Genomic DNA, 178,244 nt, shown 5'->3' on the forward strand with positions numbered 1-178,244 from the left:
ACGAGGACCTGCCGGTGGTCGATTCCCTCACCGGAATCTGGAATGCCGCCACCTGGTTCGAGCGCGAGGCTTTCGACCTCTACGGCATCGTGTTCGAGGGCCACGACGACCTGCGCCGCCTCCTGACCGACTACGGCTTCATCGGCCATCCCTTCCGCAAGGACTTCCCGGTCTCCGGTCACGTCGAGATGCGCTACGACGCGGAGCAGAAGCGCGTGATCTACCAGCCGGTCTCGATCGAGCCGCGCGAGATCACCCCGCGCGTGATTCGCGAAGACAACTACGGCGGATTGCACTGACACCGACATGGCCGACATCAAGAATTACACGCTGAATTTCGGACCCCAGCACCCCGCGGCACACGGCGTATTGCGCCTCGTGCTCGAGCTCGACGGCGAGGTCATCCAGCGCGCCGATCCCCACATCGGCCTGCTGCACCGCGCGACCGAGAAGCTCGCCGAAAGCCGCACCTACATTCAGTCGCTGCCCTACATGGACCGGCTGGACTACGTCTCGATGATGAGCAACGAGCATGCCTACTGCCTCGCCATCGAGCGGATGCTGGGCCTCGAGGTCCCCTTGCGCGCACAGTACATCCGCGTGATGTTCGCCGAGATCACGCGGCTGCTGAACCACCTGCTGTGGCTGGGTGCGCATGGCCTGGACTGCGGCGCGATGAACATGCTCATCTACTGCTTCCGCGAGCGCGAGGACCTGTTCGATCTGTATGAAGCCGTGTCGGGCGCGCGCATGCACGCGGCCTACTTTCGCCCGGGCGGCGTCTACCGCGACCTGCCGGACGCGATGCCGCAGTACAAGGTCAGCAAGATCAAGAACGCCAAGGCGATCGAGAAGCTCAACGAGAACCGCCAGGGCTCGATGCTCGATTTTGTCGACGACTTCTGCGAGCGCTTCCCCAAGATGGTCGACGAGTACGAGACGCTGCTCACCGACAACCGGATCTGGAAGCAGCGCACCGTCGGCATCGGCGTGGTCACGCCCGAGCGCGCACTCAACCTGGGCTTCACCGGACCGATGCTGCGCGGTTCCGGCGTCGAGTGGGACCTGCGCAAGAAGCAGCCCTACGACGTCTACGATCGGATGGAGTTCGACGTGCCGGTGGGCAAGACCGGTGACTGCTACGACCGCTACCTCGTGCGCGTCGAGGAAATGCGCCAGGCCAACCGGATCATCCAGCAGTGCTCGGCGTGGCTGCGCGTCAATCCCGGCCCGGTGATCACCGACAACCACAAGGTGGCCGCGCCCGCGCGCGAATCGATGAAGGCGAACATGGAGGAGCTGATCCACCATTTCAAGCTCTTCACCGAAGGCTTCCACGTGCCCGAGGGTGAGGCCTATGCCGCCGTCGAGCACCCGAAGGGCGAGTTCGGCATCTACCTCGTGAGCGATGGCGCCAACAAGCCCTACCGCCTGAAGATCCGTGCGCCCGGCTTTCCGCACCTGGCCGCGCTCGACGAGATGTCGCGCGGCCACATGATCGCCGACGCGGTCGCGGTGATCGGCACCATGGACATCGTCTTCGGCGAAATAGACAGGTGAGCGAACGAATGACTCCCGACACTCCCCACAGCACCCAGGCGCCGCTGTCGGCCGCCACCCTGGCGCTCTTTGCGCGCGAGGTCGCCAAGTACCCGCCGGAGGGCAAGCAGTCGGCCGTGATGGCCCTGCTCACGATCGTGCAGAAGGAAGAGGGCTACGTCAGCGTGCAGCGTGAGCGCGAGATCGCGGCCTATCTCGGCATGGCGCCGATCGCGGTCCACGAGGTCACGACCTTCTACAACATGTACAACCAGCAGCCGGTGGGCAAGTTCAAGCTCAACGTCTGCACCAACCTGCCGTGCCAACTGCGCGACGGAGCGGTGGCGCTGGCGCATCTCGAGAAGAAGCTGGGCATCAAGATGGGCGAGACCACCGCCGACGGCATGTTCACGCTGCAGCAGAGCGAGTGCCTCGGCGCCTGCGCGGATTCGCCCGTGATGCTGGTCAACGATCGCACCATGTGCAGCTTCATGAGCAACGAGAAGCTCGACCAGCTGGTCGACGGCCTGCGCAGCGCCAAGATGGAGGGCGCGCAATGATGACGCCCGAGCAAGTGCTCTCGCAGTTCCAGGCCACCGGCGTCCAGACCTGCTTCCACGGCCGCCACATCGAGCCCCAGATCTACGCCGGTCTCGACGGCACCAACTGGCGCCTGGCGGACTACCAGGCGCGCGGCGGCTACCAGGCGCTGCGCAAGATCTTGAGCGAGGGCCTGACGCCCGAGCAGGTGATTGCCGAGGTCAAGGCCTCCGGCCTGCGCGGACGAGGCGGTGCGGGCTTCCCGACCGGGCTGAAGTGGAGCTTCATGCCGCGCCAGTTCCCCGGCCAGAAGTACCTGGTCTGCAACTCGGACGAGGGCGAGCCGGGCACCTGCAAGGACCGCGACATCCTGCAGTTCAACCCGCACATCGTGATCGAGGGCATGGCCATCGCGGCCTACGCGATGGGCATCAGCGTGGGCTACAACTACATCCACGGCGAGATCTTCCAGACCTACGAGCGCTTCGAAGAGGCGCTGGAAGAGGCGAGGGCGGCCGGCTTCCTGGGCGACAACATCCTGGGCAGCAGCTTCAGCTTCCAGTTGCACGCCTCGCATGGCTTCGGCGCCTACATCTGCGGCGAAGAGACGGCGCTGCTGGAATCGCTGGAAGGCAAGAAAGGCCAGCCGCGCTTCAAGCCGCCGTTCCCGGCCAGCTTCGGCCTCTACGGCAAGCCGACCACGATCAACAACACCGAGACCTTCGCGGCGGTGCCCTGGATCATCAACAACGGCGGCGTGGCGTATCTGGAGTGCGGCAAGCCGAACAACGGCGGCACCAAGATCTACTCGGTCAGCGGCGACGTCGAGTTGCCGGGCAATTACGAAGTGCCGATGGGTACCCCGTTTTCCAGGCTGCTCGAGCTCGCCGGCGGCGTGCGCAAGGGCCGCCAGCTCAAGGCGGTGATTCCCGGCGGCTCCTCGGCGCCGGTGCTGCCGGCGTCGATCATGATGGAGTGCACGATGGACTACGACTCCATCGCCAAGGCCGGCTCCATGCTGGGCTCGGGCGCCGTGATCGTGATGGACGACAGTCGCTCCATGGTCGAGTCGCTCAAGCGCCTCTCGTACTTCTACATGCACGAGTCCTGCGGCCAATGCACGCCTTGCCGCGAAGGCACGGGCTGGCTGTGGCGCGTGGTGGACCGCATCCACAACGGTCACGGCAAGGCCACCGACATGGACCTGCTGAACTCGGTCGCCGACAACATCCAGGGCCGCACCATCTGCGCGCTGGGCGATGCCGCCGCGATGCCAGTGCGCGCCATGATCAAGCACTTCCGTCACGAGTTCGAGGCCTTGATCCCGGGCTACGTCCCGAAAGCACCGGTCAAGGCCTGAGCGAGAAAACAAAACATGGTTGAAATCGAACTCGACGGCCAGAAGGTCGAAGTGACCGAGGGCAGCATGGTGATGCATGCGGCCGACAAGGCGGGCACCTACATCCCGCACTTCTGCTATCACAAGAAGCTCAGCATCGCCGCCAACTGCCGCATGTGCCTGGTCGATGTCGAGAAGGCGCCCAAGCCGATGCCGGCCTGCGCCACGCCGGTCACGCAGGGCATGATCGTGCGCACCAAGAGCGACAAGGCCATCAAGGCCCAGCAGTCGGTCATGGAGTTCCTGCTGATCAACCACCCGCTCGACTGCCCGATCTGCGATCAGGGCGGCGAGTGTCAGCTGCAAGACCTGGCCGTGGGCTACGGCGCCTCTTCCTCGCGCTACGAGGAAGAGAAGCGCGTGGTCTTCCACAAGGACGTCGGCCCGCTCATCAGCATGGAAGAGATGAGCCGCTGCATCCATTGCACGCGCTGCGTTCGCTTCGGCCAGGAAGTGGCGGGCGTGATGGAGCTCGGCATGTCGCACCGCGGCGAGCATGCCGAGATCGAGACCTTCGTCGGCAGCTCGGTCGACTCCGAGCTCTCGGGCAACATGATCGACATCTGCCCGGTCGGCGCGCTGACCAGCAAGCCCTTCCGCTACAGCGCGCGCACCTGGGAGCTTTCGCGCCGCAAGTCGGTGAGTCCGCACGATTCGACCGGCGCCAACCTGATTGTCCAGGTCAAGAACAACCGCGTGATGCGCGTGTTGCCGCTGGAGAACGAGGACGTCAACGAGTGCTGGATCGCCGACCGCGACCGCTTCTCCTACGAGGCGCTCAACACCCCCGAGCGCCTGACGCAGCCCATGCTCAAGCAGGGCGGGCAGTGGCAGCAGGTCGACTGGCAGACCGCGCTCGAGTACGTGGCCAACGGCCTCAAGCAGATCAAGGCCGACCATGGTGCGCACAGCATCGGCACACTCGCCAGCCCGCACAGCACGCTGGAAGAGCTGCACCTGGCCAAACTGCTCATGCAGGGCCTGGGCAGCGCCAATATCGACCATCGGCTGCGCAATGCCGAGTTCGGTGCCTTCGAGGGCGTGCGCTGGCTGGGCACTTCGATCGCCTCGCTGTCGCAACTGCAGCGCGCGCTGGTGATCGGCAGCAACCTGCGCAAGGACCATCCGCTGTTCGCGCAGCGCATTCGTCAATCGGTTCGCAAGGGTGGGGCGCTCAGCGTGCTCACCTCGCCCGAGCTGCTGGTTGACGACGAAGCCTGGGCCATGCCCCTGGCGAATGCCGTGCGCGTGCCGGCCCAGGACTGGATCGACGTGCTCGCCGAGATTGCCTCCGCCGTCGCCGCGACCACCGGCGCCGCTGCGCCGATCGTCCGTTCTGCCGAGCCAGGCGATCCGGCCAAGGCCATCGCTGCCTCGCTGCTGAGCGGCGAGCGCAAGGCCATCCTGCTGGGCAACGCCGCCGCCCACCATGCCGAAGCCCGCCCGCTGCTGGCGCTGGCGAACTGGATTGGCGCCCAGACGGGCGCGAGCGTCGGCTATCTCACCGAGGCGGCGAACACGGTCGGCGCCCAGCTGGTCGGCGCGCTGCCGATGGATGCGGGCCTGAGTGCCAGCGAGATGCTCCTGGGTGGGCTCAAGGCGGTGCTGCTGCTCAACACGGAGCCTGTGTTCGACTCGGCTGCCGGCACCCAGGCTGCCGATGCGCTCACGCATGCGCAGATGGTCGTGACGATGAGCCCCTTCAAGGCCAACCTCGAGTTCAGCGACGTGCTGCTGCCGATCGCGCCCTTCAGCGAAACGCCGGGCACCTTCGTCAACGCCGAGGGCCGCGTGCAGAGCTTCCATGCCGTGGTCAAGCCGCTTGGCGAAACGCGCCCGGCCTGGAAGGTGCTGCGCGTGCTGGCCAACCTGCTGGGCTTGCCGGGCTTCTCCTTCGAGTCGGCGGCCGAGGTGCTGGCCGACACCGGCCTGAGCGCCGGCCTGGTATCGGCCGACAGGCTGAACAACGCCACCGCAGCTCGCCCCGACGGCAAGCGCGTCTCCAACGCAGCGGCGCCCGTGGTCGCCGCGATCTACCAGCTCGATTCGATCGTGCGCCGCGCGCCCTCGCTGCAGCTCACCGCCGATGCGCGCGCGACGCAAGCCCAGGTTGCGCAGGAGGTGCTCGCATGATCGACAGCCTGCATGGCTTCGGCCTCGGCCTGGTCGCCGCCCCGTGGTGGACCGCGGTCGCCTGGCCGGTGATCTGGACGCTGATCAAGATCGTGGTGGTGGTGCTGCCGCTGATGGGCGCCGTGGCCTATCTGACGCTCTGGGAGCGCAAGGCCATCGGCTTCACGCAGATCCGCCTGGGCCCGAACCGCATTGGTCCGCTGGGCCTGCTGCAGCCCATCGCCGACGCGCTGAAGCTGCTGACCAAGGAAATCATCCTTCCCACGGTCGCCAACAAGGGCCTGTTCCTTCTGGGGCCGATCATGACCATCATGCCCGCGCTGGCCGCCTGGGCCGTGATCCCCTTCGGCCCCGAGGTCGCGCTGGCCAACATCAACGCCGGCCTGCTGTTCGTCATGGCCATCACTTCGCTCGAGGTGTACGGCGTGATCATTGCCGGGTGGGCTTCGAACTCCAAGTACGCCTTTCTCGGCGCGCTGCGGGCCTCGGCGCAGATGGTCAGCTACGAGATCGCGATGGGCTTCTGCTTCGTGGTCGTGCTGATGGTCTCCGCCAGCCTCAACATGACCGACATCGTGACGGGGCAGGGCAAGGGCCATTTCGCCTCGATGGGCATCGGCTTCCTGTCCTGGAACTGGCTGTCGCTGCTGCCGATCTTCGTGGTGTACTTCATCTCCGGCCTGGCCGAGACCAACCGCCATCCCTTCGACGTGGTGGAGGGCGAATCGGAAATCGTCGCCGGCCACATGATCGAGTACTCGGGCATGAGCTTCGCCATGTTCTTCCTGGCCGAGTACGCCAACATGTGGCTGGTCTCGATCCTGTGCGCAGTCCTGTTCCTCGGCGGCTGGCTGCCTCCCTTCGATTTCCTCGGCTTCATCCCCGGGTGGATCTGGCTGGGCCTCAAGACCTTCGTCGTGGTCACCATGTTCCTGTGGGTCCGCTCGACCTTCCCGCGCTTCCGCTATGACCAGATCATGCGTCTGGGCTGGAAGATCTTCATCCCCGTCACGCTGGTGTGGCTGGTGGTGGTCGGCGCCTGGATGCAGACCCCGTTCAACATCTGGAAATAACTGGAATCGCCATGTCTGCGCACCCCGCCCGCGCGCTCGCGCGCTCATCCTCGACTACGACCGCGCCGGCCTTCTCGCTCAAGGACTTCCTGTCCAGCTTCATGCTGGTCGAGCTGTTCAAGGGCCTGGCCATCACGGGCAAGTACGCCTTCAGCCGCAAGATCACGGTGCAGTTCCCGGAAGAGAAGACGCCGCTCAGCCCGCGCTTCCGCGGCCTGCATGCGCTGCGACGCTATGAAAACGGCGAGGAGCGCTGCATCGCCTGCAAGCTCTGCGAAGCCGTGTGTCCCGCGCTCGCCATCACGATCGAATCGGATGTGCGCGACGACGGCTCGCGCCGCACCACGCGCTACGACATCGACCTGACCAAGTGCATCTTCTGCGGCTTTTGCGAGGAAAGCTGCCCGGTCGACTCCATCGTCGAGACCCACATCTTCGAATACCACGGCGAAAAGCGCGGGGACCTGTACTTCACCAAGGACATGCTGCTGGCCGTGGGCGACCGCTACGAAAAAGAAATCGCCGCCAACAAGGCGGCCGACGCCAAGTACCGCTGACTTGGACTGGCCCGACAACCAATAACGAAACCGATCCATGGACGTCAAGACCGGTCTGTTCTACCTGTTCGCCGCGGTGCTGCTGTTCGCGGCCTTCCGCGTCATCACCTCGCGCAATCCCGTATATGCGGCGCTGTACCTGGTGCTGGCCTTCTTCCAGGCCTCGGCCATCTGGCTGCTGCTGCGTGCCGAATTCCTCGCCATCTCGCTGGTGCTGGTCTACGTCGGCGCGGTGATGGTGCTGTTCCTGTTCGTGGTGATGATGCTCGACATCAACGTCGATGCGCTGCGGCAGGGCTTCTGGAAGCATTTCCCGCTTGCCGCGGGTGTCGGCGCGCTGATTGCCCTGGAAATGGCCGCAGTGCTGATGGGCGGCTTCCGCCTGGCCGAGCCGCGCCGCCCGATGGCCACCGGGCCCGAGACCTCCAACACGATGGAACTCGGCAAGCTGCTCTATACCAACTACCTCTATCCGCTCGAGATCGCGGCCGTCATCCTGCTCGTGGCCATCGTTGCGGCCATCGCGCTCACGCTGCGCACGCGCAAGGACAGCAAGTACGTGAACCCCTCCGACCAGGTGCGCGTGAAGGCGCGCGACCGCGTGCGCATCGTGCAGATGCCCGTGACGCGAGCCGCGCAGCCCGTCGCCGATGAAGTGCCTGCCACCGGGGAGACCAAGGCATGACCCTCACGCTCGGACATTTTCTTTCGCTGGGGGCGATGCTCTTCGCGCTGTCGGTGATCGGCATCTTCCTGAACCGCAAGAACCTGATCGTGCTCTTGATGTGCATCGAGCTGATGCTCCTTGCGGTCAACGTGAACTTCGTCGCGTTCTCGTACTTCCTGGGCGACATGCACGGCCAGATCTTCGTGTTCTTCATCCTGACCGTGGCGGCGGCGGAGTCCGCGATCGGGCTGGCGCTGCTGGTGCTGCTGTTCCGCAACAAGTCGAACATCAACGTCGACGAACTCAACGCGCTCAAGGGCTGAGGGGATTCAAATGAGCGCAACGCTTTCCGCATCCGCACTGCTGGCAGTGCCGCTGGCACCCCTGGCCGGCTCGCTGCTGGCCGGCCTGTTCGGCACGAAATTCGGCGGCAACCGCTTCGGGCGCCGCGCCTCGCACTCGATGACCATCCTGGGCGTGTTCATCGCCTTCGTCATCTCGGCCATGACGCTCAAGAGCGTGGTGGTCGACGGCGCCCGCTTCAACGCCACCATCTACGAATGGATGATGGTGGGCGGCATCAAGATGGAGGTCGGCTTCCTGGTCGACGGCCTGACGGCCATGATGATGTGCGTCGTGACCTTCGTCTCGCTGATGGTGCACATCTACACCATCGGCTACATGGAGGAGGACGAGGGCTACAACCGCTTCTTCGCCTACATCTCGCTCTTCACCTTCTCCATGCTGATGCTGGTGATGAGCAACAACATGCTCCAGCTGTTCTTCGGCTGGGAAGCCGTGGGCCTGGTGTCCTACCTGCTGATCGGCTTCTGGTACAACAAGCCGAGCGCGATCTTCGCCAATCTGAAGGCCTTCCTGGTCAACCGCGTGGGCGACTTCGGCTTCATTCTCGGCATCGGCCTGATCGCTGCCTATGCCGGAACGCTGAACTACGCCGAAGCTTTCGCGAAGGGCGGCGAACTCGCCAAGCTGAGCTTCCCCGGCACCGACTGGATGCTGATCACCGTGATCTGCATCTGCCTGTTCATCGGCGCCATGGGCAAGAGCGCCCAGTTCCCCCTGCACGTGTGGCTGCCCGATTCGATGGAAGGCCCGACCCCGATCTCGGCGCTGATCCACGCGGCGACCATGGTGACGGCCGGCATCTTCATGGTGGCGCGCATGTCGCCGCTGTTCGAGCTGAGCGACACCGCACTGTCATTCGTGCTGGTGATCGGCGCGATCACCGCGCTGTTCATGGGCTTCCTGGGCATCATCCAGAACGACATCAAGCGCGTGGTGGCCTATTCCACGCTTTCGCAACTGGGCTACATGACGGTTGCGCTGGGCGCCTCGGCCTACTCGGTGGCGGTGTTCCACCTGATGACGCACGCCTTCTTCAAGGCGCTGCTGTTCCTCGGCGCCGGCTCCGTCATCATCGGCATGCACCACAACCAGGACATCCGCTGGATGGGCGGCGTGCGCAAGTACATGCCCATCACCTGGATCACCTCGCTGCTCGGTTCGCTGGCGCTGATCGGCACGCCCTTCTTTGCGGGCTTCTATTCCAAGGACAGCATCATCGAGGCGGTGCACGAGAGCCACCTCTGGGGCGCCGGCTTCGCTTACTGGGCGGTGCTGGCAGGCGTGTTCGTGACGGCCTTCTATTCGTTCCGCATGTACTTCCTGGTCTTCCACGGCAAGGAGCGCTACGACCAGAACCCGGATGCCCACCACCATGAGCCGGACGCGGAGCCCGACCATGGCCACCACGACGATCACTCCACGCCGCACGAGTCGCCCTGGGTGGTCTGGCTGCCGTTGGTGCTGCTGGCCATTCCTTCGGTCGTGATCGGCTACATGACCATCGACCCGATGCTGTACGGCGAGTTCTTCAAGGACGCGATCTTTATCGACGCCGGCAAGCATCACGCCATGAACGAACTGGCCGAGGCCTTCCACGGCCCCTTGGCCATGGCCCTGCACGGCCTGACCGCACCGCCGTTCTGGCTGGCACTGGCCGGCGTGGTGCTGGCCTGGTACATGTACCTCGTCAACCCGGCGCTGCCGGAGGCCATCAAGCGCGCCTTCGGCCCGATCTACCGCTTGCTCGAGAACAAGTACTACATGGACTGGATCAACGAGCACCTCATCGCACGCGGCACGCGCGCCTTGGGCACGGGCCTTTGGAAGGGCGGCGACCAGGGCATCATCGACGGCGCCATCGTCGACGGCTCCTGGAGGACGATCGGCCGCGCCGCCGGCGTCATTCGCTGGATGCAGTCCGGCTACATCTATCACTACGCCTTCGCGATGCTCCTGGGCATCTTCATCCTCATGACGTATTTCGTCTGGTTCAACAGATAAACCGCGCGCCACTGGAGAAAAGCAAAAATGGGTTTGTTGAGCCTTGCCATCTGGGTGCCGATCGTCTTCGGCGCAGTGCTGCTGGCCATCGGTCGCGACCAGCACGCGAGCATCGTGCGGTGGATCGCGCTGGTCGGATCGATCGTGAGCTTCCTGGCCACCGTGCCGCTCTACACGCGCTTCCAGAACGGCACTGCCGCGATGCAGTTCGTCGAGAAGAGCAGCTGGATCGAGCGTTTCAATGTCAGTTACCACGTCGGCCTCGACGGCCTGTCGCTGTGGCTGGTGCTGCTGACGGCCTTCATCACCGTGATCGTGGTGATCTCGGCCTGGGAAGTGATCACCGAGCGCGTCAACCAGTACATGGGCGCCTTCCTGATCCTCTCCGGCCTCATGATCGGCACCTTCTCGGCGCTGGACGGCGTGTTGTTCTACGTCTTCTTCGAGGCGACGCTGATCCCGATGTACCTGATCATCGGCATCTGGGGCGGCCCGAAGAAGATCTACGCCGCTTTCAAGTTCTTCATCTACACGCTGCTCGGCTCGCTCCTGACGCTGGTCGCGCTGATCTACCTGTACAACCGCTCGGGCGGCAGCTTCGACATCCTGAGCTGGCACAAGCTGCCGCTGACGGCCCGGGAGCAGACCTTCCTGTTCTTCGCCTTTTTCGCGGCCTTCGCGGTCAAGGTGCCGATGTGGCCGGTCCACACCTGGCTGCCCGACGTGCACGTGGAGGCACCCACCGGCGGCTCGGCCGTGCTGGCGGCCATCATGCTGAAGCTCGGCGCCTACGGCTTCCTGCGCTTCTCGATGCCGATCGCGCCCGACGCCGCGCATGAGTGGGCCTGGCTCATCATCACGCTGTCACTGATCGCGGTGATCTATGTCGGCCTGGTGGCGCTGGTGCAGCAGGACATGAAGAAGCTGGTGGCCTATTCGTCGGTCGCCCACATGGGATTCGTCACGCTGGGCTTCTTCATCTTCAACGAGATCGGCATTTCGGGCGGCATCGTCCAGATGATCGCGCACGGCTTCGTATCGGGCGCCATGTTCCTTTGCATCGGCGTGCTGTACGACCGCGTGCATTCGCGCGAGATCGCCGACTACGGCGGCGTGGTCAACACCATGCCCAAGTTCGCGGCTTTCGCGCTGCTTTTCGCCATGGCCAACTGCGGCCTGCCCGCGACTGCAGGCTTCGTCGGCGAATGGATGGTGATCATCGGCGCGGTCAAGGCCAACTTCTGGCTGGGCCTGGGTGCGGCGACGGCGCTGATCTTCGGCGCGGCCTACACGCTGTGGATGTACAAGCGCGTCTATCTGGGGCCGGTGGGCAACGCCCACGTGAAGGAGCTGGACGACATCAACGCCCGCGAGTTCCTCATGCTGGCGCTGCTTGCTGTCGCGGTGCTGTGGATGGGCCTTTATCCCAAGCCTTTCACCGACGCGTCCAATGCCTCCGTGAGCGAGCTGCTGCGTCACGTGCAGACATCCAAGATTCCAGGCTGACCGAGAGAACGAGATGATTGACAAACTCAGCTGGATGACGATCTACCCCGAAATGGTGCTGCTGGTCATGGCCTGCATCATCGCGCTGGTGGACCTGTCCACGACCGACACCCATCGCACGCGCACCTACGTGCTGACCCTCCTCACGCTGGCCGTGGTGGCCGTCCTCACCGGCATGCAGGCGACCGACGCGGCCAGCCACTACGGATTCGGCGGCATGGTCGTGAGCGACCCGATGGGCAACTGGCTCAAGTGCTTCGCCTCGGTAGCGCTGATGGTCACGCTCGTCTATGGCCGTCCCTACGCAGCGGACCGCGGCATGCTGCGCGGCGGTGAGCTCTTCACTATGAGCATGTTCTCGCTGCTGGGCATCTTCGTGATGATTTCGGGCGGCAATTTCCTGGTGATCTATCTCGGCCTGGAACTGCTCACGCTGTCCAGCTACGCACTGGTCGCGCTGCGGCGCGACAACGCGGTGGCGAGCGAGGCTGCGATGAAGTACTTCGTCCTCGGCGCCATGGCGAGCGGCTTCCTGCTCTACGGGCTGTCGATGATGTACGGCGCCACCGGTTCGCTCGACACCACCGAGGTCTTCAAGGCCATCGCCAGCCGCAAGGTCAACCACCAGGTCCTGGTCTTCGGGCTGGTGTTCATCGTGGCCGGCCTGGCCTTCAAGGTGGGCGCGGCGCCGTTCCACATGTGGGTGCCCGACGTCTACCAGGGGGCGCCCACGGCCGTCACGCTGCTGATCGGCGCGGCGCCCGAGCTGGCCGCCTTCGCCATCATCATTAGGCTGCTGGTCGAAGGGCTGCTTCCCCTGGCGATCGACTGGCAGCAGATGCTTGCATTGCTGGCCATCGCCTCGCTGCTGGTGGGCAACCTGGCGGCCATCGCGCAGACGAATCTCAAGCGCATGCTGGCCTACTCGACCATCTCGCAAATGGGCTTCATGCTGCTGGGCATGGTGGCGGGCGTGGTCAACAACAGCACCTACAACGCCCAGTTCGCGTACAGCGCCGCGATGTTCTACATCGTGACCTACGTGCTGACCACGCTGGCCAGCTTCGGCATCATCCTGCTGCTGGCGCGCGAGGGCTTCGAGAGCGAGGAGATCACCGATCTCGCCGGTCTCAACCAGCGCAGCCCGCTCTATGCCGGCGTCATGGCCATCGCCATGTTCTCGCTGGCGGGCATCCCGCCGCTGGTCGGCTTCTACGCGAAGCTGGCAGTGCTCCAGGCCCTGATCGCCTCGGGCCAGGGCCTGTACATCGCGCTGGCGGTGTTCGCGGTCGTGATGTCGCTGGTCGGCGCCTTCTACTACATCCGCGTGGTCAAGGTCATGTACTTCGACGCGCCAGTGACGGCGACCACCGTCTCGGCGCCGCGCGACGTGCGCACCGTGCTGGCCGTCAATGGCGCGCTCATCCTGGTCCTGGGCATCGTGCCCGGCGGCCTGATGACGCTGTGCGCCCAGGCCATCGTGGCCACGCTGGCCGGCTGAGGGAAGTGTCGCAGGAGGCCTCGGTCTGGCTGGTGCTGCTGGTGGCGGTGCTCGCGGCCAATCTGCCCTTCCTGAACGAGCGCCTGCTTGGCGTGGTGCCGCTCGCGGGCCGCGTGAAGTCGCTGGCCCTGCGGGTGGGCGAGCTGGTGATTCTTTACCTTGGGGCCGGCGGAATCGGGCTCCTGTTCGAGCGCCGCGCCGGCCAGATCGCGCCGCAGGGCTGGGAGTTCTACGCCATCACTGGCGCCTTGTTCCTCGTGCTCGCGTTCCCGGGCTTCACCTGGCGCTATCTCCTCAAGCATCGGAAATGACATGAGCCCCCACGCTTTTCACTTCTTGTATTCGCTGCCCCCCGAGGGGGCTGAGTGCCGCAGGGCGGCCCGGCGGGAGGCCTGACATGGACGACGCACATCTGAAGGAAGAGGGCACTGCCAGCGAGCTGCTGTTCAAGGGCAATTTCCTGCATGCCAAGCGCGACACCGTGCGCCTGCCCGACGGCAAGAGCGCGACCCGCGAGTACATCGTCCATCCCGGCGCCGTGGTGGTGGTGCCCCTGCTCGAGGACGGGCGCGTCGCGATGGTGCGCCAGTACCGCTATCCGATCGAGCGGGTGATGACCGAGTTTCCGGCCGGCAAGCTCGACGCCGGCGAGGACCCCTTGTTCTGCGGCCAGCGCGAGCTGCAGGAGGAAACCGGCTACACGGCGCTCGAGTGGGCCCATGCCGGTGCCATGCATCTGGCGGTGGCCTATTCGACCGAAATCATTCACGTCTACTTCGCGCGCGGGCTCACGGTGGGCAGCCAGCAGCTCGACCATGAAGAGTTCGTGGAGCTGACGACGGTCACGCCCGCGCAACTGCTGGACTGGTGCCGCGACGGCACCGTGTCGGATGCCAAGACGCTGACCTGCACGCTCTGGCTGCAGAACGTCCTGTCCGGCGCATGGACGCTCGACTGGAAGAGCGCCGCCACGCCGTCGGCCAGTCGATAATGCGCGCATGAAGGTCCTCAACCTCCAATGCGCGCACGGCCACGGCTTCGAGGGCTGGTTCGCGTCCAACGACGATTTCGAAACGCAACTCGCCGGCGGCCTCGTCTCCTGCCCGATGTGCAGCGACACGGCCATCACCAAGCTGCTCACCGCACCACGCCTGAACCTCGGCAACGCCAAGCCGCCCGCCGAGGCCGCTCCCGCGCCAGTGCCTGCTCTCGCCCAGAACGAATCGCCCGAGGGGCGCTGGATGCGCGCCGTGCGCGAAGTCATGGCCAAGACGGAAGACGTCGGCGATCGCTTTGCCGCCGAGGCGCGCAAGATGCACTACGGCGAGGCCGAGGAGCGCGGCATCCGTGGCCGGGCCACGCGCGAGGAGGCCCGGGACCTGCTCGAGGAGGGCATTTCGGTCTTCTCGCTGCCCCTTCCGCCGGCCCTGAAAGAGACGTTGCAGTAAGCAGCGCCGGCGGCAGCTGTGCCGTCTCAGGCCGAGAATTGCAGCGCCGCCAGGCGCGCATAGACGCCGTTCTGCGCCACCAGCGTGGCATGCGTCCCCTGTTCCACGATGCCGCCGTGGTCGAGCACGATGATGCGATCGGCCCTCTGCACGGTCGCGAGCCGGTGCGCGATGACCAGCGTGGTCCGGCCCGCCATGGCCGATTCCAGTGCCGCCTGCACCATGCGTTCGCTTTCCGCATCGAGCGCGCTGGTGGCCTCGTCGAGCAGCAGCAGAGGCGGATTCTTGAGCATCGCTCGCGCGATCGCGATGCGCTGGCGCTGGCCGCCTGAGAGGCGCACGCCGCGCTCGCCCAGGAAGGTGTCGTAGCCCTCCGGCAGCGCCCGCAGGAAGCCGTCCGCGAAGGCTGCGCGCGCCGCGGCGTGGACCTCCTCGGCGCTGGCCTCCGGCCGGCCGTAGCGGATGTTCTCGAAGGCGCTGGCCGAGAAGATCACCGCATCCTGCGGCACCAGCCCGATGCGCGTGCGCAGGGCATCGAGGGCGAGCTCGGCGAGCGGCGTTCCGTCGAGCAGGATGCGGCCCGACTGCGGGTCGTAGTAGCGCAGCAGCAGCTGGAATACCGTGCTCTTGCCCGCGCCGCTCGATCCCACCAGCGCCACCGTCTCGCCGGGCGAGATGTCCAGGCTGAAGTCACGCAATGCCGGCGTGCCGGGGCGCGAAGGGTAATGAAAGCCCACCTGTTCGAAGCGCACGGCACTTCCGGCCGCCGGGATGGTCGCCTGCGCGGGCCGGGCCGGCGACACGATCACCGGCTTCGCGTGCAGCAGTTCCATCAAGCGCTCGGTGGCGCCGGCCGCGCGCAGCAGGTCGCCGTAGACCTCGCCGAGCACGGCAGCCGCGCTGGCCAGGATGATCACGTAGACCACCGTCTGCCCCAGGTGCCCGGCCGTGATGTCGCCCCGCAGCACCGCCTGCGTGCCCTGGTACAGCCCCCACAGCAGCGCGGCCGAGGTCGCGACGATGATGAAGGCCACCAGCACCGAGCGCGCCTTGGTGCGGCGCACGGCGGTGCGGAAGGCGCTGTCGGTGGAGGCGTCGAAGCGCGCCGCCTCGCGCGCCTCGGCCGTGTAGCTCTGCACCACCGGGATCGCATTCAGCACTTCCGCCGCAATGGCGCTCGAGTCGGCCACCCGGTCCTGGCTGGCGCGCGAGAGCCGCCGCACCCGGCGGCCGAACCACATGCTCGGCAGCACCACCAGGACCAGGATGCCCAGCACCTGCACCATCACGTAGGGGTTGGTCCACACCAGCATGGCCAGCGCGCCGGCGCCCATCACGGCGTTGCGCAGCCCCATGCTGAGCGAGGAGCCGACGACGGTCTGCACCAGCGTCGTGTCGGCCGTGAGCCGCGACAGCACCTCGCCGGTCTGCGTGGTCTCGAAGAACGCCGGGCTCTGCCGCAGCACGTGGGCATAGACCGCGTTGCGCAGGTCGGCCGTGACCCGTTCCCCCAGCCAGCTCACGGTGTAGAAGCGCGCCGCCGAGAAAGCCCCGAGCGCCACCGCCACGCCGAAGAGGGCGAGGAAATGATCGCGCAGCGCCATGGCCTGGGCGCCGCGGTCGGCCGCCACCAGTCCGCCGTCGATGAGGCTGCGCAGGGCGACCGGAAACACCAAGGTGGTCACGGCCGCCATGACCAGGAACAGCCCCGCCAGGAAAATCTGAACCCGGTAGGGCCGCAGAAAGGGCGCCAATCCGAACAGCGAACGGGGAGCGCCTTTGGCGGCCGAAGAAGGGGCAGGGGAAGCCATGGGCAGGATTCTAATCAACACTTGCCCTTACAAAGGTCGCCTTGACAATTACTGCCGCGACAACTAATATTGCCCCATGTCCCAGCCCACACATCCTGAAGCCGAAACGCCGGTTGCACCCGAAGGGTCGCCCGCCACGCCTGGCTTCTATCAGCCGGAGGGCTACCTCGCCGAGCAAAGCGTCGGCCACATGATGCGGCGCATCACGACCATCGTCGGTCAGCTCGTGTCGAACAAGATGTCAGAGCCGAGCGGACCGACTTTCCCCCAATGGGCCCCCCTGTTCAAGCTCTACCTGGGCCATGCGACCACCGTCGCAGAGCTCGCGCGAGAATGCCAGCTCGACACCGGCGCCATGACGCGGCTGCTCGACCGGCTGGAAGCCAAGGGCCTGTGCCGCCGCGTGCGCTCGCTGTCGGACCGCCGCGTGGTCAACATCGAGCTCACCGACGAGGGACGCGAAGCCGCGCGCGAGGTGCCCCATGTGCTGTGCAGCGTGCAGAACGAAGTGCTGGCCGGCTTCAGCCGTGAAGAGTGGCAGCAGCTCAAGGGCTTCCTGAACCGCATCCTCGAAAACGCCCAGGCCATCGCGGCCCGTGGAGAAAAGAATGATCCGAATGCTTCCTGAATTCGCACGGCGCCCGATGACCGTCGTCGGCGCCGCGGCGGCGCTGTTCCTGGCCGGTTGTGCCGACATGGGCCACATCGATTCGCACGCAAGACTGCGCGATGCCGATTCCCTCGGACTGTCCAGCCAAACCGCCGAGCTGACGGCGCCCAACGTCGAGAGCCAGTGGTGGCTGGGCTTCGGCGACGCCCAGCTGAACGCGCTGGTCGACCAGGCCTTGCAGGGCAACCCCAACCTGCAGGCCGCGCGGGCCCGGCTGGAGCGCGCCCAGGCCGCCGTCGGCGTGGCGGAAGCCGCCCGCAAGCCGAAGCTCGACGGCCAGCTCGATCTCACGCGCCAGAAATTCAGCGGCAACTACATCTACCCCGCACCGCTCGGCGGTTCGATCCAGGAACTCGGCACCCTGCAGCTCAACGGCAGCTGGGAGCTCGACTTCTTCGGCAAGAACCGCAGCGCCATCGAGACCGCCGTCGGCAGCGCCAATGCCGCCGCGGCCGATGCCGATGCGGCCCGCGTGCTGTTGTCCAGCAACGTGGCCCGCGCTTATTTCCAGTGGGCGCGGCTGGACGAGCAGCTGGCCGTGGCCACGCGCACGCTGACGCAGCGCGAGGAAACTCTCAAGCTGGTGCGCGACCGCGTTTCCGCCGGGCTGGACACGCGCCTGGAGCAGTACCAGAGCGAAGGCGGCCTGCCGCAGGCCCGCCAGCAGATCGAGGCGCTCAATGAACAGATCGAGATCGCCCAGCATGCGCTGGATGCGCTCGTCGGCAAGCCTGGCATCGCGCAGGGCCTGGCCGCACCGAAGTTGGCCGGCATCCGACCGATTGCGCTGCAGCCGAGCATCCCGGCCAACCTGCTGGGCCGTCGCGCCGACATCGCCGCCGCGCGCTGGCGCGTCGAGGCTGCGACCAGCGACGTTGCCAGCGCCAGGACCCAGTTCTATCCGAACATCAACCTGGTGGCCTTCGCCGGCTTCTCCGCTCTCGGTTTCGGCAATCTCACCAAGTCGGGAAGCGGGCAGTGGGGCGTGGGCCCGGCCGTGCGGCTGCCGATCTTCGAAGGCGGCCGGCTGCGCGCCAACCTGCGCGGCAAGACGGCCGAGCTCGACGCTGCGATCGAGAGCTACAACGGCGCCGTGCTCGACGCGGTGCGCGACGTGGCGGACCAGGTGAGCAGTGCCCAGTCGGTCGCGCGCCAGCAGGCCGAACAGGCCGAATCGCAGCGCGCCGCCGAGGCCGCTTACGACATCGCCGTGCAGCGCTACGGCGCCGGGCTCGGCAACTACCTCAACGTGTTGACCGCCGAGACCACCGTGCTCGCCGAACGCCGCCAGGCCGTCGACCTGGCCGCCCGCGCCCTCGAGACCCAGGTGGGCCTCGCCCGCGCGCTGGGCGGCGGCTGGCAGCCGGACACCGAAACGACCGCCGCGGCCGGCCAGCCCGCAACCGGTCATCCCTGAACAGCAAAGCGCGAATCCGAAGGACATCCCCATGGACAGCAACAACAACACCGCAGCCGCCGTCGATACCCCGGCGCCCAACAACAAGCGCCGCCGCGCGCTCACTGCGATCGCCGCCGCAGTGGTGGTCGCCGGCGCCGGCTGGGGCGCCTACCAGTGGCTGGTCGCCAGCCATTACGAGACGACCGACAACGCGTACGTGCAGGGCAACGTGATCCAGATCACGCCCCAGATCGGCGGCACCGTGATGGCCATCATGGCCGACGACACCGACTTGGTGAAGGCCGGCCAGCCCCTGGTGCAGCTGGACCCGGCCGATGCCAAGGTGGCCCTCGAGCAGGCCGAGGCGGCGCTCGGCCAGGCGGTGCGCCAGGTGCGCACCCTTTATGCCAACAACGGCTCGCTGGCCGCGCAGGTCTCGCTGCGCCAGGCCGACATCGTCAAGGCGCAGAGCGACATCGCGCGCGCGCAGGACGACCTCAAGCGGCGCCAGGCCCTCTCGGGCAACGGCGCGGTGTCGAAGGAAGAGCTCAACCATGCCGAGACCGCGCTCGCCAACGCGAAGAGCGCGCTGGCCTCGGCGCAGGCCGGCGTGGTCGCGGCGCGAGAGCAACTGGCGAGCAACCAGTCGCTGACCGAAGGCACCACGATCGAGCAGCACCCCAGCGTGCAGGCCGCCGCCGCCAAGGTGCGCGAGGCCTACCTCGCGACGCAGCGCGTGGCGCTGCCGGCGCCCGTCGAGGGCTACGTGGCCAAGCGCACCGTGCAGCTCGGCCAGCGCGTCGCGGCCGGCACGCCGATGATGTCGATCGTGCCGCTCAACCAGGTGTGGGTCGATGCCAACTTCAAGGAAGTCCAGCTGCGCAACATCCGCCTCGACCAGCCGGTGAAGCTCACCGCCGACGTCTACGGCAAGAAGGTCGAGTACACCGGCCATGTGGCCGGCCTGGGCGTGGGCACGGGCGCCGCCTTCGCGCTGCTCCCGGCGCAGAACGCCACCGGCAACTGGATCAAGGTGGTGCAGCGGGTGCCGGTGCGCGTCGCGCTCGACGCCGAGCAGCTCAAGGCCAATCCGCTGCGCGTCGGCCTGTCGATGGACGTGGAGGTCGACGTGCAGCAGAAGGGCGGCAAGACACTGGCCGATGCGCCGCGTGCCACCGCGCTGGCCCAGACGCAGGTCTACAGCCAGCTCGACCAGGGCGCCGACGCGGAGGTGCAGCGGATCATCGCGGCCAATCTCGGCCGCGGGCCGGCGCTGGCCAGCACGCCCAAGCAGCCGCAAGGCGCCGCAGCCTCCCCCATCTCGCACGTCAACCCGATCTGAGCGGAGGCGCGCAGCATGGCCACCGCCGCGGCGCCCGCCGCTTATCCGCCGCTCGAAGGTTCGGCCCGTCTGTGGGGCACGATCGCGCTCTCGGCCGCGACCTTCATGAACGTGCTCGACACCTCGATCGCGAACGTGTCGTTGCCGGCCATCTCGGGCGACCTGGGCGTGAGTTCCACGCAAGGCACCTGGGTCATCACCAGCTTCGCGGTCTCCAACGCGATCGCGGTGCCGCTCACCGGCTGGCTCACCCAGCGCTTCGGCCAGGTGCGCCTGTTCATGGCCAGCGTGCTGCTGTTCATCATCAGCTCGTGGCTGTGCGGGCTGGCGCCCAACATGACCACGCTGATCGCCTTCCGCGCGCTACAGGGCTTCGTGGCCGGGCCGATGATCCCGCTGTCGCAGACGCTGCTGCTGTCGAGCTATCCGAAGGCCAAGGCCGGCCTGGCGATGGCGATGTGGTCGATGACCACGCTGGTCGCGCCGGTGATGGGGCCGCTCATGGGCGGCTGGATCACCGACAACATCTCCTGGCCCTGGATCTTCTACATCAACATCCCGGTGGGTCTGCTCGCAGCCGGCATCACCTGGGGCATCTACCACAAGCGCGAGAGCGGCATGCGCAAGGTGCCGATCGACGGCATCGGCCTGGCGCTGCTGGTGCTGTGGGTCGGCTCGCTGCAGTTGATGCTCGACAAGGGCAAGGAGCTCGACTGGTTCCATTCGCCCCAGGTCGTGGCGATGGCGGTGGTGGCGGTGGTCGGCTTCGCCTTCTTCCTGGCCTGGGAGCTGACGGACAAGCATCCGGTGGTGGACCTGTCGCTCTTCAAGCGGCGCAACTTCTGGTCCGGCGCGCTCGCCACGGCCGTCGCCTACGGGCTGTTCTTCGGCAACGTCGTGATCCTGCCGCTGTGGCTGCAGCAGTTCATGGGCTACACCGCCACGCAGGCCGGCATGATCATGGCGCCGGTGGGACTGCTGGCGATCGTGTTCTCGCCGATCGTCGGACTCACGGTGGGCAAGATCGATCCGCGCCGCTATGCAACCTTCTCCTTCCTGGTGTTCGCGCTGGTGCTATGGATGCGCTCGGGCTTCAACACCCAGGCCGATTTCCGGACCATCATGATCCCGACCGTGATCCAGGGCGTCGCGATGGCCTTCTTCTTCATCCCGCTGGTGACGATCACGCTCTCTGGCCTTTCGCCCGACCGCATCGCGGCGGCCTCGGGACTCTCGAACTTCGCGCGCATCACCGCGGGCGCCATGGGCACCTCGATCGCCACCACCCTGTGGGAGAACCGCGCCGCGCTCCATCACGCGCAACTGGCCGAGTCCATCAACCAGGGCAGCGTGGCCACCAGCAGCGCGATGGCGGGGTTGGGCGCCAGCGGCTTCTCCGCCGACCAGGTGCTGGGCCAGATCAACCGCATGGTGGACCAGCAGTCCTTCATGTTGGCGGCCAACGACGTGTTCTACGCGTCGGCGGTGCTGTTCCTGCTGCTGATTCCGTTCGTGTGGCTCGCGAAGCCGGCGCGCGGCACGGGCGCATCGGACGCCGCTGCCGGCGCGCACTGAGCGCCTCGCGGCAAGCCTCGCCCGCCACGTCTCTTGCGCAGACGTGGCGCGCTTTCGCACCCCCGATGCTGGTTGCGCTGCAGCATAGGCATTTGCCCCAGTAGGCAAGTCGTTCAGCGGCTGCAAACAATGCGTTACGCGCAGCCATGGTGGCGCGCTCAGATGGACCGCATGACTGATCTTTCCCGCCAGCACCCGGGCGACCGCGCGAGATGAGCGACATCATTCTCGAGACCCGCCAGCTCACCAAGGAATTCAAGGGCTTCACCGCCGTCAGCAAAGTCGACCTGAAGGTGGTGCGCGGCTCCATCCACGCCTTGATCGGGCCGAACGGCGCGGGCAAGACCACCTGCTTCAACCTGCTCACCAAGTTCCTCGAGCCCACCTCGGGAACCATCCTCTTCAACGGCCAGGACATCACGGGAGAGCGCCCCGCGCAGATCGCGCGGCGCGGCATCATCCGCTCGTTCCAGATCTCGGCGGTGTTCCCGCATCTCACGCTGCTCGAGAACGTGCGCCTGGGCCTGCAGCGCGCGCTCGGCACCAGCTACCACTTCTGGAAAAGCGCGAAGACGCTCGAGCCGCTCGACGCCCGCGCCCGCGCGCTGCTGGCCGAGGTCGGCCTCGAGGAGCTCGCCGACGAAGAGACCGTGAACCTGCCCTACGGCCGCAAGCGCGCGCTCGAGATCGCGACGACATTGGCCATGGAGCCCGAGCTGATGCTGCTCGACGAGCCCACGCAGGGCATGGGCCACGAGGACGTGCACCGCGTGGCCGAGCTGATCAAGCGCGTCTCGGCCGGGCGCACCATTCTCATGGTCGAGCACAACATGAGCGTCGTCTCCACCATCGCCGACACCATCACGGTGCTGCAGCGCGGCGCCGTGCTGGCCGAGGGGCCCTACGAGGAAGTATCGAAGAACCCGCAGGTGATGGAAGCCTATATGGGCACCACCGACGGCCAGCTGCAGGGGGCGCATTGATGGCCGCGCCCGCCCTCGAGATCCGGAACCTCCAGGCCTGGTACGGCGAGTCGCACGTGCTGCATGGCGTCGACATGGTCGTGCAGCCCGGCGAGGTCGTCACGCTGCTCGGCCGCAACGGGGCCGGACGCACGACCACCATGCGAGCCATCCTCGGCTTGACCGGTGCGCGCAAGGGGAGCATCAAGGTCAACGGCACCGAGACCATCGGCATGCCCACGCACCGCATCGCGCACCACGGCATCGGCTATTGCCCGGAAGAGCGCGGCATCTTCGCCAGCCTCTCCGCCGAAGAGAACCTGCTGCTGCCGCCCGCGCTGAAAGGGGCGGACAAGGGCATGACGGTGGAGGAGATCTACGCCATGTTCCCCAACCTGGCCGAGCGTCGCCACAGCCAGGGCACGCGCCTGTCGGGCGGCGAGCAGCAGATGCTGGCGGTGGCGCGCATCCTGCGCACCGGCGCGAGGCTGCTGCTGCTCGACGAGATCTCGGAGGGACTGGCCCCGGTGATCGTGCAGGCCCTCGCACGCATGATCCACACCTTGCGCGGCAAGGGGTACACGGTCGTCATGGTGGAGCAGAACTTCCGTTTTGCCGCACCGCTGGCCGACCGGTTCTACGTGATGGAGCACGGCCGCATCGTCGAAAAATTCGGCGCGGCCGAGCTCGACGCCAAGATGCCGACGCTGCACGAGCTGCTCGGCGTCTGATCCCCATTCATTTCTGCTTGAAGGAGACAACACCATGAAGACTGCATTCACCGCAATCGCGCTCGCTGTCGGCGCCCTGGCATTGGCTTCCGGCGCTCAGGCGCAGGAGAAGGTCAAGATCGGCTTCGTCACCGACATGTCCAGCCTGTACTCCGACCTCGAAGGAAAGGGCGGCGCGACCGCCATCGAAATGGCGATCGCCGATTTCGGCGGCAAGGCGCTGGGCCAGCCGATCGAGCTGCTCACGGCCGACCACCAGAACAAGGCCGACATCGCCGCATCGAAGGCGCGCGAGTGGATCGACACGGCAGGCGTCACCATGGTCTTCGGCGGCACCAACTCCGGCACCGCGCTGGCTACCGCCAAGGTCGCGCAGGAGAAGAAGCGGGTCTACTTCAACAACGGCGCCGCCAGCTCGGCGCTCACGAACGAGCAGTGCAGCCCCTACACCGTGCACTACGCCTATGACACCGTCGCGCTCGCCAAGGGCACCGGCGCCACGGTGGTGGAGCAGGGCGGCAAGAGCTGGTTCTTCCTGACCGCCGACTACGCCTTCGGCCATGCGCTCGAAGCCGACACCAGCCGCATCGTCAAGGAAAAGGGCGGCACGGTGGTGGGCGCGGTGCGCCATCCGCTCAATGCCTCGGACTTCTCATCTTTCCTGCTGCAGGCGCAAAACTCCAAGGCGCAGATCCTCGGCCTCGCCAACGCGGGCGGCGACACCATCAATTCCATCAAGGCGGCCAAGGAATTCGGCATCGGCAAGACGATGAAGGTGGCGGGCCTGCTGGTCTTCCTGAGCGACATCCACAGCCTGGGCCTCAAGAACACCGAGGGCCTGCTGCTCACCACCAGCTGGTACTGGGACCTCAACGACAACACGCGCAAGTGGGCCGCGCGCTATTTCGACAAGACCAAGCGCATGCCCACCGACATCCAGGCCGCCGACTACTCGGCCACCATGACCTACCTGAAGGCGGTCGAGGCCGCCAAGACCACCGATTCGGACAAGGTGATGGAGCAGCTCAAGAAGATGCAGATCAACGACTTCTACGCCAAGGGCCAGATCCGCGCCGATGGGCGCTTCGTGCACGACATGTACCTCGTGCAGGTCAAGGCGCCGTCCGAGTCGAAGAGGCCATGGGACTACCTGAAGGTCGTCAAGACGCTGCCGGGCGACCAGGTCTTCACGACGAAGGCCGAGTCCAAGTGCGCCCTGTGGAAGTAATCGGGCTTCGCGGCCGGAGAAAGAACACATGAAGAACAGATTCGCGCTCTCGGCCGTGGTCCTCGGCCTCACCCTGGCCGCAGGCGCGGCGCAGGCCCAGGACAAGGTCAAGATCGGCTTCATCACCGACATGTCGAGCCTCTACGCCGACGTCGAAGGCCGTAACGGCGCCACCGCGATCCAGATGGCCATCGACGACTTCGGCGGCAAGGTCAACGGCCAGCCCATCGAACTGCTCACGGCCGATCACCAGAACAAGGCGGACATCGCCGCCTCCAAGGCGCGCGAGTGGATCGACACGGCGGGCCTGACGATGCTCTTCGGCGGCACCAACTCCGGCACCGGCCTGGCGATGGCGAAGGTGGCGCAGGAGAAGAAGCGCGTCTTCATCGTCAACGGCGCCGGCACCTCGGCGCTGACCAACGAGCAGTGCACCCCCTACACCGTGCACTACGCCTACGACACCGTGGCGCTTGCCAAGGGGACCGGCGGCGCCGTGGTGGCGCAGGGCGGAAAAAACTGGTTCTTCCTGACTGCCGACTATGCCTTCGGCGCGGCGCTCGAGAGCGACACCGCCAAGGTGGTGAAGGAGAAGGGCGGCACGGTCGTGGGCAGTGTCAGGCATCCGCTCAACGCGTCGGACTTCTCGTCCTTCCTGCTGCAGGCGCAGAACTCCAAGGCCCAGATCCTGGGCCTGGCCAACGCGGGCGGCGACACCATCAACGCGATCAAGGCGGCCAAGGAATTCGGCATCACCAAGACGATGAAGATGGCGGGCCTCCTGGTCTTCATCACCGACATCCACAGCCTGGGCCTCAAGAACACCGAAGGCCTGCTGCTCACCACCAGCTGGGACTGGAACCTCGACGACAAGACGCGCGCCTTCGGCAAGAAGTTCTTCGAGAAGACCAAGCGCATGCCCACCGACATCCAGGCCGCCGACTACTCGGCCACCATGACCTACCTGAAGGCGGTGCAGGCGGCCAAGAGCACCGACGCCGACCAGGTGATGGCGCAGCTCAAGAAGATGCCGATCGACGACTTTTACGCCAAGGGGAAGATCCGCGAGGACGGCCGCTTCGTGCACGACATGTACCTGGTGCAGGTCAAGACCCCGGCCGAGTCGAAGCAGCCCTGGGACTACTACAAGGTCGTGAGCAAGCTGCCCGGCGACCAGGTCTTCACCACCAAGGCCGAGAGCAAATGCGCTCTCTGGAAGTAATGCTCGCCCACGAAAAAAGAAGAACCCCGGTCCCCCTGAACGTCCTATGACCATTTCGCTGCCTGCCCTGCTGAGCCAGCTCCTCCTGGGGCTGGTCAACGGATCGTTCTACGCGATCCTGAGCCTCGGGCTCGCAGTGATCTTCGGCCTGCTCAACGTCATCAACTTCGCGCACGGCGCCCTGTTCATGCTGGGCGCCGTGCTCACGTGGATGGCGATGAACTACTTCGGGATCAACTACTGGGTGATGCTCATCGCCGCGCCGATCGTCGTCGGCCTGTTCGGGGTGCTGATCGAACGGCTGCTGCTGCGCTGGATCTATAAGCTCGACCACCTCTACGGCCTCTTGCTCACACTGGGCCTCACGCTGCTGATCGAGGGCGTGTTCCGCTCCGTCTACGGCGTCTCCGGCCTGCCCTACGACACGCCCGATGCGCTGGCCAGCGCCACCGACCTCGGCTTCATGATCCTGCCCAACTACCGCGCCTGGGTGGTGGTGGCCTCGCTGGTGGTCTGCTTCGCCACCTGGTTCGTCATCGAGAAGACGCGCCTGGGCGCCTACCTTCGCGCCGGCACCGAGAACCCGCGCCTGGTCGAGGCCTTCGGCGTCAACGTGCCGCTGATGATCACGCTGACCTACGGCTTCGGCGTCGCGCTCGCCGCCTTCGCGGGCGTGCTGGCCGCGCCGGTGATCCAGGTCTCACCGCTGATGGGGCAGAACCTCATCATCGTGGTCTTCGCCGTCGTGGTGATCGGCGGCATGGGCTCGATCATGGGCGCCATCCTCACGGGCCTGGGGCTGGGCGTGATCGAGGGGTTCACCAGGGTCTTCTATCCCGAGGGCTCGTCCACCGTCGTCTTCGTGATCATGGTCATCGTGCTGCTGATCCGGCCGGCCGGCCTGTTCGGCAAAGAGAAGTGAAGCGGCCCGCGTGATGAAGAACAACAAGATCTCCCTCGTCCTCTACGGCCTGCTGCTGCTAGGGCTGATCGCGGCGCCCTTCCTCGGCGCCTACCCGGTGTTCGTGATGAAGCTCATGTGCTTCGCCCTGTTCGCCTCGGCCTTCAACCTGCTGCTCGGCTTCACCGGCCTGCTGTCCTTCGGCCACGCGGCTTTTCTCGGCGGCTCCGCCTACATCGCGGGCGAGGCGATGAAGGTGTGGGGCCTGACGCCCGAGCTGGGCCTGATCGCCGGCACGATCACCGGCGCGCTGCTGGGCTGGATCTTCGGCGTGCTCGCCATCCGCCGCCAGGGCATCTACTTCGCGATGATCACGCTGGCGCTGGCGCAGATGGTGTTCTTCGTCTGTCTGCAGGCCAAGTTCACGGGTGGCGAGGACGGCCTGCAGGGCGTGCCGCGCGGCAGGCTCTTCGGCGTGGTCGATCTTCAGAACGACCTGACCATGTACTACGTGGCCTTGGTCATCGTCGTCGCCGCCTTCCTGCTGATCGTGCGTACCATCCATTCGCCCTTCGGCCAGGTCCTCAAGGGCATCAAGGAGAACGAGCCGCGCGCGCTTTCGCTGGGCTACGACGTGGCGCGTTTCAAGCTGCTGGCATTCGTGATCTCGGCCGCGCTCTCCGGCCTCGCCGGCTCGCTCAAGACCCTGGTGCTGGGCTTCGCCACGCTGTCCGACGTGCACTGGACCGCCTCGGGCCAGGTGATCCTGATGACCCTGGTAGGCGGCCTGGGCACGCTGTCCGGCCCGCTGGTCGGCTCGGCAGTGGTGGTGCTGCTCGAGAACAAGATCGGCGAGTTCGGCCACCTGCTCGCCGACCTGACTTCCATCGATTGGTTCGGCACGCTGGGCGAGTCGGTCACCATGGTCACCGGCCTGATCTTCGTGATCTGCGTGCTGGCTTTCCGGCGCGGGATCATGGGCGAGATCATCGCCTTCGTGTCGCGGCGCCGCTAGCTGGCTGGCGCCAGTGCACCGGCAGCGGCTGACCCACCCCCCCCATCCCCAGAGGCCAAGAATGTGGCATCCCGCTGAACGCTACCCCGACCCCGCCATCGAGATCCTCGATCCGCGCTTCGCCAAGTACCGCCTGATGAGCGCTGCGGTCGAACGCCTGGCCACGGGCTGCCGCTGGGCCGAGGGGCCGGTGTGGTTCGGCGACGGGCGCTGCTTGCTGTGGAGCGACATTCCCAACAACCGCGTGCTGCGCTGGGACGAGGAGACCGGCGCGGTCAGCCACTTCCGCAAGCCCTCGAACTTCGCCAATGGCCACACCCGCGACCGGCAGGGGAGGCTGCTGTCCTGCGAGCACGGCACCCGGCGCGTGACGCGCACCGAGTACGACGGCTCGATCACGGTGATCCTTGACCGCTTCGAGGGCAAGCGGCTCAACTCGCCCAACGACATCGTCGTCAAGTCGGACGACTCGATCTGGTTCACCGATCCGCCCTTCGGCATCCTTGGCCACTACGAAGGCCACGCGGCCGAGCCGGAACTGCCGACCCACGTCTACCGTGTCGATGGGCAGACCGGCAGGGCGACCGTGGTCTGCAGCGACGTCGAGCGTCCCAACGGCCTATGTTTCTCGCCGGACGAGAGCCTGCTGTACGTGGTCGAGTCGGGCAGCACGCCGCGCCGCATCCGCGTGTTCGACGTCGGCGAGGACGGCGGGAGTCTCAAGAATGGCCGCGTGTTCGTCGAAGCCGATCCGCAGGGCGCACCCGACGGGTTCCGCTGCGACATCGACGGCAACTTGTGGGCCGGCTGGGGCACCGGCGAGGGCCGCGACGGCGTGATGGTGTTCGCATCGGACGCCACGCCCATCGGGCGCATCGCGCTGCCGGAGCGTTGCGCCAACGTGTGCTTCGGCGGCGCGGCGCGCAACCGGCTGTTCATGGCGGCGAGCCAGTCGCTCTACGCGCTCTACGTCAACACGCAGGGCGTGCGCGGCGGCTAGGCCCAGGCGCCTCAGGCTTGGCGCGCGGCCGGCAGCGCGCCCGGCGGCCAAGCGCTCGATCGCGAACGGTGCGACGAACGGGACTTTCTGCTTTGGCGACGGACGCCCCCCGGCTGCGCTCGACCGGCGGCGAGGCCACCTACAGCAGCCCGGCGCAGTCCTCCGGCAGCCAGTGAAAGCTCTGAGCCCGCAGCGCGGTATCGAAGATCACCTTGTACTGGCAAGTCTTCACACCGCCTGTGACGCGGAAGTTGAAGACGTAGTCCCACTCTCGAACCTCGAAAAGGCTTTCGCGGAAGTGGGGCCGGCCCACGAGCTCATAGAGCTGGTCCTTGGTAACGCCGGGCGCGATGCGGCGCAGGTTGTCGGAGTTCGGGAAGGTGCCTTCTTTCAGCCACGCATCCTTCCCGATGTCGGGGAAGACGACTTCGCCTGCGCGGCCGTCGTCGGAAATGTTCTTGCTGACGGTGGACGTGCCGCAGCCCGCCAGCGACAACAGTGCCGCGATCGCCAGCGCAATACCGGCCTCTTTGATTTGCTTGCTCATGAATGCCTTGGAAATTGATTGCGATCCGGTGCTTACCAGTGGAAGCCCATGCCGGCGGCGACGCCCACCTTGCCGCGCGAGTTGGCCGTTCCGCTGAACTTGACGATCCACCGGCCGTTGTCCGCCAGCTTCGAAACCCCGATGGCGACGGCGGCCTGGCCATCGAAGGCCGCGACACCGGCGGATACCATGCTCTTGCCGGGGAGGGAGGCCTGCGGCAGGTTGGCCATCGCCATGGCGCCTGCCGCCGCGGCATTGGCTTCCTTGCTCACCTTCTCGACATTGGCCTGGACTTGGCCGAGCTTGGCGTCCGTGTACTGGTTGGCAGCCGCAATGCCGGCATTCAGCTGATTCACGTTCACCGCATCGTTGCCGGCCACGCCGTCGGCGACGTTGTGGAGGGTCACCGGAGCGTTCGTGTTCGTGCCGCCCAGCTTCACGCTGTTGTAGTTGGTCGTGCCGTCCGCATTGGTTTCGTACTTCACGGCGGATTGGTCGACGCTGGCCACGGTGTTCTGCACAGCCTTCAGTTGCGACACGTTGACGGCATCGCTGTCCAGCGAGCCGGCCGCCACGCCGGTGATCTGCCGGAACTGGCCGTTCGCAGCGTCGCCCACCGACACCGCGGACAGCGTGCTGGTGGTCGCGTTGACGGCGGCGGTTTGCGAGGTGGACGCGCCCGTGGGCACATAGCCGGCCGCACCGGCTGCCGTGGAGGCGACCGAGCCGGCGCCGAGCGCCACGCCACCGGCCTGGGTCACGCTGCTGCCCGCGCCGATCGCAACGCCCTGGACCGCGGCCGCAGAAGACTGCGTGCCGAGCGCGATGGAGTCCGCCCGATGCGAGGTCGCACCCTGGCCGATGGCCACGCCGCCGGGCGCGGTCTGTTGCACGATGGCGCCGTTACCGATGCCCACCCCGTTGTCGCCATTGACCACGGTCCGGGGACCGACCGCCACGGACTCCGCACCGATGGCCAGCGAATCCATCGCGGTGGAATTGGCGTGGAAGTACTGGATCGGCGTGACAGCGAAGGATTGCAGCGCACCGCTGAGCTGGCGAACGGTGACGGCGTCCTGCGCCTGCGTGCCGTCGGCCACATTGGTGATCTGGCGGTAGGTGGTCGCGCTGCCGACGGAGACGGCGCCCAGCAGCGTCCGGTCGGTCGTGTTGTACGGAATCAGCGAGCTGCCTGCGGGAATGTCGCCTGTGCTGCCCGCGACGACGCGGTCGGAGACCGAGCCGGAGCCGAGTGCGACCGATCCATCGACGGAGGCGCTGGCGCCCAGGCCCTGCGCCATGCTGCCCGCCCCGGTGGCGACCGCGTTCGGGCCGACGGCGATCGCATCCGTTCCCAGAGCCTGCGAGTCGGGCAGTGTTGAATTCGCGTGGAAGTACTTGATGCCCGCGCCGCTGTTGATGTCGCCGATCGTGTTGTTGAGGTTGGTGATCTGGGTCGTGTTCGCCGTCACCTGCTGGTTCGTGGCGAACAGCTGCGAGCCGTTGATCCCGTCGGTGGAACTGGCGTCGAGCCGGCCCGCCGCGACGTTCGTGATGGTGCGCTCCGCACCTGCCGCACCGATGCTGACCGTGCTGCTCGGCGTGGTTCCGGCGAAGTTGTAGGTGGTGGTGCCGATCACGGTGCTGGCCGTGCCGACCGCCGCCGCCGTCGTGGAGCCGGCGCCCAGCGCCACGGCGCCGGAGTTGTTGGCAACGGCGTTCGGACCGATGGCGACCGAATCCGCTCCCAGGGCCTGCGAGTCGGGCAGCGTGGAGCTGGCGTGGAAGTACTTGATGCCCGCGCCGGTGTTGATGTCGCCGAGGGTGTTGCTGAGGTTGGTGATCTGGGTCGTGTTCGCCGTCACCTGCTGGTTCGTGGCGAACAGCTGCGAGCCGTTGATCGCATCGGTGGAGGCGCCGGAAATCCTGCCGGCGGCCACGTTGGTGATGGTGCGCTCCGCGCCTGCTGCGCCGACGCTGACCGTGCTCGTCGGCGTGGTGCCGGCGAAGTTGTAAGTGGTGGTGCCGATCACCGTGCTGGGCGTGCCGACGGCCGCCGCCGTCGAGGAGCCGGAGCCGAGCGCCACGTCGCCGGCGTTGTTCGCCACCGCCGTGTCCCCGAAGGCAACCGCCCCTGCAGCCAGCGCGCGGCTGGTGCTGCCGATTGCAACGCTGCCCTGGCCGACCACGGTGTTCTGGTAGCCGATGCCGACCGCACCCTGCGCTGCCGTGCCCGCCACGCCCACGGCCTGGCCGCCGCCGCCCACCATGTTGGTGTTGCCCATCGCCACCGACCCGTTGCCGGTGGCGGTGTTGTCCAGACCGCTCGCGATCGCGCCGTTGCCGGTGGCGGTGTTCGGGTCGCCGATCGCGACCGCGCCGTTGCCGCTGGCGACGTTGCCGGAGCCGATGGAGACCGCCCGACCGCCGGTGGCGGTGGCGTTGGTGCCGATCGCGACGGCTTCGGCCGAATCGGCCCGCGCATTGCTGCCGACGGCGATGGTGTTCAACGCCGAGGCGCTGGCCAGGCGGCCCATGGCGATCGCTTCGGTCTGGGTGGCGGACGACTCTCCGCCGATGGCGATGGCGTCGATGCCTGCCGCGTTGGCGCCAGCGGTCGTGTTGCCGCCCAGTGCCACGGAACCGGCGCCCGAGGCGCGCACGGCGGTCGCGGCAGAGACGCCGCCCGAGCCCAGCGCGGTGGCGTTGGCCGCGGCCGCATTGGCCCGGGAGCCGACTGCCACCGCATTGGCGCCGGTGGCCCGGCTGACGATCCCCAGTGCGACCGCACGGTCCTGCGATGCCGTCACGTCCGTGCCGATGGCGATGGCGCCCGCCGCAGTGGCGCCCGCTCCCACCAGCGTGCGCGCGCCGAGATTGATGGAATTTATCTCCGAGGCGATCGACTGGAAGCCAATGGCGATGGCATTCTGGGCGCTTGCGTTGGCGGTATTGCCTTGCGCGATGGCATCCAGGTCGGTGGCGGTTGCTTGGAATCCGATGGCGACGCTGCGCAGCGCTGCGGCGTGGGTGCCTATACCGAGCGCGGTGCTGCCGACGCCGTCGGCCACGGCGCTGACACCCCCAGCAAGAGAGTTGTCCCCTGTCGCATTGGCTCCAGCCCCGAAAGAGGATGAGTTGATGCCGCTGGCAACGGCCTCACGTCCTGCCGCAGTGGAATTCTGGCCGATGGCCTGGGAGCCCCAGCCCGCCGCGAACGCAAAGTTGGCGCCGGCCGTGGAACTGACACCGACGGCAGTTGAGTTGCCCCCCGAAGCACTGGCGAAGGTTCCCAAGGCGCTGGCACCGGCTGCAGTGGCATTGGCATTCACGCCAAGCGCAATCGAATTGATGTTGTTCGAGACCGTGGCGCTGCCTATCGCGATCGCGCCTCCCGGCCCTGTGGCCGATGCCTGCCGGCCGATAGCCACCGAGTACTGTGCCGAAGCGACGGTCTGGAAACCCACGGCGGTCGCCCAATTGAGGGAGGCCAGCGCCTGATATCCGAGCGCGGTGGCGCCGTCCGCGGTTGCCTGGGATTGCCAACCCATGCACGAGGCGGTGCCGCTGTAGTAGTTGTACGGCGACGCACTGCAGTTCACGGATTGCGCCTGCGCCGAGGCGGTCCATCCCATCCAGCCCATCGCCAGCAGCGCGCTCATGATGCCGGCGCGCACGCCTCTCCCCCGGCGCGTTGGGGGACGCGTGCATTCCGCAGCGGTGACAGCCACGCGACTGCCGGCAGACTTGCCGCGGACGCGCGTGATCTCGGACGCTGCGACCCACGCGCCAATGGATTCGTTCCAAACAGTGAAATAGCTCTGGTTCATGGCGCGACTTATAAAACGATATTATTAAATGTTTCAAACGAAACTGTTTATTGCGCCGCGATATTAAAGTAAGCGGAGCCGCGTGGAGAACGAAGGCTTCGATTTTTACAAATTAGCTCTTTTTGCGATGCCGACTCCGCTCCCAAACGCTTCGGACGGCCACTCCAACGAAAACTTTCGTAATTGCAGGAAGCAGGATGGCTTAAGGTGATTTAATTACTTGTAATGGGGATTTCTTACTGCGCGGAAATGCACTTTTATAGGGGGGTGTGCCTTCTTTCCAACAGAGCCAGCGGGGGATCCGCACTATCAAACTCAGGCGCGAATGTTTTTTGAAAATGCCTACCAAAAAATCTGAAATTAACTGAGCCTTCTATCGATTTACGGAAGTTCCCGAAGGATGTAAGGAATACGTCAGCCAAATAAGTTGGCGCATCCCGCAGCTTGAATCAGAAGTATTGAAGGCCCTGCAATGGCTCTGTGGGGAATGCGCAAACTGCCGCGCGATGAACGCCTTGGCGAGGATTTGCTGCGCAGCCCGCGGAACTGCAAAAGCAATTGCGCGGGCGCCGATGCTGCGGCGTCCCCAGGGGGTGAATCCCCGGCAAACCGCCACGGCCACGGCGGCGGCTTCCCGGCGTCGGTTCAGTAGACGTCGCGCCGGTAGCGGCCCTGCGCGATCAGATCGTCCAGGCCTTCCGCGCCCAGGACCTCGCACAGCGCCGCGTCCACCCCGGGGGCCATGCCCTCGAGGCTGCCGCACACGTACACCACGGCGCCGTCGGCGATCCAGCGCCGCAGTTCCCCGGCCGCCTCGCGCAGGCGGTCCTGCACATACACGCGCTGCGCCTGGTCGCGGGAGTAGACCAGGTCGGTGCGTTGCAGCTTGCCCAGCGCCTGCCATGTCGCGATCTCGTCCGCGCAGATCGCGTCGTGCGCGGCCTGGCGCTCGCCGTACACCAGCCAATTGCGGCCGTGGCCCCGCTGCATGCGCTCGCGCAGATGCGAGCGCAGGCCGGCGAATCCGGACCCGTTGCCGATGAAGATGCACGGCACGTCCTTCTCCGCCGCCGCGAAACCCGGATTGGCGACCAGCCGCACGTCGATGTGCGCACCGAGCGGCGCGTGCGCGGTCAGCCAGCCGGAGGCAAGGCCCAGGCCGTTGTCATGCCGCGCCTGCCGCACCAGCAGCTGGATGCAGCCATCGGCGGCGATCGACGCGACGGAATAGCTTCGCGGCGCGAGCGGCGGCTGCGCGCTGCCGTCCGGATGGTGCGGCAGCACCTCGAGCAGCGCACCCGCTTCCCAGTTCCGTGCGCTGGCAGAGTGCAGCTCGATCTCGAAGAGCGGATCGCCCTGGCTGCCTTCGTTGAGGAGAGTGCGACGCTCGAGGCGCCAGCCTTCGAACGCGCGTTCGGAAGAAGCCGCCGCGGGCTGCAGCGCATGCCAGGCTTCGATGCGCAGATCGAACGCATCCGCGATCGCGCGCTGCCAGCGGCCGATCGCCTCGGGATTTCCGTTGTCGACCTCCACCATCGGGAACAGCGCCTGCGCACCCTGGCTGCGCAGGTCATGGTCGAGCTTGCGGCCGAAGCCGCAGAAAGTGGCGTAGTGCCAGTCGCCGAGCGCGAGCACGCCGTAGTGCACATGCCGCAGTTGCGGACCGGCCTGCTGCGCGAACCTGCGCGCGAAGGCGCGCGCGCTGTCGGGCGGATCGCCGTCGCCGAAGGTGCTGACCACCCACAGCACCTTGCGGAAGTGCAGCAGTGCATCGGCGCTCAACTCGGCCAAGGTCTTGACGACGGTGCCGACGCCGGCGGCGCGCAGCGCGGCCGCGGTCTGCAGCGCGACGCGCTCGGCATGGCCGGTCTGCGTGGCGAAGGCGATCAGCACCTGCTCGCTGCTCTCCGCCGTGGCCGTGCCCGGCAGGCTCCAGCGGACTCGCTCCGCGCGAACCGCCTGCTGAGTGCGGCGGCGGCCCAGATACAGCATCCAGCCGGTGATCGCGAACAGTGCCAAGGCCAGGCTGCTGAGCGTCATCACGATGCGGCCCGGCAAGCCCCAGTAGGTGCCCATGTGCAAGGGATAGATGCTGTTCACCAGCCGGCCGGCCAGTGGCTTGTCGGCATAGCGCTCGTGCTGCGTCGCCTCGCCGGTGGCGGCGTGCAGCGAGAGCCGGTTGCGCGCACGCTCGTGCTCGGGTTCGGCGCGCAGGTAGTTGGCCTCGACCTGCGAGCCGTTGCGGGCCGGGAGGCGCAGCGTGACCTGGCTCCAGTCGCCCGTCGTCGCTTGCTGGAACGAGCCCCACACGCGCTCCAGGTCGAGCCGCACCGGCGCGCCGGCGGCGCCCGGCATGCGCTGCGTGCGCGCGGCGCGGCCTTCGCCGGCAGCGTCGTCGACCCGCGCGCGCACTGCATCGAACCCCCAGTAGATCCCCGTGAGGCCAGAGACCAGGTACGCGAGCAGGGCGACGGTGCCCACCACGGCGTGCAAGCTCCACAGGAACGCACGGCCTCGGAGGGCGAAGTCGAGCCGCAACCAGTTGCGCCATGCGAGCGGCCGCCGCGGCCAGCGCAGGTACAGCCCGGACAGCGCGAGCACCAGCAGCCCCGCGGCCAGTGTGCCCGTCACGGGCTTGCCCGTGTCGCGCGGCATCAGCAGCCAGCGGTGCAGGCTTTCGACCAACTCGAAGAAGGCCTCGGCCCGGGGCTCGGGCAGCAGGGCCGCGGTGTAGGGGTCGGCCAGGCGCGTCTCGCCGCGGCGCTCTCCCGGCGGCGGCGCGAAGTTCACGCGCGCCGGGCGGCCAGCTTGCGCGAACAGCGTCAGCGCCGCCACGCGTTGGCCGGGGTGCGCCGCCTGCAGCCGGTCCAGCAGCTCGGCCGGGGTCAGCGGCTGCGCATCGGCCGCTTGCGGCGACACGCGATGCAGGCCGGGATCGATCAGGTCGGTGATCTCGGCGCGGAAGGAAAGCACCGCCCCGCTCAGGCCGATGACCAGCAGCACCGAGCCGGCCGTGATGCCGATGAACCAGTGGATCTGGAACCAGGCGCGTCGCAGAAAAGCCATGCCGCCCCCGTCCTCAGAGATCGACCTTGACGGTCGCCTTGACCGTGCGCGGCACGCCCATGGCCAGCCGCGTGCCTGCCGCCGCCCAGTAGCGCTTGTCGCCCAGGTTGTCGATGTTGATCTGCCACAGCGTGCGCTTGCCGAACAGCCGCGTCACGTAGCGCGCGCCGGCTGCGAAGAGGGTGTAGCCGCCGATGAAGTCCTGGTTCAGGTCGTCGATCGGCCGCCTTCCGGTGTAGTAGGCGCCGCCGTTGACCGACAGGCCCGGCACTGCCGCGATGTCATAGGAAAGGAAGACGCTGGCCGTGTGCCTGGCGGTGTTCTCCGGCATCTTGCCGTTGTACTGGGCGTCGATGTCCCGGAACGCCGCGTCCAGCGTCTGCGCCGAGAGCAGCCAGGCCAGCTGCCGCGTCAGCTGCCCTTGCGCCGAGAGCTCGACGCCCCGGTAGCGCTGGCGGCCGTCGGCCACGAAGGTGTTGGCGCTGTTGGTGTAGGCGCCGGGGCGCTCGATGTCGAACAGCGCGGCCGACAGCAGCGTGCCCGTGTCGGTGAGCCAGCGCAGCCCGGCCTCCTTCTGCTTGCTGATGCCCGGCGGCATGCGGTTGTTCTGGTTCGCGGTGCCGGTGGGGGCGACTTCGCCTTCCTCCACGCCCTCGGCATAAGACACGTAGGCCATCAGATCCGGCGTGAACTTGTAGCTCAGCGCAGCCAGCGGCGTGGTCTTCTTCACGTCGTAGTCCACCTGCGGCAGCGTCGCGCTGGCGAACTGCGTGCTCTCGAAGCGCGTGTGCCGCACGCCCGCCACCAGCTGCCATTCGGGTGAGAAGCTGATGCGGTCGAGCGCGTACAGGCCGAGCTCCCGGCTGTCCTGCGCGCCGGTGGTGGGCCGAGTGGGCAGCGCAGTCAGCGGCAGGAAGCCGATGGGACGCGGAAAGTACAAGTTCTGCGCCGTGGAGGCGCCGCCGTAGTTGCGCTGGTAGATCGGCTCCTGGCTCTTGTCACTGCGTGCCGCGCCCAGCGTGAGCTCGTGTTGCAAGCCGCCGGTCGCGAAGCTGCCGAAGAGCTCGGTGCGCAGCAAATCGGAGCTCTGTTCCAGGTGCTGCACGTTGCCGGTGATGCGGCCGGCGCCGGTGCGCACGTCGTAGTTGCTGAACATCGCCAGGCGCCGGTCGCGCTGGGCCTCGGAATGGCCGGCCTCCGCCATCAGCGCCCAGTTGTCGCCCAGCGCATAGTCGGCGCGCAGCTGGCTGTTCTTGACCTCGGCCTCGAACACCGCCCACGGCGGGCCGATCAGCTTGTGCGGATCGGGCAGTGCCGGCAGCGCGATCACGCCGTTGACGGCCGCGAGCCGCGTGATGCCGGCCTGCTCGGTGATGCGCTTGCGGTCGTACTCCAGGTCGGCCTTGAGCGTGAGCCGGTTGTTGACGCGCCAGTCGAAGGCGGCCGACAGGAACTTGCGGCTGCCGTCCACGCCGTCGATGGTCGAGCCGAGCTGCCCGCCGGCCGCGTTGATGCGCAGGCCGTACTGGTTCTGCTCGCCGAATTGCCGCCCCAGGTCGACGAAGCCCTGCACCGTGCCCTGGTCGTCGAAGCGGGTGCCGACCGAGGCGACGGGCGTGCTGCCCGCGCGCTTGGTCACCAGGTTGATCACGCCGGCCGGCGAGGTGAAGCCGTAATAGAGCGCCGAGGCGCCCTTGAGCACTTCGACCCGTTCCTTGTTCTCCATCGGGATCTCGGACACGTTGGGAATCGCGAGCGAGCCGTTGAGGCGGAAGTTGGTGCGGTTCTCGACGGCGATGCCGCGGATCACCAGCTGGTCGAAGGTGTCGCCGGCGTTCTGCTGGCGCGTGACGCCGGCGGTGTTGCGCAGCACGTCGTAGATGCCGGTCGCGCCCTGCAGCTCGATGACCTCGCGCGTCACCGTGTTGACGGTGGCCGGCACGTCCATGATGCTCGCCCCGCGGAAGGTGCCGGCTTCGACGGTGTTGGCAACGAAGCCGCTGCTGCGGTCGGACTGCACGGTCACCGTGCCGAGTTCGCGACGATCCTCGGGGACGGAAGGGGTGGCTTGGGCGCAGGCCAGCTGGGCCGCCAACGCGAGCGGAATCGATACGAAGAACTTGTGCATGGGATCGTCGGACCGACGGGCCCGGGTCCCGGCGACGACATTCGAAAGAGAGCTGATTCAGGCGGCATTGTAGACGTACAAATGAGAAGTATTCTCATATTGGCGCTCCAAAGAGAAGCCTTTGGCCGGCGCCGGCGCCGCCGGTCGATCAGGCCTGCACGGCCAAGGGATTCGGCGAGGGTTCGCCGACCTTCCTGAGCGTGTTCCGATCGGTGTGGTGAAAGGGCTCGGCCAGCCCCTGGATCTGCATCACGGTGTCCTGGTCGTACGACCAGGTCCCGTCGGCGTTGAAGGCGACCGCGATGCGCCATTCCAGCGTGGTGAAGGCATGCTCGATGAACCGGTTGGAGACGATGCCGTTCACCAGGCTGCCGCGCGTGGCCGCGAGCTCGAAGCCGTCCGCGTCCGGACTGGCCTGGCCGCTGGCCATCGCGACCTGCCCGCGCGGAATCGCCAGCGTGTGCATGACCGTGCGGGTCGCGGGCTCCCACAACCAGTAGCCGACCTGGTCGTGGTATGTCTTGCTCAGGCCCGGCTTGTGGATGAAGGTGTGGTAGCGCAAGCCATAGAGCACCTGCGGGCCGTTGGTCTGCGGATCGATCGGCTGCAGCTCGTAGTGTTCGACGTAGACCTGCGTCTTCGGCCCCTGCGCCTTCGGCTTGACGTCGACGCCTTTCTCGCCGCGCCACAGGCCCGCCATGCGGCGCAGCGGGCCGAGGTTGGCGAGGGTTTGTCCGTCGAGGTCGGAAGGCTCGGTGTAGATGTCATCGGGGAACTTGGGCATGGCAGTCGGTCAAGCGGGGTGGGGGGGCATTCGGCGGCCGGCGAGTGCTCGCGCGGCCCGGGCCGATTCTGCCTGCTGGAAGAGGTAGCGCCGCTACATCCGCAGCGGCTGCGCATACCCCGTCATCTCGAGGTAGCCGCGCCCGATGCGCTGCCCGCGCTCGTCCAGCAACTCGCTCAGGCCCTCCCAGTAGACGGCGCCGGTCGAGCCGCGGCTGTCGAGTTCCTGGTCGTCGAGCAGGGCCTGAACGGTGAAGGCGCCCGCGGGCGTGCCGATGTGCCAGCGCAGCGGATAGACGGCGCGGGTGCGCGGGCTGGTCCAGGGCCTGGCGCCTTCGAAGTGGACTTCATCGGCGCCGAACACGCGCAGCTGGCCGTCGGCGCGGCGCAGCGCGCCCCCGAACCACAACGCCGAGCCGTCGCGCCGGCGGATCCGGAAGGTCATCAAGGCGCCGCCATCGTCGAGGTTCATGCCGACCCAGTCCCAGCCGGCCGCATCGGGATGCAGGTAGGCCTCGCTCCACTCGTGGTCGAGCCACGCCTTGCCCTGCACCTCGAAGCTGCGGCCCTGCAAGCTGAGCCGGCCCTGCGTCGCGAGTTGCGGTTCGCTGTAGTAGTAGCTGGCCTGTTCGGCATCGGGACCCTTGCGCGACAGGCCGTCCTTGCCTTGCAGCAGCACCGGCTGCGTGGGCGTGAAGCGCAGGTCGAGGGCGAAGCCTTCGGCCGGCAGGCGGGCCACGTAGCCCTGGGCGTCGCGCTTCAGCGTCCAGTTGCGCAGCCGGACATCGGTGTCGCCTTCGGCGGCCGAGGCGATGCCGAAGCCCGCGCGTGCGATGCGCTGGTCGTGCCAGAGCTTGCGTCCCTCGAGGTCGGTGATGGCCGCGTGCGCGAAGATCAGCTGCCGCGCCGCGAAGGCCGAGCGCATCTGCTGCGCGGCCTCGATCCGCGAGCGGAAGAAGGTGAGCTGGAAACCGAATTCGCGCGTGCCGGCGCGCGCATGCCCGGTGATGTACCACCACTCGGTGCGCAGCTCAGGATGGCTGCCGAAGTCACGCGGGAACTGCAGCGTGTGCAACGGCAGCGCCCATGCCGCCGGCATTGCCAGCGCCGTCATGGCGAGCAGGGCGCGGCGCGACAGTCCGTGCATGTCCGTCATGGCGGCATTCTCACCAGTCTTCCTTGACCGCCAGCACCGCGTCGCGCGACGCCGCCGCGCGGCCGGCCAGCCAGGCGGTGACGGTGCCGGCCGCCACCACCGCTGCGCACAGCACGGCCAGGCGGACCCAGGGCACGAGCAGGTCCATGGTCCAGTGGAAGCTCTGCGGATTGACCACGTGCACCAGCACCACCGCCACCGCGAGGCCCAGCCCCAGGCCGGCGGCCGCACCGATCGCGGTCCAGGCCGCGCCTTCGCCGGCCACCACCGCCAGCACCTGCGCGCGCGTGAAGCCCAGGTGCGTGAGCAGTCCGAACTCCTTGCGCCGCGCGAGCACCTGCGCGCTGAAGCTCGCCGCGATGCCGAACAGACCGATGCCGATCGCCACCGCCTGCAACCAGTAGGTGACGGCGAAGCTGCGATCGAAGATGCGCAGCGAGGTCGCGCGCAGCTGTCCGACGGAGGCGATCTCGACCGGATCGGCCGTGCCGAGCAAGCGCGCGGCCAGCGCCCGCACGGCCTGCTGGACCTGCCCGTCGTCGGCGCCCGGCGCCAGCCAAAGTGCGACGTCGCTCACGCTGCGGTCGCCGGTGAGGCGTTCGAAGTCGCGCGCGTGCATCGTGATGGCGCCGAACTGCCGCACGTAGTCGCGCCACACGCCGGCCACGAAGAAACGGGTGCTGCCGCCGAAGGCACGCTCCAGCGGCTCGAAGCGCCCGCCGGGCCGGGCGCCGTAGAGCTCGACCACGGCCTCGCTCACGTAGACGCCGATCGCATCCGCGGGCACCGGCAGTGCTGCGCCGAGCAAGGGCAGTGAGCGCGAGGCGTCGCCGTCGTCGAGGCTGCGCGAAATGAGCGTCACCGAGGGCCGCGCGGGATCGAGCAGCAGCGCACGCGTGCGCAGCGTGCCGGTGCGCGCCACGCCTGGCAGCGCCGACAGCGCCTGCACGAAGGCCGGCGTGAAGGCGGCCTGCTCGTTGCCGACCGAGCCGCCGCTGCCGGCGCTCGCGCTGCGCACATAGAGATCGGCCGGCAGCACCACGTCGAGCCAATGCATCACCGACTCGCGAAAGCTCGCCACCATCACGGTGAGCGCCACCGCGAGGCTCAGGCTCGCGACCACCCCGCTGACGGCCACCGCCGCGGTGGCGCGCATGCGCCGTGCGCGCTCGATCGCCAGCATGGGCAGCACGCGCCCCGCCGCCCAGGGCGCCAGCCGGTCGTAGAGCAGCGCGATCAGCCAGGGCAGGGCCGCGATGCCGCCCACCAGCAGGAAGCCCACCGAGAGGTACGCGGCGATCGGAATGCCGAACACCGCCGGCGCCGTGGCCAGCGCGATGCCTGCGGCGATCAGCAGCAGCGCCAGCTTGTGCGCACCGCCCTGCGTGTGCGCGGCGCCGAGGCCCTTGAGCGTCTGCGCCTCCGGCAGCGCCTGCGCCGCGCGCGCGGGCCACCAGCCGCCCACCGCCGCGGCCAGCAGGCCGAGGCCGCCGTAGAGCAGGGCCGGGCCCCAGCGCCAGCGCAGCGTCGGCGCCACGCCCTCGAAATAGCCGCCGCCGAGATCGCCGCCCAGCACCCGCAGACCGAAAGCGGCGAGCGCGGTGCCGAGCGCGAGTCCCGCGATGCTGCCGATCAGGCCGAGCGCCAGCGACTCGGCCAGCACCAACTGCAGCCGCTCGCGCGGCGTGAGGCCCAGCACGCCCAGCAGCGCGAACTGCTGCGCCCGCTTGGCGACGCTGAGCGCCAGCACGGAGAACACCAGGAAGGCGCCGGTGAACAGCGCCACCAGCGCGAGCACCGTGAGGTTGACGCGGTACGCGCGGGAGAGATTGCTCACGCGCTCGGCCGCGTCGCCGGGCTCGGCGATCTGCAGCTTCGAAGGCCAGCCCGGCGATTCGCGCAGAGTGCGCATGAAGGCCGCGCGGTCGGCGCCGGGTTCGAGCCGCAGGTCGATGCGCGTGAGCTGGCCGGCGCGGCCGAACAAATCCTGCGCGGCGCCGATGTCCATCACCGCCAGCGCGGCGCCGCCGGCCGCGATCTGGCCGGCGATGCGCAGCTCGCGCACCTCCGTGCCGATGCGCAGCTGCAGCCGCGTCGCGCTCTCCCCGACCACGTTGCGGGCGGCCGCGTTCAGGAACACCGTGTCCGGCGCCATCCATGCAAAGCGATCGGCGTCCGCGCTCGGCCTGGGCATCAACGCGGGTGCGATCGTGGGCAGCACCAGCGCGTCGACGCCGAGCACGCGCAGCGGAAGTCGGTGCGCGTCGCGGGTGAGCGCCACGGCCTGGGTCTCGAGCACGGGACTGGCCAGCTGGACCTGCGGCAACTGCGCGACGCGCGCGAACAGCGACTCGTCGAAGCTGCCTTGCGCGGCCCGCAGCTCCAGGTCGGGCTGGCCGTTGACCGAGCGCACCGCGCTCGAGAACTCGTCCAGCGCCGAGGCGTTGATCAGGTGCACCGAGAAGGCCAGCGCCACGCCCAGCATCACCGCCAGCACGGCCGCCGCACTGCGCCAGGGATGGTGGCGGAGCTCTTGCCAGGAGAAGGTGCGCAGGAGGGTTCGCATCGGGTCCGATTCTGCGCGCAGGCACTGCCGCGCGAGGATCAGCCGCAAATCGGGCTGCCTGGGTATCCTCCATCGGTAGGAGGCGCCGTCAGCCGCAACGCGCCTATGCTCCGGCCGGCATGTCCGAAGAAGATCGAGAACCCCCCGCCGCTCCCACGGCCGATGCCCTGGTGGCGGAGTTGGACCAGACACAGCGCATCCTCGCTGCATTGCACGCCGCGGTGCTCAGGCGTTCCGCGCACAACCCGAACATGCACCGCCGCCTCGCCACGCTGGCGACCGCCTTCAACGAGATCGAGGCGCAGCGCTGGGCCGTCCTGGAGCGCGCGGCCGACGGGGATGTGACGGCCGGCCGCGCGAGCCTCCCTTCACCAGCACCGAAGCGCTGATCCCGTAGCTGAACCGTCGGGCGTTCGTCCGGGGACGTCCCGCGCAAGCCGGCTCGCGTGCTGCGTCTCGACTCGACGAGAGCAGGTCAAAGCCGCTCAGCCTCCGCCGACAGGTAGGCACGCACTGCCGCGCTGGTGCTCAGCCCCGCCGCACGCGCATACGCCTGGCGCGCCGCCTCGCGTTCGCCGTTCGCGCCCAGCAGATGCGCCCGCGCGGCCCAATAGGGTTGGTAGTTCGCGACTTCGCCGGCGGCGAGCGCATCGAGGGCGCTCAGACCGGCCGCCGGTCCCTCGGCCCGCGCCACCGCGCAAGCCCGGCTCACGTGCGCGCCGGTGCAGGGCCTCAGGGCGACCAGGCCGTCGTAGAGCGCGAGCACCGCCTCGGCCGGAACCGGCGCGCCCAGGCGCCGCGCGCAATGCGCGGACTGGATCGCCGCTTCCATCTGGAAGGCGCCCAGGGCGTGCATGCCGGCCGCCCGCCGAAGCGCTTCCTCGGCTTGCGCGTGCATGCCGAGGTCCCAGCGGCGGCTGTCCTGCACGTCGAGCGGCACATAGGCGCCGGCGTCGTTGCGGCGGGCGGCGGCGCGGCTCTCGCAGAACAGCATCAGCGCCAGCAGGCCCAGCGGCTCGGGCTCTTGCGGCATCAGGCTGCAGAGGATGCGGCACAGGTCGATGGCCTCGCGGGTCAGGCCGCGCTGAGCGCTGTCGGCACCGTCGATGTCGTCCCAGCCGGTGCCGTAGGCGGCGTAGATGCCGTCGAGCACGTCCTGCAGGCGCTGCGACAGGTCCTGTGCGCGCGGGAACTCGAAAGGGATGCGCGCCGCGCGGATGCGGGCCTTGGCGCGCACCAGCCGCTGGCCCAGCGTGGCGGGGGCGACCAGGAAGGCGCCGGCCATGCGTGCCGCGTCGAGGCCGAGCACGGTCTGCAGCATCAGCGGCGCACGCGCCGCGGCGTCTATGGCCGGATGCGCGCAGACGAACAAGAGGCGCAGCCGCTCGTCCGGCACCGCCTCGCCGCCGTTCGCCTCGGGCGCGAACTCGTCGGCCATGGCCAGCAGCGTCTGCCCGGCCTGCTCCTGCACGCGGCTGTGGCGCCAGGCGTCGAGCACGCGGTTGCGGGCGACGCCGAGCAGCCACGCCTCGGGCTGGCGCGGGATGCCCTCGGCGGGCCAGCGCTCCAGGGCGCGGGCGAAGGCATCGGCGAGCGCGTCCTCGGAGGCGGCGATGTCGCGCATGCGCGCCGAGAGGATCGCGACCAGCCGGCCATAGGACTGGCGCGCGGCCCGCTCGGCTGCCGCATGGGCCTCGGGCAGGGCTGCGGAGGTCACATCTCCGTGGGCGCGGTGAACACCGGGCGCACCTCCACGCCGCCGGTGGCGGCACAGGGCGCACGCGCTGCCCATTCGAGCGCCGCGTCGAGGTCCGGCACCTCGATCACGAAGTAGCCGCCCAACTGCTCCTTGGTGTCGGCGAAGGGGCCGTCCTGCACCTGGCGCTTATCGCCGCGCACGCGCAGCGTGGTGCCGGTCATCGGCGGATGCAGGCCATGGCCGCTTTGCACGATGCCGGACTGGCGCACCGCGCCCACGTAGTCCATCCAGCTCGCGCGGTAGGCCTGCGCCTGGGCCTCTTCGCGCTGGTCGAACTCGGACTGGGGTTGGTAGAACATCAGCATGTATTGCATGGGGAACCTCCGGAAAAAGAGTGTGTCGAGCAGGATCGCTCATGCCCATGACGTCCGGCAATCCTGCATTTCGACAGCCGTTGGCGGACGGACGAAAAAAATTGTCGCGCCTCAATCCTCGGTCAACGCGCGATGAAGGCGCGAAGCCACCGCCAGGAGATTCCGCTCCTGGCGGACATGGCCGATCAACTGCATGCCGATCGGCAGGCCCTGCGGCCCCTGCAAGCCGGGCACGTTGACGCAGGGCACGCCGAGCAGCGTCCAGAGGCGATTGAAGACCGGATCCCCGGTGGCGCCGAGGCCGGCCGGCGCCTCGCCGGGCGCGGCAGGCACCAGCAGGGCATCGACGTCGCGCATCAGCGGCGGCAGCAGGCGGCGGGCGGCCGCGGCCTGGTCGAGCGCCTGTTGGTAGGTGTGATCGGCGCAGGCGCGGCCCATCTCCAGCAGCGCAACGAGTGCGGCGCTGAGGCGCTCGCGGTGGTCGCGCCACTCGGGCGCCAACGATTGCGCGGCTTCCCGGGCCATGACGGTCTTCTGCGCTTCGACCAGGCCGGCCATCTCGGCGGGCCAGTCGATGTCGCGCAGCCGGATGCCGGCGGCGCCGGCTTTCTTCAGCGCCTCTTCGAAGGCGGCGCTCCCGCCGGCATCGGCGGCCGGCCACTCGTGGGTGCGGCAGACGCCGAGCCGCAAGGCACGTGCATCGGGCGGCTGCAGCGGCGCGAAGGCCGCCTGTTCCATCGCGCACCGCATCAGCTCCAGGTCGTCCGCGCTGCGGGCGAACCAGCCGACCGTGTCGAGCGATGGCGAGAAGGGCTTGACGCCCGCGAGGCTCACCGAGCCGAAGCTCGGCTTGATCGCGAACACGCCGCAGAAGGAGGCAGGCCTGATCAGCGATCCCGCCGTCTGCGTGCCGAAGGCGATCGGCACCATGCCGTCGGCCACCGCGGCGGCCGAGCCGCTGGAAGAGCCGCCGGGCGTGTGGTCGGGGTTGCAAGGGTTCGCCGTGGGGCCAGGCGTGAAGTAGGCGAACTCGGTGGTCACGGTCTTGCCGATCACGACCGCGCCTGCCGCCCGCGCGCGCGCCACGCAGGCAGCGTCGGCAGCGGGACGGAAGCCCTGGTAGATCGGCGAGCCGTAGCGGGTGGGCAGGCCGGCGGTCGCGATCAGATCCTTCACGCCGATCGGCACGCCGCCCAGCAGGCCCGGCCGGCCGCGCGCATCCAGGTCGCGGGCCGCGCGCATCGCGCCCTCGGCGTCGATGCATTCCCAGGCATGGATCACGGGCTCGCGCTCCGCGATGTGCTCGAGCGCGCGGCGGACTGCCACTTCGGCCGTCAGCGTTCCGTCGGCCATGGCCCGGCGCATGGCCAGGGCTGTCATCAGGGCGCCGGACACGGTGCTGTGCCTCCAGCGCCCAGCGCTTGCGCCGACGGCGCGAACATCGCCTCCATCTCGCTGCGCAGCTGGTACGCGTCGGTGGTGGTGTCCATCGCGACATCGGCCCAGCAAAGGCTCTGCCCCTTCCTGACCGGCCGTACCAGCTTCACGTGGTGCGCGAGGCCGAGCGGCAAGCCGCCGAGGCGCATCGAGCGCTCCGCCGGCAGCAGCTTGCCCCACACCGTGTAGCCGCCTTCGCCATCGAGCGTCTCGCCCGCCCCGAGGTCGCGCTTGGCGGTGGCGACCACATCGGCGTTCCAGCAGGTCGCCACGCCGGTGGGCTCGCCGCGCAGCGCCACGCACGCGACCGAGACGCCGACCTCCAGGCCGATCAGGTGCCATCGCTTGTAGAGCGTGAAGTAGCGCCCGGTGGGATCGGTGTGCGCGTTGTATTCCTCGAAGCAGTGCTTGATGTAGTCGGTCTCGGCCTCGACCGTGACCCACACGCCCATGCGGATGTCGTAGGGGATGCGGCGACCGTCGGGCTCCAGCGAGGACACCACCTCCACCATGCCCTTGCGTTCGAGCACGCCGCCTTCGCTCTTCGGGCGCGTCACGAAGGGGATGTCCTCCACGCTGGCCGGCGGGTAGCGCAGCCCGTCAGAGGGCACGCCGAGGCCGGTGGCATTGGCCACCGCCGCGCTCTCGATCGATGGCTTGGAACCGTCGAGGAAGCTGTTGAACATCTTGGGGTTGAGGCCGCCGCGCTTCGCCTGTTCGGGCGTGAGGCCGTAGTGGCCCCACACCGTCTCCGGCGTCGATTCGCTGAAATGCGGCAGCCACTTGTGGCCGCGCCCGGCCGCCACCACCGGAAAGCCGCAGGTGCGTGCCCAGTCGACCAGGTCGCAGATCAGCGCCGGCTGGTCCCCGAAGGCGAGCGAGTACAGCACGCCGGCCTGTTGCGCGCGGCGCGCCAGCAACGGGCCGCAGAAGGCGTCGGCCTCCACCGTGACATTGACCACGTGCTTGCCGTGCGCGAACGCATCGAGGCAGTGCTCGACTGCGGCGACCGGGTTGCCGGTGCACTCGACCACGATGTCGATGGAAGGCGCGCGCGTCACCGCCTGCCAGTCCTCGGTGATCCAGGTCGTGCCCTCGCGCAGCGCTTCCTGCAACGAACGGGCGGCGGCGCGCGCCGGCTGCCAGCCCACGCGTCCGAGGTTCGCGCGCGCCGCATCGGGCGAGAGATCGGCGATCGCCACCAGCTGCACGCCGGGCGTGCGCGGTATCTGCGCCAGGTACATGGCGCCGAACTTGCCGGCGCCGATCAGGCCGATGCGCACCGGCTTGTTCTCGGCGGCGCGCTGCTGGAGTCGTTGATGCAGGCTCATGGTTCGGGTCGCCTCCGTGTGATCAGCGCATGCTCAATGCCGGGAGCAGACGCTGACGACCACCTTGCAGGGCTCGGTCGGAAGATGGGTTTCGCACTGGCCTGCAGCGGCCTTGCCCGCGGCGTTGGCCGTGGGCGCGACGGCCGTGCCCCACTCGCCGTAGTTGCCGGTCGCGAGCGCACCGCAGGCGCGGTCGAAATAGGCACGAACGACACAGGCGCCGGCACGGCCCGCCGCCCGATCGCATTGGGCGCGAGCGGCCAGCTCGGCGGCGGCGCGGGAAGGTTGATCGAAGGCGTAGCCATACCATCCCTGGAGCGATGCGATCGCGCCCCAGCTCGGGCCCGGGCCGGGTTCGGCATGGGCCGGACCGATGGCGATGTACGTCAGCATGCCGTAGAGCAGCAGCGCGAGCGCGGCAGGCATGCGGCCAGGACGGGATCGAAAGCGCATCCCGCGAGGATCGCACATCTACGCGGGCAGTATGCCGCCCGCGCTGAGGTGCAGCACCCGGTCGGCCCGCGCAGCGGCGGCCTCCGAATGCGTGACCAGCACCAGCGAGGCGCGGTGCTCGCGCGTCTGCGCGAACAGCACCTCCATCACCTTCGCCGCGGTGCCCGGATCGAGGTTGCCGGTGGGCTCGTCGGCCAGCAGCAGCGCAGGCCGGTGCACCAGCGCGCGGGCGATCGCCACGCGCTGGAGCTGGCCGCCGCTCAGTTGCTGGGGCAGGCGTTCGCCCAGGCCCGCCAGACCGACCGCCTCGAGCATGTGCGCCACCCGCGCCGCGTCCGCCTGCTTCAGCAGCATCAGCGGCAGGGCGACGTTCTGCGCCACGTCCAGGTGGGGCAGCACATGAAAGGCCTGGAACACGAAGCCAACCTGCCGGCGGCGCCAGAGCGCGCGCGCCTCGCCGTCGAGCGCGCCGATGTCGACGTCGTCGTGCACGACGGTCCCGGCATCCCAGCTGTCCAGCCCGGCCATGCAGTTGAGCAGCGTGGACTTGCCCACGCCGGACTCGCCCACGATGGCCACGAACTCGCCCGGCGCGACCGCGAGCGAAACCTGTTCGAACACGGTGCTGTCGCCGTAGCGCTTGGCCAGGCTTTCGACCTTGAGCGTCATTCGATCTCAACCACCGCGGCCGCGATGCGCGCGATCGCATCGGGCGCCTCGGCCGGCACCACGCGCCGGGCCGGCATGCTGCGCAGCCAGGTGATCTGCCGCTTGGCCAGCTGACGCGTGGCCGCGATGCCGCGCTCGCGCAGCTCGGCCAGGGGCCAGGCGCCATCCAGCGCCTCCCAGGCCTGGCGGTAGCCGACGCTGCGCATCGAGGGCAGGTCGGCCACCAGGTCGCCGCGCGCGCGCAGGGCTTGCACCTCGTCGAGGAAGCCGGCCGCCAGCATCGCGTCGAAACGCTCGGCGATGCGCTGGTGCAGCCAGGCGCGATCGGTCGGCTCGAGCGAGAAGAGCGCCAGCGGCGGCAGGCCGCCCGCGCGTTGCGTGGCATGGAAGCTGGAGAGGGCGCGACCGCTCGTGCGCCAGACCTCCAGCGCGCGCTGGATGCGCTGGCTGTCGTTCGGCGCGAGCCGCGCGGCGGTGGGCGCATCGACTTGCGCCAGCTGCGCATGCATCGCGGGCCAGCCGAGCGCGGCGGCCTCGACTTCGAGCTGGCTGCGCACCCCGGGGTTGGCCGCGGGCATCGCGTCGATGCCGTCCGCCAGCGCCTTGAAGTACAGCATGGTGCCGCCCACCAGCAGCGGCAGGCGGCCTCTTGCACGGATCTCGGCGATCAGGCGCGTGGCGTCCGCCACGAAGGCCGCCGCGCTGTAGGGCTCGCGCGGATCGCGGATGTCGATCAGGTGATGCGGCGCCGCGGCACGCTCGGCGGCCGTAGGCTTGGCGGTGCCGATGTCCATGCCGCGGTAGACCAGCGCCGAGTCGACGCTGACGATCTCTACCGGTCGTGCGCGGGCGATGGCGAGCGCGGCCGCGGTCTTGCCGGAGGCGGTGGGCCCGGCGAGGGCCACGTAGCCGGTGTCAGTGGCCATGAGAAGCGCCGCGGCGGTGCACCCTCGCCCGCGCGACCGGCGCAGAGAGTGCGCGCCCTGTGCGAGAGGCGGGGGAGACGGCGCGTGCTGCAGTGGGCGACATGCGCCCGAGCGTAGCAAATGCGATCCGCCGCAGCGGCGCAGCGGGATCAGATCTTGTGCGGCGGCGCCGAGACGGCTTCGTGCGGGCCCGCGGCCATCCCCGGCTGCGCGGGATGCGTGGTGTGCGTGGTGTGCGTGGCGGGCGCTTCGTCCTGCGCTGCCAGCACGGTCGGCGGCTTCATGCGAAACAGCTGGGCCAGTGCGGCGCGGTACTGCGCCTCGCCGATCGAGCCGGTGCTGTGGTGCGAGCCGCCCTCGACCAGCACGAACTGCTTGGGCACGGTGGCGGCTTCATAAAGCTTGCGCCCGAGCGTCGGGTTGATCAGGCTGTCGGCGCTGCCATGCACCACGAGCAGCGGGGCACCGATGTTCTTGACCTTGGAGATCGCCTCGAAGCGCTGCGTGATCAAGGGACCAAAGGGCAGCCAGCCCCACTTGAAGCTGCTGACGACGTCGGCGATCGAGGTGAAGGTGCTCTCGACGATGGTGCCGCTCTCGTCGTTCACCTGCGAGGCCAGGTCGATGCCGATCGCGCCGCCCAGCGAGTGGCCGAAGATGTAGCGGTGCTGGTTCGGGTGCCGCGCCGCCAGCCAGATCCAGGCGGCGCGCGCGTCCTCGCGTGCGGAGTCCTCGGAGGGCAGGGCCTTGCTGCTCTTGCCGAAGCCACGGTAGTCGATGGCCAGCACCGAGAAGCCCAGCTCGTGCATGCGCCGCATGCGCGGCGCCGAGCCGGCGACGTTGAACTTGGCCCCGTGCAGGTAGAGCAGCACCGGGGTGTCGGCCGACTCCGGCTCGCCGCCGAGCCAGAGCCCGTGCAGCCGGGCCGGCTGGCCCGTGACCTTGGAGTCGAAGTCGATCCAGACATGCTCCATGCCTTCGCTCATGGCCTCGGAGTTGCCCCAGCTGCGGTCGCTGGGCTGGAAGATCCACTCGCGCTGCTGTTCGTCGAGGGTGGAACAGCCTCCGGCCAGCAGGGCGACCAGGGCGGTGGCGGAGGCGAAGAGGGACCAGGACTTCATCGGAAGGCTGAATGACAGGCGATTGAGAGGAAAGTTCAACTCAAGACACCATGCAACGGCCGTGCCCGGGCACCCGATGACGGGTGAAAACCCTTGGTGACGTGGCCAACTAGCGACAAATGTGCGGAAGTTGGCGACAAACGGACTCAGCGGCCGCGCAGGAACAGGCTGTCGAGTTCGCGAATGGAGAGCTGGCGCCAGGTCGGCCGGCCATGGTTGCATTGGTCCGAGCGCTCGGTGGCTTCCATCTGGCGCAGCAGGGCGTTCATTTCGTCGATTGTCAGCCGGCGGTTGGCGCGCACCGCGCCGTGGCAAGCCATGGTCGAGAGCAGCTCGTTCCGGGCGCGCTGCACGACCGTGCTGGCGTCATGCTGCGCCAGTTCGGCCAGCACGCTGCGCGCGAGCTCGACCGGGTCGCCATCGGCCAGGGTGCCGGGGACCGCGCGCACCGCCAGCGTACGGGGCGAGAAGGGCGTGATCTCGAGGCCCAGCGAGGGCAGGACCGCGGCGCACGCTTCGGCGGTGGCGACTTCCTGGGGCGTGGCGGCGAAGGTGGCCGGGATCAGCAGCGGCTGGCTGGCGATGGCGGCGCCGTCGAGCTGGGTCTTGAGGCGCTCATAGACGATGCGTTCGTGTGCCGCGTGCATGTCCACGATCACCAGGCCCTGGCTGTTCTCGGCCAGGACGTAGATGCCCTGCAGCTGGGCCAGGGCTCGGCCGAGGGGCCATGCCTGTTCGTTGTCGTCGGCTGCGCCGGGGCCGGCGGTAAGCGCCTGGGTGGAGGCGATGGCCGGGGCCAGGGCTTGGGCGGCGGGTGCGTCGAAGGCGGGGAAGGGAGCCGCGATCGGTTCGCGCGGTGCCGAGGGCCACATCGCGGCCGCATCGCCCAGGCCGCGCTCGGCCGCGAAATGCATGGCGGGCTGGGTCCATGCCGGCACGGCCGGCGCGCTGGTGCGCGGCTTGAAGAAAGGCTCGGCCGGCACAGAGGCCGCGTCGCCGGCGCGCGGCACCGCCAGCGCGTTCTCGATCGCATGGCGCACCGCCTGGTGCACCTCGCGACCATCGCGGAAGCGCACTTCGATCTTGGTCGGATGCACGTTGACGTCGACCCGCGCCGGATCGATCTCGAGGTACAGCGCATAGACCGGCTGGCGCTGGCCATGCAGCACGTCTTCGTAGGCGCTGCGCACCGCGTGGGCGAGGACCTTGTCGCGCACGAAGCGGCCGTTGACGTAGAAGAACTGCTGGTCGGCACGCGAGCGGGCGGCGTCGGGAATGCCCGCGCGGCCCGTCACGCGCACCGGCCCGGCGGCATGCGCGATCGCCACGCTCTGCGCGACGAACGGATCGCCGAGCGCATCGGCCAGGCGCGAGTCGCGCGCGGCGGCTGCGCGCCACTGCTCGACCAGCTTGCCTTCATGCCAGACCGCGAAGCCGACATCGGGACGGGCCAACGCATGGCGGCGCACGGCCTCGATGCAGTGGGCCAGTTCGGTGGCGTCGGTCTTCAGGAACTTGCGGCGCGCCGGCGTGGCGAAGAAGAGCTCGCGCACCTCCACCGTGGTGCCGGTGGCGCGCGCGACCGGGCGCAGCTCGCCGGTGCGGCCATCGAGCGCAAAGGCGGCGTCGGCGCCGGCTGCGCGCGACAGCAGGCTGAGCTCGGCGATGGCGTTGATGGCGGCCAGCGCTTCGCCCCGGAAGCCCATGGTGCCGACGGTCTCGAGTTCGCCGAGGCTCGCGATCTTGCTGGTCGCGTGGCGGCGCAGCGCCAGCGGCAGCTCGTCGCGCGGCAGGCCCTGGCCATCGTCCTCGACAGAGATCAGGCGCACGCCGCCGGCTGCGAGGCGCACCGTGATCTGGTGCGCGCCGGCGTCGAGGGCGTTGTCGAGCAGTTCGCGCACCACCGAGGCCGGCCGCTCGACCACCTCGCCGGCAGCGATCTGGCTGATCAGTTCGTCTGGAAGTTCGCGGATGGGGCGGCGCGTGGCCGAAGGGAGGGCGGAGGGGAGGGCGCTCACCCGGCCATTCTAGAAGGGCTTCCCGGGCGGCCGCACGGCCGCCCGGATAATGCGCGCCCATGGAAATCATCAGCTTCTTGGTCGACTTCATCCTTCACGTCGACAAACACCTGGAGAGCTTCGTCATCGCCTACGGGCCCTGGGTGTACGCGCTTCTGTTCCTCATCGTCTTCGTCGAGACCGGCCTGGTGGTCATGCCCTTCCTGCCGGGCGATTCGTTGCTCTTCATCGTCGGTGCGCTGTCCGGCGCGGGGCTGATGAGCGTCGGCATCGCGGTCCCGATCCTGATCGCCGCAGCCATCCTGGGCGACCAGTGCAACTACAGCATCGGGCGCTACTTCGGTCCCAAGGTCTTCCAATGGGAGAGCTCGCGCTTCTTCAACCGCAAGGCCTTCGACCAGGCGCACGCGTTCTACGAGCGCTACGGCGGTATCACGATCGTGCTCGCGCGCTTCATGCCCTTCATCCGCACCTTCGCGCCTTTCGTGGCCGGCGTGGCCGACATGACGCGCGGCAAATTCAGCCTCTACAACATCGCCGGCGGGCTGCTGTGGGTGCTGGGCCTGTGCACGGCCGGCTACCTGTTCGGCAACCTGGCCTTCGTGAAGGAGCACCTGGACAAGATCATCTGGGCACTGATCATCGTGCCGGGCCTGATCGCGATCTTCAGCGCGTGGCGCGCGGGGCGCACGCCTTCCTCGGCGCGCTGATCGCGGGCGGCTTTCCAACAAAAAAAGGCGTGCCGATCGGCACGCCTTTCCGCATGCATGCGGGAATCGCAGGGTCAGTAGGTCGGCCCGTTATAGGGGTAGTAGCCGCTGCTGCGATCGCGGTAGTAATTGCGCTCGTCCGCGCGGCGACCCACCTGGTTGCCGATCACGCCGCCGATGGCAGCACCGCCCACGGTACTGGCGGTGTTGCCGCCGATGGCGTTGCCGAGCACCGCGCCGCCCACTGCGCCGCCGGCCGTGCCCCATTGCTCATTGGGTCCTGCCGCGCAGCCCGCCAGCGCCATGACGGCGGTGGCTGCACCGGCCGTGATCCAGAGACGTGTGTTCATGATGTCCACCTTTCGATGAGTGATGAACTCATTCTGGGGAGCTGCGGTCCGGCGGTTGTAGGAGCCTGCCGCACCCCGCTGCCCGAGAGTGCGCGCTGAATTCGTGCAACAAGAAGCAACCTCGAGGTCGTCCATGCAACGGGCGCGTCAGCGTTGCGAGGCGGTCACCGCGATGCCGCGAATCTGCCCAGCGACGCGCGAGGGCGCGGGCCGCGGAAAGGCCTTCGCATCGAAGCGGTGCAGCAACTCGGCCTCGCGCACGCGCGCCAGCGCGACGTTCGCCTGCTTGACGTGGCCGAAGCCGCGCATTTGCAGCGGCAGCAGCGCGATCTCGGTCGCGATCTTCAGGCGCTCGGCGTCGAGCGAAGGCAGCAGCGACTCGATGCGCCGCCGATAGTCTTCGATCAGCGCGCGCTCCATGCGCCGCTCCGCGGTGTAGCCGAAGGGATCGAGCGCGGTGCCGCGCAGACGGCGGCCGCGGGCCAGCAGCTTCAGCACCGGCATCAGCCAGCTGCCCAGGCGCAGCTTGCGTGGCGGGCGGCCCTGGCGCGCGCGGCTCAGGAAGGGCGGCGCCATGTAGAACTCCAGCTGCAGATCGCCTTCGAACTGCTGCTGCAGCGAGCGCGCGAACTCGCCGTCGGTGTACAGGCGCGCCACTTCGTACTCGTCCTTGTAGGCCATGAGCTTGAGCAGGCCCTGCGCCACGGCGCGCGTGAAAGGCAGCGTGGAATCCGCGTGCAGCGCGGCTTCGCACTGCTGCACCGCGGCAATGCTGTCGGCATAGCGCCTGGCGTAGTCGGCGTTCTGGTAGGCGGCCAGGTGGACCATGGCGCTTTCGATCAGCGTCTCCAGCGGCTCGGGCCGCGCAGGCTCGGCCGACTGGCTGCGCAGCAGCGCGGCCGCGGCTTGCGAATCGCCCGCGGCCAGGCGGCCCAGCGAGAAAGCGAGCTTGTTGTTGTCCACCGCCACGCCGTTGAGCTCGATGGCGCGCAGCAGCGCCTCCAGGCTCACCGGCACCAGGCCGCTCTGCCAGGCGTAGCCGAGCGCGAGGATGTTCGAGGCGATCGAATCGCCGAGGAAGGCCTCGGCCAGCGCTTGCGCGTCGAGCGTCTCGACGCGCTCGGCGCCGGCGGCGAAGCGCAGCTTGTCGAGCAGCAGCGGCACCTTGAGGCTGGCGTCGGGGTTGTGCAGGCTCTCGGCCACGGGCGTCTCGTGCGTGTTGGCGAGGATGCGAGTGCGCCCATGGCGCACCGTGGCGAGCGCGTCCGCGGACGCGCCCACGACCAGGTCGCAGGCCAGCAGCGCATCGGCTTGCTGCGTGTCGATGCGAACCTGGTTCAGGCGCCAGTGGATGTCGGCCAGGCGCACGAAGCTGAGCACCGAGCCGCCCTTCTGCGCAAAGCCCATGAAGTCGAGCACGCTGGCGCTCTTGCCCTCGAGATGCGCCGCCATCGCCACCAGCGCGCCCACGGTCACCACGCCGGTGCCGCCGACACCGGTCACCAGCAGGTCGTAGGGGCCGGTCCAGGCATGGGGCGCAGGTCGCGGCAGCGCGTTGACGCGCGCCATGAAGGCGTCCGCCCCGGCGGCCAGCGCGCCCGTCTTCTTGCGCGGCCCGCCGCCCAGCACGCCGACGAAGCTGGGGCAGAAGCCCTGGACGCACGAGTAGTCCTTGTTGCAGCTGCTCTGGTCGATCTTGCGCTTGCGACCCAGCGGTGTTTCCAGCGGCAGCACCGCGATGCAGTTGCTTTGCACCGAGCAATCGCCGCAGCCCTCGCAAACGCGGTCGTTGATGTAGACCCGGCGCGCCGGATCGACCAGTTCGCCTTTCTTGCGGCGGCGGCGCTTCTCGGCGGCGCAGGTCTGCTCGTAGATCAGCACGGTGACGCCGGCGATCTCGCGCAGGCGCCGCTGCACCGCATCGAGCTCGGCGCGGTCGTGGAACTCGGTGCCGGCGGGGAAGCGCTGGCGGATGCCTCGGTACTTTCCGATGTCGTCCGACACCACCACCACCTGCTTGACGCCTTCGGCCTCCACCTGGCGTGCGATGCCGTCGACGCTGATGATCCCGTCCACCGGCTGGCCGCCGGTCATCGCCACCGCGTCGTTGAAGAGGATCTTGTAGGTGAGCGTGGCCCGCGCCGCCACCGCCTGGCGGATCGCGAGATAGCCCGAGTGGTAATAGGTGCCGTCGCCGAGGTTCTGGAACACGTGCGGCACGCGCGTGAACATGGCGTGCGAGACCCAGTCCACGCCTTCGCCGCCCATCTGGATCAGCCCTTCGGTCTCCCGGTCCATCCAGCTGGCCATGAAGTGGCAGCCGATGCCGGCCTGTGCACGCGAGCCCTCGGGCACGCGCGTGCTGGTGTTGTGCGGGCATCCGGCGCAGAAGTAGGGCAGGCGCTTGACGCTGTCGCTGGCATTGGACAGCAGCTCCGGCGGCGTGAAGTCGCGCACTAGGTGGCGCCGGTCGAGGTCGGGGAAATGCGCGGCCAGCCAGTCGGCGACGACCTGGATCAGCCGCGAGGGCCGAAGCTCGCCGACCGCGCTCACCAGCGGCCTGCCTTGCGCATCCTGCTTGCCGACGATCGCCGGGCGTTCGTCGGCGTTGTAGAACATGGCCCGCAGCTGGTCCTCCACCACCGGGCCCTTTTCCTCGATCACCAGCACTTCCTTCAGGCCTTGCATGAAGCAGCCCATGCGCGTCGGCTCGACGGGATAGGTGAGTCCCAGCTTGTAGATGCGCAGGCCGTGGACGGCCAGCGCCTCGGTGGTCACGTCCAGCCTGCGCAGCACTTCCATCAGGTCGTAGTGCGCCTTGCCGGCGGTGACGATGCCCACCGTTGCAACGGCGCTCTCGACGATCAGGCGATCGATGCTGTTGACCCGAGCGAAGGCGCGCACCGCGTCGAGCTTGGCGTGCAGGCGTTGCTCGATCTTCAGCGAGGGCAGGTCGGGCCAGCGGTAGTGCAGGCCGTCGGGCGGCGGCGCATAGCCGGTGATGCGGCGCACCGTGTCGCCGTCCTGCCAGGTCGCGGCGCGGGCATTCACCAGGTCGAGGTCGACCGTCGTCGCGCTCTCCACGATCTCCGACAGCGCGGTGAAGCCCACCCAGTTGCCGGAGAAGCGCGACAGCGCCCAGCCGTAAAGGCCGAACTCCAGGTACTCGGCGACACAGCTCGGCGAGACCACCGGCGCATGCCAGGACTGGAAGGCCTGGTCGCTCTGGTGCGGCATCGAGGAGGACACGCAGCCATGGTCGTCGCCGGCCACCATCAGCACGCCGCCGTGGGACGAGGCGCCGTAGGCGTTGCCGTGCTTGAGGGCATCGCCCGCGCGGTCCACGCCCGGGCCCTTGCCGTACCACATCGCGAACACGCCGGCGCAGGTGCGCTCGGGATCGGCCTCGACCCGCTGGGTGCCGAGCACCGCGGTGGCGCCGAGCTCTTCGTTGATCGCGGGCAGGAAGCGGATGCCGCTCTCGTCGAGCTTCTTGCCGGTCTTCCACAGCGCAAGGTCGACCATGCCCAGCGGCGAACCCCGGTAGCCGCTGATGAAGCCGCGCGTGTCCAGGCCGGCGGCCGCATCGCGCTGGCGCTGCATCAGCATCAACCGCACCAGCGCCTGCGTGCCGGTGAGGAAGATGGACCCGCCGCTGGCCCAGAGACTGTCGCTCAGGCGGTAGTCCGGGCGGACGAGGGGCGCGGGGGCTGTGGTGTCGGCCATGGCGTTGGATATCTCGCGAGACTAGCGCCGGATGATGGAGAAGGATGCAGGACGTCGCCGCGCACCGCGCAGCGCGCGATGGCCGAGGGCGCCGGCAATGGATCGAGCCACGCTGTCGAACGGCCTACAGCTCGCGGCTGCGTGCGAGCGGCGGGTTCTGCGCGAAGTACCGGTGGATGCCGCGCATCAACGCATCGGCCAGGTCTTCCTGGTAGGCCACGCTGCGCAGCTTGGCCTCTTCTTCCGGGTTGCTGATGAAGGCGGTCTCCACCAGCACGCTGGGAATGTCGGGCGCCTTGAGCACCGCGAAGCCGGCCTGCTCCACCTGCGGCTTGTGCAGCCGGGCGCCGATGCTCCGGATCTCGCCCAGCATCGCGCCGCCGAGCTTGAGGCTGTCGTTGATCTGCGCGGTGGTGCTCATGTCGAGCAGGGCGCGCTGCACCTGGGCCTCATGCGAACCGACGTTCACGCCGCCCACCTTGTCGGCCTGGTTCTCCTTGTTGGCGAGCCAGCGCGCGGCGCTGCTGGAGGCACCGGTCTGGCTGAGCGCGAACACGCTGGCGCCGCGGGCCTCTGGCGTGGTGAAGGCGTCGGCATGGATGCTCACGAACAGGTCGGCCTGCACCCGGCGCGCCTTCTGCACGCGGGTGCCCAGCGGGACGAAGAAGTCGGCGTCGCGCGTGAGGAACGCGCGCATCGGGTTGCCGCTGACGCTGCTGGCGTTGATGCGGTCGCGCAGCCGGTGCGCCACCTGCAGCACGATGTCCTTCTCGCGCGTGCCGTTGGGGCCGATGGCGCCCGGGTCTTCGCCGCCGTGGCCGGGATCGAGCGCGACGATGATGATGCGGTCGGTGCGGCTCGCGGTGGCGGTGCCGCCGTTGCCGTTGCTGCTGCCGCGTGCCGCCGCCGACGGGGGCATGGCGGGCATGGCCGGCGCCGTGCCCACGAGCGGCGGCAACTGCGCGGGCGCGACGAGCGCGGGGGCGGGCGCCGGCGTACCCGTGCCGGGGGAGGGCGCCGGACGCATCGATTGCTGCGCCATCAGGTCGCCCAGCGGGTCCACGCCCGGGGGCGCCGGACGCAGCGGCGCGGGCGTGTCGCCGGACGCGCCTGCGTTGCGCGGCGCGATCCCGGCGACGGTGCTGTCGCGGCCCTGCGCCTTGGGCGCGTCGCGCAGGCGCTCGGCGATCAGCGCTTCCATGGGATCGATGGCTTGCTGCGGATAGAGGTCCAGCACCAGCCGGTGCCGGTAGGCCGCCACCGGCGCGAGCGAGAAGACCTGCGGCGCCACCGTCTGCTTGAGGTCGAACACGATGCGCACCACGCTCGGCGCGAACTGGCCGACCCGCAGGCCGTTGATGTACGGGTCCTCGGGCCTGATCTTGCCGACCAGCTCGCGCAGCGCCGGATTGAGGTCGATGCCCTCGATGTCGACCGCCAGGCGCGGCGGGTTGCCGACCACGAGTTGCTGGGAGTTCAGGCGGCCATCGGATTCGATGGTGACGCGTGTGTAGTCGTTGGCAGGCCACACGCGCACCGCGACGATGGTGGCGCCGCGCGCGATCTCGTGCGCGCCGAGCAGCAGGGCGAGGCTGCCGCCCTGCAGCAGCAGCGCGCGTCGGTTCATGCCTTCGAGCTTCATGCAATCGCCTCGAGCAAGCGCTTGCCCAGCGCGGTGTTCGCCTGCAGGGTCACGGTGCGGGTATCGTCGGTCATTGCTTCTATTTTAATAGCAAGGTCGGCAATTGGAATGCGCCCTGCAGCGTTGTCTGGCCACTCCGCGAGCTTGAGGCCCGGGCCCGCGAAGATGTCGCGGAAGCCGGCATCGTCCCATTCGTGGGGGTCGCTGAAGCGATAGAAGTCGAAGTGGAAGATGGCGAGCCCGCCGGGCGCCTCATGGGGCTCGACCACCGCATAAGTGGGGCTCTTGATGCGCGAGCCGATTCCCAGCGCCCGCAACAGGTGGCGAACGAAGGTGGTCTTTCCGGCGCCGAGGTCTCCATGCAATGCGATGAACGCATCGCCCAGCGCTTGCGATGACGCGAGTCTGCGCGCCAGCGCATCGCAGTCGTCCTCGCTCGACCAGCGCTGCACAAGGCTTCGCGTTTCTACAATCGGCAGGTGATCGGCAGCCATCAACTCGTGAGTCGGATTCGGGCGTGGGCCCGGGAGCTCGGATTCTCCCAAATCGGGATCGCGGGTGTCGATCTGTCGAGTGCGGAAGAAGGCCTCGCGCAATGGCTGGCGCAGGGTTGCCATGGGGAGATGCACTACATGGCCTCGCACGGCACGCGCCGCGCGCGGCCGGCCGAGCTGGTGCCGGGCACCGTGTCGGTGATCACCGCGCGGATGGATTACCTGCCGCGCGACACGCCCGGCGATTGGCAGGCCATCGAGTTCGACCGGCTGCGGCGACCGGGCGAGGCCATCGTCTCGCTCTATGCCCGGGGCCGCGACTACCACAAGGTGATGCGCGCGCGCCTGCAGAAGCTGGCCGATCGCATCGGCGAGGAAGTCGGCCCCTTCGGCCATCGGGTCTTCACCGATTCGGCGCCGGTGCTCGAGGCCGAGCTCGCCTCGCGCAGCGGCCAGGGCTGGCGCGGCAAGCACACGCTGGTGCTGGACCGCGAGGCCGGCTCGATGTTCTTCCTGGGGGAGATCTACGTCGACATGCCCCTGCCGGCCAGCGCGCCGGCCAGCGCGCATTGCGGCAGCTGCGGTGCCTGCATCGAGGTCTGCCCGACGCGCGCCATCGTCGCACCCCACCGGCTCGATGCGCGGCGCTGTATTTCCTACCTGACCATCGAACATGCCGGGCCGATCCCGCGCGAGCTGCGGCCGCTGATCGGCAATCGCATCTACGGCTGCGACGACTGCCAGCTGATCTGCCCCTGGAACAAGTTCGCGAAGAAGAGCGCGCTGCCCGATTTCGACGCGCGCGACGGGCTGACCGGCCGCCAGCTCCGCGAGCTCTTCGCATGGAACGAGGCGGAGTTCCTGCGCTTCACCGAAGGCAGCCCGATCCGCCGCATCGGGCACGAGCGCTGGCTGCGCAATATCGCGGTGGCGCTGGGCAACGCACTGCGCGCCGGGCAGGTGGAGGCGCGCGCCGCCTTGGCCACGCGGCGCGAGCATTCCAGCGCGCTGGTGCGCGAGCACGTCGAATGGGCGCTCGGCGAGGGGGCGTAGCGCTCAGCGCCGCAGGATCGCCGACACCTGCGCCGTGCCGTTGTCGAGCGAACGCATCGAGCTCAGCCGCAGCGAGGCGTACTTGAGGGCGGGGTTGTTGATCAGCCTGCCGGCGAAGTGGCCGTTGAAGCGGGCGTCCTTGCAGCCGCTCATGTCGAGCTCGAGCGAGGCATTGGCTGTCGAGACGAAGTCGGTGCTGGAGCCGCTCAGGGTGCAGGCGGCGTCGGGCAAGCGGCCGCGCACGCTGCCGTCGTCGGCGATCTGCAGGCTGCCGTCGTGAACCGCGGGCGGGCCCTGCGCGCCGGTGTCCTGCTGCGTCACGTAAAGCAGGAACGATCCCTGCCAGTCGCCCTGGTAGCGGGTGTACACCTGCGCCTGCACCACCGGCGCAAGCGATGCCGCGGCGAGGACCAGCAGGAAGCGCATCGGCGAGATGGTAGCCGCACGCGTCTGCGTGCACGCCTACCGGGACAGCGAAAGTGCAAAGGGAAGGCTCGCAACGCGCAGCAGGGTGGACAGCGTCACCAAGGCCCGCGACGTAGGCGCCGTTGCGGCGTCTTTCCATGGGTTATCCACGAAGTGGGGCGCGAGCGAAGCCGTTAGCATCCCTCCTTTCGATTTTTCGTTCTCCAGGAGCCTTCTTCATGCAACGTCGTCAATGGAATGCACTCGCCGGCGCCGCCGCGCTGGCGCTGATCGCCGGCCCCGCCTGGGCGCAGGGCTATCCCAACAAGCCCATCGAGCTGCAGGTGCCCTTCGCCCCCGGCGGCACCACCGACATCGTGGCCCGCGTGATCGCCGAGCCGCTGAGCAAGCAGCTGGGCCAGAGCGTCGTGGTGATCAACAAGGCCGGCGGCGGCGGCATCGTGGGCGCGGCCGAGACCGCACGCGCGACGCCCGACGGCTACAGGCTCGGCGTGGCGACGGTGTCGAGCACGGCGGCCAACCCGGCCATCAACCCGAAGGTGCCCTACGACCCGATCAACGACTTCACGCCGATCATCAACATCGCGGCCACGCCGAACATCATCGCGGTGCATCCGGGCTTCCCGGCCAAGAACTATGCCGAGTTCGTGGCCGAGATCAAGAAGCACCCGGGCAAGTACTCCTACGCTTCTTCGGGCACCGGCGGCATCGGCCACCTGCTGATGGAGCTCTACAAGAGCCTGACCAACACCTTCGTGACCCACATCCCCTACCGCGGCGCCGGCCCGGCACTGAACGACACGGTGGCGGGGCAGGTGCCGATCATCTTCGACAACATTCCCTCGGCGCTGCCCTTCATCAAGGCCGGCAAGCTGGTGCCGATCGTGGTCGCGGCGCCGCAGCGGCTGAAGGACCTGCCGAACGTGCCGACCTTCAAGGAAGTGGGGCTGGAGCCAGTGAACCGCATGGCCTACTACGGCATCCTCGGACCCAAGGGCCTGCCGAAGGAGGTGGTCGACAAGATCAATGCGGGTGTGAAGAAATCGGTCGAGGACCCGGCGGTTCGCAAGCGCATCGAGGACACCGGTTCGCTGATCGTGGCCAACTCGCCCGAGCAGTTCGCCGAGCAGATCAAGGCCGAGTACGCGATCTACAAGCAGGTGGTGGTGAAGCAGAAGCTCACGCTGGACTGATCGGTCCCTGGTGACATCCGAAGCCGCCCGCCACGGGCGGCTTTTTCTTTGCTATCTTGCGGTCCCATGACCGCGGCCCTCGATACACACCTCGACGCGCCCCTCGCCCCGCTGGGCATCGACGACTTCATCGATGCGCTCTGGCTCGAGGATGGCCTGTCGAAGAACACGCTGGCGGCCTACCGGCGCGATCTCGCGCTGTTCGCGCAGTGGCTCCATGCCCAGGACGGCGGGCGGGCGCTGGACGCCGCGCGCGAAAGCGACCTGCAGGCCTACATGGGCGCGCGGCTGACGGCCCGGGGCAAGGCGACCTCGGCCAATCGCCGGCTCACGGTGTTCAAGCGCTATTTCCGATGGGCCCTGCGCGAGCGGCGCATCGGCGCCGATCCCAGCCTGCGCCTGGTGCCCGCCAGGCAGGCGCCGCGCGCCATCAAGATGCTTTCGGAGAAGCAGGTGGAAGACCTGCTTTCCGCGCCGGACATCGACACGCCGCTGGGCTTGCGCGACCGCGCGATGCTCGAGCTGATGTACGCCAGCGGGCTGCGCGTGAGCGAACTGGTGGCGCTCAGGGTGTTCGAGCTGAGCCTCAACGACGGCGTGCTGCGCGTGCTCGGCAAGGGCAGCAAGGAAAGGCTCGTGCCTTTCGGCGGCGAGGCCCGCCGCTGGATCGAACGCTACCTGCGCGAGTCGCGGCCCGCCATTCTCGACGGCCAGCAGACGGCCGACCTCTTCGTCACCGCACGCGGCGCGGGAATGACGCGCGTGATGTTCTGGATCATCGTCAAGAAGCACGCGCAGGCGGCGGACATCCATGTGCCCCTCTCGCCGCATACGCTGCGCCACGCCTTCGCCACGCACCTGCTCAACCACGGCGCCGACCTGCGGGCGGTGCAACTGCTGCTTGGCCATGCGGACATCTCGACCACCACCATCTACACGCACGTCGCGCGCGAGCGCCTGAAACAATTGCACGCCAAGCACCATCCGCGCGGATGACGCATGCATGCACGAATGAAGCCGACAAGGAAAGAAGTGATGACACGGAAGCTTCCCCCTCGCGTCCGCAGCTGGCTGGTGGGCGTGGCCTGCAGCCTCGCCGTCGCGGCCGCGCATGCGCAGGCCGTGCCCAAGACCATCCGCATGATCGTCGCGTATCCGAACGGTGGCATCAGCGACGTGCTGGCGCGCGCGCTGGCCGAGAAACTGAGCGCGCAGCTGGGCAGCGCGGTGGTGGTCGAGAACAAGGCGGGCGCCAGCGGCACCATCGGCATGGACGCGGTCGCCAAGGCCGCACCCGACGGCGCGACGCTCGGCTTCGCGGCCATCAGTCCGCTGGTGCTGAACCCGCACCTCGGCAAGTCGCCCTTCGACCCCCTGAAGGACATCGCGCCGGTGGCGAGGGTCATGTACTCGCCGGTGCTGCTGCTGGCCACGGAGGCCACGGGCACGCGCGATTTCCGTACGCTGATGGACGACGCGCGGGCCCGCCCGGGCGCGGTGCGCTGGGCCACCTCGGGTCAGGCCTCGCTCGGCCACATCGTGCTCGAGCAGTTGCGCAGCGCGGCGCACGTGGACATCACTCATGTGCCCTACCGGGGTGGGGCGCAGCAGATGAACGATGCGCTGGGCGGCCAGTTCGAGATCCTGTCGATCAACGCCGGGCCGACGGTGGCGCCGCATATACGCTCGGGCAAGCTGCGCCCGCTCGCGGTGGGCGCGCCGCAGCGCTTGCAAAGCCTGCCGAAGGTGCCGACGCTGGCCGAGCTGGGCTTTCCTGCCGCCAACCTGAGTTCCGTGTTCGGCGTGTTCGCCCCCGCCCGCACGTCCTCCATCCTGATCGCCAAGTACAACGCCGAGATCAACAAGGCGCTGGAGAGCCCCGATCTGCGCGCCCGCATGACAGCCACCGATAACGTGCCCGCCGGCGGCAGCGCGGAGGCCTTTGCCGACGAGATCGCCGAGGAGTACGAGAGCAACGCGCGCATCGTGAAGGCGGCGGGCATCAAGTCCGACTGAAGCGCGGCCGCTTCGCCGAATGTCCGATTTCCGCCGCTTCGCTAGTCTTCGCGCAGCGCCTCGAGTTCCTCGTTCGTGAAGCCGGCTTGTGCCCGCGCCTCCAGGTTGAACGGCGCGCGCAGGCGCGGCGCTTCGTGGCGGCGGTAGAGCACGCGGTAGTGCGCGATCGGGTCCAGCCCCTCGCGCTCGCACAGCCAGCGGTACCAGCGGTTGCCGATGCCCACATGGCCGATCTCGTCGCGCAGGATGATGTCCAGGATCTCACAGGCCTTGGTCGCATCCGGCGTGTTCACGCGGCGCAGCTTGGCCTGGATCAAGGGGGTCGCATCCAGTCCGCGTGCCTCCAGCGTGCGCGGCACCAGTGCCATGCGCGCCAGCACGTCGTGCCGGGTCTTCTCGCACATGGTCCAGAGGCCGTCGTGGCCGCTGAAGTCGCCGTAGCGCCAGCCCATGCCGCGCAGGTGCTCGTGCAGCAGGGTGAAATGCAAGGCCTCCTCGCCGGCCACGCGCAGCCAGTCGCGGTAATAGGCCTCGGGCATGCCGTCGAAGCGCCAGGCGGCGTCGAGGGCGAGATTGATGGCGTTGAATTCGATGTGGCAGATCGAATGGACCAGCGCCGCCCGGCCCTCGGGCGTGAAGGGCGATCGCTTCTCCACCGCGGTGGCGGCCACGCGCAGCGGGCGTTCCGGGCGGCCGGGCACGCCGGCCTCGTCGCCGTCGGTGCGCACCGGCGCGGCGGGCGCCGGATGGGCCCGCATCCGCGCCGCGGCGGCGTGGGTCGCCGCCACCTTCTGCTCGGGGTCGGTGAGGCGCAGCGCGGCCAGGGCATCGAGGCGGGGGTGCTGCATCCCTACAATTCTAGTTTTGCACCCCAGGAGACTCGAGATGGCCCTCTACGAACTCGACGGCGTGGCGCCGCAACTCGGGCCGGGCGCCTATGTCGCCGACAGTGCGCAGGCCATCGGCCGCGTCGTCATGGGGGACAACGCGAGCCTCTGGTTCGGCGTGGTGGCGCGCGGCGACAGCGACACACTGACCATCGGGCGCAACAGCAACATCCAGGATCTGTCGATGCTGCATGCCGACGCCGGCGTGCCGCTCACCATCGGCGAGAACGTGACGGTGGGCCACCACGTCGTGCTGCACGGCTGTACGGTGGGCGACAACTCGCTCATCGGCATCGGCGCGGTGGTCTTGAATAACGCGAGGATCGGCCGCAATTGCATCGTCGGCGCCGGCAGCGTCGTCACCGAGGGCAAGGAGTTTCCCGACAACTCGCTGATCATCGGCGCGCCCGCCAAGGTGGTGCGCACACTCGACGATGCCGCTGCCGATCGGCTTCGGAAGAACGCCGATCACTATGTGGAAAACGCCCGCCGCTTCGCGAAGGGCCTGAAGAAGATCGGATGAGAAGCCGATCGGGAAGACTGCCTTGAGCGAGTTGCACAAGTTCCTTTTCGACGGCCTGCCCGTGCGCGGCATGATCGTGCGCCTGACCGACGCCTGGCAAGAGATCCTGGCGCGGCGCGCGTCGAACACCGCCACCGGCGCTTATCCCGCATCCGTGGCCGAACTGCTCGGCGAGATGACGGCAGCGGCCACGCTGATGCAGGCGAACATCAAGTTCAACGGCGCGCTGATCCTGCAGATCTTCGGCGACGGACCGGTCAAGGTCGCGGTGGCCGAGGTCAAGCCCGACCTCAGCCTGCGCGCCACCGCCAAGGTGGTGGGCGCGCTCGATCCCAATGCGCATCTTTCCGGGATGGTCAACGCGAGCGGCAAGGGCCGCTGCGCGATCACGCTCGATCCCAAGGACAAGCTCCCGGGCCAGCAGCCCTACCAGGGCGTGGTGCCGCTGGTCGACGCGCACGGGCGCAAGCTCGAGCGGCTCAACCAGGTGCTGCAGCACTACATGCTGCAAAGCGAGCAGCTCGACACCACGTTGGTGCTCGCGGCCGACGACCGGGTGGCAGCCGGCCTGCTGATCCAGCGCCTGCCGGTCAAGGGCGAAGCCAACCTGGAGGGCGCCGGCCGCGGCGCGGGCGACCCGATCAGCGTGGACCAGATCGGCCACAACGAGGACTACAACCGCATCGCCATCCTCGCCTCCAGCCTGACGCGCGAGGAGCTGCTCACGCTGGACGTGGAGACCATCCTGCGACGCCTGTTCTGGGAAGAGAAGCTGCTGCGCTTCGAGCCGCAGACCGGCATGCTGGGCCCGCACTTCGCCTGCACCTGCGGGCGCGAGCGCGTGGCGCAGATGATCCGCGGGCTGGGCCAGGAGGAGGCCGAGTCCATCCTCGTGGAGCGCGGCGACATCGAGGTGGGGTGCGATTTCTGCGGCAAGCAGTACCGCTTCGATGCGGTGGATGCCGCGCAGATCTTCACCGCGCCGGGCGACCAGTTGCCGGCAAGCTCGGTGATGCAATAGCGCGCGTCAGCGCGGACCCGCCGCGAAGCCGCCGAAGCGAATGTCGGGCGCGCTGGTGTTGTGGCGCGAGGGAATGCTCCGGCCGAAGCGAACGTCGGCCGCGTCCAGCGTGCGGATCTCGGGCAGCGGCTTGCGCGCCTCGGCGGCGTCCGGCGTGGCCCGCCATGCCACTTCGCTCATGTCCGCGTTGTCCGGCGCGACATACATCGAGCGCAGCACCGCGAAGCGCGGGCCATGGCCGCGGCCCGGCTTCATGGCCACGTCGAGCGTTGTGCGGGCCTCGCTGATCTCGCGCACCTCGACCTTGGCCTCGCCGCCGTTCGCGAATCGCAGCTTGAAGACCAGCGGCTTTGTCTCGATCGCGATCGATGCGATGCGTGCCATCGGCCTGCCTGCCTGCTCGACCGGGCCCATGACGAAAGAGGAGCCGTACACGCCATCGCCGAAGCGCGGCGCGGGCAGGGGCTTGATGCGCCAGTAGCCGTCGGCGGGGTACATCACGAGGGCCTCCAGCGGCTTGGCGGCGGTCTTGGCAAAGACCTGGATCATGTGGAAGCCGCGATCCGGACGTCCGTCCACGCGGATCGGCACCCGCTCGGGCCGCCAGAAGGAGGGCAGGGTGATGCCCACGATCTGCCATCGCGGGCCGTCGTGCAGCACCGCGCGCCGCTCCTTGAAGCCGTAGCGCGGATCGGTCGGATGCGTGCCGCCGTCGAAGTTGCAGCCCGAGAAATCAGGCGCCGTGCGGTCCTGCTCGATGGTGTCCAGGTAGGCGGGCGGCAGCGCCTCCACGCGGAAGCGGCGGATGGCCTTGCCGCTCAAGTTGAGCGAGACGTTGTCCTCTTCGGCGCAGGCGGTCGCATGGGTCTCGTTGTCGATCGTCGCCTGGGCGGGCGCGGCCCAGGCCGTGGCGGAAGACAGCAGGGCCCACAGCAGGGCGGCGGCGCGGAGTCGGAATGGCTGCATGGCTTGGATGAGTTATGACGAGCGCCTGGCGACGAGATCGCTGAACAACCGGTGCTCGCAGGCAGGATCGGAGCACTTCTCGCAGGCCCATGACCAGCTGCCGGCGCCCTCCGGTGCAGCACGGCGGCCGCCATCGGAATCGGCCGCGGCGTTGATGGCATTCCACGCGTTCGCCAGCTGTTCCCCGCCTTCGCCATGGACGACCGCGAAGCCGAGCTTCGCGTCCATCAGCGCCTGGCGCAGCATGTCGTCCATCGGCGTTGGCGATGCAGGTGCGATGAGCAGGATGAGGGCGCATCCCAGTGCCTGGAGCGTGCCGGCATCGAACGCGCGACCTGGCAGGGGTTCGACCACCAGGCTGGCGGCGATGCCGCGCTGCGCAAGCCGCTGTGCGAGCGCCTCGGCGAGCCTGGCTTTGCCGCTGTCATCGGCGCCGATCAGCGCGATCACGCAGCCGGCCGGCAGGGCTGGGGTCATGGAAATCGTCAGTGCGTGATCTGCACGAACACTTCGTTGGGCTTGACCATGCCGAGCTCCTGGCGCGCGCGCTCCTCGACCATCTCCAGCCCCTGCTTGAGGTCGTTGACTTCGGAGTTGAGCCGATCGTTGGCGATGGCCGCCTTCGCGTTGGCGTCCTTCTGCTCGGCCAGCTTGTCCTTCAGCTGCGCCACGTCGCGCACGCTGCCACGCCCGGTCCACAACTGCCACTGCAGGATCAGCAGCAGCAGGACCAGGATGATCGGAACGATGCGCGAACGCATGGTGCTCCGTCCCGCAGATCAGCGCAGGTTGTAGAAGGCAGCGCGCCCGGGGTAGCTGGCGACGTCGCCGAGGTCCTCCTCGATGCGCAGCAGCTGGTTGTACTTGGCGATGCGGTCCGAGCGCGACAGCGACCCGGTCTTGATCTGGCCGGCATTGGTGCCCACCGCGATGTCGGCGATGGTGGAGTCCTCGGTCTCGCCCGAGCGGTGGCTGATCACCGCGGTGTAGCCGGCACGCTTGGCCATCTCGATGGCGGCGAAGGTCTCGGTCAGGGTGCCGATCTGGTTGATCTTGATGAGGATCGAGTTGGCGATGCCCTTGTCGATGCCTTCCTGCAGGATCTTGGTGTTGGTGACGAACAGGTCGTCGCCCACCAGTTGCACGCGCTTGCCGAGGCGTTCGGTCAGCAGCTTCCAGCCGTCCCAGTCGCCTTCGTGCATGCCGTCCTCGATGCTGATGATGGGGTACTTGTCGACCCAGGTCGCCAGCATGTCGGCCCAGTTGCCGGCCGACAGCGTGAGGTTCTCGCCGGCCAGCACGTAGTGGCCGTCCTTGTAGAACTCGCTGGCGGCGCAGTCCAGGCCCAGCGCGATCTGCGTGCCGGCGACATAGCCGGCCTTGTCGATGGCTTCCAGGATGAGCTGGATCGCGGCCTCGTGGTTCTCGACGCTGGGCGCGAAGCCGCCCTCGTCGCCCACGGCCGTGCTGATGCCGCGGTCGTTCAGGATCTTCTTGAGGGCATGGAAGACCTCGGCGCCGTAGCGCACGGCCTCGCGAAAGCTGGGGGCGCCGACCGGAATGATCATGAATTCCTGCAGGTCCAGGCTGTTGTTGGCGTGCGCGCCGCCGTTGATGACGTTCATCATCGGCACCGGCAGCTGCATGCCGCCCATGCCGCCGAAATAGCGGTACAGCGGAAGGCCCGACTCTTCGGCCGCGGCGCGGGCCACGGCCATGGAGACGGCCAGGGTCGCGTTGGCGCCCAGGCGGCCCTTGTTGTCGCTGCCGTCGAGGTCGTTGAGCGTGCGGTCCAGGAAGGCCTGCTCGCTGGCATCGAGGCCCAGCACGGCCTCGGAAATCTCGGTGTTGATGTTCTCGACGGCCTTGAGCACGCCCTTGCCAAGGTAGCGGCTCTTGTCGCCGTCACGCAGCTCGATCGCCTCGCGCGAACCGGTGGAGGCGCCCGAGGGGACGGCAGCGCGGCCCATGGTGCCCGATTCGAGCAGCACGTCGCATTCGACGGTGGGATTGCCGCGGCTGTCGAGGATCTCGCGGCCGACGATGTCAACGATTGCACTCATTGCTTGTTACCTTCTCTCTTCGAAAATCAGTTTCAGTTCTTGCGCATCAAACCTTCGCCGCCAGGAGGCGGAAAGGAAAGCCGTCAGGCGACGCCTTCGACGACGACCATTCGCATGATGGCAGCTCCGGCACGCGCTTCGCGCGCTTTACCGTATTCGGGCGAGGCATAGAACTTATTCGCGGCCTCCATGCTCGGGAACTTGAGCAGCACGAGGCGCTGCGGGTTCCAGTCGCCCTCGAGCACCTCGACCTTGCCGCCGCGCACGCAGACTTCGGCGCCGTGCGCCTTCATGGCCTCGGAAGACCATTTCTTGTACTCCTCGTACTGCGTCGGATTGGTGACTTCGACGTGGGCGATGATGTAGGCGCTCATCTGGCCTCCACGCGGATCGCTGACGTGTACGCGCTGCTCCCCGAGGGGGCGTTCGCAGCTTGAATCGGCTTTGCGTTGCTCATTGAAAGGCGTTCTCCAGGAATGCGTTTTTCTTGGTGACGGTGTCGAGCGCGAGCAGCGTTTCGAGCAGCGCCTTCATGTGCCGAAGCGGCACGGCGTTCGGTCCGTCGCTCAAGGCATTGGCGGGATCGGGATGCGTTTCCATGAAGAGGCCTGCCACGCCCACTGCGACAGCGGCGCGCGAGAGCACGGGCACCATCTCGCGCTGGCCGCCCGAGCTGGTGCCCTGGCCGCCCGGCAGTTGCACCGAATGCGTGGCATCGAACACCACCGGCGAACCGGTCTCGCGCATGATCGCCAGCGAGCGCATGTCCGACACCAGGTTGTTGTAGCCGAAGCTGGCGCCGCGCTCGCAGGCCATGAAGCTGTCTTCGGGCAGGCCCATTTCCTTGGCGGCAGCGCGCGCCTTGTCGATCACGTTCTTCATGTCGTGCGGCGCGAGGAACTGCCCCTTCTTGATGTTGACCGGCTTGCCCGACTGCGCGGCGGCACGGATGAAGTCGGTCTGCCGGCACAGGAAGGCCGGTGTCTGCAGTACGTCCACCACCAGCGCGGCGGCCGTGATGTCCTCTTCGGTGTGCACGTCGGTCAGCACCGGCAGGCCCAGCTCGCGCTTGACCTTGGCCAGGATCTCCAGGCCCTTGTCACGCCCCGGGCCGCGGAAGCTGGTGCCCGAGGAGCGGTTGGCCTTGTCGAAGCTGCTCTTGAAAATGAAGGGGATGCCGAGCGCGGAGGTGATTTCCTTCAGCGTGCCGGCCGTGTCCATCTGCAGCTGCTCGGACTCCACCACGCAGGGGCCGGCGATCAGGAAGAAGGGCTTGTCCAGCCCGACGTCGAATCCGCAGAGCTTCATGGATTCCCCCGCGCCTGCCGCTTCGTGCGCTGTTTGGCCAGCCAGGGGGCCTTCGCAGCCTGGTGCAATGCGGCGCCGTTCATGCAACCACCTTCAGCGCCTGCTTGTCCGCGCCCTGATGTTCGAGCGCCGCCTTGATGAAGGCGTTGAACAAGGGGTGGCCGCTCCACGGCGTGGACTTGAACTCGGGGTGGAACTGCACGCCGATGAACCAGGGGTGCACGTCCTGCGGCAGTTCGACGATCTCGGTCAGGTGCTCGCGCTGCGTCAAGGCCGAGATCACCAGGCCGGCGCGGCGCAGCTCGTCGAGGTAATTGACATTGGCTTCGTAGCGGTGGCGATGCCGCTCGGTCACCACGTCGCCGTAGATGCTGTGCGCGAGCGTGCCGGGCGCCACGTCGGAACTCTGCGCGCCCAGGCGCATGGTGCCGCCGAGATCGGACTTCTCGTCGCGCAGCTTGATGGTGCCGTCGCGGTCCTTCCATTCGGTGATCAGGGCGATCACGGGGCAACTGGTGTCGGGGTCGAACTCGGTGCTGTTCGCGTTCTTGAGGCCTGCGACATTGCGTGCGTATTCGATGGTCGCGACCTGCATGCCCAGGCAGATGCCCAGGTAAGGGACCTTGGTCTCGCGGGCGAATCGAGCCGCTGCGATCTTGCCTTCCACGCCGCGCTGGCCGAAGCCACCGGGCACCAGGATGGCGTCGTACTTGCCGAGCCGGGCCACGTCCTGCGGCGAGATCGTTTCGGAGTCGATGTACTCGATCTTCACGCGCGCATGGTTCTTCATGCCGGCATGCCGCAGCGCCTCGTTGAGCGACTTGTAGCTGTCGGACAGGTCGACGTACTTGCCGACCATCGCGATGGTCACTTCCTTCTGCGGATGCTCCACCTCGTAGACCAGGTCGTCCCAGCGCTTGAGCTTGGCCGGCGGGGTGTTGATGCGCAGCTTGTCGCAGATCAGTCCGTCCAGGCCCTGCTCGTGCAGCATGCGCGGGACCTTGTAGATGGTGTCCACGTCCCACATCGAGATCACGCCCCACTCGGGCACGTTGGAGAAGAGCGAGATCTTGGCGCGCTCGTCGTCGGGGATGGGCCGGTCGGCGCGGCACAGGAGGGCGTCGGCCTGGATTCCGATCTCGCGCAGTTTCTGTGCCGTGTGCTGGGTGGGCTTGGTCTTGAGCTCGCCGGCCGCCGCGATCCAGGGCACGTAGCTCAGGTGCACGAAGGCCGAGTTGTTGGGGCCCATGCGCAGGCTCATCTGGCGCACGGCCTCGAGGAAGGGCAGGGATTCGATGTCGCCGACGGTGCCGCCGATCTCGACGATCGCCACGTCCACCTCGTGCGGCGTGCCGATGCCAGCGCCGCGTTTGACGTATTCCTGGATCTCGTTGGTGATGTGCGGGATCACCTGGACCGTCTTGCCGAGGTAGTCGCCGCGGCGCTCCTTCTCGAGCACGGTCTTGTAGATCTGACCGGTGGTGAAGTTGTTGGCCTTGCGCATGCGCGTCGTGATGAAGCGCTCGTAGTGGCCGAGATCGAGGTCGGTCTCGGCGCCGTCGTCGGTGACGAAGACTTCGCCGTGCTGGAAGGGCGACATCGTGCCGGGGTCGACATTGATGTAGGGGTCCAGCTTGATGAGGGTGACTTTGAGGCCGCGCGACTCGAGGAGTGCGGCCAGCGATGCGGAGGCAATTCCCTTGCCCAGGGAAGACACCACACCACCGGTGACGAAGACGAATTTGGTCATGCCATTTCCGAACGTGCAGGTCCGGGCAGTGGGAAATTCGAATTATAGGTGCGGCCCTCCGGCGGATCGTCGGCGAGGTCTTTCCTGTGCGGGGCCCCCCGCGCCCCTGAGATGAGGCGACGAACACGCGAAGGGGAAACCGGAGGGTGAGCAACAATACGCGCCTATGCAAGACCTCGCCGGCAAACACATCGTCCTGGGCCTCACCGGCGGCATCGCCTGCTACAAGTCGGCGGAGCTGTGCCGGCTGCTGGTGAAGGCCGGCGCCATCGTTCAGGTGGTGATGACGGAGGCTGCGACCCAGTTCATGACGCCGGTCACGATGCAGGCGCTGTCCGGCCGGCCGGTCTACACCTCGCAGTGGGATGCACGCGAGCCCAACAACATGCCCCACATCAATCTGAGCCGCGAGGCCGACGCGATCGTGCTGGCGCCCGCCAGCGCGGACTTCATCGCGCGGCTGGTGCAGGGGCGCTCCGACGAACTGCTCAGCCTGCTGTGCCTCGCGCGGCCCCTGGACCGCGTGCCGCTGCTGATCGCGCCGGCCATGAACCGCGAAATGTGGGTTCATCCCGCGACCCAGCGCAACCTGCGCCAGGTCGACGCCGACGGCGCCCGCGTGCTGGGCGTCGGCAACGGCTGGCAGGCCTGCGGCGAGACCGGCGACGGACGCATGCTCGAACCCCTGCAGTTGTTCGAGGAGATCGTGGCCCAGTTTCAACCCAAGGTGCTGGCCGGGCAGCAGGTGGTGGTCACGGCCGGGCCGACCTTCGAGGCGCTGGACCCGATCCGCGGCATCACCAACCACTCCTCGGGCAAGATGGGCTTCGCGATCGCGCGGGCCGCGCGCGAGGCGGGCGCCGAGGTCACGCTGGTGGCGGGGCCGGTGCATCTGCCCACGCCGCGCGGCGTCGCCCGCATCGACGTGCAGTCGGCGCGGGAGATGCTGGAGGCCAGCCAGGGGGCCGCGCAGAGCGCGTCGGTGTTCATCGCCACGGCCGCGGTGGCCGACTGGCGGCCGGCCTCGCAGAGCGAGCAGAAGATCAAGAAAGATGGCAGCGGCCAAGTGCCCGTGCTTCACTTCGTCGAGAACCCCGACATCCTGCAGAGCATCGCGCAGGGCGAGCGCGCCAGGGCCGGCAAGCTCTTCTGCGTCGGCTTCGCCGCCGAGAGCGAGAACCTGGTCGCGCATGCCAAGGCCAAGCGCGAGCGAAAGGGGATTCCCTTGCTGGTGGGCAACATCGGCCCGCTCACTTTCGGGCAGGACCACAACAGCCTGCTGCTCGTCGACGCCCATGGCGTGCGCGAGCTGCCGCGCGCGCCCAAGCTGGCGCTGGCACGCGAGCTGGTGACCGAAATCGCGGCGCGGCTCCCGCCCGGGCGTGCGTGATGAATCCGCAATGGAACACGCCGCCCGACGGCGATTTCGCGCGCTACGTCGAGCGCCTCACTGCGCAGGCCGCACAGCCCCGCGGCCAGCCCCAGGAGGGCGAGCATGTGCTCGATGCCGGCATGACGCCGCAGCACGAGGTGCAGCCTGCCCGTCAGCCGCAAAACGACGCACCCCAGGCAGCCGCCCGCGCCGGCCTAGGCCGCAACCTGCTCAAGGGGCTGGGCATCGCCTGGCTGCTGGCCTTGCTGGTGCTGCTGGCGGCCAAGGCATCCCCGAGCATCGTCATCGCCCTGTTCGCCGGCGGCCTGTGGCTGGCCTACAAGCTCAGGCACCTGGTCTTCCCGCCGGGCGTGGAGAGCTGGAAGCAATGGCTCCAACAAGCCGCGGAACGACAACAGCAACTGCAACAGCAACAGCAACGAAAGCGCAACCCGAAGTGAACGTCGACGTCCGAATTCTCGATCCCCGTATGCAGGACCAGCTTCCTGCCTATGCCACCCCCGGCAGTGCCGGCCTCGACCTGCGCGCCTGCCTGGATGCGCCCATCACGCTGGCGCCCAACGCCTGGCAACTGGTGGGCACCGGCATCGCGATCCACCTGGCCGACCCCGGCTATGCGGCGCTGATCCTGCCGCGCTCGGGCCTGGGCCACAAGCACGGCATCGTGCTGGGCAACCTGGTGGGCCTGATCGACAGCGACTACCAGGGCGAACTCAAGATCAGCGCCTGGAACCGCAGCGACACGGCCTTCGTGCTGCAGCCGATGGAGCGGCTGGCACAGCTGGTGATCGTGCCCGTGGTGCAGGCGCAGTTCCGGGTGGTTGCGGAGTTTCCGCCCAGCGAGCGCGGCGAAGGCGGTTACGGCTCGACCGGCAAGCATTGAACGGGCCGTGTAGGCGCAAGCTGGCGTCCCGGGGCTGTGTTGCCCACAGGTAAAGAACGGAACCGGGGATATAGCCTTCGCGTCGAAGCTTTCAACATGTGTTCGCGGTCAGCGCAGCGTCGTGCGATCCGTTAGAGCCCATGGACGGCGGACCGCGCCGACCTGTTTCGAGGAGTACATACCATGAAAATCCCAACTCGCCTTGTTTCCATCACCGCCTCCGTGCTTGCGCTTGCCGCGCTGACCGCATGCGTGGCACCCCAGCCGGTCTACCAGACCTCGCGCTATCCCTATCAGCCCAGCTACCCGGCCGCGCAATCACCGTACGTCGAGTACGGCCGTGTCGCCAACATCGAGGTGATTCGCAGCCAGACCTCCGGCGCCGGCCCGAGCGGCGGCGGTGCCGTGGCTGGTGGCGTCCTTGGCGGCGTGGTGGGCAACCAGTTCGGCCACGGCAGCGGGCGCGCCGCAGCGACGGCGCTGGGCGTGGTCGGCGGCGCCTTGCTGGGCAACAGCATCGAAGCCAATGCGAATGCGCCGCGCGCCTACGAGAGCTACCGCATCTCGATCCAGACCGAAAACGGTGCCTACCGCTCCTTCGACGTGCCGAGCCCTGGCGACCTGCGAATCGGCGACCGCGTGCGCATCGACGGCGGCCAGATCTCCCGCCTTTGAGCGCGCAGGGCACACAAGGAAAAGCCGGGCAAAGCCCGGCTTTTTTTCGCCTGTCGCCGGGCGTTTTTCTCGCCCGTTCAATGCAATGTGCCGCTACCCGGCGTCGTGGGCGATACCTTGAAAAAACCGGTCCCGGCGGTCCCGCGGCCGATTTCCTCCTCGGTCGCCTCGCGTACCGAACGCACGGTCAGATCGAGCCGCAGCGCAATGCCCGCGAGCGGATGGTTGCCGTCGAGCACCAGGTGCTCGGGGTAGATCTCACTCACGGTGTAGATCGTGTCCTTGGGCATGTCGGGATTCACGCCGGCCGGCAATGCGGCGCCGTCGAAGGTCATGCCTTCCTCGATGCCTTCGGGGAACAGGGAGCGGGGCTCGAGGAAGAGCAACTGGTCGTTGAAGTCGCCGAAGGCCTGCTCGGGCTCGAGCTGCAGCTGCACGCGCGCCCCGGGCTCATGGCCGAGCAGCGCGGCCTCGATCGCGTCGAAGAGATCGGCGCCGCCGACCAGGAACTCGACCGGTTCTTCGAGCACGTCCAGCACGTCGCCGAGTGTGTCCTTGAGCGTCCAGGTCAGGCCGACGACGCATTGTTCAGAGATTTCCATACGAGAATTCTCCCATGGAGATTCAACGACCCCAGGCCCTGCTCGGCGGCCTCAGCGCTTCGCAGTTCATGCGGCGCCACTGGCAGAAGAAGCCTTTGCTGGTGCGCCAGGCCATTCCCGGCATGGTGCCATCGATCGGGCGCGAGGAGCTGTTCTCGCTGGCCGCCCGCGAGGAAGTGGAGTCGCGGCTGATCCGTCACGGCAAGAGCGGCTGGGCGCTCAAGCACGGTCCCTTCGCGCGACGGGCGCTGCCTTCGCCGAAGCAAGCGGCCTGGACGCTCCTGGTGCAGGGCGTGGACCTGCACCACCCGGGCGTGCATGCGCTGCTGCAGCAGTTTCGTTTCGTGCCCGATGCGAGGCTGGACGATCTGATGATCAGCTATGCGAGCGACACCGGCGGCGTCGGCCCGCACTTCGACAGCTACGACGTGTTCCTGCTCCAGGCGCACGGGCGGCGGCGCTGGTCCATCGGCAAGCAGCGCGACCTCGGCCTGCAGCCCGATGTGCCGCTCAAGATCCTCGCGCGCTTCGAGCCCGAACAGAGCTTCGTGCTCGAGCCCGGCGACATGCTCTACCTGCCGCCGCGCTATGCGCATGACGGCGTGGCGGAGGGTGGCGATTGCATGACCTATTCGATCGGACTGCGCGCGCCCGCCGCTGCACCGCTGGGTGCCGATCTGCTGGCGCGCATCGCCGAGGCGCAGGCAGAGCGCCTGCAGGACGCGCCGGCCGGGTCCGCTGTTCACTACAAGGACCCTTCGCAGCCCGCCGTGCCGGCGCCGGCCGAGATGCCGTCCGCATTGCAGGACTTCGCGCGCAAGGCGGTGCTGGCGGCCCTGCGCGACCCCGATGCAATTGACCGCGCTCTCGGCGAATCGATGACCGAGCCCAAGCCCACCGTGTGGTTCGAGCAGGGCGAGCTGCCGGCCACATGGGGCAGCGTCTCCCTCGACCGCCGCACGCGCATGCTCTATGACGCGCGCCATCTGTACATCAACGGCGAAAGCTTCCGCGCCTCCGGCCGCGATGCCCGTCTCATGCGCCGCCTGGCGGACCAGCGCGCACTCGGGCCGCGGGATCTCGCGGCGGCGAGCGAGGATGCGCGTGCATTGCTGGAAGACTGGTGCGAAGCGGGGTGGCTGCATGCCGAATGAAATACCCGCCGGCGACGCATTGCCCGAAGGCGCCTTCGATGGCCGCCGCGCCTTCGAGGCGCATCTGCATGCCGCCCTGGCCGCCGCCGCGCGCGAGAACTGGCGTGAAATCGTGTTGGCGGACCCGGCCTTCATCGACTGGCCGCTGGGCGAACGCGCCGTCGCCGAGGCCTTGCAGGCCTGGTCCGCGGCCGGCCGCAGCTTCGTGATGCTGGCGCGGCGCTTCGACGTTTTCGAGCGCGAGCACGCGCGCTTCGTGACGTGGCGGCGCATGTGGAGCCACATCGTCGATTGCCGCGCCTGCGATGGACCCGGCCTGCCGCAGGTGCCCAGCGGCATCTGGACGCCCGACTGGTACCTGGCGCGCGTCGACGTGGAACGCGTGCGCGGCGTGTGCGGCCGCGATCCCGAGCGCCGGCGGGCGTTGCGCGAGCGCCTGGACGAGTGCTTGCGCCATGCGAAAGCCGCATTTCCGGCAACGACATTGGGCTTGTAAGCCAATGCCGCGAATCGCGGCGCAATGGGCTTGCTGGTCAGGGTAGAGGTCTAGAATTTTTTTCTTCGAGACCTTCATCCAAAGGAGCCCTGTAATGAGAAAGTCCGTCCTGCTCGCCTCGTTGATCGCTGCGGCCGCACTTGCCGCCTGCGGCAAGAAAGAGGAGTCCGCGCCGGCCGTCGTGACCCCGCCGCCCGCCGCCGTCACGCCGGCTCCAGCTCCTGCCCCTGCACCCGACACCTCGGCAGCGACGCCCGCACCTTCGCCCGGCGCGTCTTCCGCGCTCGACGCCGCAAATGCCGCCACCGATGCAGCCAAGAAGAAGGAAGAGGCGCCCAAGCAGTGATGCCGCGCCCAGCTTCCGCAAGAGGCCGCCCCGAGGGCGGCTTTTTTTTATGCCCGCAAGTCCAGCCAGGCTGAGCCGTCCGAAGCGTTGGCCGTCAGCATCTCGTGCGCGCTCGCACCGAGGGCCTCGGCCATCGCGCTGCGCACGAGCTCCGGTCGGTTGTTCTGCTCGCTGAGGTGAGCGCCCAGCACATGGCGCAGGCCGTCATGGTGCAGCGCACGCACGATCGCAGCGGCAGCGGCGTTCGAGAGATGCCCGTAGTTGCCGCCCACGCGCAGCTTGAGAAAAGGCGGATAGGCCGAGCGCGCCAGCATGTCGCTGTCGTGGTTGAACTCGAGCAGCAGCGCATCGAGCCCCGACAGCCGTGACAGCACATGCGGCGTCGCATGACCGAGGTCGGTCAGGATGCCGAGGTGGCGTGCGCCGTCGCTGCAGCGCAGCTGCAGCGGCTCGCGCGCATCGTGCGGCACCGTGAAGGGCTGGATCAGGATGTCGCCGACCTCGATGTCGATGCCGTCCCGCGCAAGCCGCAGGCCTCCCTCGAAGTCGTGCCCACCGGCAGCCAGCCAGGTGCCCTCGCTCATCCACACCGGGATGCGCTCGCGCCTGGACAGTGCACGGGCGCAGCCGATGTGGTCGCCGTGCTCGTGCGTGACGAATATCGCGTCGATGTCGGAGGCCGCGAGGCCGGCGCGCGCCAGCCGCGCATCGAGGTGCTTGAGCCCGAAGCCGCAGTCGATCAGGAGCCTCGAACGGCGTCCGCCGCTGCTGGCTTCGACCAGCGTGGCGTTGCCGGTGCTGCCGCTGCCCAGGCTGCGGAATCGCAGCATGCGGGGCTCGGCTTACTTGAGGTCGTCGGCGATGACCTGCACGATGCGCTGGGCATTGGCCGACGTCTCCGCCGCGCCGCTGTCGTTCTGCACCGACACCGTGCTCGTCTCGCCCTGGCCCTTGACCAGGATGCGGAACTTGAGCGGCGCCTCGGTCTTGCCCGAGCCGCTGAACATCTTGGCGAAGAAGCCGGGCTCCTTCTTGTCCGGGTTCGGCGGCACGTAGCGCACGAAGTACACGCCGGCGGCGCGGTCGCGGTCCTCGACGGTGAAGCCGGTGCGATCCAGTGCGAGGCCGACGCGGCGCCACGCGCGGTCGAAGCTCTCGTTGATCTGCACCACCGGCTGGCCGCCGACATTGGAAACGCGTGCGGTTTGGGCGGGCGCGCTGGCTTGCGCGATGAGCTTCGACTGCTCCTGCGAAACGCCCAGCTTCACCATGAGGCGGCGCAGGAACTCGGTCTCGAGCTCGGGGTCGCTGGGGCGCGGCTGCCAGACGGTCTGGTCCTGGCGCGTGTTGGTGTAGACCTCCTGCATGCCGCGGTGGCTCACGAAGATCTCGGTGCTGCCGTTGGCGCCGCGTTCGATGCGGGTGCGGAAGCGGTCCAGCTCACCGGTGGAGTAGATCGCGTCGACCAGCTTGCCCAGCGTGCCGCGGATCACGTCCTGCGGCAGCTTGGCGCGGTTCTCGGCCCAGTCGGTTTCCATGATGCCGAGGTTGCGCTGCTCGGTGGTCAGCAGGAAGCCGCTCTCCTGCCAGAAGTCCTTGATCGGGTCCCACAACTGCTCCGGCGAACGGTTGACCACGATCCAACGTTGCGTGCCTGAGCGCTCCATGCGCACGTCCCCGAGATTGGCAACCGCCGTCGGGACGCCGGGCGCGTTCGCGACGCCGGCCTGGTAGGCATTGGCCGAGACCGCGTTGCCGGGCACCGCATAGCGGTTCTCGCGCGACAGCTGCGTGAGGTCGGGCGGCACTTCGAGCGTCGGGGCCTTGCCGGCGCTCTTGTAGTCGATCTTGTCGCTCTCGAGGACCGAGCAGGCGGCGAGGCTGGCGACCAGCGCCAGCATTGCGAATCGCGAAAGGGTTTTCACTCGTCTTCTTCCTAAGGTGGAATGTTTAGCGCTGTGTCAGAGCGGCCGGCCCCGCAAAAGGTTGCCGGGCTTCGTGTACCGCAGGTAAAGATGGAATCAGTTCTTGAGCAGGCCGCTGGCGCGCAGCGCGGATTCGACCACCGGCCGGCCGTCTTCGGCGAGCTCGGTGAGCGGCAGCCGCAGCGCACCGCCGCACAGGCCGAGCCGTGCCATGGCCCACTTCACCGGAATGGGATTCGGCTCGACGAACAGATGGCGGTGCAGCGGCATCAGCTCGAATTGGATCTGCATCGCGCGCTTCGCATCGCCGGCGATGGCCGCCATGCACAACTCGTGCATCTTGCGCGGCGCGACGTTGGCCGTGACGCTGATGTTGCCCTGGCCGCCGCAGAGCATCAGCGCGACGGCGGTCGGATCGTCGCCCGAGTACACGGCGAAGTGCCTGGGGACTTCCTTGATGAGCCACTGGGCGCGCTCGATGTTGCCGGTGGCTTCCTTGATGCCGACGATGCCCGGCACCTGCGCCAGGCGCAGCACGGTGTCGTGCGCCATATCGGCGACCGTGCGGCCGGGCACGTTGTACAGCACGATGGGCAGGTCGCCCACCGCCTCGGCGATGGCCTTGAAGTGCCGGTACTGGCCTTCCTGCGTCGGCTTGTTGTAGTAGGGCACCACCTGCAACTGCGAATCGGCGCCCACGTCCTTGGCGAACCGGGCGAGCTCGATGGCCTCTTTCGTCGAGTTCGCGCCGCAGCCGGCCATCACGGGCACGCGGCCCCGGGACTGCTCGACCGAAACCCGGATGATTTCGCAATGCTCCTCGACGTTCACCGTCGGCGATTCGCCGGTGGTGCCGACGACGCCCACGCAGTCGGTGCCTTCGTCGATGTGCCAGTCGATCAGCCGGCGCAAGGCGGGGTAGTCGACGCTGCCGTCTTCGTGCATCGGCGTGACGAGCGCGACGATGCTGCCTGTCAGTTGCTCCAAGGGGATCTCTTTGTCGGTTGCGGAAAGGCAGTCATTCTACTGACTGGCCCGGCGGGGCTTTTCAGAGGGGGTAGCGCGTGGGTTTGTCGGGGGACCCGTTCCGCGGCTCGCGCACCGCGGCGATCCGCTGCACGAAGCGGTCCGGGCTGGCCAGGAAACCGTCCTCGTAGGCCACCACCCGCAGCCCGGCGCAGGCCCTCAGCAATTCGCCCGGCTGCAGCAGGAAGTCGGGGCGAGACGGCTTGCCGACGCTCTCGTTGCCGGCCGCGAAGGTCTCGTAGAGCAGCACGCCGCCGGGGGCCACGGCCGCAAGAATGTCGGGCAGTCGCGCGCGCCACAGGTAGTTGGTCACCACGACCGCGCCGAAGGCCTGGCCCGCAAACGGCCACGGGCCGTCCTCGATGTCGCCCAGCAGGGCCTGCCCGAAGCGGGCGGCAGAGGCGATCGCCTCCGGCGCGCGATCGACGCCCGTGACCGCATGCCCGCGCTGCGCGAACCATGCCATGTGCCGGCCCGCACCGCAGGCCACGTCGAGCACGGTGGCACCCGGGGCGAGCAGGTGCGACCAGCGCACGACCCAGGGGGAGGGCGGCAGATCGTGATTCAGAAGCAGGCCCAGAGCTGGTCCACGAGCGTCACGAGGAACGCGGGACGCGTGTAGAGGCCGAAGACGCCCAGCAGCGCCAGCGCCGCAGCGGCCAGCCAGCCGGCGTGCACGAGGTGGTGGCGGGTGCCCGGGCGCATGGCGGTTCAGGCCGGCTGGGCGGACGGCCGGCGCGCGATCGCGCCTTCCTTGACTGGCAGGTTGACCAGCGCCGCGAACACGCCGAGCGCGATCGCGATGTACCACACGATGTCGTAGCTGCCGGTGCTGTCGTAGAGGTAGCCCCCCAGCCAGACGCCGAGGAAGGAGCCCACCTGGTGGCTCAGGAACACGAAGCCCCCCAGCATCGACAGGTGCGCCACGCCGAAGATCTGGGCCACGATGCCGCTGGTCAGCGGCACGGTCGAGAGCCAGAGAAAGCCCATCACGCTCGCGAACACATACACCGTGAGCGGCGAGATCGGCACCAGCAGGAACAGCGCGATCGCCGCTGCGCGCCCGAGATAGATGGCCGCCAGCAGCTTGCGCTTGGCCAGCCGGGCGCCGAGCGTGCCCGCGATGTACGTGCCGAAGACATTGAACAGCCCGACCAGCGCCAGCGCATAGCTGGCCACTTCGGGCGAGAGCCCCCGGTCGCGCAGGTAGCTCGGCAGGTGAACGCCGATGAACACCACCTGGAAGCCGCAGACGAAATAGCCCGCCGTCAGCAGCACGAAGCTGGGGTAGCGCAGAGCCTCGCGCGTTGCCTGCGCGATGGTCTGGTCGCGGTGGGCCAAGGGGCTCGCGCCGTGCCGCGGCTCGCGCAGGCCGAAGGCGAGCGGCACGATCATCAGCACCATCGCGGCAAGCACCAGCAGTGCGGTCTGCCAGCCGAGGCCGCCGATCAGGCGCCCCTCCACCGGCACCATCAGGAACTGGCCGAAGGAGCCGGCGGCGGCGGCCACGCCCATGGCCCACGATCGCCGCTCCACGGAGATCTGCCGCCCGATCACGCCGTAGATCACCGCGTAGGTCGTGCCGGCCTGGGCCGCGCCGATCAGCACGCCGGCGGTCAGCGCGAACATGAGCGGCGTGGGCGACAGCGCCATGCCGGCCAATCCGAGCGCATAGAGCACCGCGCCTGCCACCAGCACGCGGAAGGCGCCCAGCTTGTCGGCCAGCATGCCGGCGAAGACCCCGATCACGCCCCAGGAGAGGTTCTGGATGGCGATCGCCAGCGAGAAGCTCTGGCGCGACCAGCCCTGCGCCTGCGTGATCGGCTGCAGCCACAGGCCGAAGCCGTGGCGGATGCCCATCGAGAGCGTGACGATCATGGCGCCGCAGAACAGGACCTGTCTGAGCGAAAGCGGCTGGGGCGTGGCATGCATCCGGCGACTGTATCGAAAAGCCGGGGGGCGCATGGGCCGGTGGCGCCGCGCCCATTGTTGATATTTTCGAGCGACGTTGATGCGGCCCACGCATCAGCGCTGCTCTGGATATCCATCCAGGTTTTTCAAAGGCCGCCCCTACAATCCGCCCCCATGGCGACCCTCAGCAAGACTCCCCCGGCCTATTCGGAAGGCTCGATCCGTGTCCTCAAGGGCCTCGAGCCCGTCAAGCAGCGGCCGGGCATGTACACCCGCACCGACAACCCGCTGCACATCATTCAGGAAGTGCTGGACAACGCCGCCGACGAGGCGCTGGCCGGCTACGGCAAGAAGATCAAGGTGACGCTCCACGCCGACGCCTCGGTCAGTATCGAGGACGACGGGCGCGGCATCCCCTTCGGCCTGCATCCCGAAGAGAAGGCACCGGTGGTCGAACTGGTCTTCACCCGCTTGCATGCCGGCGGCAAGTTCGACAAGGGCGCCGGCGGCGCCTACAGTTTCTCGGGGGGCCTGCACGGCGTGGGCGTGTCGGTGACCAACGCGCTGTCGAAGCGGCTCGAAGTCCACTCCTTCCGCGATGGGTCGGCCGCGCGCATCGTCTTCGCGGGCGGCGACGTTGCGGAGCCGCTTCAGCTTCGTGCGATCGAGAGCGGCGAGCGCCGCCAAGGCACCACGGTGCGCGCCTGGCCCGATCCCAAGTACTTCGAATCCGGCGTGCTGCCGGTCAACGAGCTGACCCATCTGCTGCGCAGCAAGGCGGTGCTGATGCCCGGCGTCACCGTCACGCTGGTGATCGAGAAGACCAAGGAGACCCAGCAGTGGCTCTACAAGGGCGGCCTGCGCGACTACCTGATGCAGACGCTCAACGCCGATCCGGTGATCCCGTTGTTCGAAGGCGCCGGCCATGCCGACAAGAACGCCGACAACTTCGCCGAGGGCGAGGGCGCCGATTGGTGCGTGGCCTTCACCGAGGAAGGCCAGCCGGTGCGCGAGAGCTACGTCAACCTCATTCCCACCAGCGCCGGCGGCACCCACGAAAGCGGCCTGCGCGACGGCCTGTTCAACGCGGTCAAGGGCTTCGTCGAGCTGCATTCGCTCTTGCCCAAGGGCGTGAAGCTGCTGCCCGAGGACGTGTTCGCGCGCGCCTCCTATGTGCTCTCGGCCAAGGTGCTGGACCCTCAGTTCCAGGGCCAGATCAAGGAGCGCCTCAATTCGCGCGACGCGGTGCGCCTGGTTTCCAGCTTCGTGCGCCCCGCGCTGGAGCTGTGGCTCAACCAGCACGTCGACTATGGCAAGAAGCTCGCCGAGCTTGCCATCAAGGCCGCGCAGACGCGCCAGCGCGCCGGCCAGAAGGTCGAGAAGCGAAAGGGCTCCGGCGTGGCCGTGCTGCCCGGCAAGCTGACCGACTGCGAGAGCAAGGACACGGCGCACAACGAGGTCTTCCTGGTCGAGGGCGATTCGGCCGGCGGCAGCGCCAAGATGGGCCGCGACAAGGAGAGCCAGGCCATCCTGCCGCTGCGCGGCAAGGTGCTCAACACCTGGGAAGTGGAGCGCGATCGCTTGTTCGCCAACACCGAGATCCACGACATCTCGGTCGCGATCGGCGTCGACCCGCACGGGCCGGAAGACACGCCCGACCTCTCCGGCCTGCGCTACGGGAAGATCTGCATCCTCTCTGATGCCGACGTGGACGGCTCGCACATCCAGGTGCTGCTGCTCACGCTCTTCTTCCGCCACTTCCCCAAGCTCATCGACGCCGGCAACGTGTACGTCGCCAAGCCGCCGCTGTTCCGCGTCGACGCACCGGCGCGCGGCAAGAAGCCGGCCTCCAAGGTCTATGCGCTCGACGAGGGCGAACTCACCGCCATCCTCGACAAGCTGCGCAAGGACGGCGTGCGCGAAGGCGCCTGGACCATCAGCCGCTTCAAGGGCCTGGGCGAAATGAGCGCCGAGCAGCTCTGGGAGACCACGCTGAATCCTGATACGCGCCGCCTGCTGCAGGTGCGCCTGGGCCGCTTCGACCTCCAGGGCACGCAGGGCGAGATCACCAAGCTGATGGGCAAGGGCGAGGCCGCCGCCCGGCGCGAGCTGATGGAGCTGCGCGCGGACGAGGTCGAGGTCGACGTCTGAAGGGCTTCCTCAGGACATGAAGGCCCCGGGCACCGGGGCTTCGCCGAGCGCCTGGCGCAGCGCGGCCCAGTGCATCGCCTCATCGCCGAGGATGCTGGCCGCGGCCTTGGCCAGCCCGCGGTCCTCGAAGAGCGGTACCGCGCCCAGGTAGGCGCTGACCGCGCCTTGCTCCAGCTTGGCCGCAAATCGCAGCACATCGGCCTGCGACTTCAATTGCGAGGCCGGGAAGTCGTACTTCGCCTTCGCGCTCACGGCCTTGCCGCCGAGCTTCTCGACCGTGGCGGCGAGCAGCGCGGCATGGGCCCGGTGGTGCCCCTGGAAGGTGAGGGCGAGGTCGAGCACGGGCTTCTCGAGCAGCTTGCTCTCGGCCCCGAGCTGGTAGGCCGCGATGGCCTCGAGCTCCGAACCGAGCGCGGAATTGAGGATCTGTGCATCGCTCGCCGCGTCGCCGCCGGCCTGGGCCGCCAGCGCGTCATTGCCGGACAGCAGCGCGACTGCGGCGCCCGACAGCAGCAGGCCCGAGCGGCCGAGGAACAAGCGTCGCGCGGCGACGGGCGTGGGCATAAGGAAGAAGGACATGAGGGTCTCCAGTGAAGTGGGATCAGTAGGTCGGGCGCGCTGGCCCATCGGCGATGACGGCCATCACGTGCGCGACGATCCCGTCGCAACGCACACCCGCGAAAGAAAAGGCGTCACCGATCGCCACGTCGATCTCGCGCGACAGCGCTTCGCGCAGCAGGCCCCGCGCCCGGAAGAAGCGTGAGCGAACGGTGGCTTCGGGGATGTCGAGCGCCGCAGCCACTTCCTCGATGCTCAGGTCCTCGACCGCGCGCAGCACGAAGACCGTGCGGAACACCTCGGGCAGGGCGTCGATGCCCGCCTCGATCAGCTTGCGCGTCTCGCCGCGCATCGCATGACGGTCCGGTTGTTGGTCGGGATCTGCCTGCATCCACGTGCCCTCCTGCGTATCGATGGCCTCGGCGGCCGTGTCGAAGGCGATGACCTGGGCGCTGCCGCGCCGGCGCAGGCGTCCCAGCGCTTCGTTGGCCACGATGCGCACCAGCCAGGTCGAGAGCCGGGCTTCGGCGCGAAAGCTTCCGAGCGAGCGCCAGGCGCGCAGGTAGGCCTCCTGCAAGGCATCCTGGGCTTCGTCGTCGTCCTTCAGGATGCTGCGGCCGGTGCGAAACAGCAGCCGGTTGTGGCGCCGCATGATGAGCTGGAAGGCGAGGGCGTCGCCTTGCGCGGCGCGGGTGGCGAGCTCGATGTCGGTCGGCTGCGCGGCGTCGTCGGCGTCCTTGATGGGTTCGAGCTTGTTCATGGTGGCGTCGTGGTGTTGCCCATTGGATGGACGGGGATGTCATCCTGTTCCCGCACGGAAATCGGCGGGCATCGACGACAATGCGCCCGGCGATGAACTTTCGACACGCTCCCGGCCGCTGGTGGCGGCTCCCGCTTCTGTGGCTGGCCCTGTGCGCATGGTTGCCGCTCGCGCACGCCTCCGACATCTACGGCTACGTCGACGACAAGGGCGTGGCCCACTTTGCCGCCGAGAAAATCGACGAGCGCTACCAGCTCTTCTTCCGCGGTGGCCAGGCCTTCGATACCGCGCAGGGCATCGGCCCGCTCACGCGCGGCCGCACAGGCGGCATCGACGGCAAGGTGCCTCGCGCCTCTCAATCGCTGCTCGCGCTGTTCGAGGCCTCGCCTAGCTACAGGCCCGCGCAGAAGGCGCTGCGCGAAGCGGCGCAGCGACACGACATCGACTACGAACTGCTGCAGGCCCTGGTCGCGACCGAATCGGGCTTCGATGCGCAGGCGGTCTCGCCCAAGGGCGCGCTCGGTCTGATGCAGCTGATGCCTGCGACCGCGCAGCGCTATGGCGTCGGGGCCGACAAGCGCGGCTCGATCGAGAAGAAGCTCTTCGACCCGCACATCAACATCGCTGCCGGCGCGCGCTACCTGCGCGACCTGATCGCGATGTTCCCCGGCGACATCGAGCTCGCGCTCGCGGCCTACAACGCGGGCGAGGGCGCGGTGCAGCGCGCGGGCAACAAGATCCCGAACTACCGCGAGACGCAGAACTACGTGAAGACGGTGCTGCAGCTCTACGCCTACCTCAAGCCGTCCGCGGCGACGGGCCGCGGCAATGCGCCGGGGCGCGTGCGCATGGAGCTGGCGGCACCGCGCGGCGGCGCGCTCGGGCGTGGGAACCTGCCCTCGCCGGCGGGGGAGATGCCGGCCCTGCCGGCGCTGGCAGAGGCAGCGACGCAGGCGGCCGACGCGGACGCGGGCGCCGCCCCGCTGAAGCTGTCGGATCGAATTTCGAAGAAACCATGAAGGCCGCCGCCCTGCAGCGCTGAGGGCAGTTCCTCGCAGGCGCGGCCGTTGCCTTTCATGGCAGGAGCGTGCAGCCGTCAGTGCACGAAGCGCGGGAGCTGATCCGTCGAAGGGCAGGGCGCGGCCACTACACTTGCCGCTCCCACAAAGTCTCTCGCAATGGATTCCCAACCGACCCTCGATTTCCAGAACCCCGAAGAGGACGGGGCCCTCACGCTGGCCGATTACGCACAGACTGCCTACCTCGAATACGCACTTTCGGTCGTCAAGGGCCGCGCCTTGCCGGACGTCAGCGATGGCCAGAAGCCGGTGCAGCGGCGCATCCTCTATTCGATGTCGCGCATGGGCCTGGGCTTCGGCGGCGCCAACGGCACCGTGGGCGCCAAGCCCGTCAAGAGCGCGCGCGTGGTCGGCGACGTGCTGGGCCGCTTCCATCCGCATGGGGACCAGGCGGCCTATGACGCGCTGGTACGCATGGCGCAGGACTTCTCGCAGCGCTACCCGCTGGTCGACGGCCAGGGCAACTTCGGCAGCCGCGACGGCGATGGCGCCGCGGCCATGCGCTACACCGAGGCGCGCTTGTCGCGCATCACCAGCCTGCTGCTCGACGAGATCGACGAGGGCACGGTCGACTTCATCCCCAACTACGACGGCTCGACCGAGGAGCCGCGCCTCCTGCCCGCGCGGCTGCCCTTCACGCTGCTCAACGGCGCCAGCGGCATCGCGGTCGGCCTGGCCACCGAGATCCCCAGCCACAACCTGCGCGAGGTGGCCGATGCCTGCGTCGCGCTGATCAAGTCCAACGGCAAGCTGAGCGACGAGGAACTGTTCGCGCTGGTGCCCGGCCCCGACTACCCCGGCGGCGCGCAGATCATCAGCAGCCCGGCCGAGATCACCGAGGCCTACCGCAGCGGTCGCGGCTCGCTGAAGGTGCGCGCGCGCTGGAAGATCGAGGACCTCGCGCGCGGCCAATGGCAACTGGTGGTCAACGAACTGCCCCCCGGCGTCAGCACGCAGAAGGTGCTGGAGGAGATCGAGGAGCTCACCAACCCCAAGGTGCGCGCGGGCAAGAAGGCGCTGACGGCCGAGCAGACCCAGCTCAAGGCGGCCGTGCTCGCGGTCCTGGACGTGGTGCGCGACGAGTCGAGCAAGGACGCGCCGGTGCGCCTGGTGTTCGAGCCCAAGACCTCGCGCATCAGCCAGGAGGAGTTCATCACCACGCTGCTGGCGCAGACCTCGCTCGAGACCTCCGCGCCCATCAACCTCACGATGGTGGGCATCGACGGCAAGCCGACGCAGAAGTCGCTACGCCAGATGCTCAGCGAGTGGATCGCCTTCCGCGAGGTCACGGTCGAGCGGCGCTCGCGCCACCGGCTCGGCAAGGTGCAGGACCGCATCCACATCCTCGAGGGGCGGCAGCTGGTGCTGCTCAACATCGACGAGGTGATCGCCATCATCCGCGCCGCCGAGGACCCGAAGGCTGCGCTGATCGCACGCTTCAAGCTCAGCGATCGCCAAGCCGAGGACATCCTCGAGATCCGGCTGCGCCAGCTGGCGCGGCTGGAGGCCATCAAGATCGAGCAGGAGCTCAAGAGCCTGCGCGAGGAGCAGAAGAAGCTCGAAGACATCCTGGCGACCCCGGCCTCACTGCGCCGCCTGCTGGTGAAGGAGATCGAGGCCGATGCCAGGAGCTTCGAGGACCCGCGCCGTACGCTGATCCAGGCCGAGAAGCGCGCAGTGGCCGAAGTGCGCGTCGTCGACGAGCCGGTGACGGTGATCGTCTCGCAGAAGGGCTGGGTGCGCACACAGAAGGGCTGGGCCAGCGAGCGCGCCGCGGGCGCCGCCGCGCCCGAGTACAGCTTCAAGTCGGGCGATGCGCTCTATGGCGCCTTCGAGTGCCGTTCGGTCGACACGCTGCTAGTCTTCGGCACTGCCAAGGACAAGGGCGTGCGCGTGTACAGCGTGGCCGTGGCCTCGCTGCCGGGCGGGCGCGGCGATGGCCAGCCGATCACGACGCTGATCGATCTTGAGAGCGGCACGCATCCCGCGCACTACTTCGCCGGACCCTCCGGGGCCGCGCTGCTACTGGCCAATACGGGCGGCTACGGCTTCATCGCCTCGGTGGAGAACATGATCTCGCGGCAGCGCGGCGGCAAGGCCTTCATCGACGTGGGCGAGGGCGAGCAGCTGTGCCGGCCCTCGCTGGTCGGCGGGGCGAGCGGCGCCGAGCCGATGCCGCCGGCGACCCACGTGGCCTGCGCCTCGGCGGGCGGTCGCATCCTCACCTTCGAGATCCTCGAGATGAAGGCGCTGCCCAAGGGCGGCCGCGGCCTCACGCTGATCGACCTCGACGCCAAGGACACCCTGGCGGGCGCCGCCGCCTATACGCGCAGCGTGCGCATCGAGGGCATCGGCCGGGGCGGCAAGGAGCGCGAGGAGACCCTGGAGATCCGCACGCTCAACAACGCACGCGGCACGCGTGCGCGCAAGGGCAAGGCGGCCGACCTCGGCTTCAAGCCGACCGGCGTGGTGCGCGTGCTCTGAGGGCGCTTTCGCATGACGGATTTCGGCCCGGTGGGCATCTTCGTTCTGATCGTGACCAGCGCTGCGAGCTTCCTGCTCGCGCGCTGGCTGTCGAAGCGCCGGCGCGACTCGAAGCGCGAGCGCGAGCGCCGCAGCGAAGAGGCGTCGCAAAGCCGGCAGGTGCGGCGGGCGCAGGAGCGGCGCAAGGCGCGCCGCTAGCTTCTGTCTCGGTTCGGATCGGACCGCCGTCCCGGCTCGCGCGGGTCGGCGCGAGCTTGACCGTTGCGCCCTGCGTTCCGGCATAGACCATTCGCGGCATTGCCGCCCCTGTCCAGGCATGAAATATTCCACGCCGAACGACGAGGAACCGCATGGACGAGACCATCCAGAAGCTGGTGACCGCGCGGCGCCAAGCGCTCGGGGGCGTCGACGATGGCCGCCGGCCCTGGGGCCTGGCCCTGTCGGGCGGAGGCATCCGCAGCGCCACCTTCTGCCTCGGCCTGCTCAAGTCGCTGGCCGCGCGCCGCCAACTCCTGCGCTTCGACCTGGTCTCCACCGTCTCGGGCGGCGGCTACATCGGCGCCACCTTCGGACGGCTGTGCACCAACGCCAGGTCGGCCGACGAGGTGCGCGAGATCGAGCGCGCCTTCGGTGACGTCGACCGCGCGCGCTTCGGGTGGTGGCTGCGCGGCAACGGCCGCTACCTGATCCCCGGCGGCCTGCACGACACGCTCTTCGCCGGCGCCCTCTACCTGCGCAACCTGCTGGGCACGCACATCGAGATCGCGATCGCCGCCAGCCTGATCGGCATGGTGCTGGCCGCGGTCAACCTGCTGCTGTGGGACTCGGTGTTCCGCGCGGTCGATCTCAACAGCGTGCCGCCCGATTCCGTGGTCGGCGTCAGCGACCTGGCCGGCGTGCAGTCGCTGCGCCTGCTGGTCCAGTGGGCCACGCAGGGGCCCACGCTTTGGTTCACGCTGGTGGGGCCTTTCATCGCCTCCGTGGTATTGGCCTGCGCCTACTGGTCGGTGCGCGACAAGAAGTCCACGGCCTTCATGCTGGTGCAGGTGGCGATGTGGTGCGCGCTCGCCGCCGGCGCCTGCTGGCTCGGGCCGCAGCTGGTGCGCCACTACAGTGGGCCGCTGTGGCTGGCGCCGGCCTTCGTGGGCTTCGCCCTGTGCTGGGTGGTCGCGCTGCTGTGGGTGCTGTGGCGCAGCCGGAAGCGCTCGCCCGCGCAGTTGCGCAACGACCTCACCGACGGGCTCGCCTCGGTGATCAACACCGCGCTGCTGATCGTGCTGCTGGGCATGCTCGATCGCGCGGCCTGGTGGCTCGCGGCCGAGAGCCAGGACCTGCGCGCCTTCTACGGTGCCGCCTTGCTGGCGGTGGCGGCCGGGCTGCGCGGCGTGCTGCCGATGCTGCTGTCGCAGAAGCAGCAGGCGCCGGGCATCGGCAAGACGCTGCTGCTCAGCCTGGCGAGCCTGCTGGGGCTGCTGCTGGCCTTCTGCCTGGCGGCCTGGTGGGTGGGGGTGGTGTACGCGGCGACGCTGCTGCCGGTCTTCACGGCCGGCGGGCTGGACTTCTCGCGCGGCTGGGTCTGGCTGGGCACCATCTTCGTCATCGTCTTCAGCTATGCGTGGGTGACGGGGCGCAACTTCGCCTTCCTCAATGTTTCCTCCCTGCACATGTTCTACAAGGCGCGCATCGTGCGCGGCTACCTTGGCGCGGCCAATGCACGGCGCCTGGGCGCGAGCCCGACCGACCAGGTCTCGGGGCTGGAGCCGCCGCAGGTGCCCGTGGGCGAGGTCGATCCGCACGACGACATCTCCCAGCTGCACTATGCGCCGCATCTGCACGGCGGGCCGGTGCACCTGGCCAACGTCTGCATCAACCAGACGCACGACACCAAGCAGAAGCTCTTCAACCGCGACCGCCGCAGCCTGCCTCTCACCATCGGACCGCAGGGCTGGATGCAGGCCGGCGGCGCGGGCTGGGCGCAGGCGCACGGCGATGGCGCGCTCACGCTGGGCGCGTGGACCGCGATCTCCGGCGCCGCCTTCGCCCCGGGCCTCGGGCGCCTGACCAAGCGCGGCATCGCGGCGCTGTCGGTGTTCGCGGGCCTGCGCCTGGGCTACTGGTGGAACAGCGCCGAGGCCGGCATCGTGCAGCGCGGCGCCGCGGTGCATAGCAGTCCGCTGCTGATGAAGACGCGCTTCATGCTGCTCGAATGCTTCGGCGTCTTTCCGGGCAGCAGTTCCGCCAACTGGTACCTCAGCGACGGCGGCCACTTCGAGAACACCGGCGCCTATGCGCTGCTGCGCCAGCAGGCCGCGCTGATCGTGATCGCCGATTGCGGCGCCGACCCGGACTACCGCTTCTGCGATCTCGAGATCCTCATCCGCCGCGCGCGCATCGACCTCAATGCCGAGATCACCTTCATGAAGCCGCGGGCCGGCGCCGACTGGGCGCACCTGGGCGCCTTCGGTTCGCTCAACGACCTGGCCTCGCCCGACAGCCAGGCCTGCCTGGCGCTGGCGCAGGTGCGCTACGCCAGCGGCGCGACCGGGCAGATCGTGCTGGTCAAGCCCAATGTGTCGGCCACGCTGCCGGTGGACCTGGTCAACTTCAAGGCCGCCAATCCGCTGTTCCCGCAGCAGCCCACCACCGACCAGTTCTTCGACGAGGCGCAATGGGAGAGCTATTTCCGCCTCGGCGCCGAGATCGGCGCGCGCCTCGAGGGCGAGATGCTGGAGCAGGTGGCGCTGGGTGCGCCCGGCCTCTTCGTGCCCGATGACGGCCAGCCGCAGGCGGCCGCGAAGGCCGCCGCCGCGAAGGGCGATGCGCAGGACAAGGGCAAAGACAAGGACAGCGCCACAGCGGCGGCCGTCGGGTCGATGAGCCGTTTGCAGGCGCGCGTGCTGCGCGCCGGCGCGGTCACCGCTTCAGTCGGCATCGGCACTGCCGCGACCTTCGGCGTCGCGGCCTGGCAGGGCATCGACAGCTGGCGTGCTCAGCGCATCGAGACGGAGAAGGCCGAGAACAGCTCCTTCAAGGAACTGACCGAGCGCTGGGCTCGCCTGCACGCGAGCAGCACCGGCGGCGACGCGCCCGCGCTGCTCGCGGCCGAGCTGCTGCGCACCGGCGACCTGCTGTGCCGCGACGGCCGCGACAACTTCATGGCCAGGTTCCGGCTCTCGGTGCGCATCGTGGACGATGCCAAGCAGGCCTGCGCCAACGAGCCCCTGGAGCAGCGCACGCCGGCCTGCGCGCGTTTGCTCGATGCGGGCAACGGCATCGACTGCCTGCAGCCGGCGCAGACGCCGCCCTGCGCGCCGCGCTACTGGGCGCGCGACTACACCGGGCAGGTCGGCTCCAAGCAGAACTGCAGCGGCACCTTGCCCACGCCCTTTCCGGCGGTGGTGTGGCTGCGCGACCGCTTCCTGGACCTGAGGCCGGGCCTGCCGCAGGTCGCATCGGTCGAAGTGCCCATGGCGAGACCCATGCCGGGGCCTGCATCCGAGCCGGGCGTCGAGCCTTCGAACGGGGTCGAAGTGCCGCCTGCGTCGCCTCCACCGCCCGCGGGCGACATCTGCGAAGGCACGGTCGTCTACATCCAGCTCTACGGCCCGGCGCTGCGCGACAAGGCGCGCAGCTGGCGCGGGCCCTGGCGCACGCTGGGCGCTTCGGTGCCGCCCATCGAGGACGTGCTGAGCACCTCGCGCCGGGCCGGACGCTCCCCGCCGGCGGGACATCCGGAGCCCACCGTGATCATCCGCGACGAGAAGACGCGCCCCTGTGCCCAGGCCCTGATCCGGACCGCCGCTTCGCCCACCGGCCAGGACTGGGCCATCAAGCTGCGGCCGCAGGGCGCGGCCGAGACGAAGAACAACATCGAGGTGTGGCTGCCGCGCACCGGCGGGCCGATCGCGAACTGAAGCGGTCCGACTGTCGGTCTTCGCGGTCCGCCGCGGTTCCACGGCTCGGCAAGGCGCTCACTCAGATGCTGCGCTGATGGACCCGCTTCGAAAGCGCTTCGGCGGTCTCGCGCCGCTCGCTGTAGCGATCGACCAGAAAGCTTGCGCAGTCTCGCGTCAGCAGCGTGAACTTCATGAGCTCTTCCATGACATCGACCACGCGCTCGTAGTAGGACGACGGCTTCATGCGGCCGTGCTCGTCGAACTCGAGGAAGGCCTTGGCCACCGACGACTGGTTGGGGATCGTGATCATCCGCATCCAGCGGCCCAGCACGCGCATCTGGTTCACGGCGTTGAAGGATTGCGAGCCGCCGGAGACTTCCATCACCGCCAGGGTCTTGCCCTGCGTGGGTCGCACGGCGCCGACGGCCAGCGGAATCCAGTCGATCTGTGCCTTCATGATGCCCGTCATCGCCCCGTGGCGTTCAGGCGAAGTCCACACCATGCCTTCGGACCACCGCGCCAGCTCGCGCAGCTCCTGAACCTTCGGGTGGCTCTCTGGCGCTTCGTCCGGCAGCGGAAGTCCTCGCGGGTCGAAGATGCGCGTTTCAGCGCCCATGAGGCGCAGCAGCCGCGCGGCCTCCTGGGTGAGGAGGCGACTGTAGGAACGCTCGCGCACCGATCCGTAGAGCAGCAGGATCCTGGGCGCGTGCGTCGCGCGCTCGCTGGGCAGGAGGTCCTGGAGCTCCGGCTTGACGAATGCGGAGGCGTCCAGGTTCGGCAGATCAGGAACTGACATGTCGGCTCTCGTTGCTTGTTGGGCGGTCTTCTTCGGACCGGGCTCTGGGTGAAGAGACTTCAGGCGCGACCGGCGCGCCGGCGAACACCTTGTGGACGACCACGGCAAGAGCGGCGCCGATCAGCTCGGCAACCACGAACCCTGGAACGCTCGACGGCGCGATGCCGGCGAAGCTGTCGCTGAACATCCGTCCGAACGCCGCCGCCGGGTTCGCGAACGAGGTGGAAGCCGTGAACCAGTAGGCCGCGCCGATGTAGGCCGCAACCATGGCCGCAACGCGTGCCGCCGGCGCGCGCAGGATGACCAGCACCAGGCCGAAGGTCGCCACGCCCTCGGCAATCCATTGACCGGGGCCGCTGCGCACCTTCGTCGAGAACTGGAGGATGGTCACGTCGAACATCGCGTGCGAAAGCCAGGCGCCCAGCACCGCACCGAGGAGCTGCGCGAGCACATACGGTGCGAGCAGGTGCAGCGCAAGCTCTCTTCTGCCGGCCATCACGAGGGACACCGCGGGATTGAAATGAGCCCCGCTGACGGGGCCGAACACTTCGATGAGGATGTACAGGCCGCCGACCGTGGCGAGCGTGTTGGCCAGAAGCGCCATGGCGACGTTTCCGCCGGCCAGGCGCTCGGCCATGATGCCGGAGCCGATGACGGCCGTCAGCAGAAGCGCGGTGCCCAGGGCCTCGCCGAGCAGTCGTTGTGGTGTGGAGACGGGCATGCTCAGTGCTTCGAAAGGGGGATGAAGGCCTTCTGCAGGCCTTCGTTGCGCATCGCCTTCCTCAGCACTTGCAGGAGGTGGCGGTGTCGGTCAGGCATGTCTCGCCCTGGCAGCAGTTCTCGGTGAGGTAGCCCAGCAGCTCGTTCATCCGATCGAACGATGCCCGGTAGACAAGATTGCGGCCCAGACGCTCTTGCGTAACGAGGCCTGCGTTCACGAGCTCCTTCAGGTGGAAGGACAGGGTTGCCGGGGGAATGCCCGAACCCTCGGCCATGACGCCGGGCGTCATGCCTCGGGTACCGGCGATCACCAGCGCGCGAAACACCCGCAATCGGGCCTCTTGCGCCAGCGCGGCAAGGGAGCGTACGGCCTGTTTTTCTTCCATCGTTCTAGTTTAGTCGAAATATGGAAGGCGAACGGCCGCGCCGGGCGAGCGTCGACGAAGCCGACCGCATCTCCGCTGCCGCCCAGCTCAGGCGGCCTGCACCCGCGGCGGGGCCGCGCGAACGAGGCCGAGCGCGTGGCGCGCGATCATGGCCTCCTCGTCGGTCGCGATCACCCAGGCGCTGGCGGGCGAGCCGGGAGCCGAGATCACGCGGTCGCCGCGTTCCTCGGACGCCGCCTCGGGATCGAAGCGAATGCCGAGCCAGTCCAGCCCGCCGAGCACGGCGGCGCGCACCCGTGCCGAGTTCTCGCCGATGCCGCCGGTGAAGACCAGCGCATCGATGCCGCCGAGCGATGCCGCGAGCGCGCCGGCTTCGCGCCGGATGCGAGCGCAGAAATACGTGATCGCCTCGCTCGCATGCGCGTCCTCCGAGGCCTCCAGCGCGCGCAGGTCGTGCGAGATGCCGGACAGGCCCTTGAGGCCCGATTCCTTGTAGAGCAGGTCCGACAGGCGCGCTGCGTCGTAGCCGTGCGTCTGGAGCAGATGCAGCAGCACGCCGGGATCGATCGCGCCGCAGCGCGTGCCCATCGGCAGCCCGTCGAGCGCGCTGAAGCCCATCGTCGTGTCGATCGAGCGGCCGCCGCGCAGCGCGCACATCGACGCGCCGTTGCCGAGGTGGGCGACGATCACGCGCCCCGCGGCTTCGCGCGGCGACAGCTCGGCCAGGCGCCCGGCGACGTACTCGTAGGAAAGGCCATGGAAGCCATAGCGCCGGATGCCGGCCTCGAAGTAATCGCGCGGCAGCGCGTAGGCTTCGCCCAGGAAGCCGCCGCCGCGATGGAAGGCGGTGTCGAAGCAGGCCACCTGCGGCACGCCGGGGAAGGCGCGACGGGTGACCTCGACGCCGACGATGTTGTTCGGCAGGTGCAGCGGCGCCAGCGGTACCAGCGTGTGCAGCGAGGCCAGCACCGCGTCGTCGATCAGCGTCGAGGCGCTGTGGCGTGCGGCGCCATGCACGATGCGGTGGCCGATGGCGGCGAAGCGCAGCTGCGGGAACGCGGCCTGGATCAGCGCAAGGATCGCGGCCAGGGCATCGCCATGGCCGCAGGCCGGGCCCGCGGGCAGACCGCCGTCATGCAGCACGCGGCCGTCCGCGGCCTTTGCCGCGAGGCGCGCGTTGCTGCCGAGGCCGTCGACCTGGCCCGCCGCCGCGCGCCGCAGCCGCCCCTCGGCATCGACTGAGAAGAGCGCGAACTTGATCGACGACGAGCCGGCGTTGAAGGTGATGATGTGTTCGGACATGGCGGGCTTCAGTCCGCCCCCGGCTTCCACACCCGCGCCAGCACGGCGAGCCGGGTCCTCAAGCTGTGCCGCTCGTCCGACAGTGCGTCGATGAAGTCCGACAGGCGCTTGGACTTGATCATGGTGTAGAAGGTCAGCCAGGTGGTGAATGCGCCCACCACGCCGAACCACAGCAGCTTCCGCCACAGCGGCGCATCGGCCTCGGCCAGCAGGTTCATCCCGAGGAAGCCGGTGGTGACGGTGCCGATCAGGCCGAAGAGGGTGACCACGGTGAGTCGCACCACGGTGTTGGCCTGGCGGCGCAGGCTGTCGGCGTCGAGGTAGGTGTTCATGTCGGCGATGCGCTCCTTGACCTCGTCGTAGAGCGGATCGAGCGCCAGGTGCGTGGTGCACAGGTGCGACAGCGCGCGCACCTGGGCCTGTTCCGAGATCTCGTGGAACCAGTAGCGGTGGGTGAAGCGCAGGAATCCCTCGAAGCTCGCGCGGATGGCGCGCTTGAAGACCTTGACGCTCGCGACGTCGTGCACGTCGAGCCGGCGCAGCGCCTCGACCAGCCGGTCCGAGAACATCAGCAGCGCCGCCTTCTGGAAGTGCGCGATGAGGAAGACCAGGAAGTGCTGGTGCCGGAACTGCGCCAGCACGCCGCGGTCGCGGCAGCAGAAGAACTCGGAGTCCGCGGCGCCGATCACGACCAGCGAGCGCCCGCTGCACAGGTAGCGCGTGTTCGGGGCGCTGCCGGCGTTGACCCAGAAACGGTCGTAGCAGAAGCGCTGCTCGAAGTCCTCCAGATGCTCCTCGGCAAAGGGCAGGGGGCCGCCGCCGCCGACCGCCGGCTCGGACGCGCCGGTGACGAGCGCCAGCCGGATGAAGTCGCTGCGCGAAAGCCGGCGCGGATCGTCGAGCGCGAGGTAGGCCATCAGCGGCATGCGGTAGTACTCGAGCTGGCGGAAGCGCAGCGCGCCGGGCTCGCCCGAATGGTCGCTCACCAGCGGCTGCATCAGCCATGCCCAGTGCGCCGCGATGCGCGGCGCGCGGTGTTCGGCCACATGCGCGAGGAAGAGGTCGCGCTGCTGCGCATCGGAGCTCGCGAACACGCGCCCGCTTGCATCGAGCCACTCGACGCTCGCCATGCAATGCAAGGCCGCGCCCTGGGCATCCCAGCCGCCGGGGTAGGCGCGGCCGAAGCGGTAGAGGACCTCCTGCGCCTGCGGCAGGCTCAGGTCGTCCACGCCCACTTCCATGTTCAGCATCACCACGTCGACGTCGAAAAAGAAGTAGAGGTCGGTGTGAATGACCTGCAGCGTGACGGGCGCGTCGCCGGGGCGCGTGACCACGCGGACGGCGGCGATGTCGCGCCGGCGGAAGACCCGCATCGGCGATTCGCCGCCCGTGCCGCCGGCCTCGCGGCCGCGACGGCCCTCGCCGTAGAGGAAGCGCTGCACGTAAGGCAGGAAGCTGACGAACTCGTTGTAGTGGCGTTCGTGGAAGCCCTCGTTGCTCCCCGTGTATTCGTCGAACTCCTCGCGCCAGGGCGAAGCATCGCCCATCTCCTTGAGCACCTGCCACGGGCTGCGCCGCTGCTGCTGCAGCGTTCCCTGCGTCGGCATCAGGCGCAAGGGCCACAGCAGGGTCGCGCGCAGGTGGCGCACGGCGGGCGCCGTCGCCGCGCTCGCCGCCTGCGCCGCAGCTTCTAAGGTAGGAGTGATCTGCTGCATGGCGCCAGTGTAGGCACCGGCATGCCGGCGGGGAGCCTGCGAGGGGTGCCTAGGGAAATCCCCGATATGGCTCTGAAACCGGTTTCACATACACTGCGCCTGAGCTTGCGGAGACCCGTTCTGGTGCCTTCGCCCCCGCACATGCACCAGTCCAGAGCTTCCTCCCCGTGAACTACCAATTCCAGTTCGATGCCGTCTTTGCTGCCTGGCCGCTGCTGCTGAAGGGCACCTGGATCACGATCCAGCTTTCGCTGGTGGCCACGCTGCTCGGGCTGGTGGTCGCCATCTTCTGCGCCTGGGGCAAGACCTCGGGGCCGGGCTGGCTGCGCTTCATCGTCAATGCCTACATCGAGGTGATCCGCAACACGCCTTTCCTGGTGCAGCTGTTCTTCTTTTTCTTCGCGCTGCCGGCCATCGGACTGCGCTGGTCGCCCTACACCGCGGCACTCACGGCCATGGTGGTGAACCTCGGCGCCTACGCGACGGAGATCATCCGCGCCGGCATCGAATCCATCCCCAAGGGCCAGATCGAGGCGGGGCGGGCACTCAATCTCAAGCCCTGGGAGATCTTCCGATTCGTGATCATCAAGCCGGCGCTGAAGGCCATCTACCCCGCGCTCACCAGCCAGTTCATCCTGCTGATGCTGAGCTCGGCCGTGGTGTCGGTGATCTCCGCCGACGACCTCACCTCGGTCGCGGCCAATCTGCAGTCGCAGACCTTCCGCAGCTTCGAGATCTACATCGTCGTGGCCTGCATCTACCTGGCGCTGGCGCTCGCGTTTTCGACGCTGTTCAAGCTGATCTACCGGCGCACGCTCAACTACCCGGACCGGCGCTGAGAGGCGGCTCACACCATGCGAACCTTCGGCTTTCCCGATTTCCTCTTCATCCTAGAAGCGGCCAGGTGGACCTTGGCGCTGTCGCTGATCGCCTTCATCGGCGGCGCGACGCTGGGGCTCGTCATCGCGCTGGCGCGCACCTCCGAGAGCAAGACCGCGCGGCTGCTGTCCACCGGCTTCATCCAGGTGTTCCAGGGCACGCCCTTGCTGCTGCAACTGTTCCTCATCTTCTTCGGCGCGCCGGTGGTCGGCTTCGACATCAATCCGTGGATCGCCGCCGGCGTGGCGCTGGTCCTCAACAGCGCCGCATTCCTCGGCGAAATCTGGCGCGGCTGCATCGAGGCCATCCCGCGCGGGCAGACCGAGGCCGCGCACGCGCTCAACCTGGGCTACGCGAGCCGGATGCGCGACGTGGTGCTGCCGCAGGCCTTCAAGATCGCGCTGGCGCCGACGGTGGGCTACGTGGTGCAGATCATCAAGGGCACTTCGCTCGCCGCCATCATCGGCTTCACCGAGGTCACGCGCGCCGGCCAGATCATCAACAACGCGACCTTTCAGCCGCTGTATGTCTTCACCAGCGTGGCGGCGATCTACTTCGCCATCTGCTGGCCGTTGTCCTTGATGGCCGCGCGCATGGAACGCAAGCGCGCCATCGCGTTCGCGCGCTGAGCCCTTCGCCTTTCTCTTCTTCTCTTCACGTCCTCATCCAGGAGACCTCCACCATGACCCTCTTCACCACCCGCCGTGCCGCCATCGCCGCCCTGGGCCTCGGCGCCGCATTGACCGCCTTCGCACCGCTCGCGTCCGCCCAGACCGTTGCCGACATCAAGAAGAAGGGCGAAGTCACCATCGGCATGCTGGTCGACTTCCCGCCCTACGGCACCACCAATGCGCAGAACCAGCCCGACGGCTACGACGCCGACGTCGCCAAGCTGCTGGCCAAGGACTGGGGCGTCAAGGCCAACATCGTTCCGGTCACCGGCCCCAACCGCATCCCCTTCCTGCTGACCAACAAGGTCGACCTGCTGGTGGCTTCGCTGGCGGTGACGCCCGAGCGCGCGAAGCAGGTGCAGTTCTCGCAGCCCTATGCGGCCGCCACCATCGTTCTCTACGGCAAGACCGGCAGCAACATCAAGAGCGCGGCCGACCTGAAGGGCGTGCGCGTGGGCGTGGCCCGTGCCAGCACGCAGGACGTGGCCGTGACCAAGGCCGCGCCGGAGGGCACCGAGATCCGCCGCTTCGACGACGACGCCTCGGCCATGCAGGCGCTGATCTCGGGCCAGGTCGACGCCATCGGCTGCTCGGTGACCGTCGCGGCGCAGATCGCCAAGCGCGTGCCGCCCAAGACCTTCGAGAACAAGTTCACCCTGGTGCAGCAGGCCATGGCGATCGCCATGCGCCCGGGCCAGGACGACCTGCTGAAGCACGTGAACGAGTTCGTCTCGAAGAACACGGCGAATGGCGAGCTGAACAAGCTCTACAACAAGTGGCTGCAGACCGATCTGCCGAAACTGCAGTAAGCGGAATACGGACCGACCCATGAGCGCACTCGTCGCAACCCACGCCACCGCCGAATCGATCATCCGCATGGAAGCGGTGAACAAGTGGTACGGCACTTTCCAGGTGCTGACCGACATCGACCTGTCGGTGCGCACCGGCGAGCGCATCGTGATCTGCGGGCCGTCGGGCTCGGGCAAGTCGACGCTCATTCGCTGCATCAACCGGCTCGAGACGGTGCAAAAGGGCAGGATCGTCGTCGACGGCATCGAGCTCACGGCCGGCGGCAAGAACGTCGACGCGGTGCGCGCCGAGGTCGGCATGGTGTTCCAGCAGTTCAACCTGTTCCCGCACCTGACCATCCTGCAGAACTGCACGCTTGCGCCGATGCGCTCGCGCGGCATGTCCAGGGAACAGGCGGAAGAGGTGGCGATGAAGTACCTCGCGCGCGTGCGCATCCCCGAGCAGGCCCACAAGTACCCGAGCCAGCTGTCGGGCGGACAGCAGCAGCGCGTGGCGATCGCGCGGGCGCTGTGCATGTCGCCGAAGATCATGCTTTTCGACGAGCCCACCTCGGCACTGGACCCCGAGATGGTCAAGGAAGTGCTCGACACCATGATCGGCCTGGCCGAGGACGGCATGACCATGCTGTGCGTGACGCACGAGATGGGCTTCGCGCGCAGCGTGGCGGACCGCGTGATCTTCATGGCCGACGGGAAGATCGTCGAGCAGGCGCCGCCCGGCGAGTTCTTCGGCCACTCGAAGCACGAGAAGACCCGGCAGTTCCTGGGGCAGATTCTCAGTTCGCATCAGGCGCACTGAAGGCGGCGGCGGGATCGGGCAGCCGAATGAACGTATTGATTTCACTGTCGTCCTTTGGCGCGGCCGAGGTGGGGCGACACGGGCAGCTGTGGTGCACGAGGCTGGCGCTGGAGGCGGGGGCGGACGGCGTGGAGGTGCGCGGCGAGCTGCTGCGCGATGCGGCGGGCGAGCTGCCTGCGCTGGCTGGCCTGGCGGCCGTCTACTCGAGCCCCGAGGGGCTGTGGGCGCACGACGCAACCCTGGATGAAGAGGCGCTCGCGCGCGGCCTGGCCGCAGCCGGGACCCTGCGCGCGCACCGGCTCAAGATGTCGATCGGCGGCTTCGGTGCGGGCTCGCACGCCTCGCTGCCGCGGCTCAAGGCGCTGCTCGATGCGCAGGCGGTCGAGCTGCTGATCGAGAACGACCAGACCGTGGCGGGCGGCACGCTGCCTGCGCTGCAGGCCTTCTTCAACGCGGCCGATGCGGCGGGGCTCGACCTGGGCATGACCTTCGACATGGGCAACTGGCACTGGCTGGGCGAATGCCCGCTGGCGGCGGCCCAGGCGCTGGCACATCGCGTGCGCTATGTGCATTGCAAGGGCGTGCAGCGCCTGCCCGCGAAGTGGGTGGCGGTGCCGCTGGAGGACTCGCTCGCGCCCTGGCGCGCCGTGCTGCGGGTTTTACCGGCGGATGTGCCGCACGCCATCGAATACCCTCTGCTCGGCGACGACCTGCTCGCTGCCACGCGCGGGCAGGTCGCCCGGATCCGTTCGCTGAAAGCCACGCCATGACCCCATCCGCCTTCGATGTCGCGCTGTTCGGCGAAGCCATGCTGCTGCTGGTGGCCGACCAGCCCGGCCCCATCGAGAACGCGACCGCCTTCCACAAGCGCACGGCCGGCGCCGAGACCAACGTCGCGATCGGGCTCGCGCGGCTCGGCCTGAAGGTCGGCTGGGCCAGCCGGCTCGGCACCGACACGATGGGCCGCTCGCTGCTCGCCACGATGCAGGCAGAAGGCATCGACTGCTCCCATGTGACCTGCGATCCGGCACAACGCACCGGCTTCCAGTTCAAGGGCCGCGTGACCGACGGCAGCGACCCGCCGGTCGAGTACCACCGCAAGGGCTCGGCGGCCAGCCAGATGGGGCCGGCCGATGTGGACGAGGCCTGGCTGCGCTCGGCGCGGCACCTGCATGCGACCGGCGTGTTCGCCGCCATTTCCGACAGCAGCCTGCAGGCCGCCCTGAAGACGATGGAGGTGATGCGCGCGGCCGGCCGCAGCATCTCCTTCGACCCCAACCTGCGGCCCACCCTGTGGTCCTCGACCGAGGCCATGCGCCACTGGATCAACGAGCTGGCCGCGCGCGCCGACTGGGTGCTGCCCGGCATGGAGGAAGGCCTGCTGCTCACCGGCCAGCGCACGCCCGAGGGCGTGGCGCGCTTCTACCGCGAGCGCGGCGCGAAGCTGGTGGTGGTCAAGCTCGGCGCGGAGGGCGCCTACTACGACAGCGATGCGGCGGGCACCGGCCGCGTCCAGGGTTTTCCGGTCGAGAAGGTGATCGACACGGTCGGCGCCGGCGACGGCTTCGCGGTGGGCGTGATCAGCGCGCTGCTCGAAGGCAGGACGGTGCCCGAGGCGGTGCGCCGTGCCGCCTGGATCGGCGCCCGCGCGGTCCAGGTACTGGGTGACACCGAGGGCCTGCCGACGCGGGCGCAACTGGACGAGGCGCGCTTGTGACGCGCAAGAAGGTCCTGGTCTTCCGCGAGCTGCCCGAGGACCAGCTCGCCCGCCTTCGGTCGGCGCACGAGCTCACGCTGGTCAATCCGCGCATCGCGGCGCAGCGCGATGCCTTCGAGGCCGCGCTGCACGAGGCGCAGGGCCTGATCGGCTCCAGCTTCCCGGTCGACGAAGCGCTGCTCGCGCGCGCGCCGAAGCTGGAAGCGATCTCCAGCGTCTCCGTGGGCGTCGACAACTACCCGCTGGCTGCGCTGCACGCGCGCGGCATCCTGCTGTGCCACACGCCCGGCGTGCTCGACGAAACGGTGGCCGACACCGTCTTCGCGCTGCTGATGGCGACCAGCCGCCGCGTGGTCGAGCTTTCCAACCTGGTGCGCGAAGGACGCTGGACGAAGAACATCGGCGAGGACTTGTTCGGCCACGACGTGCATGGCAAGACCCTGGGCCTGCTGGGCTTCGGCCGCATCGGGCAGGCCATCGCCCGGCGCGCGGCCCTGGGCTTCGGCATGCCGGTGCTCTACCACGCGCGGCGCGCCGTCGACCTGGCGGCGCAGGCGCCCGAGCTGCTGGGCCGGGCCACGCATACGCCGCTCGACGAGCTGCTGGCGCGCGCCGACATCGTCGTCGCCATGCTGCCGCTGTCGGACAGCACGCGCGGCATGATCGATGCGCGCGTGTTCGGCCGCATGAAGCCCGGCGCCATCTTCATCAACGGCGGCCGCGGCGCCACGGTGCAGGAGCCGGCGCTGCTCGACGCACTCGACCAGGGCACGCTGCGAGCCGCCGGCCTCGACGTCTTTGCGGTCGAGCCGCTGCCCCTGGATTCGCCGCTGCGCACGCATCCGCGCGTCACGCCGCTGCCGCACATCGGCTCGGCCACCCACGAGACGCGGCATGCCATGGCGGAGCTGGCGGTCAGCAACCTGCTGAAGGCGCTCGCCGGCGAGCGGCCCCTGGCGGTCTACGACACGGCCTTCGCATGAGCCCCAAGAAGCCAGGCAGGGCGACCATCGCAGACGTGGCGAAAGAAGCCGGCGTCTCCAAGGCCACCGTCTCGCGCTTTCTCAACCACCGCGACCGACTGCTGAGCGACGACATCGCCGCGCGCGTCGAAACCGCGGTCGCCAAGCTGGCCTACACGCCGAGCCCGATGGCGCAGGCGCTGAGCCATGGTCGCTCGCGCCTGATCGGCCTGATCGTGGCCGACATCACCAACCCCTATTCGGTGGCCGTGCTGCGCGGCGCCGAGAAGGCCTGCCAGGAGGCCGGTTACCTGGTGATGCTGTTCAACCTCGGCAACGACATCGACCGTGAGCGCGAGGCCATCGATGCGCTCGCCGGCTACCAGGTCGACGGCTTCATCCTCAACACGCTGGGCCGCGGCGCCGGCCTGGTCGATGCCGAGGCGCTGCACGGCAAGCCCGCGGTGCTGGTGGACCGCCGCCATGCCGGCATGCACACCGACTTCGTCTCGCTGGACAACCCGGCCGCGATGAAGGCCGCCTGCGGCCATCTGGTCGAGGGCGGATACCGCGAGTTGCTCTACATCACCGAGCCGCTGAAAGGCGTGAGCTCGCGGCGCGAACGGACCGAGGCCTTCGGTGCCTGCATCGCGGCGCACCAGCCGCGCGTCGCCGGCGAGGTGTTCGAGAGCACCGAGGAGGACAACGATGCGCTCGATGCCGCCCTGCGTGCCCTGCGCAAGCGCGCCAGGAGCGGGCGCCGCGCCGCCGTGCTGTCCGGCAATGCCGTCGTGACCCTGCGCGTGGCCTCCGCGATGGCGCGCCTGGGCTGGCACTTCGGCGTCGAGCTCGGCTTCGTGGGCTTCGACGATCCCGAATGGGCGCCGCTGATCGGCCCTGGCCTCAGCGCCGTCGCCCAGCCCACCGACGCCATCGGGCGCACCGCTGCGACCTGCCTGATCGAGCGGCTGCGCGGGCTCGAGGGGCCGCCGCGGCAGCTCTTGCTGCCGGGGGAACTGGTGGTGCGGGGCTCTTCGACCGCGGCTTGATCGGCTCGGGCACGCGCTTCGTCGCGACGCATTGTTAGCGATCGGGAAACGGACAACTTCCCCGCGCCGTCTTTGAGAAGCAGGGGGGCGCCGTCAAACTGGGCGCACCGCAACAAGCCCGGGCCGACCCCAAGGCCCAGGCTTTTCTTTTTGAAGACCTGCCCATGAATGCTCCCTGCACCACCTGCGACGATGCCGTGCTCGCGCCCCCGCCGGCGCACACGGAAACCCCCTCGCGTTCCACCTGGCTCGCGGTCGGCTCCATCGCAGTCGGCACCTTCGCGATGGTCACGACCGAGTTCCTGCCCATCGGCCTCTTGACCGACATCGCGGCCGGCCTCGGCGTCTCCGACGGCACCGCCGGCCTGATGGTCACCATGCCCGGCGTGCTGGCCGCCTTCGCCGGCCCGGCCCTGATCGTGGCCTCGGGCCGGCTCGACCGGCGCACCGTGATGGTCGCGCTCAGCGTGCTGCTGGCGGCCTCGAACTTCCTGGCCGCGCTGGCGCCCAACTTCGCCACGATGCTGGTCGCGCGCTTGCTGCTGGGCCTGTGCATCGGCGGCTTCTGGACCTTCGCGCCTGGCGCGGGCACCCAGCTGGTACCCGACGCCTCCAAGGCGCGCGCCATGTCGATCGTGCTGGCCGGCATCTCGGGCGCGACCGTCTTCGGCGTGCCGATCACCGCCTTCCTCGGCAACCTGGCCGGCTGGCGCGCGGCCTTCGGAGCGACCGGCGTGCTGGCGACGGTGGTGCTGCTGATGCAGATCTGGCTGCTGCCCTCGATGCCGCCCGCGCGCGCCATCCGGCCGCGCGACCTGCTGACGCCGCTCACCCGGCGCATGGCCCAGGTCGGTTTGCTGGCGGTGCTGTTCCTCATCGCCGGCCATTTCGCGGCCTACACCTACCTCAAGCCGCTGCTGCAACAGAGCTTCGGCCTCGGACCCGATGCGGTGACGACCCTGCTGCTGGTCTACGGCGCGACCGGCTTCATCGGTACCTTCTTCGGCGGCAGCCTGGTGGCGCGCAGCGTGCGCCTGGCCGCGTTGACGGCGGCGCTGCTGCTGGCTTCGGCCCTGGTGCTCTCGACCCTGGTCGGCGACGGCATGCTGGCCGGCGCGCTCGTGGTTGTGGTCTGGGGTGTCGCCTTCGGCCTCATCCCCGTGGCACTGACCGGCTGGATGATGCAGGCCGTGCCCGATGCGCCCGAAGCCGGGCAGGCGCTGCTGGTCAGCGGTTTCCAGGTCGCCATCGCCAGCGGTGCGCTGGCCGGCGGGCGGGTGGTGGACGGCTACGGCATCGCGAGCACCATGCTGATGAGTGCCGCGCTGGTGCTGGTGGCGGCGGCCGTGATCGGGACGCTGGGCCGGGCGCGGCGCACGGTGGCCCTGAACGCCTAGGCAGGCCGAACGGCATCGGCCAGCGAAGTGCATGGCGTGCCGTTCCGATACGGGATCGGACATCCGAACGCAGAAGGCAAAGAAGATAGAAAACCGATTCTTGGGTTTTCTTTGCGTCCTCTGCGAAACCCTCGCGTCGTCTGCGTTCGATGTCCGATCCCGGATTTCGTCTTACTCGACTTCAGCGATGAGCTCGATCTCCACGCAGGCGCCGAAGGGAATCTGCGCCACGCCGAAGGCACTGCGCGCATGCGCGCCCTTCTCGGGGCCGAAGACCTCCGCGAAGAACTCGCTGGCGCCGTTGGTCACGAGATGCTGCTCGGTGAAGGTGGGCGTCGAGTTGACGAGGCTCATCACCTTCACGATGCGCTTGACCTTGTCGAGATCGCCGATGGCCGCCTTCAGCGTGCCCAGCAGGTCGATCGCGATGGCACGCGCGGCCTGCTTGCCTTCTTCGGTGCCGAGGCCGGCGCCGAGCTGGCCGACCCACGGCTTGCCGTCCTTCTTCGCGATATGGCCGGAGAGGAAGACCAGCTTGCCGGTCTGCACGAAGGGCACGTAGGCGGCGGCCGGAACGGCGACCGGCGGGAGGGTGATGCCGAGGCTTTTCAGTTTGTCGTTGATGCTCATGAAGGCTCCTTGTCTGGGTCTGGGTCTGCGTCTCGGTTGAGATCTGGGTCTTGGGATGACGATTGTGTCTGCGCCTGGGACTGGGATTGCACCTGCTGCGCCGCCTGCGCTGCCTCGGCCCGCAGTTCCTCCAGCGGCTGCACCGTGACGCTGACGTCCAACGTGTGGCGCGCGCCGCCGTGCAGCACGCCGCGCATCGGCGAGACGTCGGAGTAATCGCGGCCGATGGCCAGCGCCACATAGTCCTCGCCGGGCTGGCGGCCGTTGGTCGGGTCGAAATCGGCCCAGTCGCCGGGGCCGTCGGCGCCGGGAATGTAGACCGAGACCCAGGCGTGCGAAGCGTCGGCGCCGATCAGGCGGGGCCGGCCCGGCGGGGGCTGCGTCAGCAGGTAGCCGCTGACGTAGCGCGCGGGCAGGCCCAGGGTGCGCAGGCACGCGATCATGATGTGGGCGAAGTCCTGGCACACGCCGTGGCGCTGGGCCAGGGCCTCGATCGCCGGGGTGCTGATCTCGGTGCTGCCGCTGTCGTAGACGAAATCGGCGTGCATGCGCAGCGTCAGGTCCATGGCGGCGTCGAACAGCGGCCGGCCCGGCGCGAAGCTGGGCCGCGCATAGGCGGCGAAGTCGTCGTGCCGCGGCACGTAATGCGAGGGAAAGACGAATTCGGCGGCGGCATCGAAGCGCGCGCCCTTGGCGTAGCGGAAGCGCTCGCGCACCTCGTCCCACGGCAGCTCGCGCGCCGCGGCCGGCGAGAGCTGGGGCGGCGAGGTCTCGACCACGCTCTCGGCCGTGACCCGGAGCTCGTCGTGAGTGGAGTCCAGCGCAAAGAAGGCCCGCGCGTTGCCGTAGACATCGGGCGACTCGCTGCGTTGCGCCGGCGCGGGGCTGACGGTGAGGGCGTGGCTCACCAGGCGCTGCGTCGGCGTGGTCCGCGGCTTGAGATGCGCCAGGTGCTGCGCGGTTTCGACCGCGGGCGAATACGCGTAGCGCGTCTCGTGGGTGACGTGCAGGAGCATGGGTCAGGCGCCGACGGAACGCAGCGACTCCGAAGTCAGGGTGAAGTAGCGGATGCCGATGGCATCCGAGACATGGTAGGCCGCGGTCTCGCAGGTCTCGAGCAATCGCACCAGCGCGCCGTGGTCCGCGTGGGGGCCGGGGTCGCACAGGTGTTCGAGGGTCCAGGTGGCCGGGTCCGGCAGCTCGTGCGAGAGCGCGGTGAGCTTGCCCGGTGCGCTGCCCGCGAGCCGCGCGATGCGCCCGCGCAGCGTCTGCGTGACCCAGGCCAGCGAGCGCGGGTTGTCTCCGTCCAGCACCACCAGGTCGACCAGGGTGGCGACGTCGCGGCGCTGCTGGTAGCGCGCGTGGAAGGTGATGGTGCTGTCGAACAGCGCGACCATGGCCTCGAAGCCGCTCATGTCATGCACCGAGCCGAGCTCGAAGCCGGCCGCGAGCGAGCTGGACAGGAAGGCCAGGCGCTCGATGTGGCGGCCGATGGAGAGCAGGCGCCAGGCGTCGTCGCGCGTCATGCGGTCGGTCTGCGCGCCGGTCATTGCGGACAGCGCGCTGCTGGTGGATTCGAGCATGCGCAGCGCGGCGGCGCTGGCGTAGCCGCTTTCGCCGCGCTCGCCGGCCAGCTCGGCGCTGCGGCGCATGAAGTCGGCCTCGGCGCGCACGATCTGGTTCCAGTGGTCCGGCGACAGCCGCTCGCGCACCGCGGCCGCGGCCTGGCGGATGCAGCGCAGGCTGTAGCCGACGCTGCCGCCCTCGTCGACGTCGCCCAGCTCCGCGATCAGCGCGCGCTCGAAGACGCGCCGCGAACGCGGCAGGCTGGGCACGTCGCGCGGCACCAGCGCGTTGCGCCGCGCCATGTCGTGGAGCCAGGTCAGCAGGGCGGGAGAAGAAGGGTCTTCGCCGCCGAGCAGGTCCAGCGTGAGCCGCGCCAGGCGCACGGCGTTTTCGGCGCGCTCGGTGTAGCGGCCCAGCCAGAACATGTTCTCGGCCGCGCGGCTGGTGACGGGCGCGCGATGGCGCGCCAGCGAGGCCGGCGTGGCGTGGGCCTGGAGCAGAGTGGTGCGGTCGACCTCGCCGTGCGTCTGCACCCACACGTCGGCACTGCTGCCGCCGCGCTGCATCGAGGCGATCTGCGCATCGGCCGCCGCCAGGCGCGCCAAGCCGCCGGGCAGCACGCGCCAGGACTGCGGGCCGACGCAGACCGCGAACACGCGCAGCAGCACCGCGCGCGGCGCGATGTGGCCGGCGCCGAGGTCCTCGGTCCAGGTCGGCATCTGCGAGATGGGCAGGTAGTTCTGCACCGTGTATTCCTCGCCCTCGCGCACGATGCGTCCGGCCCATTCGTCGAGCTCGCGCCGGCCCAGGCGGCTGCCGAGCAGGGTGTCGAAGCCGGCATGCCCGTCCTCGCCGGCGTAGGTGGACTTGATGGTGCAGCCGGCCAGCTGGGGCAGCACCGACTCCATCGCGGCGCGCTCGCCGCACCACCAGGTGGGCAGCGCCGGCAGCAGCAGCTTCTCGTCCAGCAGTCGGCGCGCCAGCGCGGGCAGGAAGCCGAGCAGCGCCGGCGATTCGAGAAAGGCCGAGCCCGGCGTGTTGGCCACCAGCACGTTGCCGGCGCGCACCGCCTGCAGCAGGCCGGGCACCCCGAGGGTGGAATCGGCCCGCAGTTCCAGCGGGTCGAGGAACTGGTCGTCCAGCCGCTTGATCAGCCCGTGTACCGGCCGCAGGCCCTGCAAGGTCTTGAGGTAGAGCCGCTGGTCGCGCACCGTGAGGTCGTTGCCCTCGACCAGCGTGATCCCCAGGTAGCGGGCGATATAGGCGTGCTCGAAGTAGGTCTCGTTGTAGGGCCCCGGCGTCAGCAGCACGATGTGGGGCGGCTGGCCGGCCGGGCACATGTGCTGCAGGCCTTCCATCATGGCGTTGTAGGTGGCGGCCAGGCGCTGCACGTGCAGCGCCTCGAAGGCCTGTGGGAACTGCCGTGCGATGGCCAGGCGGTTCTCGAGCAGGTAGCCCAGGCCCGATGGCGCCTGCGTGCGCTGCGACACCACCCACCAGTGGCCGTCGGGCCCGCGCGCGAGGTCCAGCGCGGCGATGCGCAGCCAGGTGTCGCCCGCCGGGCGCACGCCGTGCATGGCGCGCAGGTAGCCCGGGTTGCCGTGGACCAGGGCCGAGGGCAGCAGGCCTTCGGCCAGCAGCTGCTGCGGCCCGTAGACGTCGGCGAGGATGCGATCGAGCAGGCGCACGCGCTGCAGCGTGCCGGCCTCGATCGCGGCCCAGCTCTCGGGCGGCACGATCAGCGGGAAGAGATCGAGCGACCAGGGCCGCTGCGGGCCGTCGGCGTCGGCGTACACGTTGTAGGTGACGCCGTTGTCGCGGATCTGGCGCTCCAGGCTGACCGCGCGCCGCGGCAGGTCGCTGAAGCCCTCGGCGCCGAGCTGCTCGAAGAAGTCGGCCCAGTGCGGCGCCAGCGGCGCGCGTTCGTCGCCGGCCGGTGCCTCGGCAGGCATTGCGGGGGGCGGGGACGATGCATCGTGCAGCGGCGCCGGCTGCGAGGGCACGCCCAGCCGCGGCACGCTGGCCGGCGTGGCGAGTCCGCGCAGTTCGTCGAAATGCCCCGGCGCCGCAGGCGGCGCGAGCGACGAGGCCAGGGCGGCCGGCGATTCCAGCGCCTGGGCGTCGAAGAGGGATTCGTTCAAGGGGTCCAAGGTGCGTTCATTGTCACACCGACGAACGTGAAGACCGACATCCGCACGCGAAGGGTCCGAAGCGCTTCCTTTGCGGACGGATGTCGCTTCCGGACCCGCGATCCGTCAAACCCTTCGCAGATCCAGCGTGAAGGGAAACTCCCTGCTGCCCGCGATCTCGATGTTGGCCGGCGGCGTGCGCAGCTGCCCCGGCGTATGGCCCATGCTCGAAAAGCGCGACAGGCGCCGGCTCTCGGCCTCGTAGGCGTTGACGGGGAAGGTCTCGTAGTTGCGCCCGCCCGGATGGGCGACGAAGTACTGGCAGCCGCCGAGCGAGCGCTTCATCCAGGTGTCGACGATGTCGAAGGTCAGCGGCGCATGCACGCCGATGCTCGGATGCAGCGCCGAGGGCGGGTTCCAGGCCTTGTAGCGCACGCCGGCCACGAACTCGCCCGCCGTGCCGGTGGGCTGCAGCGGCAGCGCCTGGCCGTTGACGGTGATGGCGTAGCGGCTTTCGTTGAGCCCGGTCACGCGCACCTCCACGCGCTCCAGCGACGAGTCGACATAACGCACCGTGCCGCCGGCCGAGCCTTCCTCGCCCATCACGTGCCAGGGCTCGAGCGCGTTGCGCAGCGAGAGCTCCACGCCCATCGCCTGCACCTGGCCCAGCAGCGGAAAGCGGAACTCGAAGTGCGGCGCGAACCAGGCCGGGTCGAAGGCGAAGCCGGCCTGGCGCATCTCGCTGATCACGTCCTCGAAATCCATCTTGACGAAGGTGGACAGCAGGAAGCGGTCATGCAGCTCGGTGCCCCAGCGCGTGACGGGCGCGCGATAGGGCGCGTCCCAGAAGCGCGCGACCAGGGCGCGCAGCAGCAGCTGCTGCGCGATGCTCATGCGCGCATGCGGGGGCATCTCGAAGGCGCGCAGCTCCAGCAGGCCCAGGCGACCGGTGGTGGTGTCGGGCGAGTAGAGCTTGTCGATGCAGAACTCGCTGCGGTGCGTGTTGCCGGTGACGTCGACCAGGATGTTGCGCAGGGTGCGGTCGACCAGCCAGGGCGGCATGTCCTGGCCGTGGACCTCGCGGCTGCGCGCGATCTGGGCCAGCGCGATCTCGAGCTCGTAGACCTGGTCGTTGCGCGCCTCGTCGACCCGCGGCGCCTGGCTGGTCGGACCGATGAAGAGGCCCGAGAACAGGTAGCTGAGCGAGGGGTGGTTGTGCCAGTAGAGCAGCAGGCTCGCGAGCAGCTCGGGCCGGCGCAGGAAGGGGCTGTCGTCCGGCGTGGCGCCGCCCAGCACGAAGTGATTGCCGCCGCCGGTGCCGGTGTGGCGGCCGTCGGTCATGAACTTCTCGGCCGACAGCCGGGTCTCGAAGGCCGCGCCGTAGAGGAACTCGGTGTGCTCGACCAGCTCGCGCCAGTTGTGGGCCGGATGGATGTTGACCTCGATCACGCCCGGGTCGGGCGTGACCTGCAGCAGCTTGAGGCGCGGATCGCGCGGCGGCGGATAGCCTTCGATCACCACCCGCAGGTCGAGCTCGCCGGCCGTGGCCTCGACGGCGGCGAGCAGGTCGAGGTAGTCCTCCAGCCGCGCCAGCGGCGGCATGAAGACGTACAGCACACCCGAGGCGCTGCCGACTTTCTCGGCCGCGGGCCCGTTGGCGCGGCGCGGGTCGCGTACCTCGACGCAGAGCGCGGTTCGCGTGACCCAGTGGGCCGACTCGCCGCGTTTCGGATGGCGCAGCGCGGCCGACTCCACCGCGCCCTGCGCGCGCGCCGCCGCGGCATTGCCGTGCGCGGCCTGGAAGCGCACCGCGGTAAGCGACTGCTGCGGCGTGCCGAAGTCGTAGGGCACGTCGACGAGGTCGGGGGCGACGCCGGCCGGGCCGGCGTAGCGCGCGCGGAACAGGGCCGAGGCGGGCAGGGGCGCTCGCGGGGCGCTGGGGTCGCGCTCGATCAGGTAGGGGTAGTCGCCCTTGCTCGCCCACGGCTGCGAGTCCAGCGGCAGGCGATAGCCCATCGGCGAATCGCCGGGGATGAGGTAGAGGCGGTCGTCCCGCAGGAACCAGGGCCCGGTCTTCCAGGCCGGGCCGGCGAGGGCAGGCGCGTCGGTGTCGGCATTGGCGGCCTCGATGGGCAGCACATAGCCGATGACGGCATCCAGCTTCTGCGTGAACACGCGGCGCAGCCGAACGCGCTCCATCTCGTCGTCGAGCTTGGAGTCGAAGGGATCGACGTTCACCGGCAGGCGGCGCTCGCGCCAGAGGTAGTAGTAGACGTCCTCGTACCCGGCCTGCACGAAACGGTCGGTCAGGCCCAGCCTGTGCGCGAGGGCGCGCGTGAAGCGCCGCGCGTCGTCGCTGGTGTAGTGGGTGGGATGGCGCTCGTCGGCGAAGAGCTCGGGCCGGTGCCACACGGGCTGGCCGTCGGCGCGCCAGAAGATCGACAGCGCCCAGCGCGGCAGCTGCTCGCCGGGGTACCACTTGCCCTGCCCGAAATGCAGGAAGCCGCCCTGGCCGTACTCGTCGCGCAGCCGGTGCACCAGCTCGGTCGCGTAGCCGCGCTTGGTGGGGCCGAGCGCATCGGTGTTCCATTCGGCCGCGTCGCGGTCGCTGGTGGCGACGAAGGTGGGCTCGCCGCCCATGGTGAGGCGCACGTCGCCGGCGGCCAGGCGTGCATCGACTGCGTCGCCGAGGGCCAGCACCTCGGCCCATGCGTCCTCGGTGTAGGGCTTGGTCACACGCGGGGATTCGTGGATGCGCGTGATCTTCATCTCGTGGCCGAAGTCCACCTCGGCCTCGTCGACCGCGCCTTCGATCGGCGCCGCACTCGACGGCGTGGGCGTGCAGGCCAGCGGGATATGGCCTTCGCCGGCCATCAGGCCGGAGGTAGCGTCGAGGCCGATCCAGCCGGCGCCCGGCAGGTAGACCTCGCACCAGGCATGCAGGTCGGTGAAGTCGACGGTGGTGCCGCTCGGACCGTCGAGCGCCTTCACGTCCGGCGTGAGCTGGATCAGGTAGCCCGAGACGAAGCGCGCCGCCAGCCCGCAGTGGCGCAGCAGCTGCACCAGCAGCCAGCCCGAGTCGCGGCAGGAGCCCGAGGCATTGGCCAGCGTCTGCTCGGGCGTCTGCACGCCGGGCTCCATGCGGATCAGGTAGTTGACGTCCTGCTGCACCTGCTGGTTGAGGCCGACCAGGAAGTCGATGGTGCGCTGCGTATTGCGGTCGATCTTCTCGAGGTAGGCGGCCACCAGCGGCGTGGCCGCGTCGGCCACCAGGTAGGGCGCGAGCTCCTGCGCCTGCGATTCGGTGTACTTGAAAGGGAAGTTCTCGGCCTGCGGCTCGAGGAAGAAGTCGAAGGGGTTGTAGACCGCCATCTCGACCACCAGGTCGACCGTGACCTTGAACTCGCGCGTCTTCTCGGGGAATACCAGGCGCGCGAGGTAGTTGGCGAAGGGGTCCTGTTGCCAGTTGATGAAGTGCTGCTCGGGCTCGACCCGCAGCGAATACGAAATCACCTTGCTGCGGCAGTGCGGCGCCGGACGCAGGCGTACCACCTGGGGCCCCAGCTGCACCGGACGGTCGTATTTGTAATGGGTGACGTGATGGAGTGCGGCGTGGATGGACATTTTTTTCTGAAGCGTCGAAGGAGCCCCTGAACGAGGACGCATACTAGCTGACACGCATAGCAATTAGCGCGCCACAGAGTGCGGTCAAGGGAGGGATTGCAGCATGTCATCCGTGAGTGTTTCGTGACGCCCGACGCGCAAGGCCGCAGTTCGGGCTTCTTCGCTTTCATGGCCGGCTCGGTGCTCGGCGCGGCTCTGCAGTTGCAGCAGGCCGCGTTATGGACCAGCGCGATCTATGCGGCCCTGCTGGCGTTTGCCGCGGCGTGCCTGCTGTTGCTGCGCAGGTGGCGGCGATCCCTGCGCGTGCTGCTGCCGGCCATGCTGATCGCCGGAACGATGGCCGGCGCGGGACTCGCGGGCTGGCGCGCCTGCGCCTATGCGTCCGAGGCGCTGGTGCCCGCACTCGAAGGCCGCGACCTCGAGGTGTGGGGCGTGGTCTCGGAGATGCCGCAGCGTGGCGACGGGGCCGTGCGCTTTCTCTTCGATGTCGAGCGCGCGCGCTGGGCCGGCGATGCCGAACGCAGCCTGCCTCGCGCGCCCTCGCGCATCGCGCTGGGCTGGTATGCGGACAACACCGGCCTCTGGGGACGCGTGCCCGAGGACGCCTCGCGCGCCGAGCCCGCTGCCACGCCAGGGGTAGTGCATGCGGGCGAGCGCTGGCGCATGACGGTGCGCCTGAAGGCGCCGCACGGCAACCTCAATCCGCATGGCTTCGACCAGGAGCTGCGGCTCTGGGAGCAAGGCGTTCAGGCCAGCGGGTACGTGCGCACCGGCGCGCGCGATGCGCAGCCGGAGCGGCAGGCGCAGACCTGGCGCCATCCGGTCGAGCGGGCCCGCGAAGCGGTGCGCGACGCGATCTTCGAGCGCGTGGCCGAGCGCCGGCGGGCCGGCGTGATCGCGGCACTGGTCACCGGCGACCAGAACGCGATCGAGCGTGCCGACTGGGACGTGTTCCGCGCCACCGGTGTCGCGCACCTGATGTCGATCTCGGGCCTGCACATCACGATGTTCGCCTGGCTCGCCGCATGGGCGGTGGCTGCGGCCTGGCGGCGCAGCAGCCGTCTCATGCTGTGGCAGCCCGCCCCGCACGCGGGCCTGGTAGGCGGCGTGCTGCTGGCGGCGCTGTATGCGCTCTTCAGCGGCTGGGGGCTGCCCTCGCAGCGCACGGTGTGGATGCTCGCCACGGTCGCGCTGCTGCGCATCGCCGGACGGCAGTGGCCCTGGCCTTTCGTCTGGCTGTGCGCGTGCGCGGTGGTCGTGGCCCTCGATCCCTGGGCGCTGATGCAGGCGGGCTTCTGGCTCAGCTTCGTGGCGGTCGGCGTGTTGTTCGCCACCGGGTCGGCGCAGGAGGGGGGTGGCGGTGCCGTGGCGCGCCTGGCACGCATGGCGCGCGAGCAATGGGCGGTGACGCTGGCGCTGACGCCGCTGAGCCTGCTGCTGTTCCAGCAGGTCTCGAGCGTCGGCCTGCTGGCCAATGCCGTCGCCATCCCCTGGGTGACGCTGGTGCTGACGCCGCTTGCCATGCTCGGCGTGTTGCTGCCGTCGCTGTGGGACCTCGCCGCCTGGGCGGTGCAAGTGCTGGCCGTGGTGCTGCAGTGGCTGGCCGAGCTGCCGCTGGCGACACTGTCGGCGCCGGCGCCCGCGCTCTGGGCGAGCGTCGCCGGGGTGGCCGGCGGCGTGCTGTTGGCCATGCGCTTGCCCTGGGCGCTGCGCCTGCAGGGCCTGCCGCTGCTGCTGCCGGCCCTGCTCTGGCAGGCGCCGCGTCCGCCGGCGGGCGAGTTCGAGCTGCTGGCAGCCGACATCGGCCAGGGCAATGCGGTGCTGGTGCGCACCGCGACCCACAGCCTGCTGTATGACGCCGGTCCGCGCTACAGCCTGGAAAGCGATGCCGGCCACCGCGTCCTCGTGCCCTTGCTGCGGGCGCTGGGCGATCGGCTGGACACCGTCGTCCTGAGCCACCGCGACAGCGACCACACCGGCGGTGCGGCCGCGGTGCTGGCCATGCATCCTGCGGCCGAGCTGCGCAGCTCGATCGAAGCCGGGCACCCGCTGCAGCAGATGCGGCCGGTGCAGCGTTGCCTGGCCGGCCAGCAGTGGAGCTGGGACGGCGTGCGCTTCGAGATCCTCCATCCCGAGGAGGCCGACTATGCCGGCTTCACCAAGCCCAATGCGATCTCCTGCGTGCTGCGCGTCGGCAACGGCCGCGCCACCGCGCTGCTGACCGGGGACATCGAGCGGCTGCAGGAAGCGGCGTTGGTGGGGCGCACGCCGGTGCTGCAGGCCGACGTGCTGCTGGTCCCTCACCATGGGAGCAAGACCTCGTCGAGCGCCGCGCTGCTCGATGCGGTCAAGCCGCGCGTCGCGCTGGTTCAGGCCGGGTATCGCAACCGCTTCGGGCACCCGGCCGGGGAGGTGATGGCGCGCTATGCGGAGCGCGCCATTGCCGTGGTCGATTCCGCGCATTGCGGCGCCGCCGAATGGTCCAGCACGCACCCGGAAGCCGTGGGCTGCGAACGCCAGGAAAGCCGACGCTACTGGCATCACCAGCCGCCCTGAACGCCGCCTTGGGGTTAGCGTGAGCACGGTGTCTGGCCTTGAACTTGCTAAGCTACGGCCAAGGAGATTGGTCGTTCCATGCACAAATTCGACGAGATGTACGAGCAGCTGCCCTATTCGGGCGCAGCGATCCGGAACCATTACAAGCGCTACGACCAGTGGCTCGCGAAGCAACCCGGCGAGGTGATGCGTTCGCGGCGCGAGGAAGCGGAGATGATCTTCCGCCGGGTGGGCATCACCTTCGCCGTCTATGGCGCGAAGGACGAGGACGGTTCGGGCACCGAACGCCTGATTCCCTTCGACCTGCTGCCGCGCATCATCCCTGCCCACGAATGGGAGAGCATGGAAAAAGGCCTGGTGCAGCGCGTGACGGCGCTCAACCGCTTCATCCACGACGTCTACCATGGGCAGGAGATCGTCAAGGCCGGCGTGGTGCCCTCGGAGCAGATCTTCAACAACGCGCAGTACCGGCCCGAGATGGTGGGCGTGAAGGTGCCCAACGATGTGTACTCGCACATCGCCGGCATCGACATCGTGCGTGCCCCCGACGCCAGCGGCAACGGCGAGTACTACGTGCTGGAAGACAACCTGCGCGTGCCCAGCGGCGTGAGCTACATGCTCGAGAACCGCAAGATGATGATGCGGCTCTTCCCCGAGCTCTTCAGCCAGAACCGCGTCGCGCCGGTGGCGCACTACCCCGACCTGCTGCTCGAGACCCTGCGCGCTTCCGCACCGCCGGCCACTGCCGAGCCCACGGTGGTGGTGCTCACGCCGGGCATGTACAACAGCGCCTACTTCGAGCATGCCTTCCTCGCGCAGCAGATGGGCGTGGAACTGGTCGAGGGGCAGGACCTCTTCGTCAAGGACGACTTCGTCTACATGCGCACCACCCGCGGACCGCGGCGCGTCGATGTGATCTACCGCCGCGTGGACGACGACTTCCTCGACCCCGAGGTGTTCCGCCCGACCTCCACCCTGGGCTGCGCCGGCCTGATGCGCGCCTATCGCGAGGGCAACGTCGTGATCTGCAATGCCGTCGGCACCGGCGTGGCGGACGACAAGTCGATCTATCCCTACGTGCCGAAGATGATCGAGTTCTACCTGGGCGAGCAGCCGATCCTCAAGAACGTGCCGACCTGGATGTGCCGCAACAAGGAAGACCTCGACTACACCCTCGCCCACATGAAGGACCTGGTGGTCAAGGAAGTGCACGGCGCCGGCGGCTACGGCATGTTGATCGGCCCGGCCGCGACGCAGGCCGAGATCGAGGACTTCAAGAAGGCCGTCCTGGCCAAGCCCGACGGCTACATCGCGCAGCCGACGCTGAGCCTGTCGACCTCGCCCACCTTCGTCGAGTCGGGCATCGCGCCGCGCCACATCGATCTGCGGCCCTTCGTGCTCTCGGGCAAGGAGGTGCAGATGGTGCCGGGCGGCCTCACGCGCGTCGCGCTCAAGGAGGGCTCGCTGGTGGTCAACTCCTCGCAGGGCGGGGGCACCAAGGACACCTGGATTCTCGAGGGCGACCGGCGAACCAAGCCGCGCGGCGATGCGCCGGACGGGACACGGGGCCAGACACAATCCCAGACCCAGTCGAGCTGACGGAGGAAAAGAACACCATGCTTTCGCGCACCGCCGATCACCTCTACTGGATGTCCCGCTACACCGAGCGTGCGGAGAACACCGCCCGCATGCTCGACGTGAACTACCAGACCTCGTTGCTGCCGCAGTCGGCCGAAGTCGCCAAGTACGGCTGGCAGGGCCTGTTGTCCATCAGCGAGCTGCTCCCCGCCTTCGACGAGAAGTACGACCAGATCACGCCCGACCGGGTGATGGAGTTCATGGTCAAGGACGAGTCCAATCCTTCGTCCATCCTGTCGTGCCTGCGTGCCGCGCGCGAGAACGCGCGCGCCGTGCGGGGTGCGCTCACCACCGAATCGTGGGAGACGCAGAACACCACCTGGCTCGAGGTCAACCGCATGCTGCGCGCCGGCGATTTCGAGCGCGACCCGGGGCAGTTCTTCGAATGGGTCAAGTTCCGCTCGCACCTGTCGCGCGGCGTGACCGTCGGCACCATGCTGCAGGACGAGGCCTTCCACTTCTCGCGCTTGGGCACCTTCATCGAGCGGGCCGACAACACGGCACGCCTGGTCGACGTGAAGTTCCACGCGCTCAACAGCGAGTTCTTCGGCACCGCGACCGAGGAGGACCAGGAGTACGACTTCTATCACTGGAGCGCCATCCTGCGCAGCGTCTCGGCCTTCGAGATCTACCGAAAGGTCTACCGCGACGTGATCAAGCCCGAGCGCGTGGCCGAACTGCTGATCCTGCGCGCGGACATGCCGCGCTCGCTGCACGCGAGCCTGGTCGAGGTGGTGAACGATCTCGCGAAGGTCCAGAACGACCAGAGCGCCGAGACCCAGCGGCGCGCCGGCAAGCTGCTGGCCGACCTGCAGTACGCGCGGGTGGACGAGATCCTCGCAACCGGCCTGCACGCGTACCTCACGCAGTTCCTCGACCGGGTGAACGACCTGGGCTGGCGGATCAGCCAGGACTTCCTGGTGCCGGGGCACTGAAGGGTTTAATCCCAAGCGCGCGGCATGCGGGCGTGCCGTAAGGCGCAAGTTTTATCGATTTCAAGTATCGACTTTTGGAGGGGGTGCACTTCGTTGCGACCCCGCCATCCTTCGGCTATCGTCTCCCGCCACACAAGGCAAGGCTCGGGGAGTGGCGGTGAGGGAGTAGTACAGGGGGCCGCATTGGCGGCGGGTTCGCGCGCGAAAGTGATTGGCGCGCGAACCTCGAACCCCGCACCGCCTGCGTCGCACGCCATCGCGTGCCTTTCACACCAGCGTCGCCCTCCGCACTGCCAGCTCCCACAGCCCCATCTTCTCCTGCGCCTTCTCCCGGCTCAGCGTGGGCATGAAGCGGCGCTCGATGCGCCATTGCTTCGACAGCTCCCCGACATCGCGGTACACGCCGGTCGAAAGTCCTGCCAGGTAGGCCGCGCCAAGGGCCGTGGTCTCGATGACTTCCGGCCGCACGACCGGAATCCCCAGCAGGTCCGCCTGGAACTGCATCAGCAGATCGTTGACGGCAGCGCCGCCATCCACGCGCAGTTCGGCCACGGGCGTGCCACCCGCGGTCACCGCATCGCGGCTCATGGCCTGCAGCAAGGCGGCGCTCTGGTAGGCGATGCTCTCCAGCGCCGCGCGCGCGATGTGCGCCACGGTGGTACCGCGCGTCAGGCCGGTGATGGTGCCGCGCGCATCCGCGTTCCAGTATGGCGCGCCGAGCCCGGTGAAGGCCGGCACCATCATCACGCCGCCCGCATCGGGCACGCTCTCGGCCAGCGCCTGCACCTGCGCGCTGCCCTGGATCGCCTTCAAGCCGTCGCGCAACCACTGCACCACCGCGCCGCCGACGAAGACGCTGCCTTCCATCGCGTACTGCGGCGCCATGCCGATCGTCTGCGCGGCGCTGGTCACGAGCAGCCCGTTGTGCGATGGCTGGAAGTTCGCTCCGGTGTGCATCAGCAGGAAGCAGCCGGTGCCGTAGGTGTTCTTGGCCATGCCGGCCTCGAAGCAGGCTTGGCCGAAGAGGGCGCTTTGCTGGTCGCCGGCCACGCCGCCGACGGGCAGCGGGCGATCGAACAGGCCGGCAACGGTGTCGGCGAAGTGCGTGCTCGAAGGCCGGACCTCGGGCATCAGCGAGGCGGGGATGTCCAGCGCCTTCAGCAGGTCGGCATCCCACTGGTGGGTGTGCACGTTGAAGAGCATGGTGCGCGAGGCATTGGTGACGTCGCTCACGTGCTGCTTGCCGCCGGTCAGCTGCCAGATGAGCCAGCTGTCCACGGTGCCGAAGGCCAGCTCGCCGCGCTCGGCCGCGGCGCGCGCGCCGGGCACGTGATCGAGCAGCCAGCGCAGCTTGGTGGCGGAGAAGTAGGCGTCGATGACCAGGCCGGTCTTCTGCTGGATGGTGCCGGTCATGCCGTCCTCGCGCAGCTTCGCGCACAGGGGCTCGGCGCGGCGGTCCTGCCAGACGATGGCGTGGTGCACGGGCTGGCCGGTCTTGCGGTTCCACAGCACCGTGGTCTCGCGCTGGTTGGTGATGCCTATCGCGTGGATGTCGCTCGCCTTCAGCTTCGCCTTGGCGAGCACCTCGCGCGCCGTGGCGAGCTGGCTGCTCCAGATCTCCATCGGGTCGTGCTCGACCCAGCCGGGCTGCGGGTAGATCTGCGTGAGCTCCCGCTGCGCGATGGCGACGATGCGGCCCTCGCGGTCGAACACGATGCTGCGGGAACTGGAGGTGCCCTGGTCGAGGGCGAGCAGGTAGGTCATCGGAAGGTCCTCGATCAATGTTCGCGCGCGATCTCGCAGCGGACTTGCGCCTGTGCCAGCAGTTCGGGGAAGGGCGGCGGCGGCTCCGCGTCGGTGAACAGGCAGTCGATCTGCGACAGCTTGGCCAGCTCGATCATGGCCGGGCGGTTGAACTTGCTCGAATCGGCCGCGAGCCAGACCTCGCGCGCCTGCGCGATGATCGTCTGCGCCACCTTCACCTCGCGCAGGTCGAAGTCGCGCAGCGTGCCGTCGGCCTCGATGCTGGAGACGCCGATCAGCGCGATGTCGACCTTGAACTGGCGGATGAAATCGACCGTGGCCTCGCCCACGATCGCGCGGTCGCGCAGCCGCACCGAGCCGCCCGCCACGATCACTTCGCAGTTCGGGTTGTCGCTCAGGATGGTCGCCACGTTGAGGTTGTTGGTGATCACGCGCAGCCCCGTGTGCTTGAGCAGCGCCTTGGCGATTGCCTCGGTGGTGGTGCCGATGTTCAGGATCAGCGAGCAGTCGTTCGGCACCCGTGCCGCCACGGCGCGCGCGATGCGCGCCTTGCCCTCGGCGTGCAGGGTCCCGCGCTGCTGGTAGCCGATGTTCTCGGTGGTCGAACTCGGCACGCGCACGCCGCCGTGGAAGCGCGTCAGCAAACCTTCGTCGGCCAGGCGCTGGACGTCGCGGCGCACCGTCTGCAGGGTCACGTCGAGCATGTCGGCCAGCTGTTCGACGGTGACCGAGCCGCGCGTGCGCACGGTGTTGAGGAGTTTGAGCTGGCGGGGATTCGAATTCACGCGAATGAAAAGAGCGCAGGGCGCGCTACTTTAGAACGAAAGAAAACGAATGGAGTTAAGGGTTAACGACTAGAAATATCGCGCATTAAGGAATCAAAATGAAAAAAAGCGAAAACGCTTCGACCGAAAATTCCAGAGACCCGAGAGCCTGATTCCAAGACCGTGAGCGCAACCCCTCCCACCTCCCCGGCCGCGGCCGAGGCCGCCTGCGACGTGCTGATCGTCGGCGGCGGCATCAACGGCTGCGGCATCGCGCGCGATCTGGCGGGCCGCGGCTGGCGCGTGCTGCTGTGCGAGAAGGACGACCTCGCGGCGCACACCTCCTCTTCTTCCACCAAGCTGATCCACGGCGGGCTGCGCTATCTCGAGTACTACGAGTTCTCGCTGGTGCGCAAGGCGCTGCAGGAACGCGAGGTGCTGCTGCGCAGTGCGCCGCACATCATGTGGCCGCTGCGCTTCGTGATGCCGCACGATCCTTCGATGCGGCCGGCCTGGATGGTGCGCATCGGTCTCTTCCTTTACGACCATCTGGCCCGGCGCGAGGTGCTGCCGGGTTCGCGCGCGGTGGACCTGCGCACGCATGCAGCCGGCGCGCCGCTCAAGCCGCAGTTCAAGCGCGGCTTCGTGTATTCGGACGGCTGGGTCGACGACGCGCGCCTGGTGGTGCTCAACGCGCTGGACGCGCGCGCCAAGGGCGCCGAGGTGCTGACGCGCACCCGCTGCCTGAGCGCGCAGCGCGATGCCGGCGGCTGGACCGCGGTGCTCGAAGGCCCGTCCGGCCGTCGCACGGTGCGCGCCCGCGCCGTCGTGAATGCCGCCGGCCCGTGGGCCGAGTCCTTCCTGCGCGGCGTGGCGCGGCCCGCCAAGGGCGAGGCGCTTGCGACCAGGCACCTGCGGCTGGTCAAGGGCAGCCACATCGTCGTGCCGCGCCTGTTCGCGCACGAGCACGCGTACATCTTCCAGAACCCCGACAAGCGGATCATCTTCGCGATCCCCTACCAGGACGCCTTCACGCTGATCGGTACCACCGACATCGAGCTGAACGGCGACGACCCCGGCGCGGCGCGCATCGGCACGGATGAGATCGACTACCTCTGCACCCAGGCCAGCCGCTATTTCGCCAAGCCGGTCGCGCCGGCCGACGTGGTGTGGACCTATTCCGGCGTGCGCCCGCTGCTCGACGATGCCTCGGGCGACCCCTCGGCGGTGACGCGCGACTACATGCTCGAATCGAACACCACCGCGGCGCCGCTGCTGTCGGTGTGGGGCGGCAAGATCACCACCTTCCGCAAGCTCTCGGAGGATGCGGCCGGCGAGGTGGGCCGCATGCTCGGCGAGGCGCGCCCCGCCTGGACCGAGGGCGCCTTCCTGGCAGGCGGCGACCTGTCCGATTGGATTGGCGCCGCCGCCCGGCCGGATGACGATTTCGAACGTTTCGTCGCGGCGGTCCGCGCGAAGCACCCCTGGCTCGACGCCGCGCTGGCGCGCCGGCTCGCGCGCGCCTACGGCGCCCGCATCTCGGCCGTGATCGGCGAGGCGCAATCGATGGACGACATGGGCCCGGCCGTGGCTCCCGGCTTGCACGAGCGCGAGCTGCGCTACCTGCGGGACGAGGAATGGGCGTGCAGCGGCGACGATGTTCTGTGGCGCCGCTCGAAGCTCGGGCTTCATTTCACGCAGGAAGAACGCGAACGGGTCGGCGCATGGATGCAGCAGCAGATCCGTGCGCCGCGACAGCAAGAAGGAGTTGCATGCAGTTGACACTCGAGCGCGTCACCAAGAAGGTGGGTGCGCAGACCTGGCTCTACGAGCAGAGCATCGCGCCGAGGCACGGCGCGGTGACGGTGCTGCTCGGCGCCACGCAAGCCGGCAAGACCAGCCTGATGCGGCTGATGGCCGGGCTGGACACGCCCACCTCGGGCCTGGTCCTGGTCGACGGCAAGGACGTGACCGGCGTGCCGGTGCGCGAGCGCAACGTGGCGATGGTCTACCAGCAGTTCATCAACTACCCGTCGCTGAAGGTGGCCGAGAACATCGGCTCGCCGCTGAAGCTGCGCGGGGAGAAGAACATCGAGGCGCGCGTGCGCGAGCTGGCCGACAAACTGAGTATCGGCATGTTCCTCGACCGCTACCCGGCCGAGCTCTCCGGCGGCCAGCAGCAGCGCGTGGCGCTGGCGCGCGCGCTGGCCAAGAACGCGCCGCTGGTGCTGCTCGACGAGCCGCTGGTCAACCTGGACTACAAGTTGCGCGAGGGCCTGCGCGAGGAGCTCACGCAGCTCTTTGCCACCGGCGACTCGACCGTGATCTACGCCACCACCGAGCCCGGCGAGGCGCTGCTGCTGGGCGGCTACACGGCCGTGATGGATGCCGGCGAGCTGCTGCAGTACGGCCCCACGGCCGAGGTCTTCCACGCGCCGCAGTCGCTGCGCGTGGCGCGTGCCTTCAGCGACCCGCCGATGAACCTGCTGGCCGGGCGCGTGACGGCTGGTGGCGTGCAGCTCGCCGGCGGTCCGCTGGTGCCGATCGCGCTCCCGGCGGGCGTCGAAGGCACGGTCACGATCGGCCTGCGCGCCAGCGCGCTGGACGTGCGGCAGGGGGAGGGCGGCATCGCGATCCCGGGCCGGGTCGAGCTGGCCGAGATCTCGGGCTCCGACACCTACGTGCATGCCGAGACCCTGGTGGGCGAACTGGTGGCGCAGCTGACGGGCGTGCATCGCTTCGAGCTGGGCGCCGCCATCACGCTCCATTTCCCGGCCGCCCAGGCCTATGTGTTCGACGCGTCGGAGCGCCTGGTCGTTGCGCCCGCCTGGCGCAGGAAGGGAGGCTGAGATGGCACGCATCGACCTCGACCTGGCCCATGCCTACCGGGCGAATCCGACGCAGGACAGCGACTATGCGCTGCTGCCGCTCAAGATGAGCTTCCGCGACGGCGGCGCCTACGCCTTGCTCGGCCCCTCGGGCTGCGGCAAGACGACCATGCTCAACATCATCTCGGGTTTGCTGGCCCCGTCGCGCGGCACCGTCAGCTTCGACGGGCGCGATGTCACGCATGCGTCGCCGCAGGAGCGCAACATCGCGCAGGTGTTCCAGTTCCCCGTGATCTACGACACCATGACCGTCGCCGAGAACCTGGCCTTCCCGCTGCGCAACCGCAAGCTGCCCGCCGACCAGATCCGCAAGCGCGTGGGCGAGATCGCCGAGATGCTCGACATGAGCGGTCAGCTCAACCAGCGCGCCGCCGGCCTGGCCGCCGATGCCAAGCAGAAGATCTCGCTGGGCCGCGGGCTGGTGCGCAGCGACGTATCGGCCGTGCTCTTCGACGAGCCGCTGACGGTGATCGACCCGAACCTCAAGTGGCAGCTGCGGCGCAAGCTCAAGCAGATCCACCGCGAGCTCAAGCTCACGCTGATCTACGTCACGCACGACCAGGTGGAAGCGCTGACCTTCGCCGAGGAAGTGGTGGTGATGACGCGCGGCAAGGCGGTGCAGGTGGGCAGCGCCGATGCGCTCTTCGAACGCCCGGCCCATACCTTCGTCGGCCATTTCATCGGCTCGCCCGGCATGAACTTCCTGCCGGTGCAGAGCAGCGGCTGGTCGCTCGAGGTCGCGGGCATGCGGCTCACGACGCCGCGCACGCTGCCCGAGGGCGCGCTCAAGCTGGGCATCCGTCCCGAGTACGTCACGCTGGCCGAGGCGAACGCGGCCGGCGCGCTGGCGGCGAGCGTCGTGCAGTTGCAGGACGTGGGCACCCACCAGATGCTGACGGCGCAGGCGGGGGAGAGCGTGATCAAGGCGCGGCTTCCGTCCGAGGTGCAGGTTCCGCCGGCCGGCTCGCCGGTCTGGCTGAAGGTGATGGACACGCATACGTGCTTCTACCGTGACGAGGAGCTGGTGGTATGAGCGCAGCGCAGAACCGCTTCAAGCAAGCTCGCGGCCCCCTGGGGAGCAGCGAGGACACGACGTGCCGAGGGTGGAGGCAGGGATGAACGGACAGAACAAACCCATCAACCAGAAGGCCTGGTGGCTGGTGCTGCCGGTGCTGCTGTGCGTGGCCTTCTCGGCCATCGTGCCGCTGATGACGGTGGTCAACTATTCGGTGCAGGACATCATCTCGCCCGAGCGCCGCGTTTTCGTCGGCACCGAGTGGTTCGCCGCGGTGATGCGCGACGACGAGCTGCATGGGGCGCTGTGGCGCCAGCTCGGTTTTTCGCTGGCGGTGCTGCTGGTCGAGATCCCGCTGGGCATCTGCCTGGCGCTGTCGATGCCATCGACGGGCTGGAAGTCGTCGGCCGTGCTGGTGGTCATCGCGCTGTCGCTGCTGATCCCCTGGAACGTGGTGGGCACCATCTGGCAGATCTACGGGCGCGCCGATATCGGCCTGCTCGGCTGGGCCCTGCAGCGGCTGGGCATCGACTACAACTACACGGGCAGCGCGACCGATGCCTGGATCACGGTGCTGGTGATGGACGTCTGGCACTGGACGCCGCTGGTCGCACTGCTGTGCTATGCAGGCCTGCGCTCCATTCCCGATGCGTACTACCAGGCGGCGCGCATCGACGGCGCCAGCCGCTTCGCCGTGTTCCGCTACATCCAGCTGCCCAAGATGCGCGGCGTGCTGATGATCGCGGTGCTGCTGCGCTTCATGGACAGCTTCATGATCTACACCGAGCCCTTCGTGCTGACCGGCGGCGGGCCGGGTAACGCCACCACCTTCCTGAGCCAGTACCTCACGCAGAAGGCCGTGGGCCAGTTCGATCTGGGGCCGGCGGCGGCGTTCTCGCTGATCTACTTCCTGATCATCCTGCTGTTCTGCTTCGTGCTCTACAACTGGATGCAGCGGGTCGGGACCCAGGCCGTGGAGGAGCCGACATGAACGAACGCAGATTCCGCAAGCGCAGCATCTTCCTGCTGCTCTACATCCTTTTCGCCCTGTTGCCCATCTACTGGATGATCAACATGAGCTTCAAGACCAACGAGGAGATCCTTTCGAGCTTCTCCTTCTTTCCGCAGCAGTTCACCTGGGGCAATTACGCGCGCATCTTCACCGACGAGTCCTGGTACTCGGGCTACATCAACAGCCTGATCTACGTCGGCATCAACACCGTGGTCTCGCTCACGGTGGCGCTGCCGGCGGCCTATGCCTTCTCGCGCTACTCCTTCCTCGGCGACAAGCACATCTTCTTCTGGCTGCTGACCAACCGCATGACGCCGCCGGCGGTGTTCCTGCTGCCCTTTTTCCAGCTCTACACCACGGTCGGGCTGATGGACACGCACCTGGGCGTGGCGCTGGCGCACCTGCTCTTCAACGTGCCGCTGGCGGTGTGGATTCTCGAAGGCTTCATGAGCGGCATTCCGCGCGAGATCGACGAGACGGCGTACATCGACGGCTACTCCTTCCCGCGCTTCTTCCTCACCATCTTCCTGCCGCTGATCAAGGCAGGGGTCGGCGTCGCGGCCTTCTTCTGCTTCATGTTCAGCTGGGTCGAGCTGCTGCTGGCGCGCACGCTGACCAGCGTGAACGCCAAGCCGATCGTGGCGACGATGACGCGCACCGTGAGCGCCTCCGGCATGGACTGGGCCACGCTGGCGGCGGCGGGGGTGCTGACGATCGTGCCGGGCGCGATCGTGATCTGGTTCGTGCGGCATTACATCGCGAAGGGCTTCGCGATGGGCCGAGTCTGAAGGAGACGCGAGATGTTCGATTGGATGGTCTGGACCACGCCCGTGGCGGTCTTCTTCTGCTGCATCGCGCTGATGCTGGTCGGCATGACGGTGTGGGAGCTCAAGTCGCCCACCACCCTGCGCCGCGGCTGGCTGCCGATGGAAACCACGCGCGGCGACCGGCTCTTCATCGGCCTGCTGATCGCCGCCTACATCAACCTGGTCTTCATCGGCCTGGCGGGCAAGTTCCAGGAGTGGCTGGCGCTGGAGGCGGAGCCCTCGATCTGGATCAGCTTCGTGCTGTCGATGCTGGTGCTGGCGCTGGTCATGCGCAAGGGCTGAGCATTCTTTTTCACGCTGTCCGGCTCTTCGCTTTCCCGGGGCCGGGATCTGCACAACACCGGGAAGCACCTTGAGGAGACATTCATGAAGATTCGCTACACAGCGCTGGCACTGGCAGCGGCAGCGCTCGCCATGCAGAGCGCCTGGGCCGGTGAGGCCGAGGCCAAGAAATGGATCGACAGCGAATTCCAGCCGTCGACGCTGAACAAGGACCAGCAGGCCGCGGAGATGAAATGGTTCATCGACGCCGCGAAGAAGTTGCAGGCCAAGGGCGTGCGCGAAATCTCGGTGGTGTCGGAAACGATCACCACGCACGAGTACGAGTCGAAGACGCTGGCCAAGGCCTTCGAGGAGATCACCGGCATCAAGGTGAAGCACGACATCATCCAGGAAGGCGACGTGGTCGAGAAGCTGCAGACCTCGATGCAGTCGGGCAAGTCGATCTACGACGGCTGGATCTCCGACTCCGACCTGATCGGCACCCACTACCGCTACGGCAAGATCCTGTCCCTCACCGACTACATGGCCGGTGCCGGCAAGGAATGGACGAACCCGGGCCTCGACGTCAAGGACTTCATCGGCACCAGCTTCACGACCGCACCGGACGGCCAGCTCTACCAGTTGCCCGACCAGCAGTTTGCCAACCTGTACTGGTTCCGCGCCGACCTGTTCGCGCGCCAGGACCTCAAGGACAAGTTCAAGGCCAAGTACGGCTACGAGCTGGGTGTGCCGCTGAACTGGAGTGCCTACGAGGACATCGCCGAGTTCTTCAGCGTCGACGTGAAGAACATCGACGGCAAGCCGATCTACGGCCACATGGACTACGGCAAGAAGGACCCCTCGCTGGGCTGGCGCTTCACCGACGCGTGGCTCTCCATGGCCGGCACCGCCGACAAGGGCATTCCCAACGGCATGCCGATCGACGAATGGGGCATCAAGGTCGCGGCCGACAAGTGCACGCCGGTGGGCGCCAGCGTGGCGCGCGGCGGCGCCACCAACTCGCCGGCAGCGGTTTACGCCCTGACCAAGTACATCGACTGGATGAAGAAGTACGCGCCCAAGGAGGCCACCGGCATGACCTTCGGCGAAGCCGGGCCGGTGCCTGCGCAGGGCCAGATCGCGCAGCAGATCTTCTGGTACACCGCCTTCACCGCCGACATGACCAAGCCGGGCCTGCCGGTGGTGAACGCCGACGGCTCGCCCAAGTGGCGCATGGCGCCCGGCCCGAACGGCCCGTACTGGAAGCAGGGCATGCAGAACGGCTACCAGGACGTGGGCTCGTGGACCTTCTTCAAGGCCCATGATCCCAACAAGACGGCGGCTGCGTGGCTCTACGCGCAGTTCGTGACGTCCAAGACCGTCTCGGCCAAGAAGAGCGTGGTGGGCCTGACCTTCATCCGCGAGAGCGACATCCAGCACGACTACTTCACGCAGAACGCCAACAAGTACGGCGGCTTGATCGAGTTCTACCGCAGCCCGGCACGCGTGGCGTGGACGCCCACCGGCACCAACGTGCCCGACTACCCCAAGCTCGCGCAGCTCTGGTGGAAGAACGTGGCCGAAGCCGTCACCGGCGAGAAGACGCCGCAGAAGGCGATGGACAACCTGGCCGAGGAGATGGACAACGTGATGGCCCGCCTGGAGCGTGCCGGCATGGCCAAGTGCGCGCCCAAGCTCGCGCCCAAGGGCGATCCGGCCAAGATGCTGAGCGACGAGCACGCGCCGTGGAAGAAGCTTGCGAACGAGAAGCCGAAGGGCGAAACCATCGACTACAACAAGCTGCTGACCGCGTGGAAGGAAGGCAAGGCGCGCTGAGCGTCCGGCCGGCTTCGAAAGGGCTGCTGTGCGATGGGGCACAGCAGCCCTTTTGCTTTGGAGGGTCAGCCGGCCGCGCCCTGCGCGGCCTCGGCGTCACGCAGCCTTGCGCACGTCTGCCTGATCAGGGCTCCATCGCGGCGCGAACCTCGCGCCCCAGTTCGATCACCGACATCGCGTAATAGCTGCTCCAGTTGTAGCGCGTGATCACGTAGAAGTTCTGCGTGCCCGCCACGTAGCTGGGCGCGTCGGCGCCGTTCTGGAGCTCGACGAGCGCCAGCAGACCCGCGTGCCGCAGCGCCTCGCCTTCGAGCACCGCGCCGCCGGCCACGAAGCTGTCGGCGCTGAAGCTGGGGAGGATGTCGGGCGCGAGCAGGACGTCCTTCTTGAGCCGCGCCTCGTCGAAGGCCACCGGGTAGATGGGCGGCACGCCCGGCTGCCAGCCGAAGGCCTTGAAGTAGCTGGCCACCGAGCCGATCACGTCGCTCGGGTTGTTGACCAGATCGATGCGGCCGTCGCCGTCGAAGTCGATGGCGTACTTGGCGATGCTGCTGGGCATGAACTGCGGCATGCCCATGGCGCCGGCGTAGCTGCCGAGCGGCACCATCGGGTTCTCGGCGGTGCGGCTCTCGGTGCTCAGAAAGCTTTCGAGTTCGCTGCGGAAGAAGGCCTGGCGCTCGGCCGCGCGCGGATGGCCCTGTGGGAAGTCGAAGGACAGGGTGGCCAGCGCATCGATCACGCGGAAGTTGCCCATGTTGCGCCCATAGATGGTCTCGACGCCGACGATGCCGACGATGATCTCCGCCGGCACGCCGTACTCGGCTTCGGCCCGCGCCAGCGCGGCAGCGTTGGCCTGCCAGAAGCGCACGCCGGCGGCGATGCGCACCGGGTCGATGAAGCGGCTGCGGTAGACGCGCCAGTTCTTCGCGGTGCCGCGCGGCGCCGGCAGCATCAGCCGCGGCACGTTGGGCAGCAGGCGCGCGCCGCCGATGGTGGCGCGCACCCAGGCGCGGTCGAGGTTGCGACGCGCGGCCACGTCGTCGGCGAACTGCATCGCATCCTCGCGCGTGGCGTAAGGCGTTTCGCCGCGCGCCACTTTCTGGGCGGAGGCGGGAAGCGCGGGGAGGGCGGCGCCCAGCAGGACGAGGGCCAGGGAGAAGGCGGTCGGGAGAAGGCGTCGCATGGGTGGCGATTGTGCCGTCCGTGCGCGGATGCCCGGCGCACGACACAGGTGGTTTCAGCGCGGCCAGCTCAGGCGGCGGAACTCGGCGCGCAGGGCCGCCAGCGTGGGGCCGGGCGTCGCTGCGTAGCGCTGTGCCTCGAGGCGCAGCAGCCAGTCCTGCGCGGCCTGCGCGCCGCTGCCGAAGCGCTCGGCGAGATGCTTCGCCATCTGGCGGGGCGGCGTGCCCTCGGGCAGCTCGATGCCGGCTTGCCCGAGCCGCGTGCGCGCCTGGCCCAGCAGCCGCAGCCACGGATCGTGCTGGCTGCGCTCCCACAGCGTCCAGCCCGCGCCCGCCAGGCTGGCCAGCACCACCAGCGCCAGCAGCACGGTCGCCAGGTCCTGCAGGCTGGGCGCCTCGAAGCCCAGGTTCTTCAGCAGGTCGAGCTGGCGGCTCTGGGTGTAGTTGAGCACCCACTGGTTCCAGCCGTTGTTCAGTGCCTCCCAGGCGGCGCGCAGGTTCTGCACCAGCGTGGGATTCATGGCGACCATCGCGCCGGCGAACAGGCCGGCCCGCGGCACCAGGCGCTGGAACTGGCCGACGCGGTCCGGCGAGACGGCGCCGGTGGGGTCGACGCGCACCCAGCCCACGTTGTCCTGCCAGACCTCGGCCCAGGCATGGGCGTCGCTGTGCCGCAGCGTCCAGTAGTTGTCCACGCCGTTGATCTCGCCGCCCTGGTAGCCGGTCACGATGCGTGCCGGGATGTCGAGCGCGCGCATCAGCACCACGAAGGCCGAGGCGATGTGCTCGCAGAAGCCGGCCTTCCGGTCGAACCAGAATTCGTCGGCCGTGTGCTCGCCGTAGACGCCGGGCTCCAGCGTGTAGCTGTAGCCGCCGGTGCGCAGCCGCTGCAGTACCGCCTGCACGAAGGCGCTGCTGTTCGCGCCGGCGAGGGCGGGGTCGCTCTTCATGAGCGCCGCCAGGGCGATGGTGCGCGGATTGCTGCCTGGCGGCAGCGCGACGTAGGGCCGCAGGCCGGCGCTGCGGCGCTGCGGTCCGCTCTGGAACTGCGTGTAGCTTTCGGCGCGGTAGCGCACCAGGTCGCTGATCGGCCGGTTCGCCAGCCATTGCAGGTCGGCCGTGCCGAACAGCTCGTAGCCAACCAGCTCGGGCTTGAGAGGCGTGGCGTCGAGCGTCAGCAGCCAGGGGCGGTTGCTCGGCTCCAGCGTGACCTCGTAGCCGATGGGCTCGCCCTGCACGCGCAGGTTCTGCGCGTTGCCGCGCGACAGCAGCGGCGCGGCCGTCCATTCGCGGCCGTCGAAATGCGACAGCACCGGTCCGCGGAAATACATGTCGCGCTGCGCCGGCACGCGGTCGCCGTCGAACTTGATGCGCGCGGCAACGCCGTCGTCGAGCGCCAGCTGCGCGATGCTGCCCACGCGCATCGTGTTCGACAGGCCGCTGCGCCCGACCATGGCGTCGCCCGGCGTGCCCCAGAGCGGCGCCATGCGCGGGAAGAGCAGGAACAGCACCAGCATGATCGGCGCGCCGAGCAGCGCCATCCAGCCGGCGGTGCGCGCCGCCAGCATCAGGGGCGGCCGGCCGACCGGCATGTGGGCATTGACCAGCGCGGTCAGCAAGCCCAGCAGCGCCAGCAGCATGGCAAAGGCGGTGGGCAGCGACTGCGAGTAGAAGAAGTTCGTGAGCATCGTGAAGAAGCCCAGGAAGAAGACCACGAAGGCATCGCGCCGCGCGCGCAGCTCCAGTGTCTTGAGCGCCAGCAGGACCACGATCAGCGTCACGCCGGCATCGCGGCCCAGGAGCGTTCGGTGGGTGGCATAGGTCACGAGCAGCGTGACCGCGAGCAGCCCGACGCGCCACCACTTGCTGGGCAGCGGGCGGGCCTGCACCGCCAGGCTGCCGCGCCAGAGCAGGACGACGGCGGCCAGGGCGCTGCACCACCAGGGGATGTTGGGGAGCTGGGGCAGCAGGATGAGCGCGATCACGCCCAGCAGGAAGAGCGTGTCCCTGGCTTCGCGGGGCAGGGCCTGGAGCTTGAGGGCGGCCTTCATGCCATCAGCACAACGCCAGGACTTCCAGGCAACGCCGCTTGTGCGCCTCGCCTTGCGACGGCGCCACGATCCGCCCCAGGACACGCAACCCGTAATCCACGCCCAGCCGGTCCGCCATCAGCACCCACGCGCAGAGGCGCGACAGCCGCGCCTCCGGATCGGCCAGGCCCGTGGCCTGCGCATCCAGCCATAGGTCCTGCCGCTGCGCCTGCTGGGTGTCGCGGCTCACGAGGTCCTCGGAGCCCACGGCCTGCGCCTGTGCGGCGCGCTTCCAGACCACCAGCTTCAGCGGATCGCCGCGCCGGTAGGCACGCACCCCGTCGTACTCGCCGGCCACGCTGGCGCGCAGCGCCGAGGAGGCGGCCTGCCCGGCCAGCGGCTCGCCCGGCGGCAGCGGCGGCGGGTGCGCTTCGGGGGCGGGATAGACCAGCACCTGCGAGGCCGGCCGCCACACCGTCCAGACGCGGAAGGTGCCCAGCGGGAAGCGGGTCTCGGCCGTCAGCGTGGGTGCCGGATGCAGCCCGCGGCGATCCGGCTTGAACGCGACCTCGACCGTGGCGCTGCCTTGCGCGGGCACGTCGCTCCACGACCATTGCCCGCTGTGATGCACGGCCAGCCCGATGCCGTAGCGCGTGCTGCGCCGGGTGTTGTTGAGCACGACGCGCAGCACCGCCGCCGCGCCCGCGTACTGCGGATCGGGCGCCATCAGCCGCAACCCCAGCCCGCGCAGCGTGCCATGGCACACGTGCATGCCGACCGCCACGCTGCCGGCCAGCAGGAAGGTCAGCAGGTAGCCCAGGTTGAGCTGGTAGTTGATCGAGCCGACCAGCAGCAGCAGCAGCGTGGCGCCGAGCATCCAGCCGGCCGGCGAAGGCACGATGTAGACATTGCGCTGGGTCAGCTCCAGCGTGTCGGAGGGCGGGCGGCGCGACAGGAACCAGCCGTCGATGCGCGAACGCAGCACCGTGGTCATGGCAAGGGAACGGCGGCGACCATGGCGCGCACCTGCTCGACCGCACCGCGCCCTGCATCGCCGATCGGCGTGAGCCGGTGCGCGATGGTCTGCGGCAGCACGGCCTGCACGTCGTCGGGCGCCACGTAGTCGCGGTTGGCCAGCAGCGCCTGCGCCTTGGCCGCGCGCAGCACCGCGATGCCGGCGCGCGGCGACAGCCCCTGCAGGAACCAGCGGCCCGATCGTGTCGCCGCGATCAGGTCCTGCACGTAGTTCAGAAGCGGCTCGGCCGCGTGTACCTGCAAGACGCGCTGCTGCAACGCGGTGAGCTCGCCGGCGGTCAGCAGGGCCGGCAGGCCGGCCAGCATTTCTCGGCGGTCGGCGCCGGCGAGCAGCTCGCGCTCGGCGGCGCGGTCGGGGTAGCCCAGCGAGATGCGCATCAGGAAACGGTCCAGTTGCGATTCGGGCAGCGAGAAGGTGCCGAGCTGGTCGTTCGGGTTCTGCGTCGCGATCACGAAGAAGGGCGAGGGCAGGGGGCGGGTCTCGCCCTCGACCGTGACCTGCTTCTCCTCCATCGCCTCGAGCAGCGCGCTCTGGGTCTTGGGGCTGGCGCGATTGATCTCGTCGGCCAGGAGCACCTGGGCGAAGATCGGCCCGGGATGGAAGACGAAGGCCTGCTGCTCGCGGTCGTAGATCGCCACGCCGGACAGGTCGCCCGGCATCAGGTCCGCCGTGAACTGCACGCGCGAGAACTGCAGCCCGAAGGTGTGCGACAAGGCATGGGCCAGGGTGGTCTTGCCGACCCCCGGCACATCCTCGATCAGCAAGTGGCCGCCGGCCAGCAGGCAGGCCACGCAATCGCGCACCTGCGCCTCTTTGCCCACGATCACCGTGTTAAGCTGGCCGAGCAAACTGGCGAGCTTCGCGGCGACGTCCATTTTTGTATCCATATGCAAACAATACCGTAAGCCTTGCGGCCCCATCCCGCGTGAGGCTACGACGCGAGTCGATCATGGGCAAAACCGGCTATTTCATCCACCGCGATTGCTGGAAGCACGAGATGGGCCCCGGCCATCCCGAATGCCCCCAGCGTCTCGACGCCATCGAAGACAGGCTGCTGGTCACCGGCGTGGCCGACGCGCTCGAACGCTGCGAGGTGCCGCTGGCCACGCTGGCCCAGATCACGCGGGCCCACAGCGTCGCCCACATGGAGCACCTGGAGGCACTGAACGATCGTTTGGTCGCCGACGAGCCGGCCGGCGGCCCGTGCTATGCGGCGATCGATCCCGACACCACGCTCTGCCGCTCGACCGTGCTCGCGGCCCGCCGCGCCGCCGGTGCGGCCGTCGCAGCGACCGATGCGGTGATCTCCGGCGCTCTCGAAAACGCCTTCTGCGCCGTGCGTCCGCCCGGCCACCATGCCTGCCACGACCGGGCCATGGGCTTCTGCTTCATCAACAACGTCGCCGTCGGCGTGCGCCATGCGATCGAGGCGCATGGCCTGGAGCGCGTGGCGATCGTCGACTTCGACGTGCACCACGGCAACGGCACCGAAGACATCTTCAGCAACGATCCGCGGGTGCTGATGGTGAGCTTCTTCCAGCACCCCTTCTATCCCTACAGCGGCGCGGACCATCCCGCGCCCAACATGCTTAACCTCCCCGTGCCGGCGTACACCAAGGGCATGGACGTGCGTGAGCTGATCGAGGCCTGCTGGATGCCGCGGCTGGAGGAATTCAAGCCGCAGATGATCTTCGTGAGCGCGGGCTTCGACGCCCACCGCGACGATGACCTGGGCCAGCTGAGGCTCAACGAGAGCGATTTCGCCTGGATCACCGAGCGCATCCGCGAGGTGGCGCGGCGCCACGCCAAGGGACGCATCGTCTCGATGCTGGAGGGCGGCTACAACCTCGATGCACTGGCCGCGAGCGTCGAGGCGCACGTGCGGGCGCTGGCAGAGCTCTAGTTCGCAGGCTGATGAATTTCGAGGATTTCGCGCAACGCCTGGGGCAGATCCACGCCCGCAGCCTGTGGATCGAAATTGCCGCGCTGATCGCCTGCGTGGCAGTGGCGTGGGGCGTCTGCCGCTGGTTCGGCCGCGACCAGCCCAGGGACTCGATCTGGTTCGGCGAGCACACCTACGACGGCCTGCTGTTCCCGCTGCTGGCGCTGCTGCTGACCGACCTCGCGCGGCGTTTCGTGCTGGATTTCCAGACGGTGCTGGTGCTGCGCATCGCGGTGTCGGTGTTCCTGTCGCTGGCGGCGATCCGGCTGGTCGCGCGCGTGCTGCGGGCCGTCTTCCCGAGCTCGGCGCTGGTCCGGCTGGTGGAGCGCACCGTCTCCTGGCTGGCCTGGATCGCCGCGGTGCTGTGGATCGTCGGCCTGCTGCCGGCGGTGCTGGCCGAGCTCGACAGGATCACGCTTTCCTTCGGCAAGAACCAGGTCAGCCTGCGCACCATCCTCGAAGGCACCCTGTCGGCGGGGGTCGTGCTGGTGATCGCGTTGTGGATCGCGTCCACCCTCGAGAAGCGCGTCCTGCGCACGGCAGTCACCGACCTGTCGATGCGCAAGGTGGCCTCGAATGCCATCCGCGCCTTCCTGCTGCTGATCGGCTTGCTGTTCGCGCTGTCGGCCGTGGGCGTGGACCTGACCGCGCTCTCGGTGCTGGGCGGCGCGCTCGGCGTGGGCCTGGGCTTCGGCCTTCAGAAGCTCGCGGCCAACTACGTGAGCGGCTTCGTGATCCTGCTGGAGCGCTCGATCCGCATCGGCGACAACGTCAAGGTCGACGGCTTCGAGGGCCGCGTCACCGACATCAAGACCCGCTACACGCTGGTGCGGCAGGGCAACGGGCGCGAGTCGATCGTGCCCAACGAGTCGCTGATCACGAACCGGGTGGAGAACCTCTCGGTGTCCGATCTCAAGTTCAACCTGACGACCAGCATCATCGTCGGCTACGAGAGCGACGCGGCACAGGTGCAGGCCATCCTGTGCGAGGCCGCCGCCGCACAGCCGCGCGTGCTCGGCGATCCGGCGCCGGTCGCCTTCCTGACGAACTTCGCGCACGACGGGCTGGAGTTCACGCTCAACTTCTGGATCGCCGATCCGGACAAGGGCAAGGACAACGTGCGCTCGCCCATCAACGTCGCCATCCTCGAGGGACTGCGCAAGGCCAAGATCGACATCCCCTATCCGCAGCGCGTGCTGCGCGTCGAATCGTTACCACCTCGCGTGCCGCCCACCGGCGAAGCTCGCCTATAATCGCAAAAAAGCACGACCGTTCTTTTTCTTGCGCCCAGGCATCGCCTGATTGAAATGAACAGCTCGCGCGGAGGCCGGCGCCTAAAATCTTCGGTTCCTCTGCACCCCCCCCGGTTTCGCAATTCAATGGAGTCAAGCCAATGAAGGTCCTGGTCCCCGTCAAGCGGGTCGTCGATTACAACGTCAAGGTGCGCGTCAAGAGCGACGGCACCGGAGTCGACATCGCCAACGTCAAGATGAGCATGAACCCCTTCGACGAAATCGCCGTCGAAGAGGCGGTAAGGCTCAAGGAGAAGGGCGTTGCCACCGAGATCATCGCCGTGTCCTGCGGCGAGGCGAAGTGCCAGGAGACCCTGCGTACCGCCATGGCCATCGGCGCCGACCGCGGCATCCTGGTGGAGACGACGGAAGAACTCCAGCCCCTGGCCGTCGCCAAGCTGCTGAAGGCCCTGGTCGACAAGGAAGCTCCCCAGCTCATCATCCTGGGCAAGCAGGCCATCGACGACGATGCCAACCAGACCGGGCAGATGCTCGCCGCGCTCGCCGATCTGCCGCAAGCCACCTTCGCCTCCAAGGTCGAGGTCGAAGGCGACAAGGTCAAGGTCACCCGCGAAGTCGATGGCGGCCTGGAAACCATCTCCCTCACGCTGCCCGCGGTCATCACCACCGACCTGCGCCTGAACGAGCCGCGCTACGTCACCTTGCCCAACATCATGAAGGCCAAGAAGAAGCAGCTCGACACCTTCAAGCCCGAGGACCTGGGCGTGGACGTCAAGCCGCGCCTGAAGACCCTCAAGGTCAGCGAGCCGCCCAAGCGCGGCGCCGGCATCAAGGTGCCCGACGTCGCCACGCTGGTGGACAAGCTCAAGAACGAAGCCAAGGTGATCTGAGGCCGCAAGGAAGACACGACATGACCGTACTCGTTATCGCAGAACACGACCACGCCACCGTCAAGCCGGCGACCCTCAACACCGTGACCGCGGCCATCGCCTGCGGCAGCGGCGATGTGCATGTGCTGGTGGCCGGCGCCAACGCCGCCGAAGCCGCGGCGGCCGCCGCCAAGATCGCCGGCGTGGCCAAGGTGATCGCCGCCGACAGCCCCAGCCTCGCCGAGAACCTGGCCGAGAACGTCGCCGCCCAGGTGCTCGCCATCGCCAAGAACTACAGCCACATCCTGTTCCCGGCCACCGCCAACGGGAAGAACGTCGCCCCGCGCGTGGCCGCCAAGCTCGACGTCGCGCAGATCAGCGACATCACCAAGGTCGACAGCCCCGATACGTTCGAGCGCCCCATCTACGCCGGCAATGCCATCGCCATCGTGCAGAGCAGCGATGCGATCAAGGTGGTCACCGTGCGCACCACCGGCTTCGACGCGGCCGCGGCCACGGGTGGCAGCGCCACCGTGGAGAACGCCGAAGGCGTGGCCGACTCGGGCAAGAGCAGCTTCGTCGGCCGCGAAGTCACCAAGAGCGAGCGCCCCGAGCTCACGGCGGCCAAGATCATCGTCTCGGGCGGCCGAGCCCTGGGCAGCGCCGAGAAGTTCACCGAGGTGATGGCGCCGCTGGCCGACAAGCTCAACGCGGGCCTGGGCGCGAGCCGCGCCGCCGTCGATGCGGGCTACGCCCCGAACGACTGGCAGGTCGGCCAGACCGGCAAGATCGTGGCGCCGCAGCTGTACATCGCCTGCGGCATCTCGGGCGCGATCCAGCACCTGGCCGGCATGAAGGATTCGAAGGTGATCGTGGCGATCAACAAGGACCCGGAGGCGCCGATCTTCAGCGTGGCCGACTACGGCCTCGAGGCCGATCTCTTCACGGCCGTGCCGGAACTCGTCAAGGCGCTCTGACCGCCTTCGCAGGACTGCCTATCGAAGAAGCCAGGGCATCGTTCGCGATGCCCTTTTCGTATCCGCCTCGCCCCCAGTCGCATTGGAGACAGCCATGAGCTACATCGCCCCCGTCAAGGACATGCTCTTCGACATCGAGCATCTCGCCGACATCGCGCAGGTTGCGCGCATGCCCGGCCTGGAGGACGCCGGCCTCGAGACCGCGCAGGCCGTGCTCGAGGAATGCGCGCGCTTCAACCAGGACGTGGTCGCGCCGCTCAACGTCGCGGGTGACAAGCATCCTTCGTCGTTCAAGGACGGCAAGGTGATGACCACGCCGGGCTTCAAGGAAGCCTTCGCGCAGTACGTGGCAGGCGGCTGGCAGGGGCTGCAGCATCCTGCCGAGTTCGGCGGCCAGGGCCTGCCCAAGACCATCGGCGCCGCCTGCGGCGAGATGCTCAACTCGGCCAACATGAGTTTCGCGCTGTGCCCGCTCCTGAGCGACGGCGCCATCGAGGCGCTGCTCACGGCCGGCTCCGACGAGCTCAAGGCGACCTACCTCGAGAAGCTGGTGAGCGGCCAGTGGACCGGCACCATGAACCTGACCGAGCCGCAGGCCGGCAGCGACCTCGCGATGGTGCGCAGCCGTGCCGAGCCGCAGCCCGATGGCACATACAAGGTTTTCGGCACCAAGATCTTCATCACCTACGGCGAGCACGACATGGCCGAGAACATCGTGCACCTCGTGCTGGCGCGCGTGGTCGGCGCGCCCGAGGGCGTGAAGGGCATCAGCCTGTTCGTGGTGCCCAAGTTCCTCGTCGGCAAGGACGGCTCGCTCGCCGCGCGCAACGACGTGCACTGCGTGAGCATCGAGCACAAGCTGGGCATCAAGGCATCGCCCACCGCCGTGCTGCAGTACGGCGACCACGGTGGCGCCATCGGCTACCTCGTGGGCGAAGAGAACCGCGGCCTCGAGTACATGTTCATCATGATGAACGCGGCGCGCTATGCCGTGGGCATGCAGGGCGTCGCGATCGCCGAGCGCGCGTACCAGCACGCAGTGGCCTACGCCAAGGACCGCGTGCAGAGCCGCCCGGTCGACGGCTCGATGAACGCCAGCGCGCCGATCATCCACCACCCCGACGTCAAGCGCATGCTGATGACGATGCGCGCCTACACCGAGGGCTGCCGCGCCATGGCGGCAGTGGCAGCGGCCGCCTACGATGCGGCGCATCACCATGCGGACGCCGACACGCGCAAGCAGAACCAGGCCTTCTACGAGTACATGGTGCCGCTGGTCAAAGGCTACAGCACCGAGATGAGCCTGGAGGTCGCATCGCTGGGCGTGCAGGTGCATGGCGGCATGGGGTTCATCGAGGAAACGGGTGCGGCGCAGTACCTGCGCGACGCCAGGATCCTCACGATCTACGAAGGCACGACCGCGATCCAGGCCAACGACCTGGTGGGCCGCAAGACCGCGCGCGACGGTGGCCAGGTCGCCAAGGCGATTGCAGGCCAGATCGAGAAGACGGAAGCCGAGCTCGCGAAACGCGACAGCGCGGCGGCGCAGGCCGTCGGCAAGCGCCTGAAGGCGGCGCGCGAGGCCTTCGTCGATGTGGTCGATTTTGTCGCGGGGCGCACCAAGGCTGCGCCGAATGCGGTGTTCGCGGGCAGCGTGCCCTACCTGATGCTGGCGGGCAACCTCGTCGCGGGCTGGCAGCTCGCGCGCTCGCTGCTGGTGGCCGAGGAACTCGCCAAGGCCGGCACCGACACCGCCTTCATGCAGGCCAAGATCGCCACGGCGCGGTTCTATGCCGAGCACATCCTCAACAAGGCGCCCGGCCTGCGCGACAGCATCGTCGACGGTGCCGAGAGCGTGACGGCGCTGGCGATCGACGCCTTCTGAAACCGGCCGTCGCTCCCGTTTTTCTCAACCTCAAGAGACGACCGACCATGTCCAATCTCCCCCCCGTGCTCGCCAACCTTCCGCTGCCGATCATCGGCTCGCCGCTGTTCATCATCAGCAACCCCAAGCTCGTGATCGCGCAATGCAAGGCCGGGGTGGTGGGATCGATGCCCGCGCTCAATGCACGGCCGGCCGCGCAGCTGGAGGACTGGCTGGCCGAGATCACCGAGGAACTCGCGGCCCATGACAAGGCGAACCCGGACCGGCCCGCGGCGCCCTTCGCGATCAACCAGATCGTGCACAAGAGCAACGACCGGCTCGAGCACGACATGGAGATGGTGGTGAAGTACAAGGTGCCGATCGTCATCACTTCGCTGGGCGCGCGCACCGACGTCAACGACGCGGTCCACAGCTACGGCGGCGTGACGCTGCACGACGTCATCAACAACGCCTTCGCCCACAAGGCGATCGAGAAGGGCGCGGACGGCATCATCGCGGTGGCGGCCGGCGCCGGCGGGCACGCGGGCATCAAGAGCCCCTTCGCGCTGGTGCAGGAGATCCGCCAGTGGTTCGACGGGCCCATCGCCCTGTCGGGTTCGATCGCCACCGGCGGCGCGGTGCTGGCGGCACAGGCCATGGGCGCCGACTTCGCCTACATCGGCACCGCCTTCATCGCCACCCAGGAGGCGCGCGCGAGCGAAGAGTACAAGCAGGCGATCGTCGCCGGCACGTCCGACGACATCGTCTACTCGAACCTCTTCACCGGCGTGCATGGCAACTACCTCGCGCCCAGCATCGTCGCCGCGGGCATGGACCCCGCCAACCTGCCGCAGGGCGAGCTCAAGACCATGGACTTCGGCGGCGGCGAGGGCAGCAAGGCCAAGGCCTGGAAGGACATCTGGGGCTCGGGGCAGGGCATCGGCGCCGTGACCGAGGTCGGGTCTGCAGCTGCCTTCGTCGAGAAGCTCAGGCGTGAGTACCAGGAAGCACGCCGACGCCTTGCCCTCTGAAGGAGGCGCAGGCGGCTCGGGCGGGCCGGATTCGTCCTTGCCCTCCGGGCCCGCCATCGGGTGCACGTCCGCCAGTCCCGTGACCGCAGCGCGCATGCCGCTGCTCGATGCGATGAAGGGGCTTGCCTGCGCGCTGATCGTGGGGCATCACCTCGCGCGCTACGGCCCATTGCCGGCCGGTGCCTCGGCGCTGGCGCCTGGGCTGTTCGAATGGCTGGCCCAGGACGGCCGGCTCGCCGTGCAGGTGTTCCTCGTGATCGCCGGTTTCCTGGCGGCGGGCAGCCTCGCGCCCGATGGCGTGCTGCGCATCGACCGCCCGATGCTGCGCGTGATGCAGCGCTATGCGAGGCTCGTCATGCCCTACCTGGCGGCACTCAGCATCAGCGTGCTGGCCGCCGCCCTGGTGCGGCCCTGGCTCATCGACGAGGTCGTGCCGCCGGTGCCCGGCATCGCGCAGCTGCTGGCGCACGGGCTGCTGCTGCAGGACCTGCTCGGCTACGAGGCGCTGTCCACCGGCGTGTGGTACGTGGCAATCGACTTCCAGCTCTTCGTGCTGGCGTTGTGGGCGATCGGCCTCTCGGAGCTGTTGCAGCGCCGCTGGGTACTGGATCCGAAGCGCGCGCGCTGGCTGGCGGTGGCCCTGGTGCTGGCGCTCGCTGTTTCCTCGCTCGCGGTGTTCAATCGCCATGCGGCGCTGGACAGCACCGCGTTGTATTTCTTCGGCGCTTACGGCCTGGGCATGCTCGTGTTCTGGATCGGCCGTGCCACGCGGCGCAGTACCTGGCAGTTCGCCGTGGCGCTGATGGTGCTGGTCGGCGCGGCGGCCCTGGCACTCGACTGGCGCAGCCGCATCGCCACCGCGCTGGTCACGGCGCTGCTGCTGGCCGTGGCGCAGCGCCGGGGGGGCCTGGCGCTGGGGGCCTGGCCGCCGCTGGTGCGGCTGGGGCGCATCTCGTACTCGCTGTTCCTGATCCACTTTCCGGTGCTGCTGCTGGTGAGCGCGGCGGTGGCGCGGCTGGCGCCGGCCGAACCCTGGGTCGACCTGTTCGGACTGCTGGCCACCTTCGCGCTGTCGATCGCGGCGGCGATGCTGCTGTACCGCTGGGTCGAATCGCGGCCGGCGACCTGGCGTGGCGTGCTGGCGCTGTTCGCCGGCCTGCTGGCCTGCGGGCTGATGGCTGCCTTGGGCTGAGCTCGCGCTGAAAATCGGCCCGCGCTCCCGCATCAGGCGCCGGCAAGCGCCTGCGCGTAGTGCGCCGAGAACCTGCGCGCCACGGAGTCCCAGTCGTAGCCCTTGGCCTTGCGCTGCGCGGCCTCCGACATTGCGGCACAGCGCGCTGCGTCGAGTCCGGTGAGCTCGCGGATGGTGGCCAGGTCCGCGGGGCCTCGCTCGAAGTCGAGGAAGAAGCCGTTGACGCCCCGCTCGACGAAGCCGTTGATCGGCGCAATGTCGCGGCACAGCACGATCTTGCCGGCCGCCATCGCCTCCAGGATACCCACGCCGAAGCCCTCGTACTCGGTGCCGGTGACGAACACGCTGCGCTGCTGCAGCTCGTGCATCAGCGCGGCGTCCTCGATGTAGGGATGCAGCCGGACCGAGGCATCGAGCTTCAGTGCGCTGATCTGGTTCTGCAGCGACCCGCGCAGCTGGTCGAAGTCCGGCCCGGCGATCAGCAGGTCGATCGCGATCCCGTGGTCGCGGGCCATCGCGACCGTGTCGATCACCGCGTCGATGCGCTTGTTGCGCGACCAGCGGCCCCAGTAGATCCATTTCGCCGGATCGGCCGTGCCGGTCAGCCGGCCCTGCTGGAACTTGGCGAAGGCAATGCCGTTGTCGCATTGCTCGACGCGGTCGGAGAAACGGCTGAAGTACGCGGTGTCCGACGCGCTGATCGCGAGGACCTTTCGGTAGCGCCGCAGCAGGGTGCGCATCAGCAGGCGCTCGTGCACCCACTTGATCGTCCCGTGCCGCGTCGTGTGGCGAAAGCCGCCGTGGGTGCTGAGCACGGCGGGGATGTGCCGGCACTGCAGCAGCACGTTCGCGGTCAGCATCATCAGCTGCGGATCGTGCACGTGCAGCAGGTCATAGCCGGCGGCGAGGCGGCCGAAATCGCGCGCATAGCCGACGAGGCGGTTGCCGACGACGGGCACGCGGTATACCTTCAGCCCGTCCATCTCGCTCATGGAAGCTTCGGACAGCTTGGCCGAGACGTGGGCCACGTCCACCTGCACGCCGTGGCTCGAGGTGCACTTGGCCAGCTCGCGGACCACGGACTCGATGCCGCCCACTTCGGGAAAGTAGGTCGGCGTGATGGAAAGAACTTTCAATTTGCGGCTCCGGTGCAGGGCGGTCACGTTGGCGCAATAGCTTAGCGGGTGCCGGCGAAGGGCTTTGGCGCGAAGATACCCAGGGCGGCGCGGCATCTTTTATGATTCAGGGAATTTCAGAAAGTACTGAAATTACACGAAATCCCGGCATGACTTCTCCCACCTCGACGGCCAGCCTGAAGCGCCTGGCACCTCCGCCGCGCGTGGCCAGCCTGCTCCAGGGCGCGGCCGCCTTGCTGTGGTTGCCGCAGGCCGCCTTGCTGGCCTGGGCGGTCGATGGGTTGGCGCAAGGCGAGGGCCTGCGCGCCGTGCTGTGGGCTGCGCTCGGGATCGTGCTGCTGGGGCTGATGCGCACGGTCTGCGAAGCCTGGGGCATGCGCCGCGTGTTCGCCGCCGCGCGATCGGCGCTCTCGGGCATTCGTGCGCAGGCCGCCGCGGCGCTGGCCGCGCACTCGCCGCTGGACCGCACGCGGCCGGCCTCCGGCCTGGCGGCCGGCACCATCGCGGAACAGGCCGAGGCGGTGGTGCCCTACCTGGTGCGCTACGCGCCGGCGCGCTGGCGCGCGACGGTCGTGCCGCTGCTGATCCTGCCGCTGGTCGCGGCCTATTCGTGGGTCGCGGCGGCGATCCTGCTGGTGGCGGCGCCGCTGATCCCGCTCTTCATGGCCATCGTCGGCTGGCGCGCCAGGGCGGCAAGCGAGGCGCACATGATCGAGGCCGGCGGCATGCAGGGCTTCCTGCTCGACCGCCTGCGCGGCCTGGCCAGCCTGCGCGCCCTCGGCGCCGTCGATGCGACCGCGCTGCGGCTGGGCGAGGCGGCCCAGGGGCTGCGCCGGCGCACGATGGCGGTGCTGCGCATCGCCTTCCTGTCCTCGGCCGTGCTGGAGCTGTTCTCAGCGCTGGGCGTCGCGATGGTGGCGGCCTATGTGGGCTTCCACCTGCTCGGCACCTTCGAGTTCGGCACCTGGGGCCGGCGCCTGAGCCTCGGCGAGGGCCTGTTCGTGCTGCTGCTGGCGCCGGCTTTCTTCGAGCCCCTGCGCGAGCTGTCGGCGGTCTGGCACGACCGGGCGGCCGGCGAAGCGGCGCTCGCGGCGCTCGAGAGGCTGGGGCAGGGCACCACGGCGCTGCCCGGCGCCGAGGCAAAGCTGGCCACCGAGGTCCGCAGCGCCGCCGGCGGCCCGCCGTCGGTGCGGCTGCGCGGGGTGCATCTCGCCCATCCAGGGGGCGGCACGGTCTTCGAAGGCCGCGACCTGCGCATCGCCGCCGGCGAGCACGTGGCGCTGACGGGCGCCAGCGGCTCGGGCAAGACAGCCTTGCTCAGCCTGGTCGCGGGCCTGCTGCCGGCGCAGCGGGGGCAAATCATGGTGGGCGGCGTTCTGCTCTCCGAGCGCACGGCGGCCGCACTGCGCCGGCGCATGGCCTGGATGGGCCAGAAGCCGCACGTGTTCGCCGGCTCGGTCGAGGCCAACGTCGCGCTGGGCCGCGCCGGCGTGCAGGCGGCGCAGGTCGAGGCCGCGATGCGCTTCGCCGCGCTCGACGCGGTGGCCCAGGCCCATCCGCGCGCCAGCCTGGGGGAGGGCGGCCGCGGCCTCTCGGGCGGCGAGGCGGCGCGGCTGGGGCTGGCGCGCCTGGCCGTGCATGCCGGGGCCGACTTGCTGCTGGTGGACGAGCCCACGGCCCATCTCGACACCGCGACCGCCGCGCGTGTGGCCGAGTCGCTGATCGCGCTGGCACGCGGCAAGACCCTGATCGTCGCCACCCATGACCCGGTGCTGGCCGCGCGCATGGACCGCGTGATCAGCCTCGATGCGATGCCCGCGCAGGAGGCCGCATGACCAGGCGCTGGCGCGAGCTGCAGAGGGTCTGGGCCCCGCTGCTGGCCGCCGAGCCGCGGCGGCTGGCCCTGGGCGCGGGGCTGGCCGCGCTCACCGTGCTGATGGGCATGGGCCTGCTGGGCCTGGCGGGCTGGTTCATTACCGCGACTGCGCTGGCCGGCCTGCACGCGGCCACCGCACTGGTCTTCGACGTGTTCATGCCTTCGGCCGGCATCCGGCTGCTGGCGTTGAGCCGCACCGCATCGCGCTACGGCGAGCGGCTGCTGACGCACGACGCCACCTTCGCGGTGCTGGCGGCGCTGCGCGTGCGCCTGTTCCGCGGCTGGGCCCGGCCCGATGCGGCGCGGCAGCTGCTCGCGCGACCGGCGCGGCTGCTGTTCCGGTTGAGCGCCGACGTCGACGCGCTGGAGTCCTTCTATCTGCGCCTGCTGGTGCCCGCCGGCGCGGCATTGGGGGCGGCGCTGATGGCCGGGCTGGTGCTCGGCGCCATGAATTCGTGGATCGGTCTGCTGCTGGCACTGTGGCTGCTCGGCGCCGGCTGGGGCATCGCGCTGGTGCTCGCGCGGCGCGCTCGGCCGGCCGCCGTGCGCCGGGCCCAGGCGACGGAAAGCCTGCGCGCACGGACCGCGGACCTCGTGGCCGGCCAGACCGAGTTGGTCATGGCCGGCCGCATCGAGGCCCAGTGCGAGGCCGTGGCCGCGGCCGACCGCCACCTGGCGGCAGCCGACCTGGTGCTCAACCGCCTCGAGGCCAACGCCGGCATCGCCTTTGGCATGGCGGGCACGCTGACCCTGGCGGCCGTGCTGCTCGCAGTCGGCCTGCTGGCGGACGAGGGAACGATCGGCACGCCCGCCGCAGCGCTGGGCCTGCTGGTGGCGCTGGGCGCCGTCGAGCCTTTCGCGGCCCTGCGCCGGGGCGCTCTCGAGGCCGGGAGGGCGTGGCTCGCGGCGCGGCGCCTGGCGCCGCACATGGCGGCCGGCCCCGAGCCCATGCCCGTTCCGGCCATGCCCGACGACGGCCTGGCCCTGCAGGCGCGCGCATTGACGCTGGTCCACCCCGGCAGCCGCCGGCCCGCGCTGCAGCGCAGTGCCTTCGCCGTCGCCGCCGGCGAGCGCGTGGCCGTGGTCGGCCCCAGCGGCGCCGGCAAGTCGACCCTGCTCGCGGCGGCAGCGGGCGAACTCGCGCCTGCGCAAGGCGAGCTGCGGGCCCTGCCGGCCTGCCTGCTGACGCAGCGCACCGACCTGTTCCAGGACAGCCTGCGCGACAACCTGCGCCTGGCCAACCCTTCGGCGGACGACGCGCGGCTGTGGTCCGTGCTGCAGGCGGCCGGCTTGGCCGACGAAGTGCGCGCGATGCCATCGGCCCTCGACAGCCGGCTGGGCGAAGGCGGCCTGGGCCTCTCGGGCGGCCAGTCGCGCCGGCTCGCGCTGGCCCGGCTGCTGCTGCGCGACGTCCCGTTCTGGTTGACCGACGAGCCCACCGAAGCGCTGGACACCGCCACTGCACACGACGTGCTGCTGCGGCTGCGGGCCCAGGCCGCGGGCCGGACGCTCCTGATCGCCACCCATCTGCGGCGCGAGGCCGCGCTGGCGGACCGGCTGCTCGTCTTGCACGCCGGCCGCATCGTGGCCGACCTGCGGCGCGGCACGGCGGCCTTCGAGGCCGCCCTGAGCGCCCTGCGGCCGGACTAGGAAACACAGGAAAGCAAAAGGAAGCCCCATGGACCTGGACATCGTTGCACTCTCCCGCCTGCAGTTCGCGCTGACGGCGCTCTACCACTTCCTGTTCGTGCCGCTGACCATCGGCCTGGCCGTGATCGTCGCCATCATGGAGACGGTTTACGTCATGACCGGGCGCACCATCTGGCGCGACATGACGAAGTTCTGGGGGCTGCTCTTCGGCATCAACTTCGCCATGGGCGTGGCCACCGGCGTCGTCATGGAGTTCCAGTTCGGCATGAACTGGAGCTACTACAGCCACTACGTGGGCGACGTGTTCGGCGCGCCGCTGGCCATCGAGGGGCTGATGGCCTTCTTCCTCGAAGCCACCTTCGTCGGCCTGTTCTTCTTCGGCTGGGACAAGCTCTCCAAGGTCGGGCACCTGATCACCACGTGGGCCGTGGCCATCGGCTCCAACTTCTCCGCGCTGTGGATCCTGATCGCCAACGGCTGGATGCAGAACCCCGTGGGCGCCGCCTTCAACCCGAAGACCATGCGCATGGAAGTGACCGACTTCTTCGCCGTGCTGACCAACCCGGTGGCGCAGGCCAAGTTCGTGCACACGGTGTCGGCGGGCTACACGGTGGCGGCCGTCTTCGTGCTGGGCGTGTCGGCCTGGTACGTGCTGCGCGGCCGGCATCTGCAGCTGGCCAAGCGCTCGATGACGGTGGCGGCCTCCTTCGGCCTCGCGGCCTCGCTGTCGGTCGTGGTGCTGGGCGACGAGAGCGGCTACCTCTCGACCGAGCACCAGAAGATGAAGCTCGCCGCCGTCGAGGCCATGTGGAAGACCGAGCCCGCGCCGGCCGCGTTCACCGCCTTCGGCTTTCCCGACAAGGAAGCCCGCGAGACGCACTTCGCGATCCACATTCCCGCCGTCATGGGCTTGATCGGCACCCGCTCGCTCACCACCGAGATTCCCGGCATCGACGACCTGGTGCATCGCGCCGAGCTCAACATCCGCGTCGGCATCTCGGCCTACGACGCGCTGCAGAAGATCCGCGAGGCCGGCAGCGATGCCGCAGTGCCGGACTCGGCGCGCAAGATCTTCGAGGACAACGGCCACGCGCTCGGCTATGCCCTGCTGCTCAAGCGCTACGTGGACGACCCGCGCAAGGCCACGCCCGACCAGGTCGCGCAGGCGGCGCTCGACACCATCCCGCCGGTGGCGCCGTTGTACTGGACCTTCCGCGTCATGGTCGGCCTGGGCATGTTCTTCATCCTGCTCACGGCCACCTTCTTCGTGCTGTCGGCGCGGCGCAAGCTCGATGCCCATCCTTGGCTGCTCAAGCTCGCGGTGCTGGCGATCCCGCTGCCCTGGATCGCGGCCGAGTGCGGCTGGATCGTGGCCGAGGTCGGCCGCCAGCCCTGGGTGATCGAGGGTGTGCTGCCCACCGCGGTGGCGGTGTCGAACCTGGGCGCCGGCACGGTGCTGCTCACCATCGCCGGCTTCACGCTGATCTACAGCGTGCTCTTCGTGATCGAGATGAAGCTCATGCTGAAGTCGATCCGCAAGGGCCCCGAGGCGCATCCGGTGCCGCCGCCGGCCACCTACCGCGCCGAGGCCGATCCGGAGCTGGCTGCGCTGCCCCACGCGCCGTTGGCTGCTGCCGACTGATTGGAGAAAACACATGATCCTTCACGAACTCATCGCCTACGAAACCCTGCGCCTGGTCTGGTGGCTGCTGCTCGGCGTGCTGCTGATCGGCTTCGCCGTCACCGACGGCTTCGACCTGGGCACCAACATGCTGCTGCCCTTCGCCGGCCGCAACGACCTCGAGCGCCGGGTGATCATCAACAGCGTCGGACCGGTGTGGGAAGGCAACCAGGTCTGGCTGATCCTTGGCGGCGGCGCGATCTTCGCGGCCTGGCCGCAGCTTTACGCGGTGTCCTTCTCGGGCTTCTACCTGGCGATGTTCGCGGTGCTGGTGCCGCTCATCCTGCGGCCCGTCGCCATCAAGTTCCGCAGCAAGCACGAGGATGCCGGCTGGCGTGCGCGCTGGGACTGGACGCTGTTCGTCACCGGCCTGGTGCCCTCGTTGATCTTCGGCGTGGCCATGGGCAACGTGCTGCAGGGCGTGCCCTTCCGGCTGGCGCCGGACATGCACATCTTCTACGAGGGCTCCTTCTTCGGGCTGCTCAATCCCTTCGCGCTGCTGTGCGGGCTCGTGTCGCTGGCCATGCTCGTCATGCACGGCAGCGCCTGGCTGCAGCTGAAGGCCGAGGGCGCGGTGGCCCAGCGCGCGCGCAGCTACGGCAGCGCGGCGGCGCTGCTCACGCTGGTGCTCTACGCCCTGGCGGGGCTGGTCCTGTGGTTCTGGATCGACGGCTATCGCGTGACCGGCGCGCTGCCCACAGGCGGCCCGTCGAACCCGCTGCTCAAGACGGCGGCCCATCAACCCGGCGCATGGTTCGCCAACTACGCGAGCCAGGCATGGCTGTGGGCCGTGCCCGGCATGGGGCTCGCGGGTGCGCTGCTGGCCTTCCTGGCCATGCGCATGCGACGCGCAGGCATTGCGCTGCTGGCCAGCGCGCTGGGCATCGCGGGCATCATCCTCAGCGTCGGCGTCTCGATGTTCCCCTTCATCCTGCCGTCGTCCTTCGACCCGCGCGCCAGCCTCACGGTGTGGGACTCCTCGTCGAGCCACCTGACGCTCTTCGTCATGCTGGTGGTCACCGCCATCTTCATCCCGCTCATCGTGGCCTACACCAGCTGGGTCTACAAGGTGCTGTGGGGCAAGGTCGATGCCGACGCCATCCGCGACGAGCGCGGCCACGCGTACTGAACGAATCGGATCAAAGGAAACGAACCATGTGGTACTTCGCCTGGCTGCTGGGACTTCCGCTCGCCGCGACCTTCGCGGTGCTCAATGCGATGTGGTACGAACTGATGGATGACGAAGCGATTCGGCGCGACAAGCTGGGAAAGCCTTGAAGGCGGGTCTGCGGACGGTTTTGCCGAAGGCGTAGAAAGGTGCCGCCCGAGCGTCTCATGGGCGACCCTCGAGCAGGCGGTCCATTTCCTTGGCCCATCGGGGATTGCATCGCCACAGCGGTTGCAGCGCGTCCGAGGATGTGGCCGGGACCTCCGACCACTCGCGCAGCCATCGCGCCGCCGCCTCGGCATGGCCCAGTGAAGCGCTTGCCGCCGCCGCACTGCGCATCGCAGGACGCCAGGTCGGCCGAATCTTGAGCGCGGCGAGAGCGCACTTGAGCGCGTCTTCGGCCTTGCCATCGAAGAGGAGGGCGAGCGCGAACACGTTGTACCAGACGAAGTTCTGCGGGTCGTAGCGGTTCAGGCGCAGGCCGCTGTCGAGCGAGCGCACCGCGAGGCGGGCATCGCCCGAGAACAAGGCCGCCATGCCGTGCACCAGGTGGCCCAGGGCGAAGCTCGGGCTCAGCTCGACGGCCTTCTCTGCGCTGCGCAGCGCGAGCGCAAATTCGTCGGCGTAAACGCCGACGATCGCCGTGGCGTAGTGCGCGTAGGGGTTCTTCTCGTCGAGCTGCACGGCGTCAAGCGCGGCGGCGCGGCCCTCGCGAAGATCGAGCGCCGGGTTCTCGCTCCATCCGTAGGCGACGAGCCCGGCGTTCACGCGCCCGAGCCACAGGCTGGCCTCGGTGAGCTCGGCGTCGATCAGGCGAGCCTGCCGAAACATCTCTCTCGCCTTCACGTGGGTGGGTTTCGTGACGTGGTGGAACAGCCAGGAGCCCTGGGCCACGAGCTCCCATCCCGTCACGCTGCCGGTGCGGCTGCGCGCCGCCCGGTTGCCGGTGTTCTTGAGCAACTCGGGCTCGATGGCGCCTGCCACACGCTGTGCGATGGCATCCTGCACCTCGAACATGTCGGCATCGGCGAAGTCGAGTTGATCCGCCCAGAGGCAGGCGCCGCTGGGCGCGTCGACGAGCTGGGCCGAAATGCGAACGCGTGCGCCCGACTTGCGCACCGACCCTTCCAGCAGGTAGCGCACGCCCAACTCGGCGGCGGCCGTGCGGCTGTCCACGGGATGGAGCTTGTAGACGTGGCTGGCATTGCGGCCGGTGACCGAGAACCAGCGAAAACGCGTGAGCGCGGTGATGAGCGCCTCGGTCACCCCGTCGGCGAGGTATTCCTGTGCGGGTTCGTCACCGATGTGGGTGAAGGGCAATACGGCGATGCTGGGCCGGCCGCCATGGTCAGGCTCGCCGTGCAGCAGCGGCGCGAGCTGCGTGTCCTCTGCAACCGCCGCGCCGGACAGCCTGTAGCCAAGCCGCGGCACCGTGACGATCCACTCGGCACCGCCGGCTTGCGCCGTGCCGAGGAGCTTGCGCAACGCGGTGACTTGCACCGAGAGGTTGCTGTCCTCGACAACCAGGCCGGGCCACGCCGAGCGCATCAACGCATCCTTGGTGACCGGCTCGCCATCGGCATCGAGCAATGCCTGCAGGATGAGCAAACCGCGCCGGCCCACCGCGACGGCCACGCCGTTGCGCGTGAGCGTGCCGCGCGCGGTGTCGAGCAGGAAAGGTCCGAATACGAAGCGCTTCGCCATGGTGGACGCCAGGTTGGTTTCCCGCGATTTCGCAAGATTTCGGCGCTGTTTCAGTGACGCGCCGGCTCTGCGCGCGCACATTGTCTCGCCACGATCATTCGTTCGCAAACACGCCAAGGAGGCACGACATGGACACCCGCACCGACTTCCGCCAAACCCGATTTGCCGTGCGCGGCTCTGAGCCGTACACCAGCGCGCAAGGGTCGCGCTATGCGCCCGGCGTCAGCGCCGAGACCACGGGCGCAAGCGCACTCTTCCTCGGCCTGGTCACCCTGCCTGCGGGCGAGCGCACCAAGGCACATGTGCATGAGCACCACGAGTCCGCGCATTACATGCTCAGCGGTGAGGAAGTGGAGCTGTGGACCGGCGCGCAGCTCCAGCAGCGCGACGTGGTGCGCCCCGGCGATTACCTGTTCGTGCCTGCCGGCATGCCGCATGTTGCGGTGAACCGCGGCCGCATCCCCGCCGTGTTCGTCGGTGCGCGCAACGAGCCGACGGCACAGGAATCCGTGCTGCTGCTCCCCGAGCTCGACGCGCTGGTGCCTTGATGCTTCATCTCCAGGAGGCAAGCATGGCAAAGATCGAAGCCAGAATCGCCGCGCTGGGCTTGGTGCTGCCGCAACCGCTGCGAAGCCCGCCCGCACTGAAGCTGCCTTTTGAATGGGTGCGCATACGCGGCGCGCGAGCCCTCGTGTCCGGCCATGTGCCCGTGGAGGCAGACGGGCAGCTCGCCAGTCCGCTCGGCAAGGTGGGCGCCGAAGTCTCGCCCGAGCAGGGTTATGCCGCGGCACGCCTGGTCGCGCTGGCGCACCTGGCGAGCCTGCAGCGCGCGCTCGGCGACCTGGACCGCATCACCGCGTGGCTGCGGGTGTTCGCGATGGTGAACGTGGCACCCGGCTTCTACGAGACGCCGCGCGTCACCAACGGCTACTCCGACCTGATTCTCGAGCTCTTCGGTCCCGAGATCGGCGCCCATGCGCGTTCATCGATCGGCATGGTCATTCCGCTGAACGCGCCGGTGAACTGCGAAGCGGAGGTCGAGATCGACCTCGGCGGGCACTGAGGCGAAGGGATGGCGACCTGGCGAAGATCGGCAAGGCAGTCGAAGACGCGAATCTCAGGATCGGCTTCCAGCGCCTGCCTGGTTCTGGCCGGCGCCCCTGGCGGCTGAACGGGGATCGGAGGCTGCGCCCAGGACAGCCCCGATCTTGACGGAAAGGTCAAGCAAGACGCCGCTCAACTCGGCTTCCGCGTCGCGCAGGCTGGCTGCCGTGGACACGCTGACGTTGAGCACATAGATCGGCCCGTCCGGCACGATCAGCGGCGTGGCCAGCGCCACGACTTCCGGCTGCCATGAGGCGGTGCAGTAGCCGCGTTGCTCCACGCTCAGCTTCGCTTGTTCGATGTCGCTTCTGAGCTGGCGCCATTCACTGGCCCGCCGACTGCGGAACAGCCCCATGAGGGCGCGACGCTCGGAGGCTTGGACGACCGCAAGGTACGCCCGGCCGAGCGAGGTGAGCTCCATCGGCACGCGTTGGCCGGCGACGACGTTGCGCAGCGACACGCGCCGGTTGTAGCGGACCGATTCCAGGTAGACCATCTCGTCGCGGTCCGCCACCGCCAGCCCGACGTTGATGTGCATCTTCTCGGCCAGCGCGCGCATCAAGGGGGCCGCCGCGTTCAGCACCGGAGATCCCGCGCGCATCGCATGGGCAAAACTCAGCACGGGCGCCGCCAGGCGATAGGCCCGGCGAACCCGGTCGTGCTCGAGCAGCCCGCTTCCGACCAGGGTTTGCGTGAGCCTGCTCACCGTCGCGCGCGAGAGCGAGGTGCGCTCTGCAATCTCTCCATTGCCCAACAGGTCGGCACCTGGCCGAAAGGCCCTCAGCACCTCGATGCCGCGTTCGAGCGATCGGTTGAGCGTGGGCGCTTCGTGATGGCGGCGACGAGGCTGCGGCTCGGCTTTCGGTTCTCTGGGCATCGCTCAAGCCTACTCGAATTTCCATTCAGTGGAATTGACGGGATGCGTGAATGGCAGCCCGACCCTAAGCTCGGACTGCCGATAAGACGAGCCGCCCGAGCCGCCGTCGATGCCCTCGTCCTTTGCTTTTTCGAACCGGAGACATATCCATGCAGCGCATGCTGAAGGCGGTACACGCCAAATTTCTCGCCCTGGCTTCCTGCGCGATCGCCGTCGCGGCCGTCACCACCGCGGCGCCCGTACACGCCGCGTTTCCGGACAAGCCCGTCAAGATCGTCGTGCCGTTCGCGCCCGGCGGCGGCACCGACCTGGTGGCCCGGACCATGGGCATCGCCATGGGACAGGAACTCGGGCAGCCCGTGATCATCGACAACAAGCCTGGCGCCGGAACCATCATCGGCACCGACGCGGTCGCCAAGAGCCCGGCCGACGGCTACACGCTGGTGATGGCGACCGTGGCGCACGTCGTCAACCCGAGCCTGCAGTCGAAGCTGCCGTACAACTACGAGAAGGGCTTCGCTCCCGTGATGCTGGTGGGCGTGTCGCCGAACGTGCTTGTCGTGCGGGCCGACAGCCCGTTCAAGTCGGTGCGCGACGTCATCGCGGCCGCCAAGGCCCATCCCGGGAAGCTCTCGTTCGCATCGCAAGGTGCCGGCACCTCGGCGCATCTGGCGGGAGAGCTCTTCAAGAACCTGACCAAGACCGACATCACGCACATTCCCTATCGCGGAGCCGGGCCGGCCATCACCGATCTGTTGGGCGGCCAGGTCGACATCATGTTCGCCACGGCGGCTGCGGTCGGCACTTTCGTCGAGAGCGGCAAGCTGCGCGCGCTGGCCGTCACCACGGCGACGCGCTCCACCACGCCTGCTCTGGCCAAGGTCCCCACCATCGCCGAGAGCGGCGTTCCCGGCTACGTCGCCGACAGCTGGTACGGCCTGTACGCGCCTGCGGGCACGCCGCCGGACGTGATCGCCCGGTTGAACGCTGCGGCGAAGAAGGCGGTCCAGACCGAGGCCTTCCGCAAGCGCGTGGAAAGCGAGGGCCTGGTCATCAACGGCGGCTCGCCTGAAGAATTCGATCGCTACGCCAAGGGCGAGGAGGCGCGCTGGCGCAAGGTGGTCAAGGAAAACAGGATCACCACCGACTGACGACCCGGGACACACACACCATGACCACCGCAAACCTGATCGAACTCGAGGTTGCCGACGGCGTCGCGACCCTGTGGCTGAACCGCCCCGAAAAGCGCAACGCCATGAGCGACGACATGCGCACGCAATTCATCGCCGCGCTCGAACGCGTGACGAACGACAACGGCATCCGCGCGCTGGTGCTGACCGGCCGCGGCAAGGGCTTCTGCGCCGGCGGCGATGTTGCCGGCATGGAGCGGCGGATGCAGGCGCCGGCCGGCGAGGTCGGCTTCAATGGCTGGGCGCGGCAGCAACGCGTGCACCACACCCAAACGCTGCTGCACACCATGCCCAAGCCGACCATCGCCGCCGTCAACGGCGCCGCTTCGGGCCTGGGCGCGGACACCGCGCTGGCCTGCGACTTCATCGTGGCCTCGGACGCGGCCAGCTTCACCTGGTCCTATATCCATCGCGGCCTCATCCCCGACGGCGGCGGCATGTACTTCCTGCCGCGCCGCGTCGGCCTGGCCCGTGCCAAGGAACTCATCTTCAGCGGCCGCAAGGTCGACGCGGAGGAAGCGCTGAGGCTCGGCATCGCCGATCGCAAGGCCGATGCCGGCAGCCTGGTGGCCGATGCGCAGCGCTGGGCGGGCGAGCTGAGCCAGGGCTCCGCCACGGCGCTGGCCCTGGGCAAGACCATCCTGAACCAGACATTCGAGCTATCCGCGCATCAGGTGTTTGCCCAAGGCAGCCAGGCGCAGGGCATCTGCTACACCAGCACTCAGCATCGCGAATCCGTCATGGCCTTCCTCGCCAGGAGCGCCGAGAACAACGGGGGTACGAAATGAGCGGCACCGATTCGATCGCACGCTTGCTCAGGCCCCGCAGCGTCGCCGTGATCGGCGCTTCGGCGGACGCCGCCAAGACCGCCGGCCGTCCGGTCGCCTACTTGCGCAAACATGGTTTCACGGGCGAGATCTACCCGGTCAATCCGCGCGTGGAGGCCATCGACGGGCTGCGCTGCTACCCCGACATCGCGGCGCTGCCCGGGGTGCCGGACGTGGGCATCGTGCTGCTCGGCGCCGAGCGTGCGCATCTGGCCGTGCGCGACCTGGCGTCGCGTGGCACGGCAGCGGCCATCGTGCTGGCGAGCGGCTATACCGAAACCGGCGACGAGGGCGCCCGCCGCCAGCAGCAGCTCATCGAAGCGGCCGGCCCGATGCGCATCCTCGGTCCGAACACGATCGGGCTGGTCAACCTGACCGACAACATCGTGCTCTCCGCCAGCGGCGCGTTGGAGATGGAGCGCTTCCCGGTCGGCTCGATCGGCGTCGTGTCGCAGAGCGGCGGCATCCTCGGCGCGCTGCTGTCGCGGGCCGCACCGCGCGGCATCGGCCTGTCGAAGCTGATCTCGACCAGCAACGAGGTGGACCTCGACCTGGCAGATTTCGTGGACCACCTGGCGGACGACCCGGACACGAAGGTCATCGCCTTGTATGTCGAAAGCGTGCGCAACCCCGCCAAGTTCAGGGCCGCCGCCCTCAAGGCAGCACGCGCAGATAAGCCCGTGGTGGCCTTCAAGATCGGGCGTTCCGAAGCCGGGGCGCGGGCCGCCGTCTCGCACACCGGTGCGCTGGCCGGTGCCGACCGCATGTACGACGCGCTGTTCAAGGACGTGGGCATCATCCGTGCGCAGACCTTCGGCGACCTGCTGGACATTCCGGCCGCCCTTGCCACCGGCCGCGTGCTGCGTGGCACCCGCGTGGCCGTCCTCACGTCGACCGGTGGCGCGGGGACCCTGGTGTCCGACAGCCTGGGCGTGTCCGGCTTCGAAACCCCGCCGCCCGATGCCGAGACCGCCGCGCGGCTGCGTGCGCTGCAGACCGGCGATCACGCCGCACTCGACCGCAACCCGATCGACGTCACGCTGGCCGGGCTGCAGCCCGATCTGCTGCGCGGCGCGATCACGGCGCTGCTCGAAAGCCCGGCCTACGACGCGCTCACCCTCATCGTCGGCTCCTCCAGCCTCGCCATGCCCGAGCTGATGGCGAACGCGATCAGGGACTGCCTGCCGATGAGCGACAAGCCGGTCATTGCCTACATCAGTCCTCATGCGCCCGAGGTCGCGGCCCTCCTGACCCAGGCCGGCGTCCCCGCGTTCTCGGCCGCAGAGAGCTGCACGGTCGCACTCGATGGCATGCTGCAGCGAACGCGCTGGCAGGCGTACCCCGAGGAGCCCGCGGGCGCAGCCATTGCGATCGCGGACCTCCCTTCCGGTTCGCTCGACGAGGCCCAGGCCAAGCAGCTGTTCGCCCGCTTCGGCGTGCCCTGCGCGGGAGAGACCATCGTCACCACACCTCAGGAAGCCGAGCAGGCGGCGCGCGCCTTCGGCGGCCGTGTCGTGCTGAAGGTGCTCTCCAGCGCAATCACGCACAAGAGCGACGTGGGAGGCGTGGCGGTCAACCTTGCGGCAGAGCAGGTGGGTGCTCGCCTGAGCGCGATGGCCGTCGAGGTGCAGGAGAAGACGGGCATCGTGCCGCAGCGCTTCCTGGTGCAGGAGATGGTGTCTTCCGGCACCGAGCTGATCCTGGGCATGCATCGGGACCCGCTCGGCACGGCGATCCTGCTGGGCATGGGAGGCGTCACCGCCGAATTGTTCAAGGACACCACGATGCGACTGTTGCCCGGCAAGGGCGGCCTCGGGCGCGAGCAGGCCCTGGAGATGCTGCGCGAACTGAAGACCTGGCCCTTGCTCGACGGCTTCCGTGGACGTCCCAAGGCCGACGTGGAGGCGCTGGTGAAAGCGATCGTGGCGTTCTCGACGATGACCGCACAGATGGGTGATCGCCTGGTCGAAGCCGAGATCAACCCGCTCTTCGTCCTCCCGAAGGGCCAGGGCGTGCGCGCCGCGGATGGCGTCGTGGTGCTCGCAGGCAAGGCATGACGCTTGGGATGAAAGGCCTCTGATCGCTACTGCAGGGCGGCGCCCCCTCGCGCGAGGTACTGGCCGAGGAGGCGGGCAAACTGTCCGCCGTCGGTGTTGATCGAGGTCTGGAGAGCCCCGCCGGAACTGAAGACGATCCCGAAGGTGTGGATGTCGCCGTACTCCTGCGTATTGCGCAGCATGTAGTCGACGTGGTTGTCGCGATAGTGCAGGTCCGTCCCGCCGGGCGTGACGGAAGGCACGCCCATCGGCGTCTGCCACCACAGGATCGGCAGTCCATTGCCCAGGGCGGCTCGATAGTCGGAGATCGCGCTCTGCGACTGGTGGAAGTTCGGGGTGGCGACGTTGCTTTCGTCCCAATAGAACGGACCGGTTCGCCCTGCACATTCCGCCGGAGGCGATGCGATTTCCAGGCAGCCTGCGTCGCGGTCGCTCGTCTGGGCCACGATGAAATCCGCGCCCTGCGCCCCGACCGCGCGCATCTCGGCGCCGATCGCTGCGGGCGAGGTGCCCCAGAACGAGGGCGGAAATCCGAGCAGCGCCTTGGGTGCGATCTGCCTGCCCATCTGCAACAGGCACTGCCCGATGCCCGCGGCCGTATTGGAAAGGCCGCTGCATTCGGATTGGCTGTTCACGACGGCCGGCATCTGCGTTGGATCATGGTTCGGCGCTTGCGCCCACACATAGCCCCAGAAGTCCGGCTCCAGATTGACCAGCGCGGGTGCATCCAGCGCGGCAATGCGCTGGTACATGAGCCGGACCTGGGCCCAATAACTGTCCATGAACACCGCACTGGCGATGCCGCTCACGTTGCCATCGCCGTTCTGCGCCATCTGGTAGAGCGTGAACATCGGGACCGCACCGTAGGCCTGGATGGCCTGCGCGGTGTAAGTGATGTAGGCGCCCGCGGGACTGTTCCACGTGGGCCACGCGCCCGCGCCGACACCCACGAGGTACGTGTCCACGATGTCGGGGCGAATGCCCTGGCTTTGCATCTGGGCCAGCGTATTGCCCGCGCCGAGTCCGACCAGCACCCGGGAAGGCTTGCCCAGCCTGGCCACCAAGGCGGCGCTCGCGGCGACGCCGGAGGGGCCGCTGGCCGTGCTCCCGGTGCTGCCGGTACTACCCGTACCCGTTGTGCCACTCGTACCACCTGTGCCACCCTGACCGCTTTGGGGATCGCCAGCTTGGCTGCCGCCGCTGCCGTTCGGGCTGCCAGTGCCTTGCAGTGCCATGCCGACGAGCTGAGCACCATTGGTTCCGCTGCCGCTGCCGCCACCGCAGCCGGACAGAACCAGCGAGATCAGCAGCGCCGCGAGGCATCGTTGAGAAGACGTGGTCGTCAAAAGAACTCCGTGAATTGTGAGAAGGCCGTTGCCGCGCGGGACGCGTGGCCCGCTTCCTGGTGCACGAACCATGCCGAGCCAGGGGCGGTCAAAGCAGGGGATCGGCCTCGGGCGGAAGGTGACGCAAAGCGTCGCTCTCGGGCCGCGGGGGAACCGCATGTGCTCAAAGGGTGACGCAACGCGTCGCTGCGGGTCGATCCATGCGCCGGCTCAGGCTCCCGCCTTCTTTCTCTTGCCCGCCGTCATGCGGTCCTTGAGCCCCAGCACCTTGGTCACTGTCGCGCCCATGCCCATCAGCTGCATCGCGGTCTCCGGCGCGAGCCGCTGCACGTCGTCGAACCACTTCATCAACCGGTCGATCAGGTCGTGCATCTCGCGCATGCGTTGCTGCGCGTGGCGTTCGTGCTCGTTCGCGGGTTTCTCCAGCAGCGCCATGCGCAGCATCGACAGCGTGGGTTCGATCTCGCGGCGCCGGCGCTCCTCGGCCAGCACGCGGAAGATCTCCCACACGTCCGAGGGAGCTTCGAAGTATTCGCGCCGGTCGCCGGGCTGGTGGCGCAGCCGCACCAGGCGCCAGGACTGCAGTTCCTTGAGCCCCATGCTCACGTTGGAGCGCGAGAAGGCCAGCGCCTCGGCGATCTCGTCCGCATTGAGCGCGCGCTCGGAAATGAAGATCAGCGCATAGATCTGGCCGACGGTGCGGTTGATGCCCCACTTGCTCCCCATCTCTCCGAAATGGGCGATGAACTGGCGGCTCAGGGGGGGCAGGGCGTCGGTAGGCATCGGCCGATTCTCGGGTCGAATTGCTGTAGCTTCAAGAAAGACTGAAAAGTCCGCAGACCGGCGGGCGTGTTCGCGCGAGGTGGTCGTATGGTTGTCCGCCAGCGAGGCCTGAAGCCTTGCGGGGATAATCGCCGTCCATGAGCGGCAACACCTTCGGCACCCTTTTCGCGGTCACCAACTTCGGCGAATCCCACGGCCCCGCGATCGGCTGCGTCATCGACGGCTGCCCGCCGGGCATGGCCCTCAGCGAAGCCGACATCCAGGGCGACCTCGACCGCCGCCGCCCCGGCACCAGCCGCCACGTCACGCAACGCAACGAACCCGACGCGGTGCAGATCCTCTCCGGCGTGTACGAGGGCAAGACCACCGGCACGCCGATCGCGCTGCTGATCCAGAACACCGATCAGCGCAGCAAGGACTACGGCCAGATCGCACAGCAGTTCCGCCCTGGCCACGCCGACTTCACCTACTGGAAGAAATACGGCATTCGCGACCCCCGAGGGGGCGGGCGTTCTTCGGCGCGCTTGACGGCGCCGATGGTGGCTGCCGGCGCCGTGGCCAAGAAGTGGCTGTTCGAGAAGTACGGCACCGTGTTCCGCGGATGCATGGCCCAGATCGGTGACATCGAGATTCCCTTCGAGCGCTGGGAGCACGTGCCGAACAATCCCTTCTTCGCGCCCGTGGCCGACGTCTCCAGGCTCGAGGCCTACATGGACACCCTGCGCAAGGCCGGCGACTCCTGCGGTGCGCGCATCCGCGTGACGGCCTCGAAGGTCCCCGTGGGCCTGGGCGAGCCGCTGTTCGACAAGATGGACGCCGACATCGCCTGGGCCATGATGGGCATCAACGCCGTCAAGGGCGTGGAGATCGGGGCCGGATTCGCGAGCGTCACGCAGCGTGGCACCACGCATGGCGACTCGATCCGGCCCGATGGCTTCGACAGCAACAATGCCGGCGGCACGCTCGGCGGCATCACCACCGGCCAGGACCTGGAGGTGAGCATCGCGATCAAGCCCACCAGCTCGATCATCAGCCCACGCCAGTCGGTGGACATCCACAACCAGCCGGTGGAAGTGGTCACCAAGGGCCGCCACGACCCCTGCGTGGGCATCCGCGCGACGCCGATCGCCGAGGCCATGCTGGCCCTGGTCGTGATGGAGCATGCGCTGCGCAACCGCGCCCAGTGCGGCGACGTCGTCGGAGCGCCGGACCCGGGGCAGTCCACGGCGGAAGGCACCTCACCCCAGGCGTCCTTCCTCTAGTGGCCGCCGGGCGCGGCCACCTGCTCGCCTTCGCCGGCCTGTCGGCGAGCTACTTCGCCCACATCGGCTTCTTCAATCCCTACCTGCCGCTCTGGCTCCAGAGCCTCGGCCTGCCGATCTTCACCATCAGCCTGCTCACCTCGGTGCAGTCGATCACGCGCGTCTTCGCGCCCTATGCCTGGGGCGCGCTGAGCGACCACACCGGCCAGCGCGTGCTGTTGCTGCGCATCAGTGCGGGAGTGGCGCTCTTCGCCTCGCTGGGCCTCTGGTGGAACGGCGGCGCCTGGTGGCTGAGCCTGGTGCTGCTGGTCATGTTCACCCACACCAGCTCGATGATGTCGCTCACCGAGGCCGCGATGGCCCACCTGGTGGCCGGCGACTGGGGTCGCTACGGGCGCATCCGGCTGTGGGGCTCGGCCGGCTTCCTGCTCACGGTCTTCATCGCGGGCGAGTGGTTCGAGCGATTCGGCATGGGTCATTTCCCGGCCTGGGCGGGCGGCACGCTGGCCATCGTGCTGATCGCGACGCTGCGCCTGCCCGACATGCGCGAGCCACCGCTGGCCCATGCGGCGCAGAAGGAGCCGATCGGGCCGGTGCTGCGCATCCCCGCAGTGCGCTGGTTCTTCGCCTCGCTGTTCTTCCACGTGATGGCGCATTTCGCGGTTTATGGCTTCCTCTCGCTGTACCTGGACTCGCTGGGCTACGGCAAGGGCGTGATCGGCCTGCTGTGGGCGCTGTCGGTCGGCGCCGAGGTCGCCTGGTTCTTCCTGCAGGGCCGGCTGCTCGGGCGTTTCGCGATGCCGCGCTGGCTCCTGATCTGCGGCGTGGCCGCGGTGCTGCGCATGGGTCTCACCGCCGGCGGCGGGTCGTGGCTCTGGGCCCTGGCGGCTGCGCAGCTCCTGCATGCACTGTCCTTCGCCGCGCACCACACGAGCTGCATCGCGATGGTGTCGCGCCACTTCCCGGGCAGGCTGCGCGGGCGCGGACAAGCGCTCTTCACCGTGATCGGCTACGGCTTCGGCGGCGTGCTGGGGGTGCTGGCCGGCGGGGCGATCGCACAGCGTTTCGGCTATGTAGTGATGTTCGGCGTGGCGACCCTGCTGGCGGTGGTAGCCAGCGTGTGCGCGTGGCGGATGCTGCGGCTGGAAGCCGTGACGGGCCGGCCGCGCCCGGCGCAAGCCGCGGCAGGCGCGAAGCCACCATCCGCCTGAGCGGATCAGGCCTGCGTACGAGGCCTGCGTGCTTCGGGGGGCCACGCTGCCCCGGCCTGCAGCCCGCGCCGGCAGTGGCGGGGTCGTGCCATGCCGCTGCCGGCCGGACGAACCGCAGGTCAGGCTGCGTTCACCGTGATGCGGCGCGGCTTCGCATGCTCCGCCTTCGGGATCCTCAGCTTCAGCACACCGTTGGAAAGCTCTGCCGAGACCTTCTCGGCATCGAGCTCCTTGCTGAGCGTGAAGCTGCGGCGGAAGCGGCCGACACCGACCTCGGTGTGGCTGGACTGCAGCCCCTCGGGCAGGGACAGGCCCACCTCAGCCTCGATGCTGAGCGTGCCGCTGTCCGCGTGCAGAGACAGCGTTTCCTTCGTCACACCGGGGAGGTCGGCGTACAGCGTGAGGCTGTCCGCATCCTCGATGACATCCACGGGCGGCATCATCGCGGGTGCGTCGCGACGCATGTCCGATTGTTCCTTTTCGGCGACGGCGGTGGAAGAGGCGCCGTCCTGTTTGCGAACGTCGTTCATCTTCGACTCCTTTCTTCAACTGACCGTGATACGGCGCGGTTGCGCAGAAGCATGGCGCGGGACCGTGATCTGCACGATGCCATCGCGGTACTGGGCCTTGACGCCATCGGGGTCCACCTCGTCAGGCAGCGTGAGGACGCGCGTGAACTGGCCCGCGAAGCGCTCGTTGATATGGACGACCGGTTGCTTGCCGTTCGTGCCTTCCTCCGGCAGCGGCGATTTGCGCTCACCCGAGATGGTCAGCACGCCGCGATCGACATTGATCTCGAGCGTGGCTGGGTCCAGGCCCGGGGCAAAGGCGTAGACCTCCACGGTCTGCGGCGTGCCGCCCACGTTGAGTGCGGGGAAGCCGCTGCGGCCGAAGCCGCGGATGGTCGGAGAAAGATCGAATGCCTGCTGCATCTCGCGCTGCAGGCGATCCAGCTCGGCGAACAGGTCGCGCGAGAACAGGGATCCGTACATGCGAAACCTCCTTTCAAGCTCGGTTCGACAACATGCGTCGGGACTGCTGTCGGGACTGCTTCCCGGCGCTTCCGGAGCATTAGTTGGGAGCGCCTCGAAAAAAGTTCAAGAGGCTTCAGGCGTGCTCGCGCGGGGTGAGAAGGTGCCAAATCGGGCCCTTGAAAGGGGCGGACTCAACCGCATGTCGGCATCGAAATGGCATTGTTGGAAAGGAGGCAAGACATGGAAGTCCTGAAGGGTCTGGGAAGTGCTTTCCAGAGAGGTTGGCAGGATCTTTCGGAAGGCTGGCGCGACATCGTGCAACGCGGAAGCTCGGCGCTGACGCGGTTCTTTCCACGCAAGGATGAGCAGCCGACACAGGTGCTGTCGTTTCCCCGGTGGGGCATGCTCGCCGGCGAGGTCATCGATCGCGGCAGCTCCGTGGTCGCGCAGGTGGAACTGCCCGGCGTGGAGCGCGACGACTGCCAGGTGACCGTGCAAGACGGCTACCTCCGTATACGCGGCGAGAGGCGTTCCGAGCGTGAACACCTGGGCGCGAGCTATTACCTGATGGAGCGCGCCTATGGCGGGTTCGAGCGCGCCGTCCGTCTGCCGCCCGACGTCGACGAAGGCTCCGCCCACGCGCGGCTGCGCGACGGTGTGCTGCGGGTGGAGTTCAAGAAGAAGAAGGGCGCGGCCTCGCAGCGGCGCCGCATCGAAGTCCGCTAAGGCGCAGACGCTTCAGCGCAATTCGCTGCGCCTCGGCAGGTCGGCTCCGCGCCGCGAGCAGGTGAGGGCGGCGGCGCGGGTCGCGAACCCGAGAGCCTGTTCGAGCGCAGCGGCGTCGAGGCCCGCCAGGGCCTTGGGCGCCAGCGCATCGTGCTCATCGAGCCAGGTCAGGAGCGCGGCCTGGAAGGTGTCGCCGGCGCCGACCGTGTCGACCACGGTGACAGGCGGCGAGGCTGCATCGACGCGCGTGTGCCGCGTCCACGCCGTGGCGCCCTCGCGGCCGCGCGTCACCACCACCAGCGAAGCGCCCAGTCCCAGCCAGCGCGCTGCGACCTGTTCGGCGCTTTCGTCCGGATAGAGCAGGCCCAGGTCCTCGTCGCTGGTCTTCATCAGATGGGTGAGCGGCGCCATGTAGCCGACCACCTCGCGCCACAGCGCCAGGTCAGGCTCGACATTGAGGCGCACGTTCAGGTCGTAGGCGACCAGCCGCCGCTCGCGCTCGCGCGCCGCCAGCGCGCGCAGGGCGCTGCCCACCGGCTCCACCGCGAGCGCGTAGGAGCCGAACTGCAGCACGCGCGTGGCGCCCGGCAGGGCCGGCATCGTCTCGTGCGTGATCTGCCGGTCGGCCGCGTCCTTGCCGTGGAAGGCATAGCGCGGCACGCCGGCGGCGTCCAGGCTCACCACGCTGAGCGTGCTGGGTGCGTCGCTGCGCAGCACCAGCGAGGTGTCGACGCCTTCGGCGCGCAGCGAGGCGAGCAGCCGTTCGCCCGAGGCATCGGTGGACAGGCCGGTGAGAAAGGCCACCGGCCGTTCCAGCCGCGCCAGCCCCTGGGCCACGTTGAACGGCGAACCGCCCACGCGGGCATCGAGCGTCAACCCGGTCGAGGTCCACTCGCCCGTGTAGACATCCATCAGCGCTTCGCCGCAGACCACGAACATGGCCGTCTTCCTCTGTCTGTGAATCGGAGGCAATCAGCGCGGTGCCTGCCAGCCCTTGTAGTCCTTGACGTTGGCGCGCGTGATCAGCGTCGAGGGCAGCAGCGTCATCGACTCGGCCGGCTTCTTGCCGTTCATGATGTCGTGGCCGATCTCCACGGCCTTCTGCGCAATCATGTACGGGTCCTGGCTGGCGGAGGCCTGCACCTGCGTGTCGCTCTTCAGCGCGGTCTCGATGTCGGGCGCGCCATCGACCGAGGTGATGACGATGTTCTTGCGATTGAGCTGCTTGGCGGCCAGGTCGGCACCGATGGCCTGGGGGTCGTTGATCGCGAACACCGCGTCCACCTTCGGGAAGCGCGTCAGGTGGTTCTGCATCACGTTGAGACCGCCCTCGCGCGAGCCCTTGGCGTCCTGGTCGTCCGACAGCACCTTGATGTCGGGGTTCTTCTTGAGCACCGACTTGCAGCCGTTCACGCGGTCGATCACCGCCGACACCTGCGGCCCGTTCTGGATGATCACGTTGCCCTTGCCGCCGAGCTTCTCGACGATGAACTGGCAGGCGATCTCGCCGGCCTGCACGTTGTTGGTCTGCACCGTCGCATCGGCGCCGTTGGCCGCGACGTCGACGCCCACCACCACGATGCCGGCCTTCTTGGCCTTCACCAGCGCGGGCTCGATGGCCTTGGCGTCGACGGCGTTGACCAGGATCATGTCGGCGCCCGAGGCGATGAAGCCGTCGATCTGCGAGAACTGCTTGTTCAGATCGTAGTCGGCCGACAGGGCGTTGACCTTGGCGCTCGGGTTGTACTGCTTGACCTTGGCCTCGGCGCCCTTGGCGAGCGCGACGAAGAAGGGGTTGCCCATCGAGCCGAGCGTGATGCCGACGTTCTTGATCTGCTTGTTTTGTGCCTGCACGGCAGGGGCGCCGAGCATCGAGGCGATCACGGCCAGGGCGAGCATGGATTTGCGCATGGGGAGAGTCTCCAGTTGGTGGTGGGTTGGTTGACGGGAATGGGGTTCAAGTCCTTGCGGAGTCTTTGCGACGATAGCGGTCCAGCGCGACCGCGCCGATGATCACCAGGCCCTTGACGATGTACTGCCAGATGTCGGAAACGCCCATCAGGATCAGTCCGTTGGTCAGCACCGCGATGATCAACGCGCCGATCAGCGTGCCCAGGATGGAGCCGGTGCCGCCGACGAAGCTCGTGCCGCCGAGGATCACCGCGGCGATCGCGTCCAGCTCGTAGGAGGCGCCCAGCTGCAGCCCGTTGGCCGCATAGAGCCGGGCCGAGGCCATCACCCCGCCCAGCCCGGAGAGCAGCCCCGAGGTGCAGTACACGAAGAGCAGGACCGCCCACACCTTGATGCCCGCCAGGCGCGCGGCTTCCGGGTTGCCGCCGACCGAGTAGATGTTCAGCCCCAGCACCGTGCGGCGCAGGATGAACCACGACAGCGCCACCACCGCGAAGGCGATGATCACCAGCCAGGGAATGCCCAGCACCTCGCCGTTGCCGATGAAGGCGAAGGGCAGCTGCGGGTTGAACACGGTGGTGTCGTTGCCCAGCAGGCGCGCGATGCCGCGCACCGCCGTGAGCGAGCCCAGCGTCACGATGAAGGGTGGCAGCTTGAGGAAGGCGATCAGCACGCCGTTGATCAGCCCGAACAGCAGGCCGCAGGCCAGTCCGGCCGCGATGCCCAGCATGCCCAGGCCGGGGATGTTCGACACCAGCATCGCCCCGACGGCCGAGGCGGCGAGGATCGAGCCCACCGACAGGTCGATGCCGGCGGTGAGAATGACGAAGGTCATGCCGGCCGCCAGCACGATGTTGATCGAGGCCTGCTGCGTCATGATCGACAGGTTCTGCAGGCTGAAGAAGTTGTCGCTCGCCAGGCTGAAGCCGATGCACAACAGCACCAGCACCGGCAGCATGCCGAGGGCGCGCATGATCTCCTTGCCGCTGGCGCCGCGCAGGGCTCCGGGCAGGGCAGGGTTCTGGGGCGTCGCGAGGACGTTGGCGGTGTGCTTGTTCATGCGATGTCTCCTGAATGCGCCGTCTGTGTCAATGCAGCACGGGCGCGTGGGTGGCGGCCGCGCCGGTGGCGAGCGCGACGATGTTTTCCTGCGTGATGGCCAGGGCGCTCGCGCCCCCGACCTCGCCGACGAGGTGGCCTTCGCGCATCACGATCACGCGGTCGCAGATGCCCACCACCTCGGCCAGCTCGCTCGAGATCACCAGCACGGCGACGCCGCGCCGCGCCAGCTCGTCGATCAGACGGTAGATCTCGCTCTTGGCGCCGATGTCGACGCCGCGCGTGGGCTCGTCGAGGATCAGCACCTTGGGCGCCAGCTCGAGCAGGCGCGCCAGCAACACCTTCTGCTGGTTGCCGCCTGACAGCGAGCCGACGTTCACGCGCGGCGAGGGCACGCGGATCGACAGCTGCGAGATCGCATCGCGCGCACGCTGCGCGGCGCGCTTGCCGTCCATCACGCCGCCCGGCATGGCATCGCGCGGGCTCACCATCACGTTGATGTTGTCGCGCACCGAGAGGTCGAGGAATAGGCCCTGGCCCTTGCGGTCCTCCGTGAGGTAGAGGATGCCCGAGCGGATCGCGTCGATCGGCCGTGCGATGTCGAGCGCCTCGCCGCTGCCGTTCAGCGACACTTCGCCGCCCGTGCGCGGATCGGCGCCGAAGATGAGCCGCGCCAGCTCCGTGCGGCCGGCGCCGACCAGCCCGGCCAGGCCCAGTACCTCGCCCGCGTGCATCTCGAAGCTGCAGCCGTGCACGCGCCGGTCGTCGCGCAGGTCGCGCACCGTGAGCGCCCTTTCGCCGGTGTGCTGGCCGTGGTGCTCCTTGCGGTAGAAGCCCGAGAGATCGCGGCCCACCATCATCTTCACCAGCCGGTCGCGCGAGAGCTCGGCGCGGCTGAGCGTGCCCACGTAGCTGCCGTCGCGCAGCACGGTGACTTCGTCGGCCAGCTCGTCGATCTCGTCCATGCGGTGGCTGATGTAGAGGATCGCCAGGCCCTCGTCCCGCAGGCGCCGGATCAGCGCGAAGAGGCGATCGGTCTCGTGCGTGGACAGCGGCGTGGTGGGCTCGTCCATCACCAGGATGCGGCAATCGAAGTGCACCGCGCGCGCGATCTCCACCAGTTGCCGCTGCGCGATCGACAGCGTGGCCACGCGCACGGCCGGGCCGAAGTCGGCGCCCAGGCGCTGCAGCGTCGCCTCGCAGGCGGCATGCATGCCGGCGCGGTCGACCAGGCCTGCGCGGCGCAGCGGCCGGCCCATGTAGATGTTCTCGGCGGCCGTGAGGTTGGGGGCGAGGCTCAGCTCCTGGTAGATCACGGACACGCCCAGGTGCTTGGCTGCCAGCGGCCCGTCGATGTGGACTGCCTTGCCGTCGATCAGGATCTCGGCGCCGGGGTCGGGCATGTAGGCGCCTGACAGCACCTTCATCAGCGTCGACTTGCCGGCGCCGTTCTCGCCCATCAGTGCATGCACGCGGCCGGCGCTGGCGCGCAGCTGCACGTCCTGCAGCGCCTTGACGCCGGGGAAGGTCTTGGAGATCTTGCGCAGCTCGAGCAGCGCAGGCGGGGAGTCATGCATTCGCAGTCTCCTGGTGGCGGGGGTGGGAATGGCCGCGCAGCACATCGGCACGCGGCGAGAAGTTGAAGAACATCGGCAGGCTGGCCGCGCCGATGGCACCGGCGTCGGCACGGAAGCTGCCGCGCAGGATGCGCGGGGTCTGGCGCGCCTCGGGGGCGATGGCGCGCAGGCCCTGATCGAGGCCTTGCATCAGCTGGTCGATCAGGCCGCTGTCGATGTCGCAGTCCAGCACCACCACGGGCAGGTCCAGCACCGCCAGCGAGGCGCGGATGGAGGGCACCAGCGCATCGATGCAGTCCTCCAGCCATTCGCGCACCTCGGGCCGGTTCGCCTGGACGCAGGCCTCGAGGTCGGTATGGCCGTGCACCGCGATGCCCTGGTGGCGCAGGTGGCGCGTCAGCGCGTTGAGCGAGGCACGCGACAGCAGGATGTCCCAGCGGCGCGCCGGCACCGGCGCCGAGGCCAGGCGGCTGGGGGGCACCGGCATCAGGCCCAGGTCGGCCGCGTTGCCGCTGGCGCCGCGCAGGCTTTCGCCGCCGGTCACCGCGCCGGCGCCCAGCGCCGCGCCGATGAAGATGTAGAGGAAGTCGTTCTCCTCGCGCCCGACGCCGAAGAACAGCTCGGCGATCGCGGCGGCGTTGCCGTCGTTCTCCTTGAAGACCGGCAGGTCCACGGCCTGCGCCAGCATCTCGCCGAAGTCCACCTCGTCCCAGATGCGGAAATCGGCTTCCAGGTCGAGCTCGCGCAGCCAGGCGCCGAGGTTGTAAGGCTGCGCCAGGCCGATGCCCATGAGGCGCCCGCGCTGGGCGCGGCCGAGCGTGTCGATCATGCGCAGCACGTCTTCGCGCACCAGCGCAAGCGCCTTGTCGGGGTGGGGCAGCAGCAGGTCATGTGCCGCGCGCGCCAGGATGCGGCCGCCCAGGTCGATCATCACCGTCTCGATGCTGGTTCGGTCCAGCCGCACGCCGATGCCGTAGGCGCCCTCGGGATTGATGCGGTAAAGCCCGGCGGGCTGGCCGCGCTGGCCTTCCTGGCGGCGGCCGGCAGGCTCGATCAGGCGCGACTCTTCCAGCGATTGCACGATGCTGCCCACGGCCGTATTGGTGAGCTGGGCCCAGCGGGCGAGGTCGGCCTTCGAGGCCTCGCCGGCACGGCGCAGGCGCTGCAGCAGGCTGCGCTCGTTGTAGAGGCGCAGGTTGACCGAGTTCGTGCCCCGACCGGGACCGGCTGTCGCCACTGGCTGTCTCCTTGCTCCGCGAAGGAGCTGATTAATTAATTCAAGTTGAATAAATGGTAGGAGCGGGTCGCAAGGAAGGCATCCCGGGTTAACCCGCAAAAATGCAAAAAAGTATGTGCTTCCGGCTTGGCGGCCATTCGTTGCGCAGGGGCGCACGGCATCACGGTATCGCTCGCGCGCCGATTGCCTGAGGCTGAAGCACTGAGGACAAACCCCGATTCCGCGCGAAAGTCGCACGCTGCTGATCGATGATCGAACGCGATGCCCGTCGTCGCGTTGCCTGCGGGACCTCGGCAGACCTACATTCACCTCGCCCCTCATATCCAACGGAGACATCCATGAGCAACCCCCAGGAGCACGAGCCCAGCGGCCGGCACCAGTCGAAGAAAGCCGCCGCGAGCGGCTGGATCGGCTCGGCGCTCGAGTACTACGACTTCTTCATCTACGCCACCGCAGCGTCGCTGATCTTTCCGCAGATCTTCTTCCCCAAGGGCGATCCGAAGATCGCTATCGTCGCGTCGCTTGCGACCTACGGCGTCGGCTATGTGGCGCGGCCGATCGGCGCCTTCATCCTGGGTCACTGGGGCGACACCCACGGCCGCAAGAAGGTGCTGATCCTGTGCATGTTCCTGATGGGCTTCTCGACCATCGCCGTCGGCCTGCTGCCCACCTACGACCAGGTCGGCCTGCTGGCCCCGGTGCTGCTGGTGGCCTGCCGCCTCGTGCAGGGCTTCGCGGTGGCCGGCGAGATCTCCGGTGCGAGCTCGATGATCCTGGAGCACGCGCCCTTCGGCAGGCGCGGCTTCTTCGCCAGCTTCACGCTGCAGGGCGTGCAGGCCGGCCAGATCCTGGCGGCTGCGGTGTTCCTGCCCTTGGCGCACTACATGCCCGCCGACCAGTTCAACAGCTGGGGCTGGCGCATTCCCTTCCTGCTGAGCTTCATCGTGATCGTCGCGGGCTACATCATCCGCCGCGAGGTCGAGGAGACGCCCGCCTTCGCGGAAGAAGGTCGGAAGCACGAGCGTCCGCGCTCGCCCGTGCTCGACGCCTTCAAGTACAGCTGGAAGGACATGCTGCGCGTGGTGTGCATGTCGCTGATGAACGTGATCCCGGTGGTCGCCACCATCTTCGGTGCCGCCTACGCGGTGCAGGCCGCCTACGGCATCGGCTTCGCCAAGGACATCTACCTGTGGATTCCCGTGCTGGGCAACATCCTCGCGGTGCTGGTCATTCCCTACGTGGGCAACCTGTCCGACCGGATCGGCCGCAAGCCGCCCATCATCGTCGGCTCACTGGCTGCGGGCCTGCTCGCCTTCGGCTATCTCTACGCGATCAGCATCAAGAGCGTGCCGCTGGCGATCTGCATGTCGCTGCTGATGTGGGGCGTGGTCTACCAGGGCTACAACGCCGTGTTCCCGAGCTTCTACCCCGAGCTGTTCCCGACCCGCACCCGCGTCTCGGCGATGGCGATCTCGCAGAACGTCGGCACCGCCATCACCGCCATGTTGCCCGCCCTGTTCGCCACCGTGGCGCCTCCCGGCGCGCCGAACATCCCGCTGATCGTCGGCTCCCTGGCGTTCGGCATCACGGTCATCGCGGCGATCGCGGCATTGAGTGCGCGTGAGACTTACCGCATCCACATGAACGACCTCGGCAATGCCGGTGCGCTGCCGGTGCCGAAGCCGGATTACGAGCGAATGCGCGAGAAGACGCTGGCGGATGCGAGGCTGGCGAAGGCGGCGGGGTGAGGAAAGACGGAAGCGGACATCCGGCGCAGAGGGCAAGTTGCTCAGGACCCGAAAAGAGATCAGATTACTTCCGATTTGTCTTGTCGAGTCCTGCGCTGCGTGCGCTGCCTGCGCTGCCTGCGTGCCAGCACTGCCGCGCGTGTGACTTACTGGTTGAGGAACACACCCGCGAAGACGCCGCGGACCACGGAAATAGGAAGTGGTGTCGCGGCAAATGGGGCTGGATGGCTCCGCAGATCACTTCGGTCTCGAACGCGCGAAGCTCCCAGGCGCAATAATTGATTGAAATAACCCAAGGCGCCGGCAAGCTGCGATAGTGCTAACGCTTTGCAAGCGGATAAACACGAGTCAAGGACGGAAATTCTTTGATTTCGCCCAGCCCGCCAGTTGAGAGAGAAATAGATCTTTGACGCCTGCGATAAGAAATCGTCAATGCATCATCTGAGTTTCTTCTCAACTCAAATTCTCCATATGAAACGGTGCGCGGCACAAAATCGTTGCCGCCATTGTTCTCCAGATGTCTAAGGATCAACGCCCCATCACTGCAGCCGGCCATTGCGGTTCCGAGTGGCGTAACCACTCTAGTCTGATTTATCACTCCTTGAATAAGGGTATGTGAGGTCAATTCCAAATGAAGAACCCGTTGCTCCTCATTCAAGTTCGATAGGTCGGCAGATGCGCTGGATTGACCGACATAGTATGACTGAAAATCTGGAAGCGTTTTGAGAGAAACAGGGGTTTGAGCTCGCCCTGTGGTCGGGTTGACCAGAGCTGTTTGCCACAATACATAAATGGATCCAGCATAGACATTAAGAAGATTGGAAACATTTCCGCCTCCAGATTGGGTTACTGCATAGATGTAGTCACCGCTCAGTATAGGGCAATCGACCATGGAAAGAGCTGGTGGGCGCCAGTCGAGATCATGGTTGGTCACGTGGCGATCGACCCCACAGCTTGCCAAAATAGGCACTGCCAAGATTGCAAAAATTGGCAAGATGTTCATTTGAAATTCCTCGAAACAAGCAGCCAAATAACTACCGTCTGCCGTGATGTTGGCTCATGTTGACGTTTGTGATGGCTTGCCAAATATCGGGGTACTGCGTGGCCAAGGTCGCTAGTCCTACGGGCATAGCTGGAAGCAGATCGATCGTATTCCAAGTTTCTGAGGCGCCATTTTGTAAATTGTTCCCCAATTGGTCGTAGTAATGGACTGCATTCAGAAAATCGTGCGGACCTGCAAATGACTCGATGAGTCTGTCCAAAAAGCTACCCGCAGCATAGGGAACGCCGCCAATAGATCCCAAGCCCCCTTGCAGACCACCCAACGGGCTGGGCGTGAGCCCTGGGTTGGAGTCGATTACGGATTGAAGGCTGATGCCAGGCTGCAGGTGCACGCGCCCATCGTTTGGATTGATCCAATTCGGATTTCCATTTACATCGGGGTTGTCGACGCAAATCCCTGCGACACCACACAGCTGGCCAACGTCAATCCTGTTGCCCCCGATCTTGATGCCATCGCCGTTTACGCCATCGCTTGGACCAGAAGTATTTGTCAGCAGGCTCCCGTTTTCGTCTACCACACCGCCAAACAGTTGCGAGCTTTCAATTTGATTCTGGCGTGTATAGTATCCCGCAGCTTGGAGGGTTGCGATCAAGCCAGTGGCAATTCCTACCTGCCTGCAACCTTGGCCATTTAACTCACCTGCCACGCACCCTGCAGCGGCGTTTACGGCCACACCTACCAATCCGCTGCTGCCGGTATAAGCAGCGCCCGCGCTCGCTGACGCCATCGCTGCAAGTGTCGCGCGAATGCCTTGACTGGAGCTGAGGTCATGCAACACGGCGCCGATATCACCGTTGTTATCAATAAGGCTCACCGCAGCTTGGCTAGCAATTGAACTGACACCAGAAACAACACCCGCGGAAACAACAGCCCCCGTTCCAGTCAGGAAATAGCCACCTCCCGATAGCGCCACACCCTCGCCAGCACTGGCTGCGACTACGCTACCCACACCATTCGCCGCCCCCCACGTCAGCACGCTCGCGACAATGGTCACCACCGCAGCCCCGGTCTGCGTGAGTCCGCTCTGGCTCTGCGCCCAATGGCGTTGGGCGACCTCCACGCCCTGCCAGTCGAGCTGCAGGTTGTTCAACTGCGCGTCGTTCTGCACCTGCGTGAGCCATTGCATCCCGGGCTGCCCGGCTTGCGCGGAGATGGCCTGCGCCAGGCTCTGGATGGGGATGCTGGCAGCCTCGTCGCGACTGCCGTACACCACGTTCTGGCCCATCTGTACGTTCACTTGCGGCGCCTTGATGATGAGGTTCGCGCTGTTGATCTGCGTGTCGTTGGCGCTTTCGGTGCGTGCGCCCGCGTCGGCATTGCGCTGATACATCAGGTCCCCGCCGCCGCGTCCCTGGCTCGATTCGGTGCCGGTGACGACCACGCCGAAGTTCACGGCGCCTCGCTCTGCGTTGAGGCTTGCACTCTCGATGGCGTCGATTCGGGCGCCGGCCAAGGTGACGTCACCACCGGTCGCAGTGATGTTCACGCGATTGCCGCTCAGGATCGTGGGCGCCACCGTGGTCTGCTCGATGCGGTTGTCCTCGCCGGCGCGCGAAGACAGCCCGTTGGTGCCACTGCGTCCCATGGAACCCGTGACACCCATGCTCGAGCGCGTGTTTTGCACGCCGTAGCTGCCTTCGCGCTGGTCGACGCCGCTGTAGACGTTCACCTCTCGGCCGGTGACGTCCAGGTCTTGGCCCGCGCTCACGTGGCTGGCGTAGATGTTGACCTGCTCCCCCGCGGACAGGGCGGCGTTGCCTCCGGCGCCGAGGTGGCTGGCGCGCTCGCTCTGGGTGCTCGCGCTGGCGCTTTGCTGCTGGCCTCGCGCTGCATCCACCCGGAATCCGCGGGGTGCCAGAACACCCGACTCGCTGCGGCTGCTGTGCGCATCGGCCTGGGTGGTGTCCACGGACGAGATGATGTTCAGGTTGCGCCCGGCAGCCACACGCAGACCATTGGCGGCCGACACGTCACTACCCACGACATTGACATCACGTCCAGCCTGCATGTCAACGTTGCCGCCGCTGAACTGGCCGCCGATGGCACTGTCGGTGGTGATCTGCGCCTGGAAGCTGTTGGAACTGCGGCTGAGAAGCCCGCCGCCGCCCCATTGCGCCGTATAGGCCAGCGCACTTTGCGAACGCCCCGACTCGATGGTGATGTCATTGCCCGCCTTCACCCCGAGGTCGCCAATGGCAGTGACCGCGGCCGCACGGGCTTTGAGGTCATGCCCCGCGTCGAGCATCAGCTTGCCGCTCGCGCTGATACTCGAACCCACTTCCTGCCGAGTGGACAAACCCATCAACACCCCGTCGCCCATGCCCATGGTGGTAGTACTGGTCGTGACCGTACCCAGGTTGATGTCATTCCCGGCCTTGATGCTCGTGGCACCGCCGCCCTGGTTGCCCACCACCGCGCCGATCAGGTTGGCGTCGCGCCCCGCGCTGACCAATAGTGTGCCGCCCGGGTCAGTCACGTACAGGCCCGCCACGCGGTCGATGCCGGTATTGCTGTTCAGCCCGAGCTGGTTCGAGGTGGTCGTGGTGCGGACGTCGATGTCGCGGCCCGCCTCGAGCGACAGGCTGTCTCGCGCGTCGATGGTCCCGCCGATGTTGTTCAGGTCGTTGACGGCGTCCAGGGCGACCTTGCCGCCGGTGATGCGCCCACCCAGGTTGTCGATGCTGCCGGCGTCGATGCGCACCAGCGTGCGCCCGGCGATGGTGCCGGTGTTGGTGAGACTGCCCTCGGCCTTGATCTTGATGGCATCGGCGCTGAGCAGGGCACCGGAGCCATCGACATCGCCTTGCCGCACCCGCACGTAGACCTGCGGCACGAGCACGCGCTGGGTGCTGCCGTCGGGGAGCGTCACGGTCTGCTCGACCAGCCAGACGATGTCGCTCGTGAGCTGTGCCATCTGCTCGGCCGTGAGGGCGATGCCGGGGCGCAGGCCGTATGCCTGCGCGAAAGTGGCGCCTGCGCTCATGAGGGCGGCGTACTGCGCTTCATCGCCGTCATAGCCGTCCAGGGAGCGATCACCGGTGAGCTGGGCGATCTGCTCGCGGATCAGGCGCTGCTCGTAGAAGCCATCGCCCAAGCGCTTCTGCACCAGGTCCGGGTCCAGGCCCAGCCTGTCGAGCAGGTAATCGCTGCCCAGCCAGTTGCGGTAGCCGGCGAAGCGCGCATCGGTCTCGACGAGATAGCGGCTGCCCGGGTCGGGGCGGATGGCGAAGAGGCTCGCGGTGGGGATCGAGGCATCGGGGGTGCGGGTGCGCACGACCAGTGGGACGGCACCTGTGCCGCTGCCCGAGGTCGTGCCGACTGCGCCCACGTTGGCCGCGATCTCCACGAGGGTCCCGCGGTGCGCATGGCCGCTGACACCGCCCGCAACACCGGCATTGGCATCGACATGGGCGCCGCTGCCCGCCAGGTCCGGCGCCTTGCCGCTGGTGGCGTCGATGTTGGACGCATAGCGGAGGTCGCCCAGGTCGACGGTGCTGCTCGAGGTGATCGGCCCCAGCACGCCGACAGTGTTGGGGCCGGTGCCCGGCTTGCTGGCCATGTAGCCGGTGACCAGCGTCGCGACAGTCGTGGTCCGGGTGCCGGTCGTGGTCTCGTTGTCGATGCCTGCGGCGGTGACGGTGCCGCCGGCGAGCACCTGGCTGTCGCGGTTTTGGAGGAAGCCGTTGATATCGAGATTGCCGCCGGCCACCAGGCGCGCCGGGTCGGTGCGCGCGGCGTAGTCCCCGGTGGTGTCGACGGCCTCGTCCCAGATGCCCCAGCCCTGGCCCACGACGACGACGGACCCATCGGCATTGCGGTGGAAGACGTAGCGGCTGGCATCGTCGCCCCAGGTGTCGCTGCGGTCCCAGAACTTGCCGTCCATGGTGGCGATCCGGGA

At 68.4% G+C, this 178,244-nt stretch carries 154 protein-coding genes and 1 pseudogene (1 of these 155 cut by a window edge); 86 read left to right on the top strand and 69 right to left on the bottom strand.

Features of this window, described 5'->3' with window-relative positions:
* From J2739_RS18265 to J2739_RS18335, 15 genes are all read left to right on the top strand, one after another.
* On the top strand, positions 1 to 299 hold the final stretch of the coding sequence (locus tag J2739_RS18265; protein ID WP_309904158.1) for an NADH-quinone oxidoreductase subunit C. Its footprint begins 310 nt before the window's first position; 299 of the gene's 609 nt are visible here — the last part of the coding sequence; the start codon falls outside the window, past its left edge; the stop codon is at positions 297 to 299.
* Positions 300 to 306: 7 nt separating this feature from the next.
* Complete coding sequence (locus J2739_RS18270) at positions 307 to 1,560, top strand: NADH-quinone oxidoreductase subunit D (RefSeq protein ID WP_309904160.1); 1,254 nt, start codon at positions 307 to 309, stop codon at positions 1,558 to 1,560.
* Positions 1,561 to 1,568: 8 nt separating this feature from the next.
* Positions 1,569 to 2,099, top strand: a complete 531-nt coding sequence (gene nuoE / locus J2739_RS18275) for an NADH-quinone oxidoreductase subunit NuoE (protein WP_309904162.1) — start codon at positions 1,569 to 1,571, stop codon at positions 2,097 to 2,099.
* Positions 2,096 to 3,439, top strand: a complete 1,344-nt coding sequence (nuoF, locus tag J2739_RS18280; RefSeq protein WP_309904164.1) for an NADH-quinone oxidoreductase subunit NuoF — start codon at positions 2,096 to 2,098, stop codon at positions 3,437 to 3,439. The genes nuoE and nuoF overlap by 4 nt, the downstream gene beginning before the upstream one ends.
* Before the next feature lie 15 nt (positions 3,440 to 3,454).
* A complete protein-coding gene (gene nuoG, locus J2739_RS18285) occupies positions 3,455 to 5,611 on the top strand; it encodes an NADH-quinone oxidoreductase subunit NuoG (protein ID WP_309904166.1) in 2,157 nt (718 codons plus the stop codon).
* A complete protein-coding gene (nuoH, locus tag J2739_RS18290; protein ID WP_309904167.1) occupies positions 5,608 to 6,684 on the top strand; it encodes an NADH-quinone oxidoreductase subunit NuoH in 1,077 nt (358 codons plus the stop codon). Before nuoG ends, nuoH begins: the two co-directional genes overlap by 4 nt.
* Positions 6,685 to 6,695: 11 nt before the next feature.
* Positions 6,696 to 7,241 carry an NADH-quinone oxidoreductase subunit NuoI gene (nuoI, locus tag J2739_RS18295; RefSeq protein WP_309904170.1) on the top strand — a complete coding sequence of 182 codons (546 nt, stop codon included), beginning with the start codon at positions 6,696 to 6,698 and terminating at the stop codon, positions 7,239 to 7,241.
* A 37-nt stretch (positions 7,242 to 7,278) separates the two neighbouring features.
* Positions 7,279 to 7,926 carry an NADH-quinone oxidoreductase subunit J gene (locus J2739_RS18300; protein WP_309904171.1) on the top strand — a complete coding sequence of 216 codons (648 nt, stop codon included), beginning with the start codon at positions 7,279 to 7,281 and terminating at the stop codon, positions 7,924 to 7,926.
* On the top strand, positions 7,923 to 8,231 hold the full coding sequence (gene nuoK, locus J2739_RS18305; RefSeq protein ID WP_086922746.1) for an NADH-quinone oxidoreductase subunit NuoK: 309 nt from the start codon (positions 7,923 to 7,925) through the stop codon (positions 8,229 to 8,231). The genes J2739_RS18300 and nuoK overlap by 4 nt, the downstream gene beginning before the upstream one ends.
* Before the next feature lie 10 nt (positions 8,232 to 8,241).
* Complete coding sequence (gene nuoL, locus J2739_RS18310) at positions 8,242 to 10,275, top strand: NADH-quinone oxidoreductase subunit L (protein ID WP_309904173.1); 2,034 nt, start codon at positions 8,242 to 8,244, stop codon at positions 10,273 to 10,275.
* Positions 10,276 to 10,302: 27 nt separating this feature from the next.
* Complete coding sequence (locus J2739_RS18315; protein ID WP_309904175.1) at positions 10,303 to 11,781, top strand: NADH-quinone oxidoreductase subunit M; 1,479 nt, start codon at positions 10,303 to 10,305, stop codon at positions 11,779 to 11,781.
* Between the two features lie 13 nt (positions 11,782 to 11,794).
* The gene (gene nuoN / locus J2739_RS18320; RefSeq protein ID WP_309904177.1) at positions 11,795 to 13,282 is read left to right on the top strand and encodes an NADH-quinone oxidoreductase subunit NuoN; all 1,488 of its coding nucleotides are present in this window, start codon (positions 11,795 to 11,797) and stop codon (positions 13,280 to 13,282) included.
* 5 nt (positions 13,283 to 13,287) lie between these two features.
* Entirely contained in the window at positions 13,288 to 13,593 is a 306-nt protein-coding gene (locus J2739_RS18325) for a DUF2818 family protein (protein ID WP_309904179.1), read from the top strand.
* Between the two features lie 86 nt (positions 13,594 to 13,679).
* Positions 13,680 to 14,273, top strand: a complete 594-nt coding sequence (locus J2739_RS18330) for an NUDIX domain-containing protein (RefSeq protein ID WP_309904181.1) — start codon at positions 13,680 to 13,682, stop codon at positions 14,271 to 14,273.
* Between the two features lie 7 nt (positions 14,274 to 14,280).
* A complete protein-coding gene (locus J2739_RS18335) occupies positions 14,281 to 14,730 on the top strand; it encodes a DUF1178 family protein (RefSeq protein ID WP_309904183.1) in 450 nt (149 codons plus the stop codon).
* A gap of 26 nt (positions 14,731 to 14,756) precedes the next feature.
* Here J2739_RS18335 and J2739_RS18340 read toward each other — a convergent pair whose 3' ends face one another.
* Entirely contained in the window at positions 14,757 to 16,541 is a 1,785-nt protein-coding gene (locus J2739_RS18340; protein WP_309904185.1) for an ABC transporter transmembrane domain-containing protein, read from the bottom strand.
* Positions 16,542 to 16,617: 76 nt separating this feature from the next.
* On the opposite strand from J2739_RS18340, the gene J2739_RS18345 reads away from it, so the two are divergent.
* From J2739_RS18345 to J2739_RS18395, 11 genes are all read left to right on the top strand, one after another.
* Positions 16,618 to 17,169, top strand: coding sequence for a MarR family winged helix-turn-helix transcriptional regulator (locus tag J2739_RS18345; RefSeq protein ID WP_309904186.1), 552 nt, complete (start codon positions 16,618 to 16,620; stop codon positions 17,167 to 17,169).
* A complete protein-coding gene (locus J2739_RS18350; protein ID WP_309904189.1) occupies positions 17,159 to 18,628 on the top strand; it encodes an efflux transporter outer membrane subunit in 1,470 nt (489 codons plus the stop codon). The genes J2739_RS18345 and J2739_RS18350 overlap by 11 nt, the downstream gene beginning before the upstream one ends.
* A 31-nt stretch (positions 18,629 to 18,659) precedes the next feature.
* Positions 18,660 to 19,952, top strand: coding sequence for an efflux RND transporter periplasmic adaptor subunit (locus J2739_RS18355; protein ID WP_309904190.1), 1,293 nt, complete (start codon positions 18,660 to 18,662; stop codon positions 19,950 to 19,952).
* 15 nt (positions 19,953 to 19,967) lie between these two features.
* Positions 19,968 to 21,527: a DHA2 family efflux MFS transporter permease subunit gene (locus J2739_RS18360; protein WP_309904193.1), complete on the top strand. Its 1,560-nt coding sequence runs from the start codon at positions 19,968 to 19,970 to the stop codon at positions 21,525 to 21,527.
* 212 nt (positions 21,528 to 21,739) lie between these two features.
* Positions 21,740 to 22,510 carry an ABC transporter ATP-binding protein gene (locus J2739_RS18365; protein WP_309904195.1) on the top strand — a complete coding sequence of 257 codons (771 nt, stop codon included), beginning with the start codon at positions 21,740 to 21,742 and terminating at the stop codon, positions 22,508 to 22,510.
* Entirely contained in the window at positions 22,510 to 23,220 is a 711-nt protein-coding gene (locus J2739_RS18370; protein WP_309904197.1) for an ABC transporter ATP-binding protein, read from the top strand. Before J2739_RS18365 ends, J2739_RS18370 begins: the two co-directional genes overlap by 1 nt.
* Before the next feature lie 34 nt (positions 23,221 to 23,254).
* Positions 23,255 to 24,448, top strand: coding sequence for an ABC transporter substrate-binding protein (locus J2739_RS18375; RefSeq protein WP_309904199.1), 1,194 nt, complete (start codon positions 23,255 to 23,257; stop codon positions 24,446 to 24,448).
* Between the two features lie 28 nt (positions 24,449 to 24,476).
* Entirely contained in the window at positions 24,477 to 25,670 is a 1,194-nt protein-coding gene (locus J2739_RS18380) for an ABC transporter substrate-binding protein (protein ID WP_309904202.1), read from the top strand.
* Positions 25,671 to 25,716: 46 nt separating this feature from the next.
* Positions 25,717 to 26,592 (top strand): branched-chain amino acid ABC transporter permease, encoded by an 876-nt coding sequence (locus J2739_RS18385; RefSeq protein WP_309904204.1) that lies wholly within the window; start codon positions 25,717 to 25,719, stop codon positions 26,590 to 26,592.
* Positions 26,593 to 26,605: 13 nt separating this feature from the next.
* Positions 26,606 to 27,586 carry a branched-chain amino acid ABC transporter permease gene (locus J2739_RS18390; protein WP_309904206.1) on the top strand — a complete coding sequence of 327 codons (981 nt, stop codon included), beginning with the start codon at positions 26,606 to 26,608 and terminating at the stop codon, positions 27,584 to 27,586.
* 61 nt (positions 27,587 to 27,647) lie between these two features.
* On the top strand, positions 27,648 to 28,586 hold the full coding sequence (locus tag J2739_RS18395) for an SMP-30/gluconolactonase/LRE family protein (protein ID WP_309904209.1): 939 nt from the start codon (positions 27,648 to 27,650) through the stop codon (positions 28,584 to 28,586).
* A 139-nt stretch (positions 28,587 to 28,725) separates the two neighbouring features.
* Here J2739_RS18395 and J2739_RS18400 read toward each other — a convergent pair whose 3' ends face one another.
* From J2739_RS18400 to J2739_RS18430, 8 genes and pseudogenes are all read right to left on the bottom strand, one after another.
* A complete protein-coding gene (locus J2739_RS18400) occupies positions 28,726 to 29,133 on the bottom strand; it encodes an outer membrane protein assembly factor BamE (RefSeq protein ID WP_309904211.1) in 408 nt (135 codons plus the stop codon).
* A 32-nt stretch (positions 29,134 to 29,165) separates the two neighbouring features.
* Positions 29,166 to 32,810, bottom strand: coding sequence for a YadA family autotransporter adhesin (locus J2739_RS18405; protein WP_473774982.1), 3,645 nt, complete (start codon positions 32,808 to 32,810; stop codon positions 29,166 to 29,168).
* 51 nt (positions 32,811 to 32,861) lie between these two features.
* Positions 32,862 to 32,963 (bottom strand): annotated as a pseudogene (locus J2739_RS28030) (ESPR domain-containing protein); the annotation flags it as partial.
* Positions 32,964 to 33,608: 645 nt separating this feature from the next.
* Positions 33,609 to 36,029 (bottom strand): PepSY domain-containing protein, encoded by a 2,421-nt coding sequence (locus tag J2739_RS18410; RefSeq protein WP_309904215.1) that lies wholly within the window; start codon positions 36,027 to 36,029, stop codon positions 33,609 to 33,611.
* A gap of 13 nt (positions 36,030 to 36,042) precedes the next feature.
* On the bottom strand, positions 36,043 to 38,157 hold the full coding sequence (locus J2739_RS18415; protein WP_309904216.1) for a TonB-dependent siderophore receptor: 2,115 nt from the start codon (positions 38,155 to 38,157) through the stop codon (positions 36,043 to 36,045).
* 148 nt (positions 38,158 to 38,305) lie between these two features.
* Positions 38,306 to 38,941, bottom strand: coding sequence for an FABP family protein (locus J2739_RS18420; protein WP_309904218.1), 636 nt, complete (start codon positions 38,939 to 38,941; stop codon positions 38,306 to 38,308).
* Positions 38,942 to 39,034: 93 nt separating this feature from the next.
* Complete coding sequence (locus tag J2739_RS18425) at positions 39,035 to 40,096, bottom strand: lipocalin-like domain-containing protein (protein ID WP_405053907.1); 1,062 nt, start codon at positions 40,094 to 40,096, stop codon at positions 39,035 to 39,037.
* A 10-nt stretch (positions 40,097 to 40,106) separates the two neighbouring features.
* A complete protein-coding gene (locus tag J2739_RS18430; protein ID WP_309904220.1) occupies positions 40,107 to 42,662 on the bottom strand; it encodes an ABC transporter permease in 2,556 nt (851 codons plus the stop codon).
* 119 nt (positions 42,663 to 42,781) lie between these two features.
* On the opposite strand from J2739_RS18430, the gene J2739_RS18435 reads away from it, so the two are divergent.
* Positions 42,782 to 43,051 carry a hypothetical protein gene (locus tag J2739_RS18435; RefSeq protein WP_309904222.1) on the top strand — a complete coding sequence of 90 codons (270 nt, stop codon included), beginning with the start codon at positions 42,782 to 42,784 and terminating at the stop codon, positions 43,049 to 43,051.
* 86 nt (positions 43,052 to 43,137) lie between these two features.
* Here the strand turns inward: J2739_RS18435 and J2739_RS18440 are convergent, their stop codons facing one another.
* The 9 genes from J2739_RS18440 to mutL form a co-directional block, all read right to left on the bottom strand.
* Positions 43,138 to 44,379, bottom strand: a complete 1,242-nt coding sequence (locus J2739_RS18440) for an RNA polymerase sigma factor (RefSeq protein ID WP_309904224.1) — start codon at positions 44,377 to 44,379, stop codon at positions 43,138 to 43,140.
* Entirely contained in the window at positions 44,376 to 44,735 is a 360-nt protein-coding gene (locus J2739_RS18445; protein WP_309904226.1) for a YciI family protein, read from the bottom strand. The genes J2739_RS18440 and J2739_RS18445 overlap by 4 nt, the downstream gene beginning before the upstream one ends.
* A gap of 111 nt (positions 44,736 to 44,846) precedes the next feature.
* Complete coding sequence (locus J2739_RS18450) at positions 44,847 to 46,115, bottom strand: amidase (protein ID WP_405053910.1); 1,269 nt, start codon at positions 46,113 to 46,115, stop codon at positions 44,847 to 44,849.
* Positions 46,115 to 47,503, bottom strand: coding sequence for an NAD(P)H-dependent oxidoreductase (locus J2739_RS18455; protein WP_309904230.1), 1,389 nt, complete (start codon positions 47,501 to 47,503; stop codon positions 46,115 to 46,117). Before J2739_RS18455 ends, J2739_RS18450 begins: the two co-directional genes overlap by 1 nt.
* A gap of 33 nt (positions 47,504 to 47,536) precedes the next feature.
* Positions 47,537 to 47,929, bottom strand: coding sequence for a DUF4189 domain-containing protein (locus tag J2739_RS18460; protein WP_309904232.1), 393 nt, complete (start codon positions 47,927 to 47,929; stop codon positions 47,537 to 47,539).
* Between the two features lie 45 nt (positions 47,930 to 47,974).
* Positions 47,975 to 48,625, bottom strand: coding sequence for an ABC transporter ATP-binding protein (locus J2739_RS18465; RefSeq protein WP_309904234.1), 651 nt, complete (start codon positions 48,623 to 48,625; stop codon positions 47,975 to 47,977).
* Entirely contained in the window at positions 48,622 to 49,551 is a 930-nt protein-coding gene (miaA, locus tag J2739_RS18470) for a tRNA (adenosine(37)-N6)-dimethylallyltransferase MiaA (RefSeq protein WP_309904236.1), read from the bottom strand. The genes J2739_RS18465 and miaA overlap by 4 nt, the downstream gene beginning before the upstream one ends.
* A 149-nt stretch (positions 49,552 to 49,700) precedes the next feature.
* Complete coding sequence (locus tag J2739_RS18475) at positions 49,701 to 50,672, bottom strand: alpha/beta hydrolase (protein WP_309904238.1); 972 nt, start codon at positions 50,670 to 50,672, stop codon at positions 49,701 to 49,703.
* 146 nt (positions 50,673 to 50,818) lie between these two features.
* Complete coding sequence (gene mutL, locus J2739_RS18480) at positions 50,819 to 52,690, bottom strand: DNA mismatch repair endonuclease MutL (protein WP_309904240.1); 1,872 nt, start codon at positions 52,688 to 52,690, stop codon at positions 50,819 to 50,821.
* A 59-nt stretch (positions 52,691 to 52,749) separates the two neighbouring features.
* Between mutL and J2739_RS18485 the strand changes: the two genes are divergently transcribed.
* Positions 52,750 to 53,400 carry a DedA family protein gene (locus J2739_RS18485; RefSeq protein ID WP_309904242.1) on the top strand — a complete coding sequence of 217 codons (651 nt, stop codon included), beginning with the start codon at positions 52,750 to 52,752 and terminating at the stop codon, positions 53,398 to 53,400.
* A 74-nt stretch (positions 53,401 to 53,474) separates the two neighbouring features.
* Here the strand turns inward: J2739_RS18485 and J2739_RS18490 are convergent, their stop codons facing one another.
* The 4 genes from J2739_RS18490 to tsaE form a co-directional block, all read right to left on the bottom strand.
* On the bottom strand, positions 53,475 to 53,750 hold the full coding sequence (locus tag J2739_RS18490) for a glycine zipper domain-containing protein (protein WP_309904243.1): 276 nt from the start codon (positions 53,748 to 53,750) through the stop codon (positions 53,475 to 53,477).
* Positions 53,751 to 53,897: 147 nt separating this feature from the next.
* Entirely contained in the window at positions 53,898 to 57,476 is a 3,579-nt protein-coding gene (locus J2739_RS18495; RefSeq protein ID WP_309904245.1) for an indolepyruvate ferredoxin oxidoreductase family protein, read from the bottom strand.
* A gap of 124 nt (positions 57,477 to 57,600) precedes the next feature.
* Complete coding sequence (locus J2739_RS18500; RefSeq protein ID WP_309904246.1) at positions 57,601 to 59,118, bottom strand: N-acetylmuramoyl-L-alanine amidase; 1,518 nt, start codon at positions 59,116 to 59,118, stop codon at positions 57,601 to 57,603.
* Complete coding sequence (tsaE, locus tag J2739_RS18505) at positions 59,115 to 59,612, bottom strand: tRNA (adenosine(37)-N6)-threonylcarbamoyltransferase complex ATPase subunit type 1 TsaE (RefSeq protein ID WP_309904248.1); 498 nt, start codon at positions 59,610 to 59,612, stop codon at positions 59,115 to 59,117. The genes J2739_RS18500 and tsaE overlap by 4 nt, the downstream gene beginning before the upstream one ends.
* On the opposite strand from tsaE, the gene queG reads away from it, so the two are divergent.
* Positions 59,598 to 60,665, top strand: coding sequence for a tRNA epoxyqueuosine(34) reductase QueG (gene queG, locus J2739_RS18510; RefSeq protein WP_309904250.1), 1,068 nt, complete (start codon positions 59,598 to 59,600; stop codon positions 60,663 to 60,665). The two genes, tsaE and queG, sit on opposite strands and share 15 nt — an antisense overlap.
* A gap of 3 nt (positions 60,666 to 60,668) precedes the next feature.
* Here the strand turns inward: queG and J2739_RS18515 are convergent, their stop codons facing one another.
* A complete protein-coding gene (locus J2739_RS18515; protein ID WP_309904252.1) occupies positions 60,669 to 61,091 on the bottom strand; it encodes a hypothetical protein in 423 nt (140 codons plus the stop codon).
* 218 nt (positions 61,092 to 61,309) lie between these two features.
* Between J2739_RS18515 and J2739_RS18520 the strand changes: the two genes are divergently transcribed.
* From J2739_RS18520 to J2739_RS18530, 3 genes are all read left to right on the top strand, one after another.
* Entirely contained in the window at positions 61,310 to 62,284 is a 975-nt protein-coding gene (locus J2739_RS18520) for a tripartite tricarboxylate transporter substrate binding protein BugE (RefSeq protein WP_309904254.1), read from the top strand.
* Between the two features lie 66 nt (positions 62,285 to 62,350).
* A complete protein-coding gene (gene xerD, locus J2739_RS18525; protein WP_309904256.1) occupies positions 62,351 to 63,280 on the top strand; it encodes a site-specific tyrosine recombinase XerD in 930 nt (309 codons plus the stop codon).
* A 39-nt stretch (positions 63,281 to 63,319) separates the two neighbouring features.
* Positions 63,320 to 64,300, top strand: a complete 981-nt coding sequence (locus J2739_RS18530) for a Bug family tripartite tricarboxylate transporter substrate binding protein (protein WP_309904258.1) — start codon at positions 63,320 to 63,322, stop codon at positions 64,298 to 64,300.
* A 41-nt stretch (positions 64,301 to 64,341) separates the two neighbouring features.
* Here the strand turns inward: J2739_RS18530 and J2739_RS18535 are convergent, their stop codons facing one another.
* On the bottom strand, positions 64,342 to 65,148 hold the full coding sequence (locus J2739_RS18535) for a ferritin-like domain-containing protein (RefSeq protein ID WP_309904260.1): 807 nt from the start codon (positions 65,146 to 65,148) through the stop codon (positions 64,342 to 64,344).
* Positions 65,149 to 65,185: 37 nt separating this feature from the next.
* Here J2739_RS18535 and J2739_RS18540 point away from each other — a divergent pair, with 37 nt between their 5' ends.
* Positions 65,186 to 65,710, top strand: coding sequence for a gamma carbonic anhydrase family protein (locus J2739_RS18540; protein ID WP_309904262.1), 525 nt, complete (start codon positions 65,186 to 65,188; stop codon positions 65,708 to 65,710).
* A 22-nt stretch (positions 65,711 to 65,732) separates the two neighbouring features.
* A complete protein-coding gene (gene hslO / locus J2739_RS18545) occupies positions 65,733 to 66,731 on the top strand; it encodes an Hsp33 family molecular chaperone HslO (protein ID WP_309904264.1) in 999 nt (332 codons plus the stop codon).
* 6 nt (positions 66,732 to 66,737) lie between these two features.
* Here the strand turns inward: hslO and J2739_RS18550 are convergent, their stop codons facing one another.
* The 7 genes from J2739_RS18550 to J2739_RS18580 all read right to left on the bottom strand — a co-directional run bounded on the left by J2739_RS18550 (position 66,738) and on the right by J2739_RS18580 (position 72,818).
* Positions 66,738 to 67,697 (bottom strand): hypothetical protein, encoded by a 960-nt coding sequence (locus J2739_RS18550; RefSeq protein WP_309904266.1) that lies wholly within the window; start codon positions 67,695 to 67,697, stop codon positions 66,738 to 66,740.
* 12 nt (positions 67,698 to 67,709) lie between these two features.
* Positions 67,710 to 68,147: a hypothetical protein gene (locus tag J2739_RS18555; protein ID WP_309904268.1), complete on the bottom strand. Its 438-nt coding sequence runs from the start codon at positions 68,145 to 68,147 to the stop codon at positions 67,710 to 67,712.
* A 35-nt stretch (positions 68,148 to 68,182) separates the two neighbouring features.
* Positions 68,183 to 68,458 (bottom strand): cell division protein FtsB, encoded by a 276-nt coding sequence (gene ftsB / locus J2739_RS18560; protein WP_309904270.1) that lies wholly within the window; start codon positions 68,456 to 68,458, stop codon positions 68,183 to 68,185.
* Between the two features lie 18 nt (positions 68,459 to 68,476).
* Complete coding sequence (eno, locus tag J2739_RS18565) at positions 68,477 to 69,760, bottom strand: phosphopyruvate hydratase (RefSeq protein ID WP_309904271.1); 1,284 nt, start codon at positions 69,758 to 69,760, stop codon at positions 68,477 to 68,479.
* An 83-nt stretch (positions 69,761 to 69,843) separates the two neighbouring features.
* Positions 69,844 to 70,134: a DUF1330 domain-containing protein gene (locus J2739_RS18570; protein ID WP_309904273.1), complete on the bottom strand. Its 291-nt coding sequence runs from the start codon at positions 70,132 to 70,134 to the stop codon at positions 69,844 to 69,846.
* Between the two features lie 79 nt (positions 70,135 to 70,213).
* Entirely contained in the window at positions 70,214 to 71,068 is an 855-nt protein-coding gene (kdsA, locus tag J2739_RS18575) for a 3-deoxy-8-phosphooctulonate synthase (RefSeq protein WP_309904275.1), read from the bottom strand.
* 79 nt (positions 71,069 to 71,147) lie between these two features.
* Positions 71,148 to 72,818, bottom strand: a complete 1,671-nt coding sequence (locus J2739_RS18580) for a CTP synthase (protein ID WP_309904278.1) — start codon at positions 72,816 to 72,818, stop codon at positions 71,148 to 71,150.
* 166 nt (positions 72,819 to 72,984) lie between these two features.
* Between J2739_RS18580 and coaBC the strand changes: the two genes are divergently transcribed.
* The 4 genes from coaBC (at position 72,985) to J2739_RS18600 (ending at position 75,769) form a co-directional block, all read left to right on the top strand.
* Entirely contained in the window at positions 72,985 to 74,208 is a 1,224-nt protein-coding gene (gene coaBC, locus J2739_RS18585) for a bifunctional phosphopantothenoylcysteine decarboxylase/phosphopantothenate--cysteine ligase CoaBC (RefSeq protein WP_309904280.1), read from the top strand.
* Entirely contained in the window at positions 74,208 to 74,651 is a 444-nt protein-coding gene (locus tag J2739_RS18590) for a hypothetical protein (RefSeq protein ID WP_309904282.1), read from the top strand. Before coaBC ends, J2739_RS18590 begins: the two co-directional genes overlap by 1 nt.
* Entirely contained in the window at positions 74,648 to 75,094 is a 447-nt protein-coding gene (gene dut / locus J2739_RS18595; RefSeq protein WP_106554307.1) for a dUTP diphosphatase, read from the top strand. The genes J2739_RS18590 and dut overlap by 4 nt, the downstream gene beginning before the upstream one ends.
* Before the next feature lie 183 nt (positions 75,095 to 75,277).
* The gene (locus J2739_RS18600; protein ID WP_309904284.1) at positions 75,278 to 75,769 is read left to right on the top strand and encodes an outer membrane lipoprotein; all 492 of its coding nucleotides are present in this window, start codon (positions 75,278 to 75,280) and stop codon (positions 75,767 to 75,769) included.
* Positions 75,770 to 75,846: 77 nt separating this feature from the next.
* Here the strand turns inward: J2739_RS18600 and J2739_RS18605 are convergent, their stop codons facing one another.
* Positions 75,847 to 76,371: an FKBP-type peptidyl-prolyl cis-trans isomerase gene (locus J2739_RS18605; protein ID WP_309904286.1), complete on the bottom strand. Its 525-nt coding sequence runs from the start codon at positions 76,369 to 76,371 to the stop codon at positions 75,847 to 75,849.
* A gap of 14 nt (positions 76,372 to 76,385) precedes the next feature.
* Here J2739_RS18605 and J2739_RS18610 point away from each other — a divergent pair, with 14 nt between their 5' ends.
* The 3 genes from J2739_RS18610 (at position 76,386) to J2739_RS18620 (ending at position 78,367) form a co-directional block, all read left to right on the top strand.
* Positions 76,386 to 77,525, top strand: coding sequence for a JmjC domain-containing protein (locus tag J2739_RS18610; protein WP_309904288.1), 1,140 nt, complete (start codon positions 76,386 to 76,388; stop codon positions 77,523 to 77,525).
* Positions 77,515 to 78,021, top strand: a complete 507-nt coding sequence (locus J2739_RS18615; RefSeq protein WP_309904290.1) for a hypothetical protein — start codon at positions 77,515 to 77,517, stop codon at positions 78,019 to 78,021. Before J2739_RS18610 ends, J2739_RS18615 begins: the two co-directional genes overlap by 11 nt.
* A 94-nt stretch (positions 78,022 to 78,115) precedes the next feature.
* On the top strand, positions 78,116 to 78,367 hold the full coding sequence (locus J2739_RS18620; RefSeq protein ID WP_309904292.1) for a hypothetical protein: 252 nt from the start codon (positions 78,116 to 78,118) through the stop codon (positions 78,365 to 78,367).
* A gap of 47 nt (positions 78,368 to 78,414) precedes the next feature.
* Here J2739_RS18620 and J2739_RS18625 read toward each other — a convergent pair whose 3' ends face one another.
* The 6 genes from J2739_RS18625 to J2739_RS18650 form a co-directional block, all read right to left on the bottom strand.
* Positions 78,415 to 79,197, bottom strand: a complete 783-nt coding sequence (locus tag J2739_RS18625; RefSeq protein WP_309904294.1) for an MBL fold metallo-hydrolase — start codon at positions 79,195 to 79,197, stop codon at positions 78,415 to 78,417.
* 12 nt (positions 79,198 to 79,209) lie between these two features.
* On the bottom strand, positions 79,210 to 80,268 hold the full coding sequence (bamC, locus tag J2739_RS18630) for an outer membrane protein assembly factor BamC (protein WP_309904461.1): 1,059 nt from the start codon (positions 80,266 to 80,268) through the stop codon (positions 79,210 to 79,212).
* Positions 80,269 to 80,388: 120 nt separating this feature from the next.
* Positions 80,389 to 81,285, bottom strand: a complete 897-nt coding sequence (gene dapA, locus J2739_RS18635; RefSeq protein WP_405053911.1) for a 4-hydroxy-tetrahydrodipicolinate synthase — start codon at positions 81,283 to 81,285, stop codon at positions 80,389 to 80,391.
* A 55-nt stretch (positions 81,286 to 81,340) separates the two neighbouring features.
* On the bottom strand, positions 81,341 to 81,874 hold the full coding sequence (locus J2739_RS18640; RefSeq protein ID WP_309904463.1) for a class I SAM-dependent methyltransferase: 534 nt from the start codon (positions 81,872 to 81,874) through the stop codon (positions 81,341 to 81,343).
* Positions 81,875 to 81,882: 8 nt separating this feature from the next.
* Positions 81,883 to 82,023, bottom strand: a complete 141-nt coding sequence (locus J2739_RS18645) for a hypothetical protein (RefSeq protein WP_309904311.1) — start codon at positions 82,021 to 82,023, stop codon at positions 81,883 to 81,885.
* Positions 82,024 to 82,029: 6 nt separating this feature from the next.
* Positions 82,030 to 83,250 carry an MFS transporter gene (locus tag J2739_RS18650; RefSeq protein WP_309904313.1) on the bottom strand — a complete coding sequence of 407 codons (1,221 nt, stop codon included), beginning with the start codon at positions 83,248 to 83,250 and terminating at the stop codon, positions 82,030 to 82,032.
* A 153-nt stretch (positions 83,251 to 83,403) separates the two neighbouring features.
* Between J2739_RS18650 and J2739_RS18655 the strand changes: the two genes are divergently transcribed.
* Positions 83,404 to 85,380, top strand: a complete 1,977-nt coding sequence (locus tag J2739_RS18655; RefSeq protein WP_309904314.1) for a DNA topoisomerase IV subunit B — start codon at positions 83,404 to 83,406, stop codon at positions 85,378 to 85,380.
* A 9-nt stretch (positions 85,381 to 85,389) separates the two neighbouring features.
* Here the strand turns inward: J2739_RS18655 and J2739_RS18660 are convergent, their stop codons facing one another.
* Positions 85,390 to 85,959, bottom strand: a complete 570-nt coding sequence (locus tag J2739_RS18660; RefSeq protein ID WP_309904316.1) for a ferritin-like domain-containing protein — start codon at positions 85,957 to 85,959, stop codon at positions 85,390 to 85,392.
* Positions 85,960 to 85,981: 22 nt separating this feature from the next.
* Positions 85,982 to 86,698, bottom strand: coding sequence for an RNA polymerase sigma factor (locus J2739_RS18665; protein WP_309904318.1), 717 nt, complete (start codon positions 86,696 to 86,698; stop codon positions 85,982 to 85,984).
* Between the two features lie 92 nt (positions 86,699 to 86,790).
* On the opposite strand from J2739_RS18665, the gene J2739_RS18670 reads away from it, so the two are divergent.
* The 4 genes from J2739_RS18670 to J2739_RS18685 all read left to right on the top strand — a co-directional run bounded on the left by J2739_RS18670 (position 86,791) and on the right by J2739_RS18685 (position 94,175).
* A complete protein-coding gene (locus J2739_RS18670) occupies positions 86,791 to 87,717 on the top strand; it encodes a lytic transglycosylase domain-containing protein (RefSeq protein ID WP_309904320.1) in 927 nt (308 codons plus the stop codon).
* 159 nt (positions 87,718 to 87,876) lie between these two features.
* Positions 87,877 to 90,261: a DNA topoisomerase IV subunit A gene (parC, locus tag J2739_RS18675; RefSeq protein WP_309904321.1), complete on the top strand. Its 2,385-nt coding sequence runs from the start codon at positions 87,877 to 87,879 to the stop codon at positions 90,259 to 90,261.
* A gap of 12 nt (positions 90,262 to 90,273) precedes the next feature.
* Positions 90,274 to 90,459 carry a hypothetical protein gene (locus J2739_RS18680; RefSeq protein ID WP_309904324.1) on the top strand — a complete coding sequence of 62 codons (186 nt, stop codon included), beginning with the start codon at positions 90,274 to 90,276 and terminating at the stop codon, positions 90,457 to 90,459.
* A 152-nt stretch (positions 90,460 to 90,611) separates the two neighbouring features.
* Complete coding sequence (locus J2739_RS18685) at positions 90,612 to 94,175, top strand: patatin-like phospholipase family protein (RefSeq protein ID WP_309904325.1); 3,564 nt, start codon at positions 90,612 to 90,614, stop codon at positions 94,173 to 94,175.
* A gap of 61 nt (positions 94,176 to 94,236) precedes the next feature.
* On the opposite strand, the gene arsH is transcribed toward J2739_RS18685, so the two are convergent.
* From arsH to J2739_RS18710, 5 genes are all read right to left on the bottom strand, one after another.
* Positions 94,237 to 94,953 carry an arsenical resistance protein ArsH gene (gene arsH / locus J2739_RS18690; RefSeq protein ID WP_309904327.1) on the bottom strand — a complete coding sequence of 239 codons (717 nt, stop codon included), beginning with the start codon at positions 94,951 to 94,953 and terminating at the stop codon, positions 94,237 to 94,239.
* On the bottom strand, positions 94,940 to 95,674 hold the full coding sequence (locus J2739_RS18695; protein ID WP_309904329.1) for an MIP/aquaporin family protein: 735 nt from the start codon (positions 95,672 to 95,674) through the stop codon (positions 94,940 to 94,942). Before J2739_RS18695 ends, arsH begins: the two co-directional genes overlap by 14 nt.
* Before the next feature lie 61 nt (positions 95,675 to 95,735).
* Complete coding sequence (locus tag J2739_RS18700) at positions 95,736 to 96,059, bottom strand: ArsR/SmtB family transcription factor (protein ID WP_309904331.1); 324 nt, start codon at positions 96,057 to 96,059, stop codon at positions 95,736 to 95,738.
* 87 nt (positions 96,060 to 96,146) lie between these two features.
* The gene (locus tag J2739_RS18705) at positions 96,147 to 97,361 is read right to left on the bottom strand and encodes an acetate/propionate family kinase (RefSeq protein WP_309904333.1); all 1,215 of its coding nucleotides are present in this window, start codon (positions 97,359 to 97,361) and stop codon (positions 96,147 to 96,149) included.
* Between the two features lie 8 nt (positions 97,362 to 97,369).
* The gene (locus J2739_RS18710; RefSeq protein WP_309904335.1) at positions 97,370 to 99,076 is read right to left on the bottom strand and encodes a magnesium transporter CorA family protein; all 1,707 of its coding nucleotides are present in this window, start codon (positions 99,074 to 99,076) and stop codon (positions 97,370 to 97,372) included.
* A 167-nt stretch (positions 99,077 to 99,243) separates the two neighbouring features.
* On the opposite strand from J2739_RS18710, the gene J2739_RS18715 reads away from it, so the two are divergent.
* The 9 genes from J2739_RS18715 to J2739_RS18755 all read left to right on the top strand — a co-directional run bounded on the left by J2739_RS18715 (position 99,244) and on the right by J2739_RS18755 (position 107,359).
* Complete coding sequence (locus J2739_RS18715) at positions 99,244 to 99,915, top strand: amino acid ABC transporter permease (protein WP_309904337.1); 672 nt, start codon at positions 99,244 to 99,246, stop codon at positions 99,913 to 99,915.
* 15 nt (positions 99,916 to 99,930) lie between these two features.
* On the top strand, positions 99,931 to 100,584 hold the full coding sequence (locus J2739_RS18720; protein WP_309904339.1) for an amino acid ABC transporter permease: 654 nt from the start codon (positions 99,931 to 99,933) through the stop codon (positions 100,582 to 100,584).
* Positions 100,585 to 100,637: 53 nt separating this feature from the next.
* Entirely contained in the window at positions 100,638 to 101,435 is a 798-nt protein-coding gene (locus J2739_RS18725) for a transporter substrate-binding domain-containing protein (RefSeq protein ID WP_309904342.1), read from the top strand.
* A 19-nt stretch (positions 101,436 to 101,454) separates the two neighbouring features.
* The gene (locus tag J2739_RS18730) at positions 101,455 to 102,234 is read left to right on the top strand and encodes an amino acid ABC transporter ATP-binding protein (RefSeq protein WP_309904343.1); all 780 of its coding nucleotides are present in this window, start codon (positions 101,455 to 101,457) and stop codon (positions 102,232 to 102,234) included.
* A gap of 26 nt (positions 102,235 to 102,260) precedes the next feature.
* The gene (locus J2739_RS18735; RefSeq protein WP_309904346.1) at positions 102,261 to 103,004 is read left to right on the top strand and encodes a sugar phosphate isomerase/epimerase family protein; all 744 of its coding nucleotides are present in this window, start codon (positions 102,261 to 102,263) and stop codon (positions 103,002 to 103,004) included.
* The gene (locus tag J2739_RS18740; protein WP_309904348.1) at positions 103,001 to 103,951 is read left to right on the top strand and encodes a sugar kinase; all 951 of its coding nucleotides are present in this window, start codon (positions 103,001 to 103,003) and stop codon (positions 103,949 to 103,951) included. Before J2739_RS18735 ends, J2739_RS18740 begins: the two co-directional genes overlap by 4 nt.
* Positions 103,948 to 104,934, top strand: a complete 987-nt coding sequence (locus tag J2739_RS18745) for a 2-hydroxyacid dehydrogenase (RefSeq protein ID WP_309904350.1) — start codon at positions 103,948 to 103,950, stop codon at positions 104,932 to 104,934. Before J2739_RS18740 ends, J2739_RS18745 begins: the two co-directional genes overlap by 4 nt.
* Positions 104,931 to 105,962: a LacI family DNA-binding transcriptional regulator gene (locus tag J2739_RS18750; RefSeq protein ID WP_309904352.1), complete on the top strand. Its 1,032-nt coding sequence runs from the start codon at positions 104,931 to 104,933 to the stop codon at positions 105,960 to 105,962. The genes J2739_RS18745 and J2739_RS18750 overlap by 4 nt, the downstream gene beginning before the upstream one ends.
* Before the next feature lie 164 nt (positions 105,963 to 106,126).
* The gene (locus J2739_RS18755) at positions 106,127 to 107,359 is read left to right on the top strand and encodes an MFS transporter (RefSeq protein WP_309904354.1); all 1,233 of its coding nucleotides are present in this window, start codon (positions 106,127 to 106,129) and stop codon (positions 107,357 to 107,359) included.
* A gap of 171 nt (positions 107,360 to 107,530) precedes the next feature.
* Here J2739_RS18755 and J2739_RS18760 read toward each other — a convergent pair whose 3' ends face one another.
* The 4 genes from J2739_RS18760 to J2739_RS18775 form a co-directional block, all read right to left on the bottom strand.
* Positions 107,531 to 107,989 carry a RidA family protein gene (locus J2739_RS18760; RefSeq protein ID WP_309904356.1) on the bottom strand — a complete coding sequence of 153 codons (459 nt, stop codon included), beginning with the start codon at positions 107,987 to 107,989 and terminating at the stop codon, positions 107,531 to 107,533.
* Positions 107,986 to 109,005, bottom strand: a complete 1,020-nt coding sequence (locus J2739_RS18765) for a transglutaminase family protein (protein WP_309904359.1) — start codon at positions 109,003 to 109,005, stop codon at positions 107,986 to 107,988. Before J2739_RS18765 ends, J2739_RS18760 begins: the two co-directional genes overlap by 4 nt.
* A gap of 3 nt (positions 109,006 to 109,008) precedes the next feature.
* Positions 109,009 to 111,705 (bottom strand): circularly permuted type 2 ATP-grasp protein, encoded by a 2,697-nt coding sequence (locus J2739_RS18770; protein ID WP_309904360.1) that lies wholly within the window; start codon positions 111,703 to 111,705, stop codon positions 109,009 to 109,011.
* A gap of 105 nt (positions 111,706 to 111,810) precedes the next feature.
* The gene (locus J2739_RS18775) at positions 111,811 to 115,308 is read right to left on the bottom strand and encodes a transglutaminase family protein (RefSeq protein ID WP_309904362.1); all 3,498 of its coding nucleotides are present in this window, start codon (positions 115,306 to 115,308) and stop codon (positions 111,811 to 111,813) included.
* A gap of 168 nt (positions 115,309 to 115,476) precedes the next feature.
* On the opposite strand from J2739_RS18775, the gene J2739_RS18780 reads away from it, so the two are divergent.
* The 3 genes from J2739_RS18780 (at position 115,477) to J2739_RS18790 (ending at position 120,437) form a co-directional block, all read left to right on the top strand.
* Positions 115,477 to 117,864 (top strand): DNA internalization-related competence protein ComEC/Rec2, encoded by a 2,388-nt coding sequence (locus J2739_RS18780; RefSeq protein ID WP_309904465.1) that lies wholly within the window; start codon positions 115,477 to 115,479, stop codon positions 117,862 to 117,864.
* Between the two features lie 78 nt (positions 117,865 to 117,942).
* Positions 117,943 to 119,463, top strand: a complete 1,521-nt coding sequence (locus tag J2739_RS18785; RefSeq protein ID WP_309904364.1) for a circularly permuted type 2 ATP-grasp protein — start codon at positions 117,943 to 117,945, stop codon at positions 119,461 to 119,463.
* Positions 119,464 to 119,480: 17 nt separating this feature from the next.
* Positions 119,481 to 120,437 carry an alpha-E domain-containing protein gene (locus J2739_RS18790; RefSeq protein WP_309904366.1) on the top strand — a complete coding sequence of 319 codons (957 nt, stop codon included), beginning with the start codon at positions 119,481 to 119,483 and terminating at the stop codon, positions 120,435 to 120,437.
* Between the two features lie 267 nt (positions 120,438 to 120,704).
* Here the strand turns inward: J2739_RS18790 and glpK are convergent, their stop codons facing one another.
* Together glpK and J2739_RS18800 are read right to left on the bottom strand one after the other, a co-directional pair.
* Entirely contained in the window at positions 120,705 to 122,201 is a 1,497-nt protein-coding gene (glpK, locus tag J2739_RS18795; protein WP_309904368.1) for a glycerol kinase GlpK, read from the bottom strand.
* Between the two features lie 14 nt (positions 122,202 to 122,215).
* On the bottom strand, positions 122,216 to 122,986 hold the full coding sequence (locus J2739_RS18800; RefSeq protein WP_309904370.1) for a DeoR/GlpR family DNA-binding transcription regulator: 771 nt from the start codon (positions 122,984 to 122,986) through the stop codon (positions 122,216 to 122,218).
* 162 nt (positions 122,987 to 123,148) lie between these two features.
* Between J2739_RS18800 and glpD the strand changes: the two genes are divergently transcribed.
* The 7 genes from glpD to J2739_RS18835 all read left to right on the top strand — a co-directional run bounded on the left by glpD (position 123,149) and on the right by J2739_RS18835 (position 130,804).
* Positions 123,149 to 124,747, top strand: a complete 1,599-nt coding sequence (glpD, locus tag J2739_RS18805; protein ID WP_309904371.1) for a glycerol-3-phosphate dehydrogenase — start codon at positions 123,149 to 123,151, stop codon at positions 124,745 to 124,747.
* Entirely contained in the window at positions 124,738 to 125,814 is a 1,077-nt protein-coding gene (locus J2739_RS18810) for an ABC transporter ATP-binding protein (RefSeq protein ID WP_309904373.1), read from the top strand. Before glpD ends, J2739_RS18810 begins: the two co-directional genes overlap by 10 nt.
* A 1-nt stretch (position 125,815) precedes the next feature.
* On the top strand, positions 125,816 to 126,886 hold the full coding sequence (locus J2739_RS18815; protein ID WP_309904375.1) for an ABC transporter ATP-binding protein: 1,071 nt from the start codon (positions 125,816 to 125,818) through the stop codon (positions 126,884 to 126,886).
* A gap of 82 nt (positions 126,887 to 126,968) precedes the next feature.
* Entirely contained in the window at positions 126,969 to 127,859 is an 891-nt protein-coding gene (locus J2739_RS18820; RefSeq protein ID WP_309904377.1) for a carbohydrate ABC transporter permease, read from the top strand.
* Complete coding sequence (locus J2739_RS18825; protein WP_309904379.1) at positions 127,856 to 128,668, top strand: carbohydrate ABC transporter permease; 813 nt, start codon at positions 127,856 to 127,858, stop codon at positions 128,666 to 128,668. Before J2739_RS18820 ends, J2739_RS18825 begins: the two co-directional genes overlap by 4 nt.
* 12 nt (positions 128,669 to 128,680) lie before the next feature.
* Positions 128,681 to 128,989 carry a DUF2160 domain-containing protein gene (locus J2739_RS18830; RefSeq protein ID WP_309904380.1) on the top strand — a complete coding sequence of 103 codons (309 nt, stop codon included), beginning with the start codon at positions 128,681 to 128,683 and terminating at the stop codon, positions 128,987 to 128,989.
* Between the two features lie 84 nt (positions 128,990 to 129,073).
* On the top strand, positions 129,074 to 130,804 hold the full coding sequence (locus tag J2739_RS18835) for an ABC transporter substrate-binding protein (RefSeq protein ID WP_309904382.1): 1,731 nt from the start codon (positions 129,074 to 129,076) through the stop codon (positions 130,802 to 130,804).
* 124 nt (positions 130,805 to 130,928) lie between these two features.
* On the opposite strand, the gene mltB is transcribed toward J2739_RS18835, so the two are convergent.
* The 4 genes from mltB to J2739_RS18855 are packed head-to-tail and all read right to left on the bottom strand — an operon-like array spanning position 130,929 to position 135,926.
* Positions 130,929 to 131,987 carry a lytic murein transglycosylase B gene (gene mltB, locus J2739_RS18840; RefSeq protein WP_309904384.1) on the bottom strand — a complete coding sequence of 353 codons (1,059 nt, stop codon included), beginning with the start codon at positions 131,985 to 131,987 and terminating at the stop codon, positions 130,929 to 130,931.
* 54 nt (positions 131,988 to 132,041) lie between these two features.
* The gene (locus J2739_RS18845) at positions 132,042 to 134,036 is read right to left on the bottom strand and encodes a transglutaminase TgpA family protein (protein WP_309904386.1); all 1,995 of its coding nucleotides are present in this window, start codon (positions 134,034 to 134,036) and stop codon (positions 132,042 to 132,044) included.
* A 4-nt stretch (positions 134,037 to 134,040) separates the two neighbouring features.
* Positions 134,041 to 135,009: a DUF58 domain-containing protein gene (locus J2739_RS18850; protein WP_309904388.1), complete on the bottom strand. Its 969-nt coding sequence runs from the start codon at positions 135,007 to 135,009 to the stop codon at positions 134,041 to 134,043.
* Positions 135,006 to 135,926 (bottom strand): AAA family ATPase, encoded by a 921-nt coding sequence (locus J2739_RS18855; protein ID WP_309904390.1) that lies wholly within the window; start codon positions 135,924 to 135,926, stop codon positions 135,006 to 135,008. The genes J2739_RS18850 and J2739_RS18855 overlap by 4 nt, the downstream gene beginning before the upstream one ends.
* Positions 135,927 to 136,000: 74 nt before the next feature.
* Between J2739_RS18855 and J2739_RS18860 the strand changes: the two genes are divergently transcribed.
* The 7 genes from J2739_RS18860 (at position 136,001) to J2739_RS18890 (ending at position 144,179) form a co-directional block, all read left to right on the top strand.
* A complete protein-coding gene (locus J2739_RS18860) occupies positions 136,001 to 136,954 on the top strand; it encodes a histone deacetylase family protein (RefSeq protein WP_309904392.1) in 954 nt (317 codons plus the stop codon).
* Between the two features lie 11 nt (positions 136,955 to 136,965).
* On the top strand, positions 136,966 to 138,246 hold the full coding sequence (locus J2739_RS18865) for a mechanosensitive ion channel family protein (RefSeq protein WP_309904394.1): 1,281 nt from the start codon (positions 136,966 to 136,968) through the stop codon (positions 138,244 to 138,246).
* Between the two features lie 140 nt (positions 138,247 to 138,386).
* Positions 138,387 to 139,136, top strand: coding sequence for an electron transfer flavoprotein subunit beta/FixA family protein (locus J2739_RS18870; protein ID WP_309904397.1), 750 nt, complete (start codon positions 138,387 to 138,389; stop codon positions 139,134 to 139,136).
* A gap of 20 nt (positions 139,137 to 139,156) precedes the next feature.
* Positions 139,157 to 140,092, top strand: coding sequence for an electron transfer flavoprotein subunit alpha/FixB family protein (locus J2739_RS18875; RefSeq protein WP_309904399.1), 936 nt, complete (start codon positions 139,157 to 139,159; stop codon positions 140,090 to 140,092).
* Between the two features lie 94 nt (positions 140,093 to 140,186).
* Positions 140,187 to 141,977 carry an acyl-CoA dehydrogenase gene (locus J2739_RS18880; RefSeq protein WP_309904401.1) on the top strand — a complete coding sequence of 597 codons (1,791 nt, stop codon included), beginning with the start codon at positions 140,187 to 140,189 and terminating at the stop codon, positions 141,975 to 141,977.
* 47 nt (positions 141,978 to 142,024) lie between these two features.
* Positions 142,025 to 142,987 carry an NAD(P)H-dependent flavin oxidoreductase gene (locus J2739_RS18885; RefSeq protein WP_309904403.1) on the top strand — a complete coding sequence of 321 codons (963 nt, stop codon included), beginning with the start codon at positions 142,025 to 142,027 and terminating at the stop codon, positions 142,985 to 142,987.
* A 94-nt stretch (positions 142,988 to 143,081) separates the two neighbouring features.
* Positions 143,082 to 144,179, top strand: a complete 1,098-nt coding sequence (locus J2739_RS18890) for an acyltransferase family protein (protein ID WP_405053912.1) — start codon at positions 143,082 to 143,084, stop codon at positions 144,177 to 144,179.
* 32 nt (positions 144,180 to 144,211) lie between these two features.
* Here J2739_RS18890 and J2739_RS18895 read toward each other — a convergent pair whose 3' ends face one another.
* Positions 144,212 to 145,315, bottom strand: a complete 1,104-nt coding sequence (locus J2739_RS18895) for a glycosyltransferase family 4 protein (protein WP_309904407.1) — start codon at positions 145,313 to 145,315, stop codon at positions 144,212 to 144,214.
* Between the two features lie 149 nt (positions 145,316 to 145,464).
* Between J2739_RS18895 and cydD the strand changes: the two genes are divergently transcribed.
* From cydD to cydX, 5 genes are read left to right on the top strand one after another with little or no spacing between them, the layout of a single operon-like run.
* Positions 145,465 to 147,150 carry a thiol reductant ABC exporter subunit CydD gene (gene cydD / locus J2739_RS18900; protein ID WP_309904409.1) on the top strand — a complete coding sequence of 562 codons (1,686 nt, stop codon included), beginning with the start codon at positions 145,465 to 145,467 and terminating at the stop codon, positions 147,148 to 147,150.
* Positions 147,147 to 148,841, top strand: coding sequence for an amino acid ABC transporter ATP-binding/permease protein (locus J2739_RS18905; protein WP_309904410.1), 1,695 nt, complete (start codon positions 147,147 to 147,149; stop codon positions 148,839 to 148,841). Before cydD ends, J2739_RS18905 begins: the two co-directional genes overlap by 4 nt.
* A 28-nt stretch (positions 148,842 to 148,869) precedes the next feature.
* On the top strand, positions 148,870 to 150,483 hold the full coding sequence (locus J2739_RS18910; protein WP_309904416.1) for a cytochrome ubiquinol oxidase subunit I: 1,614 nt from the start codon (positions 148,870 to 148,872) through the stop codon (positions 150,481 to 150,483).
* A gap of 13 nt (positions 150,484 to 150,496) precedes the next feature.
* A complete protein-coding gene (gene cydB, locus J2739_RS18915) occupies positions 150,497 to 151,651 on the top strand; it encodes a cytochrome d ubiquinol oxidase subunit II (RefSeq protein WP_309904417.1) in 1,155 nt (384 codons plus the stop codon).
* Between the two features lie 26 nt (positions 151,652 to 151,677).
* Complete coding sequence (gene cydX, locus J2739_RS18920; RefSeq protein WP_068682389.1) at positions 151,678 to 151,800, top strand: cytochrome bd-I oxidase subunit CydX; 123 nt, start codon at positions 151,678 to 151,680, stop codon at positions 151,798 to 151,800.
* Between the two features lie 55 nt (positions 151,801 to 151,855).
* On the opposite strand, the gene J2739_RS18925 is transcribed toward cydX, so the two are convergent.
* Complete coding sequence (locus tag J2739_RS18925) at positions 151,856 to 153,394, bottom strand: winged helix-turn-helix domain-containing protein (protein ID WP_309904419.1); 1,539 nt, start codon at positions 153,392 to 153,394, stop codon at positions 151,856 to 151,858.
* 128 nt (positions 153,395 to 153,522) lie between these two features.
* On the opposite strand from J2739_RS18925, the gene J2739_RS18930 reads away from it, so the two are divergent.
* Together J2739_RS18930 and J2739_RS18935 are read left to right on the top strand one after the other, a co-directional pair.
* Positions 153,523 to 153,942 (top strand): cupin domain-containing protein, encoded by a 420-nt coding sequence (locus tag J2739_RS18930; protein WP_309904421.1) that lies wholly within the window; start codon positions 153,523 to 153,525, stop codon positions 153,940 to 153,942.
* 23 nt (positions 153,943 to 153,965) lie between these two features.
* The gene (locus tag J2739_RS18935) at positions 153,966 to 154,457 is read left to right on the top strand and encodes a RidA family protein (RefSeq protein WP_309904422.1); all 492 of its coding nucleotides are present in this window, start codon (positions 153,966 to 153,968) and stop codon (positions 154,455 to 154,457) included.
* 54 nt (positions 154,458 to 154,511) lie between these two features.
* Here the strand turns inward: J2739_RS18935 and J2739_RS18940 are convergent, their stop codons facing one another.
* Complete coding sequence (locus J2739_RS18940; RefSeq protein ID WP_309904427.1) at positions 154,512 to 155,375, bottom strand: IclR family transcriptional regulator; 864 nt, start codon at positions 155,373 to 155,375, stop codon at positions 154,512 to 154,514.
* A 149-nt stretch (positions 155,376 to 155,524) separates the two neighbouring features.
* Here J2739_RS18940 and J2739_RS18945 point away from each other — a divergent pair, with 149 nt between their 5' ends.
* Genes J2739_RS18945 through J2739_RS18955 form a run of 3 tightly spaced genes read left to right on the top strand, consistent with a single transcriptional unit; the run spans position 155,525 to position 159,449 of the window.
* Positions 155,525 to 156,526 (top strand): tripartite tricarboxylate transporter substrate binding protein, encoded by a 1,002-nt coding sequence (locus J2739_RS18945; protein WP_309904429.1) that lies wholly within the window; start codon positions 155,525 to 155,527, stop codon positions 156,524 to 156,526.
* Between the two features lie 20 nt (positions 156,527 to 156,546).
* Positions 156,547 to 157,353, top strand: a complete 807-nt coding sequence (locus tag J2739_RS18950; RefSeq protein WP_309904431.1) for an enoyl-CoA hydratase/isomerase family protein — start codon at positions 156,547 to 156,549, stop codon at positions 157,351 to 157,353.
* Complete coding sequence (locus J2739_RS18955; RefSeq protein ID WP_309904433.1) at positions 157,350 to 159,449, top strand: acetate--CoA ligase family protein; 2,100 nt, start codon at positions 157,350 to 157,352, stop codon at positions 159,447 to 159,449. The genes J2739_RS18950 and J2739_RS18955 overlap by 4 nt, the downstream gene beginning before the upstream one ends.
* A 26-nt stretch (positions 159,450 to 159,475) precedes the next feature.
* On the opposite strand, the gene J2739_RS18960 is transcribed toward J2739_RS18955, so the two are convergent.
* Complete coding sequence (locus J2739_RS18960) at positions 159,476 to 160,795, bottom strand: hypothetical protein (RefSeq protein ID WP_309904435.1); 1,320 nt, start codon at positions 160,793 to 160,795, stop codon at positions 159,476 to 159,478.
* 210 nt (positions 160,796 to 161,005) lie between these two features.
* Entirely contained in the window at positions 161,006 to 161,578 is a 573-nt protein-coding gene (locus J2739_RS18965) for a GbsR/MarR family transcriptional regulator (protein WP_309904437.1), read from the bottom strand.
* A gap of 137 nt (positions 161,579 to 161,715) precedes the next feature.
* Here J2739_RS18965 and aroC point away from each other — a divergent pair, with 137 nt between their 5' ends.
* Entirely contained in the window at positions 161,716 to 162,840 is a 1,125-nt protein-coding gene (gene aroC / locus J2739_RS18970; protein WP_309904439.1) for a chorismate synthase, read from the top strand.
* A complete protein-coding gene (locus J2739_RS18975) occupies positions 162,840 to 164,051 on the top strand; it encodes an MFS transporter (protein ID WP_309904441.1) in 1,212 nt (403 codons plus the stop codon). Before aroC ends, J2739_RS18975 begins: the two co-directional genes overlap by 1 nt.
* Positions 164,052 to 164,170: 119 nt before the next feature.
* On the opposite strand, the gene J2739_RS18980 is transcribed toward J2739_RS18975, so the two are convergent.
* Complete coding sequence (locus tag J2739_RS18980) at positions 164,171 to 164,581, bottom strand: Hsp20/alpha crystallin family protein (protein ID WP_405053908.1); 411 nt, start codon at positions 164,579 to 164,581, stop codon at positions 164,171 to 164,173.
* Positions 164,582 to 164,596: 15 nt separating this feature from the next.
* The gene (locus tag J2739_RS18985) at positions 164,597 to 165,043 is read right to left on the bottom strand and encodes an Hsp20/alpha crystallin family protein (RefSeq protein ID WP_309904443.1); all 447 of its coding nucleotides are present in this window, start codon (positions 165,041 to 165,043) and stop codon (positions 164,597 to 164,599) included.
* A 222-nt stretch (positions 165,044 to 165,265) separates the two neighbouring features.
* Between J2739_RS18985 and J2739_RS18990 the strand changes: the two genes are divergently transcribed.
* Positions 165,266 to 165,751 carry an Hsp20/alpha crystallin family protein gene (locus tag J2739_RS18990; protein WP_309904444.1) on the top strand — a complete coding sequence of 162 codons (486 nt, stop codon included), beginning with the start codon at positions 165,266 to 165,268 and terminating at the stop codon, positions 165,749 to 165,751.
* A 12-nt stretch (positions 165,752 to 165,763) separates the two neighbouring features.
* Here the strand turns inward: J2739_RS18990 and J2739_RS18995 are convergent, their stop codons facing one another.
* Genes J2739_RS18995 through J2739_RS19015 form a run of 5 tightly spaced genes read right to left on the bottom strand, consistent with a single transcriptional unit; the run spans position 165,764 to position 171,535 of the window.
* Positions 165,764 to 166,690, bottom strand: a complete 927-nt coding sequence (locus J2739_RS18995) for a carbohydrate kinase family protein (RefSeq protein ID WP_309904446.1) — start codon at positions 166,688 to 166,690, stop codon at positions 165,764 to 165,766.
* 33 nt (positions 166,691 to 166,723) lie between these two features.
* Positions 166,724 to 167,662 carry an ABC transporter substrate-binding protein gene (locus J2739_RS19000; protein ID WP_405053909.1) on the bottom strand — a complete coding sequence of 313 codons (939 nt, stop codon included), beginning with the start codon at positions 167,660 to 167,662 and terminating at the stop codon, positions 166,724 to 166,726.
* A gap of 46 nt (positions 167,663 to 167,708) precedes the next feature.
* Positions 167,709 to 168,722, bottom strand: coding sequence for an ABC transporter permease subunit (locus tag J2739_RS19005; protein WP_309904448.1), 1,014 nt, complete (start codon positions 168,720 to 168,722; stop codon positions 167,709 to 167,711).
* A 28-nt stretch (positions 168,723 to 168,750) separates the two neighbouring features.
* Positions 168,751 to 170,298 carry a sugar ABC transporter ATP-binding protein gene (locus J2739_RS19010; RefSeq protein WP_309904450.1) on the bottom strand — a complete coding sequence of 516 codons (1,548 nt, stop codon included), beginning with the start codon at positions 170,296 to 170,298 and terminating at the stop codon, positions 168,751 to 168,753.
* Positions 170,291 to 171,535: an ROK family protein gene (locus tag J2739_RS19015; RefSeq protein ID WP_309904452.1), complete on the bottom strand. Its 1,245-nt coding sequence runs from the start codon at positions 171,533 to 171,535 to the stop codon at positions 170,291 to 170,293. The genes J2739_RS19010 and J2739_RS19015 overlap by 8 nt, the downstream gene beginning before the upstream one ends.
* A gap of 338 nt (positions 171,536 to 171,873) precedes the next feature.
* Between J2739_RS19015 and J2739_RS19020 the strand changes: the two genes are divergently transcribed.
* The gene (locus J2739_RS19020) at positions 171,874 to 173,283 is read left to right on the top strand and encodes an MFS transporter (protein ID WP_309904454.1); all 1,410 of its coding nucleotides are present in this window, start codon (positions 171,874 to 171,876) and stop codon (positions 173,281 to 173,283) included.
* Positions 173,284 to 173,602: 319 nt separating this feature from the next.
* Here the strand turns inward: J2739_RS19020 and J2739_RS19025 are convergent, their stop codons facing one another.
* Together J2739_RS19025 and J2739_RS19030 are read right to left on the bottom strand one after the other, a co-directional pair.
* The gene (locus J2739_RS19025; protein ID WP_309904456.1) at positions 173,603 to 174,286 is read right to left on the bottom strand and encodes a hypothetical protein; all 684 of its coding nucleotides are present in this window, start codon (positions 174,284 to 174,286) and stop codon (positions 173,603 to 173,605) included.
* A 31-nt stretch (positions 174,287 to 174,317) separates the two neighbouring features.
* A complete protein-coding gene (locus J2739_RS19030; protein WP_309904458.1) occupies positions 174,318 to 178,229 on the bottom strand; it encodes a hemagglutinin repeat-containing protein in 3,912 nt (1,303 codons plus the stop codon).
* Between the last annotated feature and the right edge of the window lie 15 nt (positions 178,230 to 178,244).

The organism is Variovorax soli, assembly GCF_031454625.1.
Taxonomy (GTDB): domain Bacteria; phylum Pseudomonadota; class Gammaproteobacteria; order Burkholderiales; family Burkholderiaceae_C; genus Variovorax; species Variovorax soli_A.

What these genes read in the sequence shown, in the direction of transcription:
- J2739_RS18270 (WP_309904160.1), top strand. Translation starts at nt 307, where the DNA reads ATGGCCGACATCAAGAATTACACGCTGAATTTCGGACCCCAGCACCCC.
- nuoE (WP_309904162.1), top strand. Translation starts at nt 1,569, where the DNA reads ATGACTCCCGACACTCCCCACAGCACCCAGGCGCCGCTGTCGGCCGCC.
- nuoF (WP_309904164.1), top strand. Translation starts at nt 2,096, where the DNA reads ATGATGACGCCCGAGCAAGTGCTCTCGCAGTTCCAGGCCACCGGCGTC.
- nuoG (WP_309904166.1), top strand. Translation starts at nt 3,455, where the DNA reads ATGGTTGAAATCGAACTCGACGGCCAGAAGGTCGAAGTGACCGAGGGC.
- nuoH (WP_309904167.1), top strand. Translation starts at nt 5,608, where the DNA reads ATGATCGACAGCCTGCATGGCTTCGGCCTCGGCCTGGTCGCCGCCCCG.
- nuoI (WP_309904170.1), top strand. Translation starts at nt 6,696, where the DNA reads ATGTCTGCGCACCCCGCCCGCGCGCTCGCGCGCTCATCCTCGACTACG.
- J2739_RS18300 (WP_309904171.1), top strand. Translation starts at nt 7,279, where the DNA reads ATGGACGTCAAGACCGGTCTGTTCTACCTGTTCGCCGCGGTGCTGCTG.
- nuoK (WP_086922746.1), top strand. Translation starts at nt 7,923, where the DNA reads ATGACCCTCACGCTCGGACATTTTCTTTCGCTGGGGGCGATGCTCTTC.
- nuoL (WP_309904173.1), top strand. Translation starts at nt 8,242, where the DNA reads ATGAGCGCAACGCTTTCCGCATCCGCACTGCTGGCAGTGCCGCTGGCA.
- J2739_RS18315 (WP_309904175.1), top strand. Translation starts at nt 10,303, where the DNA reads ATGGGTTTGTTGAGCCTTGCCATCTGGGTGCCGATCGTCTTCGGCGCA.
- nuoN (WP_309904177.1), top strand. Translation starts at nt 11,795, where the DNA reads ATGATTGACAAACTCAGCTGGATGACGATCTACCCCGAAATGGTGCTG.
- J2739_RS18330 (WP_309904181.1), top strand. Translation starts at nt 13,680, where the DNA reads ATGGACGACGCACATCTGAAGGAAGAGGGCACTGCCAGCGAGCTGCTG.
- J2739_RS18335 (WP_309904183.1), top strand. Translation starts at nt 14,281, where the DNA reads ATGAAGGTCCTCAACCTCCAATGCGCGCACGGCCACGGCTTCGAGGGC.
- J2739_RS18340 (WP_309904185.1), bottom strand. Translation starts at nt 16,541, where the DNA reads ATGGCTTCCCCTGCCCCTTCTTCGGCCGCCAAAGGCGCTCCCCGTTCG.
- J2739_RS18345 (WP_309904186.1), top strand. Translation starts at nt 16,618, where the DNA reads ATGTCCCAGCCCACACATCCTGAAGCCGAAACGCCGGTTGCACCCGAA.
- J2739_RS18350 (WP_309904189.1), top strand. Translation starts at nt 17,159, where the DNA reads ATGCTTCCTGAATTCGCACGGCGCCCGATGACCGTCGTCGGCGCCGCG.
- J2739_RS18355 (WP_309904190.1), top strand. Translation starts at nt 18,660, where the DNA reads ATGGACAGCAACAACAACACCGCAGCCGCCGTCGATACCCCGGCGCCC.
- J2739_RS18360 (WP_309904193.1), top strand. Translation starts at nt 19,968, where the DNA reads ATGGCCACCGCCGCGGCGCCCGCCGCTTATCCGCCGCTCGAAGGTTCG.
- J2739_RS18365 (WP_309904195.1), top strand. Translation starts at nt 21,740, where the DNA reads ATGAGCGACATCATTCTCGAGACCCGCCAGCTCACCAAGGAATTCAAG.
- J2739_RS18370 (WP_309904197.1), top strand. Translation starts at nt 22,510, where the DNA reads ATGGCCGCGCCCGCCCTCGAGATCCGGAACCTCCAGGCCTGGTACGGC.
- J2739_RS18375 (WP_309904199.1), top strand. Translation starts at nt 23,255, where the DNA reads ATGAAGACTGCATTCACCGCAATCGCGCTCGCTGTCGGCGCCCTGGCA.
- J2739_RS18380 (WP_309904202.1), top strand. Translation starts at nt 24,477, where the DNA reads ATGAAGAACAGATTCGCGCTCTCGGCCGTGGTCCTCGGCCTCACCCTG.
- J2739_RS18385 (WP_309904204.1), top strand. Translation starts at nt 25,717, where the DNA reads ATGACCATTTCGCTGCCTGCCCTGCTGAGCCAGCTCCTCCTGGGGCTG.
- J2739_RS18390 (WP_309904206.1), top strand. Translation starts at nt 26,606, where the DNA reads ATGAAGAACAACAAGATCTCCCTCGTCCTCTACGGCCTGCTGCTGCTA.
- J2739_RS18395 (WP_309904209.1), top strand. Translation starts at nt 27,648, where the DNA reads ATGTGGCATCCCGCTGAACGCTACCCCGACCCCGCCATCGAGATCCTC.
- J2739_RS18400 (WP_309904211.1), bottom strand. Translation starts at nt 29,133, where the DNA reads ATGAGCAAGCAAATCAAAGAGGCCGGTATTGCGCTGGCGATCGCGGCA.
- J2739_RS18410 (WP_309904215.1), bottom strand. Translation starts at nt 36,029, where the DNA reads ATGGCTTTTCTGCGACGCGCCTGGTTCCAGATCCACTGGTTCATCGGC.
- J2739_RS18415 (WP_309904216.1), bottom strand. Translation starts at nt 38,157, where the DNA reads ATGCACAAGTTCTTCGTATCGATTCCGCTCGCGTTGGCGGCCCAGCTG.
- J2739_RS18420 (WP_309904218.1), bottom strand. Translation starts at nt 38,941, where the DNA reads ATGCCCAAGTTCCCCGATGACATCTACACCGAGCCTTCCGACCTCGAC.
- J2739_RS18425 (WP_405053907.1), bottom strand. Translation starts at nt 40,096, where the DNA reads ATGACGGACATGCACGGACTGTCGCGCCGCGCCCTGCTCGCCATGACG.
- J2739_RS18430 (WP_309904220.1), bottom strand. Translation starts at nt 42,662, where the DNA reads ATGCGAACCCTCCTGCGCACCTTCTCCTGGCAAGAGCTCCGCCACCAT.
- J2739_RS18435 (WP_309904222.1), top strand. Translation starts at nt 42,782, where the DNA reads ATGTCCGAAGAAGATCGAGAACCCCCCGCCGCTCCCACGGCCGATGCC.
- J2739_RS18445 (WP_309904226.1), bottom strand. Translation starts at nt 44,735, where the DNA reads ATGCAATACATGCTGATGTTCTACCAACCCCAGTCCGAGTTCGACCAG.
- J2739_RS18450 (WP_405053910.1), bottom strand. Translation starts at nt 46,115, where the DNA reads ATGACAGCCCTGGCCATGCGCCGGGCCATGGCCGACGGAACGCTGACG.
- J2739_RS18455 (WP_309904230.1), bottom strand. Translation starts at nt 47,503, where the DNA reads ATGAGCCTGCATCAACGACTCCAGCAGCGCGCCGCCGAGAACAAGCCG.
- J2739_RS18460 (WP_309904232.1), bottom strand. Translation starts at nt 47,929, where the DNA reads ATGCCTGCCGCGCTCGCGCTGCTGCTCTACGGCATGCTGACGTACATC.
- J2739_RS18465 (WP_309904234.1), bottom strand. Translation starts at nt 48,625, where the DNA reads ATGACGCTCAAGGTCGAAAGCCTGGCCAAGCGCTACGGCGACAGCACC.
- miaA (WP_309904236.1), bottom strand. Translation starts at nt 49,551, where the DNA reads ATGGCCACTGACACCGGCTACGTGGCCCTCGCCGGGCCCACCGCCTCC.
- J2739_RS18475 (WP_309904238.1), bottom strand. Translation starts at nt 50,672, where the DNA reads ATGAAGTCCTGGTCCCTCTTCGCCTCCGCCACCGCCCTGGTCGCCCTG.
- J2739_RS18485 (WP_309904242.1), top strand. Translation starts at nt 52,750, where the DNA reads ATGGAAATCATCAGCTTCTTGGTCGACTTCATCCTTCACGTCGACAAA.
- J2739_RS18490 (WP_309904243.1), bottom strand. Translation starts at nt 53,750, where the DNA reads ATGAACACACGTCTCTGGATCACGGCCGGTGCAGCCACCGCCGTCATG.
- J2739_RS18495 (WP_309904245.1), bottom strand. Translation starts at nt 57,476, where the DNA reads ATGGCCGACACCACAGCCCCCGCGCCCCTCGTCCGCCCGGACTACCGC.
- J2739_RS18500 (WP_309904246.1), bottom strand. Translation starts at nt 59,118, where the DNA reads ATGAAGCTCGAAGGCATGAACCGACGCGCGCTGCTGCTGCAGGGCGGC.
- tsaE (WP_309904248.1), bottom strand. Translation starts at nt 59,612, where the DNA reads ATGGCTGCCGATCACCTGCCGATTGTAGAAACGCGAAGCCTTGTGCAG.
- J2739_RS18515 (WP_309904252.1), bottom strand. Translation starts at nt 61,091, where the DNA reads ATGCGCTTCCTGCTGGTCCTCGCCGCGGCATCGCTTGCGCCGGTGGTG.
- J2739_RS18520 (WP_309904254.1), top strand. Translation starts at nt 61,310, where the DNA reads ATGCAACGTCGTCAATGGAATGCACTCGCCGGCGCCGCCGCGCTGGCG.
- xerD (WP_309904256.1), top strand. Translation starts at nt 62,351, where the DNA reads ATGACCGCGGCCCTCGATACACACCTCGACGCGCCCCTCGCCCCGCTG.
- J2739_RS18530 (WP_309904258.1), top strand. Translation starts at nt 63,320, where the DNA reads ATGACACGGAAGCTTCCCCCTCGCGTCCGCAGCTGGCTGGTGGGCGTG.
- J2739_RS18535 (WP_309904260.1), bottom strand. Translation starts at nt 65,148, where the DNA reads ATGCAGCACCCCCGCCTCGATGCCCTGGCCGCGCTGCGCCTCACCGAC.
- J2739_RS18540 (WP_309904262.1), top strand. Translation starts at nt 65,186, where the DNA reads ATGGCCCTCTACGAACTCGACGGCGTGGCGCCGCAACTCGGGCCGGGC.
- J2739_RS18550 (WP_309904266.1), bottom strand. Translation starts at nt 67,697, where the DNA reads ATGCAGCCATTCCGACTCCGCGCCGCCGCCCTGCTGTGGGCCCTGCTG.
- ftsB (WP_309904270.1), bottom strand. Translation starts at nt 68,458, where the DNA reads ATGCGTTCGCGCATCGTTCCGATCATCCTGGTCCTGCTGCTGCTGATC.
- eno (WP_309904271.1), bottom strand. Translation starts at nt 69,760, where the DNA reads ATGAGTGCAATCGTTGACATCGTCGGCCGCGAGATCCTCGACAGCCGC.
- J2739_RS18570 (WP_309904273.1), bottom strand. Translation starts at nt 70,134, where the DNA reads ATGAGCGCCTACATCATCGCCCACGTCGAAGTCACCAATCCGACGCAG.
- kdsA (WP_309904275.1), bottom strand. Translation starts at nt 71,068, where the DNA reads ATGAAGCTCTGCGGATTCGACGTCGGGCTGGACAAGCCCTTCTTCCTG.
- J2739_RS18580 (WP_309904278.1), bottom strand. Translation starts at nt 72,818, where the DNA reads ATGACCAAATTCGTCTTCGTCACCGGTGGTGTGGTGTCTTCCCTGGGC.
- coaBC (WP_309904280.1), top strand. Translation starts at nt 72,985, where the DNA reads ATGCAAGACCTCGCCGGCAAACACATCGTCCTGGGCCTCACCGGCGGC.
- J2739_RS18590 (WP_309904282.1), top strand. Translation starts at nt 74,208, where the DNA reads ATGAATCCGCAATGGAACACGCCGCCCGACGGCGATTTCGCGCGCTAC.
- J2739_RS18600 (WP_309904284.1), top strand. Translation starts at nt 75,278, where the DNA reads ATGAAAATCCCAACTCGCCTTGTTTCCATCACCGCCTCCGTGCTTGCG.
- J2739_RS18605 (WP_309904286.1), bottom strand. Translation starts at nt 76,371, where the DNA reads ATGGAAATCTCTGAACAATGCGTCGTCGGCCTGACCTGGACGCTCAAG.
- J2739_RS18610 (WP_309904288.1), top strand. Translation starts at nt 76,386, where the DNA reads ATGGAGATTCAACGACCCCAGGCCCTGCTCGGCGGCCTCAGCGCTTCG.
- J2739_RS18615 (WP_309904290.1), top strand. Translation starts at nt 77,515, where the DNA reads ATGCCGAATGAAATACCCGCCGGCGACGCATTGCCCGAAGGCGCCTTC.
- J2739_RS18620 (WP_309904292.1), top strand. Translation starts at nt 78,116, where the DNA reads ATGAGAAAGTCCGTCCTGCTCGCCTCGTTGATCGCTGCGGCCGCACTT.
- J2739_RS18625 (WP_309904294.1), bottom strand. Translation starts at nt 79,197, where the DNA reads ATGCTGCGATTCCGCAGCCTGGGCAGCGGCAGCACCGGCAACGCCACG.
- bamC (WP_309904461.1), bottom strand. Translation starts at nt 80,268, where the DNA reads ATGCTGGCGCTGGTCGCCAGCCTCGCCGCCTGCTCGGTCCTCGAGAGC.
- J2739_RS18645 (WP_309904311.1), bottom strand. Translation starts at nt 82,023, where the DNA reads ATGCGCCCGGGCACCCGCCACCACCTCGTGCACGCCGGCTGGCTGGCC.
- J2739_RS18650 (WP_309904313.1), bottom strand. Translation starts at nt 83,250, where the DNA reads ATGCATGCCACGCCCCAGCCGCTTTCGCTCAGACAGGTCCTGTTCTGC.
- J2739_RS18655 (WP_309904314.1), top strand. Translation starts at nt 83,404, where the DNA reads ATGGCGACCCTCAGCAAGACTCCCCCGGCCTATTCGGAAGGCTCGATC.
- J2739_RS18660 (WP_309904316.1), bottom strand. Translation starts at nt 85,959, where the DNA reads ATGTCCTTCTTCCTTATGCCCACGCCCGTCGCCGCGCGACGCTTGTTC.
- J2739_RS18665 (WP_309904318.1), bottom strand. Translation starts at nt 86,698, where the DNA reads ATGAACAAGCTCGAACCCATCAAGGACGCCGACGACGCCGCGCAGCCG.
- J2739_RS18670 (WP_309904320.1), top strand. Translation starts at nt 86,791, where the DNA reads ATGAACTTTCGACACGCTCCCGGCCGCTGGTGGCGGCTCCCGCTTCTG.
- parC (WP_309904321.1), top strand. Translation starts at nt 87,877, where the DNA reads ATGGATTCCCAACCGACCCTCGATTTCCAGAACCCCGAAGAGGACGGG.
- J2739_RS18680 (WP_309904324.1), top strand. Translation starts at nt 90,274, where the DNA reads ATGACGGATTTCGGCCCGGTGGGCATCTTCGTTCTGATCGTGACCAGC.
- J2739_RS18685 (WP_309904325.1), top strand. Translation starts at nt 90,612, where the DNA reads ATGGACGAGACCATCCAGAAGCTGGTGACCGCGCGGCGCCAAGCGCTC.
- arsH (WP_309904327.1), bottom strand. Translation starts at nt 94,953, where the DNA reads ATGTCAGTTCCTGATCTGCCGAACCTGGACGCCTCCGCATTCGTCAAG.
- J2739_RS18695 (WP_309904329.1), bottom strand. Translation starts at nt 95,674, where the DNA reads ATGCCCGTCTCCACACCACAACGACTGCTCGGCGAGGCCCTGGGCACC.
- J2739_RS18700 (WP_309904331.1), bottom strand. Translation starts at nt 96,059, where the DNA reads ATGGAAGAAAAACAGGCCGTACGCTCCCTTGCCGCGCTGGCGCAAGAG.
- J2739_RS18705 (WP_309904333.1), bottom strand. Translation starts at nt 97,361, where the DNA reads ATGTCCGAACACATCATCACCTTCAACGCCGGCTCGTCGTCGATCAAG.
- J2739_RS18710 (WP_309904335.1), bottom strand. Translation starts at nt 99,076, where the DNA reads ATGCAGCAGATCACTCCTACCTTAGAAGCTGCGGCGCAGGCGGCGAGC.
- J2739_RS18720 (WP_309904339.1), top strand. Translation starts at nt 99,931, where the DNA reads ATGCGAACCTTCGGCTTTCCCGATTTCCTCTTCATCCTAGAAGCGGCC.
- J2739_RS18725 (WP_309904342.1), top strand. Translation starts at nt 100,638, where the DNA reads ATGACCCTCTTCACCACCCGCCGTGCCGCCATCGCCGCCCTGGGCCTC.
- J2739_RS18730 (WP_309904343.1), top strand. Translation starts at nt 101,455, where the DNA reads ATGAGCGCACTCGTCGCAACCCACGCCACCGCCGAATCGATCATCCGC.
- J2739_RS18735 (WP_309904346.1), top strand. Translation starts at nt 102,261, where the DNA reads ATGAACGTATTGATTTCACTGTCGTCCTTTGGCGCGGCCGAGGTGGGG.
- J2739_RS18740 (WP_309904348.1), top strand. Translation starts at nt 103,001, where the DNA reads ATGACCCCATCCGCCTTCGATGTCGCGCTGTTCGGCGAAGCCATGCTG.
- J2739_RS18750 (WP_309904352.1), top strand. Translation starts at nt 104,931, where the DNA reads ATGAGCCCCAAGAAGCCAGGCAGGGCGACCATCGCAGACGTGGCGAAA.
- J2739_RS18755 (WP_309904354.1), top strand. Translation starts at nt 106,127, where the DNA reads ATGAATGCTCCCTGCACCACCTGCGACGATGCCGTGCTCGCGCCCCCG.
- J2739_RS18760 (WP_309904356.1), bottom strand. Translation starts at nt 107,989, where the DNA reads ATGAGCATCAACGACAAACTGAAAAGCCTCGGCATCACCCTCCCGCCG.
- J2739_RS18765 (WP_309904359.1), bottom strand. Translation starts at nt 109,005, where the DNA reads ATGCTCCTGCACGTCACCCACGAGACGCGCTACGCGTATTCGCCCGCG.
- J2739_RS18775 (WP_309904362.1), bottom strand. Translation starts at nt 115,308, where the DNA reads ATGTCCATCCACGCCGCACTCCATCACGTCACCCATTACAAATACGAC.
- J2739_RS18780 (WP_309904465.1), top strand. Translation starts at nt 115,477, where the DNA reads ATGGCCGGCTCGGTGCTCGGCGCGGCTCTGCAGTTGCAGCAGGCCGCG.
- J2739_RS18785 (WP_309904364.1), top strand. Translation starts at nt 117,943, where the DNA reads ATGCACAAATTCGACGAGATGTACGAGCAGCTGCCCTATTCGGGCGCA.
- J2739_RS18790 (WP_309904366.1), top strand. Translation starts at nt 119,481, where the DNA reads ATGCTTTCGCGCACCGCCGATCACCTCTACTGGATGTCCCGCTACACC.
- glpK (WP_309904368.1), bottom strand. Translation starts at nt 122,201, where the DNA reads ATGACCTACCTGCTCGCCCTCGACCAGGGCACCTCCAGTTCCCGCAGC.
- J2739_RS18810 (WP_309904373.1), top strand. Translation starts at nt 124,738, where the DNA reads ATGCAGTTGACACTCGAGCGCGTCACCAAGAAGGTGGGTGCGCAGACC.
- J2739_RS18815 (WP_309904375.1), top strand. Translation starts at nt 125,816, where the DNA reads ATGGCACGCATCGACCTCGACCTGGCCCATGCCTACCGGGCGAATCCG.
- J2739_RS18820 (WP_309904377.1), top strand. Translation starts at nt 126,969, where the DNA reads ATGAACGGACAGAACAAACCCATCAACCAGAAGGCCTGGTGGCTGGTG.
- J2739_RS18825 (WP_309904379.1), top strand. Translation starts at nt 127,856, where the DNA reads ATGAACGAACGCAGATTCCGCAAGCGCAGCATCTTCCTGCTGCTCTAC.
- J2739_RS18830 (WP_309904380.1), top strand. Translation starts at nt 128,681, where the DNA reads ATGTTCGATTGGATGGTCTGGACCACGCCCGTGGCGGTCTTCTTCTGC.
- J2739_RS18835 (WP_309904382.1), top strand. Translation starts at nt 129,074, where the DNA reads ATGAAGATTCGCTACACAGCGCTGGCACTGGCAGCGGCAGCGCTCGCC.
- mltB (WP_309904384.1), bottom strand. Translation starts at nt 131,987, where the DNA reads ATGCGACGCCTTCTCCCGACCGCCTTCTCCCTGGCCCTCGTCCTGCTG.
- J2739_RS18845 (WP_309904386.1), bottom strand. Translation starts at nt 134,036, where the DNA reads ATGAAGGCCGCCCTCAAGCTCCAGGCCCTGCCCCGCGAAGCCAGGGAC.
- J2739_RS18850 (WP_309904388.1), bottom strand. Translation starts at nt 135,009, where the DNA reads ATGACCACGGTGCTGCGTTCGCGCATCGACGGCTGGTTCCTGTCGCGC.
- J2739_RS18855 (WP_309904390.1), bottom strand. Translation starts at nt 135,926, where the DNA reads ATGGACGTCGCCGCGAAGCTCGCCAGTTTGCTCGGCCAGCTTAACACG.
- J2739_RS18860 (WP_309904392.1), top strand. Translation starts at nt 136,001, where the DNA reads ATGGGCAAAACCGGCTATTTCATCCACCGCGATTGCTGGAAGCACGAG.
- J2739_RS18865 (WP_309904394.1), top strand. Translation starts at nt 136,966, where the DNA reads ATGAATTTCGAGGATTTCGCGCAACGCCTGGGGCAGATCCACGCCCGC.
- J2739_RS18870 (WP_309904397.1), top strand. Translation starts at nt 138,387, where the DNA reads ATGAAGGTCCTGGTCCCCGTCAAGCGGGTCGTCGATTACAACGTCAAG.
- J2739_RS18875 (WP_309904399.1), top strand. Translation starts at nt 139,157, where the DNA reads ATGACCGTACTCGTTATCGCAGAACACGACCACGCCACCGTCAAGCCG.
- J2739_RS18880 (WP_309904401.1), top strand. Translation starts at nt 140,187, where the DNA reads ATGAGCTACATCGCCCCCGTCAAGGACATGCTCTTCGACATCGAGCAT.
- J2739_RS18885 (WP_309904403.1), top strand. Translation starts at nt 142,025, where the DNA reads ATGTCCAATCTCCCCCCCGTGCTCGCCAACCTTCCGCTGCCGATCATC.
- J2739_RS18890 (WP_405053912.1), top strand. Translation starts at nt 143,082, where the DNA reads ATGCCGCTGCTCGATGCGATGAAGGGGCTTGCCTGCGCGCTGATCGTG.
- cydD (WP_309904409.1), top strand. Translation starts at nt 145,465, where the DNA reads ATGACTTCTCCCACCTCGACGGCCAGCCTGAAGCGCCTGGCACCTCCG.
- J2739_RS18905 (WP_309904410.1), top strand. Translation starts at nt 147,147, where the DNA reads ATGACCAGGCGCTGGCGCGAGCTGCAGAGGGTCTGGGCCCCGCTGCTG.
- J2739_RS18910 (WP_309904416.1), top strand. Translation starts at nt 148,870, where the DNA reads ATGGACCTGGACATCGTTGCACTCTCCCGCCTGCAGTTCGCGCTGACG.
- cydB (WP_309904417.1), top strand. Translation starts at nt 150,497, where the DNA reads ATGATCCTTCACGAACTCATCGCCTACGAAACCCTGCGCCTGGTCTGG.
- cydX (WP_068682389.1), top strand. Translation starts at nt 151,678, where the DNA reads ATGTGGTACTTCGCCTGGCTGCTGGGACTTCCGCTCGCCGCGACCTTC.
- J2739_RS18925 (WP_309904419.1), bottom strand. Translation starts at nt 153,394, where the DNA reads ATGGCGAAGCGCTTCGTATTCGGACCTTTCCTGCTCGACACCGCGCGC.
- J2739_RS18930 (WP_309904421.1), top strand. Translation starts at nt 153,523, where the DNA reads ATGGACACCCGCACCGACTTCCGCCAAACCCGATTTGCCGTGCGCGGC.
- J2739_RS18935 (WP_309904422.1), top strand. Translation starts at nt 153,966, where the DNA reads ATGGCAAAGATCGAAGCCAGAATCGCCGCGCTGGGCTTGGTGCTGCCG.
- J2739_RS18940 (WP_309904427.1), bottom strand. Translation starts at nt 155,375, where the DNA reads ATGCCCAGAGAACCGAAAGCCGAGCCGCAGCCTCGTCGCCGCCATCAC.
- J2739_RS18945 (WP_309904429.1), top strand. Translation starts at nt 155,525, where the DNA reads ATGCAGCGCATGCTGAAGGCGGTACACGCCAAATTTCTCGCCCTGGCT.
- J2739_RS18950 (WP_309904431.1), top strand. Translation starts at nt 156,547, where the DNA reads ATGACCACCGCAAACCTGATCGAACTCGAGGTTGCCGACGGCGTCGCG.
- J2739_RS18955 (WP_309904433.1), top strand. Translation starts at nt 157,350, where the DNA reads ATGAGCGGCACCGATTCGATCGCACGCTTGCTCAGGCCCCGCAGCGTC.
- J2739_RS18965 (WP_309904437.1), bottom strand. Translation starts at nt 161,578, where the DNA reads ATGCCTACCGACGCCCTGCCCCCCCTGAGCCGCCAGTTCATCGCCCAT.
- aroC (WP_309904439.1), top strand. Translation starts at nt 161,716, where the DNA reads ATGAGCGGCAACACCTTCGGCACCCTTTTCGCGGTCACCAACTTCGGC.
- J2739_RS18980 (WP_405053908.1), bottom strand. Translation starts at nt 164,581, where the DNA reads ATGAACGACGTTCGCAAACAGGACGGCGCCTCTTCCACCGCCGTCGCC.
- J2739_RS18985 (WP_309904443.1), bottom strand. Translation starts at nt 165,043, where the DNA reads ATGTACGGATCCCTGTTCTCGCGCGACCTGTTCGCCGAGCTGGATCGC.
- J2739_RS18990 (WP_309904444.1), top strand. Translation starts at nt 165,266, where the DNA reads ATGGAAGTCCTGAAGGGTCTGGGAAGTGCTTTCCAGAGAGGTTGGCAG.
- J2739_RS18995 (WP_309904446.1), bottom strand. Translation starts at nt 166,690, where the DNA reads ATGTTCGTGGTCTGCGGCGAAGCGCTGATGGATGTCTACACGGGCGAG.
- J2739_RS19000 (WP_405053909.1), bottom strand. Translation starts at nt 167,662, where the DNA reads ATGCGCAAATCCATGCTCGCCCTGGCCGTGATCGCCTCGATGCTCGGC.
- J2739_RS19005 (WP_309904448.1), bottom strand. Translation starts at nt 168,722, where the DNA reads ATGAACAAGCACACCGCCAACGTCCTCGCGACGCCCCAGAACCCTGCC.
- J2739_RS19010 (WP_309904450.1), bottom strand. Translation starts at nt 170,298, where the DNA reads ATGCATGACTCCCCGCCTGCGCTGCTCGAGCTGCGCAAGATCTCCAAG.
- J2739_RS19020 (WP_309904454.1), top strand. Translation starts at nt 171,874, where the DNA reads ATGAGCAACCCCCAGGAGCACGAGCCCAGCGGCCGGCACCAGTCGAAG.
- J2739_RS19025 (WP_309904456.1), bottom strand. Translation starts at nt 174,286, where the DNA reads ATGAACATCTTGCCAATTTTTGCAATCTTGGCAGTGCCTATTTTGGCA.
- J2739_RS19030 (WP_309904458.1), bottom strand. Translation starts at nt 178,229, where the DNA reads ATGGACGGCAAGTTCTGGGACCGCAGCGACACCTGGGGCGACGATGCC.